At 69.7% G+C, this 200380-nt stretch carries 165 protein-coding genes and 8 pseudogenes (1 of these 173 only partly in view); 92 read left to right on the plus strand and 81 right to left on the minus strand.

What is annotated here, in order from left to right:
* A pseudogene (locus ACGFNK_RS21090) lies at window positions 1-626 on the plus strand (lysylphosphatidylglycerol synthase transmembrane domain-containing protein); its annotated part reaches 379 nt to the left of the window's first position; the annotation flags it as partial.
* A 407-nt stretch (window positions 627-1033) separates the two neighbouring features.
* Here the strand turns inward: ACGFNK_RS21090 and ACGFNK_RS21095 are convergent.
* The gene (locus ACGFNK_RS21095) at window positions 1034-1852 is read right to left on the minus strand and encodes a creatininase family protein (RefSeq protein WP_393417970.1); all 819 of its coding nucleotides are present in this window, start codon (window positions 1850-1852) and stop codon (window positions 1034-1036) included.
* A 77-nt stretch (window positions 1853-1929) separates the two neighbouring features.
* On the opposite strand from ACGFNK_RS21095, the gene ribA reads away from it, so the two are divergent.
* From ribA to ACGFNK_RS21115, 4 genes are all read left to right on the plus strand, one after another.
* Entirely contained in the window at window positions 1930-2604 is a 675-nt protein-coding gene (gene ribA / locus ACGFNK_RS21100; RefSeq protein WP_386341642.1) for a GTP cyclohydrolase II, read from the plus strand.
* A gap of 58 nt (window positions 2605-2662) precedes the next feature.
* Window positions 2663-3664 (plus strand): ornithine cyclodeaminase family protein, encoded by a 1002-nt coding sequence (locus ACGFNK_RS21105; protein ID WP_393417973.1) that lies wholly within the window; start codon window positions 2663-2665, stop codon window positions 3662-3664.
* A gap of 75 nt (window positions 3665-3739) precedes the next feature.
* Window positions 3740-4801 carry a saccharopine dehydrogenase gene (locus ACGFNK_RS21110; protein WP_393417975.1) on the plus strand — a complete coding sequence of 354 codons (1062 nt, stop codon included), beginning with the start codon at window positions 3740-3742 and terminating at the stop codon, window positions 4799-4801.
* Window positions 4794-5993, plus strand: a complete 1200-nt coding sequence (locus ACGFNK_RS21115; protein ID WP_393417977.1) for a saccharopine dehydrogenase family protein — start codon at window positions 4794-4796, stop codon at window positions 5991-5993. The genes ACGFNK_RS21110 and ACGFNK_RS21115 overlap by 8 nt, the downstream gene beginning before the upstream one ends.
* Before the next feature lie 31 nt (window positions 5994-6024).
* On the opposite strand, the gene ACGFNK_RS21120 is transcribed toward ACGFNK_RS21115, so the two are convergent.
* Window positions 6025-7272, minus strand: a complete 1248-nt coding sequence (locus ACGFNK_RS21120; protein ID WP_393417979.1) for a serine hydrolase domain-containing protein — start codon at window positions 7270-7272, stop codon at window positions 6025-6027.
* Window positions 7273-7677: 405 nt separating this feature from the next.
* Here ACGFNK_RS21120 and tgmA point away from each other — a divergent pair, with 405 nt between their 5' ends.
* Window positions 7678-7869, plus strand: coding sequence for a putative ATP-grasp-modified RiPP (gene tgmA / locus ACGFNK_RS21125; protein ID WP_386341652.1), 192 nt, complete (start codon window positions 7678-7680; stop codon window positions 7867-7869).
* Window positions 7870-7885: 16 nt separating this feature from the next.
* Window positions 7886-8878 carry an ATP-grasp ribosomal peptide maturase gene (gene tgmB, locus ACGFNK_RS21130; protein ID WP_393417981.1) on the plus strand — a complete coding sequence of 331 codons (993 nt, stop codon included), beginning with the start codon at window positions 7886-7888 and terminating at the stop codon, window positions 8876-8878.
* Here the strand turns inward: tgmB and ACGFNK_RS21135 are convergent.
* A complete protein-coding gene (locus ACGFNK_RS21135; protein WP_393417983.1) occupies window positions 8865-10787 on the minus strand; it encodes a phosphatase PAP2 family protein in 1923 nt (640 codons plus the stop codon). The genes tgmB and ACGFNK_RS21135 overlap by 14 nt on opposite strands.
* Before the next feature lie 615 nt (window positions 10788-11402).
* Here ACGFNK_RS21135 and ACGFNK_RS21140 point away from each other — a divergent pair.
* The 6 genes from ACGFNK_RS21140 (at window position 11403) to ACGFNK_RS21165 (ending at window position 18095) form a co-directional block, all read left to right on the plus strand.
* Window positions 11403-12524, plus strand: a complete 1122-nt coding sequence (locus ACGFNK_RS21140) for an ROK family protein (RefSeq protein WP_393417985.1) — start codon at window positions 11403-11405, stop codon at window positions 12522-12524.
* 274 nt (window positions 12525-12798) lie between these two features.
* Complete coding sequence (locus ACGFNK_RS21145; RefSeq protein ID WP_386341660.1) at window positions 12799-14121, plus strand: ABC transporter substrate-binding protein; 1323 nt, start codon at window positions 12799-12801, stop codon at window positions 14119-14121.
* 125 nt (window positions 14122-14246) lie between these two features.
* Window positions 14247-15158 carry a carbohydrate ABC transporter permease gene (locus ACGFNK_RS21150; RefSeq protein ID WP_386341662.1) on the plus strand — a complete coding sequence of 304 codons (912 nt, stop codon included), beginning with the start codon at window positions 14247-14249 and terminating at the stop codon, window positions 15156-15158.
* The gene (locus tag ACGFNK_RS21155) at window positions 15155-16054 is read left to right on the plus strand and encodes a carbohydrate ABC transporter permease (RefSeq protein WP_393417988.1); all 900 of its coding nucleotides are present in this window, start codon (window positions 15155-15157) and stop codon (window positions 16052-16054) included. Before ACGFNK_RS21150 ends, ACGFNK_RS21155 begins: the two co-directional genes overlap by 4 nt.
* Before the next feature lie 2 nt (window positions 16055-16056).
* Window positions 16057-16245, plus strand: a complete 189-nt coding sequence (locus ACGFNK_RS21160; RefSeq protein ID WP_386341666.1) for a hypothetical protein — start codon at window positions 16057-16059, stop codon at window positions 16243-16245.
* 5 nt (window positions 16246-16250) lie between these two features.
* Complete coding sequence (locus ACGFNK_RS21165) at window positions 16251-18095, plus strand: hypothetical protein (RefSeq protein WP_393417990.1); 1845 nt, start codon at window positions 16251-16253, stop codon at window positions 18093-18095.
* A gap of 36 nt (window positions 18096-18131) precedes the next feature.
* Here ACGFNK_RS21165 and ACGFNK_RS21170 read toward each other — a convergent pair whose 3' ends face one another.
* Window positions 18132-19484, minus strand: coding sequence for an MFS transporter (locus ACGFNK_RS21170; protein WP_393417992.1), 1353 nt, complete (start codon window positions 19482-19484; stop codon window positions 18132-18134).
* Window positions 19485-19705: 221 nt separating this feature from the next.
* On the minus strand, window positions 19706-20371 hold the full coding sequence (locus ACGFNK_RS21175; RefSeq protein ID WP_386341672.1) for a TetR family transcriptional regulator: 666 nt from the start codon (window positions 20369-20371) through the stop codon (window positions 19706-19708).
* Window positions 20372-20579: 208 nt separating this feature from the next.
* Here ACGFNK_RS21175 and ACGFNK_RS21180 point away from each other — a divergent pair, with 208 nt between their 5' ends.
* Entirely contained in the window at window positions 20580-21455 is an 876-nt protein-coding gene (locus ACGFNK_RS21180; RefSeq protein WP_393417994.1) for a shikimate dehydrogenase, read from the plus strand.
* A 164-nt stretch (window positions 21456-21619) separates the two neighbouring features.
* Window positions 21620-23452, plus strand: a complete 1833-nt coding sequence (locus tag ACGFNK_RS21185) for a bifunctional sugar phosphate isomerase/epimerase/4-hydroxyphenylpyruvate dioxygenase family protein (RefSeq protein WP_393417996.1) — start codon at window positions 21620-21622, stop codon at window positions 23450-23452.
* Here ACGFNK_RS21185 and ACGFNK_RS21190 read toward each other — a convergent pair.
* The 5 genes and pseudogenes from ACGFNK_RS21190 to ACGFNK_RS21210 form a co-directional block, all read right to left on the minus strand.
* A complete protein-coding gene (locus ACGFNK_RS21190; RefSeq protein ID WP_393417998.1) occupies window positions 23439-24902 on the minus strand; it encodes a membrane-associated oxidoreductase in 1464 nt (487 codons plus the stop codon). The genes ACGFNK_RS21185 and ACGFNK_RS21190 overlap by 14 nt on opposite strands.
* A gap of 45 nt (window positions 24903-24947) precedes the next feature.
* Entirely contained in the window at window positions 24948-25535 is a 588-nt protein-coding gene (locus ACGFNK_RS21195) for a histidine phosphatase family protein (RefSeq protein WP_393418000.1), read from the minus strand.
* Between the two features lie 5 nt (window positions 25536-25540).
* Window positions 25541-26434, minus strand: coding sequence for a phosphogluconate dehydrogenase (NAD(+)-dependent, decarboxylating) (gene gnd, locus ACGFNK_RS21200; protein ID WP_393418254.1), 894 nt, complete (start codon window positions 26432-26434; stop codon window positions 25541-25543).
* 61 nt (window positions 26435-26495) lie between these two features.
* A complete protein-coding gene (gene opcA, locus ACGFNK_RS21205) occupies window positions 26496-27428 on the minus strand; it encodes a glucose-6-phosphate dehydrogenase assembly protein OpcA (protein WP_393418256.1) in 933 nt (310 codons plus the stop codon).
* Window positions 27429-27615: 187 nt separating this feature from the next.
* Window positions 27616-28560 (minus strand): annotated as a pseudogene (locus ACGFNK_RS21210) (glycoside hydrolase family 16 protein); the annotation flags it as partial.
* 577 nt (window positions 28561-29137) lie between these two features.
* Between ACGFNK_RS21210 and ACGFNK_RS21215 the strand changes: the two are divergent.
* A complete protein-coding gene (locus ACGFNK_RS21215) occupies window positions 29138-30904 on the plus strand; it encodes a sulfatase-like hydrolase/transferase (RefSeq protein ID WP_393418002.1) in 1767 nt (588 codons plus the stop codon).
* Between the two features lie 456 nt (window positions 30905-31360).
* On the opposite strand, the gene ACGFNK_RS21220 is transcribed toward ACGFNK_RS21215, so the two are convergent.
* Both ACGFNK_RS21220 and ACGFNK_RS21225 read right to left on the minus strand, forming a co-directional pair.
* A complete protein-coding gene (locus ACGFNK_RS21220) occupies window positions 31361-32119 on the minus strand; it encodes an IclR family transcriptional regulator (RefSeq protein WP_393418004.1) in 759 nt (252 codons plus the stop codon).
* Between the two features lie 30 nt (window positions 32120-32149).
* Window positions 32150-32575 carry a MarR family winged helix-turn-helix transcriptional regulator gene (locus ACGFNK_RS21225; protein WP_393418006.1) on the minus strand — a complete coding sequence of 142 codons (426 nt, stop codon included), beginning with the start codon at window positions 32573-32575 and terminating at the stop codon, window positions 32150-32152.
* Between the two features lie 237 nt (window positions 32576-32812).
* On the opposite strand from ACGFNK_RS21225, the gene ACGFNK_RS21230 reads away from it, so the two are divergent.
* From ACGFNK_RS21230 to ACGFNK_RS21245, 4 genes are read left to right on the plus strand one after another with little or no spacing between them, the layout of a single operon-like run.
* A complete protein-coding gene (locus tag ACGFNK_RS21230) occupies window positions 32813-33730 on the plus strand; it encodes an SDR family NAD(P)-dependent oxidoreductase (RefSeq protein WP_386341686.1) in 918 nt (305 codons plus the stop codon).
* Between the two features lie 3 nt (window positions 33731-33733).
* Window positions 33734-34618, plus strand: a complete 885-nt coding sequence (locus ACGFNK_RS21235; RefSeq protein ID WP_393418008.1) for an amidohydrolase family protein — start codon at window positions 33734-33736, stop codon at window positions 34616-34618.
* An 11-nt stretch (window positions 34619-34629) separates the two neighbouring features.
* Window positions 34630-36132 (plus strand): o-succinylbenzoate--CoA ligase, encoded by a 1503-nt coding sequence (menE, locus tag ACGFNK_RS21240; protein WP_393418010.1) that lies wholly within the window; start codon window positions 34630-34632, stop codon window positions 36130-36132.
* 41 nt (window positions 36133-36173) lie between these two features.
* On the plus strand, window positions 36174-36629 hold the full coding sequence (locus ACGFNK_RS21245; protein WP_386341691.1) for a MaoC family dehydratase: 456 nt from the start codon (window positions 36174-36176) through the stop codon (window positions 36627-36629).
* 110 nt (window positions 36630-36739) lie between these two features.
* Here the strand turns inward: ACGFNK_RS21245 and ACGFNK_RS21250 are convergent, their stop codons facing one another.
* The 7 genes from ACGFNK_RS21250 to ACGFNK_RS21280 all read right to left on the minus strand — a co-directional run bounded on the left by ACGFNK_RS21250 (window position 36740) and on the right by ACGFNK_RS21280 (window position 47571).
* Complete coding sequence (locus tag ACGFNK_RS21250) at window positions 36740-38407, minus strand: PHP domain-containing protein (protein WP_393418012.1); 1668 nt, start codon at window positions 38405-38407, stop codon at window positions 36740-36742.
* Window positions 38408-38493: 86 nt separating this feature from the next.
* Window positions 38494-40344 (minus strand): LamG-like jellyroll fold domain-containing protein, encoded by a 1851-nt coding sequence (locus ACGFNK_RS21255; protein ID WP_393418014.1) that lies wholly within the window; start codon window positions 40342-40344, stop codon window positions 38494-38496.
* 79 nt (window positions 40345-40423) lie between these two features.
* Window positions 40424-43348 (minus strand): glycoside hydrolase family 2 TIM barrel-domain containing protein, encoded by a 2925-nt coding sequence (locus ACGFNK_RS21260; protein ID WP_393418016.1) that lies wholly within the window; start codon window positions 43346-43348, stop codon window positions 40424-40426.
* Window positions 43348-44238 carry a carbohydrate ABC transporter permease gene (locus ACGFNK_RS21265; RefSeq protein ID WP_393418018.1) on the minus strand — a complete coding sequence of 297 codons (891 nt, stop codon included), beginning with the start codon at window positions 44236-44238 and terminating at the stop codon, window positions 43348-43350. Before ACGFNK_RS21265 ends, ACGFNK_RS21260 begins: the two co-directional genes overlap by 1 nt.
* 14 nt (window positions 44239-44252) lie before the next feature.
* Window positions 44253-45215: a carbohydrate ABC transporter permease gene (locus tag ACGFNK_RS21270; protein ID WP_393418020.1), complete on the minus strand. Its 963-nt coding sequence runs from the start codon at window positions 45213-45215 to the stop codon at window positions 44253-44255.
* On the minus strand, window positions 45215-46501 hold the full coding sequence (locus ACGFNK_RS21275) for an extracellular solute-binding protein (RefSeq protein WP_393418022.1): 1287 nt from the start codon (window positions 46499-46501) through the stop codon (window positions 45215-45217). Before ACGFNK_RS21275 ends, ACGFNK_RS21270 begins: the two co-directional genes overlap by 1 nt.
* Before the next feature lie 44 nt (window positions 46502-46545).
* Complete coding sequence (locus tag ACGFNK_RS21280) at window positions 46546-47571, minus strand: carbohydrate kinase family protein (protein ID WP_393418024.1); 1026 nt, start codon at window positions 47569-47571, stop codon at window positions 46546-46548.
* Between the two features lie 124 nt (window positions 47572-47695).
* Here ACGFNK_RS21280 and ACGFNK_RS21285 point away from each other — a divergent pair, with 124 nt between their 5' ends.
* From ACGFNK_RS21285 to ACGFNK_RS21300, 4 genes are all read left to right on the plus strand, one after another.
* Window positions 47696-48445: a DeoR/GlpR family DNA-binding transcription regulator gene (locus ACGFNK_RS21285; RefSeq protein WP_393418258.1), complete on the plus strand. Its 750-nt coding sequence runs from the start codon at window positions 47696-47698 to the stop codon at window positions 48443-48445.
* A gap of 39 nt (window positions 48446-48484) precedes the next feature.
* Window positions 48485-49825 (plus strand): 6-phospho-beta-glucosidase, encoded by a 1341-nt coding sequence (locus ACGFNK_RS21290; RefSeq protein ID WP_393418026.1) that lies wholly within the window; start codon window positions 48485-48487, stop codon window positions 49823-49825.
* Between the two features lie 62 nt (window positions 49826-49887).
* Complete coding sequence (locus ACGFNK_RS21295; protein WP_393418028.1) at window positions 49888-52935, plus strand: alpha-mannosidase; 3048 nt, start codon at window positions 49888-49890, stop codon at window positions 52933-52935.
* 164 nt (window positions 52936-53099) lie between these two features.
* Window positions 53100-53975, plus strand: coding sequence for a sulfotransferase family protein (locus ACGFNK_RS21300; RefSeq protein ID WP_393418030.1), 876 nt, complete (start codon window positions 53100-53102; stop codon window positions 53973-53975).
* A gap of 31 nt (window positions 53976-54006) precedes the next feature.
* On the opposite strand, the gene ACGFNK_RS21305 is transcribed toward ACGFNK_RS21300, so the two are convergent.
* Window positions 54007-55206 carry an ATP-grasp domain-containing protein gene (locus ACGFNK_RS21305; protein ID WP_393418032.1) on the minus strand — a complete coding sequence of 400 codons (1200 nt, stop codon included), beginning with the start codon at window positions 55204-55206 and terminating at the stop codon, window positions 54007-54009.
* Between the two features lie 274 nt (window positions 55207-55480).
* On the opposite strand from ACGFNK_RS21305, the gene ACGFNK_RS21310 reads away from it, so the two are divergent.
* Window positions 55481-56167, plus strand: coding sequence for a 4'-phosphopantetheinyl transferase (locus ACGFNK_RS21310; RefSeq protein WP_393418034.1), 687 nt, complete (start codon window positions 55481-55483; stop codon window positions 56165-56167).
* Between the two features lie 33 nt (window positions 56168-56200).
* On the opposite strand, the gene ACGFNK_RS21315 is transcribed toward ACGFNK_RS21310, so the two are convergent.
* Entirely contained in the window at window positions 56201-56431 is a 231-nt protein-coding gene (locus tag ACGFNK_RS21315; RefSeq protein ID WP_386341715.1) for a hypothetical protein, read from the minus strand.
* 397 nt (window positions 56432-56828) lie between these two features.
* Here ACGFNK_RS21315 and ACGFNK_RS21320 point away from each other — a divergent pair, with 397 nt between their 5' ends.
* From ACGFNK_RS21320 to ACGFNK_RS21340, 5 genes are all read left to right on the plus strand, one after another.
* The gene (locus tag ACGFNK_RS21320) at window positions 56829-57497 is read left to right on the plus strand and encodes a hypothetical protein (RefSeq protein WP_393418036.1); all 669 of its coding nucleotides are present in this window, start codon (window positions 56829-56831) and stop codon (window positions 57495-57497) included.
* 70 nt (window positions 57498-57567) lie between these two features.
* The gene (locus tag ACGFNK_RS21325) at window positions 57568-58167 is read left to right on the plus strand and encodes a toxin-antitoxin system, toxin component (protein WP_386341719.1); all 600 of its coding nucleotides are present in this window, start codon (window positions 57568-57570) and stop codon (window positions 58165-58167) included.
* Window positions 58168-58169: 2 nt separating this feature from the next.
* The gene (locus ACGFNK_RS21330; protein WP_393418038.1) at window positions 58170-59417 is read left to right on the plus strand and encodes an MAB_1171c family putative transporter; all 1248 of its coding nucleotides are present in this window, start codon (window positions 58170-58172) and stop codon (window positions 59415-59417) included.
* On the plus strand, window positions 59414-60592 hold the full coding sequence (locus ACGFNK_RS21335) for a DUF6545 domain-containing protein (RefSeq protein ID WP_393418040.1): 1179 nt from the start codon (window positions 59414-59416) through the stop codon (window positions 60590-60592). The genes ACGFNK_RS21330 and ACGFNK_RS21335 overlap by 4 nt, the downstream gene beginning before the upstream one ends.
* A gap of 55 nt (window positions 60593-60647) precedes the next feature.
* Window positions 60648-62045: an FAD-dependent oxidoreductase gene (locus ACGFNK_RS21340; RefSeq protein ID WP_393418042.1), complete on the plus strand. Its 1398-nt coding sequence runs from the start codon at window positions 60648-60650 to the stop codon at window positions 62043-62045.
* On the opposite strand, the gene ACGFNK_RS21345 is transcribed toward ACGFNK_RS21340, so the two are convergent.
* Genes ACGFNK_RS21345 through ACGFNK_RS21355 form a run of 3 tightly spaced genes read right to left on the minus strand, consistent with a single transcriptional unit; the run spans window position 61964 to window position 64412 of the window.
* Window positions 61964-63175, minus strand: coding sequence for an MAB_1171c family putative transporter (locus ACGFNK_RS21345; protein WP_393418044.1), 1212 nt, complete (start codon window positions 63173-63175; stop codon window positions 61964-61966). The genes ACGFNK_RS21340 and ACGFNK_RS21345 overlap by 82 nt on opposite strands.
* 11 nt (window positions 63176-63186) lie before the next feature.
* Window positions 63187-63717: a toxin-antitoxin system, toxin component gene (locus ACGFNK_RS21350; RefSeq protein WP_393418260.1), complete on the minus strand. Its 531-nt coding sequence runs from the start codon at window positions 63715-63717 to the stop codon at window positions 63187-63189.
* Window positions 63718-63749: 32 nt separating this feature from the next.
* A complete protein-coding gene (locus tag ACGFNK_RS21355) occupies window positions 63750-64412 on the minus strand; it encodes a helix-turn-helix domain-containing protein (RefSeq protein ID WP_393418047.1) in 663 nt (220 codons plus the stop codon).
* Between the two features lie 239 nt (window positions 64413-64651).
* Between ACGFNK_RS21355 and ACGFNK_RS21360 the strand changes: the two genes are divergently transcribed.
* On the plus strand, window positions 64652-65323 hold the full coding sequence (locus ACGFNK_RS21360) for a hypothetical protein (protein WP_393418049.1): 672 nt from the start codon (window positions 64652-64654) through the stop codon (window positions 65321-65323).
* A gap of 186 nt (window positions 65324-65509) precedes the next feature.
* On the opposite strand, the gene ACGFNK_RS21365 is transcribed toward ACGFNK_RS21360, so the two are convergent.
* Genes ACGFNK_RS21365 through ACGFNK_RS21380 form a run of 4 tightly spaced genes read right to left on the minus strand, consistent with a single transcriptional unit; the run spans window position 65510 to window position 68869 of the window.
* Window positions 65510-66334, minus strand: coding sequence for an ABC transporter ATP-binding protein (locus ACGFNK_RS21365; RefSeq protein WP_393418051.1), 825 nt, complete (start codon window positions 66332-66334; stop codon window positions 65510-65512).
* Window positions 66335-66354: 20 nt separating this feature from the next.
* Entirely contained in the window at window positions 66355-67134 is a 780-nt protein-coding gene (locus ACGFNK_RS21370; RefSeq protein ID WP_386341733.1) for an ABC transporter permease, read from the minus strand.
* On the minus strand, window positions 67131-67904 hold the full coding sequence (locus ACGFNK_RS21375; protein WP_393418053.1) for an ABC transporter permease: 774 nt from the start codon (window positions 67902-67904) through the stop codon (window positions 67131-67133). Before ACGFNK_RS21375 ends, ACGFNK_RS21370 begins: the two co-directional genes overlap by 4 nt.
* Window positions 67901-68869, minus strand: coding sequence for an ABC transporter substrate-binding protein (locus ACGFNK_RS21380; RefSeq protein ID WP_393418055.1), 969 nt, complete (start codon window positions 68867-68869; stop codon window positions 67901-67903). The genes ACGFNK_RS21375 and ACGFNK_RS21380 overlap by 4 nt, the downstream gene beginning before the upstream one ends.
* Window positions 68870-69076: 207 nt before the next feature.
* Between ACGFNK_RS21380 and ACGFNK_RS21385 the strand changes: the two genes are divergently transcribed.
* The gene (locus ACGFNK_RS21385) at window positions 69077-69901 is read left to right on the plus strand and encodes an IclR family transcriptional regulator C-terminal domain-containing protein (RefSeq protein ID WP_393418057.1); all 825 of its coding nucleotides are present in this window, start codon (window positions 69077-69079) and stop codon (window positions 69899-69901) included.
* Here ACGFNK_RS21385 and ACGFNK_RS21390 read toward each other — a convergent pair.
* The 3 genes from ACGFNK_RS21390 to ACGFNK_RS21400 are packed head-to-tail and all read right to left on the minus strand — an operon-like array spanning window position 69852 to window position 72060.
* The gene (locus tag ACGFNK_RS21390) at window positions 69852-70796 is read right to left on the minus strand and encodes a PDR/VanB family oxidoreductase (protein ID WP_393418059.1); all 945 of its coding nucleotides are present in this window, start codon (window positions 70794-70796) and stop codon (window positions 69852-69854) included. The two genes, ACGFNK_RS21385 and ACGFNK_RS21390, sit on opposite strands and share 50 nt — an antisense overlap.
* A complete protein-coding gene (locus ACGFNK_RS21395) occupies window positions 70793-70993 on the minus strand; it encodes a hypothetical protein (protein WP_393418061.1) in 201 nt (66 codons plus the stop codon). The genes ACGFNK_RS21390 and ACGFNK_RS21395 overlap by 4 nt, the downstream gene beginning before the upstream one ends.
* Entirely contained in the window at window positions 70990-72060 is a 1071-nt protein-coding gene (locus tag ACGFNK_RS21400) for a Rieske 2Fe-2S domain-containing protein (protein WP_393418063.1), read from the minus strand. The genes ACGFNK_RS21395 and ACGFNK_RS21400 overlap by 4 nt, the downstream gene beginning before the upstream one ends.
* Window positions 72061-72420: 360 nt before the next feature.
* Between ACGFNK_RS21400 and ACGFNK_RS21405 the strand changes: the two are divergent.
* A pseudogene (locus tag ACGFNK_RS21405) lies at window positions 72421-74134 on the plus strand (GH92 family glycosyl hydrolase); the annotation flags it as partial.
* Window positions 74135-74371: 237 nt separating this feature from the next.
* Here ACGFNK_RS21405 and ACGFNK_RS21410 read toward each other — a convergent pair.
* The 3 genes from ACGFNK_RS21410 to ACGFNK_RS21420 form a co-directional block, all read right to left on the minus strand.
* Window positions 74372-75829, minus strand: a complete 1458-nt coding sequence (locus tag ACGFNK_RS21410; protein WP_393418065.1) for a DUF1996 domain-containing protein — start codon at window positions 75827-75829, stop codon at window positions 74372-74374.
* Window positions 75830-76142: 313 nt separating this feature from the next.
* Window positions 76143-77159: a zinc-dependent alcohol dehydrogenase family protein gene (locus ACGFNK_RS21415; RefSeq protein ID WP_393418067.1), complete on the minus strand. Its 1017-nt coding sequence runs from the start codon at window positions 77157-77159 to the stop codon at window positions 76143-76145.
* Window positions 77160-77228: 69 nt separating this feature from the next.
* Window positions 77229-77636: a cupin domain-containing protein gene (locus tag ACGFNK_RS21420; protein WP_393418069.1), complete on the minus strand. Its 408-nt coding sequence runs from the start codon at window positions 77634-77636 to the stop codon at window positions 77229-77231.
* Window positions 77637-78229: 593 nt separating this feature from the next.
* Between ACGFNK_RS21420 and ACGFNK_RS21425 the strand changes: the two genes are divergently transcribed.
* From ACGFNK_RS21425 to ACGFNK_RS21450, 6 genes and pseudogenes are all read left to right on the plus strand, one after another.
* Window positions 78230-79096: a helix-turn-helix domain-containing protein gene (locus tag ACGFNK_RS21425; protein WP_393418071.1), complete on the plus strand. Its 867-nt coding sequence runs from the start codon at window positions 78230-78232 to the stop codon at window positions 79094-79096.
* Between the two features lie 369 nt (window positions 79097-79465).
* Window positions 79466-80116 carry a (2Fe-2S)-binding protein gene (locus ACGFNK_RS21430; protein ID WP_393418073.1) on the plus strand — a complete coding sequence of 217 codons (651 nt, stop codon included), beginning with the start codon at window positions 79466-79468 and terminating at the stop codon, window positions 80114-80116.
* A 12-nt stretch (window positions 80117-80128) separates the two neighbouring features.
* A complete protein-coding gene (locus ACGFNK_RS21435; RefSeq protein ID WP_393418074.1) occupies window positions 80129-81109 on the plus strand; it encodes an FAD binding domain-containing protein in 981 nt (326 codons plus the stop codon).
* On the plus strand, window positions 81106-83304 hold the full coding sequence (locus tag ACGFNK_RS21440) for a xanthine dehydrogenase family protein molybdopterin-binding subunit (protein ID WP_393418076.1): 2199 nt from the start codon (window positions 81106-81108) through the stop codon (window positions 83302-83304). Before ACGFNK_RS21435 ends, ACGFNK_RS21440 begins: the two co-directional genes overlap by 4 nt.
* A gap of 142 nt (window positions 83305-83446) precedes the next feature.
* Window positions 83447-84577, plus strand: a pseudogene (locus tag ACGFNK_RS21445) (XdhC family protein); the annotation flags it as partial.
* Window positions 84578-84935: 358 nt separating this feature from the next.
* Window positions 84936-85799, plus strand: a complete 864-nt coding sequence (locus tag ACGFNK_RS21450) for a helix-turn-helix domain-containing protein (RefSeq protein ID WP_393418078.1) — start codon at window positions 84936-84938, stop codon at window positions 85797-85799.
* Window positions 85800-85997: 198 nt separating this feature from the next.
* Here the strand turns inward: ACGFNK_RS21450 and ACGFNK_RS21455 are convergent.
* Window positions 85998-86207 (minus strand): annotated as a pseudogene (locus ACGFNK_RS21455) (SDR family oxidoreductase); the annotation flags it as partial.
* 214 nt (window positions 86208-86421) lie between these two features.
* On the minus strand, window positions 86422-87462 hold the full coding sequence (locus tag ACGFNK_RS21460) for a LacI family DNA-binding transcriptional regulator (protein WP_393418080.1): 1041 nt from the start codon (window positions 87460-87462) through the stop codon (window positions 86422-86424).
* A 107-nt stretch (window positions 87463-87569) separates the two neighbouring features.
* Here ACGFNK_RS21460 and ACGFNK_RS21465 point away from each other — a divergent pair, with 107 nt between their 5' ends.
* The 3 genes from ACGFNK_RS21465 to ACGFNK_RS21475 all read left to right on the plus strand — a co-directional run bounded on the left by ACGFNK_RS21465 (window position 87570) and on the right by ACGFNK_RS21475 (window position 93807).
* Window positions 87570-90233, plus strand: coding sequence for a discoidin domain-containing protein (locus ACGFNK_RS21465; RefSeq protein WP_393418082.1), 2664 nt, complete (start codon window positions 87570-87572; stop codon window positions 90231-90233).
* 188 nt (window positions 90234-90421) lie between these two features.
* Entirely contained in the window at window positions 90422-92485 is a 2064-nt protein-coding gene (locus ACGFNK_RS21470; RefSeq protein ID WP_393418084.1) for a phosphocholine-specific phospholipase C, read from the plus strand.
* Between the two features lie 275 nt (window positions 92486-92760).
* Entirely contained in the window at window positions 92761-93807 is a 1047-nt protein-coding gene (locus tag ACGFNK_RS21475) for a LacI family DNA-binding transcriptional regulator (RefSeq protein ID WP_393418086.1), read from the plus strand.
* A gap of 433 nt (window positions 93808-94240) precedes the next feature.
* Here ACGFNK_RS21475 and ACGFNK_RS21480 read toward each other — a convergent pair whose 3' ends face one another.
* Window positions 94241-95233: a DMT family transporter gene (locus ACGFNK_RS21480; RefSeq protein WP_393418088.1), complete on the minus strand. Its 993-nt coding sequence runs from the start codon at window positions 95231-95233 to the stop codon at window positions 94241-94243.
* On the minus strand, window positions 95230-96081 hold the full coding sequence (locus ACGFNK_RS21485) for a phosphatase PAP2 family protein (RefSeq protein ID WP_393418090.1): 852 nt from the start codon (window positions 96079-96081) through the stop codon (window positions 95230-95232). Before ACGFNK_RS21485 ends, ACGFNK_RS21480 begins: the two co-directional genes overlap by 4 nt.
* Before the next feature lie 187 nt (window positions 96082-96268).
* Between ACGFNK_RS21485 and ACGFNK_RS21490 the strand changes: the two genes are divergently transcribed.
* Window positions 96269-96892 (plus strand): TetR/AcrR family transcriptional regulator, encoded by a 624-nt coding sequence (locus ACGFNK_RS21490; RefSeq protein ID WP_393418092.1) that lies wholly within the window; start codon window positions 96269-96271, stop codon window positions 96890-96892.
* Window positions 96893-97028: 136 nt separating this feature from the next.
* Here the strand turns inward: ACGFNK_RS21490 and ACGFNK_RS21495 are convergent, their stop codons facing one another.
* Window positions 97029-97991, minus strand: a complete 963-nt coding sequence (locus ACGFNK_RS21495) for a DUF2510 domain-containing protein (protein WP_393418094.1) — start codon at window positions 97989-97991, stop codon at window positions 97029-97031.
* A gap of 284 nt (window positions 97992-98275) precedes the next feature.
* On the opposite strand from ACGFNK_RS21495, the gene ACGFNK_RS21500 reads away from it, so the two are divergent.
* Window positions 98276-100921, plus strand: a complete 2646-nt coding sequence (locus ACGFNK_RS21500) for an ATP-binding protein (RefSeq protein WP_393418096.1) — start codon at window positions 98276-98278, stop codon at window positions 100919-100921.
* 293 nt (window positions 100922-101214) lie between these two features.
* Here ACGFNK_RS21500 and pcaD read toward each other — a convergent pair whose 3' ends face one another.
* From pcaD to ACGFNK_RS21535, 7 genes are read right to left on the minus strand one after another with little or no spacing between them, the layout of a single operon-like run.
* Window positions 101215-102339 (minus strand): 3-oxoadipate enol-lactonase, encoded by a 1125-nt coding sequence (gene pcaD / locus ACGFNK_RS21505; RefSeq protein ID WP_393418098.1) that lies wholly within the window; start codon window positions 102337-102339, stop codon window positions 101215-101217.
* Complete coding sequence (gene pcaB, locus ACGFNK_RS21510) at window positions 102336-103673, minus strand: 3-carboxy-cis,cis-muconate cycloisomerase (protein ID WP_393418100.1); 1338 nt, start codon at window positions 103671-103673, stop codon at window positions 102336-102338. The genes pcaD and pcaB overlap by 4 nt, the downstream gene beginning before the upstream one ends.
* Complete coding sequence (gene pcaG / locus ACGFNK_RS21515; protein WP_393418102.1) at window positions 103670-104245, minus strand: protocatechuate 3,4-dioxygenase subunit alpha; 576 nt, start codon at window positions 104243-104245, stop codon at window positions 103670-103672. The genes pcaB and pcaG overlap by 4 nt, the downstream gene beginning before the upstream one ends.
* Window positions 104246-104247: 2 nt before the next feature.
* Complete coding sequence (gene pcaH / locus ACGFNK_RS21520; protein WP_393418104.1) at window positions 104248-105018, minus strand: protocatechuate 3,4-dioxygenase subunit beta; 771 nt, start codon at window positions 105016-105018, stop codon at window positions 104248-104250.
* Window positions 105019-105052: 34 nt separating this feature from the next.
* Window positions 105053-106255 (minus strand): thiolase family protein, encoded by a 1203-nt coding sequence (locus tag ACGFNK_RS21525; protein WP_393418106.1) that lies wholly within the window; start codon window positions 106253-106255, stop codon window positions 105053-105055.
* Complete coding sequence (locus tag ACGFNK_RS21530; protein WP_393418108.1) at window positions 106252-106896, minus strand: CoA transferase subunit B; 645 nt, start codon at window positions 106894-106896, stop codon at window positions 106252-106254. Before ACGFNK_RS21530 ends, ACGFNK_RS21525 begins: the two co-directional genes overlap by 4 nt.
* A complete protein-coding gene (locus ACGFNK_RS21535) occupies window positions 106896-107651 on the minus strand; it encodes a CoA transferase subunit A (protein WP_393418110.1) in 756 nt (251 codons plus the stop codon). The genes ACGFNK_RS21530 and ACGFNK_RS21535 overlap by 1 nt, the downstream gene beginning before the upstream one ends.
* A gap of 206 nt (window positions 107652-107857) precedes the next feature.
* Between ACGFNK_RS21535 and ACGFNK_RS21540 the strand changes: the two genes are divergently transcribed.
* The gene (locus ACGFNK_RS21540; RefSeq protein ID WP_393418112.1) at window positions 107858-108322 is read left to right on the plus strand and encodes a MarR family winged helix-turn-helix transcriptional regulator; all 465 of its coding nucleotides are present in this window, start codon (window positions 107858-107860) and stop codon (window positions 108320-108322) included.
* A 200-nt stretch (window positions 108323-108522) separates the two neighbouring features.
* On the opposite strand, the gene ACGFNK_RS21545 is transcribed toward ACGFNK_RS21540, so the two are convergent.
* The 4 genes from ACGFNK_RS21545 to ACGFNK_RS21560 all read right to left on the minus strand — a co-directional run bounded on the left by ACGFNK_RS21545 (window position 108523) and on the right by ACGFNK_RS21560 (window position 112476).
* A complete protein-coding gene (locus ACGFNK_RS21545; RefSeq protein ID WP_393418114.1) occupies window positions 108523-109437 on the minus strand; it encodes a DUF3048 domain-containing protein in 915 nt (304 codons plus the stop codon).
* Between the two features lie 198 nt (window positions 109438-109635).
* Complete coding sequence (locus ACGFNK_RS21550) at window positions 109636-110700, minus strand: ATP-dependent DNA ligase (protein ID WP_393418116.1); 1065 nt, start codon at window positions 110698-110700, stop codon at window positions 109636-109638.
* Between the two features lie 168 nt (window positions 110701-110868).
* Window positions 110869-111639 carry a carbonic anhydrase gene (locus ACGFNK_RS21555; RefSeq protein WP_393418118.1) on the minus strand — a complete coding sequence of 257 codons (771 nt, stop codon included), beginning with the start codon at window positions 111637-111639 and terminating at the stop codon, window positions 110869-110871.
* Window positions 111640-111843: 204 nt separating this feature from the next.
* Complete coding sequence (locus ACGFNK_RS21560) at window positions 111844-112476, minus strand: GNAT family N-acetyltransferase (protein ID WP_393418120.1); 633 nt, start codon at window positions 112474-112476, stop codon at window positions 111844-111846.
* An 83-nt stretch (window positions 112477-112559) separates the two neighbouring features.
* Between ACGFNK_RS21560 and ligD the strand changes: the two genes are divergently transcribed.
* A complete protein-coding gene (ligD, locus tag ACGFNK_RS21565) occupies window positions 112560-113597 on the plus strand; it encodes a non-homologous end-joining DNA ligase (protein WP_393418122.1) in 1038 nt (345 codons plus the stop codon).
* Here ligD and ACGFNK_RS21570 read toward each other — a convergent pair.
* Entirely contained in the window at window positions 113584-115788 is a 2205-nt protein-coding gene (locus tag ACGFNK_RS21570) for an OmpL47-type beta-barrel domain-containing protein (protein WP_393418262.1), read from the minus strand. The two genes, ligD and ACGFNK_RS21570, sit on opposite strands and share 14 nt — an antisense overlap.
* Before the next feature lie 35 nt (window positions 115789-115823).
* Window positions 115824-118313, minus strand: a complete 2490-nt coding sequence (locus tag ACGFNK_RS21575; protein ID WP_393418124.1) for a ThuA domain-containing protein — start codon at window positions 118311-118313, stop codon at window positions 115824-115826.
* Window positions 118314-118526: 213 nt separating this feature from the next.
* Between ACGFNK_RS21575 and ACGFNK_RS21580 the strand changes: the two genes are divergently transcribed.
* Window positions 118527-119471 (plus strand): multicopper oxidase domain-containing protein, encoded by a 945-nt coding sequence (locus tag ACGFNK_RS21580; protein WP_393418126.1) that lies wholly within the window; start codon window positions 118527-118529, stop codon window positions 119469-119471.
* Window positions 119472-119561: 90 nt separating this feature from the next.
* Here ACGFNK_RS21580 and ACGFNK_RS21585 read toward each other — a convergent pair whose 3' ends face one another.
* Both ACGFNK_RS21585 and ACGFNK_RS21590 read right to left on the minus strand, forming a co-directional pair.
* Complete coding sequence (locus ACGFNK_RS21585) at window positions 119562-119777, minus strand: DUF397 domain-containing protein (protein WP_393418128.1); 216 nt, start codon at window positions 119775-119777, stop codon at window positions 119562-119564.
* On the minus strand, window positions 119774-120703 hold the full coding sequence (locus ACGFNK_RS21590) for a helix-turn-helix domain-containing protein (RefSeq protein WP_393418264.1): 930 nt from the start codon (window positions 120701-120703) through the stop codon (window positions 119774-119776). Before ACGFNK_RS21590 ends, ACGFNK_RS21585 begins: the two co-directional genes overlap by 4 nt.
* A gap of 147 nt (window positions 120704-120850) precedes the next feature.
* Here ACGFNK_RS21590 and ACGFNK_RS21595 point away from each other — a divergent pair, with 147 nt between their 5' ends.
* Together ACGFNK_RS21595 and ACGFNK_RS21600 are read left to right on the plus strand one after the other, a co-directional pair.
* Window positions 120851-121387 carry an ATP-binding protein gene (locus tag ACGFNK_RS21595; RefSeq protein WP_393418130.1) on the plus strand — a complete coding sequence of 179 codons (537 nt, stop codon included), beginning with the start codon at window positions 120851-120853 and terminating at the stop codon, window positions 121385-121387.
* 158 nt (window positions 121388-121545) lie between these two features.
* Window positions 121546-122073, plus strand: coding sequence for a DUF6584 family protein (locus tag ACGFNK_RS21600; RefSeq protein ID WP_393418132.1), 528 nt, complete (start codon window positions 121546-121548; stop codon window positions 122071-122073).
* Window positions 122074-122131: 58 nt separating this feature from the next.
* On the opposite strand, the gene ACGFNK_RS21605 is transcribed toward ACGFNK_RS21600, so the two are convergent.
* On the minus strand, window positions 122132-123157 hold the full coding sequence (locus ACGFNK_RS21605) for an Lrp/AsnC family transcriptional regulator (RefSeq protein ID WP_393418134.1): 1026 nt from the start codon (window positions 123155-123157) through the stop codon (window positions 122132-122134).
* 143 nt (window positions 123158-123300) lie between these two features.
* Here ACGFNK_RS21605 and ACGFNK_RS21610 point away from each other — a divergent pair, with 143 nt between their 5' ends.
* The 5 genes from ACGFNK_RS21610 (at window position 123301) to ACGFNK_RS21630 (ending at window position 129272) form a co-directional block, all read left to right on the plus strand.
* Window positions 123301-124719 carry a diaminopimelate decarboxylase gene (locus tag ACGFNK_RS21610; RefSeq protein WP_393418136.1) on the plus strand — a complete coding sequence of 473 codons (1419 nt, stop codon included), beginning with the start codon at window positions 123301-123303 and terminating at the stop codon, window positions 124717-124719.
* Between the two features lie 146 nt (window positions 124720-124865).
* The gene (locus ACGFNK_RS21615) at window positions 124866-126494 is read left to right on the plus strand and encodes an amidohydrolase family protein (protein WP_393418138.1); all 1629 of its coding nucleotides are present in this window, start codon (window positions 124866-124868) and stop codon (window positions 126492-126494) included.
* Between the two features lie 262 nt (window positions 126495-126756).
* Complete coding sequence (locus ACGFNK_RS21620) at window positions 126757-127560, plus strand: amino acid ABC transporter permease (protein WP_393418140.1); 804 nt, start codon at window positions 126757-126759, stop codon at window positions 127558-127560.
* Complete coding sequence (locus ACGFNK_RS21625; RefSeq protein ID WP_119104714.1) at window positions 127557-128369, plus strand: amino acid ABC transporter ATP-binding protein; 813 nt, start codon at window positions 127557-127559, stop codon at window positions 128367-128369. Before ACGFNK_RS21620 ends, ACGFNK_RS21625 begins: the two co-directional genes overlap by 4 nt.
* 30 nt (window positions 128370-128399) lie before the next feature.
* A complete protein-coding gene (locus ACGFNK_RS21630; protein WP_119104713.1) occupies window positions 128400-129272 on the plus strand; it encodes an ABC transporter substrate-binding protein in 873 nt (290 codons plus the stop codon).
* A gap of 163 nt (window positions 129273-129435) precedes the next feature.
* On the opposite strand, the pseudogene ACGFNK_RS21635 reads toward ACGFNK_RS21630, so the two are convergent.
* Window positions 129436-129735 (minus strand): annotated as a pseudogene (locus ACGFNK_RS21635) (histidine phosphatase family protein); the annotation flags it as partial.
* A gap of 102 nt (window positions 129736-129837) precedes the next feature.
* On the opposite strand from ACGFNK_RS21635, the gene ACGFNK_RS21640 reads away from it, so the two are divergent.
* Window positions 129838-130986 (plus strand): transposase, encoded by a 1149-nt coding sequence (locus ACGFNK_RS21640; protein WP_393418142.1) that lies wholly within the window; start codon window positions 129838-129840, stop codon window positions 130984-130986.
* Window positions 130987-131249: 263 nt separating this feature from the next.
* Here ACGFNK_RS21640 and ACGFNK_RS21645 read toward each other — a convergent pair whose 3' ends face one another.
* Window positions 131250-131516, minus strand: coding sequence for a transposase (locus tag ACGFNK_RS21645; RefSeq protein ID WP_393418144.1), 267 nt, complete (start codon window positions 131514-131516; stop codon window positions 131250-131252).
* 135 nt (window positions 131517-131651) lie between these two features.
* Window positions 131652-132740: a transposase gene (locus ACGFNK_RS21650; protein WP_393418146.1), complete on the minus strand. Its 1089-nt coding sequence runs from the start codon at window positions 132738-132740 to the stop codon at window positions 131652-131654.
* Window positions 132741-133388: 648 nt separating this feature from the next.
* On the opposite strand from ACGFNK_RS21650, the gene ACGFNK_RS21655 reads away from it, so the two are divergent.
* Entirely contained in the window at window positions 133389-133943 is a 555-nt protein-coding gene (locus ACGFNK_RS21655; RefSeq protein ID WP_393418148.1) for a hypothetical protein, read from the plus strand.
* Window positions 133944-134117: 174 nt separating this feature from the next.
* Here ACGFNK_RS21655 and ACGFNK_RS21660 read toward each other — a convergent pair whose 3' ends face one another.
* The 3 genes from ACGFNK_RS21660 to ACGFNK_RS21670 form a co-directional block, all read right to left on the minus strand.
* A complete protein-coding gene (locus tag ACGFNK_RS21660) occupies window positions 134118-134264 on the minus strand; it encodes a hypothetical protein (RefSeq protein WP_157857531.1) in 147 nt (48 codons plus the stop codon).
* 280 nt (window positions 134265-134544) lie between these two features.
* Window positions 134545-135222, minus strand: coding sequence for a hypothetical protein (locus ACGFNK_RS21665; RefSeq protein ID WP_393418150.1), 678 nt, complete (start codon window positions 135220-135222; stop codon window positions 134545-134547).
* Window positions 135223-135402: 180 nt separating this feature from the next.
* Complete coding sequence (locus ACGFNK_RS21670; RefSeq protein WP_393418152.1) at window positions 135403-135579, minus strand: hypothetical protein; 177 nt, start codon at window positions 135577-135579, stop codon at window positions 135403-135405.
* 164 nt (window positions 135580-135743) lie between these two features.
* Between ACGFNK_RS21670 and ACGFNK_RS21675 the strand changes: the two genes are divergently transcribed.
* Both ACGFNK_RS21675 and ACGFNK_RS21680 read left to right on the plus strand, forming a co-directional pair.
* The gene (locus ACGFNK_RS21675; RefSeq protein WP_393418154.1) at window positions 135744-135956 is read left to right on the plus strand and encodes a hypothetical protein; all 213 of its coding nucleotides are present in this window, start codon (window positions 135744-135746) and stop codon (window positions 135954-135956) included.
* A gap of 198 nt (window positions 135957-136154) precedes the next feature.
* Entirely contained in the window at window positions 136155-137213 is a 1059-nt protein-coding gene (locus ACGFNK_RS21680) for a PP2C family protein-serine/threonine phosphatase (RefSeq protein ID WP_393418156.1), read from the plus strand.
* Window positions 137214-137249: 36 nt separating this feature from the next.
* Here ACGFNK_RS21680 and ACGFNK_RS21685 read toward each other — a convergent pair whose 3' ends face one another.
* Entirely contained in the window at window positions 137250-137723 is a 474-nt protein-coding gene (locus ACGFNK_RS21685; protein WP_393418158.1) for a diadenosine tetraphosphate hydrolase, read from the minus strand.
* A gap of 121 nt (window positions 137724-137844) precedes the next feature.
* Between ACGFNK_RS21685 and ACGFNK_RS21690 the strand changes: the two genes are divergently transcribed.
* Entirely contained in the window at window positions 137845-138900 is a 1056-nt protein-coding gene (locus ACGFNK_RS21690; protein WP_393418160.1) for a LacI family DNA-binding transcriptional regulator, read from the plus strand.
* A gap of 175 nt (window positions 138901-139075) precedes the next feature.
* Here ACGFNK_RS21690 and ACGFNK_RS21695 read toward each other — a convergent pair whose 3' ends face one another.
* Both ACGFNK_RS21695 and ACGFNK_RS21700 read right to left on the minus strand, forming a co-directional pair.
* Window positions 139076-140302 (minus strand): glycoside hydrolase family 64 protein, encoded by a 1227-nt coding sequence (locus tag ACGFNK_RS21695; protein WP_393418162.1) that lies wholly within the window; start codon window positions 140300-140302, stop codon window positions 139076-139078.
* A gap of 541 nt (window positions 140303-140843) precedes the next feature.
* Window positions 140844-141632, minus strand: coding sequence for a VOC family protein (locus tag ACGFNK_RS21700; protein WP_393418164.1), 789 nt, complete (start codon window positions 141630-141632; stop codon window positions 140844-140846).
* A gap of 188 nt (window positions 141633-141820) precedes the next feature.
* Between ACGFNK_RS21700 and ACGFNK_RS21705 the strand changes: the two genes are divergently transcribed.
* Entirely contained in the window at window positions 141821-142069 is a 249-nt protein-coding gene (locus ACGFNK_RS21705; RefSeq protein ID WP_344395983.1) for a WhiB family transcriptional regulator, read from the plus strand.
* A 62-nt stretch (window positions 142070-142131) separates the two neighbouring features.
* The gene (locus tag ACGFNK_RS21710) at window positions 142132-145632 is read left to right on the plus strand and encodes a hypothetical protein (protein WP_393418166.1); all 3501 of its coding nucleotides are present in this window, start codon (window positions 142132-142134) and stop codon (window positions 145630-145632) included.
* 46 nt (window positions 145633-145678) lie between these two features.
* On the opposite strand, the gene ACGFNK_RS21715 is transcribed toward ACGFNK_RS21710, so the two are convergent.
* From ACGFNK_RS21715 to ACGFNK_RS21735, 5 genes are all read right to left on the minus strand, one after another.
* Window positions 145679-146656 carry an acyl-ACP desaturase gene (locus ACGFNK_RS21715; RefSeq protein ID WP_393418168.1) on the minus strand — a complete coding sequence of 326 codons (978 nt, stop codon included), beginning with the start codon at window positions 146654-146656 and terminating at the stop codon, window positions 145679-145681.
* 209 nt (window positions 146657-146865) lie between these two features.
* The gene (gene ddaH / locus ACGFNK_RS21720) at window positions 146866-147642 is read right to left on the minus strand and encodes a dimethylargininase (RefSeq protein WP_393418170.1); all 777 of its coding nucleotides are present in this window, start codon (window positions 147640-147642) and stop codon (window positions 146866-146868) included.
* Window positions 147643-147766: 124 nt separating this feature from the next.
* On the minus strand, window positions 147767-150043 hold the full coding sequence (locus ACGFNK_RS21725) for an ATP-binding cassette domain-containing protein (protein ID WP_393418172.1): 2277 nt from the start codon (window positions 150041-150043) through the stop codon (window positions 147767-147769).
* Window positions 150044-150113: 70 nt separating this feature from the next.
* The gene (locus ACGFNK_RS21730) at window positions 150114-151799 is read right to left on the minus strand and encodes an ABC-F family ATP-binding cassette domain-containing protein (protein ID WP_393418174.1); all 1686 of its coding nucleotides are present in this window, start codon (window positions 151797-151799) and stop codon (window positions 150114-150116) included.
* Window positions 151800-152157: 358 nt separating this feature from the next.
* A complete protein-coding gene (locus ACGFNK_RS21735; protein ID WP_393418176.1) occupies window positions 152158-152574 on the minus strand; it encodes an SsgA family sporulation/cell division regulator in 417 nt (138 codons plus the stop codon).
* Between the two features lie 238 nt (window positions 152575-152812).
* Here ACGFNK_RS21735 and ACGFNK_RS21740 point away from each other — a divergent pair, with 238 nt between their 5' ends.
* The 4 genes from ACGFNK_RS21740 to mmpA all read left to right on the plus strand — a co-directional run bounded on the left by ACGFNK_RS21740 (window position 152813) and on the right by mmpA (window position 155186).
* Entirely contained in the window at window positions 152813-153874 is a 1062-nt protein-coding gene (locus tag ACGFNK_RS21740) for a WD40/YVTN/BNR-like repeat-containing protein (RefSeq protein WP_393418178.1), read from the plus strand.
* A 76-nt stretch (window positions 153875-153950) separates the two neighbouring features.
* Window positions 153951-154265 (plus strand): plasmid stabilization protein, encoded by a 315-nt coding sequence (locus ACGFNK_RS21745; RefSeq protein WP_393418180.1) that lies wholly within the window; start codon window positions 153951-153953, stop codon window positions 154263-154265.
* Between the two features lie 41 nt (window positions 154266-154306).
* Window positions 154307-155002: an endonuclease V gene (locus ACGFNK_RS21750; RefSeq protein WP_393418182.1), complete on the plus strand. Its 696-nt coding sequence runs from the start codon at window positions 154307-154309 to the stop codon at window positions 155000-155002.
* A gap of 49 nt (window positions 155003-155051) precedes the next feature.
* Complete coding sequence (gene mmpA / locus ACGFNK_RS21755; RefSeq protein ID WP_393418184.1) at window positions 155052-155186, plus strand: morphogenic membrane protein MmpA; 135 nt, start codon at window positions 155052-155054, stop codon at window positions 155184-155186.
* A 5-nt stretch (window positions 155187-155191) separates the two neighbouring features.
* Here the strand turns inward: mmpA and ACGFNK_RS21760 are convergent, their stop codons facing one another.
* On the minus strand, window positions 155192-156382 hold the full coding sequence (locus ACGFNK_RS21760) for a saccharopine dehydrogenase family protein (RefSeq protein WP_393418186.1): 1191 nt from the start codon (window positions 156380-156382) through the stop codon (window positions 155192-155194).
* A 115-nt stretch (window positions 156383-156497) separates the two neighbouring features.
* Here ACGFNK_RS21760 and ACGFNK_RS21765 point away from each other — a divergent pair, with 115 nt between their 5' ends.
* From ACGFNK_RS21765 to ACGFNK_RS21780, 4 genes are all read left to right on the plus strand, one after another.
* Window positions 156498-156878, plus strand: coding sequence for an MmcQ/YjbR family DNA-binding protein (locus ACGFNK_RS21765; RefSeq protein ID WP_393418189.1), 381 nt, complete (start codon window positions 156498-156500; stop codon window positions 156876-156878).
* A gap of 148 nt (window positions 156879-157026) precedes the next feature.
* Window positions 157027-158166: a CaiB/BaiF CoA transferase family protein gene (locus tag ACGFNK_RS21770; protein WP_393418191.1), complete on the plus strand. Its 1140-nt coding sequence runs from the start codon at window positions 157027-157029 to the stop codon at window positions 158164-158166.
* A gap of 80 nt (window positions 158167-158246) precedes the next feature.
* Window positions 158247-159461, plus strand: coding sequence for an acetyl-CoA C-acetyltransferase (locus ACGFNK_RS21775; protein WP_393418193.1), 1215 nt, complete (start codon window positions 158247-158249; stop codon window positions 159459-159461).
* A gap of 73 nt (window positions 159462-159534) precedes the next feature.
* Entirely contained in the window at window positions 159535-161721 is a 2187-nt protein-coding gene (locus ACGFNK_RS21780; protein ID WP_393418195.1) for a 3-hydroxyacyl-CoA dehydrogenase NAD-binding domain-containing protein, read from the plus strand.
* 49 nt (window positions 161722-161770) lie between these two features.
* On the opposite strand, the pseudogene ACGFNK_RS21785 reads toward ACGFNK_RS21780, so the two are convergent.
* Together ACGFNK_RS21785 and ACGFNK_RS21790 are read right to left on the minus strand one after the other, a co-directional pair.
* Window positions 161771-162527 (minus strand): annotated as a pseudogene (locus ACGFNK_RS21785) (MerR family transcriptional regulator).
* Window positions 162528-162607: 80 nt separating this feature from the next.
* Window positions 162608-164158, minus strand: a complete 1551-nt coding sequence (locus ACGFNK_RS21790) for a M1 family metallopeptidase (protein WP_393418197.1) — start codon at window positions 164156-164158, stop codon at window positions 162608-162610.
* Window positions 164159-164385: 227 nt separating this feature from the next.
* On the opposite strand from ACGFNK_RS21790, the gene ACGFNK_RS21795 reads away from it, so the two are divergent.
* Window positions 164386-166347 carry a Xaa-Pro dipeptidyl-peptidase gene (locus ACGFNK_RS21795; protein WP_393418199.1) on the plus strand — a complete coding sequence of 654 codons (1962 nt, stop codon included), beginning with the start codon at window positions 164386-164388 and terminating at the stop codon, window positions 166345-166347.
* Window positions 166348-166438: 91 nt separating this feature from the next.
* Window positions 166439-168148: a BCCT family transporter gene (locus tag ACGFNK_RS21800; protein WP_393418201.1), complete on the plus strand. Its 1710-nt coding sequence runs from the start codon at window positions 166439-166441 to the stop codon at window positions 168146-168148.
* 148 nt (window positions 168149-168296) lie between these two features.
* On the opposite strand, the gene ACGFNK_RS21805 is transcribed toward ACGFNK_RS21800, so the two are convergent.
* Complete coding sequence (locus ACGFNK_RS21805) at window positions 168297-169244, minus strand: FAD-dependent oxidoreductase (protein WP_393418203.1); 948 nt, start codon at window positions 169242-169244, stop codon at window positions 168297-168299.
* Between the two features lie 66 nt (window positions 169245-169310).
* Between ACGFNK_RS21805 and ACGFNK_RS21810 the strand changes: the two genes are divergently transcribed.
* Window positions 169311-170345, plus strand: coding sequence for an oxidoreductase (locus tag ACGFNK_RS21810; protein WP_393418205.1), 1035 nt, complete (start codon window positions 169311-169313; stop codon window positions 170343-170345).
* A gap of 215 nt (window positions 170346-170560) precedes the next feature.
* Window positions 170561-172201: an ABC-F family ATP-binding cassette domain-containing protein gene (locus ACGFNK_RS21815; protein ID WP_393418207.1), complete on the plus strand. Its 1641-nt coding sequence runs from the start codon at window positions 170561-170563 to the stop codon at window positions 172199-172201.
* 4 nt (window positions 172202-172205) lie between these two features.
* On the opposite strand, the gene ACGFNK_RS21820 is transcribed toward ACGFNK_RS21815, so the two are convergent.
* The 4 genes from ACGFNK_RS21820 to ACGFNK_RS21835 all read right to left on the minus strand — a co-directional run bounded on the left by ACGFNK_RS21820 (window position 172206) and on the right by ACGFNK_RS21835 (window position 177393).
* Window positions 172206-173399, minus strand: a complete 1194-nt coding sequence (locus tag ACGFNK_RS21820) for a serine hydrolase domain-containing protein (protein ID WP_393418209.1) — start codon at window positions 173397-173399, stop codon at window positions 172206-172208.
* 353 nt (window positions 173400-173752) lie between these two features.
* On the minus strand, window positions 173753-176137 hold the full coding sequence (locus ACGFNK_RS21825; RefSeq protein WP_393418211.1) for a Tex family protein: 2385 nt from the start codon (window positions 176135-176137) through the stop codon (window positions 173753-173755).
* 139 nt (window positions 176138-176276) lie between these two features.
* Window positions 176277-176420 (minus strand): LPFR motif small protein, encoded by a 144-nt coding sequence (locus ACGFNK_RS21830; protein WP_344396012.1) that lies wholly within the window; start codon window positions 176418-176420, stop codon window positions 176277-176279.
* 106 nt (window positions 176421-176526) lie between these two features.
* Window positions 176527-177393: a hypothetical protein gene (locus ACGFNK_RS21835; RefSeq protein WP_393418213.1), complete on the minus strand. Its 867-nt coding sequence runs from the start codon at window positions 177391-177393 to the stop codon at window positions 176527-176529.
* Window positions 177394-177543: 150 nt separating this feature from the next.
* On the opposite strand from ACGFNK_RS21835, the gene ACGFNK_RS21840 reads away from it, so the two are divergent.
* Together ACGFNK_RS21840 and ACGFNK_RS21845 are read left to right on the plus strand one after the other, a co-directional pair.
* A complete protein-coding gene (locus tag ACGFNK_RS21840) occupies window positions 177544-178536 on the plus strand; it encodes a GlxA family transcriptional regulator (protein ID WP_393418215.1) in 993 nt (330 codons plus the stop codon).
* A gap of 118 nt (window positions 178537-178654) precedes the next feature.
* Window positions 178655-179289, plus strand: a pseudogene (locus ACGFNK_RS21845) (DJ-1/PfpI family protein).
* Here the strand turns inward: ACGFNK_RS21845 and ACGFNK_RS21850 are convergent.
* On the minus strand, window positions 179276-180040 hold the full coding sequence (locus tag ACGFNK_RS21850; RefSeq protein WP_393418217.1) for an enoyl-CoA hydratase/isomerase family protein: 765 nt from the start codon (window positions 180038-180040) through the stop codon (window positions 179276-179278). The pseudogene ACGFNK_RS21845 and the gene ACGFNK_RS21850 sit on opposite strands and share 14 nt — an antisense overlap.
* Before the next feature lie 212 nt (window positions 180041-180252).
* Here ACGFNK_RS21850 and ACGFNK_RS21855 point away from each other — a divergent pair, with 212 nt between their 5' ends.
* Window positions 180253-180756, plus strand: a complete 504-nt coding sequence (locus ACGFNK_RS21855; protein WP_386349943.1) for an ATP-binding protein — start codon at window positions 180253-180255, stop codon at window positions 180754-180756.
* 6 nt (window positions 180757-180762) lie between these two features.
* On the opposite strand, the gene idi is transcribed toward ACGFNK_RS21855, so the two are convergent.
* From idi to galE, 3 genes are all read right to left on the minus strand, one after another.
* Window positions 180763-181356 carry an isopentenyl-diphosphate Delta-isomerase gene (gene idi / locus ACGFNK_RS21860; protein WP_393418219.1) on the minus strand — a complete coding sequence of 198 codons (594 nt, stop codon included), beginning with the start codon at window positions 181354-181356 and terminating at the stop codon, window positions 180763-180765.
* A gap of 128 nt (window positions 181357-181484) precedes the next feature.
* On the minus strand, window positions 181485-182735 hold the full coding sequence (locus ACGFNK_RS21865; protein WP_393418221.1) for a GNAT family N-acetyltransferase: 1251 nt from the start codon (window positions 182733-182735) through the stop codon (window positions 181485-181487).
* A gap of 323 nt (window positions 182736-183058) precedes the next feature.
* Window positions 183059-184030, minus strand: a complete 972-nt coding sequence (gene galE / locus ACGFNK_RS21870) for a UDP-glucose 4-epimerase GalE (RefSeq protein ID WP_393418223.1) — start codon at window positions 184028-184030, stop codon at window positions 183059-183061.
* 291 nt (window positions 184031-184321) lie between these two features.
* Between galE and ACGFNK_RS21875 the strand changes: the two genes are divergently transcribed.
* From ACGFNK_RS21875 to ACGFNK_RS21950, 16 genes are all read left to right on the plus strand, one after another.
* On the plus strand, window positions 184322-186130 hold the full coding sequence (locus ACGFNK_RS21875; protein ID WP_393418266.1) for a DUF5941 domain-containing protein: 1809 nt from the start codon (window positions 184322-184324) through the stop codon (window positions 186128-186130).
* On the plus strand, window positions 186127-186879 hold the full coding sequence (locus ACGFNK_RS21880; protein ID WP_386349902.1) for a sugar phosphate nucleotidyltransferase: 753 nt from the start codon (window positions 186127-186129) through the stop codon (window positions 186877-186879). Before ACGFNK_RS21875 ends, ACGFNK_RS21880 begins: the two co-directional genes overlap by 4 nt.
* On the plus strand, window positions 186867-187931 hold the full coding sequence (locus ACGFNK_RS21885; RefSeq protein WP_393418225.1) for an iron-containing alcohol dehydrogenase family protein: 1065 nt from the start codon (window positions 186867-186869) through the stop codon (window positions 187929-187931). Before ACGFNK_RS21880 ends, ACGFNK_RS21885 begins: the two co-directional genes overlap by 13 nt.
* Window positions 187909-188688, plus strand: coding sequence for a CDP-alcohol phosphatidyltransferase family protein (locus ACGFNK_RS21890; protein WP_388685230.1), 780 nt, complete (start codon window positions 187909-187911; stop codon window positions 188686-188688). The genes ACGFNK_RS21885 and ACGFNK_RS21890 overlap by 23 nt, the downstream gene beginning before the upstream one ends.
* Before the next feature lie 8 nt (window positions 188689-188696).
* Entirely contained in the window at window positions 188697-189569 is an 873-nt protein-coding gene (locus ACGFNK_RS21895) for a glycosyltransferase family 2 protein (protein ID WP_393418268.1), read from the plus strand.
* Window positions 189570-189666: 97 nt separating this feature from the next.
* Window positions 189667-190596, plus strand: coding sequence for an ABC transporter permease (locus tag ACGFNK_RS21900; protein WP_393418227.1), 930 nt, complete (start codon window positions 189667-189669; stop codon window positions 190594-190596).
* The gene (locus tag ACGFNK_RS21905; RefSeq protein ID WP_386349916.1) at window positions 190589-191374 is read left to right on the plus strand and encodes an ABC transporter ATP-binding protein; all 786 of its coding nucleotides are present in this window, start codon (window positions 190589-190591) and stop codon (window positions 191372-191374) included. Before ACGFNK_RS21900 ends, ACGFNK_RS21905 begins: the two co-directional genes overlap by 8 nt.
* 414 nt (window positions 191375-191788) lie before the next feature.
* On the plus strand, window positions 191789-192691 hold the full coding sequence (gene hpnC, locus ACGFNK_RS21910; protein ID WP_393418229.1) for a squalene synthase HpnC: 903 nt from the start codon (window positions 191789-191791) through the stop codon (window positions 192689-192691).
* Entirely contained in the window at window positions 192688-193638 is a 951-nt protein-coding gene (hpnD, locus tag ACGFNK_RS21915) for a presqualene diphosphate synthase HpnD (RefSeq protein ID WP_393418231.1), read from the plus strand. Before hpnC ends, hpnD begins: the two co-directional genes overlap by 4 nt.
* Window positions 193638-193778, plus strand: coding sequence for a DUF6380 family protein (locus ACGFNK_RS21920; protein WP_386349922.1), 141 nt, complete (start codon window positions 193638-193640; stop codon window positions 193776-193778). Before hpnD ends, ACGFNK_RS21920 begins: the two co-directional genes overlap by 1 nt.
* On the plus strand, window positions 193775-195253 hold the full coding sequence (hpnE, locus tag ACGFNK_RS21925) for a hydroxysqualene dehydroxylase HpnE (protein WP_393418234.1): 1479 nt from the start codon (window positions 193775-193777) through the stop codon (window positions 195251-195253). The genes ACGFNK_RS21920 and hpnE overlap by 4 nt, the downstream gene beginning before the upstream one ends.
* On the plus strand, window positions 195250-196386 hold the full coding sequence (locus ACGFNK_RS21930; protein WP_393418236.1) for a polyprenyl synthetase family protein: 1137 nt from the start codon (window positions 195250-195252) through the stop codon (window positions 196384-196386). The genes hpnE and ACGFNK_RS21930 overlap by 4 nt, the downstream gene beginning before the upstream one ends.
* Window positions 196387-196497: 111 nt before the next feature.
* On the plus strand, window positions 196498-198504 hold the full coding sequence (gene shc, locus ACGFNK_RS21935; protein WP_393418238.1) for a squalene--hopene cyclase: 2007 nt from the start codon (window positions 196498-196500) through the stop codon (window positions 198502-198504).
* Window positions 198504-199145, plus strand: a complete 642-nt coding sequence (locus tag ACGFNK_RS21940) for a 1-hydroxy-2-methyl-2-butenyl 4-diphosphate reductase (protein WP_393418240.1) — start codon at window positions 198504-198506, stop codon at window positions 199143-199145. Before shc ends, ACGFNK_RS21940 begins: the two co-directional genes overlap by 1 nt.
* Before the next feature lie 5 nt (window positions 199146-199150).
* Entirely contained in the window at window positions 199151-200173 is a 1023-nt protein-coding gene (gene hpnH, locus ACGFNK_RS21945) for an adenosyl-hopene transferase HpnH (protein WP_386349937.1), read from the plus strand.
* A gap of 4 nt (window positions 200174-200177) precedes the next feature.
* On the plus strand, window positions 200178-200380 hold a 203-nt coding region (locus ACGFNK_RS21950; RefSeq protein ID WP_388685251.1), incomplete at its 3' end, for a flavodoxin-dependent (E)-4-hydroxy-3-methylbut-2-enyl-diphosphate synthase.

Here is a 200380-nt window from a genome sequence, read left to right on the forward strand (position 1 = left end):
AGATCCGGCTGCCGCTGGGTCCTGCCGTCGCGGACTACTACCGCTCCCTGTTCCTGAACGCGGCGCTGCCCGGCGGCGTACTCGGCGATGTGCACCGCGCCGTACGGCACGGACAGAGCGCCGGTGACCTCGGCAGGGGCGTACGCGCCGTGGTCCTCGAACGTGTCGCGGGCCAGGTGGCGCTCATGGCCGCCGGCGGGGTCATCCTGCTGACGCTGCCCTCGCCGGTCCAGACCCAGACCCAGCACCTCGTCGAGGCGTCCGCCGTCGCGCTGGCGCTCGCCGCGGTGATCGCGGCCGTGGTCGCGGTCCGGCTGAAGGGCTCGTCGCCCTCGACGCGACGCATGCCCCGCCTGCGCAACGCGCTCGCCGAGGCGCGTGAAGGGCTGGTGGCCCGCCACACCTGGCCAGGTGTCGTCGTCTCGTCGGCCGTGGTGCTGGCGGGCCACCTCGTGATGTTCGTACTCGCCGCCAGGGTCGCGGGATCCGACGCGTCCCCAGTCGTGTTGCTGCCCCTGGCGGTGCTCGCCCTGCTCGCGATGGGACTGCCGCTGAACGTGGGCGGGTGGGGCCCTCGCGAGGGCGCCACCGCCTGGGCCTTCGGCGCCGCCGGACTCGGCGCGAGCACCGGCTTTTCGGTCGCCGTCGTCTACGGCGTGCTCAGCCTCGTGGCGAGCCTGCCCGGCATCGGCGTACTCGTCGCCCGGTGGGCCGTAGGGCCTGTGTCGAGAGTGGCGCCTGCCGGCCGACGCCTGGCACGCGCCCCCATCCTCGAACCGGCTTCGCACGGCTCGGATGGGGGGACCCCCTTCGCCGCACCGGGCGAAAGCCCAAGTACGTCCAGTACGAGGGCTTCCACCCGGCACGCCGAGAGCACGCACCAGACGCCGCCCGGCCCGCCCTGCGGGCGGACGACGCCACTCTCGACACAGGCCCTAGGCCTGCGGCGCCCCCAGCCCGCGTACGAGAAGGGCGTGCCGCAGCGCCACAACGGCCATGTCCCGCGCTCACCACCGGCGGACGCGGCCGACGGTCAGGGCCGGCTGCTCTCCGCGCCGTCCTGTCCGGCCCCCTTCTGTACGGCGTCCTCGGCGCCCGGAGCGGAATTCGCCGCTTCCGGCCTGAGGATCGAGAAATACGAACCGAAGCAGTCCACCAGGCCCGCCAGCAGCTCCTTGCCTTTTTCGGCGGTAGCCAGCGAAGGACGGCCGATGACACCGGACTCCGTGTAAGCGGACATATCGAGGGTGAGAAGATGCCGCCGGTCGTCGGCGAGGAAGTCGGAGGACTCATAACCGGGACGCACCATATCCGGATGAGCGTGCAGCAGGATGGACGTCTCCAATTCCCCCGCATGCATATCGCTGAGCAGCGAGGTCCGCACATCGGCCCGGACCCGCGCCTCCTCCCAGTCCTCCGGTGCCGGGAACAGCGCCATGCGCGTGCCGCTGCCCGCGGATTCCTGCACCACATTGCCCAGCACGTAGTTCCCGCCATGTCCGTTGACCAGTACCAGGGCGTCGATGCCCGAGCGACGAAGCGAGTCGGCTATGTCCCGTACCACCGCGTGGAGTGTCACCGCGGAAATACTGACCGTCCCAGGCCAGGCGGCATGTTCGTGCGAGCAGGCGATGGTCAGCGGAGGGAGGAGATGCACCGGGTACGCGGCGGCGACCTCACGGGCGATGGTGCAGGCGATGACGGTGTCAGTGGCCAGCGGTAGAAAGGGCCCGTGCTGTTCGAAGCTGCCGATGGGAAGGACGGCGACGCCGGGCCGACGCGCCCTCACGTCCTCCGTGGTGTCCAGCGGCAACAAGCCGGGGGTGGTCAGCTGTGTTCCCGAACCGGTCATGGTGTTAAGGCCTTTCGTTCCGTAGGCACCGACGAGAGCAGGCTAACGCGGCAACGGCAGATTGGATGCAGGAGAAAATGAAGGAAAGCAAAGGCGTGCTCGGTCGAAGTGCCAGCCCCAAGGCAGATGTTCAGTCGGGTGTCCAGCGTGTGGTGGATCTCCAACTGCACACCGTGTACGGAGATTTCTACGCCGTCGGCTATTTGGACCTCGAACGCGGGGATGAACAAGTGGCCCTCATATACGGCGATATCGACGGAACGGAGGACACGCTCACCCGACTGCATTCGGAGTGCCTCACCGGAGACGCCTTCGGGTCCACGCACTGCGAGTGCGGCGACCAGCTCTCGACCGCCCTGCGCACCATTGTGGCGGAGGGCCGCGGCATCCTCCTCTACCTTCGCGGCCACGAGGGCAGAGGAATCGGGCTTCTCGCCAAACTGCAGGCCATGAAGCTCCAGTCGGAGGGCCTGGACACGGTCGAGGCGAACCTCGCCCTCGGTCTCCCGGTGGACGCCCGTGACTACGGCGTCGCCGCGGACATGCTGCACGACCTCGGCGTGCCCTCCGTACGGCTGCTCTCCAACAACCCGCGCAAGAGCGAGGCCCTGCGGCACCACGGCATCGAAGTCGCCGAGCACGTCCCGCTGTTGATACCGCCGCGCGAGCACAACATCAGCTATCTGCGCACGAAGCGGGAGCGCATGGACCACCACCTGCCGCATCTGGACACGGTGATCCACTGGTCCTGAACCGGCCCTGAACTGGTCCTGACTGGTGCGGCGGCCCGGATCCGGATAGGAACAAGGGATGACAGAGACAGACGTCGTCCTTTACCTCTCCGGACACCAGGTGACGCAGCTGCTGAGCATCGACGCGGCCATCGCGTCGCAGCGCGCGGCCTTCACCGCGCTCGACGACGGCACCGCCGACCTGCCCGGCAAGATCATGGAGCCGAGCGGGTTCGACGACAGTGTGGTGCTGGCGTACGTCGCGCGGCTGTCCGCGGACACCGGGGCCGTCGCCAAGTTCGGCAGCGTCAATCCGGGCAACGCGGCGGCCGGGCTGCCGACCGTGCACGCGGTGATCAACGCGCTCGATCCGGTGACCGGCCGCCTGGCCGCCGTCATGGACGGCACGGCGGTGACGACGCTGCGCACGGCCGCGGCCAGCGCGGTGGCCTTCGACGCGCTGGCCACCGCCGACAGCGCGGAGCTGGGCCTGATCGGCTCGGGCACACAGGCGCTGGCCCATGCGCGGGCGGTGGCCCGGGTGCGGGACCTGCGGGCGGTACGCCTCTGGAGTCCGACTCCTTCGCGCCGCGAGCGGGCGGCCGAGCTGCTGGCGGCCGAACTCGGTATCGCCGCCAAGGCCGTCGCCTCGGCCGAGGAGGCCGTGTCCGGGCTGCCCATGGTCGCGGCCTGCACGCTCAGCAGCACACCCGTCGTACGCGGCGAGTGGCTGGCGCCCGGCTGCACGGTGGTGAGCGTGGGGTCCTTCGAGCGGACCCGCAGCGAGGTCGACGCCGAGGTCGTACGGCGGGCCGCGGCCGTGGTCGTCGACGACCCGGACACCGCGGCGGGCCACGCCGGGCCTGTGGTGGACGCGCTGCGTTCCGGCCTGCTCGAAGCCGAGAATCTGATCCCGCTCGGCGGTGTGCTCACGGGCCGGCGCGAGGGACGTACGAGCCCCGACGACATCGTCTACTACAACAGCGTCGGCCTCGGCATCCAGGACGCCGCGGCGGCCTGGGTGGTGATCGACGCCGCCAGGGAGGCCGGCCTGGGGCAGGCGGCTTCTGATGAGGCATGATCCCTTCGTGGACATCACCCCGCTGCGTGCCGAAGGGTTCGCCGCCGACGCCCCGCGACCGGAGGTCAACCGCGTATGACCGAGCTCCACCTGTGGCTGCGCCACGAGACCCGCACGACCGAGCGGCGCACCCCGATCGTGCCGTCCGACGCGCGGCGGCTCGTCGAGAACGGCGTGACAGTGACCGTCGAGCGGTCCCCGCAGCGGATCTTCCCCGTCGAGGCGTACGAGGCGGCCGGGTGCCGTGTCGTCGAGCCGTACTCCTGGACCGTCGCACCGCTCGACGCGGTCGTCGTCGGCCTCAAGGAACTCCCCGAGGAACCGGGCGAGTTGCGGCACCGGCATGTCTTCTTCGGGCACGCGTACAAGGGGCAGCCCGGGGCCGAGGCCCTGCTGCGCCGGTTCGTCGCCGGGGGCGGGGCGCTGTTCGACCTCGAGTACCTGGTGGACGACAACGGCCGCCGGCTCGCCGCCTTCGGCTACTGGGCCGGATATGTGGGCGCCGCCCTCGCCGTACTCCACCACCGGGGCAGGCTGACGGCACCGCTGCGGCCGACGTCGAAAGGGGAACTGGACGCCGAACTCCAACCCCGCCCGGACGACGCCCGGTTCAGCTCGCTCGTGATCGGCGCGCTGGGCCGCTCCGGACGGGGCGCGCAGGTCGCGCTCAGGGAGGCCGGGCTCGACCCCACGTGCTGGGACCTCGCCGAGACCCGTGACCTGGACCGACAGGCCCTGCTGGAGCACGAGTTGATGGTCAACTGCGTGCTCAGCACCGGCCCCGTCACCCCCTTCCTCACCGACAAGGACCTGGCCGAACCGCGCCGCGGCCTGCGCACGGTGTGCGACGTGACCTGCGACGTCGGGTCCCCCTACAACGTCCTTCCGGTCTACGACACGGTCACCGACTGGACGGACCCCGTACGCCGCCTCCACGAACGGCCGGCCCTCGACCTCATCGCCATCGACAACCTGCCGTCCCTGCTGCCCGAGGAGGCGAGCACGGACTTCTCGGCGTTGCTGACACCACAGCTTTCGGAGTTCGGGGTTGCCGGGGCGTGGGGGCGATGCCTGGACCGGTTCCACGAGACGTGCCGTGAACTCGGCCTGGGAGACGGGGAGTCCAACCATGTCTGAGACAGCCAACCGGTCCGACAACGAAGCCGTGGTCCCAGCCTCCGGCACCGTCCACTGGATCGGCGCGGGCCTGTCCACGGGCAGCGGCCTGGCCACGATATGCGACACCGCCGACCGCGTACGCCTGTGGCACCGCACCGAGGAGCGGGCGGCACAGAGCCTCTCGGCGCTCGGCCTCACCGGCCGCGCCGAACCCCGCGCGTACACGCTCTCCGCACTCGCCGCCGAACTGGCACCCGGCGACATCGTGGTCTCCATGCTCCCGGCCCCGGAACACGGCCCGCTGCTGGCCACCTGCGTGGCGCACCAGGCCCACTTCGCCTGCTCGAGTTATGTGTCCGAGGCGGTCCTGGACCAGGTTCCCGCCGCGGTCGCCGCGGGCATCGTCGTCCTCACCGAGTCGGGCTTGGACCCGGGCATCGACCACCTCTTCGCGCACAGCCTCATCGCCCGCGCACGCACGGAGATCAGCGCCGACACGGCCGCCGAGGTCAGCCTCACCTCGTACTGCGGCGGCATCCCCGCCGTCCCCAACGACTTCAAGTACCGCTTCAGTTGGGCCCCCGCAGGCGTCCTGAACGCCCTGCGCTCACCCGCCCGCTACATCGAGTACGGCGAGGAGACGACAGCCGCCCGCCCCTGGGAAGCCACCCGCACCCACCTGGTGGACGCCGAACCCTTCGAGGTCTACCCGAACCGCGACAGCATCCCGTTCGTGGACCAGTACGACCTGCCTCAGGCGTGGAAACCCCAGACCTTCATCCGCGGCACCCTCCGCCTGGCCGGCTGGCTCGACGCCTGGCAACCCGTCTTCGAGGAACTCCGGCGCGGCAACGACGAAAGCATCGCGGCGCTCGCCCAGGAGCTGGCGGCCCGCTACCCGACCACGGACGCCGACCACGACCGCGTCGTCCTGGCCGTCTCCCTCGACGTGCGCGAGGTCTCGGGCCGGACCTGGTCGGGGCGCTACCTGCTGGACATGGAAGGGGACGCGCAGGAGAGCGCGATGGCCCGGTGCGTGTCGCGCACGCTGGCGCTGGGCGTACGCAAGGTCCTCGCCGGAACCCTGCCGCCCGGGCTGAGCCGTGCGGCCGAGACACCGGAGCGCTCCGAGGAATGGCTCGCCGAACTGGGCCGGGACGGGATCGACTTCAGCATGGACAGCACGCGCCACAAGGCTGAGGGCCTGTGAACTCGTAGCCTGCCAGGGGCTTTCGCCCACCTCAGCCTGCGACCGCCTCGTGCGCCAGCCGCCTCAGATCCGCGAACCACGTCGGCCCCGCCGTAGGCCGTACCTGGGTCAGGAACTGCACGGTCAGGTCGTGCTGCGGGTCGACCCAGAAGGTCGTGCCGGCCGCGCCGGACCAGCCGTACAGGCCGGGGCCGGACGGTGACTCCGTACGAGCGGGATCGATCACGACCGAGACGCCGAAGCCGAAGCCGACGCCCGCGTTGCCGGGGAAGTCGTGGACGGGGCTGCCGAAGGTGCGGAGGTCGGCGGGGAGGTGGTTGGACAGCATTGTGGCCACGGTGTGCTGGGACAGGAGCCGGGTGTCGTCCAACTCGCCGCCACGGCACAGGAATTCCATGAAGCGGTGGTAGTCGTGCGCGCTCGCCACCAGGCCGCCGTTGCCGGACAGCAGCCGCGGACGGCTGTGCCCCGGCTGCTCAGGGCTCCGTACGATGCCGCCCTCACCGCCCTCGTGGCCCTCACCGCCCCCGTCACTCTCGGCGTACAGAACGGCCAGCCGGTCGGCACGGTCCTCGGGTACCCAGAACCCTGAGTCCGCCATCCCCAACGGCCCGAAGACCCGCTCGGCGAGGAACGTATCCAGCGGCATCCCGGACACCACCTCCATCACGCGCCCGAGCACCGTGGTCGCGACCGAGTAGTTCCACTGCGTCCCCGGCTCGAACTGGAGCGGCAGGCCCGCGAACAGCTCGCAGGCCTCGGCCAGATCCGCATCCGGCGGCTCCGCCCTCTCCACCCCGGCGGCCCGGTACGCGGCGTCGACGGGATGGACGTGGTAGAAGCCGAACGTCAGCCCGGCGGTGTGGGTCAGCAGGTGCCGGATCCGGATGGGCCCCTCGGCGGGACGGGTCCTGAGGTCCGAGCCGCTTCCCTCGACGTACACCCGGGGCTCGGCGAAGGCCGGCAGATGGCGGGCCACCGGGTCGTCGAGGTCGAGCAGGCCCTCCTCCTGGAGCATCAGCGCCGCGACGGAGGCGATCGGCTTGGTCATCGAGTAGATCCGCCAGATCGTGTCCGTCCCGACCGGCACTCCGGCCTCCCGGTCCCGGAGGCCGTACGAAGTGAGATGTGCGACACAACCGTGACGGGCGACCGAGACGAGGTACCCGGGCAACCGGCCGTCGTCGACGAGGTGGGCGAAGTATTCGTCCAGCCGTCGCAGTGCCGCCGGATCGAGGCCGACCTCGGTCGGCTCCACCTCTTGTCGCAACGTGCTCATCGTCCGCTCCGGTTCGAGGAAGGAGATGCCGTCCCTGTGAAATCTATCGCCACCTGCGGATTCGCGCGGCCGACGACGTTTGCCCGCGCACCGGAGGTGCGACGCGGGCGCGTGTGGCGCGCGCGTGGGCGCGGTGTGCGCCGGGCCGCTGAAGTGCGCCCGAAGACCGGATCCGTGAGGCCCGGGTATACGTCATAGAGGGCGGATGGGTGCCCCATGCATCAAGAGAGCGGTCGGGCCGGACGGGGGGTGGAGGGCGAACGGCTCGGACGATTACACAGCGTGAAGCAACCATTCGACTGTTCGATTCGTATATCTCCGTGGAAGCCCTGCAGACCCGTCAGGCCCCGCGACGCCGGAGCGTCACGATCCGCTTGACTGGGAAGCACCGAGCAAGGAGAACCAATGCGACCGTTCGCGCTCAACTATGCACGTCCGGCCCAGCAGTTGGAGGTCAGCGTTCCGTATGCCTATGACTCCAGACTGCAAATGAACGTCCTGCCCGACGGGCGGCTCGCCGCTCATGACTACGCCGTGTTGCGGGAACTGGGGGCCACGACGTCCACGGCGGGCTCGAAGACCCACTTCGACGACTGAAGACGGACCCGCGACGATGACGGTTCTGATCCTGACGTGCGAACAGGATGTAACCGCGGACATGGTGGTGGCCCGACTGGACGGGACGGGTGTCCCGGTCGTCCGCCTCGATCCCGCGGACCTGCCCGGAGGCGTCGCCCTGTCGGGCGAGTTCGTGCACGGCGCCTTCCGCGGCCATCTGTCCGCCGGCGGCCGGCTGGTGACGATGAGCGGTCTGCGGTCCGTCTGGGTCCGCAGGCCCGGTGTGCCCGCGACCCGGGTCGCCGAGCCGTCCGCCTGGCTCACCGAGGAGTCCGCGCAGGCGCTCTACGGCATGCTGCGTTCCACCGGCGCGCGCTGGATGAACCACCCCGACGCGGCCCGCCGGGCCCGCCACAAGCCCTGGCAGCTTCATCTCGCACAGCGCTGCGGGCTTCCCGTGCCCGCCACACTGATCACCACGTTCCCGCAGGCCGCCCGCGACTTCGCGGACCGCTTCCCGGATCTGGTGGTCAAGCCCGTCTCGGGCGCACACCCGCAGGAGCCGCCGAGGGCGGTTCCGACCAGCAGGGTCGCACCCGAGACGGATTTCTCGGCCGTCGCGTTCGGCCCCACTCTGCTTCAACGGCGCGTGGCCAAGCGCGCCGACATCCGGCTGACCTGCGTCGGCGACCGTCTTTTCGCCGCCCGCAAGGCGGTTGGCCAAGGCGCCGATCCCGAGGAGGTGGACGTCCGGTTCGCCACCTCCACGGAACCATGGCAGCCGGTCGAGACGCCGCCGCGGGTCGCCGCGAGCGTGCACGACTATCTTCGGGAGGCCCAACTCGCGTATGGCGCATTCGACTTCGCCGAGGACGCCGACGGCATCTGGTGGTTTCTCGAGTGCAACCAGGCGGGCCAGTTCGGCTTTGTGGAAATAGAGACGGAGCAGCCGATCGCACGAGCCGTCGCCGACTGGCTCGCGGCCCCGGTCCCGGACACGGCGCCGCTGGGCGGCGACGTGCCCAAGGCGTCGGTCACCTGCGAGTGAGCCGTACGGACAGACCGCGGTTGGTGAACACCGGCTCGGCGTTGTGGCCGTCGACCGTGATGCGGCTGAACCGGCCGCGCAGGACAGGGGCGTCGATGACCGGAATCGTGGTGCCCGGCTCCGGTGGCCGCTGGTCGTCGAGCCGGACGACCAGCGTGCTGTCCCGGTCGAGGAGCACGCGCCTGGTCACCGCCAGGGCCGGTGTGCCGTCGTCGGTGAGTGTCACGTCAAGGGTCGTACCGGACGACTGGGCGTACGCGCCGCGCACCCGGAGCGGCGACGCCGTCCGCAGCGTGCCACCCCGCACCTGCACGTCGCCGCATCCGAGCGCGTCCCGTGAACCGGTCACGAGGACGCCCTCCTCCAGCGTGGTGCCGCCGGTGTAGCGGTTGGCTCCCGCGAGGGTCAGCGTGCCGGTGCCCCGCTTGACCAGTGAGCCGCGCCCGCCGATGTCGTTGCGCCAGGTGTCGGCCGCGGCGAAGCCGCCCTGGGTGGCGTCCATCGTGACGCGCACGTCCGAGTCGAACGCCCCGTATCCGTCGGCGGCGGCGAAGAGGTTCAGCCGGCCCCACCGCTCGAAACCGTCCAGCAGGACGTATCCGGCGGGCAGCGCCGTCGTGCGCAGCACTTCGCGCCGCTGGGCGGCGGAGAGATACGGCAGCCGTGTCTCCAGGAGGACTTCGGCGCCCTTCGGCACGATCATGCGGTCCCGCGCGGGCCGATTGGGCAGGACATACGTCAACTTGTGGGAGACGCCCGCCGAGTTGAGCGCGTGGCTCGCGTACGGATCCTCGTCCAGGTCCGCCGAGTGGGCGTACGCGTAGAGAGTGTCGGCGGTGGTGCCGGTCTGCTCCTGGAAGTACGCGGCGGCCTGGGCGCGGGCCGCCGCCTTGAGGCCGGCGTTCTTCGGGTCGGCGAGGGCCGCGGCCGCGAGTGCCGTGGCGAGGATCCGGCCGCCGATGACGTCGACGGTGGAGTGCATGCCCGAAACGATGCGCGTGTGGGAGACCTCGAAGGCGCGCGTCACCATCTCCTGGAACCGTTCGGGAACCGCGTACGCCATCGCCAGCGCCGCCAGGTGAAGCGCGTTGGTGTGTCCGCTGGGGAAGCCCCCGTCCTCGGCCGGAACCTCGGCCCGCTGCCGCAGCAACTGCGGGACGACCGCCACGTCGGACGCGTAGACCGGGTAGCCCAGCGCGTCCTTCTCGCCGGTGTCCACGACCTCGCTGTCCTTGTTCATCCGCCAGGGACGCGGGTACTGGTACGCGAACTTGCTGGGGTTGCCCGAGGCGAACGGGCCGCGCACGGTGTCGACCAGCTCCGCCACCTTGCCCAGGTCCGAGTCGTGGGAGCCCGCGCCGAGCGCGGAACCCGCGGGTGCGTCGGCCGGGATCGTGTCGTTGATCTTGCCCGCAGGGACGCCGTCCGGCGCGGACGTGATGCCGGTGACCGCCTTCGCGCCCGCCTTGTAGAGGTCGGCGAGGGGGCCCAGTCCGGCGATCACCGCGTAACTCTGGTGCTGGCGGTCATGGATGAAGGCCAGCCGCGCCTCGGCGTCGGTGCGGTGGGTGGTGACGCGCACGCTGTAGCGCATGTTGGCGCGCAGGACGTCGGGCATGAGCGGCATGCCGCTGTCCCAGGCGGATCCCGTCTTCCAGATCTCGGCGAAGCCACCGAGGATGCGAACCGCCGCGTTGGTCTCGGCGGTCTGATTCGCAACAACGTTGGTGGTGTAGGAATCGACAAAGGCGGCAGGGGAGTTGGCACCGGAGGAAGCAGCAGCCGCCGGCCACGCGGCAAGCGCCGGAGCGGCAGCCAGCCCCGCCGAGACGCCCACGGAGTTACGCAAGAACACGCGCCGGTCGATGCCGTGCTGGAAGTGCGAGGTACGGGTGTGCTGCCCGGGCATGGGGGTGCCTCTCTGAGTGGCGTTTCGCCTTGGGTTGGTGGGGCGGGCGTCGGCCTCTGGCGGTGGGGCGGTTCGCCTTGGGCCGGTGGCGGACCCTGGGGCGCGACGAGCCACGACGGGCCCGCGGCCGTCCTACGACCCGGGGCTGGGGTGAGGGCGAAGCCCCCGCCCACCAGGGGCGCGTGGCTGTACCAATCTGCGGCTGCGCCGCGCGGGCGCGACCAGCCACGACGGGCCCGCACTCGTGCTACGACCCGGGGGCTGGGGGCGAAGCCCCCGGCCTTCAGGGGCGCGGGGCTGTGACATGAGCGGCTCCGCCGCGGGGCGCGACCAGCCACAACCGGCTCGCAGCCGAGACACGACCGGGGGCCCAGGGGGCGCAGCCCTTGTTGAACTGCGGCTGCACAGGCGCGAGTTGACACCCCTCGAAGCGTTCAGGAAGCCCCGGGACGGACTTCGAATCGGCGCGGCAGGCGAGTACCGCATTAAGTTCGTTAGGAAGTTAACTAACGAAGTAGGGTGCGTCAAGAGGCACGGAATCCCCATGCCGTACAACCCTTGCGGACAGACCGCCGCGATCCCGCGGAGACCACCGCAGCAGCACCTGGGGAGAGCATGCAACTGAGCGAGAGCGCCCGCGCGGTGTTCGCCGTACTGGCCGCGGCCGGTACCGCCACCCGCCCCCAACTGGCCGCCGGTGCGGGCCTGTCCAAGCCGACCGTTTCCACCGCCGTGGCCGAACTCGAGGCCGCCGAGCTGGCCGCCTGCTCCGGCACGGTTTCCGGCGCCACCGGCCGGTCCGCCGCCGTCTACGGACTCGGGCCGGCCGCCGGAGCCGTACTCGCCGTCGATCTCGGCCCCGCCGTGACCCGGGTGCGCGGCTGTGCCCTGGACGGCGTCCTGCTCGCCGAGGGCACCGGCTCCCGGCCTGAGGCCGCCGATGTCGTACGCCAGGTCCTCAAAGAGCTGCCCACCGGCGCACCCCTGCGAGCCGTGATCGTGGCCGTCGGCGATGTCGTCACGCAGGACCCGGAAGGCACGGGTGCGCGTCCGGCGACCGCCAAGGCCGGGCCCGTCTTCGACGCGATGGCCGTCGCGCTGCCGCCGGGCGTTCCGGTCCACCTCGAGAACAACGTCAACTGCGCCGCGCTCGCCGAGCTGCACGAGGGCGCCGCCCGCGGCCGGCACAGCTTCGGCTACCTGCGGATCGGCGTGGGCATAGGCCTCGGCATCGTCATCGGCGGCCAGGTGCTGCGCGGCGCGAACGGCGCCGCCGGTGAGGTGGCCCGGCTGCCCTACCCGTGGGACGAAGGGCGCGAACCGCGTCGCGAGGCCCTGGAGGCGCACATCGGCGTGGGTTCCCTGCTGCGCCGGGCCGAGGAGGCCTGGCAGGACGCCGACGATCCGTGTCCTCGTAGCGCCGAGCGGCTCTTCGCCCTCTCCGAGGAGGGCCACTCCGCGGCCCGTTCCGTGGTCGCCCGCCATGCCGCCGACGTGGGCCGGCTCGCCGCCGCCGTGGCCGCCGTACTGGACCCCGGACTGATCGTGCTGGGCGGCGCCACCGGCACGGACCCGCAGCTCCTGCCGGGTGTACGGGCCGAACTGGAGCGGCTGAGCTGGCCCACCGAGGTGGTCAGCAGCACGGTCGGCGAGAACGGCACGGTGGCGGGCGCGAGCCGCCTTGCGGTCGCCCGCGGAATCCAAACCGTGACCGGAGGGACGCGGGCGAAGCATTGACGGCTTGCGCATCGGTCTGCCAATGTCCGGACAAGCGCTTTCTGAGTCGGCCGGGACGCCGACTCCGGGTGAGCTTCCCGCCCGTACGCAACTACGGCAGCCGCACGAGGGCGAGCTTGTGCGACGACGGCCCTCATGGCCGGGGATCCCACCCGTCAAGGAGCGACGCGGCCGGGCGAGGCCGCGCCCACGGAAAGCCAACCTTCCTGCAAATGCACCCGTGCCGCCTCGGTCGGCGCCGTGCTCCGTCCCCTATGACGAAAAGGGATCGAAGATGACCAGTGTGGGTGTGCGGCGCTCCCGCCGACTCGGCCGCGGCGGCATACGCCGCCTTGTTCCCCTCGCTGCCGTGGCCACGGCAGGTGCCCTGCTGCTCTCCGCCTGCGGGTCGGAATCCGACTCGGGCGGGACCTCCAAGTCGCTGACGTTCTGGATCTCCACGGTTCCGGGGCAGGACGCGGGCTGGAAGAAGATGGTGGCGCAGTACAAGAAGGAAGCCGGCGTCAGCATCAAACTCGTCAACATCCCCTACGAGGGGTACACGGCGAAGCTGCGCAACTCCGCGCAGGCGAACTCTCTGCCCGACGTGGCGGCCGTGCCGGCGCTGGACCCGATCTGGTCGAACAAGCTGATCGACCTCAGCTCCATCGCCAACAAGAAGAGCAACAACATCAACGCCAACTTCCTCGCCAAGGACTCGTCCGGGAAGGTGCTGTCCATCCCCTCGGACGTCACCGCGTCCGGCATGTTCATCAACAAGACGCTCTTCGAGAAGGCCGGCGTCTCCTTCCCGACCTCGCCCCAGAAGACCTGGACCTGGACCGAGTTCATCAAGGCGGCGGACGAGGTCCGGGAGAAGACCAAGGCCAAGTACTCCCTGACGTTCGACCAGTCGCCGTCCCGGCTGCGCGCCATGGTGTACGAGCTCGGAGGGAAGTACGTCCACGCGGACTCCTCCGGCAAGTTCTCGGTGGACGACGCGACCAGGAAGGCCGTGAAGCGCTTCGTCGAGATGAACGACGACAAGACCATGCCGAAGTCGGTGTGGACCAGCGGCGCCGACCCGTCGGCCATGTTCCAGAGCGGTGACGTGGTCGCCTACTGGTCCGGCGTGTGGCAGGTTGCCGCCTATGCGGAGAGCATCAAGAAGTTCGAGTGGGCGAGCGTCCCGACTCCCGCCGAGCCGGTGCAGGCAAGCGACGTCAACAGCGGCGGCATGATGGTCGGCTTCAACAACAACAGCGACGCGGCCACCGCTGCGAACAAGTTCATTTCCTGGCTGTACGAGCCGGACCATTACCGCGAGCTGTGTGAGGCGTCCGGGTTCCTGCCCGTCGAGAGCGGTCTGAACCCGGAGTACCCCTTCAAGTCCGAGGCGGCGCAGGCGGCGTTCAAGCTCTACAACGAGTCGATCCCGCTCTACGACCCGATCTCCGGCTACTTCAACACCGCCCAGACGAACTGGGCGCTGAAGGGCAAGAGCATCGCCGAGGACCCGACCAAGACGGAGCTCGGCAAGACGATCAACGGCCAGCAGTCGGTCGACAAGGCCCTGGACAACATCGTGGCCGGCTACAACCAGCAGGTCGGCGGCTGAGCACAGGCCGGTGGGCGCGGGCGGCGGGGTCCAGACACCGCCGCCCGGGCCTCTGGCGCACGCGCGATGCCGGGCTCATCGCGTGAGCCCACAGGAATCCATTCCACCAGCACGGAGTCAGGAAGATGACAAAACGCGCCTCGGACGTGTCCGCGAGCCCGCCCAGGAGACGCAGCAGCTACACCCTTGCGCCGCTCGTCCTCATCGCGGCCAATGTCGTGCTCTTCGCGCTGTTCTTCGTCTGGCCGGCGGTGATCGGGCTCGTCTACTCCTTCACGAACTACACGGGCGTGGGGGTGTTCCAGTTCACCGGACTGGACAACTACCAGAACCTGCTCGGGGACTCCACGTTCTACGACGTGCTGACCCGGACGCTGCTGTACACCGTCCTCTTCGTCCCGCTGAACTTCGCGCTCTCGCTGCTCGCCGCCAATCTGGTGGTGAACAAGCACGCCAAGGGCTCGACGGTCGCCCGCGTCATCTTCTTCATTCCGTGGCTGCTGTCGCCCATCGTCGTGGGCGTCCTGTGGCGGTGGCTGTTCGGTGAGAACTTCGGACTGGTCAACTACGTCATCGAGAAGCTCGGCGGAGGGGCCGTTCCGTGGCAGTCGAACGCGGACCTGTCGCTGCTGGTGGTGGTGATGGCGGCATCCTGGATGTGGACGGGTTTCACGATGCTGCTGTTCATCGCGGCGATCAAGAACGTACCGGTGTCGTACTACGAGGCGGCCTCGCTCGACGGCGCCGGTCCATGGCGCCAGTTCATCAGCATCACGCTGCCGAGCATCGCGCCCACCTCGTTCATCGTCATCCTGCTCAACACGATCAACGCGATGAAGGAATACCCGGTGTTCGTCGCCCTCAACAACGGCGGACCCGGAACGTCGAACAACCTGCTTGTCCAGTACATCTATGAGACCGGCTTCAAACGGGGCCAGATCGGCTACGCGAGCGCCGCGTCATTCGTGCTCATGCTCATCCTGATGGCCGTCGCGATCATCCAGCTGATCGTCAACCGGCGGGTGGAGAACCGATGACAACCACAGACACGCCGCGCAAGGTCGACGCCGATTCCGTACGGACCGTCGCTAAGAAGCGGCCCCGCAGCGCGCGCAGCGGTGGGCTTCGGCGCGCGGTGCCCGCGACGATACTGCTGTGGGTCTTGGCGGCCATCTACGGGTTTCCGGTGCTGTGGTTCGTCCTCAGCTCCTTCAAGCCGGCGGGAGACTTGTTCTCCTCGCTGACGCTGTTTCCGGACGACCCCACCCTGTCGGGCTACAAGGCAGCGTGGGACGGCGCCAACTTCTCCCAGTACTTCATCAACACGACCATCGTGTGTGTGATCGCGACGATCCTCACGGTGGGAGTCAGCTGCTGCACGGGGTACGCGCTGGCCAAGTACGACAACAAGTGGCTCAAGGTCTTCTTCGTCTGCATCCTGGCCACCACGATGCTGCCGGGCGAGGTCATGCTCGCCCCGGAGTTCCTGGTGGTCCGCGACCTCGGCCTCTACAACTCGTTCGCCGGCATCATCCTCCCGGCCGTGCTCACCGCGACCGGATGCTTCATGTTCCGCCAGTTCTTCCTGACGGTTCCCGACGAACTCGTGGAAGCCGCACGTATCGACGGCGCGCATGAGCTGTCGATCTTCCTGAGGATCATGGTGCCGGTCTCCCGGCCCATCATGCTGACCCTCGCCATCCTGTCGTTCCAGTGGCGGTGGAACGACTACATCTGGCCGCTTCTGATGCTCAACGACCCCGACAAGTTCACCGTGCAGATCGGCATCCAGAGCATCGTCGGCGCGCAGAACATCAACTGGTCGGTGCTGCTCGGCGCATCGGTCATCTCCATGATCCCGCTGATCGTCGTCTTCCTGGTGTTCCAGCGTTACGTCATGAACGCCGACATCAATGCCGGACTGAAGGACTGACCTTGCACACCCCGCTCGACCACGAGTTCGTCCGCGCGGCGGCCCGCGCCGCCCTCGACCAGACCAGTGGTTCGTCCTACGGGCCGATGTTCGCCATGTCGACACTCGCCCTTGTGCCCACGCTCATCTGCTTCCTCATCTTCCAGAAGAGGCTGGTAGAGGGCCTGGCCACCTCCGGTATGAAGGGCTGAGCAGTTTGTATCTCCCGCATCAGCGCGGCCAGTTGCACGACCTGGCCGACGATCCGGCCGCGTACGACGGTGTGCTGGCCGATGTGACTGAGCAGGCGCTGAGCCGTCTCACCGAGGACGGCAGTCTGGAACACCCGGCCACCACCGACGACATCGGTGACACCTCGCTCGGCATCACCTCCCTGCTCGCACTGGCCTGGCACCGCACCAAGGACCGCCGCCTGCCGGACGCGGTCCGACGCAGCCTCGCCTTCCACCTGCGCGCACGCGTCTACACCGAGGACAACCCCGGCTACCCGAACCTGACGGTTCGTAAGTCCGGTCTGCCGTACGCCCGTTATGTACTGGCCCCCGGCGCGCACCCCATCGGGGACTGGCCGAGCACCGTGTGGGCGCTGCTCCAGGCGGTCAACGTGCTCGACGCGGCGGACGGACTGGTCGACGACGACCAGTACCGCGAACTCCTCGACGTGGCAGGCGGTTACTGGCACTGGCTGACCGAGGCCACGGTGTTCAACCCGCAGGACGCCGCCAACCAGGCCATCGGCTGCGTGGTCGGCGGGCTGATGCTCGCCCGTCATCTCCCTTCGGACGAAGGCGAGTTGGTACGACGGCGCGCGATGAACCTGTACCTGGGAGAGATCCGAGCCCGTCGCATACGGGACCGGGGCGCCCCGCTGCCTCCCGAGCACGGTGGCGCGTACGACAACAACTACGGGCCGATCTCGCTGTCCTTCCTCGCCCAGGCCCACCGGATCAGCGGTGAGGAAGTCTTCGCCGAGGACGGCGACGCGCTCGCCCGCTATATCGACGCGCGGCTGGCCGGAAGCGGCTTCGACATCGGCGGGCCGCGCTACAGCGAGCAGCACTCCGCTTTCGAATCCGTCCTGGGACTGCGGTACTTCAGCCGTCGCATCGGCGCCGACATCGGCCGCTACGCCGGTGACACCCGCTGGGGCCGGCACGCGGTCGGGGCGGACGGAGGCGTGGACGGGCATTTCGCGTTCATGCTGGTGTGGCAGATCCAGGACACCACGCGCTGGCACCGCACCCCGCGCACGGAACCCGCCTGCCACCAACTGCGTGCGGGTGCGGTCACGGTGTCGTTCGACGACCGGATGACGCCCACCGTGATCGAGGCGGGCGGCTCGGTGCTGGTGGCCGGCGCCGTCGAGCGGCAGCACGGGTTCGGGCCGGTGACGGACGGCTTCCTGCTGTGCCGTCCGATGGGCGCGGTACGCGTCCGGGACCACCGCTTCGGGGACCTCGCGGCCAAGCTCGTGAGCAAGCCCGTCGTCGGGCGGGACCATGTGCTGCGCCATCTCCAGTCGCTGTACGTCACGGACGGAACCCGGCTGTGGATGACGGTCGTCGTCGAACGGCTGGGCGGGAAACGGTACTTGCTCGCCGGGATGCCGTACGTCGTCGCGGAGGGCGACCGGTTCCGCAGGACCGGCGAGCTGCCGCCCGTCGCGGCCGCGGGTGACCTCCGGCTGACGCACCCGCCGGCCGACAGCCCGGACAGCTTCGACGCCCGGCACGAAGTCACCCAGCAACAGGTGGCCTTCGAGCTCGCCCTCGACCCCCGCGGCTACGGCAACCCCGACGAGGGCTGGAGCCATGTACGGACGACCACCGCCCTCGAAGCGGGCCCCGCACCCGGCGCACCGGAGGGCCTGGACGTCTTCGCGGTGCGCTACGGACCGGAGGCGACGGAGCCCTTGAGCGTGGAATGCGAGCGCTCGCCGGAAGGCCTGACGGTGCGTACCGAGGCCTTCACGGCGGTGCTCGGTGAGCCCGACGCGCACGGCGAACCGGAACTGACGCTGGTTCGCGGTGCGCGTCGCTGACCTGGGCCTGGGCCTGGGCCTCGCCTGAGGCGAGGCTCAGGCGGTCACTTTTTCGCGGCCGGTCGTCCCCTGTTCGGCCCGCTCGCCGAGCCGCTCCGTCGGGACCTTGTGCGTCTCGCGTGCGGTGAGTGCGGCGATCACCGGCGGGACGCACAGCGCGGCGGTGAAGAGGGCCACGGCCGACCAGTTGTCGCCGTCCGGGCCCGCGATCTGCGCGGCGAAGGTGACGGCGAACCCGGCGATCGCGAAGCCGATCTGGGTGCCGATCGCCATGCCCGACAGACGGACGCGGGTGGAGAACATCTCGCCGTAGAAGGAGGGCCAGACGCCGTTCGCCGCGCTGTAGACGACACCGAAGGCGACGATGCCGAGGACCAGGACCAACGGGTACGAGCCCGTGGAGATGGCCCACAGGTAGGCGAACATCGTCACGGCGCTGCCGGCGGCGCCGAGCAGGAAGACCGGACGGCGGCCGATGCGGTCGGAGAGGGTGGCCCACAGCGGGATCGCGGCGAGGGCGACCAGGTTGGCCAGCGCGCCCACCCACAACATGGATGTGCGGTCCATGCCGACCGAGTCGCTGGTCGCGTACGACAGCGCCCACACGGTGAAGATCGTGCTCACCGAGGCGACGAGCGCGGCCGCGACCACCCGCAGCACATCCGCCCAGTGCTCACGCAGCAGCACGGCCAGAGGCATCTTCGGTACGCCTTCGGTGGCGGCCTGCTGGGTGAAGGTCGGGGTCTCGTGGAGCGTGCGGCGGATGACGTAGCCGACGACGGCGACCGCGAAGCTCAGCCAGAACGGGATGCGCCAGCCCCAGGCCAGCAGCTGGTCCTCGGGGAGCGCGGCGACCGGGATGAACACCAGGGTGGCGAGGAGCTGTCCGCCCTGGGTGCCGCTGAGCGTGAAGCTGGTGAAGAATCCGCGGCGGCTCGGCGGCGCGTGTTCCAGCGACATGGAGTTTGCGCTGGCCTGCTCGCCCGCGGCCGAGATGCCCTGCAGGATGCGGCACAGGACGAGCAGGACCGGGGCCAGCGTGCCGACCTGCTCCCGCGTGGGCAGACAGCCGATGAGGAACGTCGACAGGCCCATCAGCATCAGCGTGAAGACCATGATCTTCTTACGGCCCAGCTTGTCGCCGAAATGACCGAGGAACAGCGCGCCGATCGGGCGGGCCGCGTACGCGACACCGAACGTGGCCAGCGACAGCAGGGTCGCGGTGGCCGGGTCCGACTCGTCGAAGAAGACCTCCGGGAAGATCAGCGCGGCGGCGCTGCCGTAGATGAAGAAGTCGTAGTACTCCAGGGCACTGCCGATCCAGGCGGCCGTGGCGGCCTTCTTCGGCTGGCCCGGTGGTGCCTCGAGCGGTGCGGCGGGGACGGACACGGCGTGCTCCTTCGAGGGAACTCCAACGGAGGGGAGTGAGCGGAGGGGAGAGCGGTGGGGAGAGGTGCCGGGGCCCTTGGGGACGGGTCGGCGGCGCCGGGTGCTGTCCGGCTAATTAACCCACTGGATAGTTAGTAGCGGTTGGCTAGGGATGTTGCGCCCACGTTTCCCGGGTGTCAAGGGGTCGCGCCGGAGGATCCTTCCCGCTTCGCCCGGCGCGCTCAGTCCGTCGCGCGGTCCGCGGTCAGATAGGCGATGACCATGTCGCCGAGCATCGTCCGGTAGTGCTCCCGCTGGTCGGCGGCGACCAGGTCGCGGCCGAAGAGCGCGCCGAAGGTGTGCCGGTTGGCCACCCGGAAGAAGCAGAACGAGCTGATCATCGCGTGCAGGTCGACCGCGTCGACATCGGCTGTGAACAGGCCGGACTCGCGCCCCGAGGCCAGGATGCGGCCGATCACGTCGAGGGCGGGCGAGCCGATCTTGCCCAGTTCGGCGGAGGCGGCGATGTGCTCCGCCTCGTGGATGTTCTCGATGCTGACCAGGCGGATGAAGTCGGGGTGTGCCTCGTGGTGGTCGAAGGTGAGCTCGGCCAGCCGCCGGATGGCCGCGACCGGGTCGAGGTGCTCGACGTCCAACTGCTGTTCGGTCTCCCGGATCACGCTGTACGCCCGCTCCAGTACGGCCGTGAACAGCTGCTCCTTGCCGCCGAAGTAGTAGTAGATCATCCGCTTCGTGGTGCGGGTCCGGGCGGCGATCTCGTCCACCCGGGCCCCGGTGAACCCGGCCCGGGCGAACTCGTGGGTCGCCACGTCGAGGATTTCGGCCCTGGTGCGGGCGGCGTCGCGGATGCGGCCCCCGGGTCGCGCCGGCTCTTCGACAGTGGTCATCGGATTCCTTCGGGAGACGTTCAGGCCCGTGGTTTCGGGAGGGTCCAGTGCCCGCGATTGTAGAAGCAGACGCCCGGTCGATGAGTGGGGCAGCCAGTTCTGTGCGGGCAGTTCCGCGCGGGCAGCTCCCTGCCGGCGCCCCCTTCCCATCGAGCCCTCGCCTTGGTATGACTAACGAACCAGTTCGTACATTAGCCAGGAGGTCGCCGTGGCCCAGGACTCGTATCTCGTCGGTCTGATCGGCTCCGGCATCGGCCCGTCGCTCAGCCCGGCGCTGCACGAGCGGGAGGCGGACCGACAGGGCCTGCGCTACCTCTACCGGCTGATCGACATCGACGCCCTCGGCGTCACTCCGGATGCCGTGGGCGACCTGGTGCGCGCCGCCCGTGACCTGGGCTTCGACGGGCTGAACATCACGCACCCCTGCAAGCGGCTCGTCATCGAGCATCTGGACGCGCTCGACCCGCAGGCCGAGGCGCTCGGCGCGGTCAACACCGTCGTCTTCGAGGACGGCCGTGCGATCGGCCACAACACGGACGTCACCGGGTTCGCGGCCTCGTTCGCACGCGGCCTGCCCGAAGCTCCGCTGGAGCGGGTGGTTCAGCTCGGTGCGGGGGGTGCGGGTGCGGCTGTCGCGCACGCCACGCTCACGCTCGGCGCCGAGCGGGTCACCGTCGTGGACGCGCTGCCCGAGCGGGCGGTTGCGCTGGCCGCTGGGCTGAACCGGCGCTTCGGGGCGGGCCGCGCCGCCGCCGCGGCCCCGGACCAGCTGGCCGCGCTGCTGGCCGGAGCCGACGGAATCGTGCACGCCACGCCCACGGGTATGGCAGCCCACCCCGGACTGCCGTTTCCGGCCGGGCTGCTGCGTCCCGGACTGTGGGTGGCCGAGGTCGTCTACCGGCCGCTGGAGACCGAGCTGTTGCGCACCGCTCGTGCGGTTGGCTGCGCCGCTTTGGACGGTGGCGGGATGGCCGTCTTTCAGGCTGCCGACGCGTTCCGGCTCATCACCGGGCGGGAGCCGGAGGTTGCGCGGATGCTGGCGGACATCGCCGAGTTGGCCGGTGCCGTGAGTGTCCGTGACTAAGCGCCGTGAGGGTTGCGCCGTGCGTCGGCTGTGTGTCCGTCGTGGCTGGTCGCGCCCACGCGGCGGAGCCGCGTATGTCACAGCCCCGCGCCCTTGAAGGGGCGCCCCTGCACCGGCGCGGCAAGAGCACCGCCAGGACTGCTAAGCCTCGAAGGAGTACCACCATGCGTACATCCATCGCCACCGTCTCCCTCAGTGGCTCCCTCACCGAGAAGCTCACTGCCGCCTCGCGGGCCGGGTTCGACGGGGTTGAGATCTTCGAGAACGACCTGCTCGCCAGTCCCCTCACTCCCGAAGAGATCCGTGACCGGTGCGCCGACCTCGGGCTGAGCATCGACCTCTACCAACCGATGCGCGATATCGAGGCCGTGCCGTCGGACGAGTTCGCGCGCAACCTGCGGCGGGCCGAGCGTAAGTTCCAGCTGATGCGGCGGCTTGGGGCCGACACCGTGCTGGTGTGCTCCAGTGTGTCGCCGCTCGCTGTGGACGACGATGTGCTCGCCGCCCGGCAGTTGCGTCAACTTGCCGAACTAGCCCAGGAGTTCGGCGTGCGTGTCGCGTACGAGGCGCTGGCGTGGGGGCGGCATGTGAGTACGTACGACCACGCATGGCGCATCGTCGAGCGGGCCGATCACCCGGCGCTCGGTACCTGTCTGGACAGCTTTCACATCCTCGCCCGCGGGTCCGATCCCAAGGGCATCCAGGACCTCCCGGGCGAGAAGATCTTCTTCCTCCAGCTCGCCGACGCTCCGTTGCTTGCGATGGACGTCCTGCAGTGGAGCCGCCACCACCGCTGCTTTCCCGGTCAGGGCGGCTTCGACGTCGCCGGGCTGCTGCGGCATGTGCTGCGCACCGGTTACGACGGTCCGCTCTCCCTGGAGGTCTTCAACGATGTGTTCCGGCAGGCCGAGGCCGGTCCGACCGCGGTGGACGCCCACCGCTCCCTCCTCGTCCTGCAGGAGAGCGTCGGAGCGGCGTCTCTGCCCGCGCCCGTGGTCCCCACCAGCATCGCCTTCGCCGAACTGGTCACGCCGGATGCACAGCCCCTCGCGGCGCTGCTCGGCGCGCTCGGTTTCGCCCGCACCGCACGGCACCGCGGCAAACCCGTCGACCTGTGGCAGCAGGGCGAGGCCCGCATCCTGGTCAACACCGGACCAGCCGGCCTCCCCCACTCTCGGCTGCGCTCGAGCGGGGGGACCCCCATCGACGGCACGGGGCTCGCCGCGCTTGGCCTGGAGTCCCCCGACCCGGCGGGCGCGGCCCTGCGCGCCGAGGCCCTGCTGGCACCGGTACTGCCGCGCCGCCGCGCACCGGAGGACGTTCCCCTCGACGCGGTCGCCGCCCCCGACGGCACGGAGCTGTTCTTCTGTGCCACGGACCGGCCCGAACTCCCCAACTGGCTCACTGACTTCGAGGACCTCGAGCACAGCCGGGAAGCCTCGAACGTGCAGCGCATCGACCACCTTGCCCTCACCCAGCCCTGGCACCACTTCGACGAGGCGGCCCTCTTCCACCGCAGTGTCCTCGGGCTGCAGGCGCAGCAGAGCGTGGACGTCGCCGACCCGTACGGTCTGCTGCGCAGCCGCGCCGTCACCAACGCCGACGGCAGCGTCCGGATCGCCCTCACCGTGGGCGCGGCCCCGACGGACGACACGGTCCACGCCCAGCACATCGCGCTGGCCACGGACGACGTGGTCGCCGCGGCCCGCCGCTTCCGCGAGGCCGGCGGCCACCTGCTGCCGATCCCCGGGAACTACTACGACGACCTCGCGGCCCGGTTCGACCTCACCGAGGAAGAGCTGGCGACGTACCGCGAGCTGGGCATCCTCTACGACCGGGACGAGCATGGCGTCTTCCGGCACTGCTACACCCACACCGTCGGCCGCGTCTTCCTCGAGCTCGTCCAGCGCGATACCGGCTATCGGGGGTACGGCGCCCAGAACGCGCCCGTACGGCTGGCGGCGCAGCATGCAGCGGGTGGAGTCACTGGCGGCTGACCGTCCGCGTCACGCCCGCGACGACTGTCGTTGCCAGGATCCAGCCGGTGAGGACGAGTACGTACGACAGGTACTGGTAGGGGCCCTTCGGGGCGAACGCGCCCTCCTGGCCGAACGAGATCACCGGGAGCAGCAGGTCGAGGGTGTAGAAGACCGCGTTGAAGGGCGGCGCCTCGTCCGGCTTCAGCGCCGGCGGATGGTGCAGGGCGTAGGAGACCGAACCGACCGCCATCAGCGAGAGGAGCCAGACCGCGGCACGCAGCGGACGGAACCCGTAGCCCACGGTCGCGTCCTGGACCCGACCCCACAGGCGGCCGTACCAGGGAAGCGTGCGCCGGTGGCGGCGCTGCTTGGCCAGCTGAACGACGCGGGCCGCGTCGTCGTCGCCGATACGGCGGTAGGCGGCGGTCAACTGCTCGTAGGCGTGCGGGACATAGCGGTCGTCGTCGCGTTCCAGCATGGGCAGGCGGCGCTCGGCGGGCTCGTGGGGCGTGAGGGTCGTATAGCCGAGACCGTCGAGACGGACCGTGTCCGGCAGCTTCTCCGGTTCCACGAACAGGACCTCCACCTGGGCCCGGCGCAGGTTGAGGCCGCCGCCCAGCGGTTCGCCCCTGCGCAGCCACAGTTCACCCACGGTGCAGCTGCTGGCCCGCAGCGCCATGTCGCCGGGGTTCGACAGACGCGCGTACGACAGGTCGAGGCGGCCGGCCACGCGGGCGCCCCGCAGCCCGATCCAGCCCTCGACATCCACCTGCCGCAGCAGGAGGTCGCCCTCCACGCCGAGCGTCACGGCGTCCAGGGCCACCTGGCCGGGGCGGCAGAGGCGGGCGTCGGTGAGATTGACCGAGCCGTTGACGGTGGCGCCGTTGAGCCGTATCTCCCCGTGCGCCTTCAGCCCGGGGGCATGGACGTCGTCGCCGACGGTCGCCTGGTTGAGCTGCAGCACCGGTTCCGCGGCGTCCGGCGCGCTGAACTCGGCGCTCTCCATGTACAGGCTCCCCGCGATCTGCGCCCCGCCGAGCCGCACGGGTCCCCGGAACCGGGAGCGGGTCATCCGCAGCACGCCCTCGACCTGCACGGCGTGGGAGGTGAGCCCGGGCAGAACCGACTCACTGAGGTTCAGCTCGCGGAGCCGGCAGGCGTAGAAGCGCGGAACCTCGTCGAAGTAGCAGTGCCGCAGCCGGGTGGGGTGGTCGACCGTGGCGTACTGGAGGTCGAGCATCCCGGAAACACGAGCGCCCGCGAGGTTGAGCGAGGCTATCTCGCCGTCCTCCTGAGGACCGTTGAGAAGAAGCGTCCGCAACACGGCCGCCCGTACGGTCCGTTCCGCTCCCCAGCCGGCCCCGGCCGCCGCGTCCTCGTCCGTTTCGGTGCGGAAGTCCACGGACTCCCCGCGGGAGAACGCCCGCCACACCCGCTCCTCGGCCGGCGTCAGATCGTTGATCTCCATCAGCGGGGACTCTGACGCGGGCCGAGGCAGGTGTCAACTCACCGGTTACGCCCTGGTGTTCCACTCCGCGACAACAGGCCACCCGTGCTCCGTCGACAACCGGCTCAGCGTGCCCGTCTCCAGGCGGAACAGCCGCCCGTCCGACGGCGGCAACCCCAGTCGGCGTGCCGTCAGCACCCGCAGGAAGTGGCCATGCGCCACAAGGAGCACGTCACCCTCGGGGAGCACCGAAGCGACGCGGGACAGGACTCGGTCGGCGCGCTCGCCCACCTGCCCGGGGGATTCCCCCGGCTGCCCGTCCGCGCCGGGCGGCACTCCGTCGGTCCACAGGTCCCAGTCGGGGCGGGTGCGGTGGATCTCGGCAGTGGTGACGCCCTCGTAGCCGCCGTAGTCCCACTCGTGCAGGTCCGGGTCCACCGCGGCCCCGGACAGGCCCGCGAGTTCGGCGGTGCGCACGGCGCGGCCGAGCGGGCTGGTCAGGGCGAGCGCGAAGGACCGGCCCGTCAGGAGCGGAGCCAGCAACTTCGCCTGTTCCTCGCCCTGTCGGGTCAGGGGCAGATCGGTCCGGCTGGTGTGCTGTCCGCTCCGGCTCCACTCCGTCTCGCCATGGCGGACCAGCAGCAGATCGCCCACGGCTGCTACGCCTTCTTCGCTGACTCGGCCGACTCGACGGAGTGGCCGCCGAACTGGTTGCGCAGCGCCGCGATCATCTTCATCTGCGGCGAGTCGTCCTGCCGGGAGGCGAAGCGAGCGAAGAGCGACGCGGTGATCGCCGGCAGCGGCACCGCGTTGTCGATGGCCGCCTCGACGGTCCAGCGGCCCTCACCCGAGTCTTCCGCATAGCCGCGCAGCTTCTTCAAGTACTCGTCCTCGTCGAGCGCGTCGACCGCCAGGTCGAGCAGCCAGGACCGGATGACGGTCCCCTGCTGCCAGGAGCGGAACACCTCGCGTACGTCCGTGACGGAGTCTGCCGCCTGCAGCAGCTCCCAGCCCTCGGCGTAGGCCTGCATCATGGCGTACTCGATGCCGTTGTGGACCATTTTCGAGAAGTGCCCGGCGCCCACCTTGCCCGCGTGGACGTAGCCGTACGGGCCTTCCGGCTTGAGTGCCTCGAAGACCGGCTGGAGCCGGTCCACGTGCTCCTTGTCGCCGCCGACCATGAGGGCGTAGCCGTTCTGCAGGCCCCACACACCGCCGGAGACACCCGCGTCGACGAAGCCGATGCCCTTCGCCCCGAGCTCCTCGGCGTGCTTCTCGTCGTCCGTCCAGCGGGAGTTCCCGCCGTCGACGACCGTGTCGCCTGCCTCCAGCAGATCACCGAGCTCGTCGACGACCGACTGGGTCGGGCCGCCCGCCGGAACCATCACCCAGACCACGCGCGGGCCTTCGAGCCGGCCGACCAGTTCGGTCAGGCTGCCGACGTCGGAGAGCTCGGGATTGCGGTCGTAGCCGATGACGGTGTGCCCGGCCCGGCGGATGCGCTCGCGCATGTTCCCGCCCATCTTGCCGAGACCGATGAGGCCAAGCTGCATCGCTGTCATTCCCTCTCACTTCTTCCTGAGCGTGCGGTAGCCGGTGATCATGGACGGTGCGTCAGACACGGCCGCTCCCCGCCTTGTCGGCACCGCGCAGGGCGACCGCGTACATCTCGTCCGCGTCGAGGCGGCGCAGTTCCTCGGCGATCAGCTCGGAGGTGGGGCGGACCTTCAGCGCGAGGGTGCGCGAGGGCTGCCCGGGCAGGGAGAGGGTGGCCAGCGGGCCCTCGGGGCGGTCGATGCGGACCTCGCCGTTCACGGTGTCGAGCTGTACGCCCGTGACGACCGGGCCGGGGGTGACCACCCGTTCGACCCGCACCCGCAGCCGGGCCTCCAGCCAGCGGGCCAGCAGCTCGGCACTCGGGTTCTCGGCCTCGCTCTCGACGGCGGCCGAGATCACTTCCGCACGGGCCTGGTCCAAGGCCGCGGCCAGCATCGAGCGCCACGGCGTCAGCCGGGTCCAGGCGAGGTCGGTGTCGCCGGGCGCGTACGAGGCGACGCGCTGCTCCAGGGCGATGAGCGGGGCCTCGACGGCGTACATGTCCGTGATCCGGCGCTGGGCCAGAGCCCCCAGCGGATCCTTCGCGGGCACCTCCGGGGCGCCCACCGGCCACCACACGACGACGGGCGCGTCCGCCAGCAGCAGCGGGAGGACCACCGAGTCGGCGTGGTCGCCGGCCTCTCCGTACAGCCGGAGCACGACCGTCTCACCGGTGCCCGCGTCCGCGCCGACCCGAACTTCGGCGTCGAGGCGGGACTTCGTGCGGTCGCGGGGCGTGCGGGAGACGCGCCTGATGACGACCAGGGTGCGCGAGGGGTGCTCGTGCGAGGCCTCCTCGGCCGCCTTGATCGAGTCGTACGCGTTCTCCTCGTCCGTCACGATGACCATCGTCAGGACCATGCCCACGGCGGGGGTGCCGATGGCGCGGCGGCCCTCCACAAGGGCCTTGTTGATCTTGCTTGCCGTGGTGTCGGTCAGGTCGATCTTCATGGCCTGCGCCAGCTCCGTCCGTTTCGCGTCCTGGATCTCCATTGTCGTTCAGCGACATGGCGACCGCGTGGGATCAACCACGCGCGGCGGCCGGGGATTCCCGGGCGGAGATGGTGCGCGAACACGGAAAGGGGCGGGCCGTTCGGCCCGCCCCTTGTGGGGGGTTTCCGGAGAGGCGTTGGTGCTAGCCGGCTGACTGGAGTACCTGGACGTAGTCGACCACCATCGGGTGGCCGGGCTCGGTGGCGGCGTCGGGGCCGCCGCCGTGGGCGTTCGGGAAGGCGCCGCCCATCGCGACGTTCAGGATGATGAAGAAGCCGTGGTCCGTGGCGTTGGTCCAGGTCGTCGCGTCGACCTGGTTCTCGCGCACCGTATGGAAGTTGTCGCCGTCGACGTAGAAGCGGATCTCCTCGACGTCGGTCGACCTGTCCCACTCCATGGCGTACGTGTGGAAGCCGGCCGTGCAGGCCGTGCCGGGACACGGGGTGGAGCTGCCGATGCCGGAGTTCTCGTTGCAGGGGCCGCCCGGGGCCGTGCCGCAGTGCATCGTGGCGAACACCGTGTTCTGACCCTGGGTGTGCTCCATGATGTCCAGCTCACCGACGGCCGGCCAGTTCTGGTAGTTGCCGCGGTACGGCTCGCCCAGCATCCAGAAGGCGGGCCAGTAACCCCTGGCCGCGGCGCCGGTGACGTTCGGCACCTGGAGCCGGCCCTCGACACGCAGCTTGCCGCCGGCGGGCGGCTCGAAGTCGGTGCGGTTGGTCTCGATGCGACCGGAGGTCCAGTTGCCGGAGGCGTCGCGGCGTGGCGTGATCCGGAGGTTGCCGTTGCCGTCGAGTGCGACGTTGTCCGTGCTGTCGGTCATCGTCTCGATCTCGCCGGTGCCCCAGTTGGCGGGGCCGCCGGGGTAGCCGGTGCCCGTGGCGTACTGCCAGTTCTCGCGGTTGACTCCGGAGCCCGCGGCGCCGTTGAAGTCGTCGGTGAACACTTCCGTCCAGCCCGACGGGGGCGGGGGCGGAGACGCGTTCGCGGGCAAGGTGATCGCCGCGGTGCCCGCGGCCAGGCCCAGCGTGCTCAGTACGGCGATGAGCACATGCTTCAGGGGTTTGCGCCTGCTATGGGTTCCACTCATGGATGCCTCGTTCACGGTGTGTGGGGGGTGCGGGTGGGGGTCCATTGAGAGCGCTCTCAATGAAGCCGCGCCGGACAATGTGCTCTCTGTCACCTCAGTCGTCAAGAGGTAAAGCAGAGAAAGTGCTTGCGGGGGAGCGGAGTTCACACTCTGAACGAAGGGGAACAGCGGGCGCCCGGACGGCGAAGGCCCCGGTCACAGGGGCAGGCGGGCGACGACGGGTGTGATCCAGGACTCAGGGGGCCTGCGCCGGCTCCTGGGGGCACGGCCCGACCCAGTATCAGACCGGGCCCCGGCGCACGTCCTCACCGGTGAGACGGATATCGTCCGCGTGGATCAGTGGGCGCGCCGGGGGGCGTGGAGCAGAAGGAACCAGCCACGAGACGCGAATCAGACGGCGTGATCAGGCCGTGCACCAAAAAAATCAAGCCGAGCGTCAAATGGTGGGAACCTTCGGCCCGTTTCTGACTTCCTACCGTGTGCCGCGTTGTGGCCCGAGTATCCCTTTCCTCATCTTCCTCATTCGGTCACGGAACGCCGCTCACCACGCTCACTGACCACGCACAGGAGAACACGTATGCCCAGCCGCCGTCGCTTTCTGGCCGGGACCGCAGTCGCGCTCGGCGTCACAGGGGCGGCCACGGCCTGCGAGTCGGCCACGACCCCGGACACCGACGCGCTCCCGCAGGCCCCCGTAGTGCCCGCCGCCCAATCCCCGGCCAACGGGCTCAACTTCGTGGTGATCCTCGCGGACGACCTCGGATACGGCGAGCTCGGAGCGTACGGACAGAAGCTGATCCGCACGCCGCATCTGGACACCCTTGCGGCCGAGGGCCTGCGCTTCACGGACGCCTACGCGGCGGCCCCGGTCTGCGCCCCTTCGCGCTGCTCCCTGTTCACCGGACTGCACAGCGGCCATGCGACCGTGCGTGAGAATCCGTGGGGGCCCGGTGGTCAGGCCGCCCTCACCGACCGCGACTTCACCTTCGCCGAGGCCCTGCGCGCCCGCGGCTACCGCACCGCGCTGGTCGGCAAGTGGGGCTTCGGCCCCGAGGAGCCGAACCAGCCGAGCCATCCCAACGCCCGTGGTTTTGACGAGTTCTACGGCTACCTCACGCACCGGCACGCGCACGACTACTACCCGTCGTACCTGTGGCGGAACGCCGAGCGGGAGGAAATCCCGGAGAACGAAGACGGCGCCAGACGCGTCTACGCCCCCGATCTCCTCGAGGCCCGCGCCCTCGACTTCATGGACGCGCACAAGGAGGAGGCCTTTCTCCTCTGCCTCGCGCCCACCCTGCCGCACGCGCCGAGCAGCGCGCCTGACATGGGGGCGTACGGCGACAGCCCCTGGCCGCGGCCCGACAAGCTGCACGCCGCGCAGGTCAGCAACTTCGACGCGCTTGTCGGCAACGTCACCAAGCGGCTGGAGTCGCTTGGCATAGCGGACCGGACTGTGGTGATCGTCACGAGTGACAACGGGCCGCACGAGGAGGGCCGTACCGACCCTGGGCTCTTCGGCGCGAGCGGCGGGCTGCGCGGCATCAAGCGCAATCTGTACGAGGGCGGTATCCGCGTCCCGCTCATCGCCTGGTCCCCGAAGCGTGTTCCGTCCGGCGTCACGGACCGGCCGACACCGCTCACCGATCTGCTGCCGACGCTCGCCGAGCTCGCGGGCGCGCCCGCTCCGGCGGACGTCGACGGGCTGTCCATGGCCCCGCTCCTGCGTGGCGGCACGGACGCTGCCCGCCATGACCACCTGTACTTCTACCGCAACCACAGTGGCCGGACTCCGGGCTCCGACGCCATCGACCGGTGGCGGGGGCGGCGGCTTGCCGAGGCGCTGCGGCGTGGTGATGTGAAGGCGGTGCGGTTTGCGCCGGGGCAGGACCGAAAGGTGCCCGATGACCAGTGGGAGGTTGAGCTGTACGACCTCGCCAAGGATCCCGGTGAGCGGGATGACATCGCCGACAAGCGGCCTGCCGAGGCGGACGCGTTGGTGCGGTTGATGCGTTCGTCGTGGGCGGACCAGTACGAACGCAAGCCGTTCGGGGTTTCGCTCGATGTCGCTGCGCGGGGCGAGGCGTTCACCGTGACGGCCACCCTCGCGAACGGGTCCGCCAAGCCGTGGACTACGGCCGCGCTCGAGCTCCGGGTTCCGGGGGGCTGGAGCGTGCAGGCGCTCGGTTCGGTGAGCGCGGACTTCGTTGCCGCGGGTGGGCGGCTCACGGCGCGGTGGACGGTTACGCCCACCTCCGGGGGCGGGTGGGTGAGCTGTGTGGGTACGGCGCGGCATGCGGGGGCGCCTGTGCGGTACGCCGCGAGCGTCCACTCCAGCGCGTAGGCGCTCCGCTGGGTGCGTTTTCGGGTGCGGGTCCGTGGGTGGAGGGTTTTTCCCCAGCCCCGCCCCTTCCCGAAACTGGGGCTGCGCCCCAGGCCCCCGCAAGGGGGTGGGGGGACAGGTCGTGTCGCGGCTGCGGGTGCGTCGTGGCTTGTCGCGCAGTTCCCCGCGCCCCTGAAGGGGCGCTCCCGGAACCCCCACGCCACAACGAACCCGCACCCTCCCACCGGCGGGAGGGGACGTGGGCCGGTGCGTCGTATGCCCGTCGCGTAGGTTCTGTCTCGGCCCACCTGCGCCCTGTGTCAGCCGAAGGGTCGTATGCCCTGGGCGACGGGCTGACGCACCGGCCCACGGCCCCGCACCCACCACCCAGGGGCGCGGGGCTGTATCAATATGCGGCTCCGCCGCGTGGCCGCGACCAGCCACACACAACCCGCACCCGACAACGAACCCAACTGCTCAACCGCCGGAGGCACGTGGCTGCCAGCCCAGTGCCCGTGAGATGCCGCGGGCAGCGAGCCGTACCGCGGGGATCAACGCCGGTACCTGGGCGTCGCGTTCGGGTACCACGACGGAGGCGGCCGCGATGACGGAGCCGTTCGCGTTCTGGACCGGGGCGGCCACCGACAGGGCGTCCTCGGTGACCTGGCGGCTGCTTACCGCCACGCCTGAGCGGCGTACTTCGGCCAGTACGCGGCGGAGGGTGGACGGGTCCGTGATGGTGTGGGGGGTGAAGGCGACCAGCGGGCGTGCGCAGTACGTCTCCTGGGATGCCGCGTCGCTGTACGCGAGGAGTGCGAGGCCGACGCCGGTCGCGTGCAGTGGCCAGCGGGCGCCGACTCGGATGTGCACGCCGACTGCGGAGTGTCCGGAGATCCACTCGATGTAGACGACCTCGTCGCCGTCCCGCACTGCCATCTGCACGTTTTGGTGCGTGGCCTCGTACAGGTCCTCCAGGTACGGAAGCGCGATCTGCCGCAGGGCCAGGCCGCGGGGCGCCAGTGCCGCTACCTCCCACAGGCGCAGGCCCACGTGGTACGTCCCGGACGTGTCGCGTTCCAGAGCGCCCCACTCGCTCAGAGCGCCCACCAGGCGGTGTGCGGTGGTGAGGGTGAGGCCGGCCCGGCGGCTGATGTCCGTGAGGGAGAGCGCCGGGTGGTCGTGGTCGAAGGCGGCCAGTACGGCGAGGAGGCGGTCGGGCGCCGAACGTACGGTCATCGGGTCGTCCCAGCTCAAGTGGTCCTGGGCTCAGCCGAGTTCGGTCTCGGCGATCCGTTGCAGGAGCGTGTGCAGCGTGTCCCGGTCGGCGGGGTCGAGGGGCTGGAGCAGGGCGTTCGTCGCGCGTCGGCCCGCTTCGTGGGAGTCGCGCAGGAATGTGCGGCCGTTCTCGGTGAGGGCGACTATGCGGCTGCGGCGGTCGTCGGGTGAGGGGCGGCGCTCGGCGAAGCCGAGCTTTTCCAGGTCGTCGACCAGGCCGACGATCGCGCTCGGGTCGTATCCCAGCTGGGCGCTCAGCTCCCGCTGGAGCGCGCCCTCGCTGGTGGCCAGGTAGCGCAGCAGGGCGTAGTGGCGCAGTCGTAGGCCCGACTCCTGGAGGAACGCGTTGAACAGCTGCCCCGAGCGCAGACCGATCCGGTACAGGAGGTAGCCGGTGTCCGAGTGCAGCCCGCGCATCCATGGCTCCTGAGCGTCGATGGCGTCGGGGTTCATTGCGTGCGGCTGGCCGGCGATGGCGGGCTCCCTGGTCGAGGCCCCGGGCGGGGGCGGGTGTGCGTCGTGCTCACAGCATGGCGCACGGTTCGGCCGGCAACAACTATTGACGTCGACAATTATTGTCTTTAGCTTCGATCTCGTAGCCGCAGTTCTGACTCGTCTCGCAGCCGCATCCGCTTTCTCGAAGGGACCCTCCTCGTGTCCAGCATCGATCTCTCCGGCAAGGTCGCCGTCGTCACCGGCTCCGGCCGTGGCCTCGGTCTCGCCTACGCGCACGCTCTCGCCGCCGCAGGCGCCTCCGTGGTCGTCAACGACGTGGACGAGTCCGTCGCCGAGCAGGCCGTCAAGGCGATCACCGCAGCCGGTGGCACCGCGGTCGCCGAGGTGGTCCCGGTCGGGACGTCCGAGGCCGCGGACCGGCTCGTCGCCCGCGCCGTGGAGGAGTTCGGGCGCCTCGACATCCTGGTCACGAACGCGGGCATCCTCCGGGACCGGGTCCTGTGGAAGATGACCGACGAGGACTTCGACGCGGTGATCACCACCCACCTCAAGGGCACCTTCACCTGCGCCCGCGCCGCCGCCATCCGTATGCGCGAGCAGGGCGAGGGCGGCACCCTGATCCTGGTCGGCTCCCCGGCCGGACAGCGCGGCAACTTCGGCCAGACGAACTACTCCGCCGCGAAGGCCGGCATCGCCGCCATGGCCCGTACGTGGTCGATGGAGCTGGGCCGTGCGGGCATCACCGTCAACGCGATCGTTCCGGTGGCCGCCACCGCGATGACCGAGACCATCCCCGCCTTCGCCCCCTACATCGAGGCCATGAAGCAGGGCGAGCCGCTGCCGGACTTCCTGCGCAAGGGCGAGGGCTTCGGCACCCCGGAGGACTGCGCCGCGCTGATCCCGTTCCTCGCCTCCGAGGCCGCCCGCGAGGTGACCGGCCAGGCCATCGGTATCGGCGGCGACAAGGTGACCCTCTGGTCCCACCCTCAGGAAATCAAGGCGGCGTACGCTGACGGTGGCTGGGCCCCCGACACCCTCGCCGAGGCGTGGTCCACCTCGCTGGGCGCCGAGCCCGAGACCGTGGGCGTCCCCGCGCCGAAGTTCCCGGAGGCGTGAACCATGACGAACCTCAACGTCGAGGAACTCGTCGCGATCGACGTCCACACCCACGCCGAGGTCTCCTCCAAGGGCAAGTCGTCGCTGGATGACGATCTGCACGACGCGTCCTCCGCCTACTTCAAGGTCGAGGGCAAGCGGAAGCCCACCCTGGAGGAGACGGCCGCGTACTACCGCGAACGGAAGATGGCCGCCGTGATCTTCACGGTCGACGCCGAGTCCGCGACCGGCACCGAGCCCGTTCCGAACGAGGAGGTCGCGGAAGCGGCGGCAGCCAACTCGGACGTCCTGATCCCCTTCGCCTCCATCGACCCCTTCCGCGGCAAGGCGGGCGTGAAGCAGGCCCGCCGCCTGGTCGAGGAGTACGGGGTGAAGGGCTTCAAGTTCCACCCCAGCATCCAGGGCTTCTTCCCCAACGACCGGTCCGTTGCGTACGCCCTGTACGAGGTGATCGAGGAGACGGGGACGATCGCGCTGTTCCACACGGGGCAGACCGGCATCGGAGCCGGAGTCCCGGGCGGCGGGGGCATCCGCCTGAAGTACTCGAACCCCCTGCACGTGGACGACGTGGCCGCCGACTTCCCGCACCTGAAGATCATCCTGGCGCACCCGTCCTTCCCTTGGCAGGACGAGGCCCTCGCCGTGGCCACCCACAAGCCGGGCGTGCACATCGATCTGTCCGGCTGGTCGCCGAAGTACTTCCCGCCGCAGCTCGTGCAGTACGCGAACACGCTGCTCAAGGACAAGGTGCTGTTCGGCTCCGACTACCCGGTCCTCACGCCGGACCGCTGGTTCGCGGACTTCGAGAAGCTGCCCATCAAGGACGAGGTCAGGCCGAAGATCCTCAAGGAGAACGCCGCCCGACTGCTCGGACTGACGAAGGCGTAAGGGGGCCATCGATGCGCAATGAGGGACTGGGGTCGTGGCCCGCACGCCGGGCTCGTAAAACTCCCCGACGCACCGCCCTGATCCACCACGACACCGAGGTGACGTACGCCGAGCTGTATGAGCGGACCACCCGCCTCGCGCACGCCCTGCGCGCGGCGGGCATCCGACGCGGCGACCGGGTCGCCTATCTCGGGCCCAACCATCCCTCGTACCTGGAGACGCTGTTCGCGGCGGGCACGCTCGGCGCGGTCTTCGTGCCCCTCAACACCCGTCTCGCGGGGCCCGAGATCGGCTATCAGCTCGCGGACTCGGGCGCCAAGGCGCTCGTGTATGCGCCCTCGCTGGCTGGAATCGTGGCCGGAATGCCGGGCAGTACCGATGTGCGGTCGTACGTCGAAGTCGGCCCCGACTACGAGGCGTTGATCGCCGAGGCGTCCGCCGAGCCGATCGACCAACCCGTCAGCGCCGACGACACCTGCATCATCATGTACACCTCGGGGACGACGGGCCGCCCCAAGGGCGCGATGCTCACCCACGGCAACCTGACGTGGAACGCGGTCAACGTCCTCATCGACCACGACCTGATCGCCGAAGAACGCGCCCTGGTCTCCGCCCCGCTGTTCCACACGGCCGGCCTGAACATGCTCACCCTGCCGGTCCTCCTCAAGGGCGGCACCTGCGTCCTGGTCGAGGCCTTCGAGCCGGCCGCCACCTTCGACCTGATCGAACGGCACCGGATCACCTTCATGTTCGGTGTCCCGACGATGTTCGACCAGGTGGCGCGGCACGAGCGCTGGGCCGACGCCGACCTGTCGTCCCTGCGGATCCTGACCTGCGGCGGGTCTCCGGTCCCGACACCGCTGATCGCCAAGTACCAGGAGCGCGGGCTCACCTTCCTCCAGGGCTACGGCATGACCGAGGCCGCGCCCGGCACGCTCTTCCTGGACGCCGAGCACGCGGTCAGCAAGGCGGGTTCGGCGGGCGTTCCGCACTTCTTCAGCGACGTCCGCGTCGTACGGCCCGATATGGCGCCGGTCGAGGTCGGCGAGACCGGTGAAGTCGTCGTACGCGGGCCGCATGTCATGCCCGGCTACTGGGGGCTGCCGGACGAGACCGCCGCCACGTTCAGCGACGGGTGGTTCCGCAGCGGGGACGCCGCGAAGGTCGACGAGGACGGCTACGTCCATATCGTCGACCGCATCAAGGACATGATCATCTCCGGTGGCGAGAACATCTACCCCGCCGAGATCGAGGACCTGCTCCTGGGCCATCCGGACATCGTCGAGTGCGCGGTCATCGGCGTGCCCGACGACAAGTGGGGCGAGGTGCCGCGGGCCGTGGTCGTGCCCCGCGAGGACGTGGAGCTCGACCCCGACGAGGTCCTCGCCTCCCTGGCCGGACGCCTGGCCAAGTACAAGATCCCCAAGTCGGTGGTGCTCGCGGAGGAACTCCCGCGGACTGCCTCCGGCAAGCTGCTGAAGGCCCGGGTACGTAAGCGGTACGGCAGCCGCTGACGCCCCGTCAACCAACTCGTACTCAGTTGTAAGGAAGCTATATGAGCATCACCGTGAACGGCATCGACGAACTCAAGAAGCTCGCCGGGAGCGACCTCGGCACGAGTGAGTGGATCGAGGTCACCCAGGAGCGCATCAACACGTTCGCCGATGCCACCGGGGATCACCAGTGGATCCACGTCGATCCCGAGAAGGCGGCCGAGGGTCCGTTCGGCGCGCCCATCGCCCACGGCTACCTCACGCTTTCGCTCTTCATTCCGCTGTTCACCGAGTTGCTGGACGTCGAGGGCGTCTCGACGAAGGTCAACTACGGGCTGAACAAGGTGCGGTTTCCCTCGCCGGTAAAGGTCGGGTCGCGGATCCGGCTGGTCGGGAAGCTGGCCGACGTCGAGGATGTGCCGGGTGGCGTGCAGATCACGGTTGACGGGACGATTGAGATCGAGGGCGGGGCCAAGCCGGCGGCTGTGCTGCAGAGCCTTTCCCGCTTCTACGCCTGAGCGCCGTAGGGCTTGAGCCGGGTTGGGGAACTGCGGGCCGTTTGTGGCCGGTCGCGCAGTTCCCCGCGCCCCTGAAGGGGCGCTCGGCTCCCGTGTACTAAGCGGGGCACTCAGGCGCCCACCACGTCCACGAACACCGGGTTCGAGTAGAACCACGTGTCGATCCACGGATCGCCGTTGCCCGGCTCGTGCGGGATCGGGCCGTGCGGGTCAACTGCCGCCCCCAGATAGCCCGTTCCGTTGCGGTTGCCGTCGCTGCCCCTCAGGCGGACGTAGAAGGACTCGTCGCCCGCTGTCAGGGGAATGCGCAGGGTGTACGTTCCCTTGCGGCCCGATACGTCCTCTGTCTGCACGACCTTCGTGTCCGGCGCGCGCCACTCGTCGCGGTCGGCCGCCCGACCGCGCACCGCGCCGCGGATCACGTCGACATGGGCGAGGTCCGGCAGGATGTCGTGCGCATTGGGACGCGAGGTCGTGGTCACGGTCACGCTCAGGGTGAGCTTCTCCCCGGGGCGCACCCGCAGCCGGCCGCCCAGCGTGACGCCCGGGCCGCCGTCGATGGCTCGCTTCAGCCGTACGTCCAGGCCATCCAGCAGATGCCCGTGGTCGAGCCAGACCCGGCCCGCGCGCAGGCCTGCCATCACCGCGCGGTAGCCGTAGCGGGTGACGCCCACGTGGGTGCGGCTGAACTGGCCGGGCCAGAAGTCGCCGCCCGGCTGCGGCTCCGTCGTGTTCACCGGGTCGGGCAGCCGGCCGGTGCTGTCGAAGGTCTGGCCGGGCAGCCAGTCACCGTTCTTCCAGGTGTCGAACACCACCCGGTGCACATCGGAGTTGGTGCTGATCGTGAACAGCTTGCCCTCGGCGAGCATGGCGTCCCACAGGCCGCCGACGGTGGCCGTCATCCAGTCGAAGCCGCCGTAGGTGACGTATGCGTCTTCCGGATAGCCGGGCCAGGAGTTCGCCGACGGCTTGTTCTCGTACTCGCCGCGGATCGACGTCGGACCGCGCCAGCCGGGGATGCCGCCGCCCTGGGCGCCGGGTGCGCCCTCCACACCGATCATGATCTCGGGTGCCGCGTCCCGCCAGTTGCGCATCTCGTGCGGGGAGTCGATGCCCAGGCGCAGCGGGTGGTTGGCGAGGACGAGCACGTCGTCGACGTAGCCGCTGCGGCGCTGCTCGGCGAGCCACTTGATGGCAGCGACGGCGTGCGCCTCGTTGCGCGGCGTGTCGGGGTGGGTGGGACCGCCCGCCGCGTAACCGAGCAGCTTGCCGTCGTAGGCGAGCTCGAACTTCGTGAGGACGTCGACCTCGTGACGGCCCGGTGCCGCGAAGACCGTGCAGTGCTCGGCGCCCGGGATGTACCACTCCAGGCCCTGGAAGATCAGCTGACGAGGGTTCTCGGCGCGTGTCTTGAGGATCTCCTCGTGCTCCATCTGCGCCCCGTACTTCGCGTGCCCGAAGTTGGAGTGCTCGTTGAACACCATCCAGTCGACGCCGTACTCGGCAGCGGCCTTTGCGACCTGGCTGAACGTGTACTTGGCGTCGTGGCTGTAGACGGTGTGGAGGTGGTGGTCGCCGACGAGGTAGGCGAGCTGCGGGTCGTAGCCGCCGAGCTGGGGGGACCCCGCGGCCGCGGGAGTGGCGAGAGAACCGGCCGCGAAGGCGGCGCCGAACAGGCCGGCGCGGCGCATGAGCTGGCGTCTGGAGAGGCCCTGCGGATCGAGGGCGGCGGGGGAGACGGACGGATCTGCCCAGCTGGGCAGTTGTTGCTCGGACATGGGGTGATCTCTTCCTTGAGGGGATCGGACACGCGTCGAGCATGGGGGGTGGATGGGGTTTGAGGGGTGATGGGGTTTGAGGGGTTTCAGCGGTTCATGAACGCCGAGACCGGCAGTGCCCGTTCGACGATCCGGACGTCACCGAGCCGCCCGTACAGGATCTGGTCGATCTGGCCGCCGTACTCGTAGCCGCCGAGCAGCCACGGCAGTCCGAGCGAGGTGAGTCCTACGGATACCGCCGTGGGGTTGCGGGCGACGGGGCAGCCCTGGACGTACATCGTCGTGTGCGAGCCGTCGTTGACGACGGCGAGGTGCCACCAGATCTCCCGTGCGGTTTCGTCGCCCCAGTTCGTGGCGAAGCCCTGCTGGTTGAGCGGGCGCACCGCCCACTGCGGGCCGGGGCCGTCGGACAGCGACAGGGTGGCGAGCGGCTCGTCCGGGTCGCCCTCGGTCTTGCCGGCGGCCCCGCCCGTGCCGGTGCGGCTGATGAGCCCCGCCCACTTGTTGTGCGCGGCGTCCCAGTCCGCGGGCAGCTGGTAGAAGACCTCTATGGTGTAACCGCTGCCGAACTCGGCCGAGTTGAGCGGCGCGCCGTCGACCGTACGGAGATACGCACCCTGCAGCGGCGGCTTGTTGCCACGGAAGTCGAGGCTGCCGTGCCCCGGTTGGTCCGGATGGTGTGCCGAGGACCAGGTGAGCGATTTGGCGGGGGAGCCGGGCACGGTCACCACGGTGAGGTCGTTGCCGCGTCCGGACAGATCGCGGACTGTGCCGGTCACCACCGAGCCGTCCGTCCGCCCGTCGAATCGCCAGTACGCGACCGTCCCTGGGACCAGCATCTCGGAGGTGGGCCTGGCCGCCCGCGGAGTTATCGGGTCGAAGCCGGAGAAGCGCTTCTCGAAGTCGATGGCGACGGAGAACCGGTCCTCGGGACCGGTCAGTTCGATCTCCTCCCGTTCCAGTTCGTTGAGCCCGTCCGCTGCCCGGCCCAGGACCCACGGGGAGATCGTCTCGACGTCGATGGTGTCGCGGTCGAGGTCGAAGCGGTAGAGGCGGATCATCGCCGCGCCGCCGTAGTAGCGGTTCTGGTAGTTCGTCAGGTGCAGGTGGACGTCGTTCCCCGCCGCGTTCTCGCGGACGGCGCGGCCGGCCGGCCAGTTGTGTCCGTTGAGGGTGAGGAAGATCTGGTCGTGCTCCTCGATCAGCTGGTCCCACAGCTGCTGCCCGTAAGTGGAGAGCGTGTCGTCCTCGTAGACCAGTTCATGGGTGGTGAGGACGACCGGTGTCTTCGGGTGCCGCGCGATGACGTCCTTGGCCCATGCGTACCCCTGGGGCGACAGCCGCCAGTCCAGGGCGAGGACGAGCCACTGCCGGCCGCCCGCCTTGAAGAGGTGGAAGGTGTTGTAGCCGTCGGGCGAGGCACCGCCGAAGGTCGGCTTGCCCTTGAACCGCTGCGGGCCGAAGGCCTCCAGGTATGGGGTCGGGCCCCGCTGATCGTTGGTGGACGACCGGACGTCGTGGTTGCCCGCGAGCACGCTGTACCCCACGCCTTGCTGATCGAGCAGTTCGAACGCCTTGCTCGCCGCGGCGACTTCGGCCTGTGCGCCGTTCTCGGTGAGGTCTCCCAGGTGGGAGAGGAAGACGATGTTCTCGTCCTTCCCGTGCTCCAGGATGTAGCGCAGCGACGCCTCGATCGGGGCGGGGTTGAGGCTCGGTCCGTCGAAGAGGTACTGGGTGTCGGGCATCACGACGAGCGTGAAGCGGTGGCTGTCGGGGTCGGGCCGCCACTGCTCGGCCGGCGCGGAGGCCGCCTTGGCCACCTGTGGCAACGAGACGGCCGTGGCCGCCCCGATCAGGGCCGTGGCCCGCAGAAAGCTGCGTCTTCCGGCGCCCGCCTGCTCGGCCTCGTCCTGGTCGTTCTCATGCGAATTACACACGTCTGCTCCATGGGATGCCTCAACTAAGGTGCGGGGGGTGGCGGGGAATTGGAGTGCGATGGCGTGGGACGGTGTGGCGTCAGGGCACGCACAGGGTCCAGGTCCAGCGGTGGATGCCCGGCGCGATGAGGTACTGGGACGAGGTGTCGGGTCCGCACGATGCGGTGCCCAGGCCGCGGTGTGCGGCGTCCAGGTGCACGACGCAGCCGGGCCGGGGCACCAGCTCGTCGTGGTGTGCGGCGGCGGCCAGGTCCTCCGCGCGATGGCGAGTGGCCGAGACCTGGCTCGGCGCCCCGAGTTCCACGGTCAGTCCCGTGGCGTCCGGAGCCGACAAAGCGAACCGGCGTACGCCGTGCCGTCCGCCGCTCTCCTGCGGCCGCAGATACGGCGTGAGCAGCTCGTCCACGGCGAGCGAGTGGTGCCCGACGGGCGCGCCCGCGCTCCGGTCCGGATAGGACTCCCAGGGGCCCTGCCCGTACCACTCCAGGAGATCGAACCCGGCAATCGTCTCGAAGACCGTGCCGACGCGCGCCACATCGTCCAGCGTGTCCGGCAGCTCGGCGGTCTCCTCGATCCGCAGACCGCCCGCAACCGGCGTGATCAGCTGCTCGTGGCGTACGGTCCCGCCCCCGGTCGCGTACTCGGCGACCACGGTCACCCCGGCGCCCTCACGGCGTACGTCCACGACCTTGCGTACGAGCGCGTCCAGACCCCAGTCGCGCCAGCGGGCCGCCATGCCGCCGATCTCGTCGTTGTCCGTGGGGGCGCGCCACAGGCTCAGGACGGGTGGCGCGGCCAGTATCGGGTGGACCAGCAGCCCCTGCTCGTCCACCTCCGCCGGCGGACCGGCCACCGGTACCGGCGCCGCGGTGGTCCCTGTACCGAGCCGGACCTGTGGCAGACACACCTCCGTGCCGCGCGGCGCCCAGGCCTCGTCGCCCGCCGTGGTGACCCGCAGCGTCAGCCAGGCCTCGCCCTCGGGAGACTCGGGAAGCGGGAACGGTACGTGCACCGCGGCCGACTCACAGGGCAGTACGTCGGGCAGTTCGGCCGGCGTGCTCTCCGTGCCGCCGTCCGCGCGTACGAGATGCCACTCGGCGGTCAGCCACTCCAGAGTGCGGAAGTGCTGCCGGTTGTGGACCAGGAGTACTCCCTGGTCGTACGTCAGCCGGACCGGTGCCGCGATCTCCCGGTGCTCGTACATCGCCGGCTTGGGCGTGCGGTCCGGGAACACCACGCCGTCGGCGATGAACGCCGCGTCGTGGATCGTCTCGCCGAAGTCGCCGCCGTACGCCCAGCGATGGCCGGGCGCGGCGACACCGTTGTCGTACAGGCCGACGCCCGCGCGTCCGGCCGGTCTGCCGTCGTTCACACGCTGGAGGATGCCGTGGTCCCAGAACTCCCAGATGAAACCGCCCTGAAGACCCGGCGTTGACTCGATGGCGGCCCAGTGATCAGCGAGTGTGCCGTTGCTGTTGCCCATGGCGTGCGAGTACTCGCACTGGATGAGCGGCTTCGTCTGCTTGCCGGACAGCGCGTGTGCGACACAGTCCTCGATCGGGGCGTACATCGGGCAGACGATGTCGGAGGCGACGGTCTCGTCGGACCAGTCGAGCTTGGCCGCGCCCTCGTACTGAAGGGGACGGGTCGGGTCGTGCCGGCGCACCCAGCCGGCCGCCGCGTCGTGGTTCGCGCCGTAGTCCGACTCGTTGCCCAGCGACCAGATGATGACGGACGGGTGGTTCTTGTCGCGCAGCACCATGCGCGAGACCCGGTCCACGAAGGCGGTCAGATAGCGGGGGTCGTCGGCGATCTCATGGGCGTGGTCGTGGGATTCGATGTTCGCCTCGTCGACGACGTAGAAGCCGAGTTCGTCGGCGAGGTCGAGGAGGGCCGGGTCGTTCGGGTAATGCGCGGTACGGATCGCGTTGAAGCCGAAGCGCTTCATGACGACCAGGTCCGCGCGCATGTCGTCCGCCGTGACCGTGCGTCCGGTCAGCGGGTGGAAGTCGTGCCGGTTCACGCCGCGGATGAAGACGCGCTCGCCGTTGACCAGCAGGTCCCGGCCGCGGATCTCGACGTCCCGGAAGCCGACCCGATGGTGCGAGGTGTCGGCCACCGAGCCGTCGGCGCGGTGCAGCCGCACCGTCAGCTCGTACAGTTCGGGTGTCTCGGCGGTCCACGGGCGTACGTCCCGTACGGTCGTCCGCAGCCTGGCCTCGCCGAGGAAGTCGGACACTCGCATGTCCTCGGCGTTCAAGCGGTCGAACTCGGTGTCCTGGGCGAGGAGTTGATGACCCTCCAGCGCTCCCGTGACGTACCAGCCCTCCGGCAGCGCCCCCGACGCGTTCCGCACCTGGCAGTCCACCCGAAGCCGTCCGTCCCGCAGGGCCCGGACGGTCACATCCCCGAGATGCAGCGCATCCGTCGCGTACAGCAGCACCGACCGGGTGATCCCGGCGTGCCACCACTGGTCCTGGTCCTCGATGTGCGAGGCGTCCGACCACTTGATCACGGTGAGCCGCAGTGTGGCGGAACCCCCGGGGCGTACGACGTCGGACAGGTCGAACTCGGCTGCGAGATGGGAGTCCTTGGAGATGCCGACCGGATGGCCGTTCACATGGACGAGGAGGACGCTCTCGGCCGCGCCCACCTGGAGCACGATGCGCCGGCCCGCCCACTCGGCGGGGATGTCCACGGAACGCTCGTACACACCCGTCGGATTGGCGGTGGGCGATGTCGGCGGGAACTCGCCCCACGGCATACGGAAGTTGGTGTACTGCGGGAGGTCGCCGACGTCCTGCATGGTCCAGGCGCCGGGCACCTCGATCCGCGTCCACTCACCCGAGCTGGCGCCGGGAGCGGGCACCAGCTGGAAGTGCCATGAGCCGTCCAGGGACAGCGCGTCGTTCCTGCGGTCCACGGCGTTCATCGGCAGCCGGCCCCAGGAGGTCACCTCGGGTGACTCCCAGGGGCGCAGCGCGATCAGGGGATCGCGGCGCATCAGCGGATGGCTCCCTTGCCGAGGTCCGCGATGATCTGTTTGGCACCGATCGCGAAGACGATGAGCAGGGGGATCAGGGCCAGTACGGCACCGGTCATGACCATCCCGTAGTCCGTGGTGCCGTGGACGCCGTTGAGCTGGGAGAGGGCGACCTGGAGGGTCACGTTGTCCGGGTTGGTGAGGGCGATCAGCGGCCAGGCGTAGTCGTTCCACTGGCCCATGAACGTGAAGATGCCGAGGAAGGCGAGGCCCGGGCGGACGACCGGCAACGCCACATGCCAGTACTGGCGCATGAAACCGGCACCGTCGAGCCTCGAGGCGTCCATCAGCTCGTCATGGATCGCGCTCTTCATGTACTGGCGCATCCAGAAGATGCCGAACGCGTTGGCCGCCGCCGGGACGATCAGCGAGGTCATCGTGCCGATCCAGCCGAGGTTCGCCATGATCACGAACTGGGGGATGGCCTGGAGCTGGGCCGGGACCATGAAGATCGCCATCATCAGCGCGAACAGCACCCCACGTCCCGGGAACTGGAACTTGGCGAAGACGAACGCGGCCAGTGAGTCGAAGAACAGCACTAGGAACGTCACCGAGGCGGCGACGAGCAGCGAGTTGAACATCGACCCGAAGAAATCGATGCTGTCGAAGAGCTTGCTGATGTTGTCGTCGAACTGCGAGCCGGGCAGCAGCTTCGGCGGGTAGGAGAAGATGTCGGTCGACGTGTGCGTCGACATGATCACGGCCCAGTAGAACGGGAAGGCCGAGAGCAGTACGCCGACGATCAGGGACGCGTGGAGGGCGATGCCCCTGCGCCGGATGCCCTCGATGAGCTTGGGCTTGGTGGACTTGACGGGCTCGGCCTCGGCGGGCCTGGCTTCGGTGGTTGCCATGGTGACCGGCCTGCCTATTCTTCGCCCCGGCGCTGCACCAGGCGCCAGTTGATGATCGAGAAGAGAACGACGACGAGGAAGATGCCCCACGCCACGGCGGCGCCGTAGCCGAAGTCGTTGTTGTCGAAGGTCTGCTGGAAGAAATAGAGGACCATCGTCCGGCCGGCGTGGTCGGGGCCGCCGGAGAACGTCGACTCGTTGGCCGTGGTCTGCAGCAGCACCTGAGGCTCGGAGAAGCTCTGCAGTCCGGTGACCGTCGAGATGACGAGCACGAACAGCAGCACGGGCCGCATCAGCGGAAGCGTGATCCGGAAGAAGGTCTGCACGGGCCCGGCCCCGTCGACGCGGGCGGCCTCGTAGAGCTCGCCCGGGATCGTCTGGAGACCGGCGAGGAAGATGATCGCGTTGTAGCCGGTCCACTGCCAGGTCATCAGGGTGGCGATGGCGGCCTTGATGCCCCACGGAGTGTTCAGCCAGGCCACCTGGTCGAGACCGACCGCCTGCAACAGGGCGTTCACCAGGCCGAAGTTGGTGGAGAACACCGAGCCGAAGATGATCGCCACGGCCACGACCGAGGTGACGTTCGGCAGGAAGTACGCGAAGCGGTAGAGGTTCCTGAAGCGGACCGCCGAGTTGAGCATCACGGCCGTGACCATCGCCAGGAAGATCATGGGGAAGGTGGCCAGCGCCCAGATGATGAGCGTGTTGCCGATCGAGCTCCAGAAGTCACTGTCGCTCAGCAGATAGCGGTACTGCGACAGTCCCGCCCATTCCATCGAGCCGAGGCCGTCCCAGCGGTGGAAGGACAGGTACAGCGAGAAGCCGACCGGTATCAGGCCGAAGACCAGGAAGAGCAGATAGAAGGGGGAGAGCGCGAGGTACAGCCGCCAGTAGCTGAGGATGCCCTTCTTCGGGTGCTCGGCCGGAGGCTCCGCCACGGCCGCGGGGGGCTTTTCGACCACGGGTGCGGTGGCCATCAGATGCTCACCCCCAGGTGCTCCGCGATCCGGCGGCATTTGCTCATGGCGTCCTTCCAGGCCTTCTCGGGGTTCTTCCCGAGGGCGCCGACGTTCTTCATCTCGTCCTTGATGGGCTGCCCCAAGGCCACGTCGTACGGGCTGTTGTAGGCGACCGGGATCTCCTGGGCCGCCGGCCCGAAGACGTCCATCACGATCTGGTTGCCGAAGAAGGGATCGGGCTCCCGCAGCTTCTCCATCTCGTATGAGGCCGGCGTGGAGGGGAAGAGCCCCGCGTCGATGAAGCCCTGCGCCTGGTTGTCGGCGTTGAGCATCCACGTGATGATCTCGAAGGCCCGCTTCGGCTCCCGGCAGGCCTTGGTGATCGCCAGGAACGAGCCGCCGTTGTTGGCGGGACCGCCCGGACAGTTCGCGACCCGCCACTTGCCCTTGGTCTTGGGCAGGTTGAGCTTGAGGTCGCCCGCCGCCCAGGACGCACCCAGCTGGCTGGGCAGCCGGCCGTTCTCGATGGCCGAGTTGGCGTCAGGGGTGCCGCTGACGATGCTGGACAGCAGCCCGCGCCGCTTGGCCTCGACGGCCCGGTCCCAGGCGGCACGGATGTGCTCCTGGTCGCCGATGAAGTGCTTGTCCTTGTCGACGTACCGCTTGGTGCCCTGGTTGACCGAGTTCTCGTAGACGCTGAGGATGTCGATCAGCAGATACGCGCCCTTGATCCGCTTCTTGAGCTGTTCACCGGCTGCAAAGAACTTCTCCCAGGTGTCCATCTCCCGTGACACGTCCTCGGGTTCGGACGCGAGACCGGCCTTCTCGAAGACGGTCGGCTGGTAGTAGTGCACGATCGGGCCGACATCGATGGGGAAGCCGATCAGACTGCCGTCGTCGGCCACCGCCTGCTGCCACTTCCAGTCCAGGTACTGCGGCTTGTACTTCTCCGCGCCGAGCGTCCGCAGGTCCACGAACTGGTCGGCGTTCGGCAGGTACGACGCCATGTCCTCGCCCTTGAGCCCCACGATGTCGGGGATGTGGGCCCGGCCGGTCATCGTGGTGAGCAGCTTGGACCGGTAGTAGCCGCCGATCTGGGTCGCCTTGAGGTTCACGGCGCTGTCGTAACGGGCCCGGGCCTGCTTGACGACGGTCTCGCTCAGGCCGCCGCTCCAGTACCACAGGACCATGTTCCGGCCGGTCGAACCGGTCGGAACGGAGCAGCCCGTGGCCAGGCCGCCGAGCGCCGTGGCGGCCGTGCCGGCCAGCCCGGCGCGGAGCAGGCCCCTTCGTGAGAGCCGCACAGCTCCCACCGCCTTTCGCATGTGTTCGTTCGCGTGGGGGGATTTCAGTACTGCCGTGTGGGGACGGGCGGGGTCACCGGGGCATGGGGGAGGGGAGGGCCCGGGTCCGTGGGCAGGCGGTCGGCCAGGAAGCCGTACGCACGCCGCAGTTCCGGGTCCTCGACGGTCTGCCACCACTCGTGGATCCCGTACCAGCCGGGCGCGGCCAGGGCTCCGCCGTGATGGCGTACGGAGAGTCCGGCGGCCAGCACCGCGAAACGCAGCCGCTCCTCGAGGGGCCAGCCGCCGAGGGAGGCCGCGACGAAACTGGCGCCGAAGACGTCTCCGGCGCCCGTCGCGTCCAGGACGTCGACGTCGAGGGCGGGGACATCGGCGTACTCACCCGTGGTCTGGTCGACGGCGACCGCACCCTCGCGGCCCCGCGTGACCACGGCCACCGGCACCAGCTCGGAGAGCTTGCCGAGCGCGGCGGCAGCGGTGCCGGTGCGGGTGTAGGCCATCGCCTCGGTGTCGTTGGGCAGGAAGGCATGGCACAGGGCGAGCTGGTCGAGGAGGTCGGAGGACCACTGCTGGGTGGGGTCCCAGCCGACGTCCGCGTAGATGTGCGTGCCGTTCGCCGCCGCCTTGGCGATCCAGGCGCGGGGCTCGGCCTCGATGTGCACGAGGGCGGTGCGCGCGGCGGGCGGGTCGCCCATCAGGGCGTCCTGCGAGTACGGGGGTTCCTGGCCGTGGGTGACCAGGGCCCGGTCATGGCCATGGGCCAGCGCGACGGTGACCGGGGTGTGCCAGCCGGCCGCCGTACGGGAAAGCGAGAGATCGACGTGCTCCTGGTCCGCGAGGACATCACGGCAGTACGCGCCGTAGTAGTCGTCCCCGAAGACCGTGGCCAGGGTCGTGTTCAGGCCATACCGGGCCGCCGCCACGGCCAGGTTCGCGATCCCGCCCGGACCGGCGCCCATCCCTGCGGTCCAGATCTCCTCGCCGGGAGTCGGAGGCTTGCCCAGACCGGTCAGGACGAGGTCGTAGAAGAGCAGCCCGGTCAGCAGGACATCGGGCCGTTCGTCACCCACGCGTGCTTCCTCTCGTCAAAAGTCTTCAATGTGCACAGGATCGTGCGCGCTTCCGGCCAATTTGGCAATAGTCGAGCAGAAGCAAGCATGGAAATGATTGAAGATGACGAGTACTGTTCACGGCGTGCTGGCAGAACGACGACACCAACTCATCCTGCGGTCCCTGCGCTCCGGCGGGCCCGCCGCCGTGACCGACCTCTCGGAACAGCTGGGCGTGAGCCCCGCCACCATCCGCCGTGACTTGGTCAAACTCGAAGAGGACGGACTGCTCACACGGGTGCACGGCGGGGCCGTCGCCGAGGAGGGCGACCAGCCCTTCGCCGAGGTCGCGGAGATGCGCGTACCCGAGAAGGATGCCATCGCCGAGCGGGCCGCGGCGATGATCGAGGACGGCCAGTCCGTGCTGCTTGACATCGGCACCACCGCATACCGCCTGGCCCGGCAGCTGCACGGACGGCGGATCACCGTGATCACCAGCAACCTGGTGGTCTACGAGGAGCTCGTGGACGACGAGGGCATCGAACTGGTGCTGCTCGGCGGCATGGTCCGCCGCGAGTACCGCTCCCTGGTCGGCTTCCTCACCGAGGACAACCTGCGCCAGCTGCGCGCGGACTGGCTCTTCCTGGGCACCAGTGGAGTGCGCCCCGGTGGGCAGGTGATGGACACGACGGTCGTCGAGGTCCCGGTGAAGCGCGCCATGATCGCGGCGGCCGACAAGGTGGTGCTGCTCGCGGACCGGGCCAAGTTCCCGGGTACGGGGATGGCGAAGGTCTGCGGACCCGAGGACCTCGACGTGGTCGTGACCAACGGGCCGGTGGACGCCGGAACCAGTTCCGCACTGGAGGAGGCGGGCGTACGCGTGGTGCAGACATGAGCCGTGTGGTGCGGACATGAACGTGGAAAGGGTTGTTGCGTGAAGCTGACGATTCTGGGTGGCGGCGGATTCCGCGTGCCACTCGTGTACGGGGCGCTCCTCGGGGACCGCGCCGAGGGCCGCGTCACCGACGTCGTGCTGCACGACCTGGACGCGGGGCGGCTCTCGGCCGTCGCCCGCGTGCTCGCCGAGCAGGCGGCCGGGGTCCCGGGTGCGCCCGCCGTGACCGCCACCACCGACCTCGACGAGGCGCTGCGTGGCGCCGACTTCGTCTTCTCCGCGATCCGGGTCGGCGGCCTCGAGGGCCGCGCGGCCGACGAGCGGGTCGCCCTCGATCAGGGCGTCCTCGGCCAGGAGACGGTCGGCGCGGGCGGTATCGCGTACGGACTGCGGACGGTGCCCGTCGCCGTCGACATCGCGCGGCGCGTGGCCCGGCTCGCCCCCGACGCCTGGGTGATCAACTTCACCAACCCGGCAGGCCTTGTCACCGAGGCCATGTCCCGGCATCTCGGCAACCGCGTGATCGGCATCTGCGACTCGCCGGTCGGTCTCGGCCGCCGTATCGCCCGCGTTCTCGGCGTCGCGAATCCGCGTGAGGCGTGGATCGACTACGTCGGCCTCAACCACCTCGGCTGGGTCCGCGGCCTGCGCGTCGCCGGACGCGACGAGCTGCCGCGACTGCTCGCCGACCCGGATCTGCTCGGCTCCTTCGAGGAGGGCAAGCTCTTCGGCACCGAGTGGCTCCGCTCATTGGGCGCGATCCCGAACGAGTACCTGCACTACTACTACTTCAACCGGGAAGCCGTACGCGCCTACCAGGACGCCGAGAAGACCCGCGGCGCCTTCCTGCGCGACCAGCAGGCCGGTTTCTACGAAGCGATGAAGCGCCCCGACGCCGAAGCCCTCAAGACCTGGGACAGCACCCGGGCCGAGCGGGAAGCCACGTACATGTCCGAGAACCGGGACGCGGCGGGCGCCGGCGAGCGCGACGCCGACGACCTCTCGGGCGGCTACGAGAAGGTGGCCCTCGCCCTGATGCGGGCCATCGCCCGCGACGAGCGCACCACTTTGATCCTCAACGTCCGGAACCAGGGCACGCTGTCCGCGCTGGACACGGACGCCGTCATCGAGGTGCCCTGCCTGGTCGACGCCAATGGCGCGCACCCCGTCGCCGTCGACCCGCTCCCGGACCACGCGACCGGTCTGGTGTGCGCGGTGAAGGCGGTCGAGCGGGAGGTGCTCGTCGCGGCCGAGTCCGGCTCCCGTACGACCGCGGTGAAGGCCTTCGCCCTGCACCCGCTGGTCGACTCCGTGAACGTCGCCCGTCGTCTCGTCGAGGGCTACACCGCCGCCCATCCCGGCCTCGCGTACCTGAAGTAGAGATCTCGAGCCTTGGGTAGAGCCCTGAGGCCTGAAGCAGAGCCCCCCGAGGAGACCCGCACATGCATGACGAACGCCGCCGGATCGAGGAGCGTGTCCAGCGCGTCCACGACCAGCGCATCAAGACCGCGATCTACGCCGCCTCCGTGCCCTTCGAGGTCGAGGCCTGGCAGGCGCCGGGGGAGCCCGTCCCCTTCGAGGAGGCGGCGTCGGCCTCGTACGCGCCCTTCGCGATGGACACCCCCTGGGGCCCGCCGTGGGGGACGACCTGGTTCCGGATGCGTGGGCAGGTTCCCGCCGAGTGGGCCGGCAAGCGCGTCGAGGCCGTCATCGACCTCGGGTTCATCGGTGACTGGCCCGGCAACCAGGCCGAGGCGCTCGTCCACCTCGCCGACGGCACGCCGCTCAAGGCCGTCAACCCGCTCAACCAGTACGTGCCCATCGGCAACCCGGCAGCGGGCGGCGAGGAGATCCACTACCTCGTCGAGGCCGCCTCCAACCCGGACATCCTCGCCGACAACTTCTCGCGCCCGACCGCCATGGGCGATGTGCTGACCGCCGGCGACAAGCCGATCTACACCTTCCAGCGCGCCGACCTCGCCGTCCTCGACGAGGACGTGTTCCATCTCGACCTGGACCTCCAGGTGCTGCGCGAACTGATGGTCCACCTCGAAGAGCACGACCCGCGCCGCCACGAGATCCTGCACACCCTGGACCGGGCCATGGACACCGTGGACCTGGACGACGTCTCCGGCAGTGCCGCCGCGGTCCGCGAAGTGCTCGCCCCCGCCCTGGCCAGGCCCGCGCACGCCAGCGCCCACACTGTCTCCGGCGTCGGCCACGCGCACATCGACTCCGCCTGGCTGTGGCCCATCCGCGAGACCAAGCGCAAGACGTCCCGCACCTTCTCGAACGTCACGGCACTGGCCGACGAGTACGAGGACTTCATCTTCGCCTGCTCGCAGGCCCAGCAGTACGAGTGGGTGCGCGACAACTACCCGCAGGTGTGGGAGCGGATCAAGAAGTCCGTCGAGAAGGGCCAGTGGGCCCCGGTCGGCGGCATGTGGGTCGAGGCCGACGGAAACCTGCCCGGCGGCGAGGCGATCGCCCGCCAGCTCGTCCACGGCAAGAAGTTCTTCATGGAGCACTTCGGCGTGGAGACCAAGGGCGTGTGGCTGCCGGACTCCTTCGGCTACACCGCCGCCTATCCGCAGCTCGCCAAGCTCGCGGGCAACGACTGGTTCCTGACCCAGAAGATCTCCTGGAACCAGACGAACAAGTTCCCCCACCACACCTTCTGGTGGGAGGGCATCGACGGCACCCGCATCTTCACCCACTTCCCGCCGGTCGACACCTACAACGCCCGGTTCAGCGGCGAGGAGATGGCCCGCGCCGTGCGTAACTACCAGGAGAAGGGCGGCGGTACGCGCTCCCTCGCGCCCTTCGGCTGGGGCGACGGCGGCGGCGGCCCCACCCGCGAGATCATGGAACGAGCCCGGCGGCTCGCGGACCTGGAGGGTTCGCCGAAGGTCGTCGTGGAGCACCCCGACAAGTTCTTCGCGGACGCCCGCGAGGAGTACCCCGACGCCCCCGTCTGGGTCGGCGAGCTCTACCTGGAGCTGCACCGCGCCACCTACACGTCCCAGGCCCGCACCAAGCAGGGCAACCGGCGCAGCGAACACCTCCTGCGCGAGGCCGAGTTGTGGGCGACCACCGCCGCCCTGAACGCGCCGGGCTACTCGTACCCGTACGAAAAGCTCGACCGCCTCTGGAAGACGGTCCTGCTGCACCAGTTCCACGACATCCTGCCGGGCTCGTCGATCGCCTGGGTACACCGGGAGGCGGAGGCGGAGTACGCACGGGTCGCCCAGGAGGTCCAGGCCCTCACCGCCGAGGCCGTGGCGGCGCTCGGCTCGGGAGAGACGCGGGTGTTCAACACGAGCCCCTGCGACCGCGCCGAGGTCGTGCGCACCTCGGTCGGCGTACCGATGTACACAGAGGTCCCCGCCAACGGAAGCGCGCCGCTCGGATCGGGCGAACCCCCGCAGCCGGTCACGGTCACCGGCCGCGTCCTCGACAACGGCCTCGTACGCGTCGAGGTCGCCGAAGACGGCACCCTGTCCTCCGTACGCGACCTGCGGGCCGACCGTGAAATCCTCGCAGGCGAGGGCAATCTGCTCCGGCTTCACACCGACCTCCCGAACTACTGGGACGCCTGGGACATCGACAAGCACTACAAGAACCGCTACACGGACCTGCTCGACGCAGAGGCCGTCACGGTCGTCGAGGAGGACCCGCTCCTCGGCGCGATCCGCGTCGAGCGCGCCTTCGGCAAGGGCTCACGCATCACGCAGACCATCACCGTCCGCGCGGGCAGCCCCCGTATCGACATCGAGACGGAGATCGACTGGCACGAGACGGAGAAGATCCTCAAGGCCGCCTTCCCGGTGGACATCAGGGCCGCGCACTCCTCCGCCGAGATCCAGTTCGGCCACATCCAGCGCCCCACGCACACCAACACCAGCTGGGAGTCGGCCCGCTTCGAGGTCTGCAACCACCGCTGGGTGCACATCGGCGAGCCCGGCTACGGCGTCGCGGTCATCAACGACTCCACCTACGGCCACGACGTCTCCCGCACGGTCCGCGAAGACGGCGGTACGACCACCACGGTCCGCCTCAGCCTCGTCCGCGCCCCGCGCATCCCCGACCCCGAGGCCGACCAGGGCAAGCACCGCTTCACCTACGCCCTGCTGCCCGGCGCGACCATCGAGGACACGGTCGCGGAGGGCTACGCGCTCAACCTGCCGCTGCGGGTGGCCGATTCGGCCGGTGCGGCCGAGCCGGTCGTGAGCGTCGAGGGTGCAGGCGTGACCGTCGAAGCGGTCAAGCTCGCCGACGACGAGTCGGGCGACGTCGTCGTACGCCTCTACGAGTCCCGTGGCGGACGGGCCCAGGGCACCCTGCGCACCGGCTTCCCCCTGGCCGGAGCCCAGGTCACCGACCTCCTGGAGAGGCCCCTCGCCGAGGCGGACGTGGACGGCGGCGGAGTCGCGGTGACGCTGCGCCCCTTCGAGGTGCAGACCCTGCGGCTGTCCCGGCGGAACGACTGACCCCGTTTTCCATCAAGAATTAAGAAACGGGTAAGAGGCCTGGTCACGGCGGGTTTTCGGCCCGCCGTGACCACGGCCTGTTGCCTGTACGACACCTGGAGTTCGCCCGGTACCCCTGGGATGGCGCGGCAAGGCGAAGGTAAGAGAAAAAGAGGGGTGTCACCGTGCGGGACCCACGTATCTCGGCGATCCGCAAGGGCCTGAAGCGCCGCGGCAGACTGATGGCCCAGGCGGTGAGCCCGCCCCGCCGGAGCCTCGACGCCATGCCCGCGCAGCGGACCCCGAAGGGTGCGTACGTCGCCCCGCCCGCCCCACGCCTGGTCGACTCCCCGGTCTTCGTCCTGTCCTCGGTGCGCTCCGGCTCGACCCTGCTGCGCGTCCTGCTGAACAGCCACTCCCGGATCCGCGCCCCGCACGAGATGCATCTGCGCACCCTCCACGTCCACCTGGCCCGTGACTTCACGGCCGACGCCATGCAGGCGCTGGAGCTGGACAAGGACGAGCTGGAACACGTCCTGTGGGACCGCGTGCTCCATCTGGAGCTCACCCGCAGCGGCAAGGAGATCATCGTCGACAAGACCCCGCCGAACACCCTCATCTGGCCCCGGCTGCAACGATGTTGGCCCGACGCCCGCTACATCGTCCTGCTCCGGCACCCGGGCGCGGTCGTCACCTCCCTCACCAATCGTCGCGCCGAGCCGGACCATGAACAGATCCGCCGCGAGGTCCTCGACTACAGCGAGAAGCTGGACGATGCCCGCCAGAAGCTCACCGGCGCCCATGTGATCACGTACGAGGAGCTCACCGCGGACCCCGAGGCCGTCACCCGGGGCCTGTGCGACTACCTCAAGGTCCCCTGGGAGCCGGGGATGCTCGAGTACGGCAAGAAGGACCACGGCACCTTCCGCCCCCAGCTCGGCGACTGGAGCGAGACCATCAAGTCGGGCCGCATCCAGTCCGCCCGCCCGGCCGACCCGCAGGCCGAACTGCCGCCGCGACTGGTCGAGTTGGCGCGTGAATGGGGGTACCCGGTCGACTGACCGGGCACGACGACGGTCCGGGCGAGAGCGATCAGGCGGGGGTGGGAGTGGCGGCCGGCTCCTCCCCCACTCTCGGCTCCTGACCCACTCTCGACGTCGCTCGAGCGGGGTGACCCCCATGAGGGGAGGGACCCCCGTCGGGGGCGGGGACGGCCGGCAGGGGAGTGGGCCGGCGTTCGTCCAGATGCGGCTGCGGCTGCGGTACCGACACCGCACGCACCGGGCGAGGTCCCGCGACCACCGCGTAGTCCCGGCCCAGGAACGGCGGAACCAGCTCGCCCGGGTCCTCGCCGAGCGCCAACCGCACCGCCGCCCATGGGGCGTTGAGGCCGCACTGGGAGAGCTGGTGCAGACCGCCGGCCGGGCGCGTGTTGACGTCCAGGAGCACCGGCTGGTCCCCGTACATACGGAACTGCACGTTCGTGAGGTAGTGCAGAGAGAAGGCCCGGGCGATGTGCCGCGCCGGCTCGATGAAGGACGGCTGCAGCGTGAAGCCGCGCCGACGGCCGTTCTTGGTCCGGCCCACCGCCATCCGCACCCGCCCGTCCGGCCCCGTCAGACAGTCGACGGACACCTCCGGCTCCCCCAGACGCGGCATCACCAGCCAGTCGACGGGTCCGTCGGCCTGGCGCAGGGCGTCGACGACGAGGTTCAGCGGCACATACGGGCTGGGGAAGCCGCCCAGGTGCATGAGTGAGAAGGGGGCGCGCGTGATGATGCGGAAGCCGACTCCGCCCGCCCCCGCCGCCGGCTTGAAGCAGGCCTTGTGGCCGTCCGCCTCCAAGGCGTCGACCGCCGCGACGAGTTCGTCCTCGGTACGCACCCGCCACCATGGCGGCACCGGCACCCCCAGCGCCTGCACAGCCTCGTACGCCGTCACCTTGTCGTGGAAGGTCGCCACGGCCTCGGGGGGCGGCGCCAGCAGGGCCGTACCGACCGCGGCGAACTCCTCGCGGTGCGCGGCGACCGCCGCCTGGTGCAGCACCGGAACGAACACGTCGATCGAGTGCCGGGCGCACTGATCGAGGGCGTACTCGACGTACGCGGCCGGGGACAGCCCCTCCGGTTCCAGTGCCGCCGTGTCGGCGGCGGCCAGGATGGGGGAGTCGGGGTCGCCGTGCGTCGCATGGATCTCGACCGGACGGCCGCTGGGATTCTCCCGCAGCTGATCCATGAAGAACACGTTCTCCGCGTACGTGCGGTTGAGCCAGACGCGTACGCGAGAGGCCATTCAGGCCGCCTTTCATGGTTAGCGGGCACGGCGAAGCAGGCCGAGCCCGGCCAAGGAATTTGGAGGTACACAAAACCGCCGTTCGGAAACGGTGAGCGCGCGGTTGTGTAGGGCCGATCATAGGGGTTCCGGGACATGATCGCTGCTACGTCCGTGTTACGGATTACGTCCCGTCCTGGTAGGGCCTTTCGCTGCGGTGCGGCGCCCTGCTCACCCCGGGGGCCGGCACCCCTGGGTACGCTGCCTCGCATTCTGCCGATGGAGGTCGGATCCAGTGATCGAGGAGTTGCTCCCGGACTCGGTCGTGGCCGTGGAGGCACACGGCGACGAGCCGGCCGCGGGCGCGACGCTCTATCCCGAGGAGCAGGCGCTGATCGCGCGGGCCGTGGAGAAGCGGCGCCGCGAGTTCACCGTCGTACGCACGTGTGCCCGGCGTGCGATGGACAAGCTCGGCGTTTCCCCGCAGGCCGTACTGACCGGTGACCGCGGGGCACCGCAGTGGCCCGCCGGACTGATCGGCAGCATGACGCACTGCGAGGGCTACGCCGCCGCGGCGCTGGCCCGCGCCACCGACCTGGCCTCCCTCGGCATCGACGCGGAGCCCCATCTGCCGCTCCCGGACGACGTGTTGCCCGCCGTGTCCCTGCCCGCCGAGGGCAGCCGGCTGCGCGAGCTCGCCGCCGACCATCCCGCGGTCCACTGGGACCGACTCCTGTTCAGCGCCAAGGAGTCGGTCTACAAGGCGTGGTTCCCCCTCACCGGCAAGTGGCTGGACTTCACGGAGGCGGACATAGAGATCGGCCTGACCTCCGGGCACACCACGTCGGGTGTCTTCCGCGCCCGGCTCCTGGTGCCGGGCCCGGTGGTGGACGGCCACCGCGTCGACCACTTCGACGGGCGCTGGACGGTGGGCCAGGGGCTTGTGGCGACCGCGGTGAGCGTCGCGCACCACGCTGACTGATCCCGTTTCTGCTCGGCGCCCGGCCGGGGATCGTCACGGCTGAGGGCTCCAGGCGTGCAGCAGGCGGAAGAACGCCTCCTCGTTGCCCGCGAGGCCTGCCGCCTCCAGCGCACGCTCGGCCTCCGCGAGGGCGGCGGGCGGTACGACGACGGGGCGGGGCGCCGTGCCGGGCGGGCCGTCCAGCGCGGCTCGTACCGTGTGCAACAGGCGCAGATAGGCCTGCACGGCGGTGCGTTCGTGATCGGTCAGTACGGCGGTCGGCATCGGACGACTCTCCCGGTTCGGCTCGGCTCTGCGTTCACGCGCCGTCGCACAGCGGTGGCGCTGGGTCCAGCTTGCCGTCCACCACTGACAATCGGTCCGCGGCCGCGCACACCTGAACGGTGCGCGGCCGCGGACCACGGCGCTCGGTGCACCCTCCCCCGCCGGGGCACACACGAGCCTCGCGCCCGGGTGACGGCGATTCAGCCGTCACCGCGGCGCGAAGACCGGTCCTCACGCCGTGTCATGATCCTGCAACCCATCGGGAGAGATGTCAACTGGAGTAGCCGCCAGTGACTATTGCCGTGTCTTCTCGGTGGTCGGCTGGCCTGGCAGCGGCTATCGTGCGGAACATCAACTCGTAGTTCGCCCCACCCACCTGACTTCAGGAGACGTGCCGGTGAGAGATCCGCTCAGTGCGCTCGCCGAGACCCTGAGCCAGCTCGACGCCCTCCTCAAGGAGGGGCAGAGCCGTGATGACGTGCTCGACGTGGAACGGCTCTCGGTCGACAGCGGCGTCCCCCGGGACGTCATCGCGACACTCCTGGACGGCAAGGAGCCCCCCGCGGAGGACATCACCGACCGGATCATCCGCCGCTTCGAGCATCTGCGGGAAACGCGACGCCGCGACGACGGGCACCGGCACTCGTACGGGGAGATCGCCGCCTCCTTCGGCGCGTCCCGGGCCTCCCTGTCGAACCTCGTCAACAGCCGGAAGAAGACGCAGGGAGAAGAGGGGGCGGAGCCGCGGGCGGTCCGCTCCGGTGGTCCACTGGCGGCCACCCAGGCCGGGATCGAGGAGTTCTTCTTCGGCGCCCCCAACGGCTGGTTGTCCGCCGAGCCCGCCTCCGCTCTCGACGACGCCCTCCAGCCCGTACTGGCCGAGTTGCGCGAGGCTGCCGGCGAGGATCCGCTGGCCAGGCTGCGGCACGCGCACGGGCTGCGCCGGATCGCCCACCGGGCCGCCGAACTGAGCGACGCGGAACAGGAGTTGGTCGCCGACTGGATCGACACGATCCTTCGGCGCCGAGAGCGCGACAAGGGGGTTGAGGGTCCGGAAACCTGGTAGGCCTGGCAGTGGGCCCGGACGTCTGGAATATTTGCCGGTCGGAGTCCGGCATGTGAGGAGTAGTCAGTCGATGCGTCGCCTTGTCACGCGGCTGGTCGGAGAATTCCAGGCCGAGAAGGAGATGCGTCAATTCATCGACCGTCTGACCGGCGAACTGCGGGCCGGCGGACGGGAACTGACCATTCCCACGGACCCCGATGAACTGTTCGCCGCGCTGATCGAAGTCCTCAGCGAGATCCGGGGACGCAAGGTCGTGCTCCTCAAAGAGGAGTTCCCGCACCGGACGGCGACCGGCCTGTGGCTCGATCTGCCGGACGAGGACCTCATTCTCGTCGATCAGCGCGCGACGGCACTGCACCAGCTCGCGATCCTCTTCCACGAGATCTGGCACATGATCAAGGGCGACTGCGGCCACCACATCGCCGGCGCCACGGTGGCGGCCCGGATGCTGGACCAGCGGGCCGATCTCCGTCATCTCCAGCCGACCGTCGTGCGGGTGGCCGCCCGGTCCGTGTTCGACGAACAGGTCGAGCAGGACGCCGAGACCTTCGCGTTGAAAGCGGTGACCCATTTCCGGGTCTGGCTGGAGGGCAAGCCGGAGAACACGGACCGTGCCCAGATCGCGGGACGGATCGGTGCGTCACTGGGCAGCCGCCGGCCACAGGTCTGAGCATGGACGCCTCCGCGTACTACTACATACCCGCATTCGTCTGCTGGGCGGGACTGGGCCTGAAGCTGCCCGGCCTGCTCAATTCACGGCGCGACCCATTGATCCGAGCCGTCTGCTGGGTGATCTTCCTGGGCGGCGCGGGCTTCTTCCTCGCCGCTCCCCACACCGTCGCAGGGATCAACGAAGCGACGGGCATCGCGAACTTCTCCGCCGCGCTGGTGTACGCGACGGTGAGCGCCTACAGCGCCAGCTGCCTGCTGCTGATCATCCACTGGCGTGGCGGGCCCGACGCGTACGTGCGCCGGCTCACCCGGCGCTGGACGGTCGGCTATGCCGTCCTGATCGCCGTACTGATCACCCTGTTCGTGCTGGGTGAGGCACCCAGCGAGCGGATCACCGACTTCGACACGCACTACGCCACGACGCCGTGGATCGGGCCGATGGTCGTGCTGTATCTGCTCGGCCATATGACGGCCGCCGTCGCGGCCACCGTTCTGTGCCGGCGCTGGGCGCGGGAGGTCCACGGCTGGCTTCGCGCCGGACTGTGGCTGCTCGTCCTCGGCTGGCTGCTCAACATTTCCTTCAGCGGCCTCAAGCTCACCGCGGTGATCGCGCGGTGGACCGGCCGGGACTGGGACATGCTGAGCACGATTCTCGCGCCCCGCCTCGTGGGCCTGGCGGCTGCCGCCGCCACCGCCGGCTTCACCCTGCCGCTCCTCGGCCCGTGGGCGACCGCCGTCTGGCGTGCCGTGACGACATGGCGGCGGCTCGGCCCGCTGTGGCGGGAACTCGGCGGCATCCGTCCCGGCAGTCCGCTCGCCGGTCCCATTGCCTGGTACTCGTCGCCGTTCATCCACCTCACCCGGCGCGAGGCCGGAATCGAGGACGGGCTGCGACTGATCCGTCCCCACCTCGATGACCACGTCCGCTCACGCGCGCACACAGCGGCCCGTGCCGCGGGCCACAGCGCCGGCACTGCCGTCCACATCGGCCACGCGGCGATGATCGCCGCGGCTGTGCACGCCTGCCGGCGTGCCGGACCGCTCGCACCAGCGGGTCTCTTGGAGCACACGGAGAACGGCGAGTACGCCGGGCACGCCGAGAACGCCGCGAACGCCGAACTCCCCGTGACACGCTCGTCCTTGATCGGTATCGCGCACGCCCTGCGAACGTCCCGCATCGTGGCGGCAGCCCGGGCCGCCGCTGCGGCCACCCCAGCCGCAGACGACGAAAGAACCCCCATACGGTGAGCAGCGGCATAGTTTTCTACATCCCCGGCCTCCTTCTCCTGCTGGCCGCCGTGCTGAAGCTCTCGGCCGGAAGGCCGCTGTGGCGTGACCCTCTGGTGGCGTCGACCGGTCTGATCCTGCTGATCGGCTCGCTCGTCTGCATCCTGTCCGCCCCGCCCACCATCCGCTTCGTCAACGACGTCACCGGCGTCGCCAACTTCAGCGCTCCACTGGTGTACGCGGGCCTGACCGCACTGAGCGCGGGCTACCTGGTCCTGATGATCAACTGGGAGGGCGGATCACCGGAGCGGAGGCGGCGTGCCTCCCTGCTCGTGATGGGCGTCTACGGGCTGGTCATCGCGGGCATCTGGGTCCTGTTCGCCCTGGCCGACGTTCCCGTGGAACGCGCCCGTGACCTGGACACGTACTACGCCAACACGCCCTACATGCGCGAGATGATCGTCCTGTATCTCGTCGCGCACACGGCTGCCACCGTCGCCCTCCTGGTCATGAGCTTGCGATGGCTGCGGGAGGTACGCGGCATGATCCGCCGCGGGCTGACGCTGATCGTCATCGGCCTGTTCTTCGACGGGTGCTATCAATGCGTGAAGTACGCGGCGATGGCTGCCCGTTGGCTGGGGAGGGACTGGGACGTCCTGTCCACCGTCGTCTCGCCTCCGCTGGTCATGCTGGCCGGTATCACCTGTGCCTGCGGCTTCGCCCTGCCCCGGATCGGGCCTCCTCTGGTGAACAACGCCCGCGCCTGGAGGCGCTATCGGCGGCTGTTGCCCCTGTCGGCGGAACTGCGCACGCTGCGTGCACCGGCCACGGGGGTCATCCGCTGGTGGGATCCCCCGGTGAGGCGCCTGGCACGCCAGGAGATCTCCATCTGGGACGGCGTCCTCGCCTGCTCGCCCTACCTCGACGACCAGGTGCGGGCGACGGCGTACGACAAAGCCCTCGCGACCCTCGCCGCCGACCAGGCCGAGGTGGTGGCCGAAGCGGCGATGCTCGCGGCGGCCCGTGTGCAGGCGTTGCGCAGGGGCAGCGCGGGCATGCCATCGAACGTGGGAACGCTGCGGTCGACATCGACGCCCCATCAGATGGTGCGCCTCGCACAGGCGTTGGCATCGTCCCCGATCGTGGCGGAAGCCCGACGGCAGTCCACCCAGCGAGCGGCCGCCGACCATGGCTGACTTCGGGAGCAGCACACATCAACAGGTATCGGGAGCCACAGAAGGAGTGTCCGACTTGTCTGACAGAACTGCCCCTCGTCGCACCGCAGTTGTGGTCGGAGGGGGAATGACGGGCATGCTCGCCGCCGCCGTACTCGCGGAGCACGCCGACGTCACCATCGTCGAACGCGACCTGCTGCCGGACGGGCCCCAGCCACGCAAGGGACTGCCGCAGGCCCGCCACGCTCATCTGTTCTGGTCCGGCGGCGTCAAGGCACTCGAGGAGATCCTGCCGGGCGTCAGCGGCCGACTCGTCGACCGCGGCGCCCGCAGAGCCCGCGTCACGACCGACCTGGTGTCCCGGGCTCCGTCGGGTCAGTGGTTCCGGCGGTTCACCCATGCCCGGCACAGCCTCCTCGTGGGCACCCGTGATCTGCTCGATGCCGTGATCCGCGCCGACGTGCTGCCGGACCGGCGGATCACCCTGCTGCAACAGACCCAACTGCTGGGCCTGGAAGGCAGCGCGGACCGTGTGACAGGAGTGCGCATACGCGAGTCGGACTCGGAGCGCACCCTGCCCGCCGACCTGGTCATCGACGCGAGCGGGCGCGCCAGCCGCGCTCCCCACTGGCTGGGGGACCTGGGCCTGCCACCTGTCCAGGAGCGCACGGTCGACGCCGGAATCGGCTACGCCAGCCGGATCTACCGGCCGCCGAACGGCGCCGTCGACTACCCGGTCGTCAACGTCCAGGCCGAGTCCCAAGCCGACCCGGGGCGGGGCGGCGTCATCGTTCCGGTCGAAGGCGGCCGATGGCTGGTGACCCTGTCCGGCAGCCGCGGCGGACAACCCACCAGCAGCAACGACGAGTTCCTGCCCTTCGCCCTGAAGCTGGCCCACCCCATCATCGGCGAACTCCTCACCAGGGCCGAACCCGAGACCGACGTCGTCACCACCCGTAGCACAGCCAACAAGCGCCGCTACTACGAGAAGGCGGCCCGCTGGCCCGAAGGTTTCGCCGTCCTCGGTGACGCCGTCGCCGGCTACAACCCCGTCTACGGGCACGGAATGACCGCGTCAGCCCAGAGCGTCCTCGCTCTGCGCGGTGTCCTGCGCGAGCAGGAACTCACCGCACCCGGCGCGGCACGGCGCATCCAGAAGGCCGCGGCCCGGCCCGTCGACAACGCGTGGAGCCTGGCCGTGGGTCAGGACGTGTTCCGGCCGGGCGCCAGCGAGCAGCCGCCCACCCGGCTGGAGAAGACCCTCGCCGCCTTCGTCGACAAAGCCGCCGACGCCGGCTCGCGCAATCCCCGCGCCATGCAGATCCTGCTGGACGTGATGAGCATGGAAAAGGACCCGACCCGGCTGTTCCGGCCCGACATGCTCGCCCTGGTCTATCTCGGCCGGAAGAAGCCCCGGTTGAGCGGACCTCCGCTGACCGAGAAGGAAGCGGCGGTCGCGACGACGGGGGACTGACGCAGGGCCAGGGACATCCGCACCAGATCGCGGGGTGCTTCGGCGGACGCGGGTGGCGCGTCGTCCGCTGTCGCCGAGCTGATGACCCTGCCCTCCGGGTCGGCGGCCCTCGCTCGTACCGCCGCCGTCACCATCGCCGCGTCGGCCTCCGCCCGCGCCTGGACGGGATCGGAGCCCGCGGCCACGGCAGCTTCGTAGGCGCCCGCCCGGATCTCCGCGTCGAAGTACGGGTACAGGGCGAGCATGCCGTCATGGATGTCGGACTCCCGCTGGGTCACTTGGAGTTCGGCGGGCGACCACCACGAGATCCGTACGGCACGGTCCTTGGGCGGCGCAAGGGGCCGCAACTCGTGCCACAGCGGCCCGAGTCGGCGATAGGTGGACCAGATGCTCCAGAGGTCCCCGATGCGCTGGCCGGCCGGTGGAAGGCAGAAGCCGAGCGCGTTGAGCTGCATTCCGGCGGAGGCCATCGCGGGCGCCACATAGGTGCTCAGGTCGTCCAGGTCCTGGCCGTTCCACCGGGCGATCACCGCAATGAACTTGGTGACGGAGTAGGGGATGTTGCACAGGAAGCCGAGCGCGATGACCAGCAGCCCGGCCCGCAGCCAGCCGCGTACCTGAAGCGCCCAGCGCCAGCACATGACGTCCATCGCGACGCCCGCGACGGTGAGCGACACGAGGTAGAGCACGATCATCTCGCGGATGAACGGCGTGTTGGCGTAGTACGTGTCGAGGTCCCGCAGCCGTTCCACCGGCGCGTCCCCGAGGACGAAGAGCACGACCAGCGCCACGATCACCATGCCGTACCCGGTGATCCAGCGGCGGGTGGCCCGCCGGGTCGCCTCGGGCGGACCGCCGCGCCAGTTGATGATCACTACCAGACAGGCGGCGCTGAGGGCGCTCAGCAGGCCGTAGACGAGCGGCGCCGAGACGTTCGAGATGCCGGTGAGGCGGTTGACCTCGGCGATCGTCGGCGGGGCGGCGAAGAAGAACACCAGGCCCGACAGGGCGATCAGCGTGCACACGGAACGCTGCAGCGGATCGTGCCAGGAGCGCAGTAACGCGGGTGTCTTGATGGCGAGCGCGATCGCCATCGCGAGAGCCGGTATGTAGTAGCCGGAGTCATCCATGGCGTGGCGGCTCAGCCCCGCGGCCCGCGGTACCCGAGGGACGCCCCGATCCGGCCCGCGACCCCGTCCCGTGACACGGGCCAGCGCTGCGCCGAACCGGCAAGCCACGCACGGCACTTGCTGGCCAGCAGCAGCCCGAAGCCCTCCGCGTCCTGCTCGTCCGCGAGGTCGAACCGGGTCCGGGCGGCCACCTTCAGGACCGTCGCCTCCAGATCGGCGTCGTCGGACAGCAGACGGGCGGCGACGGCCGCGCCCTCCACGTGGTGGGCGCAGTGTCCGGCCTTCATGTGCCACAGCTCATGGCCGAGGATCACCAACTGGTGGTCGGGCGCGGTGCGTTCCTCGATGACCACGAGGTCCTGGTCCGCCATGTCGAGCCAGAGCCCACTGGCGGTGCCGGGTGGGAAGGCGGCCATACGGAACTGCACCGGACGGCCGCGGCGTCTGCTCATGGCGCCGCACAGCGCGGCGTAGAGGTCGGCGGGCTCCGCCGGTGCCGGGAGCGAGATCTCGCTGACCAGCTCGCCGCACAGGCGGCGCATGTCCTTTCCGATGCCCACTGTTCTCCCCCGGGTCACGACTCGGGCCGCTTGACGCTCTCCAGGAGCATGTCCAGCCATTCCGCGACCTTGTCCCGGTGCTGATCCGTCGGCAGCTGTGCGGCGCGCCAGGCGATGCCCCGCACGCCGTGGTCCTGGAGCAGCTGGTCGAAGGGGCCGTCCGAGCGCGAGGCCGCCGCCGCGGCTCTCTCACGGTCGGCGAGCTGCTGGAGCAGCTCCTGCTCGGTGCGCTGGAGGGCGCCGGCCAGCGCCTCGGGGTCCTCGGCCGTCAGGAACCCGGCGTGCACTCTGAAGAAGCGCTGAATGGCGTCGCAGTGCTCCATCGTGGGGCGCCGGTCCCCGTTGATCAGGGCTCCCGCCTGCTGGCGCGACATACCCGCGCCGTCGGCGATCTCCTGCTGGGTGTACCGGCGGCCGTTCGGCTTCAGACGTGTACGGCGCAGCAGGTCGAGGCGTTGCAGGAAGCGGGTCTGCAGATCCGGCTCACCGGCGGGCCGGCCGCTCAGCAGCGACTGGACGACGACCTCCGGCACACCGGACGCGACGGACAGCCGCCGGACGTCGAACACCTGGCCGTGCGGCACACCGAGCCGGTCGGAGAGGGCGGCGACACGCGCCACGACGGCCGGCAGCGGACCCGTCGCCGTGGCGCCCGGAACCTCGAAGCCATCCGTCACCGACAGATCTCCCACGTTCTCTCGACCGGCCGTGAGCTGCGCAGTAGACGCGCAGTCCACGATGAACTGCCCGGAGGTTAGCCCCTGCCTCGAACTCGCATCCACCTCTCGCCACAACTGTGGCGCGATTCGTTCGTCAACGGGCGGCAAATGCCACGATAGTTGACGCCACGGAGTCGGGGATAGCAGGATCGCGACGCCGCGTGTAAGGCCGCAGAGGCAAGAGGGGTGACCTCCCGATGGAGTACCAGGCAGGAGGGCAGCGGTCGCGGCCGCGACCCGCCCCCGAGAGTCTCAGGGCCCAGGCGTATTTGCAGGATTACACCGCATTCCTCGAGGCCGTTCCCTTTCCGTCCGTCGTCTTCGACCACCGCTGGGACGTCGTCCTCACCAACGACGCGTTCGAGACACTTTTCCGCGGTGTCGGCCCGCATCCCACGGCCATGCCGGGGGACAACTTCCTCCGGTTCGTCCTGTTCCATCCGGACGCGGGCACGGTCCTGGCCGAGCACGAGTCGAGCTGGTGCCTGCCGATGCTGGCCCACTTCGCCGCCGCGATCGAGCGGCACGGGCAGGACCCGGTGCTGCGGTCCATTCTCCGGGAGATCGCCGAGGACCCGATCATGGACGCCGCGTACCGGCACGGACTGCCGCACTGGATCCGCTCGGTCGGTCCCGACGCCCTCGAACACGACGGCGCTGTACGGCCGTTGTGGCACCCGGACCCGCGGTGGGGCCGTACCGACTGCCGGATCGTCGGTGAGACCCCCAAGACCCTCAAGGACATGGGCTATACGCGCATGACGCTGGTCCTGCGCGACGCTCGCCGCTCGACGGGCGCGGCACGCACGACGGCGCGGGTGCGGCGCGCGACGAGTCACCTCAGCGTGGTCCCGGCCGCCGAGGCGTAAGCGCTCCGCTGGATGCGCGGTTCGAAGCTGCGGGTTCGTTGTGGTTGGTCGCGCCCACGTGGCGGAGCCGCACATTGATACAGCCCCGCGCCCCTTACCGGGCGCTGGTCGAGCCGCAAGTTGATACAGCCCCGCGCCCTTACGGGGCGCCGTAGCGCACCGGAATTCACCAAGGCCGCTCAGGTATCAGTGAGTTGGTGGCGTGTCCGCCTTCACGTCCTTCGCGTCCTCCAGGTCCCGCGCCCTGCCGCGCTTGGCCGCCTGGATCTGCTCGTACACATGCGTCCGCAGCTCGGCGAAGCGCGGGGCCACCCGGGTGTGCAACTGGTCGCGCTCGGCGGGCAGGTCGACCTTCAGCTGCTCCTGGACGACGGTCGGGGAGGCGGAGAGGATCAGCACCCGCTCGCCGAGATACACCGCCTCGTCGATGTCGTGCGTCACGAAGAGGATGGTGATGCCCCGCTGCTGCCAGAGCCCGCGCACCAGATCCTCCAGATCGGCACGCGTCTGGGCGTCCACCGCCGCGAACGGCTCGTCCATGAGCAGCACATCCGGCTCGTACGCCAGCGCGCGGGCGATCGCCACCCGTTGCTGCATACCGCCCGACAGCTGCCACGGGTAGGCGCCCGCGGCGTCGGCGAGGCCGACCGACTCCAGGGCGTCGGCGACCAGCTCTCGCCGCCTGGAGGGGGTCAACTTCTTCTGCTTCAGAGGGAGTTCGACGTTGTCCCGCACTCGCATCCAGGGGAAGAGGCTGCGCCCGTACTCCTGGAAGACGAACGCCATCCCTGGCGGCGGCCCGCTCACCGGGCGCCCGTCCAGCACGACCTCGCCCGACGTGGGCGTCAGCAGTCCGCCCATGCACTTCAGCAGCGTCGTCTTGCCGCAGCCCGACGGCCCGACGAGGCAGACGAGTTCGCCCGCGTCGACGGTGAACGTGAGGTCGCGTACCGCTTCCACGCGGCGACCGGAACCCTCGTAGACCTTCTTGAGGCCTCGTACGTCCAGCATGGACTGCCCTTTCGCAAGCGTCACGACGACCGCCGGGAGGTGTCGCGCAGACCGTGGTACCAGCCGAGCGCCCGTCGCTCGACCAGTCGGAAGAGGACGGAGAGGATGAAACCGAGGAGGCCGAGCAGCAGGATGCCGGTCCACATTTCGGGGATGGCGAAGTTGCGCTGGAACTGGACGACGGTGAAGCCGAGTCCGTTGCTGGACACGGACATCTCGCTGATCACCATCAGGATGATGCCGATGGACAGGGCCTGCCGCAGTCCGGCGAAGATCTGCGGGCTCGCCGACCGCAGGACCACGTGGCGCAGGCGTGCGGTGCCCGTGATGCCGTACGACCGGGCTGTCTCCGACATGACCGAGTCCACCGCCCGCACGCCCTCGACCGTGTTGAGCAGGATCGGCCAGACACAGCCGCTCGCGATCACCGCGATCTTCATCGTGTCGCCGATGCCCGCGAACAGAATGATGACCGGCACGAGCACGGGCGGCGGCACCGCCCGCAGGAACTCCAGGACCGGTTCGCACACGGCCCGTACGCGGCGGTACGAGCCGATGACCGTACCCAGTACGACCCCCACGACGGCCGCCGCCGCGTAACCGGCCAGCAGGCGCAGCAAACTGGGCAGGACGTCGGCGCGCAGCTGCTCACCCGTCCACACGTCCGGGAACGTGGTGAGGATGGTGCGCAGCGACGGCCAGTACACGTCGGTGCTGCCGGCGGAGGCGAACCACCAGGCGATCAACAGCAGCAGGGGCAGCGCGAGCACGAAGAACGCCCGCAGGGCCAGGTTTTTCACACCGCCACCTCCCCGCGCACCGACTGGTGCCAGGCCAGCGCGCGGCGCTCCACCGTGCGCGCGCCCACGTTGATCAGCAGCCCGAGCATGCCGGTGACCACCACCAGCGCGTACATCTCCGGCACCGCCTGCGAGCTCTGGGCGACAGCGATGCGCCGGCCCAACCCCGGGGCACCGATGACGAGTTCGGCGGTCACCGCCAGGATCAGGGCGACTGCCGCGGCCAGCCGGACACCCGTCATGACGTACGGCAGGGCCGAGGGCCAAAGGACATGGCGGACCCGTGCCCAGGTGCCGAGGCCGTACGAGCGAGCCGTCTCGTCGGCGACCGGGTCGACGTCCTGGACGCCGTACAGCGTCTGGATCAGCACCTGCCAGAACGAGGCGTACACCACCAGCAGGAGCACCGACTGCAGCTCCGTGCCGTAGAGCAGCACCGCGAGCGGGATCAGTGCGACCGACGGGATGGGGCGCAGGAACTCGATCGTGGAGGCGGTCGCCTCGCGCAGGTGCGGCGTGACCGCGATCAGTACGCCCGCGAGGATTCCCGCGGTCACCGCGATCGCAAGCCCCAGCGCCCAGCCGGTCAGCGTGTCACCGAGCGCGGTCCAGAAGGCCTGGTCGCCGAGCTCGGTGACCAGCGCGTCGGCGATGCGGGTGACCGGGGGGAAGTAGTCATCGGAGACGATGCCGAGCCGCGGGACCGCCTCGCACAGTATGAGGAAGCCCGCGAGCCCGGCTGTGCCCAGCAGGGCGTTCTCGGCTTTCACGGCAGCAGCGCGTCCAGGTCCGGGGTCTCCTTCAACTGACCGTCCTCCTTGGCCAGTTCGGCCAACCGCTCGATGGAGGCGCGGTTCGGCTCGGCCGGCCAGTGGGGGAGGGTCAGCTTCTCCAGCAGGGTCTGGGGGATCTTCGTGTACGTGGCGACGATCTCGCGGACCTCGTCCGGGTGGCTGTCGGCGTACTTCAGGGACTCGGCGGTCGCCTCCTGGAACTTCTTCACCAGCTCCGGGTTCTTCTGGGCGTACTGCTGGGAGGTGAAGTACATGGCCACGGTGAGGTTCGGATCCACGTCGTAGAAGCTCGACGCGATGGACGTGCCTCCTGCGGCCTTGACGGTGGAGAGTGCGGGCTCCGGTGTGCAGGCGGCGTCGACCTGGTCGTTCTCGAGCGCGGCGGCCATCTGGTCGAAGGGCATCTCGACGAACTGGAGCTTGGACGGGTCGCCGTCGTCCTTGCGGACCGACTCCTTGATCGAGGTGTCACAGATGTTGTTGAGCGAGTTGACCGCGACCTTCTTGCCCTCCAACTGCTTGGGGGACTTGATCGGGCTGCCCTTCTTCACCGTGGTGCCCATGAAGTCGGCACCTTCCTCGGCGGTGGAGGCGACACCGTTCGCCACGACCTTGACGGGCACCTTCTTGGACTGGGCGACCAGCAGGGACGTCGTGTTGCTGAAACCGAACTGGAACTGGTTGTTGAGGACACCGGGCACGATCGCGGCCCCACCCTGGGCGGGCGTCAGCTCCAGCTTGAGACCGCGCTTGGAGTAGAAGCCCTTCTTCTGGCCCAGATAGACGGGGGCGACGTCCAGGATGGGAATGATCCCGACCTTGACGGTGGTGGTGCCGTCGGCCGCTTTGTCCCCGGCCGATTCTGTGGAGTTGGACGAACCACAGGCCGACGCGGTGACGAACACCGCCGAGACCGTCAGGCCGATGAGCAGACGACGCATGACTCCCCCTAATGGGACAGTGCCTGGAGGGCGGGCTGTGCGCAGACCGCACAGTAGTGCTCAGCGGGAACGTAGAACGCCGTCCTAAGGATGGTCAATGCCCATGACGCGCAAGTCGTTGACAGTTGCCGAAGCGTGCTCCTAGCGTGCGCAGAGCGCACCCTCGTGCGTACAGAGCGCACCCCGTGCGTCCTCGTGGAGGCGACAATGCCCGCTGAAGCCCGCGCACCGCACTTCGTGCAGTCCTTCGAGCGGGGCCTCGCGGTCATCCGCGCCTTCGACGCCGACCATCCGGAACTGACACTGAGCGACGTGGCACGCTCCTGCGAACTGACCCGTGCCGCCGCCCGCCGCTTCCTGCTCACCCTCGTCGACCTGGGATACGTACACACGGACGGGCGGCTGTTCCGGCTCACCCCGCGCGTCCTGGAACTCGGCTACTCGTACCTGTCCAGTTTCACCCTGCCCGAGATCGCCGAGCCCCATCTGGAGCAACTCGTCGCGCAGATACGGGAGTCGTCGTCCCTGTGCGTCCTCGACGGCGACGACATCGTGTACGTGGCGCGCGTACCCACGCGTCGCATCATGACCGCGACGATCACCGTCGGCACCCGCTTCCCGGCACACGTCACGTCGGTGGGCCGGGTGATCCTCGCGCATCTGCCGGACGAGGAGATCGACGCCCGGCTGGCCCGCGCCGATCTGCGCCCCCTGACCTCCCGCACGATCGCCTCGGCGGGAGCCCTGAGCGCCGAACTGCGCCGGATACGCCGTCAGGGGTACGCGATCGTGGACCAGGAACTGGAGGAGGGGCTGCGCTCGGTCGCCGTCCCGGTGCGTGACCGGGACGGCGAGGTGGTGGCGGCAGTCAACGTTCCCGTGCACGCCGCCCGCAACTCGGTCGAGTCCGTACGCCGTGATCTGCTGCCCCCTCTGCTGGCCACGGTCGCCCGGATCGAGGCCGACCTGCGGGTCACCGGTCTCACAGGTCCAGCACGAGGCGCTTCCCGCGACACCGGGACACACAGATGAGCATGGTCTCCCCGGCTTCCCGCTCCTCGTCGGTGAGGACGGAGTCACGGTGGTCGGGGGTGCCCTCGAGGACGTCGGTCTCGCACGTGCCGCAGGTGCCTTCGGTGCAGGAGTAGAGCACCTCGACGCCGGCGGCTCGTACGGTGTCGAGCACGGAGACGTCCGCGGGAACGGTCAGGGTGTGGCCGGACCGCTCGAGCACGACCTCGAACTCGGTGTTCTCGCCCGTCTCCTGGGCCTTCGGCTCGAAGCGCTCGACATGCAGCGCCCCCTTGGGCCACACCGCGCACCGCTCCTCGACCGCGTCCAGCAGCGGGCCGGGTCCACAGCAGTAGACGAGCGTGTCCCCGTCCGGGTCGGCGAGAGCCGTGTCGAGGTCCAGCAGCCCCGTCTCGTCCTGCGGAGCGATCCGTACCTTGTCGCCGTACCGCGCCAACTCCTCGGTGAACGCCATGGAGTTGCGGGTGCGCCCGCCGTACAGCAGCGTCCACTCGGCCCCCGCTGCCTCGGCCGCGGCCAGCATCGGCAGGATCGGGGTGATGCCGATGCCGCCCGCGATGAAGCGGTAGCGGGGGGCGGCCGCCAGGGCGAAATGGTTGCGCGGGCCGCGCACACGGACCTTGTCGCCCGCCTCCAACTGCCCGTGCACATAGGCGGATCCGCCGCGCCCGTCGGGCTCCTGGAGTACCGCGATCCGCCACACGTGCCGGTCGGCCGGGTCGCCGCACAGCGAGTACTGCCGCTCCAGGTCCGGGCCGAGCAGCACATCGATGTGCGCTCCCGGCTCCCAGGCGGGGAGCTCCTCGCCCAGCGGGTGACGGAGGTCGAGGGCGAGTACGCCGTCGGCCGCCAAGTCCCGGCGGTCGACGACGAGTTCGGCTTCGTACGCGTTCATGAGCCGTTTCCTTGCGAGGCGTTGCCTTGGGAGGCCTTGCCCTGAGGGGCGTGGCCTTCGGGGTGGCCGAGCATCCACTCCCACATCGCGATCGGGTCCTGGGCGGTCTGCTCGGCGCCGCAGTGGCAGGTGCCGTGCAGGGTGTCGGTGCCCGGGAGCCAGTCGATGCGGTAGATCTCGCCGGTGGGACTGCTCACTGAACCTTCTCCATGGGCTTGTCGCCCTCCTCGACCAGACGGGCGAGGATACGGCGGGCGGCCAGACCGCCGGTGTCGATGTTGATGCTCAGCTCCTGGTAGCCGTGGCGCTCGGTACCGAGGGTCTTCTGCAGCAGGTTGAGCGCGGTCACGTCCTGCATGACGACCGTACGGTTGTTGCCCGCCAGGAACTCGGTGACCTCGTCGTTGTCGATCGCCCAGTCGCGCGAGACCGCCCAGAAGTCGTACACCTTGCCGTCGCCGGACGGCGTGATGCAGTACGTGATCTCGGTGTGGAAGCCGCCCGGGTCACTGCCGTCCGCCTCGGGCAGCACGCCGACCGGGGCGACCCGGCTGTGCAGAAGGTAGAGACACGGCGCGTGGTACTCGATGTCCTGCCAGCGGTTGATCCGGCCGGTGATGCCGGTCGACTTGGCGTAGAACGGCGGGCATTCGGCGTCGTCCATGTGCCGGCTCACCCGCACGATGCCCGCACCCTCGTCGACCTCGGTGGTGATCGGCGTCTCGGCGACCTCAGGGGTGCCGATGTATCCGCCGTGCAGATAGGTCTCGTGGGAGAGGTCGAGGAGGTTGTCGACGAGGAGCCCGTAGTCGGCGTCGATCGGCTCCATGCCGCGGACGGTGGTCCAGCCGGGGGAGTCGAGGTGCTTCGCCCGAGGGATGACCTGCGGGTCGGCGAGGGCCGGATCGCCGATCCACACCCAGATCAGCGAGTCCTGCTCGACGACGGGGTACGAGGCGACGCGCGCGGTGCGCGGCACCCGCTTCTGCCCGGGCACGTACACACAGGTGCCGGTGGTGTCGTACGTGAAGCCGTGGTAGCCGCACACGATCTTGTCGCCGTCGAGCCGGGTCGGGGCCTCGGACAACGGGTAGCGGCGGTGCACACACCGGTCGTGCAGGACGACGGGCGTCCCGTCCTCCTCCGTGCGGTAGAAGACGAGCGGTTCACCGAGGATCGTCCGGCCGAGCAACTCGCGCCCGACCTCCTGGGAGTAGGCGGCGACGTACCACTGGTTCCTGGCAAAAGCGGTCATATGAGGCATGGGCGGTCCCGTCCCTGTCGGCGGGGCACCGTCGCCCCGCGTGCCGTGGTTGGACTCAGGGTCCTGAGGGCTGTGGTTGCCGCGCAAGGCGGCTTCTGCCAGGCGGAAGCGTCTCTACGAAAAGGCTGCTCAGGGCCTTGTCATGAGTCTTGCTTACGCCAGGTCGACCACGGCGGCTGTAGACCGAGGCGCCCCGCCAACTCCCGGAACGCGGCCCCCGGCAACGGCCTATCAGCCTCCCCGACGTTCGGTACCGACGGCGGCGTGGCGTACATGATCTACGAGGCGGGGGAGCGCCTCGCCGGTTCCATCGCGATGGCCCGCGCCTGACGCGGGCACTGTGCCGGGGGGAAGGCGCTCGACCCCAAGCCGTACACCGTGTACACGATCACCCGCTTCGACCGGCCGTTCACGGCGCACGGCACCTGGGACGGCAGCGCCGTCACGGCGGGCTCGAAGACCGGACGCGACGGCGCCTACCTCCGCTTCGACACGTCCAAGGACCGCACCGTCGAGGCGACCACCGCCCTCTCCTACGTCGACGCGCGCGGCGCCGCGGTCAACCTCCGCGCCGAAGGCGGCCGTTCGTTCGACGCCGTCCGTAGCGCAGCCAACCGGGCGTGGGAGTCCCGGCTCGACAACGTCCGCGTCCAGGGCGGCAGCGACAGCCTGCGCCGCACTTTCTACTCGTCCCTGTACCGGTCGTTCCTCGCACCCAACATCGGCAGCGACGCCGACGGCCGCTACACCGGCTGGGACCAGAGGATCCACCGCGCGAAGGGCTTCACCTACTACCAGAACTGGTCCCTGTGGGACACCTACCGCACCCAGTCGCAGCTCCTCACGCTGCTTGCGCCGCGCGAGGCCCGCGACATGGCGATCTCCGTGATCAAGATCGACGAGGAGAGCGGCTGGCTGCCCAAGTGGGGCTACGGCACGGTCGAGACGAACATCATGACCGGGGATCCGGTCACACCGTTCCTGACCAACGCCTATCAGCAGGGGCTGCTCCAGGGGTACGAGGAGCAGGCATACCGCGCCCTGAAGAAGAACGCCGACGAGGTGCCGCCCGCCGACTCGCCGGCGGTGGGCCGGGAGGCCAACAAGGAGTACCTCGCAAACGGCTTCGCGCCGTACATCAAGGGCCGCCCGCATGTGAAGCCGGGCGACTCGGACTACGACCACGGGGCTTCGGCGACCCTGGAATACGCCCTGTCCGACGCGATGCTCGCCCAGATGGCGCGGGATCTCGGACACCGTGCGGACGCGGAGCGGTACGCCGCCCGATCCCAGAGCTACCGGAACATCTTCGACGCCTCGACCGGCTTCTTCCGGGCCCGTGACGCCTCCGGGGCCTTCGCGGGACCGGCTGACCCGGCGCAGAGCGAGGGCTTCCACGAGGGCACGGCCTGGCAGTACCAGTGGCTCGTGCCGCAGGACCTGCCAGGCATGATCGACCTGATCGGCGGCACACAGACCGCGAACGACCGCCTGGACTCCTTCTTCGCCTACGAGCAGCTGCTGAAGGACCCGGCGAAGACGGCCCGCGAGGTGTGGGTCAACGGACCGTACGACTACTACAACGCCGACAAGTACAACCCGCAGAACGAGCCCGACCTCATCGCCCCGTACACCTACCTGTCGACGGGCCAGCCGTGGAAGACGACCGACGTGGTGCACGCCGCGCTGACCCTCTTCACGGACACGCCGACCGGCATGACCGGCAACGACGACCTGGGGACGATGTCCGCCTGGAACGTGCTGTCGTCGATCGGGATCTTCCCGGTGCAGCCCGGCTACGACACGTGGGGCCTGTCCACGCCCGTCTTCGAGCGGGTCGATCTCACGCTCGACCGCCGCCTACTACCCGCGCGGCGGCCTGACGGTGACGGCACCCGGCACCTCGGAGGACGACCGCTACATCCAGTCGGCTCGCACGGACGGGACCGCCTACGACCAGACCTACCTGACGACCGACGCGCTGCGCTCCCTCCGCTCCCTCGCCTTCACTGTGGGCCCGCGGCCTTCGGAGTGGGGTGCGACCGCACAGGCGGCGCCACCTGCACTGAAGTGACACCGGACGCCTCTTGAAGTCCCGCCCCTTGCGGAGGGGCGGGACTTCAAGAGGCCGGGCCCCGCCTTGGCCGGCCACGCTGCAGGCCTGATCCAGCAGGTCGGAGTCGAGTCCCGATTGCGGGACAGAGCCTTTGCACTGACGCACCCGCCGCGGCTGGTGGGGATCCCTCCCACCAGCATTCCGTTCATGGCGGTGGGCGTCGTCAGCACGACGCCCACCGCTCGGTACTGGGACTCAGCTGCACTTACGTCCGGTGTTGATGCACTGGACCGCCTTGTTCATCAGCTTCGCGTCGAAGACGTTGATGAAGTCACCGTGGTCGGTGACCGGCTTGTGCTGCTGTTCGGGGAAGCTGTCCAACGAGAAGAACGGACGGGTCTTGCCGTTGTCCTTCACGCTGGGCGCGTCCACGTCGTACACCAGACGCTGCACCAACTGGGGAATGGCCTTGAAGCCGGTCGGGCAGTTGCCGCCCGCGTCAGCGAAGGCCACGTGCGTACGGTGGTTGGCGCTGTCGATGTTCCTGCCGTCCCAGCAGCTCTGGAACTTGAAGGTGCGCACCACGTCGCTGCCTGACGGGCAGAGGGGGTACTTGTCCTTCAACTGAACCTTGTTCTCGAAACCGGTGCAGCTCCAGGAGGCGTTGGCGTTGGCCGTGCCGTTGACGAACGCCTTGGCGTCACCGGTGATGATGCGCAGGAACTTGGGCATCGCCACCACCTTGCCGCGGGGGCTGCCCACGAAGTCCAAGGTGGCCTTCTTGGCCGTCAGAATCCGGCCTGTGTTGCCTTCGGCGCCGCCGCCCTGCTTGTCGGCGTCGAACTCCTTTGTGTCGTCCTGCAGGCGCAGCACCGGCCAGTAGTAGGACGACTTGTCGCCCTTGTTCTGGCAGCTGGTTCCGGCCTTGGCGAAGTCCTGGTCGCTCGAGAAGGCGTCGTTGTCCTGGTTGCCGACGTAGTCGTGCACGTGGTGTGCGCCGTTGGTGACACCGGGCGCGACGATGACGTTGTCACTGTTGTACAGCTTGTTGGCGTTCACTCCACACTTGCTGACGAAGACACCCTTTGAAGCCTTCGCCGACTTGGCCGGCGTGCGCACATTGGACTTCACCTTGGTGATGTCCACGAAGTCGGCGGCGACGGGGCCGTTGCCGGTCCCTCCGGCGTTGGTGTTGTTGCCACCTTGGTTGTTGTTGCCGCCCTGACCGGGGGTGGGCTGGTTGGCGGGGGCGCGCAGCGTGCAGGCCGCCAAAGCATCAAGGCCCTGCGGCTTGGCTGCCACACGGCCGATGGCGATGGCGATCCGGTCGATCGTCGCCTTCCGCTTGTCCTTCAGCGGACCCACGATCGCGTTCTGGGCGAAGTTGGGGTCCTGCTGAATCGCCTTCTGGGAGGTGGAAAGGCGCTGGTATGCCTCGGATATCTGCTTGTCGAGGAGTGCCAGTTCCTTGTCGACCTGGGCCTTCGCCTTGGCGGGCACTGATGTCAACTGCTGGCCGACGTCGGGGCAGTCAAGGGTGGAGGTGCCGGCCGCGAGCGCCTGGTTCTGGGCAGAGCCCTTCGACGCGCTGGTTTCGCCGGCCGAGGCGTAGAGGTTGACCGCCACCAGTCCGCCGGCCCCTACGGCCAGTGCGGCCGCCGCGCCTACCGCCCGGCGGGCAGTCTTCGATCTTCTTCGCGTGTTGCGTCTCATCGGGCCTCTCAAGGACATCTCCGGAGCCGGCAGGACTTCCGGCATGGGTGGAGCGCGTCCTCAGATACGAATGTGCGCGCCGAATGCTCAGTGAATTCTCAAGTTCGTAGGTTCCTCCATCCGCAAACAGTGCATGAGTGCCCAATAGGGCCAATGATTGTCGTGACCACTTCACTGGCTGCTTCGCCGCGCCCGTGGCCGGAAGTTCGGGGTGGTCTCGGGGTCGTTGAGGACGGGTAAGCAGGTCGCCCAACGTCGCCGGGGTGCCGTGATGGTGAGCCGGATGTTCATGTCGGGGCGGCCTGGCGGTGGGTCATGGCGTCAGGAGGGCCTTGATGGCGCGGCGCTCGTCCATCGCCTGGTAGCCCTCGGCGACCTGCTCCAGGGGCAGGGTGAGGTCGAAGACCTTGCCGGGGTTGATGCGGCCGTCGAGGACCCGCTGGATGAGGTCGGGCAGGTAGTTGCGTACCGGGGCCGGGCCGCCGCGCAGGCCGACGTGGGAGAAGAACAGTTCCTGGCCGTCGATCGCCACGTCGTGGGGGACGCCGACGAAGCCGACGTTGCCGCCGGGCCGGGTGGAGCGCAGGGCCTGCTGCATGGCCTCGGGGGTGCCGACGCACTCCAGTGCGGAGTCGGCGCCGACACCGTTCGTCAGCTCCTTCATGCGGGCGATGCCTTCTTCGCCGCGCTCGGAGATGATGTCGGTGGCGCCGAATTCGAGGGCCAGCTTCTGCCGGGGCTCGTGCCGGCTCATCGCGATGATGCGGTCGGCCCCGAGTTCCTTGGCGGCGATGATGCCGCACAGGCCGACCGCGCCGTCTCCGACGACGACGGCGGTGGAGCCGGGCTTGACCTCCGCGGCGACGGCGGCGTACCAGCCCGTGCCCATCACGTCGGACACGGCGAGCAGGCTGGGCACGAACTCGTCGGCGGGCAGATCGGGGGTGGCGACGAGTGTGCCGTGCGCGTTGGGGATACGGACGTAGTCGGCCTGACAGGTGCTCATGAACTCGCGGCGAACGCAGTTGGACTGGTAGCCCGCCTGGCAGTTCGGGCAGGTGTTGTCCGAGGTGGCGAAGGAGCCGACCACGAACTGTCCAGGCTTGACGGACGTGACCTCGCTGCCGACCTCCTCGACGACGCCGACGTACTCATGTCCCATCGGGTGGGGTTCGTCGACGGGCTCGATGCCGCGGTAGGGCCACAGGTCCGAGCCGCACACGCAGGTGACGGCGGTACGGATGATCGTGTCGGTCGGGTTGATGATCTCTGGCGCGGGGACGTCCTCGACACGGATGTCGCCAGGGGCGTGAATGATGGTTGCGCGCATGATGCCTTCTCGGTGGGTTTCCAGGGGGCGGCTGCCGGAGGTTCTCCGTGAGCCGCGGTGGACAGGGGGTCAGAGTTGGGTGCGGCTGCTGACACGCGGGCCGTTGTATTCGGCGTCGGTGACGTGCTCGAGCCATGAGACGTCGTCGGTCTCCCACAGTGCGAGGTGGACCATGAAGCGGTCCGGGCCGGCGCCGTGCCAGTGCTCCTCGCCCGGGGGCGTGTGGACGACGTCACCCGGCTGGGCCTCCAGGACCTCGCCGCCTCGGGACTGGATCAGCGCGATGCCCTCCACGATGTAGAGGATTTGTCCGAGGCCGTGCGAGTGCCATGCGGTGCGGGCACCGGGCGCGAAGCGGACGATGTTCGCCCGGATACGTGACGGGTCCTCGCCGCGGCAGATGACGTCGGCCCAGGCATCGCCGGTGAACCAGTCGGCCGGCAGTTTCATGGTCGGAGGCTGCTTCAGCAGTTCCATCGTGTTTCTTTCTACGTGGAGAGTGTCGACGCGTCAGTGCGGCGGCAGCTGTGCGGATTCAGGCCGCCACGTGTACGGCTCGGGATCTGCGGCGTGGTGCGAGGTGGTCGATCCTGGCGAACGAGTGGTACTGAGCTGTCCGGTCCACGCTGCGCAGGGCCCAGGCGTTCTTCGAGCGAGGATGAACGCGACGTCCGCTCTCACGTCTTTTCTCGCCTCCTCCGCGCAGCACTCGGAATTTCGATGACATCATTTCGATGCGGTCCGGAAAAGAAACCATTTTCCGGTGGTCGGAGCTGGTCTCCGGTCGTACCAGTGACCTTGCCATCATCGCGCGTGCCCGCAAAGGGGAGAGTTTCATCCTGGGAGCACATCATCCAGGGAGAAAACCCTCCCCCCTTCCCGCCGCGTCAACGGCGCCATCCGCAGTAGGCTGCTCTCGTCCGTGAGCTGTCGCCAGCTGACCACCACTTCAGCAAGTCATCGACTCGGCTGACAGTCAACGAGGCGGTGTGAATTACCGGGGCGGAAAGCTATCCTGGGATAAATTCATCCCCCTCACAATGTGAAGATTTCATGTGACACTTACTTGCATGGACAGCAGCGTAAATTTGAGGGAGCTGGGTGAATTTCTCAAAGCCCGGCGAGCGGAGTTGAGTCCGCGCACGGTCGGGTTGCCGGAGACCGGGGCGCCACGGAGAGTGCCCGGCCTGCGGCGGGACGAGGTCGCCCGGCTGGCCGGGCTCAGCAGTCTTCACTACACCCGCCTGGAGCAGGGGCGCGCAGGGCCGTCGGCGGCCGTACTCGCGAGGCTCGTCCGCGTCCTGCACCTCAACGACGAACAACGGGATCGCCTGTTCGAGCTGGCCGGCAAGGTGGAGGTCAAGGTCTGTCGGCGGCCGGTGCAGAAGGTTCAGCCTCAGGTGCAACGGTTCCTGGACGACATCCCGTTCACCCCGGCGCTGGTGCTGGGGCGGTACATGGACATCCTCGCCTGGAACCCGTTGGCCGCCGCCCTGTTCACCGACTTCTCCCAAGTGCCTGGGAAGGAGCGGAATTTCATCCGGCTCCTCTTCACTGAGCCCGCCGTGAGGACGCTGTACCCGGAGTGGGAGCGTGTTGCCTATGCCTGCGTCACGCAGTTGCGGATGGAGGGTGCCAAGTGCTCTGGAGACGCGCAGTTGGCCGAACTGGTGGGTGAACTGTCCGTGGCTGACGCCCACTTCCGGCGATGGTGGAGTGCCGAGCACGCCACGGCGCTGAGCGTGGGAACAAAGACCCTACGGCATCCGCTCGTCGGGGAGATCACCGTCGACTGGGACAGCTTCACCTGCACCACCGACGCCGAGCAGCAACTGGTGATCTGTACCGCCGAACCCGGTACGGCATCGCACGACAGCCTGCGTTTGCTCTCGGCCTGGACGGCTCAGCCGGCCGCACGTGCATCCGACGCTCCCTGACATGTCTCACCGTTTCTGTCAGACCGGGATTCGACAACCCGGCGCATGCGTCAGCAGCCGCGAACTTCATGAATCCTGCATCTTTCCCGTCCGCTGATCGCGACCTCCTGCTGTCGTGCTTGCGTTCAGCGGTTTTCATCTGTCGGGAAACGGAGCCGAAATACCCCCTGGGAGAAGAACATCCAGGGAGAAAACTCTCCCTCCCACAAGTGATGCCGGCGATGCAAGACTGCCCGGCGTGACCAACCGCGGGCCTCGCAGCACGTGCGAATTTCTCAGCGCCCGGTGGTGATGACGTCACGGGATTCGCCCTGTTCCTGCCGATGCGCAGGTCAGGAGTCCCCGCCCGCCGAGTCCGAAAGCGTATGTATGTCCTCCACTGAGTTCACCGATCCAGACGTTCCGCCCCCCACCGACTCCACCGAGTCCCCGACAGCGCCGACCCGACGCACTTTCATCGCCACGACCACTGCCGTCGGTGGTGCCGTGGTCGCGGGTGGCCTCATCGCCGGCTCGCCTCTGATCGAGGAGGATGCGGAAGCCGCCCAGGCCGCCCCCTCCAGCCGCGTCTCGCTGACGGTGAACGGCTCTCGGCGCACCGTCACGGTCGACAACCGCACCTCGCTCCTCGACCTGCTTCGGGAGCACTTCGGTCTCACCGGCTCCAAGAAGGGCTGCAACGCCGGCGCCTGCGGCGCGTGCACCGTGCTGGTCGACGGCCGGCGCGTCAACTCCTGTCTGACCCTGGCGGCCCGGTTGGAGGGTACTGAGGTCACCACGATCGAGGGCCTGGCCGACGGCGAGGAACTGCACCCGCTGCAGCAGGCGTTCATCGAGCAGGATGCCTTCCAGTGCGGCTATTGCACGCCCGGCCAGATCGTCTCGGGTGTGGGCTGCATCAAGGAGGGCCACACCGGTTCTCCGGAGGAGATCCGGGAGTGGATGAGCGGCAACATCTGCCGCTGCGGCTGTTACGTGAAGATCGTGCGCGCGGTCGAGCAGACCGCGGGCCGGAAGTGAGGATCGGCCGCCATGTATCCCTTCTCCTACAGGAACGTCTCCGACACCCGTGAGGCCGTCGATGCGGGCCGACGCGGTGGCCGCTACATCGCCGGGGGCACCACCCTGGTCGACCTGATGCGCGAGACCGTCGAGCGCCCAGAGACGCTGGTGGACATCAGCGCCCTGCCGCTGCGCGAGGTCAGCGTCACCGAGCGCGGGGGCTTGCGCATCGGCGCACTGGTGAGCATGGCCGAGGCCGCCGCCCATCCCAAGGTGCGCGGCCTGTATCCCGTCATCTCCGAGGCGCTGGAGCTGAGCGCTTCGGCCCAGCTGCGGAACATGGCGACCATCGGCGGCAACATCATGCAGCGCACCCGGTGCACGTACTTCCGTGACGTGACCGCCGACTGCAACAAGCGCGAACCCGGCTCGGGTTGCGCCGCGCTGGAGGGCTTCAACCGTACGCACGCGATCCTCGGTACGTCGGACGCCTGTGTGGCCACCCACCCTTCCGATGTCGCCGTGGTGTTCGCGGCGTTGGAGGCGTGGGTGCATCTGCTGGGCCCGGACGGCGAGCGCCGGCTCCCCTTCGCCGACTTCCTGCTGCGACCGGGGAGCACCCCTCAGCGTGAACAGGCCTTGAGGCAGGGCGAGTTGATTACGGCCGTGGAGATCCCGGCTCTTCCGCGTCCGCTGAAGTCGGGCTATCTGAAGGTGCGCGACCGGCAGTCGTACGAGTTCGCGCTGACGTCGGCGGCGGTCGCGCTGCACGTGCGGGGCGGAGTGATCCGGGAGGCGAAGGTGGCCGCCGGCGGTGTGGGCACCGTGTCCTGGAAGCTGCCCGCGGTCGAGCGGCATCTCGTGGATGAGCGGCCTTCGGAGTCGTTGTGGGCGGCGGCTGCCGAGCGGGCAGCCGAAGGAGCCCTCCCACTGCAGCACAACCGCTTCAAGGTCGAGTTGCTCAAGCGGACCGTCGAACGCCAGCTGCGCATCGTAGGAGGTACGAAGTGAGCCCCCAGCCACAGGCAGCCGTGGGTGCGCCGCTGTCGCGGGTGGACGGCCGGCTGAAGGTCACCGGTAAGGCGTTGTACGCCGCCGAGCACGACGTGGACGGGACTGTGCACGCCGTGATCGTCGACGCGAGCATCGGGCGCGGCCGTATCACCTCCATCGACACGGGCGCCGCCGAGAAGCACCCGGGTGTGCTGCGGGTGATCAGTCACCGCAACGCCCCGAAGCTGCCGTACCGCGACAACCCCGGGTCCAACAATCCTCCGGGAGGCCGGCGGCTGCGGGTCTTCCAGGACGACCGGGTCCTCTTCCACGGCCAACCCGTTGCGGTCGTGGTGGCCACCACCCTGGAGGCCGCGCAGCACGGCGCGAGCCTGGTCAAGGTCGAGTACGACGCCCAGCAGTCCTCGACCGACCTCGCCGAGGCCGAGCCGGGCGAGCCGACGAACTATGCGCGTGGTGACGCGGAAGCGGGTCTGCGCTCCGCACCCGTGCGTCTGGACCTGACATACCGGTTGGCGCGCAATCATCACAACCCGATGGAGCCGCACGCCACCATCGCCCGCTGGGACGGCAACAAGCTGACCGTGTGGGACAAGACGCAGTGGGTGATGGGCACGCACGACGAGCTCGCCGCCGTGTTCGACCTGCCCGCGGATGCGGTGCGGGTCATCAACCCGTTCGTCGGCGGCGGTTTCGGCAGCGGACTGCGCTGCTGGCCGCACACCACCGTCGCGGCCCTGGCCGCGCGGGAGACGGGCCGCCCGGTCAAGCTGGTGCTCAGCCGTCGGCAGATGTACTTCGGCGCCGGCTACCGGCCGTTGTACGAGTACCGTCTGCGCCTCGGCAGCGACCGGCGCGGCCGGCTGGGTGCGGCTATCCACGGCATCGATGCCGAGACCTCCTCGTACGAGACGTTCACCGAGGCCATCATGGGCGCGGGGCAGATGACCTACAGCATGCCCAACGTCAGCCAGGCGTACCGGACGGTGCCGCTGGATGTGAACACCCCGATCTGGATGCGCGGCCCCGGCTTCGCCTCGGCGTCGTTCGCGATCGAGTCGGCCATGGACGAGCTCGCGCACGAACTCGGCGTCGACCCGATCGAGCTGCGCCGGCGCAACGAACCGGACGAGGACGAGTCGAACAACCTGCCGTTCTCCACCCGTCGGCTGCGCGAGTGCTACACCGTCGGCGCACGTGAGTTCGGCTGGCACCGTCGCTCGTCCCGGCCGCGTTCGCGGCGCGAGGGCGACTGGCTGATCGGCCTGGGCATGGCCGCCGGCGTGTACGACCCCGGGCGTTTTCCCGCGGAGGCCCGGGCCCGCCTCGATGCCGACGGCACCGCTGTGGTCGAGTCGGCGACCAGTGACATGGGGCCGGGCACGTACACCTCGCAGACCCAGGTGGCCGCGGACGCGCTCGGGCTGACCATGCGCACGGTGACCTTCCGGCTCGGCGACTCGCTGTATCCGCAGACCGGCCCGCACGGCGGCTCGGCGACCATGGCGAGCGTCGGCACCGCCGTCGTCGACGCCTGCGACCAGGTGCGGCAGCAGGCGGTCAAGCTGGCCGTGGAGGACCGCGAGTCACCGCTGTACGGGGTGGACGCCGGCGATGTGGTGGTGCGCGGCGGCCGGCTGCACGTGCAGGGCAACCCGGCGCGCGGTGAGACCTACCGGAGCCTGCTGGCCCGCAACGACCGCTCCCACCTGGAAGCACGTGGCTCCTACGCCGGGCCGCCGACTCCCGCGCGGCGCTCCTACCACGCCTACGGCGCGGCCTTCGCCGAGGTGGCCGTGGATGCGACCCTCGGGCTGGTGCGGGTGCGGCGGATGCTCGGCGTGTACGACGCCGGGCGCATCATCAGTCCCAAGCTGGCGGACAGCCAGGCGATCGGCGGCATCGTGGGGGGTATCGGCGCGGCCCTGCTGGAGCACACGGTCACCGACCACCGCGACGGCCGGATCGTGAACGCCAACCTCGCCGACTACCTCGTCCCGGTCAACGCCGACGTCCCCGAGGTCAGGGCGATCTACCTGGACGGCGAGGACAACGACGGCAACGCGCTCGGCGTCAAGGGGCTCGGCGAGGTCGTCCAGGTGGGTGTGGCGGCCGCGATCGCCAACGCGGTCTTCAACGCCATCGGCCGACGGGTCCGTGAACTGCCCATCACCGCCGAGGCGTTGCTCTGACACCAGCACACCGCCGGCCTGTCCGGCAGCCGGTCGCCCGTCCGGCTGCCGGACCTACCAGGGTCGCCGCCGCCCCTGCACTCCCCTACGGCGCGGCGGCGACCCGCCCCACGCCCCCACGGCGAACGACGGAGAAAGACTCATGCTGAACATCGCGGACACACTGCACCGCTGGTGCCGCGAGGAACGCCCCTTCGCCCTCGCCACCGTCGTCGACGTCACCGGCAGCGCACCCCTGCCTGTCGGTACGTCGGTCGCGGTGGACGAGGACGGCAACGCGGTCGGCAGCATCTCCGGCGGCTGCGTCGAGGGCGCGGTGTACGAGCTGTGCCGGCAGGTGCTGCGCGACCGCGGCGCCCCTCAGCGCGCCTGGTTCGGGTACGCCGACGACGACGCCTTCGCCGTCGGCCTGACCTGTGGCGGCGAACTCGACGTCCTCGTCCGGCGCGTCGATCCCGCCACGGACCCCCATCTCGCCACCGTCCTGGACGACATCGTCCAGGGCAGGCCCACCGCCGTGGCGCAGGTGGTCGACGGCCCTCACGACCTGGTGGGCCGCATGCTCTGCCTCCTTGCCGACGGCACCGCCTCCTACGGAACCCTGGACGGAGGACCGACGGACCGCGCGGTGACCGCGCAGGCAGGCGCCCTGCTCCGGTCGGGACGTACCGCCCGCGTCGAGCTGGGCGCAGACGCCGACACCTGCCCGGACCGGCTGTCCGTCCTCGTCCACGTGGCCGCGTCACGCCCCCGCATGCTGATCTTCGGCGCCGTCGACTTCGCCGCCGCGCTCAGCCGGGCCGGGGCCTTCCTGGGCTACCGGATCACCGTGTGCGACGCCCGTCCCGTCTTCGCCACCGTTGCTCGCTTCCCGGACGCGGACGAGGTCGTCGTCGACTGGCCCCACCGCTACCTGGAGCACACGGCCGTGGACGCCCGCACCGCCGTATGCGTCCTCACCCACGACGCCAAGTTCGACATTCCCCTGCTGCGGTTGGCCCTCGATCTGCCCGTCGGTTACGTCGGGGCCATGGGATCGCGGCGCACCCACGATCAGCGTCTTCGCCTCCTGCGCGACGCGGGCATGTCCGACGAGCACATCGCCCGCTTGCACTCCCCGATCGGCCTCGACCTCGGAGCTCACACGTCTGAGGAGACGGCCGTCTCCATCGTGGCGGAGATCATTGCCTCCGCCAACCTCGGCAGCGGCCTGCCCCTTTCCCGTGGAACAGGCCCGATCCACCGTCCGACGCCCGCCCCGCCCAGCCCAGCCAATGGCCGGCCCGAACGCGAAGAGTCCGCAGCACGCACCGGTGTGGGACACGGCACGGGCCCTCGGGCGATCAACGACTCGCCCCAGGCAGGCGACGCGACCCGTGCGGTGGTCGAGGCGACGGTCGCCGAGCTTGGCCACGTACCGGCCACGGCAGCCGGAGCGCTCGCTGGGGACCGGACGGACGGAGCCGCAGACGGCGTCCCCGAAACCCGGACCCGCGCCCTCGCGGAGCCGTGACCGCCGTACCACCCGCCTGACCTGCGGACCTTCCCCTCCGCAAGTGCGCAAGGGGAAGGTCCGTGGTTTCAAGACTCCGCCCCGGCCACGGGGCCCCACCCCTGCGAGGATGGCTGACATGACTGGCAGCGCAGCCCGTGAGCTGGGCGACTTCCTGAAAACCCGGCGTGCCGAGCTGACCCCCCGATCCGTGGGCCTGCCCGACTCGGGAGCGCCGCGTCGAGTACCCGGCCTGCGCCGGGAGGAAGTGGCCTTGCTGGCCGCGATCAGTACGGACTACTACACCCGGCTGGAACAGGGACGCATCGACGTGTCGGAGCCTGTGCTGGCGGCCATCGCCCGGGTACTGAAGCTCGATGGCGACCAGCGGGAGTACGTCTTCGAGCTGGCGGGCAAGGAGACCGGCCGCCTGCGCCGACCCGAGGTTCAGGTCGTCAACCCGCAGCTGCAGCGACTGCTCGACGACCTCGCCTCCATCCCGGCCATGGTCCTCGGGCGTCAGATGGACGTCCTGGCGTGGAACGAGATGGGTGCCGCCCTGGTCGGGGACTTCGGACGGATCCCGGAGAAGGACCGCAACTACGCGAAGATGATCTTCTCCGACCGTATGAGGGGGCTCTACGCCGACTGGGAGGCCGCGGCCCTGCTCGCTGTTGCCCAACTGCGTATGGAGGTGGCTCGCGACCCCGACTCCCCGACGCTCGTCGCACTGGTCGAAGAGTTGTCGGAGCGGGACGCGGACTTCCGGCGGTGGTGGGCCGAGCACCACGTGGCAGCCCGACGGATCGGTGCCAAAACGCTGAACCACCCGGTCGTCGGCGAACTCACCGTCGAATGGGACACCCTCACCTGCAGCACCGACCCCGATCAGCATCTGACCATCTGGACCGCCGCACCCGGCACGCCCACGCGCGACCGGCTGCGCCTCCTCGCGGCCTGGGTGGCTGACGGGCACTCGCTCGCCCCCGGCGCGGCGAGCTGACGACGGCGTCGCGTACGTACGGGCGACGACCGGCCCCCGGCGGCGCTACTGCGGAGCCATGACGCCACCCGCGAAGTCGCCCGCACGTGAACGTGCCGAGCCGAGGCGAGGTTCTTCGACGTCATTGCAAGTGAGGATGCGGGAGCCCAGAGGGCGGCACCGACGCAGCCGCCTCATGGCGATCATGAGCCCAGAACGTCACTGGGCGACATAGCCGCCGTCGACGGGAACGGCAGCGCCGACGACGAAGCTCGCTCCCGCATTGCAGAGCCAGAGCACAGCCGCGGCGATCTCGTCCGCACGGCCGAGCCTGCCGATCGGCTGGGCCGCCGCGGCCTCGGACCGGTCGAGTTCACCCTTCGCTTCCATGGCGGCGACCATGGGCGTGTCGATCGTGCCGGGGCAGACTTAGCCCTTATCGGCCCAGCACTCCACGCCGCGAGGGCCGGGGGTTCGCCCTACGCGTGAGCGCGTCAGCCGGCTCGGGGTGCGCTCGACCGCGCCCGTGACGGCGCCACGACCATGGATCTCACCGACCGGAGAACTGGCACTGGTCGCCTGGCCCCAGCCCCAGACCGAGCGTCCAAGGTCGGTCACGCGAAACGCGGCCGCGCGGAGACCATCACGGCGGCGCACTGCTTTCCCGTACCACCAGTTCCGTAGCCACTTCCACCCGTGTCGTCTCCGGCTGGTCCCCGGCGAGCAGCCGCAGCACCATCCGGGCCGCGAGCGCGGTCATGTCGGCCAGCGGGGTGCGGACCGTCGTCAGCCGGGGGGTCACCCAGTCCGCGAACGGCAGGTCGTCGAAGCCGACGACGCTCACGTCGGCCGGGATACGCAGGCCGAGTTCCGCGGCGGCCCGGTACGTGCCCAGGGCCTGATGGTCGCTGCCCGCGAAGATCGCCGTCGGGCGGTCGGGCAACGCCAGGAGTTCCAGGGCGTGTTGGTGTGCGAGACCATGGGTGAAGTCGCCGTAGCGCACCAGCGCCGGGTCGAAGGGGAGTCCGGCCTCCGCCAGCGCCGAGCGGTAGCCGTCGACGCGGGCCCGTGAGGTGAGCCGGCGTTCCGGGCCGCTGATGATCGCGATCCGGTGGTGGCCCAGTTCGATGAGGTGACGGGTGGCGGCGAGGCCGCCGGGCCAGTTGGTCGCGCCCACCCACGGCGTCCCGGGCGCGGGCTCGTCGATCGGCGCCACCAGCGCGTACGGGATGCCGAGCCGGCCCAGCTCCTCGTGCTGCACCGGCGTCAGTTCGGGAACGACGAGGATCGCGCCGCGCGTGGAGCGGGTGGCCAGCGAGTCCAGCCACTGCCGGGCGCGTCGGGTCCGGCCGTGCGTGGCCGAGACCACCAGCCCCATGTTCGCCTCGTGCAGCACGTCCTCCGCGCCCCGGATCAGCTCCACGGCCCAGGGGCTGTCCAGTTCGTTGATGACGAAGTCGATCAGTCCCCCGGGCGGGGCCGCGGTGGCCGCCGGACGGTGTTTCGCCAGATAGCCGTGCTGCTCGAGCAGGCGTTGCACCTTCGCCCGAGTCTCGGCCGATACATCCGATCTATCATGCAGGACCTTGGAGACGGTGGACACGGAGACGCCTGCCTGCTCGGCGATTTCGGCCAGGGTGCGCCGCCTTCCCGAGCCTGATCCTGCCCGAACCGTTGACGTCATCGGATGTATCTCCTACGTTTCCGTCGCGATCACAAGTTGCGAAAACTGTCGCAACCATGGTGCTGGGCGGGAGCCGCTCCGAATATCCCACCTCACGGAGGCAGTTCATGAGAACCGTGCTCAGACAGCTGTCCCTGCTCGCCGCCGTCGCGGTGCTGCTCGTGCTGCCGTCGCCGATGGCTGTCGCGGAGGCGGCCGGACGCGCGTACCACGTCGCTCCCGCGGGCGCCGACACCGGAAGCGGTACCGCGGCGCAGCCGCTGCGTACCATCGGTGCCTGCCTCTCCCGCGTCCGCCCCGGCGACACCTGCCTCGTCCACCGCGGTACCTACAGGGAACAGGTCACACCTCCATCAGGCACCAAGGACGCTCCGATCACCATCGCCGCGTACGGCGACGGCCCGGTGACCGTCGACGGGACCGAGCCCGTCACCGGTTGGCAGGACGCCGGCGGCGGACTGGTCGCCGCCGACACCGACCTGCCGCCCGAACCCGACTTCAACGCGGTGTTCCTGGACAACGAACGGGCCGCCGAAGGCCGTTGGCCCAACTCCGGAGCCGACCCGCTGAACATCACCTGGGCCGAGGCGGACGCCACCTCCACCGACCAGCACATCGACGACACCGACCTGCCCGACGCGGACTGGACCGGCGCGACCGTGCACCTGTGGGCGGGATCCAACCCCTGGGCCCAGCAGACCGGCACCGTCACCACCACCGCACCCGGCAAGCTGGACTTCAAGGGCGGCAACTACCGCTGCCCGCCGCTGTGCATGGGCAACCAGAACTACCGCAACTACTACCTCGTGGGCTCGAAGGCCGCCCTGGACCAGCCGGGGGAGTGGTACTACGACGAGTCCGCGCACCGGCTCTACATGGTGCCGCCGAAGGGCGGTATGGCCGGGCACACGGTGACCGCCAAGCACCGGCTCTGGGGCGTCGACCTGAGCGACAGTTCGTACGTCACCGTGCGCGGTCTGAATCTCTTCGGCACGTCCCTGCGAACGGGCGACGACAGTACGGGAGTCACCGTCGACCGCCTGCGCGCCGCGTACATCTCCGAGTTCTCCACGCTCCCCATGCCGCCCGACAGCGATCTCGCGGTGCCGCCCTTCGAAGGCCATATCGTCGCCTCCCGGATCCTGGACTCGGGCGTGCAGCTCCTAGGCACCGGCAACACCCTGAAGAACAGCGAGATCTCGCAGTCGGCGGGAGACGGAGTCCTGGTGCGCGGCACCGGCAACACCGTCACCAACAACTACATTCACGACGTCGGCTGGATGGGCAGCTACACACCCGGTATCGAGGTCAACGGCAACGGCCACACCGTCACCCACAACACGATCCGCCGCACCGGACGGGCCGCCATCGACACCGCCTGGCAGCTCAACGGCACCGAGTACCACGACAACCGCATCGCCTACAACGACATGTCCGAAGCGATGCGCACCTCCCGCGACGGCTCCCCCTTCTACGTCTGCTGCAGCCTCAACGGCTCCGGGAGCTCCATCGACCACAACACCTCGCACGACGCGGACGGCCAGGTCGGCTTCTACGTCGACAACTACTCCGGCAACTTCCTGCTGCACCACAACGTCGCCTGGAACACCGGCGCCCGGGGCACCTTCTTCAACGGCCACACCGGCCCGAGCATCGCCAACCGTGACCACAACTCCAGCTACGGCGTGGGCATCGACGGCAACTCGGTGCGGCTGAGCGGCGCGACGGACGCCTCCGGTACGTACATCAGCAACATCATCGGGCCGATGCCGATCAGCGTCAGCCAGACCGGTGACCCGCTGCCGGTGGTCCGCTCCAACCTGATCAGCGACAAGCCCGGATACACGGACGCCGTCAACGGCGAGCTGTGGCTGAGGCAGGGCTCGCCCGCCATCGACGCGGGTGAGACGGTCGACGGCGTCACGACCGACGTCCGGGGCGCGGCTCCCGACCAGGGCGCGTACGAGTACGGTGAGCCGATCTGGTCGACGGGCTGCAATCTGGCGGGCTGCCAGCAGAGGGTGCGGCACGGCACCTGGGCCGCGATCGCGAGCGACGGCACCGACGCCTCCGCGGTCACCGACGGGGACATCAACACCCGCTGGACGGCCGCCACTTCACAGGCGCCGGGCCAGTACCTGACCGTGGACCTCGGCGAGGCCAAGACCTTCGGCCGCCTCTCGCTCGACGCGGGCCGCGACACCAGCGGTCAGCCGTACGGCTTCTCCGTCTCGGTCAGCCGCGACGGCAAGCACTGGGGCGAGCCGCTCGCCCGGGTCTCCGGCCGCTCGTTCACCCAGGACGCCGTGTTCCCGCGCCAGACCACAGCCCGCTACATCAAGATCACGCTCACCGAGAGCGGACCGGTCCCCTGGGTCGCCAACGACATCCGGCTGTACGGCGACGGTCCCGACGCCACCTCGACGCTGCAGGCCGAACAGGCCACGGCGGTACGAGGGGTGGAGCGCGGCACTGCTGCCACCCGGGTGCTCGGCTCCGGCGACTGGGTGGGCTTCCGCAAGGTGAACACCGACGGCGGACAGCTCACCGTACGCCGCGCGTCCTCCTGCGAGCGGAACTGCTCGCTCGAGCTGCGCCTGGGGGCTCCGGACGGTCCGCTCGCCGCAGTGCTGCCCCTCGGGGGCGCCGGTGACTGGCAGGAACAGTCGGTGCCGTTGAAGCGCAAGGTCACGGGCACGCACGACCTGTACCTCGTGGCGCAGGGCGAACGGAAGGTCGCCGCCCTGGACTGGCTGACGATCAGACCCTGACCCCGCGAACGTGCGGCCGGGCGGCGGGATGCGGGGCCTGCCGCCCGGCCCGGCGTGTTCGTAACGCGTACTGCCATCTGTCACACAAGCGCCACTGAGCCTTCCCTGACATTCGGTGCTCTTGGAACACTCAGCTCACGCAGATCCCACCGTTTCGCACCACCGTCAGGACAAGAGGTCTCCTGCCCATGCCTGAAGTGAATCGGCGTCGTTTCCTCCAACTCGCAGGCGGCACCGCGGCATTCACCGCGCTGTCGGACAGCATCGCCAGGGCCGCGGCCATCCCCGCCGGGTATCAGCGCGGCACCATCGAGGACGTCGAGCACATCGTCGTCCTGATGCAGGAGAACCGGTCCTTCGACCACTACTTCGGCTCCCTCAGAGGCGTCCGCGGCTTCGGCGACCCGCGCCCGGTCACGCTGGAGAGCGGTAAGCCTGTCTGGCACCAGTCGGACGGCACGAAGGAGTTGCTGCCCTTCCACCCGGAGGCCGACGACCTCGGCATGCAGTTCCTGGAAGGCCTGCCGCACAGCTGGCCCGACGGGCAGGCCGCCTACAACGGGGGCAAGTACGACAAGTGGGTTCCCGCGAAGGGCACCACGACCATGGCGTACCTGACCCGCGAGGACATCCCCTTCCACTACGCGCTCGCCGACACCTTCACCGTCTGCGACGCGTTCTACTGCTCGTTCATCGGCTCCACCGACCCGAACCGCTACTACATGTTGACGGGTCACACCGGCAACGACGGCCAGGGCGGCGGACCCGTCATGGGCAACGACGAGCTCGGCTACGACTGGACGACCTACCCGGAGCGCCTCGAGAAGGCCGGGATCTCCTGGAAGATCTACCAGGACATCGGCGACGGCCTGGACGCCGCCGGCTCCTGGGGCTGGATCCAGGACGCCTACCGCGGCAACTACGGCGACAACTCGCTGTTGTACTTCAACAAGTACCGCAACGCCAAGCCCGGCGACCCCTGGTACGACAAGGCCCGCACCGGCACCGACGTCAAGAACGGCGACGGCTACTTCGACGTGCTGAAGGCCGACGTCAAGGCGGGCAAGCTGCCGCAGATATCCTGGATCACCGCCCCCGAGGCCTTCTCCGAGCACTCCAACTGGCCCACGAACTACGGCGCCTGGTACATCGCGCAGGTCCTGGACGCGCTCACCTCCAACCCCGAGGTCTGGTCGAAGACCGCGCTGTTCATCACGTACGACGAGAACGACGGCTTCTTCGACCACGTCGTACCGCCGCTGCCGCCTCGGTCCGCCGCACAGGGCAAGTCCACGGTCGACGTCACCCTGGACCTCTACCCGGGGGCCGCGAACCGCGTCGCCGGCCCGTACGGCCTCGGCCCGCGCGTGCCGACGCTGGTCGTCTCGCCCTGGAGCAAGGGCGGTTACGTCTGCTCCGAGACCCTCGACCACACCTCGATCCTCCAGTTCATGGAGCGCCGCTTCGGGGTGCGTGAGCCGAACATCTCGCCATGGCGGCGCGCGGTCTGCGGCGACCTCACCTCCGCCTTCGACTTCTCCCGCAAGGACAGCAGGCCGGCCGCCCTGCCGGACACCGACGACTACGAACCGGCCGACCGCGAGCGTCACCCCGACTACAAGCCGACGGTCCCCGCCGACCCGAGCATGCCGAAGCAGGAGCGCGGTCTGCGCCCGGCCCGCCCCCTGAAGTACGCGCCGAGGGTGGACGGTTCCGCGGACCCGGCGGCCGGGACCTTCACGCTGACCTTCGCCTCCGGCAAGAAGGCGGGCGCCTCCTTCCACGTCACCTCCGGCAACCGCGCCGACGGCCCGTGGATGTACACCACCGAGGCCGGCAAGAGTGTGTCGGACACCTGGAACTCCGCGTACTCGAACGGCTCGTACGACCTCACGGTGCACGGGCCGAACGGATTCCTGCGCACGTTCAAGGGCTCCGGCAAGGCGGCCGGACCGGAGGTCACCGCGCGGCATGCCGGGGACGACGTGGAGCTGACCTTCACGAACAAGGGCTCCAGCACGGTGACGCTCAAGCTCGGCAACAGCTACGGCGGGCGGCCCAGGACCTTCAAGGTGCGGCCCGGCGCGACCGTGCGGCACACCGTGGATCTGCGGGCGAGCAGGCGCTGGTACGACCTGACCGTCGTCGCCTCCGACACCGACAGCTCGTTCCTGCGGCGTTTCGCCGGACATGTCGAGAACGGGCGGCCGGGGGTGAGCGACCCGGCGCTCGGTGCGCACAGCGGAACGTGATCGGGAAGGACGCCGGCCGTACGTCGGTCAGAGCGGCGTGAGGTGCCCCGGCGCGGGCTGCCGGGGCATCAACCCTGAACTCGCGAGCTGTTGTCGGTCGGCGCCGCGCGCGGCGTTCGACAGCCTCGGATTTGCCGCGCTGGACGGAAGTTGTGCCGTACGCGCTCTTGACGCGGGACTCTCCCGCTGCGTAAAAACATGACCGCGCGGTCAGTGACCGCGCGGTCATACAGTTGACCTCCTTCGATACGGGCCCATGGTCATCAGGAGCTCTCATGTCACGAGTGGTGGGGCGGGGCCCCGGTGCGCCCGCACCGCGCAGCGCGGACGTGGCCCGTGTGGCCGGGGTGTCGCGCAAGACGGTGTCGCGGGTCCTCAACAACGAGCCATACGTCTCCGACGACGTCCGCCGACGCGTCCTCGAAGCCGCCGGGGAACTTGGCTACCGACTGAACCACGCGGCCCGGGCGCTCGCCTCGGGGCGGAATCGCTCCATCGGTGTCGTGGCCCTGGGGACAGCCGGATACGGAACGGCCTCACTCCTCGTGGGTATCGAGAAGGCCGTACGGGACGCCGGTTACGCGTTGCGTGTGGTCAACACGGTGGACGGTGACCCCAAGGGGATCGCCGGCGCCGTGACGTCACTCATGGAACAGGGAGTTGACGGTGTCATCGTCTCCGAGCCCATCGTGGAAGGAGAGGTCTCCGTACAGGTCGACGTGCCGGTCCTCTTCGTGGGCGCACCGCCGGCCTTCACCGCCGGCCGGACCCTTACCGTGAGCGTCGGTGCCTACGCATTGGCTCGGGCGGCCACCGAGCACCTGCTGGAGCTGGGACACGTGACCGTGCACCACCTCGCTGGTCCCCAAGGGTGGTACGCCACCAAGGATCGTGTCGAGGGCTGGCGCGCGGCGCTGGCTGCGCGGGGCGCATCCGAACCACCTGTCGTCGAGGGCGACTGGTCACCCGCCTCCGGGTACGCAGCGGGCCGCGAGCTGGCCTCGGACCCCTACGTGACCGCCGTGTTCGCGGCGGGTGACGAGATGGCCATCGGCCTCATCCACGCTCTTCGGGAAGCCGGGCGCCGTGTGCCGGAGGACGTCAGTGTGGTCGGGTTCGACGGCACTCCGGTCTTCGCCTACGTCACGCCTCCCCTGACCACCGTGCGTCAGCCCTTCGACGCCGCGGCACGGGAAGGAATCAGGCTGCTCGTGCACGTCATCGAAGAGCCGGAGACCGAACTGCCTGCGGCGAGCGAGCCACCGGTCGAACTCGTCGTCCGCGGCTCTACCGCACCGTTCCTGAAGACTGAGCAGGAGTGAGCCCGATCAGCCGCACGCCCCGAACGGCCTTGGGCGCACTGGTCCCCGGCGTACTCAACCCCAGGTCGGCGACACGCATCCTGTGCGTGGTCCGATCCCGGGAGGCCAGTTCCCTAGCGACCTGGCCAGCTGGGTACGGCCAGCGGCGACGGGGAGGCCCCGAACCATCCTCCGGTGGAGCGGGGGCCCCGCACACTGGCGCCGTACTCGGCGTCCCACATCGCACGATCACGTTAACCCGGTCGGCCCACGGTGCCGCAAGCCCGCGAGCCGACCATCACACGATCGAGCTAACTCGACCTCATGCACACTCTCCTGCGAGCGGCTGCCAACCCCCGCCGTCCCACTAGGAAGGGCCCCCTGTCATCCCGGGATCGCGATGCGAACAGAGCGCCAGGGGGCCCGGGTGGCAGGCCGTACGCCGATACGTCGCTCAAAGCGGCGTGAGGTGCCCCGGCGCGGGTTGCCGGGGCATCAACACCGGTTCGTACGACGCCGATCGGGGGTTCAGCGCCAGTACCGCGGCGACCGGGTGCTCCTCCTCGGACAGCTCCGCGGCGACCGGGACCGGGTGCTCCTCCGACTCCTCCGTGGGCAGCCGAGCGGGCTCCGGAACCGGGCGGGAAAGCGTCACCACGCCCCGGGCCGCGACCGCCGCCCCTGCGAGCGCGAGCAGCAGCCCGGCCGCCCCGCCCCGCAGGCCCTCGCCGAGCAGGGCGAGGCCGATGATCGCGGCGGCCACCGGGTTGGCCAGTGTCACCACCGCGAGGGGTGCGCCGAGGCCGCCCCGGTAGGCGGTCTGCGCCAGCAGCAGCCCGCCCGCCGCGAAGGCCGCGACCAGCAGGGCCACCCCGATCACCTGCGCGCTGAGCAGCGGACCCGAGCGGTCGGTCGCAGCCACCGTCACGGTCTGGGTGAGCGCGGAGGCGACACCCGAGGCGAGGCCGGACGCGGTCGCGTGCCGCAGTCCGGGGCGGGTGCCCGGCCGGGACAGTGCGCCGATCACGGCCGCGGTGATGCCCGCGACGGCGAGGGCTTCCGGCACGCTCAGCACGTCGTCGGGCGCCGGCCCGGACGCCGTGACGAGCAGCGCGGCGAGTCCGGCCAGGGTGAGCGCCGTACCGCGCCACTCGACGGCGCTGACCCGCCGCCCCGCGACCCGCGCTCCCAGCGGCACGGCGGCGACCAGCGTGAGCGCGCCGAGCGGCTGGACCAGGGTGAGCGGCCCGTACTTGAGGGCGGCCACGTGCAACAGCGCGGCGGATCCGTTGAGGGCGACCGACCACCACCATGCGCCGCTGCCGAGGAGGCGCAGCACACCGGAGTCGGAGGTCCGGGAGGCCAGCCGCTCCTGGGCCACGGCTGCCGCGGCGTACGCGACGGCGGAGAAGAGGGACAGGACCACGGCGACGACGGTGGCGTTCATCGGACGGCTCCCACGAGTTCCGGTGCCTTCGCCGCTGCCACAGGCTTCGAGGGGCCGCTCGCGGTCGTCGTCCGGTGCGGCAGACGAACCACCGCGAGTACGCCGCCCAGCAGCGCCGCCGCCACGGCCGCGTCGAGCCAGTAGTGATTGGCCGTACCGACGATCACCAGCAGGGTGAGAAGCGGATGCAGCAGCCACAGCCAGCGCAGGCTTGATCGAGAGGGGCGTCGCGAGGCGTTTCGTTTGGGGTGGTGGTGGGAGACGGGCGGGCGTGTCGCGACGATCAGGCCGATCGCCACCATCAGCGCCCACCCGAAGTGCAGCGACGGCATCGCCGCGAACTGGTTCGACAGCGAGTCCGCCTCCGGCGACGCCCCGTACACCGTCGGCCCGTACACCTGCCCCGTGTCCACCAGGTCCGCCATGCCGAGCATCCGCGGCGGGGCGAGCGGGAACGTGAGGTGCACCACCAGGGCGGCGGCGGTGATCGCGGCCAGGGCACGGCGGGCCCAGACGTAGTGCGTGGGGCGGCGCAGATACAGCCAGACCAGGAAGGCGGCGGTGGCGGGGAAGTGCACGGTCGCGTAATAGGTGTTCGCGAGGTGTACGAGGCCGTCGCCGTGCAGCAGTGCGGACTGTACGGCGCCCTCGCCGGGCAGGTTCAGGGCCCGTTCCAAGTCCCAGACGTGCTGCGCGTTGTCGAAGGCCTCGCCGGTGTGGCCCGTCACCAGCAGCCGGCCGAGCTTGTAGACGAGGAAGAGTCCCGCGACGAGCAGGAGCTCGCGGACGAGGGGCGGCCGCTGTATTGCGGTGGCCCCGTCTCTTGCAGGCTCGTTTCGCGCTGCCATCCCCCGGCCCCTTTGCTGTCCAAGGCTCATCGATACGCCACTGTACCGATACGCCGCCGTACCGATACGCCACTGTACCGAAACGCTTCTGTTTCGGTACAGTGGCGTATCGATGGACCTACGTCACACTGGAAGCAGGCCACGGAAGCAGGCCCCGGGCCCCGGACACGAGCGAGGAGACGAGCCCATGACGCCGCAGGCAGCGGACGAACCGGAGACGGTCGTCGCCGCGCGCCGCTCCAAGCTCACGCCCGAGCGAGAGCGGGAGTTCTTCGACGCCGCGATCGACCAGATCCGCGAGTGCGGCTATGACGCGCTGAGCATGGAGGGCATCGCCGCCAGCACCAAGTGCAGCAAGTCCACGCTCTACCGGCAGTGGAAGACGAAGCCCCAGTTTGTGGCGGCGGCGCTGCGCGCCAACCACTGTCCGCGGCTCGCGGGCATCGACACCGGCTCACTCGCCGGTGATCTGCGCGCCGCGGCGCGGGCCGCGGGAGAGCGGTCCGACGACGACACCAAGCTGGTGCAGGCGCTGGGGCATGCCGTCATGCAGGATCCGGAACTGCAGTGCGCGCTGCGCGACGCGCTCATCGAACCCGAACGCGCGGCACTCAAGGAGATGCTCCAGCGGGCGGTCGACCGCGGCGAGATCGCCGCCGACCATCCGGCCCTGGAGTTCGTGCCGGCGCAACTGCTCGGCATGATCCGCGTCCGTCCGGTCCTGGAGGGGCGGTACGCGGACGCCGACTATCTCGTCCGTTACGTGGACGCCGCACTGATCCCCGCCCTCGGACTGCCGGCGGTCACCTGAGACTCGGGCCGTCGGTTCCGTGGGACGACCGGACGACGGCCTGTTCGCGCCGCACCGTGGGGACGGGGGCGGCGCACACCCCGGCCGGGTGGGAGGCCTCTTGAGCGGAGAGGCACCCCATCCGGCCGGATCCATGTCAGACCCGTTCCCCGTTGCCGCCACCGCCCGCTGCTTCCTTGATGCCCTTGGTTATTTCGTCGATCACGGAAAGCTTCGGGGCCTTCTCGTTCTCGTCGAAGCCGAAGCGGACGATCACGAGCATTTTCGGGTTGGCGGGGGAGGGGAAGGCGAGTGACTCGACATAGCCGTCGTCGCCCTTGCTGGTGACGACCTTCCAGCGGACCATGTAGCCCTTCTCGCCCGCCACGGTCACCGCCTTGGAGGCGAGTTCGTCGTTCGAGGTGATCTTGCCGTAGGTCGGGCCGCCGTACGATTCCTCGGCGTTCTTGGAGATGTCCTCCTTGGCCGCCGCCTCGGCGGTGGTCGCCTTGATCTCCAGGGCGGCGGCGGGCGCAGAGTTGGCCCCGCCGCGTACGCACTTCTTGGAGGTATCGCCGGGACAGGGGTACGTCCCGGTCGACACCGAGGCGCCACCGACCTTCCCGGACTCGCCGGTCCAGCCGTCGGGCACGGGAAGGCTGATGCCGCTCAGCGCGTCGGTGGCGTAACCCTCCTCGGTCTGCGGCGGTTCGGGCTGCCCCGGAGCCTCGCTCTCACCGCCGTCCGGTCCGCCCTGACCGCCGCCGTCCTCCCCCTGAGGCCCGGGCCGGGTGGGTGCCGGGCGGGCGTTGCTCGAACTGCCGTCGCCCGAATCGTCGCCCGCGGTCAGCGCGTACACCCCGCCGCCTATGCCCGCGAGAACCGCCACCGCCGCGGCGATCGCGATGCCCGTCCGCAGTCCGCGGCGCGGAGCGGCGGGCGGCACGCCCGGATACGCCCCGGGGAACGCCGCGTAGGCCGGCGGCCCCCATCCGGCCGCCGCATCGGCGGGACGGGTCTGGTCCGTCCACGCCTCTCCGTTCCACCAGCGCTGTGTGGCGGGGCCGTTACTTGTCTGCCCGGGGTCGGGGTACCAGCCGGGAGGAGTCACGTGGGTCATGGGGACACGGTATGTGGCTCGTGTGAAAACGGGATGAGAGGGTCCGGCCCGAATGCCCGGTATTCCGGCAGACGCCCTCGGCCATTTCGCCGACTCCCGTGAACATCCCGGAAGTTGACGGCCGACGACGTTCGCCGGGCCAGGTGAGCGGCCCCGTCCGTCGCCTCTCGTCCACGGCTGTCACCCGTGACGGCAACAGGTGGCCCGACCAGGCGCCATGACGGCTCGGGGAGGACTAGGCTCGTTGCCTGTACGTCATTTGGGCGACCTCAGGAGGTAGCGGGATGACGGAGGCTCCCCTCTGGGAGCGCGACGCGGAACTCTCCGCGATCGCGGAGGCCGTCGACGCGCTGTGCGGCGGTTCGGGAGCGGGCAGCGTGCTGGTGTTGAGCGGCGAGGCGGGCATCGGGAAGACCGCGCTGCTCGCCGAGGCCCGCCGGATGGCGCTGGACCGCCGCTGCACGGTGTGGTCGGCGCGTGGCGGCGAGACCCTGACGTCCGTTCCCTTCAATGTCGTACGGCAGTTGCTGCAGCCCGCGCTCGTATCGCTGATGCCGGACGAGGCGCGCGAGTACTTCGGCGACTGGTACGACATCGCCGGACCCGCCCTCGGCATAGCCGAAGCGGGCGACCGCCGGCCCGATCCGCAGTACGTGTGCGACGGACTGGTCGCGGCGGTGCGCAGGCTCGCCCGGCGCGAGTGGCCGCTGGTGCTGCTCGTGGACGACGCGCACTGGGCCGACGAGGAGACCCTGCACTGGCTGGCCGCGTTCACCGACCGCCTCGACGACCTGCCCGTCCTCGTCGTGGTCGCCCGCCGCCCCACAGGAGTCAGCGGCGAGAGCGCCCGCCATCTCGACGCGATCGGCGCCAAGGCCCTTCCGACCGCCGCCCTGCGCGCGCTGACACCGGATGCCACGGCCGGACTCACCCGCGCCACGCTCGGCGAACATGCCGACACCCCGTTCTGCCGCGAGGTGTGGGCGGTCACCGGCGGCAACCCGTACGAGACCGTGGAACTCCTCGCCAAGGTCCAGGACAGCGCTCTCGAACCGGTCGAGGGCTCGGCCGCCGAACTGCGCGGACTCAACCAGTCGGCGCGCGGCAAGGGCCTGGTCGACCGCCTTGAAGGGCTCGGCGTCGATGCCACCCGCTTCGCCTGGGCCGCCGCGATCCTCGGCACCCGGATCACCCTCGACCTCACAGCCGAACTCGCCGGGATGCCACTGGACGAGGCAGAGCGCTGCGCGGAGCTGCTGGGCGCGGCCCGTATTCTCACCGGCGCCGACCGGGCGGCCGACGAAGTGGCCGACGGCGAGCTGGAGTTCGTCCATCCGCTGATCGCCGGCGCCGTCTACCGCTCGATCCCGGACGGCCTGCGCACCGCGATGCACGGCGTGGCCGCCTCGGTCGTCACCGCCTCGGGCCTCGGCGCCGCGGCGGCCTCCCGCCATCTCCTGGAAGTGCACCCGGACGACGACCCCGAGCTCGTCGAGCAGATGCGCGAGGCCGCCCGCGAGTACCTCGCCGTCGGCGCCCCGGAGGCGGCCCGCCGCTGTCTCGAGCGTGCCCTGCTCGAACCCCCGCTGCCCGAGGTCCACGCGCGCGTGCTCTACGAGTTGGGCTGCGCCACCCTCCTCACCTCACCGGCCACCACGATCCAGCACTTGCGCGAAGCGCTCACCCTGCACGGCCTCGAGCGCGAACTGCGTGTCGACGCCGTCTGCCGTCTCGCCCAGGCTCTCGTCCACAACGATCAGCTGGAGGAGGCCGTTCGCACGATCGACGAGGAGGTCACCCGGCTCCAGCCGGGCCCCGAGCGGATGCGCCTGCAGGCCGTGCACTACATGTGGGAGGGCCTCCACGCCGGCGAGCAGGACGCGCCCGGCCGCTCCCGCCGTCTCGCCGAGCTCGTCAAGCCGCTCACCGGCCGCGACAACTCCGAGCGCGCCCTGCTCATCCTGCGCGCCTTCGACGCGACGACCCGCGGGGAGAACGCCGTGGAGGTCGTCGAACTGTGCGACCGCGCCCTCGTCAACGGCCGCCTCGCGCCCGGACTCGGCTGGACCGACACCGAGTGGACCTTCGAGCTCCTGATGATGCTCGGCGTCTCGTACACGTTCGCGGACCGCCTCGACCGCGCCGAGAGTCTCTTCGCCGACGCCCGGCGGTCGTACGAGATCGCCGGCTGGAGCGGCGGCCATCTCGCCCTCGCGCACGCCTACGGCGGCTATGTGCACCGCAGACGGGGCCGCCTCCGCGACGCGGAGGACTTCCTGCGCGAGTCACTGCGGCTCGTCGACCGTGTGGGCCGGCGCCTGCCCATGCACTGGTCGGTGGTCTGCATGCTCATCGACACGCTGCTCGCCCGCGGCCACGTCGGCGAGGCCGAGGAGATCGCCGAGCGGTACGCCTTCGAGCCGCCCCACCCGTCCACGAACGTCACTCCCGACACCCACTCCGTCCGCGGCCGCCTCCTGATCGCCACCGGCCGCCTCGAAGAGGGTCTGAACGAACTGGAAGTAGCCGCGAAGATGGCCGCCTCCCGCGGCGGCCACAACACCGTGATGGCGCCCTGGGCCGGCGAACTGGCCCGCGCACTCGCCGCCTCGGACCCGAGACGCGCCGCGGAGATATCGGCCGACCTCCGCGCCCAGGCCGAACGCTTCGGCACCGACACGGCCATAGGAGAGGCCCTCCGCTGCGCCGCCACCCTGGAAACCGGCAACCGCGCGGTAGACCTCTACGCCAGGGCCGTCACCTACCTGGAAGCATCCCCCTCCGCCTACGAACACGCCCTGGCCCGCGTCGACTACGGCATCGCGTCCCGCTCCGCCAGCGAACTGGAACACGGCCTGACCCTGGCCCGCTCCTGCGGCGCGGATGGCTTGGTGACGAGGGCGCGGGAGGCGCTGGAGAGGCTGCGCTGACCGTTTTGCTGCCCCGGTCGTCCGGTCCGTCTGGCGGGTTGATCGCCCCCGCCACCCCTACCCGTCCCATCCCGTCCTTGGGGCTCCGCCCCAGCCCCCACCAAGCCCACCAAGGGCTCCGCCCTTGGACGCCGCTGGGGGCTGCGCCGCCAGGCCCCCGATCGGCCTGAGCGGCCTCGTCCTCAAGCGCCGGACGGGCTGAAAATCAGCCCCTCCGGCGTTTGAGGAGCGGGGGTCCGGGGCTGGCCCCGGGATGGGACGGGTAAGGGCAGCGGGGGCGGAACCCATCCGGCTCACGCCACCCCGTCCTCCTCGGCCAGCACCCGCTGCGCCACCGCGAACGCCGAGTTGGCAGCCGGAACCCCGCAGTACACCGCCGTCTGCAAGAGCACCGCGCCGATCTCCTCGGGCGTGAGCCCGTTGCGGCGGGCCGCGCGGACGTGCATGGCCAGTTCGTCGTAGTGGCCGTGGGCGACCAGCGCGGTCAGCGTGATCAGGCTGCGCTCGCGGCGCGACAGCGTGTCGTCCGTCCAGATCTCCCCCCACGCGTAACGCGAGATGAAGTCCTGGAACCGGGCCGTGAACGGAGACTGCCGGGCCTGCGCGCGGTCCACGTGCGCGTCACCGAGCACCTGGCGGCGTACCTCCATCCCCCGCTTCGCCCCACCGTCGAAGTGCCCGCGCAGAGCCGTGAGTACGGCCTCCGGCTGCTCGGCGGGGGCCAGGTGCGAGGCGCCCGGGATCTCAGTGAGCGCGGCACCGGGCACGGCGTCGGCGATGTCCCGCAGATGCGCGGGCGGCGTCGCCGGGTCCTCGCGGCCGGCGATGAGCAGAGTCGGCGCGCTGATCCGCGGCAGCCGGTCACGGATGTCGAAGGCCGCGAGCGCGTCACAGCAGGCGGCATACGCATCAGGGTGCGCCGTACGGTGGTCCTCGACGAGCTCCGGAACGGTGAAGCCCTGCGTGAACCAACGCGAGTCGGCGTTTGCCGCGAGCTCGCCCAGCCCCTCCGCGCGGACGAGCGCGGCCCGCTCCTCCCACGGCTTGGACCCGTTGAAGTGGGCAGAGGAGCAGATCACGGCAAGTCGCTCGATCCGCTCCGGGTGGTGCGCCGCGAGCTGCAGCCCCACCGCGCCGCCGAGCGAGACCCCCGCGTACGAGAAGCGGTCGATGCCGAGGGAGTCCGCGAGGGCGAGGACCAGCGAGGCCAGGTCGGCGACGGTCGCGCCGGGCGCGATCAGGTCGGCGGGCGAGCTGCCGTGGCCGGGCAGGTCCCAGCGTACGACCCGGTGGGTGATGGAGAGTTCGGGCGCGACCTTGTCCCACAGGGCCGTCGACGTGCCGAGGGACGGGCCGAGGAGCAGCGGGGGAGCGGTGGCGGGTCCCTCGGCGCGGTGGTGCAGCTGCTTACCAGTCAACGTCGCTCCAGAGCGCGGTCGGTGAGGACTCCGGCGGAGCCGGTGTACTGGGTCGGGTCGGTGCGGGCCGCGAGGTCGAGTTCCTTCAACTCGGGCTCCTCGGCGAGAAGTTCGACGAGCGGCCGGTCCTCCGCGGTAGCCCGCTCGGCCGCCCGGGTGAGCAGCTCCTTCGCGCGGGCCCGCCCGAGCACCGGCGCGAGTTCGGCGGACAGCCGCTCGGAGACGATCAGGCCGTGCGTGAGGTCCAGATGGGCGCGCATCGCGTCCGCGTGCACCTGAAGGCCTTCGGCCAGCTCGGCCGCATCGCGGGCCGCGCCGCCGGCCAGGCGGAGCAGCTCGCGCAGCGGCTCCCACTCGGCATGCCAGGCACCGGCGGGGCGTTCGTCCTCGGCTGCCAGGGAGCCGTACAGCGTCGCGGCAAGCTGCGGCGCACGCCTGGCGGCGGCGGCGATCAGCGTGGCGCGCACGGGGTTCGCCTTGTGCGGCATCGCGGAGGAACCGCCGCCGGAGCCCTCGCTCAGCTCGCGGATCTCCGTACGGCTGAGCGTGAGCACGTCCGCCGCCGTCTTGCCGAGGGCGCCCGCCGTGAACGCGAGGGCGCCCGCGAGATCGGCGACCGGAGTACGCAGGGCGTGCCAGGGCAACACCGGTGCGGCGAGGCCGACTTCACGGGCGTACGCCTCGACGAGCGCGCCGCTGTCAGCAGCCCCGTACGTGATGAAGGCCGCCAACGTGCCCGCCGCACCCCCGAGCTGGGCCGGGAGACAGTCGCGTACCGTCTGCAGGCGATCCCGTGCGTCCAGCACCAGGGACCGCCACCCCGCCGCCTTGAGGCCGAAGGTCGTCGGCACCGCGTGCTGCGTCAGCGTCCGCCCCGGCATGGCCGTGTCCCGGTGCTCCCGAGCGTGCCGGGCCAGCGCACGCTCCGTACGGGTCAGGTCCGCCAGGACGAGATCAAGGGTCCGCGCGGCCACCAGCATCATCGCCGTGTCCATGATGTCCTGGCTGGTCGCGCCCCGGTGGACGTACGGGGCGTACTCCTCATCCACCGCGCCGACCGCCGCGGTCAGGTCCGCGACCAGCGGGATCACCGGATTGCCGCCGCCCCGCGCGCGCAGCGCGAGGTCATGGACGTCGAAGCGCGCCGCGTCGGCCGCCGCGTCCACCGCCGCGGCGGCCTCCGAAGGCGCGAGGCCGAATGAGGCCTGCGCGCGGGTGAGCGCCGCCTCCGCGTCCAGCAGCGCCTGGAGAAAGGCGGTGTCGCCGGTCGCGGACGCGGCGGGGGAGCCTGCCCACCCGGGGGCGAGCAGGCCGTCGGTGTCGCCGAGGGTCACGGGAACTCCAGGAAGACCGTTTCGCCTTCGCCCTGAAGGCGGATGTCGAAACGGTACGTGCGCCGCTCGCCGGGTTGTGCGACCAGCGTGGCCCGGCGCCCGTCCGGCAGTGAGTCGAGCAAGGGGTCGGCGCCGTCGGCCAGATACGCCCGCGTGTACAGGTGGTGCAGCAGGCCGCGCGCGAACACGCACACGCTGATGTACGGCAGCCCGGCGTTGCCCGGCGGCAGCGTGTAGAGCGCGTAGTGTCCGTCGGCGTCCGTGGCGACCCGCCCGAAACCGGTGAAGTCCGTGCCGTTGCGGCCGAGATAGCCGCCGGTCACCGGGTTGCGGCGCAGCGAACCGGGGGCGCCCTTGAGGGAGCCGTCCGGAGCCGCCTGCCAGAACTCCAGGACGGCGTCCGGGATCGGCTTGCCCTCGCCGTCCAGGACGTACCCGTGCAGCGTGATCTGGTCGGGGTGCCCCTTCGGAGCGACCTGCTCGCCCTCGGGGAAGGGCAGCGCGTACCCGTAGAAGGGGCCGACGGTCTGGGAGGGCGTGGGCAGGACGTGCCCCGTGGTGTTCTCGGTCATGCTCAGCGACCTTCCTCGATCCAGGTGGCGGAGGGACCGTCGAGAACGATGTCCCACTCGTAGCCGAGCGAGAACTCGGGCTGCGAAAGGTCGTGTTGGTACTGCGCGACCAGGCGGGCGCGGGCCGACTCGTCGGTCACCGAACGCAGGATCGGGTCGTACGTGAAGAGCGGGTCGTTCGGGAAGTACATCTGCGTCACCAGCCGCTGCGTGAACGCCGTGCCGAAGACGGAGAAGTGGATGTGCGCGGGGCGCCAGGCGTTGGTGTGATTGCGCCATGGGTATGCGCCCGGCTTGATCGTCCGGAAGAAGTACCTGCCCTGATCATCCGTCAGCGCCCGTCCCACGCCGGTGAAGTTGGGGTCGAGCGGCGCCGGGTGCTGGTCCCGCAGATGCGCGTACCGGCCGGAGGCGTTGGCCTGCCACAGCTCGATGAGCTGGCCGCGCACCGGGCGCCCTTCGCGGTCGAGCAGCCGCCCGGAGACGGTGATGCGCTCGCCGAGCGGCTCGCCCTGGTGCTGCACGGTGAGGTCGTTGTCGATCTCGGTGATGTCGGTCGGACCGAACACCGGACCGGACAGTTCGACCGTCTCCGGATCGCCGCCGTTCACCGCGACCAGCGGCTGCTTGGGGTAGCGCAGTACCGAGCTGCGGTACGGGGTGTAGTCGCGCGGCGGGTGGTGCTGGACCGGGGCGCCGCCGCCGACGGCCTTGTCGTACGCGTTCTGGATGTCGTTGATCTCGACGTCGATGTCCGACTGGGTGAGGGTCATGAGGATTCCGATTCCTGCGGGTCCTGGGAAGGTCTTAACGTTCGAGGACGAGGGCCAGCCCCTGGCCGACGCCGATACAGAGGGTGGCCACGCCGACTCCCGAGCCCTTGCGGGCGAGTTGGTGGGCGACGCTCCCGGCGAGCCGCGCACCGGAGGCGCCCAGCGGGTGGCCGAGGGCGATCGCACCGCCCTGCGGGTTGAGGACCGCCGGGTCGAACTCGGGCCACTCGGCGACGCAACCGAGGACCTGGGCGGCGAAAGCCTCGTTGAGTTCGAGAGTCGACAGCTCGTCAAATCCCTTGCCCGCCTTGGCGAGTGCGCGATTGACCGCCTCGACGGGGGCGAGCCCGAAGTAATGCGGGTCGATCGCGGAGACACCGGACGCGGAGACCCGGGCGAGCGGCTCGCGACCGGTGGCCCGCAGGCCCTCCTCGTCTACGAGCAGCAGAGCCGCGGCACCATCGTTGAGCGGCGACGCGTTGCCCGCCGTCACGGTCCCGTTCTCCTTGCGGAACGACGGCTTGAGCTTGGCCATGGCGGACAGGGACGCATCCGGCCGTACGCATTCGTCGGCGCCGAAGACGACCGGGTCGCCCTTGCGCTGCGGGATCGACACGGGGGCGAGCTCGGCGTCGAACAAGCCATCCGCCTGGGCCTGAGCGGCCTTCTGGTGGGAGGCGAGCGCGAACTCGTCGTGCTGCTCCCGGCCGATCTTGTGCTTCTCGGCGATCAGCTCCGCGCTCTCGCCCAGCGGGACGGTCCACTGCGGGTCCATCTTCGGGTTGACCATGCGCCAGCCGAGCGTCGTCGAGTACAGCTCGGTGTGCCCGACCGGGAAGGGCTTGTCGCTCTTCGGCAGCACGTACGGAGCGCGGGTCATCGACTCGACACCGCCGGCCAGGGCGATGGAGGCGTCGCCGAGCGCGATGGCCCGCGCGGCCTGGATGACGGCCTCGAGCCCGGAGGCGCACAGCCGGTTGACGGTCACGCCCGGCACGGACGTGGGCAGGCCCGCGAGGAGGGCGGCCATACGGCCCACGTTGCGGTTCTCCTCGCCCGCACCGTTCGCGTTGCCGAAGTACACGTCCTCGATCCGGGACGGATCCAAGTCGGGCGTACGGGCGAGGAGTTCGCGGATGGCGTGCGCGCCGAGGTCGTCCGGACGTACGCCTGCCAGTGAGCCGTTGTACCTGCCGAACGGGGTGCGGACGGCATCGACGATATAGACGTCCCTCATACGAACTCCTCCGGAGTGCGAACCTTCGCGGCGGTCTTCGCGACGATCTCCTCGGTCTCGACACCCGGCGCCGTTTCCACCAGCACCAGGCCCTCGTCCGTCACGTCCAGCACGCCCAGATCCGTGATGATCCGGTTGACGCACGCCTTGCCGGTCAGCGGCAGCGCGCAGTCCTGAAGGATCTTCGGCGAGCCGTCCTTCGCGGTGTGCGTCATCACGACGATCACCTTGCGGGCGCCGTGCACCAGATCCATGGCGCCGCCGATCCCGGTGATCAGCTTGCCGGGGATGGCCCAGTTGGCGAGGTCCCCGCCGGCGGACACCTGCATGGCGCCGAGTACGGCGACATCGATATGGCCGCCGCGGATCATCCCGAAGGAGAGAGAGGAGTCGAAGTACGAGGCGCCGGGCAGGACCGTGACGGTCTCCTTGCCGGCGTTGATCAGGTCCGGGTCGACCTGGTCCTCGGTCGGGTACGGGCCGGTGCCGAGGATGCCGTTCTCGGACTCCAGGATCACCTCGACGCCGGGCGGAAGGTAGTTGGGGATCAGCGTCGGCAGTCCGATGCCGAGGTTCACGTACTGGCCGTCCTCCAGCTCGCTGGCGGCGCGGGCGGCCATCTCTTCACGCGTCCAGGCCATCAGGCACTCACCGTCCGCTGCTCGATCTTCTTGTCTGCCGCCTGCTCGGGGGTCAGAGCGATCAACCGCTGGACGAAGATCCCCGGCAGATGCACCGCGTCCGGGTCGATCTCGCCGGGCTCCACGAGTTCCTCGACCTCGGCGATCGTCACCCGGCCCGCCATCGCGGCGAGCGGGTTGAAGTTGCGGGACGACTTGTTGAAGACCAGGTTCCCGTACCGGTCGCCCTTCGCGGCCCGGACGAGGGCGAAGTCGGTGCGGATGCCGTGCTCCAGCACGTACTCCGTGCCGTCGAACTCCCGCACCTCCTTCGGCGGCGAGGCGAGCGCGACGCCGCCCTCACCGTCGTACCGCCAGGGCAGTCCGCCGTCGGCGACCTGGGTGCCGACGCCGGCCGGGGTGTAGAAGGCGGGGATGCCGGCGCCGCCGGCCCGCAGCCGCTCGGCCAGCGTGCCCTGCGGGATCATCTCGACCTCCAGCTCACCGGCCAGGTACTGCCGGGCGAACTCCTTGTTCGCCCCGATGTACGACCCGGTGACGCGGGCGATGCGGCCCGCCGCGAGGAGCGTAGCGAGCCCCGACTCCATCGCCCCGCAGTTGTTGGAGACCACGCTAAGACCGGAGGCCTCACGCTCGTACAGAGCCTGGATCAGCACGTTCGGCACACCGCTCAGCCCGAAACCACCCACCGCGAGCGATGCGCCGTCCGGCACATCGGCCACCGCCTCGGCGGCTGTGGCCACCACCTTGTCCATCCGTGAAGCCCCATCTCTTCGAGCGGTCAGCGCTCTATTGCTCAGGGCACTGACTATTTCTGCGAGGTTGCCCTCACGCTGCCATCCGTGGGTTCGGTCGTCAAGAGTTCATACATCCTGGCTGGTGAGGCGTGGGTCTCTCCGTGCAGACAATGGTATGCGGCGAGCGGTATTGTTCAGTGCACCGACGAACCCGAGGAGCGCACATGGCGGCGGTGGACCTCACCACCCACCCCGGGCATCTGGCCCGGCGGCTGCAGCAGGCGCACTACCTGCTGTGGAACACGATGGTCTCCGAGGAGATCACCTCGCCGCAGTTCGCGGTGCTGAACGCACTTGTCGCCGAACCGGGGCTGGATCAGCGGAGCGTGGGGGAGCGGGTGGGCCTGGACCGGTCCACGATCGCCGAGGTGATCAGCCGGCTCGGCCGCCGCGGCCTCCTCGACAAGGTCCGCGACCCGCAGGACGGCCGCCGCTTCCTGCTCCGCCTCACGGACGAGGGGGCGCGTACGCATCGCAAGCTGACGGTGCGGACGGCTCGGATGAACCAGGTGTTCCTGGCGCCCTTGTCCGCGGAGGAGCAGGCCGTGTTCTTCGAACTGCTGCAGCGCGTCTCGGATGCGGCGGAGGGCCTGCGCAATCCGGGGGAGCCGCTGGGTGCGGTTCGCTAGCTGCGGGTTCGGTGGGGTTGCTCGCGCCAGTGGAGGCGCAGGCTTTTGCTTTTAGGGGCGCGGGGAACTGCGCGACAAGCCACGACGAGCCCGCAGCGGAGACACGAGGTCACCCACCACCCCCGTTGGGGGCCTGGGGGCGCAGCCCCCAGTTTCGGGAAGGGGCGGGCTTGGGGAAAGAAACCCCCACACGCCCCACGTCACGCCTTCGCGTACACGACCCATACCTGGCCGCGAGCGAACGGCAGCGGCTCGCCGTCCTGGGTCGTGAACTGCGTACCGTCCTCGGCCGACGGACGCTTCCAGTCGGCGTCGAAGGCGCGGCCGTCGCGCAGGACCTTCGCCGTGCCCGAGCCCACGGTCTCCGTGTACGGCGTGTTGTTGCCCAGGAAGTCCTTGAACTGGGACTTGCGGATCTTCACGTACTGCACGACCACCGTCGCGGCAGCCATCTGCGGGCCGTCGGTCGTCGCGCTCGGCCTGCCGTCCATCGACACCAGCCAGCGGTCCCGGTTCTCGGACCAGGTGAAGGTGAAGCGGGCCGCAGGGAAGCGCACGGTGTGCGAGGTCTCGGCCTTGCCGCCCGCGGGCAGCGCACCGTACTCGAAGCCGGTGGTCAGGGCGTCGGCACCGGGGGCGGACTTCAGCAGCCGCTCGGGGCGCAGATACAGGTTGTGCGGAGCGGGTTTGTCGGTGCCCCGGTAGTACGCCTTCGAGTTCTTCTCCGGCGGCGCCGCGTGCAGCGGGGCCTTGTCGATCAGCGGCAGCAACTTGCCCTGCGCGCCCGAGAAGGCGAGCGTCGGCTCGTCGAACTGGCGCAGCAGCTCCAGGTCGGACTCGCGCGCGCTGCGCACCGGCCCGATCGCCTTCGGGAACTTGGTCGCGTACACCGCCATCAGCCGGCTGAGACCGCCCTCCACCTGCTCGGCGTACACGATGTCCGCCGCGTCGATGCCCGTGTGCGGCCGGGCACGGCTCGCGTTGTCGATCTTCACGGCGAGTACGGAACCGGCGCCCGGAGTGCCGTCGCCGGGCGCGCGGCCGTCGTCGGTCTCTTCCGGTGTGCAGCCCGCCATGACGGAGCCTGCCAACAGGGCGGCCAGTAGCGCTGCCACAGGGCGGGTGCGCCTCGTGCGGCCCCTCAGCCCCGTCCGCCTCGTACCTTCGGTGTCCACTGTGCCCCGTTTCGCCGCTTTTCTGATTTGGGATTCAATCAGGTCCTACCCAATAGGCCAAGGTCGAAGGCGGTTCACTCGGCCGTGCGGGTAACGGGGAACAGGGGAGGGCGGTCTTGCCAGTCGTACGGCTCAGTCCTACGGCCCCAGGATCTCCGCGAGGTTGTAGCGCACCGGCTCCTCCAGCTGGGCGTACGTGCAGCTCTCGGGTGTCCGGTCGGGGCGCCAGCGGCGGAAGCGGGCCGTGTGCCGGAAGCGCTGACCGTTCTCCATGTGGTCGTACGCCACCTCGCACACACGCTCCGGCCTGAGCGGCACCCAGGACAGGTCCTTCTTGCCCGACCAGCGGCTGGGCGCACCCGGCAGCCGTGCCGTTTCGTGCGCCGCCTCCTCCGCCCAGGCCGCCCATGGATGCCCCACGGCCGACCCCATACGCAGTGGCTCCAGCTCCCCGACCAGCTCCTCGCGACGCTTCATGGAGAACGCGGCGCTCACCCCCACGTGCTGCAGGGCGCCTTGGGCGTCGTACAGCCCGAGCAGCAGCGAACCCACGACGGGCCCGCTCTTGTGGAGCCGGTAGCCCGCGACGACCACGTCCGCCGTGCGCTCGTGCTTGACCTTGAACATCAGGCGCTCGTCCTGCCGGTAGCGCAGTGTGAGCGGCTTGGCGATCACCCCGTCGAGGCCGGCGCCTTCGTACTGCTCGAACCACCGTTGCGCCACCTCGATGTCGGTGGTTGCCGGCGCCACATGGACGGGAGCCGTGACGTTGGCCAACTTCCTCTCCAGCAGCTCCCGTCGGTCGCCCAGGGGTACGTCCACCAGCGACTCGTCGTCGAGGGCGAGAAGATCGAAGGCCACGAACGAGGCCGGCGTCCGCTCGGCGAGCAGCCGCACCCGTGACTCTGCCGGGTGGATCCGTTCCGTGAGCGCGTCGAATTCCAGCCTCCCCTCCCGCGCGATCACGATCTCCCCGTCCAGCACGCACCGCTCGGGCACCCGCTCCCGGACCGCCTCCACCAGCTCGGGAAAATACCTGGTCAGTGGCTTACCGGTACGGCTGCCGAACTCCACCTCGTCACCGTCTCGGAACACGATCGCCCGGAACCCGTCCCACTTCGCCTCGTAGTGCATGCCGGGCGGAATCGCCGCCACCGGCTTGGCGAGCATCGGCTTCACGGGTGGCATCACAGGCAGATCCATGCTCTGACTCTAGGAGCCGTCCTGGGCGCCCGCTCGTTGAGTGCCAGGCCCGTAAAGGCCAGGTCAGGGGAGTGGTGCCGAGAAGTCGGACGTGAGCGAGGGCTGATCCGGGGCGGCGGGCCCCGGTCCTGCTCTCCGTTCCGAGCAGTACCGGGGCCCGCCGTGTGCTCAGGAAGTCCGGTGGACGAGCTGGCTGGTCAGTTCGTATCGCGCGCCGACTATGGCCAGGTCACCCGTGGCCACCTTGGCGGCGAGATCGGGCTCCGCCGCGAGCCGGGAGCGGACGAGTCCGACGTTGGCATCGATCGTCGCGTCGATGCGGGCGTCGCCCTCCTTGCTGTGGTCGATGGCCGGGCTGATCTGATCGGCCAGGTACTGGATGTGGGCGGGCAGTTCCTCGCCGGACTCGTCCGCCTGGACCGCCGCCTTCACGGCGCCGCACGACTGGTGCCCGAGCACCATGACCAGCGGTATGCCCAGTTCGAGCACCCCGTACGCGACGCTGCCGAGCACGGCCTCGTCCAGGACCTCGCCCGCCGAGCGCACCGTCATCAGGTCGCCGAGGCCCTGGTCGAAAACCAGCTCCGGCGGTACGCGGGAGTCGATGCATCCGAGCACGACGGCGAAGGGGTGCTGACCCGACGTCAGCGCCAGCCGGACGGTCGGCGACTCGTCGGGGTGTCGTTCGCGGTACGTGCGCCAGCGGAGGTTGCCCGCCGCCAGTTCCCGCAGGGCTTCCTGCGCTGTGGTCGGCCGGGGGCGGGCGCTGCCGGTGGGAGTGGCGGCGGCGGAGGGGGCGCCGGCGGCGAAACCGGCACCGAGGACAGCGGTGCTCGTCAGCGCGGCGCGGAGCAGAGAGCGCCGGGCGGGAGTGACCCTGCCGGCGGATGCGGTCGACGCGAGGCCGACAGCTCTGTGGGGTGAGATGTCAGAATTCACAGGGAGGAACGTAAGTCTGAATCTGGCCGAAGATCGTTCACCTGAACGGTTCTTGACGCCCCATGGACCAACCTTGGGTGAATCCATCCCGGATCCTTGTCGGGCCTTGTGACAACCAAGGTGATCGCTGCCGGCCATGTTGTCCTGCGGGACCCGTCCGCGCGCCATGGAGCCCGGGTAACGGATGGCTGCCGTCGCCGTCCGTCAAAGCCTGTCGATCTCGTCCGTCGTGCGCCCCAGACAGGTGACCGGCCCTGGGTCCGGCACCTCGATCTCGTGGAAGCCCAGACGGTCGTAGAAGGCCCTGGCCGGAGTGTTGGCCGTCGCCATGGTCAGATGGACGGCCTGCACGCCACTGTCCCGCAGTGCCCGCAGGAAGCTCCGCATCAGTGCACGTCCGTGGCCGCGGCCCTGCCATTCGGGGAGCAGGTCGATGTGCAGATGAGCCGGATACGCGGCGAGTTCCGGGACGACCATCCGCTCGGGATGGTGCAACAGCCGAACCATCGCCTCGTCGGGCGTGCTCTGCGGGCCAAGGGGCTCCGGAAAGCGGTCCGCGACCAAGGGCAGCCACTTCGTGCGGAAGGCTTCGGCGAACCGGGGAGTGTCCGCGGTGCCGAGGATGTAGCCGACCGCCTGTCCCTGCCCGTTGTCCAGCACGAAGGCCAGCTCCGGCTCCAGATGGACATACGGAGCCGCGAAGATCGCCGGAAAGATCGCGGGATTCGTGTAGACGGGCCGGCTGTCCTGGCCGTTGTGCGCGGTGCGGATGCAGATGTCGTCGAGGGACTCTCGGTCCTCGGGGCGGTATGGGCGGATGGCGGGAGACGAAGTCACCGCAGCATCCTGCCCTATTGGGAGCGCTCCCACAATCGTCCGCCCGCATGCGAGGCAAGCCCGGCACGCCTACCGTGGCTCGCATGGGTGAAGCGGTTGAGCTGGAGGTGGACGGGCGGACCGTGCGGTTGTCCAGCCCGGGGAAGGTCTTCTTCCCGGAGCGTGGCCTGACGAAGCTCGATGTCGCCGAGTACTACGTCGCTGTCGGCCCCGGCATCCTGCGCGCCCTGCGCAACCGGCCCACCACCCTGGAGCGCTACCCGGAGGGCGTGACCGGCGAGTCGTTCTTCCAGAAGCGGGCGCCCAAGAACATGCCCGAATGGATCCCGACCGCCCACATCACCTTTCCCAGCGGCCGCAGCGCAGATGAGATGTGCCCCACCGAGGCCGGCGCCGTCGTGTGGGCCGCGCAGTTCGGCACGCTCACCTTTCACCCGTGGCCGGTGCGCCGCGACGATGTCGACCATCCCGACGAACTCCGTCTCGACCTCGACCCGCAGCCCGGCACGGAGTACGCCGACGCCGTCCGCGCCGCCCACGAACTGCGCGCCGTACTCCACGAGTTCGGCGGACTGCGCGGCTGGCCCAAGACCTCCGGCGGCCGGGGACTGCACGTCTTCGTGCCCATCGAGCCGCGCTGGACCTTCGCCCAGGTACGCCGCGCCGCGATCGCCGCCGGGCGCGAACTGGAGCGGCGGATGCCCGACCACGTGACCATTGCCTGGTGGAAGGAGGAGCGCGGCGCGAAGATCTTCGTCGACTACAACCAGACGGCTCGCGACCGCACCATCGCCTCCGCCTATTCCGTACGCCCCCGTCCGCAGGCCCCCGTGTCCGCACCCCTGCGCTGGGAGGAGGTGGGTGTCGCCGTGCCCCAGGACTTCGACGTCACGACCATGCCCGCGCGCTTCGCCGAACTCGGCGACGTGCACGCGGACATGGACGATCACGCGTTCTCCCTCGAGGCCCTGCTGGAACTGGCCCGCCGCGACGAACACGACCACGGCCTCGCGGACCTGCCGTACCCGCCCGAGTATCCGAAGATGCCGGGGGAACCCAAGCGGGTACAGCCGAGCCGCGCGAAGAAGCCACGCCCTGCCGAAGGGCCTACAACTCCTTGATCCGGATGTCCCGGTACGAGATCACATCCGTCGTGCCGTGCACCTGGAGCCCGATGTAGCCGGAGGCGAACCGTCGCCCGTCCGTGCCCGGGTCGTCCGAGCGGGGCGGGGTGAAGTCCTGGCCGCCGATGTTGTCGAACTCGTTGATCAGCACGCCGTTGCGGTACACCGAGTAGTGCTGGTCGACCACGCGGATCTCGTAGTCGTTCCAGGTGCCCTTCTGGGTGACGCCCGCTCCGGCCAGGCCCACGCGGTCGAAGCCGTAGACCGAGCCGGACTTGTACATGTCGCCGTCCGGGCGGTCGTTGATCTGCAGCTCGTGCCCGTACTTGATGGCGACCCACTCCGGACGCGACTCCTCCGGATGGTCATGGACCCACGGGAAGCGGGCGAACACACCCGCGTTGGCGTTTCCGGTGCCCGGCGCGTCGTCACGCCACTGGAGCTTCAGCGAGAAGTCGCCGTACTTGCGCTCCGGGAACCACAGCATGCCCATGCCCGCCACCGTGGTGCTGCTGGTCATCGAGCCGTCCGCGTTCACCGCGAACCTGCCGCCGCCGACCTGCTGCCACTTCGCGAACGACTCCGTGGAGCCGTCGAAGAGCGTGCGGTAGCCCTCGGTCTGGCCCGGCTTGCCGATGCCCGACTGCTTGGCGGCCTTGTTGATCAGGTTGTACTCGCGCTGGACGATGACGCCTTCCTTGAGGAGCCCGTCCAGGACGGTCTTCACGTGCTTCAGGAACAGCGCGTGGGACGTCCACTCCTTCTCGTCCTCGATCAACTCGTTGATGCGGCACCGGCTGTTGGTGACCCGGTTCGGCACACCGGTGTCGACCGTGCCGACGATGACGGTCAGCCTCTCGTCGTACTCGGCGCAGGCGGGCGCCGGCACCCCGCCGCCCGAGGCGACCGTGAAGCTCACGGTCCGGGCATCGGAGGTGTTGCCCGCCTTGTCGCTCGCCCGGTACGCCACCCTGTGCGCGCCCGCGCGATCGACCACGACGGGCGCGGTGTACGCGAGATACGGTCCGCCGTCCAGCGAGTACTCGATGGTGGCGACCCCGGAACCATGGTGCTCGTCCGTCGCCGTCACCGTCACCTTGGCGCTGTTGATGTAGGCCCCGGAGGAGTTCTTCGTACCCTCGACACTCACGCCGGTCACCGGAGGAGTCTTGTCCTCGGCGGGCGGCGCGACCACCGTGAACGAGACGGACTTCTCCGCGGCCACGTTGCCCGCCTTGTCCGTGGCCCGGTACCGCACCTTGTGCGTGCCCACCTCGTGGACCATCACCGGAGCCGTGTACGGCTGCCAGGCACCGGAGTCGCCGAGCGCGTACTCGATGGTGTTGACGCCGGAACCGGTGTCGGAGGCCGTCACGGTGACGGTCGCCATGGAGAGGTACGCACCCTCCGGGTTCTGCTCACCGGTCACCGAAGCCGACGTCTCCGGAGCCGTCGTGTCGTCCGTCGACGGCGACGCCACCGTGAACTCCTCCGCCTTCTCGGCGGCCACGTTCCCGGCCTTGTCGACCGCTCTGTAGCGGACCTTGTGGTCGCCCACCTGGTCGATCACCAGGGGTGTGGTGTACGGCTGCCAGGCGCCCGCGTCACCGATCGCGTACTCGATCCGGTCCACGCCCGAGCCGTCGTCCGTCGCGCTCAACGCCACGGTCGCCGAGCCCACGTAGGCGCCGTCCGCGTTCTGCGTACCGGTCACGTCCGCCTTGGTCTCCGGCGCGGTCGTGTCCTCGCCGGTGCCCTCGGTGACCACGAGGATGCCCTGCATCTGACCGTGGCCCGGGATGGTGCAGTAGTACCGGTACCGGCCGGGCGTCAGCGTCACCTCGGCCGTGTACTTGCCGCCCTGGTCGTCGTTCGGATTGGCCAGGATGTTGAGCGGGACGTCGTTGTTGTACTCCGGATCGGACACGTCGAAGGTCAACGTGTGCGGCATACCTGTGGTGTTGCCGGTCGCCGTGCTGTTCTCGAAGACGATCGTCGTCGTGCCCGCGACCGCGGTGGCCGGCGCCGACAGGTACTTGTCGATGTCGTTGCCGGCCGTCCACGTAAGCGTTTGAGCGGCAGCGTCGGCGGCTGCCGACGGGGCCCCGGCTCCGTCGGTCTGTCCCGAAGCCGACGTGGACGTCAGCCCCAGCACCATCAGCAGCGACGCCAGAAGCGCCGTCCACAGGCGTGCGGTTCTTCGCCGTCGTATGCGTACGCCCGTCACTGTGCCTCCCTGGCCAGTTGATCGGCGGCCGGCGTCGGAGCGCCGCCCTTATAAGTGACCTGCCACAGCGCCGACTTGGCGTCCGAGGTGAAGAAGCCGCGGCCGTAGTCGAGGGCGTACAGCGTGCCGTCGGGACCGAACTTCCAGTCCATGAGGTTCTTGATGCCGTCATTGCCCACGGGGATGATCTTCTTCAGGGACTCGGCGTGCACCGGAATCCCGCCCTGGCCCGCCGTCTTGGGGTCGAGCAGCACCGCGTGCCGCGGCTGGTCGCCGTCGTAGAAGTCGCCGACGAACCACTTGCCGTCCCAGTACGACGGCCACGCCCCCGCACCTGCGGACGCCGCGTCATAGCGGTATACGGGTCCGTTCATCGCCGCCTGACCGCCGCCCTTCAGCCACGGCAGCAGGAACTTCTGCTCCTCCGCCTTGTACGACGGGATGCCGTTCGCGTCACGCGGGAAGTCCGGGCCGCCACCTTGAGGCGAGTACCAGATGGTGTTCCCGGTGACCGGCGGAAGGTTCACGAGGCCGTCGTTGTTCGGCGACTCGTTCTTCGGGGCGTCGCAGTCGTACCAGCCCAGCGGCTTTGTCGGGTCCGGCAGATTGCGGTCGCGGTAGGGCTGCTTGTTGCCCATGCAGTACGGCCAGCCGTGGTTGCCCGGCTTGGTGATCGCGGCGAACGTGTCGTACTTCGCCGGGCCCCAGGTCGTCGACGGGTTCGAGGCGTCCGGGCCGACCCAGCCCGCGTACAGCGTGTCCGTCTTCTTGTCGACGGAGATGCGTGCGGGGTTCCTGACACCCATCACATAGATCTCGCCGCGCGTCTTACCGCCGCCCTCATCGGTCTCCTTGCCGGTGAAGAGATTCCCCTGGGGCAGGGTGTAGGTGCCGTCCGGCTCCGGGTGGATGCGCAGGATCTTGCCGTTGAGGTTGTTGGTGTTGCCCGACGTGCGGCGTGCGTCCGCGAAGGAGACGCCCTTGTAGTTGGGCTGCGGGTTGTTGCCCGAGTAACCGTCGCTGAAGCCACTGGAGTTGTTGTCGCCCGTGGCGATGTACAGGTTGCCCTTCGAGTCCCACGCCATGCCGCCGCCCGCGTGGCAGCAGCTGTTGATCTGCACCGGCCACTTCAGCAGGACCTTCTCGCTGCTCAGGTCCAGCTTGTTCGTGGCCTGATCGAGCGTGAAGCGGGAAACGCGCCGCTCGGCCATCCGCGTGTCGCGGTTGATCTGGAAGTGGGGCGTGTAGTGCAGGTACACCCAGCCGTTCTGCTGGAACGCCGGGTCCAGCTCGATGCCGAGCAGGCCCTCCTCGACCTTGATCAGCTCACCCCCGCCGCCCTTGTTTCCGAACACGGTCAGCGCGCCGGCCAAGGTGACCTTCTTGGTCTTTGGGTCATAGACGTGGATCTCGCCCTTGCCCTTGCCGATGTCGGGGTTGTTCCAGTCCGTGACGACGGGCTGCGAGGAGTCCGCGCCACCGCGGCCGATGTAGAACACCCGGCCGTCGGGCGCGTTGACCAGCCCGTGCGGCTCGCCGATCTGGTCGTTCTGCCCCGGCTGGTTGGGCTGGGTCAGCCGCTCCGCCTTGTAGTTGGCGTTGATCGCCGCCTTGCAGTCGGCACGGACGAGCCGCGTCGTCCACAGCAGCGCCCCGCGCAGGTGCGTACGGAAGTCCGTTTCGTCGTACGAGGCGACCGTGCCGCCCATGCCGGTGTAGAAGGAGCGTCCGCCGTCGTAGTCGCGGCACCAGGACACCGGGTGGTCGGCGCCGTTCTTGCTGTCGCCCGGCTGGTACGTCGACTCGCGCACCCGCGCCACGGTGTGCACGTCGCCGGAGGGGTTCTTGACCCAGTTCAGCCAGGCGTCGGGGCGCTTCCACTGAAGCGGCAGATCCTTGGTGGCCGGGTGCTGCCGGTCGCCCACCTCAATGGTCGCCCGCTGTACGGCAGTTGGGCTCGACGCGGCCGGGCGGGCGCCTACCAGGCCGGTGAACCAGTCCGAGTACGGTTCGGCGCGGGCCGCGTCATGGACGCCGAGGAAGCCGCCGCCCGCCTCCATGTACGCCTCAAGACCGGCCTCCTGCTCCGCGTCGAGGACGTCGCCGCCGCCGGTCAGGAAGACGACCGCGTTGAAGCGGCCGAGCTTCGTCTCATCGGTGAACACGGAGGCGTCGTCCGTGGCCGTCACCTTGAAACGCTGGTTCGCCGGTCCGGTCAGCCCGATCTCCTCGATCGCCTCGATCCCGGCATTGACGACGGGCGACTCGTCCCCGCCCGCCGCGGAGCCGTGGAAGAGCAGCACCCGTACGTTGGAACCGCCCGGCGGCGACTTGATCGACATCGTTGTCAGCGGCGGGTCGGGGGCTTGGCGCGCACTCGCGGGACCGCCCGAGAGCAGCCCCGCGGTCACGAACCCGGCGGTCAGGACGGCCGCCCAGGCCCGTCTCTTCACCCGTCTCTTTGTGGTCAACTCTCGTAAGTACATGGGTTCTTGATGCGACGCGAACCGCATGGGGTCATCCACTCCTCGTCGGTCACAGCAACAGCGCCAAGGAAGCTAGACCTCTTTGCCCGGCTCGCCAATAGGTACGACCGGAATGGAACGAACTTTGTCCTGAGTGTGGAAAAACGAATGTGGTGCGGCTACCGTCTCAGCGGTTCATCTCCGTAAATTCCGTACCAGGGTGGGGAGTTCGGCATGGACAGACGCGGCTTCAACAGGCGCGTGCTGCTGGGCGGCGCGGCCGTCGCGACATCGTTGTCTCTGGCCCCCGAGTCCGTCAGCGCCGCGGAGCCGGCGAAGACCGCTCCGGCCGGCGGCGAGGTCAAGCGCATCAAGCTGTACGCCGAGAAGCTCGCCGACGGCCAGATGGGCTACGGCTACGAGAAGGGCAAGGCGTCGATCCCCGGCCCGCTCATCGAACTCAACGAGGGCGACACCCTGCACATCGAGTTCGAGAACACCATGGACGTGGCAGTGAGCCTGCACGTCCACGGCCTCGACTACGAGATCACCAGCGACGGCACGAAGCAGAACAAGAGCGATGTCGAGCCGGGCGGGACGCGTACGTACACCTGGCGCACCCACGCACCCGGCCGCCGCAAGGACGGCACCTGGCGCGCGGGCAGCGCCGGCTACTGGCACTACCACGACCATGTCGTCGGCACGGAACATGGCACGGGCGGCATCCGCAAAGGGCTGTACGGTCCGGTGATCGTCCGTCGCAAGGGCGACATCCTCCCGGACGCGACCCACACGATCGTCTTCAACGACATGTTGATCAACAACAAGCCGGCGCACAGTGGCCCCAACTTCGAGGCGACGGTGGGCGATCGCGTCGAGTTCGTGGTGATCACGCACGGCGAGTACTACCACACCTTCCACATGCACGGTCACCGCTGGGCCGACAACCGCACGGGGATGCTGACCGGCCCCGACGACCCGAGCCAGGTGCTGGACAACAAGATCACGGGACCTGCCGACTCGTTCGGGTTCCAGGTGATCGCGGGGGAGGGCGTCGGGGCGGGGGCGTGGATGTACCACTGCCATGTCCAGAGTCACTCGGACATGGGGATGGTGGGGTTGTTCCTGGTAAAGAAGGCGGACGGGACGATTCCGGGGTATGAGCCGCATGAGCACTGAGGGGGCTGGTGGCGGTGCTGTCTACGTCTACGCGAGAGCCCTGCCGGTTCCTTTCGCAGGGCGGCAGGGCTCTCGCGATGGCACGAAGCGTCAGATGCCCCGCCCAGGCGAGGCCGCCCCGACGAACCCCGCCCACGCCTCACGCGACACCGTGACGACCGGCCCGGCGACGGCCTTGGAGTCCCGGACGTGCACAACTGCCGTACCGGCCGCGACTTCAAGGCACTGGCCGCCCTCAGCTCCGCTGTAGCTGCTCTTGAACCAGGCGAGGCCGGAAGCGACGGTCGAGGACTCAGCGTTGTTCATAGCGATCCCAGCAACCCTTCGATGAGCTCCGATGACTCTCGCGGACTGAGAGCCTGCGATCGGATGATCCCATAGCGCGCGGCGGCGAGAGCTGCCTGTTCTGGGTCGGTCTCGAGAGCGCTGGTCCCCTGTGCCTCGGCGTACACGAACTTCTTGCCGTCCTTGCGCGTGACGACCGTGAACGGTCCGTCCACGCCTGCGCTCTCCTCGCAGTCGAGCGGCATGACCTGAATCTCGACGTTCCGCCTCTGACCGAGCAGGAGAAGTTGCTCCAACTGCCCCCGCAGCACGGCCTTTCCGCCGTACCGGCGCCGCAGCACTGACTCGTCCATCACGAAACTGAGCAACGACGCGGGCAACCGGTCGAGGATGTCCTGCCGGGCAAGTCGCGCAATCACCCGCTGTTCGATGGTCTCAGGGTCCAGCGGTGGACGCCGCATGCCGAGCAGCGCCCTCATGTACTCCTCGGTCTGGAGGAGGCCGTTGACCACAAGCGTGTCGTACATGAGCAGTTCAATGGCCGCCTTCTCCAACGCCGCCATCCCCTGGAAGAACGCCGGATACTGAGCCTTCTCGACCTCCTCCTTCCACACACTCAGCAAACCGCCCGCATCGAGCACCTCGTCCGCCCGGTCGATGGTCCGAGGCGACGGAATCCTCCGCCCCTGTTCATATGACGCGACAGTTGAGGCCGAATACCCGATCTGCCTCCCGAACTCCGCGCGCTCCATCCTGGCCCGCACCCGCAGTGTCTTCATGTTCTTCCCGAACGCGGTGACCACGCCCTTCCCGGCCTCGTCCTCCGGCCGCCGCCCACCCGCGTCGTCGTTCTCCCACCCGTCCCCGAGGCTTACGACCGCTCCGCCGTCCCCGCACTGCAGGGCATCTGCATCCGCTTCCGCGCCCGTACTCGTATGCTCCGTCACCGACCGCCTCCTCCCCGGCCCAACGCCCCCACAGGGAACGCCGTTACGCCGCGCGCCTCGTACCCGTACCGACACCGCGCGTACAGCCGGTCCGCGTCGGTGCGTCACCACTGGTCACGCTACGCCACCAAGAGGACCGTGATGACCATGACGACCAATCCCACCGGCCCCAGCCAACTCACCACCTCCACCTCCCACTTGGCCCCCGCCGTGGAGCGGCGTGACGACCGCACCTTCGAGATGCGCTTCACCTCGACACCGCGCGGCGCCCGACTCGCCCGCCGCCTGACGGCCGTCCGCCTGGACGCCTGGGGAATCCCGTACGCCACCGAGGCCCACGAGGAGATCGTGCTGATCGTCGCGGAGCTGACCGCGAACGCCGTACGGCATGGGCACGTTCCTGGCCGGGACTTCCACCTCCGCGTGCACGCCCCGGCCGACGGCCGCACCGTACGCGTCGAGGTCACGGATACCCGCACGGAACGCCTCCCGAGGCGCCCGACCCCCGTCTCGGGCACCTCCGGTACCGAGGAGACGGGGCGCGGCCTGCTCCTCGTATCGCGCCTGGCCGCCCGCTGGGACTGGCACCCGCGCCCCGACGGGCCGGGCAAGACGGTCTGGGCGGAGTACACGCTCCCCGAGCGAGTCCCGCCGCGCGACAACTCGAACGAGCGGTCGGAGTAGTACGGCGCACTACAGGGAGACGACCGCGCGCTAAGGGCTGTCCCGTAACTGGCGGTGTCCCGTTTCAGTGAGGTTCAGCCGATGCCGTTAAGAGCGAGCGAGTCTTGAGCGACAAAACCAGGTCGACGTAGGTCAGTGCGGTACCCGATCATGCGCTCATGCCCCTGAGAGAGACCCTTGCCCGCATTGATGCAGACCTGGGCGCCGGCCGGGTTCCCGTCGCGCGCCAGCGCCTACGCGGTCTCATCTCGTCCTTCCCGCACGACCTGACGCTCCGCCGTCGTCTGGCCGAGGTGTACCGGCTCTACGGCGACGCCGCCGAGGCTGGACGCTGGATGTACCTCGAAGAGGACCGGAACGCCGACGAGACCGCAGCCTTCGAGTCGCGGTACGGGTCTCCCGGGTGGCGGATGAAGGCCCTCGCCTGGCACGGCCCCGAGGCGAAGGCCGCCACCGCCTTCGCCTCGGGGCAGCTGGTCGCGGTACGGACCGCCTGCGCAGAGGAGTTGGGGCACTCCGTCGATTGGGACGACCCCGCCCCCTACCGGGACGACCTGGAAGGGGATTACGAGGCGCCCTCCGAGCCGTGGACGGTCGGTGGTGTGCTGGCGGGCGTCGGCTGCCTGGTGGCGGTCCTTGTGTTCCTCGCGATCTGGGTGAATGGACTCGTTGCCCTCTTCGACTGACTCAGGTCACCGGGGCCTGCGAGGAGCGACGCGGTGAGAGATCAATTACGGGAGGCTCTTAGACGTCCAGGAAGTCCCCCACATTGGACGGCACATACCCGACGCTGCGCCCGTCGCTGTCGAGCAGTCGGCCCATCTGATTCACGGTGTGCAGGCAGGCGGCCCGGTCCACGATGGAGAGATTTCGACAGCGCTCTGTGATCGTCGCCTCCAGTTGCGGCAGATTCCCGAGCGATCGTAGCCAGACCATCAGCAGGAGGTTCCGCTCTCCCGTAAGGGCGCAGCACAGGCGTACGTCAGGGAGCGCCGTAAGCGAGCGTGCCGTGGACTCCATGTGCTGCGGTGCCACGCTCGCCCACAGTACGGCCGAGTGCGGCCAGCCCGACAGGGACTGCGCCATTTCGCAGCGCAGCCGGAGCAACCGGCTGGTCAGCAGGCGCTTGACGCGGCGGCGCGCGGTGGGCTCGCTGATCCCGGCGCGGTCGGCGATCGCGGTGTAGGACATGCGGCCGTCCTCGTGCAGCAGCCGGAACAGCTTCCGGTCCACAGCGTCCATCCGGGCACCTCCCACCGTCGTGGACGGTGTGCTGGCCAGTTCCAATGCGCGTCGCTGTGACCGTTCGAGGCTGCGCAGACGCCATCGGCTCGGCTCGCCGTAGCCCACGGTTCGTATCTCCGCTCGGTACGCCCGGACACCGGACAGCTGCCCTACCGTGCCGCGCAGGTACGCCGACACCTCCGCGGATGTGCGCAACGTCGCCACGACCAGCAGCCCGTACATGCCTGTGAGGTGGTGGACGTAGCGCACGTGGGGCTCGGCACTCAACGCGGTGGCAATGTCGTCCAGCCGGCCGGGAACGCAATCGATCTCGATGTACACCATGCAGAACTCGCTGTGCAGGGCCGTGCCGGCCACACAGGTGACCCACGCCAGTCCCGCCTCGGCCAGCCGCTCCCAACGGCGTGCCACAGTCACCGGATCGAGCGCGAGCGCCCCGGCCATCTGAGCCCAGGAGGCGCGCGGCGAGAGCTGGAGCGCATGGATCAGCTCCAGGTCTTTCTCATCGACGGAATCGTGCGGCATGCCTCGTCCTATCACCGTGTACGAGCTGCGTATAGGCCCCCATTCGCCTGTCGTGACGGAATGCTGCGTATCGGGAGTCGTTCCACGAAGCCTGCCGATTCTGGTGGCCCAAACACTCTGGGGCACCGAGGAGGTCCGAGATCGTGAGGATCGCACAAGTCGATCAAGACACTGACGGCCGTCGGCAGCAGCGTGACCGAGCTGTCCGCGAGGCGGTGCGGTCCGGTCTGATCGGCCCCGCCCATGTGGCGGCGGGATTCTTGGACGCCGACGGGATCCAGGAGTCCGTGCGCGACCTCCAACGAGCCTTTGGCGACGCGCCAGTGCTGCACACGTTCGCCGCCAAGGCCGCGCCTTTGGTCCCCGTGCTGCGCCTGCTCGCCCGGTCCGGCATGGGGTGCGAGGTCGCCAGCCCGGGCGAACTCGCCCAGGCCGTCGCTGCCGGCTTCCCACCGGAACGCATCGTGCTGGACTCACCCGCGAAGACCCGTGCCGAGCTGGCCGACGCGCTCGCCTTGGGAGTGGCGGTGAACGCCGACAACTTTCCCGAGTTGGACCGCATCGGCGAACTACTCGCTGTGAGCGAGAGCACCTCGGTGCTCGGGCTGCGGATCAACCCACAGGTCGGCGCCGGAGCCATCGACGCGATGAGCACCGCCTCGCTCAGCTCGAAGTTCGGCGTGCCACTGCGAGATGCCGGAGCACGGAAGCGCATCCTCAAGGCTTTCGCCGAGCGGCCCTGGCTCACTCGGCTGCACGTGCACGTCGGTTCGCAAGGCTGCTCCCTGGAGCTCATCGGCCAGGGAGTGCGCGCCGCGTACGAACTCGCCGAGGAGATCAACGCGATGGCGGGCCGGCAGCAGGTGACCAGTCTGGATATCGGCGGCGGCCTGCCGGTCAACTTCGACGACGACGAGATCCGCCCGACCTACGCGGACTACGTCCGGCAGCTGCGCGCCTCCGTTCCCGAACTCCTGGGCGGGCGCTACGACCTGGTAACCGAGTTCGGTCGTTCACTGGTCGCCAAGAATGGCTTCACGGCCGCGGTCGTGGAGTACACCAAAGACGCCGGCGGCCGCCGCATCGCGCTGACACACGCGGGCGCGCACATCGCCACCCGCACCGTCTTCATGCCGGAGGCGTGGCCGCTGCGGATCGCGGTGTACGACTCCGACGGCAAGCCCAAGCTTGCTCCGGAGCGGGTCCAGGATGTCGCGGGCCCGTGCTGTTTCGCCGGGGACCTCGTAGCCCGCGGACGCAAGCTGCCCGAACTGGCACCTGGGGACGTCGTGGTGCTGCTGGACACCGGCGGTTACTACTTCTCCTCCCCCTGGTCGTACAACAGTCTCGCCCGGCCCGCCGTACACGGCTTCACCACACGCGAATCGTACATACGGTTCGCCGCGGTCCGCCCGGAACAGACCCTCGTCGAGATCCTGGCGGAAAGCGGCGTCGACCAGGCAGACGCACTCCTCTTCAGTGACGTGGACAGCACCCCGGCCCACGCGGGCACCCCGGCCCCCGCGCGATGTGTACAGACAGAAGCCCGATCGTGGCACTGACCGAGGTTGCGACGACACCCGCTCGCCGTTTGCCCGCGGCCAAGCAGGCGGCACCCTACGCCGTTGCCGTAGCGGGACTGATCGCCACACCGACACTCGGCTTCGTTGTCGGTACCCGAACCCAACTCCACTGCGAAGGAAGAAAGTTGAACGAATTCGATGTACTCGCCGTCGGCGGTACCGTCATCGACGGCACCGGCGGCCCGGTCCGACGGGCAGATGTCGGCATCCGGGACGACCGCATCGTCTTCCTCGGACGGGCCACGCCTCACGCCACCGCACGGGAGGTACTCGACTGCACCGGCCACGTCGTCGCGCCCGGCTTTGTCGACCTGCACTCGCACGCCGACTACACCGTGTGCGACGCGCCCAGCGCCGAAACGTGCATCAGACAGGGTGTCACCACCATCGTCACGGGCAACTGCGGCGCTTCCCCCTTCCCCATCACCCCCGAGCGGCGACACGCGTGGCACACCACGCTCGCACGCGGCAACCTCAGCACCGCCGACATGCCCTGGGAGGACTTCGACGGATTCGCACGCGCGGTGGAGGAGGCCGAACCGTGCGTCAATCTCGCCGCCCTCGTCGGCCACGCGGCCCTCCGCGTGGCCGCTGTTGGCACCGAACGGCGCCCCGCGACAGCTGACGAGACCGCCCTCATGCGCAAGCTCCTCGCCAGGGCTGCCGAACAGGGGGTGTTCGGTCTGTCCACCGGACTCATCTATGCCCCCGGGTCGTTCGCCGACACCGACGAGGTCGTGGCGCTGGCCACCGAGGCTCGGCAGGCCGGACTGCTCTACAGCACCCATATACGCGACGAGGGCGACCATCTCGTCGAGGCCGTGACCGAAGCTCTGGAAACCGCCCGACGCAGCGGCGTGCGCCTTCAGATCTCGCACCTCAAGGCCCTGGGCCCCGCCAACCACGGCAAGGTGCGCGAGGCGCTGACCCTCATCGACTCCGCTGTCGCGGAAGGAGTGGACGTGGCGTGCGATGTCTACCCCTACGCCGCCTCCTCCACTCGGCTCACCTCGCGCCTTCCCGACTGGGCGCTGGACGGCGGTCGCGACGCGCTCCTCGCCCGACTGGAGAACCCGAAGACCCGCGAGGCGATCACTTCGGAGCTCCGGGCGAAGACCGGACACACCTTCCTTCCCGAATGCACCGTCATCGCTTCGATGCCGCCGGGCCGCTACTCCTCGTGGGTGGGAAGCACGGTCCAGGATATCGCCGCCGCCACTGGCCGCGATCCGGCCGAGGCATCCCTCGACGTACTGCGCGCGCACGAGGCCCTGGTCTGGATCATCAACCATGCAATGTCCGAGGCGGATGTGGAAACAGTGCTGCGCCACCACTGCAGCGCAGTCGCCAGTGACGGCTGGGTATTGGACACCGCCACCGACGGCAACCCCCACCCCCGTCACTTCGGTACGTTCGCCCGGGTCCTGTCCCGGTACACCCGCGACCGCCAGGTCCTCACGCTCCAGGAGTCCGTCCGCAAGATGAGCGCGCTGCCCGCCGCCCGCCTCGGCCTCACCGACCGAGGCACCCTGAGCGAAGGTATGGTCGCCGACCTCGCCGTCTTCGATCCCAAGACGGTCAGCGACACCGCCACCTTTGACGCACCGCTGTCCTATGCCGTGGGCACTCGCCATGTCCTCGTCAACGGCCGCCCCGTACTGCGTGATGGCGTCCTCACGAAGCACCGCCCTGGCACGGTGCTCCGCAAGACGGCCGTGCGCTCCCTCTCCCACCACACAAGGAGGTCACCTTGAGTTCCACCCCCGCCCAGCCACAGCCGACTGAGCCCCAGTCGAGAGCCTTGCACACCGCGTTCCGGGAACTTCGTGACCTTTCCGCCGCCGGCCACCATCCTCATCGTCGGCTTCGGTATCGCCGTCAGCGAGGCGAGCCGGCTGTTCCCCGCGCCGCTGTGCCGCACATACCCGACCTTCGCGCTGTCGATGACGGTGATGGGACGGTCCGCTCGGAGTTCCACGCCTCCGATTCTTCCTTCGCGCCTGGTCAGGAGTCGTGATGACCCTCTCGTCCCCTGTCTCTTTGGCTTCGAGTGCTCTGGCCGACACGTTCTTCGACTGGGGCGTGATCGCCGAGACGTTTCCGCGGTTGATCTCCGAGGGCCTGCTGAACACGTTGACGATCGCCGCAGGGGCCATCGTGCTCGGTGTGGTCATCGCTCTGGCGGCCGCGATGCTGCTGCTGTCGAACCGATGGTGGGTGAGGCTGCCCGCCCGGCTCTACGTCGACGTCTTCCGCGGCCTTCCGGTGATCATCACGGTGATGCTGGTCGGTGTGGGCCTGCCCGCCGCCGGGATCCGCCCCTTCGGCACCGACCCCCTCGGCTACGCGGTCCTGGCGATCGGCATCATCTCCGGCGCGTACACCGCGGAGATCTTCCGCTCCGGCATCCAGAGCGTCGATCCCGGCCAGTTGCAGGCCGCCCGCAGCCTGGGTCTGAGCTATCTCAAGGCGATGCGCCTGGTCGTGGTGCCGCAGGGCATCCGCCGCGTGCTGCCCGCCATGACCGGCCAGTTCGTCAAGGACATCAAGGAAAGCTCGCTCGTCTACCTCCTCGGCCTAGCCGTCGGACAGCGCGAGCTCTACTTCATCGCCCAGGAGGAGGTCGCCCGTACCTACAACTCCTCACCCCTGATCGCCGCGGGCATCTGCTACCTCGCGCTGACCATCCCCATGACCTACTTCGTGAACTACCTGGACAGACGGCTGCGCGAAGGCCCCCGCCCCGACAAGACACCGGCCTCGGCCGATCCGGACCTGCCCACCACCCCGCTCCAGCCTGCCGGAGGAGAAGCCCGATGACCCCCGCCACCGCCGGTCCGAACCCAGTCGCCCCCCTGCCCGAAGCCAAGACCGAAGCCGCGCCCCGGACACCGGACGACCTCGCCGCCCTGCAGGTCAAAGGGCTCAGCAAGAGCTACGGCTCCAACACCGTGGTACGCGAGGTCACCCTCGATGTGCAGCGCGGAGAGACCCTCTGTGTGATCGGCCCGTCCGGCTCGGGCAAGTCCACCCTGCTGAAGTGCCTGAACCTGCTGGAGATCCCCGACTGTGGTGAGATCTGGCTCGGCGAGACCTGTCTGACCGCGCCGGACGCCGACGTCGACGCCGCCCGCTCCCGCGTCGGCATGGTCTTCCAGCACTTCAACCTCTTCCCGCACATGAGCGTCGAGCGCAACGTCAGCCTCGCCCTGACCTCGGTCAAGGGCATGGGCCGCGAACAGGCACGCGCCACCGCACGACGCCGCCTCGAGGAGGTCGGCCTCGCCGCCTTTGCCGAGCAGCGGCCCAGCCGGCTGTCCGGCGGGCAGCAGCAGCGCGTGGCCATCGCCCGCGCTCTGGCCATGGAGCCGGAGGTGATGCTCTTCGACGAGGCCACCTCCGCGCTCGACCCCGAACTGGTCAAGGACGTACTCGCCGTGATGCGGGATCTCGCATCGGGCGGCATGACCATGGCCGTCGTCACCCACGAAATGGGCTTCGCCCGGGAGGCCGCCGACCGCGTCGCCTTCATGTGCGACGGCCGCCTCGCCGAGATCGGCACCCCCGACCGGATCTTCGAAAGCGCCGAACACCCCCGGCTGCGCCAGTTCCTCTCCCAAATCCTCTGAACCGCCCTCCCAGCACAGAAAGTCCCAGCCATGCACATTTCCCGTAGAACACTGCTCGTCGGCGCCGTCACCACCGCGCTGCTGCTCCCCCTCACCGCCTGCGGCGGCAACAGCAATGCAGCGGACTCCGGAACAGCCAAGTACAAGGACCTGGTCAACCCCGGTGTGATCACCGCGAGCACTGTGTCCGAGCAGCCGCCCTTCGCGGTCACCGACGAGTCGGGCAAGCCCAGCGGATTCGCTATCGATCTGATGAACGAGGCAGCCAAGCGCCTCGGCGTGAAGGTCCAGTACAAGGCCACGAGCCTGCAGGGCGCGCTCACCGGCCTGACCGCCAACCAGTACGACATCGGGGTCGGCGGGTTCATCGCCGCCCCCGAGCGCAGGAAGCAGGTCGACTTCACCACCCCGTACTACTGGGGCTTCACCAAAATCCTGACCCGGAAGGGCGACAAGCAGACCAAGCTGTCGGACTTCGATGGCAAGCGGGTCGGGGTCGTCAGCGGCTCAGTGCAGGAGGACTATATGGACAAGCGCATGCCGGACGTGCGTAAGGTGAAGTTCAAGGACCACACAGCGCTCGTCACCCAGCTGCTCTCCAAAAGCATCGACGCTGCCATTCTCGGTGGTGGCGTCGCGGACACATACGCCGCGAAGTCGCCGGTACGCATCGCCGTCACACGGGAAGCCCCCCAGGGCACCGCCTTCCCCATGCGCAAGGACGGTGACCCGAAGCTGCTCAAGGACATCGACACCCAGATCAACGCGATGATCGACGACGGAACCTACATCAAGCTCTACAAGAAGTACTTCCAGGACCCGGTCAGCGCCGACCTGATCAAGGAACGACCCAAGCTCGCGAAGCAGGTCGAGAACACCAGCCTGGCCCCTTCCGAGAAGTGACACGACCGTGGGGGCGCCTCCTCAGAGGTCAGCGCCCCCACCGACCGATTCTCATCACTTCTGCCTGGACAACCGTTTCGGCCAACGTTCCGGCACGCCGCGGGAGACATCTGCTGCACCTGGACGGCGACTTGCGTCCGGATCCCGTCAACTCCGTTTCGGCTCAGCGCAGATGACCCGTATCGTTCAGCAGTCGCCGTGACGCGTTGCCGTCCGTGTAGTAGGCGATGGCCGTGAGAGAGGCCGCGGACAGTTCCATACGGAAGAGCGCCATGGGCGGCGCGTCCAGCGCCAGCCTCGCGAGTGTCTTGACCGGGGTGACGTGGGTGACGACCAGGACCGTCTTGCCGGGATACCGCGCCTGCAGATTGTCCCGCGCCACGGCGACGCGGGCCGCCACCGTCGCGAAACTCTCGCCGCCGCCGGTGGGTTGGACATCCGTGGAGTCCAGCCACGCCTCATCAGGTTCCCGAATTCGTCGACGCTCTCGCCCAAGCCTGACAGGGGGCTCTCAGCTTGAGATAAAATCTCAGGCTGCGCGGCGGTAGGTGTTCGAGTCCCCCACATGGGGAAACGCCGGACACGGCGACGGCCGCGCCCTGATTCTCGGGTTGTGAGACCAACGAAAACCGGCGCGACCGCCGCTGTCAGTGTGCCCGATCGTGACGCCCGCGACGCGGCCTTGAGGGAACTCAAGGAGTTCCGCGTCGACTTCCGCGCCTGCCTGACGCGCTGGGGCGACGAACTCTTCGAAATCGGCGATGCGGTGCTGTGCAGCGACGGTCCGGTGCGCGGTCTGGCCGACCTCAGCCTCGCACCCGAGCACACCCGCTCCCACGGCTCGGTGCAACGCGCCATGAACGACGGGAGAGTCGACTTCGAGCGTCTGAACTGGTCCTTCGTGCTGCGTGACCTCCCGTGCGGTCCGGGCGGCGGCATCGTCCTGGCCGTCGATGTGACGCCCTGGCTGCGCCCCGACGCGAACACCAGTGGCCAGCGGACCTTCTGCCACACCTACGGACGCGCCGAGGGCGCCCACGAGATGGTCCCCGGCTGGGCCTATTCCATCGTCGCCGCCCTGTCCGGCGGACCCACCTCCTGGACCGCCCCGCTGGACGCCTACCGCCTGCGCCCCGGCGACCATGTCCAGCAGCACACCGCCCGCCAGTTGCGCGAGGTCGTCACCAGGATCGTCACCCTGGGACGGTGGCGCGAGGGCGACGAACCGATCCGGATCGTCGCCGACTGCGGCTACGACGGCCCCTACCTCGCCCATCAGCTCGCCGACCTACCCGTTGGGGTTGTGTGTCCGCATGCGGGGCGACCGCGTCCTGCACCGCGACCCGCCCGCAGCCGGCGGCGTCGGCCCCAAAGGCGGACGGCCCCGCCGCCACGGCGGAAGATTCGCATTCCGTACCCCCGGCACCTGGAGCGATCCCCTCCACGACAGCGAGCACCACCTCGACAAGTACGGCCACCTGCGGGCCCGGTGCTTCGCGCGGCTGCATGTCCAGCTCAACCGGCAGACCGTCTGGGCGCATCACCCCGAGCCGGAACTGCCCATCGTGCCCGGCACCGTGATCCGCCTGGACGTCGAGCGCCTGCCTTCCGGCGGCAGCCCGAAACCCCTGTGGCTGTGGTGGTCACGCACCAGCACCGACGCCGCTCTCGCGGACACCGTCTGGTCCTGCTTCCTCCGCCGATTCGATCTTGAACACACCTTCCGGTACTGGAAGCAACACCTCGGCTGGACCCGGCCTGCCCTGCGCGACCCCCTCGCCGCCGACCGCTGGACCGCCCTCGTCATGGCCGTCTACACCCAGCTCCGCCTCGCCCGCCCACTGACCGGCGACCTCCGCCGCCCCTGGGAACGGCCCCTGCCCATCGAACGCTTGACTCCCGGCCGCGTACGCCGGGGGTTTCGCCAAGTCCGCAGGTCACTGCCGAGGCTGTCGCACGGCTCCTGCCCGGTGAAGGTCAAGAGTGCTTCTTGGGTGTGTGATTGATGAGCTTGGTGAGGTTGTGCACCGTGCCGAGGAGTTTGATCTCGGCGTCCACCGCTTGGCGGCCGCGGTAGTTGAGGTGTCGTCCGAAGCGTTGGAAGATCTGGGCGAATCCCGGCTCGACCAGGGCACTGCGTTGACGGTACTGGGCCCGTCCTGTCGGGGTGGCGAGGCGGGCCGCCATGTCCTGCTGGCCGGCAGGCCTGCTGACGTTTCGCGGGAAAGCCTGCCTGGTCTGCATCGCTGGTGACCGAGACCAGTAGCGGGAGGTCGGCGAGGGCCTCGAAGGACGCGGCGGAAGCGTACCCGCTGTCGGCGAGCCAGAGTTGGATGTCGCCGGGGAGCCGTGCGGCGTGGTGATTGTGCTGGGTCTTCTTCACCATCGGAACGAGGGCCGTCCTGTCCGAGGGATTGTCGTGCGCTTCGATGGCCAGCAAGAATTGACGGCGGGCGCACACGACTGGATGTTGTATCCCTGCAGGTAGCCGCCACGTTTGCCGGGAATCAGCCGGGAGTCGGGATCGCTCAGGCAGGCACGGGACTCCGGGGAGGGGGCCGGTCGGGGTGTGCGGGCCCGCTCCAGCCAGGCCTGCATCTTTACCAGTCGCGTTCGCTGGCGAACGAGGACGGTCTTGTGCTCCATTGGGACCGGCGGCCGTCCGTTCGCTCCACGACGTCCTGCCGCCCGGTCCTCTCGGACGCGGAGCTCGTACTTCTTCAGCTTCTCCTGGTGAGCCTCGGTCTCGGCGGCCAGGCGCTTCTCCGCGCGGGCCACCATCCGCTCGGCGGCTTCGACCTTGATCCGGATCTCGGTGGGTGAAGGCATCGCCCGTTCATGCAGTCTGTCCCTGGCCAAGTGGGCCCGGGTAAGCCGGTCGCACAGCCGGGACAGGCGAGGCCAGTTGTCGCACGCGTCCTCGCCATCACCCTGTACTGCCGAGCCATCGGCCTCGACGCTCAGCGCGTGGTCGACTTCATCCTCCATCAGCGCGTGGATCTCTTTCTCGCACTGGGAGATGGTCTCCTCCAGGCGCTGGAGCCGCTGGTTGGCGTCGCGTGAGGCGTTCGCCTCCATCGGTGAGCCGTCCACGGCCACCGCCGAAAGATCGACCAGGCCACGTCGGCCGCACAGCGACAACACCTGCACGAACAGCGAGTTCAAGGCGGCACGGTGGCGTCGTACGAACCGCGCGACGGCGGAGTGGTCCACTCGGCGGTTCGCGGTGATGATTCGGCAGCCCACATCGTCCCAGCAAGCCTGCTCGATGCGACGGGAGGAACGCACTCCCTTGCTGTAGCAGTACAGGAGCAACGCAATCAGGCTCGCGGGAGGGTAGGCCACCCCGCCCCGCCCGTCGTCACGGTAGCTGTTCTCGAACGCCGACAGGTCAAGTAGCCCGACGACGTCGAGCACCTTCCAGCACAGGTGCTCGGGCGGCAGCCACTCCCGCACATCCCACGGCATCTCAAGATCACGTTCACGGTCGCACGACAAGAAGTTCCGCCCCACCAGCCAAGAGTCCGACGCCTGCCTGATCCCCGGAACCGAACAACGAATCGCTCTTGACCTTCACCGGGCAGGAGCCGTGCGACGGCCTCTGCCCGTTCTCACGAACCCCGCGAAACCCTCCCGCCCCGGCCCCGGACGCCCACCCGGCCGCCGCAACTACCAGAAAGCCCCCGTCTACAACGTGGGAAACGCCCTGCTCGAGAACGATCAACGAACAGACGAGCGACACCCCGAACGGCCAGCCTCTTGAACACCGCACGTTTTATCTCAAGCTTAGGCCGGACACTAAACCGCAGGTCGGAACGTGCTTCCTGAACTTCCGTCACCACCAGTGCAGATCACCGCATTTTTCAGAGATTGTTTGTTCGGCACAGCCCCCGAAGGAAAACAACGCCTGGGCCGCTACACCTGGAGCGGACAGCACGTCCAACAGGGCCGTCTTGGTGGCCCGGGTCAACTGGTCGACGCATCCGGTAGCGCCACCGCCCGGACACCGCAGGGGCAAGCGAACGGCGTCCTCGATGCGGCCCAACGGTCCCGCTCTGGTGGGAGAAATGAGGCTCGGTGATCAAGAAGAAGAGAGTAGTGGGCGTAGCGAATGCCATGAATGCTCGCAAGGGTGCCGCCCGGGCACGCCGGCCGCTGGCGATGATCGCCTCGGTCCTGCTCATCACAGGTGCCTCGACCGGCGCCGCCACTGCGGCCGGTGCGCACGAGGACGGGAAGCGGGACGGGAAGTACTGCGTTGTCGAGGTCGGCAAATCGGTCGACGGGGGCTTCTCGCCGGTGAAGTCGAAGACGTGCAGCGACGACCCGACCTCGTCGGCCTTCATGGCGGCGGACCGGCCCGACGTCCTGCTCATGGAGTGGTTCTGGAACGCGTACAACAGCCCGGGGGACGTCACGCGCATCGTCGTGTCGGCGGAGGACGGGCCTTGCGACTCGTCAGGCTACCGGCTGCGGCCGAACCTCATCTGGGACAACGAGATCTCCGGCTTCTACACGTACAGCAACTGCCGTGAGGTGACCATCTACGACGGCTACAACCGGGACGGCGACTCGCAGTACTGGTACGACGGGACGGGCGACGGGCCCAACGTGCCTTATGTCGGCGATTGGATGAACGACCGGACCAGCTCCCTCTGGATCCGGGCCTGACCCGCGATCCCCACGCAGCACCGGGGTAGGACGCCGGCTTGACTCCGCCGGATCGCGGATCGCGGATCGAGCCGGCCGGCCAGGTCGGCGCATGAGCCCTACGGTGTGGGGCTGGTAAACAGCAAAGGGGCCGGAAGACAATTTGTCTTCCGGCCCCGGGCGAGCCCGCCGGGCTTACGCGAGGTACTCGTAAGCGTCGGCCGGAACCTCGATGATGCCGAGGTGAGTGATCGCCCGCCGGGGGCCCTTGGGCGCAGGCTTCGGAGTGATCAGGGCGATCAACTCGTCCGCGAACGTGGGGCCGCTGAATCCGCCGCGCACCGCGAAGTCGTCCGCCCGCCGCGCGATGCGCTCGACTCGGTGGCAGGGGCGACTTCTTTCGGTTTGGGCCGAAACGAGGGCCTCGACCTGCCCTTTTGAGGATCAGAAACAGGTTCTTAGCTTGAGTTTTAACCTCTGTGCGGGCGTTGCTCGGCATGCCGGGAGTGAAACTGGCCGGTCGGCCGTCTCACGGCCGATCGCCCAGTGAGCGGCAGCGGGTTCGGGAACACCGGGAAAGCGAAGGCCCGTCCTGCTGGTGTTGCGTAACCTCTCGGGCGGCTCAGCGGCAGAGCGAGTCGGGCTCGGGCCGCCTTCGTTGCCCCTCGGGGGTGTAGGTGAAGGCTTTGTCAAAAGGCGCGTCTCCGAAGCGGACAGCAAGCAGAACAGGTTCCTCAAGCTTGGGCCATGTGGACTCGGGGGCCGGGGTGCTGCCATGCCAGAGATGGAAGAACACCATGGGCTCGTCAGGATCCTCGCCCAGGTAGCCGAGCGTCTTGCTGTACAGCGTGCTGGTCCCTCCGAACAGGATGGACGGGGGGCCGAACTCGGAGATGACATCTGCCCACGAGCGGTCCTCCTGCGCCCACGGGCGCACTCGGGCCAGCAAAGCGTGATACTCGCCAGCGGACAGAACGTGATCGGGCCTGAGCCAGCCGCGGCGATGCGCGAACTCGGCGTAGACCGAGGCGACGCAATTCTGGTCGTAACCTCCCGGCATCAACTCCTGGAACAGGCCTGCCACACCCGTGCTGGTCCAGGCCCCTCGATTCGACCAGGCGCGCTGCTCTTCAGCCAATGCCTCGGGCTGGCATTCCACGAACAGCAGATGATCCATCAGCATCCGCAGGGCCGCGTCACCCTGCGAGAACATGCCGGGACGGCGCAGGGCAGAGTTCAACTGGTCGACGAGATAGGCGTGTATCTCATCGACACCCACAAGTGATCTAGTGGAGGACACGCTCAGAGTGTGCCCTACACCCTCGCACACGGGCGGGTGCCGCAGCAGCAGGCAGAGGTTAAAACTCAAGCTTAGAGAACCTCTGTCTGCTGGCACAGCAGGCTTGGCCCCAATGTCGTTCTGATCAACTTGTGGGAGTGGCGAGGGCCCCGCCGGAACGGATCCCGGCGGGGCTATGCATCAGTGCAGTGCCTGCAACTCGCGCATGGGGAACGGGTGACCCCACTCCTTCAGATAGCGGGATTCACCGACCTCGGACAGCAGTCGTTCGGCCATCAACCGGACATCATCGATGAAGCCGCTCGTGGAGACGCGCCCCGCCCACCTGGGCTGCCCGCCGGCCCACCGGTTGTCCATTCGGGTTGACGATCACCTCGACCTTGTAAAGCAGCCTCGGGTTGGAGCCCTGAGTAGTGCCTATCGGGTAGTCGAACTCCAGCGTGTGGATGAGTCCATCTCGGGGCAGGCCGGTACCGGGCTCGGGCGTGTTCGGCCTGCCGGTGGTGTTCCGTACCGTATCGATGATCAGATCACCGATCTCCGGCACCGAGCGGTCGGCCACCGACCCCACCGCCTTCGCCTACACCACCACCGCGGGCTCCAAGTGGGCCTACATCTTCCGCACCGACTCAGGCGAAGCCCGCATCCGCCAAGTCCAGCCCGGCACCTCAGGGGCGGGGCCAGCGAACACCACCTGCCTGTACGACACAACGGCCAGGTGGCGGACCTGGTGAGACCCGTGGGGCGACGCCGCGAAGGCGTCGCCCCACGGAGAGCCGTATGACCATCGAGGACGCGGCGGCGTTGAGTGGAACAGTCGACTCCGGTGCGTCAGGCTGGTTGCCATGCGGTCACTCTTCCGCTCATCCGGCCCCTCGGGAGCGGGCGGTCACAGCCGGGTCCTCTTCAGACTCGGGCAGTGTCTGCCCTTCGTGATCGTACTGTTCGCGCTGGGCATCGAGCTCTCGCCCGCACACGATGTGATCACCGGTCCCCTCCTCGCCGCGATACCGGCACTGGCGGCGCTGACGTTGGGCCCGAAAGGCACCCTCTCGGCGGCGGTGGGAGCTTTCTCGGTCACCGTGATCACGGCCACCCTCCACCAGAGCTGGGGTGGCCAGGCCTACAGCAACCTCCTGTCCCTCATCGTGGTGTCAGTGGCCAGTGTCACGATGAGTAGTGCCGTACGTGCGCGCAGGCAGAGTGAGCTGGACAAGTTTCGCCGGATCGCCGAGGCGGCACAACGAGTCCTGCTGAGCCGGGTGCCGGCCCGGCTGGGCCCGGTGCGGATGGCCAGCCTGTACCACGCGGCAGAGGCGGGGGCGCAGATCGGCGGCGATCTCTACGCGGTGTCGCAGACCCGGTACGGGGTCCGCATGATCGTGGGTGACGTCCGCGGCAAGGGGCTGCCCGCCGTGCGCCTGGCCGCGGTCGTACTGGGGGCGTTCCGCGAGGCCGTGCACTACGAGGACGAACTGGTGGAGGTGGTGAACCACTGCGCCGCCGCGCTGGAACGGGAGTGCGCCGTGCCCAGTGCGATCGATCCGACCGCCGGTGAACATGAGACCGAGGATTTCGTCACCGCGGTCGTGGTCGAGGTGTCCGACAGCTTCGCGGTCCAGGTGATCAACCGCGGCCACCCGCCGCCGCTGCTGCTGCGCCGCGGCAAGGTAGAGGCCTTGACGCCCACCTCGCCGCTGCCGCCCCTGGGACTGGAGGAATTCATCACCGTTCATCCCGCCAAGGCGGAGAGCTATCCGTTCACGCCCGGTGACCGTCTGCTGCTGCACACCGACGGCGTGATCGAGGCGCGCAGCCCCGACGACGGTTTCTTCGCCCTGCCCGAGGCCATGGAAGCGGCGCATACGTGCAGCACGCCGGAGTTCCTGGAGCGATTGCACCAGGCGTTGATCCGCCACACCGGGGGCTACCTGGCAGACGATGCGGCGATGCTCCTCGTGGAACGGCTCGACGTCGACGGATCCCCCTGAGACGCCGACGGGTGGACAGGCGGCGACCCGGACGCCTCAGGACACCAGTCCGTCCAGTTCCTCGCCGATCACCTCACGCAGGGCGTCGTGCCGAGGACCAAGCGCATACCGCTCGTCGCTCCACCACTCTCGCGGATACAGCCACACGGGCCTTTGCACGAGATCTGCCGGCTCCCAGCCGAACCGCGGCCACACATGCGCATGCAGGAACAGATCGGTGTTCCCCAGAATCTCCAGGTTGACGCGGCGAAAGGCCGGGTCCAGCCGCTTGCAGACGCGTTCGACAGCCTCACCCAGCCTGTCCATGTCGGACAGGAACGCCAGCCGCTTGCTCCGGGGCAGCTCCGACAGGCGCTGCACCGCGGGATCGTCCGCGAGGAGCACCGAGTATCCCGGGAGGAACTGAACGTCCCCGATCACCGCGAACCCGGCTTCCAGCCTCCGGAGCACCGTGGGGTTCCCGCCCCGAAGCGCGCTGCCGATCCGGTCGTTCCGCCAGTCGTCAGTCATGAATCGGACCCTGCCCCCGACAGGGCCGCTCGATGTCGATCCGGCAGGATCAGGGAGCGCTCTCAGCAGTACGGCGACCAGGAGTTATCCTGGCCCGGAACCGCTGCCCCGAGGAGTTCCGGTGTCCGAGTCGTCGACAGCGTCGCGCCCCACGTTGGAGGCGGTGGCGGCACGGGCGGGGGTTTCCCGGGCCACCGTGTCGCGGGTCGTCAACGGCGGTGACGGGGTCCGAGAGCCCCTCGTCGAGCGGGTCAGGCGGGCCGTCGAAGAACTCGGTTACGTTCCCAACCAGGCCGCGCGCAGTCTCGTGACCCGGCGGCACGACGCGGTGGCCGTGGTGATCGCCGAACCCGAGACCAGGGTGTTCGCCGACCCCTTCTTCGCGCTCCAACTCCGGGGCATCAGCAAGGAGTTGACCGCGCACGACTCCCAGCTCGTACTGCTGCTCACCGAGGGCCGCGACGACCATGCGCGCGTGGGCCGCTACCTGGCCGGTGGCCACGTCGACGGGGCCCTCGTCTTCTCCCTGCACCTCGACGACCCGCTGCCCGAACTGATCCACGGCGCAGGGGTGCCGACCGTGTTCGGCGGGCGGCCCGGCTGGGGCGACGGTACGCGCAGCGCGGTCTACGTCGACAGCGACAACCGGGGTGGCGCCCGCGAGGCCGTACGCCATCTCGTCGCGCTCGGCCGTACGCGCATCGCCCACATCACCGGCGCCCTCGACCAGACCTCGGCGGTCGACCGGCTCGACGGTTTCCGGGACGTCATGGTGGACGCCGACCCCCGGCTGATCGCGGAGGGCGACTTCACACCGGCGGGCGGTGAGCGTGCGATGCGTCAACTTCTGGACGGTTTTCCGGAATTGGACGGCGTGTTCGCCGCGAATGACTTGATGGCTTCGGGGGCTCTGCGGGTTTTGCGGGAGCGGGGGCTTCGGGTGCCCGAGGATGTCGCGCTGATCGGGTTCGACGACATGTTGCCGGTTGCGGAGCAGACCGACCCACCTCTTACGACGGTTCGTCAGGCCATCGAGGAGATGGGCCGGTTGATGGCTCGGCTGCTGTTGCGAGGGCTGGCCGCCGGTTCCGCCGACGCGGGCTCGCAGGAGGGCTTGGTGGGGGCGCCCTCCAGCGTTGTCCTACCGACGACGTTGGTGCGGCGCGCCTCCGCGTAGGGTTTCGCGAGCGCGTCTGCCTGGCAGGGTAGTCGGGCGGCTGCGGGTTCGTCGCGGCTGGTCGCGCAGTTCCCCGCGCCCCTTACGGGGCGCTGGTCGCGCCCCCGTGGCGGGGGCGCAATTGATACGGCCCCGCGCCCCTGAAGGGGTGCCCCCTGACCGCTGCCTACCAGGGCTAAGAACCCACCGTCACCGTGAACCTTCGCGGGTTGCCGTCATGCGCCGCCCCCGATACATCGGGCTCGCCGTCCGGACGGACGTCGTCGTACGGAAAGGCGTAACCGATGGGCGAGTTGGCGTGCACCACACGCGACCAGTGGTTAGTGACCTCGCCCTTGTAGTAGTCGGCCGCTGTCGCACCGTTCGGCTGGGAGGCGTGCGTGAGCATGATGGAGCGGTTGAAGCCGGCGGCGAGGCGGGCGAGGAGCCCCTTCTTCTCGTCCGGGTCGTTCGGGTTGTTGGTGAACGGGCCGTGGTTGCAGGTGAAGATGTCCTTCGACGTGGGCTTGGCGAAGGTGTGGCCGCCGTTGAAGGTGAGGGTGTCGCCGCTGACCCGCCCGGTGAACACGCCCCGGCCGCCCTGGAGATCGATCTTGAGGTCGGTCGTACGGTACTTCTCCCAGACCTGGTCGATATAGCTGTTCCAGACGTCGCGGAACGGCATTTCGGCTGGGCGGTCGAAGTAGGGCGCCATCAGGTTCTGCGGGGAGATCACCCGGAGTACGGCACCACCGTCGCCCCGGATGACGAGCTTGTCCCAGGGCTGTCCGTCCTTCGTCGCCTGCGCCGCGAGGTCCGACGCGATCTTGTCGACGGCGCCGTCGGGCAGCGGCGCCACCGTGTGCGTGGCGTCGCCCTCCAGGGTCAGACCGATCGGCAGGGCGGTCACCAGGTCGACGTAACTGATGTTGGCGTACAACTGCTGGGTGTTGAACGTGAACTCGCAGAACGACCAGGTCTTGCCGTAGTTGGCGTCGGTGGGCGTGGCGAAGGCGGGTTCGACCAGGGCGGGACCAGGGTTGAGGAAGAAGTCGAGCGTGTCGTCTCGTACGAAGTAGACGCGGGCGCCGTACATCTGAGGAAGCGTCAACACCTTCGGTGCGGAACCGGCGGCGCCGAGCGGAATGGCACAGTCGACGGGCAGCGGGGTCTGGGGCGCCGAAGGCGACTCGGGCCGGTAGACACCGCCGTCGGCCCGCAACAGCACCCAGTTGCCGGTGGACTGCTCGTGCCCGGTGACGTACGCGCGCACCGTGCCCGGCAACGAGGCGTTCCGCAGGGCAAGTTCGCAGGTGGCGGGCGCGGCCAGGGCGCCGGGACTGAGGGCGCTTCCCCAGACGGGGTAGCTTGCGGCGGTTCCTATGGCGGCAGCTGAGGTCAGGAACGTTCTGCGTGAGATCACGGAAGGTCTCCTGGGGTGTGGGGGGTTGCCGGGCGAGCCGATGCACGTGGGGGCTCGGCTCCTGCGGTCTGCACCAATGTCCCCAGGGGGAGTTGAGGCGTCAAGGCTTATGACTGAGAGCGCTCTCGAAATCTTCGTCCGTTCAGAAGTTGGCGACCGGACAACCGGGATACAGCGCCCCGGAGGTTGGGCGGCATGCCTATCGGGGGGCGTTGGGTTCGTGGGCGACTGCGGGCCCGTCGTGGCTGGTCGCGCAGTTCCTCGCGCCCCTAAAAAGCAAAAGCCTGCGCTCCCAACGAACCCTCAGCTTGCCCACCGGCGGGAGGGGACGTGGGCCGGTGCGTCGTATGCCCGTCGCGTAGCTTCGGTCTCGGCCCACCCGCGCCCTGTGGCAGCAAACAGCCGTATGCCCTGTTGGCGACGGGCTGACGCACCGGACCGCGGCCCCGCACCCACCACCCACCCAGGGACGCGGGGCTGTGACATTAGCGGCTCCGCCGCGGGGCGCGACCAGCCACAGCGGCGCCGCAGTCAAAACTGTTCAACCCAGCGGAGCGCTCTCGCTCTTGATCACCGCGAACCGCGCCCCGTACGGATCGGCCAGCTTGGCCATACGGCCGACGCCCTCCACGCTGGTGGCAGCCATACGCACCGTGCCGCCCAATTCCTCGGCTTTGGCGACGACGGCATCCGTGTCCGTGACCTCGAAGTACGGCAGCCAGTACGCACTCTGCTCCGCCGGATCGTCGGCCAGCGCCACGAGACCGCCGAACATGTCGTCCTCCGTGGTGCCCGCGGGATTGACGCAGGTGTACGTGCCGCCGGGGAACGGCACCGCCGAGGTCTCCAGGCCGAGCACCGAGTGGTAGAACCCGGCAGCCGCTGGGACATCCGGGGTGTAGAGCTCGACCCAGCACAGGGACCCCGGGTCGCCCGCCACGTCGATCCCCTTGCGTTTGCCCGGCTGCCAGATGCCGAAAGCAACGTCCGCGTTGTCGCTGAGGATGGCCATCCGGCCCTGGTCCATGACGTCCATGGGCATCATCGGGACGCTGCCGCCGGCCGTCTCCGCTGCCTTGGCCGTGGCTTCCGCCTCCGCACACTGGAAGTAGACGGTCCAGGACGGCGGGCCCTGCTCCTCGGTGGTCTGCATGCCGCCCGCGGTGATCCGCCCGCCGAGCTGGAAGAAACCGTAACCGCCGACTTCTGGTCCTCCGGCCTGGAAGTCCCAGCCGAAGAGGGCGCGGTAGAAGGAGCCGGCGCCTTCGATGTCGGGGGTGCCGAGGTCGACCCAGTTCGGGGCGCCGTTGACAAAACGGGTGGTGAGCATGATGCCCTCCTCCTTGAGGGGTCCCGTTGCCTGCTCTGGTGAGTCTTGCACCGGCCACCGACAATCGCTCCTGGACGCGGGCGCCGGGCTGACCACAGGTGGTCACGCTGTGTAGCGGGAAACAACCGCTCGCGCTCGTTGATCCCGCGTTGAGCGAACGTTTTTCGGCGCTCGGCACCATCTGCGGCATGCACATCGAAAGCATTGCCGCACCCGACCTCTCCTGGCAGGAGCAGGCGTTGTGCGCGCAGACCGGGGCCGACTTCTTCTTTCCCGAACCGGGCAGTTCCGTGCGTGAGGCAAAGCGCATCTGCGGGCTGTGCGAGATGCGGTCCGCCTGCCTCCAGTACGCGCTCGCCAACGACGAACGGTTCGGCGTCTGGGGCGGCCTGTCCGAGAAGGAACGGCTCGGCCTCCGACGGACGCACCAGCAGTAGGCGGAGCTTCGTTTCTCGAAATTCAGTCCTCGTGACGGCCATGAGCATGCAGAATCCAGCGCATGCCCAGCACCCCGCAATACGAGGCCGAGTACGAGGCCGACAGCTTGCTGAACGTCCTCGACCCGCTGTCGTACCCGCAGCGCATGCGCGAACTCGCCGCGCGCGTACGGGACATGCGCCACCCGCTGCGGCCCGTGCTGGAGGCACTTGAAGCCCGTGGCCCCTACGAGCGCGGGATCGCCGTCGTCGCGGCGTCCGTCGCTCGTGACGTCGAGTGGATCGCCGCACGCGTCGCCGACCCCGATCCGTACATCCGGGGACACGCGCTGCGCGTCGCCGACAGCCTTCAAGTCTCCGACTCCGTCTACGAGTCGGCGCTCGCGGACGTGCCTGAGACCATCCGCCGCGGACTGCTGCGGGCGATCGTGGCCGGGCGGCGCACCGCGCTCGCCGACCGGCTGATCGACGGGCTGCGACGTGACTGGGGCGATGCCGAGGCGGCCCGGCTGCTGCCCGGCTGTTCGGCGGACAGGGTCGCCCGGCTGCTGCCCGAGCTGTTCCACGCGGTCACCGGATGGCGGCAGCTCGCCAAGCGGCACCCCGATGCTCTACTCGACGTGACGGAACGGGAGTTGACCGGCCTGCCCGAGGCGATGCGCGGCGCTTGGTGGGACCGTTACGCGGACGCCGTGGCCGCCGTGACGCCCGCCGTGCCCCTGCGCGTGCTCGAACTCCTCGAACGCCTGGGCCCCGCGACCCTGCCGCACCAACTCCGCGCCCACATGCCCGCGTTCGCCACCGCCGACCCACGACGCATGGTGCGGCTGCTCCTCACGCCCGCCTGGTCCGGCGTCCTCGGCTTCCTAGGCGTCCACTCGATGAGCGCCACCGTACGGCGCAGGCTGACCCGCTCCGGAGCGCCCGAACTCATCGCGTACGGAAGGACGTTGGTGCCATACGGCAGCCTTCCCCCGCTCCTCGAGGCGCTGCCGCCCGCGCAGCGGCACGCCTTCTACGAGGCGGTGTACGAAGGCCGGGGCGCCGGGCCCGTCGACGCGAGCCTGCTCGAAGCGCTGCCCCGCAGCCATGTCGCCGACGAGGCCCGCAAGATGGCCGCGACGCTGCACGAAGGCGGCAGCCGGGAGATGGAGGTTCTGCGCCTCGAGTCCTTCCTGCCCGTCGCCGAGGTCCGCGAACGGCTCGTCGAAGCCACCCGGCGACCGGCCGCCGAGGACCGCGTCGAGGCCTGGCCGTTCCTGATCCGCAACGCGGGCCGTTCCGGCGACCCCGAAGCCGTCATCGCCGTACTGGAGGAGATGGGGCGGCTGCGAAACGAGCAGGACCCGGTGCGCGAGGCGGCACTCGGAGCGCTCGCCCGAGTCAGGCCCGCCCTCTTGACCGAGGACGCGGAACCGCTCCTCGACCGCATAGCCGTCGACGCCGTTCAGGCTCCCGATTCCTCGTCCGACACCCGCCACCACCTGAGCCGGCTCGCCGTCGGTGTGCTGCGCGAGCACGCGGCAAACGGGCGACGGGAGTTGGTGAACTGGGCGCTGCGCACGCTGGTGCGGATCTCCGGCAACACCGGCGGCGCTGATCTCGGCCGCCTCGATCACACACTGCGGCGAGGCCAGGAACACCAGGTGTACGAGGCGCTGCGTCCCTGGATCGAAGCGGGTGCCGAGAAGTCCGACTACAGCCTCGCCTTCGCGCTCACCCGAGCCGTGGGCCGGCGCGCCGCCGGCATGCCAGAACTGCAGGAACTCCTGTGGCAGGCGATCCGTTACGGCAGTGACACGACCGCGCGCGAGGCGGTCGATCTGTGGCTGGAGCCGCCCGCGACCCGGGGCGAGCGAAGCGAGATGGGGGTCCCACCGGCCGAAGGCTGGGGGAGAAGCGCCATGGGTGTCCCCCCGGACGGAGTCTCGGGGAGGGCGGCCCGGATCCTCGCCCTTGAGCCGTCCGCGGGTGCGCTGCCGTCGGTGCACGCCATCGTCACCCGGTGTCGTACGGACCTGCTCGACCCGTTGCTCGCCGACACCCCGCCGTACGGCCGGTTCCTGACCAAGGGCAGCCCCTGGTCCGTATGGGTGGACCGCGACATCCGGCGCTGGGTGCCACGTCAACAGCAGGCGGTGGCCCGGCAGTTGGCGGCGCTCGCCGAGGACGACGGGCTCCCGCTGTGGGAGCGGGCCGAGGCGATCGAGCAGTGTGCGCTCGTGCCGGGCATCGGCGCCGATCTCGTACGCCGCTGGACCGGCTCCGAGGACGTCGTCCTCGCCGAGGCGGCCCTGGCGGCCCTCGCCCGCACCGACCGGCCCGCCGAGGCGCTGCCCGAACTGCTCGCGCACGCCGGCGGCGAGCACGCCCGCGTGGCGGTGTACGCGGCCACGCAGGCGTCCCGGTATGCGGCGCCGTCCCTCCTCGCCGAGCAGCTCCGCGCCATCCTGCTCGGGCCGGACGTCAAGGTGACCAGCCGCAAGGAGGCCGCCCGCCTGGCCGCCGTACGCCTCCCGGTGCCGCGGGCGGCGGAGCTGCTCACGGAGGCGTACGCGCGACCGGGCACCCATCGCGACGTACGCGCCGCCTGCGTCGCCTTCGCGGGCCCGCTGCTCGCCGAGGAGGCGGTGTGGGGGCTGCTGGGCGATGCCGCGGGCGCGGAACCCGTCCTGCGCACGGCTGTTCTGCGCGTCTCGCCGCTGGATCTCTCCGAGCCCCACCGCGAGCGGTACGCCCGCCTGGTGCGCGACGTCTGCGACACCGACGACCCGGAGACGGCGACCGTGGCCTTCGACGCGCTGGCCCGCTGGGCGCCGTGGTCGCCGGACGCGCCGACGGTGCTGGCCGACGCCGCCGCGAACCTGGCGCAGCGCGTCTCCTGGCACGCCGCCGCGAACGGCCTCGTGACGGCCGCGGCGGGATCGGAACGGGGCGGCGAGGGCCTGCTACGGGCGTTGCGGGCGCTGGCGGAGGCGGAGGGTGCGCCCCCGGCGGTGGAGGACTCGCACGACGCCGAGGACGAGGCCCCGGCTGTGGAGCCCCTGCACGACGCCGAGGAACATCGCGACCGCCCCGCGCGCCGCCGTATCGAGAACCTCGTCCTGCGCCTCAGCCTTCAGGGCAGAACCGCCCCGCGGTCCATCCGACCCGCCGCTCTCGCCGCGAGCGGACTCCTCGCGGGATACGACGACTTCGTTCCGCAGGCCGCCGAAATCGCCGCGTTCCACCTGGACCTGGACGCGGACCCGGCCCGGCTCGAGGGCCTCGCCGCCCTCACCGAGGGCCGCCCTGCGCTCGCGGCTCGCATGGCACAGGAAGTCGGCGAGCGGCTGAGCCGTCAGGTGCACGAGGGCGACCCCGAGGCCCTGCTGCACGTGACCCGCCGCCTGACCGCCCACGGCGGCCACGCCCAGGGACTGCTCGCCGTAGCCCTCACCGGCGCCCTCGGCATCCGTACGGCCTGGCCGACGCCCTGGCGAGAGCACCTCAGGCTGCTACGCCGCCACGCACTGCCCGACGTCCGCGACGCGGCACTGGCGTTGGTCACGGCGCACGAATAGGCGCCCGGCGGATGGGCCGGGCGCCTGCGGGGCTCGTACGGGGCGCTTACGCCTTGGCGCGCGCCGCCATCCTCGCCTTACGTGCTGCCAGCTTCTCGTCGAACTTCAGGGCCTCCGCGTCCAGACCGCCCATGAACATACCGAGTTCCTCCTGGGCCTTGAGGCCCTCCGGGCCGAGGCCGTCGATCTCCAGGACCTTGAGGTGGCGCAGCACCGGCTGCAGCACGTCGTCGTGGTGGATCCGCATGTTGTAGACCTCGCCGATCGCCATCTGCGCGGCGGCCCGCTCGAAGCCGGGCATGCCGTGGCCGGGCATCCGGAAATTGACGATGACGTCGCGGACGGCCTGCATGGTCAGGTCGGGGGCGAGCTCGAAGGCGGCCTTCAGAAGGTTCCGGTAGAAGACCATGTGCAGGTTCTCGTCGGTCGCGATGCGCGCCAGCATGCGGTCGCAGACCGGGTCACCCGACTGGTGGCCGGTGTTGCGGTGCGAGACGCGGGTGGCGAGCTCCTGGAAGGCGACGTACGCGACGGAGTGCAGCATCGAGTGGCGGTTGTCCGACTCGAAACCCTCGCTCATGTGCACCATGCGGAACGCCTCGAGCTTGTCGGGGTCGACCGCGCGCGACGCGAGCAGGTAGTCGCGCATCACGATGCCGTGTCGGCCCTCCTCGGCGGTCCAGCGGTGCACCCAGGTGCCCCAGGCGCCGTCACGGCCGAAGAGGGATGCGATCTCGTGGTGGTAGCTGGGGAGGTTGTCCTCGGTGAGAAGATTGACGACCAGCGCGATCCGGCCGATCTCGGTGACCTTGGACTGCTCCTTGCCCCAGGCTTCGGCGTCCTCGAAGAAACCGGGGAAGTTACGGGCGTCGCTCCACGGCACGTACTCGTGCGGCATCCAGTCCTTGGCCACCTTGAGGTGGCGGTTGAGCTCCGTCTCGACAACTTCCTCCAGCGCGTGCAGCAGACGTGCGTCTGTCCAGGTGGAGGACGGGCTGCCGAGGTGAGGGGAAGTGATCGTCATGGGTGCTCCAGGGGGACGTATGAGCAGAGGTTGGCGAACCTACGGCATCGTAGGCTACGAGACCGTAGGTTACGACACCGTAGGTTAAGTGCGCTATAAGGGCCCCTCACATAGGTGAACGGCCTCTGAACAGCGGGATCTTCGAGCTCGAGCCGTGTCGGACACGGACCCGCAGGTCCCCGGCGGGGCGGGTGTCCCGGCCCGGCCGGTCAGGCATAGAGCTCCCGCAGCCGGACCGAGAGGCATGTCACACAGCCCTCGAGCTTCTCGAACTCGCTGATGTCCACGAGGACGGGTTCGTGGCCGAGATCGGCGAACAGCTCGGCGGTCTTCGGAGCGCTCGCCGCCATCAGCAGCTTTCCGCCGCCCAGGAGAACGACATGGGCGCCGGACTCCTCCGGCACCGACAGGAACCGCGGGAACAGCGAAGGTGTGTCCACCAGCGGCCCGTGTCCGATGACCGTGCCGTCGGGCAGCGCGGTGACCGCCGACTTCAGATGCAGCACCTTGCTCACCGGTACGGCGACGACACGGGCGCCGAGCGGTTCGAAGGCGGCCCGCAGCTGCTGGATGCCCGCCGCGTTGGTGCGCCCGCCGCGCCCCACGTACACGGTGTCGCCGATCTTCAGGACGTCGCCGCCCTCGAGTGTGCCCGGATCCCACACCCAGTTCACCGAGCAGCCGAGCCGGGCCACGGCCTCCTCGACCCCGGCGGTCTCCTCACGCCGCGACTCGGCGCCCGGGCGGGCGATGAGCGCCACGTTGCGGAAAACGACCACCGTGTCCTCCACGAACACCGAGTCGGGGCAGTCGTCCTCGGGCTCCACCTCGATGGTCTCCCAGCCGTGCGCGCCGAGCACCCCGACGTACGCCTCCCACTGCCGCATCGCGAGCTCGGCGTCGACCGGTTCCCGCTCGATGTGCGTGACCAGTCCTTCGGCCAGACGGGGGCTGGGTCGGCGGATGAGGGCCTTCTGGCTGGGCACGCGCGGGTCTCCGAATCGAAGGGGTTCGCAGTGGTGTATCCGCACATCATGCAGCCCGCGCCCCTTCCGTCAACAGCCCCCTTGGCCAGCGCTTCGGCGCCACGCCCCGCGTACCCCCTGCGACTCAGCCCATGCCGACCGCCCGGCGCAGATGTTCGGCCGTGAACGATCCCTCCGCGTCGAGCAGCCCGCGCGGCGGCCCTTCGAAGATCACCTGTCCGCCGTCCTTGCCGCCGTCGGGCCCGAGGTCGATGACCCAGTCGGCGTGCGCCACGACATCCAGGTTGTGCTCGACCACCAGGACGGTGTTGCCGCTGTCGACCAGCCGGTCGAGGAGGGCGAGCAGTCCGTCGACGTCGGACATGTGCAGCCCGGTCGTCGGCTCGTCCAGGACGTACACCGCGCCCGTCCGGTGCAGCCGTGTCGCGAGCTTGATGCGTTGCCGCTCACCTCCGGAGAGCGTGGACAGAGGCTGACCCAGCGTCAAATACGTGAGTCCCACGTCCCGCAGGGCGCACAGACGGCGGCGTACGCCCGTGTCCGTGAAGAACTCCAGCGCCTGATCGGCCGTCATCTCCAGCACGTCGACGATGGAGTTGCCACCCACGGTCAGCCGCAGTACCTCGTCCTTGAAACGCCGTCCTTCGCAGTCGGGGCAGGTCGTGGTCACCGGATCCATGAACGCGAGATCCGTGTAGCTGACTCCGCGCCCCTGACAAGTCCCGCACGCACCTTCGGAGTTGAAGCTGAACAACCCCGTCTCGGTCCCCGTCTCCCGCGCGAAGATCCTCCTTACGGTGTCCATGACGCCGATGTACGTCGCCGGGGTGGACCGCGCCGAGATGCCGATGGACGACTGGTCGACGACGACCGCGTCCGGGTGGGCGGCCGTGAACGCCTGGGAGACGAGCGTGCTCTTGCCGGAGCCGGCGACACCGGTCACCACGGTCAGCACACCGGTGGGGAACTCCACCGTGACGTCCCGCAGGTTGTGCAGATCCGCGCCCTTCACCCACAGCCCGCCGGTGGCCTGCCGGGTCCGCTCCTTGAGCCGGGTGCGGCGGCGCAGGCAGCGGCCCGTGAGGGTGTCGGCCGCGGCCAGAGCGCGGGGCGTTCCCTCGAACACCACGTGCCCGCCCTCGGCCCCTGCCCCGGGCCCCAGGTCGACGACATGGTCGGCGAGGGCGATGACGTCCGGGTCGTGCTCGACCACGAGCACGGTGTTTCCCTTGTCGCGCAGCCGCAGCAGCAGATCGCCCAGGCGGCCCACATCGCGCGGGTGCAGGCCGACGCTCGGCTCGTCGAAGATGTACGTCATCCCGGTCAGGCTCGAGCCGAGATGCCGCACCGTCTTCAGGCGCTGGCCCTCTCCGCCGGAGAGCGTGGCGGTCTCCCGGTCGAGGCTGAGGTAGCCGAGCCCGATCGCCTCGATCCTCTCCAGCGAGGCCACGGCCGCGCCGGCGATCGGCCCTGCGACGGGGTCGTCGATGTCCTTCAGTACCGTGATCAGGTCGCTGACCTGCAGCCGGGTGCAGTCGGCGATGGACAGTCCGCCGACGCGGGTGGCGAGCGCCGCCGCGTTCAGCCGTGCTCCGTGGCACACCGGGCAGGTGTCCTCCGTCAGGAAACGCTGCACCTGGTCGCGGGTCTTCTGGCTCAGCGCCGACAGGTCCCGCTTGAGGTACAGCCGCTCGAAACGGTCGGCGAGCCCTTCGTAGTCGGTGCTCCAGCTCCCGTCCGAGTTGTTGATGGTGACCTTGCTCCCGGAGCGCCCGCGCAGCAGGAACTCCCGCTCGGCCACGGTGAATTGGCGTACGGGCTTGTGCGGGTCCAGCTCGGTGGTGTTCGTGTACGCCTGCCCCTGCCAGGTCCCCGCGGCGAACGGCGGGAAGCGGATCGCGCCGTCCGCGAGCGAGCGGTCCGGGTCCAGGATGCGGTCCCAGTCGGGCCGGACCGTGCGCCCGAGACCGTCGCACTCGGGGCACATGCCCGACGGATCGTTGAACGAGTACGCGGTCGCCGGACCCGCGCTCGGTGTGCCGTACCTCGAGAACAGCACACGGATCACCGAGTACACGTCCGTCATCGTGCCCACGGTGGACCGGGAGTGACCGCCGACCGGCCGCTGGTCGACGACGATCGCCGGTGAGAGATCCTCGATGGCCTCCGCGTGCGGCCGCTCGTACTTCGGCAGCCGGTTGCGGATGAACCAGGTGAAGGTCTCGTTCAGCTGGCGCTGCGACTCGACCGCGATCGTGTCGAAGACGACGGACGACTTCCCCGAGCCCGAAACGCCGGTGAAGACGGTCAGCCGGCCTTTCGGGATACGGAGAGTGACATCGCGGAGGTTGTTCTCCCGGGCCCCTGTGACCTGGATGAACATGGGGGTCCCCTCGCTCATGGGGGTCCCCCCGCTCGAGCGGGGTCGAGAGTGGGGAGTACCGGTGGTCAGTTGGCTCATACCGGCGAAGCTAGCCGGGATACCCGACAGCTTCTGGCGTGGTTTCCTTGAGTTCTCCTTCCAGTAGCAGCCAGCGCGTGATCCCGATCGACTCCAGGAACGGCACATCGTGGCTCGCCACGATCAGCGCGCCCTCGTACGACTCCAGGGCCGTCGTCAGCTGTCGCACGCTCGCCATGTCGAGGTTGTTCGTCGGCTCGTCGAGCATGAGCAGCTGGGGTGCGGGCTCGGCCAGGATCAGGGCGGCCAGCGTCGCCCGGAAGCGTTCGCCTCCGGAGAGCGTCGCGGCCTGCTGGTCGGCGCGGGCTCCCTTGAACAGGAAGCGGGCCAGGCGGGCCCGGATCCGGTTGTTCGTGGCGCTCGGTGCGAAGCGCGCCACGTTCTCGGCGACGGTCAGGTCGTCGTCCAGTACGTCCAGGCGCTGAGGCAGGAAACGCAGGGGTACGTGGGCCTGCGCCTCCCCGGAGAGCGGTTCCAGTTCCCCGGAGACCGTCCGGAGCAGGGTGGTCTTGCCCGCGCCGTTGCGTCCGATCAGCGCGACCCGTTCGGGGCCGCGCAGCTCGAAGCCGCCGGCCACGCGGGCGCCGTACCTCAGCTCCAGATCCTGGAGCGTGAGTACGGTGCGGCCGGGCGGCACGGCCGTGTACGGGAGGTCCACGCGGATCTCGTCGTCGTCCCGTACGGCGTCGACCGCCTCGTCGAGGCGTTCCTTGGCCTCGGTGAGCTTGTCCTCGTGCATGATGCGGTGCTTGCCGGCGGACACCTGGGCCGCGCGGCTCTTCAGCTTCATCACGGCCCGGGGTTCGCGCTTGGTGTCGTACATCTTCTGCGCGTACCTCTTGCGGCGGGCCAACTTGACCTGCGCGTCGGCCAGTTCGCGCTTCTGCTTCTTCATGTCCGCCTCGGCGACGCGCACCATGCGCTCGGCCGCCTCCTGTTCGGTGGCGAGCGCCTCCTCGTACGCCGAGAAGTTGCCGCCGTACCAAGTGACCTCTCCCACCCGTCGCCCGCCACCACCCTCAACCGAGGCGCTGCGCGCCGCACCTCTTCCTCGGTGCAGATCGGCGATCTGGTCGACCAGTTCGAGGAGTTCGCGGTCGTGGCTGACCACGACCATCACTCCGGACCAGGCATCGACCGCGGCGTACAGGCGCCGACGGGCGTACAGGTCGAGGTTGTTGGTGGGCTCGTCCAGGAGGAGTACGTCGGGTCGGCGCAGGAGCAGCGCGGCCAGACGCAGCAGGACGGACTCGCCGCCCGAGACCTCGCCGATCGTGCGGTCCAACTCGATGTGGGCGAGGCCGAGTTCGCCGAGCGTTGCGAGGGCGCGTTCCTCGACGTCCCAGTCGTCGCCGACGACGTCGAAGTGGTGCTCGGCGACGTCGCCCGACTCGATGGCGTGCAGCGCGGCGCGCTTCTCGGCGATGTCGAGTGCCTCGTCGACGCGCAGCGAGGTGTCGAGGGTGACGTTCTGCGGCAGGTAGCCGACCTCGCCCGCCACCCGGATGGTGCCGTCGGTCGGTGTGAGCTGCCCGGCGATCAGCTTCAACAGGGTTGATTTTCCTGATCCGTTGACGCCGACGAGCCCGGTCCTGCCGGGTCCGAAGGCCACCTGCAGATCGTCGAAGACGGTGCTGCCGTCCGGCCAGGCGAAGCGCAGTGAGGTGCAGGTGATGGAGGTGGGGAAGGTAGACATGGGGCCTCGCGGTTGCTTGATGCGGTCAGGGCAACGCGTATCGAGACACCGGCATGCACCGGCAGGGCACCGGGGAGGCGACGACGGCCGAAAAGACGGGCAGGAGTCCTGGAGGTCCGGGGAAGGTCCCGCTCCGGAGGACGGCTCGTATGCCGAGGTCGCACGCGGCGCACACACGCAGACAGGTGTGACGCGGTGTCTCAGGACCTCAGACGAGCAACGTCCTTCTCCAATCGACGGCAACAGGACCGCTGTACACCGTAGGAGCGGGCCTGGTGCCTGTCAACGCATTAACGGGACCCCCGGTCTCGGCCCGCACGCGCGCTCGTCCACCGTGGCGCGCGGGAGTTGCAAGGGATCAGAGGGCGTCCCGCATGAGTTCGGCCAGGGCGTGGTCCATGTCCTGGTGCTGGTGCTCGAGGCCGAGCGGCACCAGCTCCGTCGTGCTCTGAAGGAAGCGCCGCAGTTCACCCGCGCGGACGTGCACCACGGCGGTGCCCTCGGGAGCGTGGAACTCCAGAACGACGCGGTCGTATCCGTACGGCCGCACCCGTACGTCGCCGTTACCCACCGGCTCCTCCAGACCCGAGACGAGCAGCTCGCGGGCGAAGGTCCAGCACACGTCCACGCCTTCGAGGGTGGCCGGGGCCGGGAAGGTCATGCGGACGGCGAACGGTTCACGAGGGTCGTAGTGGAGCGCCGCGGGAATGCTCGGCATCCGCGGTGCGGCGGCGACGAGGCGGGCCTCGACAGGCTGCTCGATGACAGTGGACAACGCCTGCTCCCTTGTGACGGCTGGACGAACGGTGAACGGATGACGCCGTGCACTTGAAGAGACGACAGAATCAGCCATTCCGTGCGCACGAAGACGCACTACTTCGAGTGACCTGTGTCACCGCCTTCAATCATCCATGGGGCCACCGTTGTCAGTTGGGGCATCTGGACGTCACCGGGGGAGTGGGCTAGCTTCGCCCGCCATGAGGGGCTTGGGGACAACGCGACCGAAGAGATTCATGAGGCGACTGCTGGCGGTGGGGGTGTGCGGGGCCGCGCTCGCCGCCGTACTCACGGAGCCCGCCCGGGCAGAGGAACCGGACCGGCGGCCTCCGCACTGGGAGCTCAAGGACAGCGGCACCGACGTACGCTTCCGCGGTCTCTCCGCCGTCAGCCGGAACACGGCGTGGCTGGCCGGATCCCGTGGCACCGTGCTGCGCACCTCCGACGGCGGCGCGAGCTGGCGGAACGTATCGCCGCCCGGGGCCGAAGAGTTGGAGTTCCGGGACATCGAGGCGTTCGACGGCAAGCGTGCCGTGGTGCTGGCCATCGGCGAGGGTGAGGCCTCGCGGATCTTCCGCACCGACGACGGCGGCGAGACCTGGACCGAGTCCTTCCGCAACACCGACGCGAGGGCCTTCTACGACTGCGTCACCTTCTTCGACCGGCGCCACGGACTGGCGATGAGCGACCCCGTGGACGGAAAGTTCCGGATCCTGTCGACCAGCGACGGCGGACGCTCGTGGAAGGTGCTGCCCAGCGACGGGATGCCCGCGGCGCAGGAGGGCGAGGCGGGCTTCGCGGCCAGCGGGCAGTGCCTCGTCAGCTCGGGGCCGCGCGATGTGTGGCTGGCCACTGGCGGGGCCGCACGCGCGCGCGTGCTGCACTCCTCCGACCGCGGACTGACCTGGACGGCCACCGACACCCCGGTTCCCGCGGGCGATCCGGCACGCGGCGTCTTCGCCCTCGCCTTCCGCGACCGTACGCACGGCATCGCGGTCGGCGGCGACTACCGCGCGGACCAGCCGTCACCGCAGGCCGCCGCCGTCAGCGGCGACGCCGGCCGCACCTGGGCGCCCGCCGCGCAGCCGCCGCCCGCCTACCGCTCCGGCGTCACCTGGCTCCCGCACAGCCGCTCGGCCGCCCTCGCCGTCGGACCCACCGGAACCGACCTCACCACCGATGGCGGGCGCACCTGGCACACCCTCGACACGGGCTCGTACGACACCGTCGACTGCACCCCCGACCTGGGCTGCTGGGCCTCCGGCGAGCAGGGCCGGGTGGCACGGTTGGAGCGCTGATGCGGGTGGGCCCGGCCCGTGCTTGGCTGGAAGAGGGGCGGCTTCCAGCAGTCTTCTAGCAGCAAGGAGTCCGGCCATGGCACGTGGCTCGAGTTCCAAGCGGGAACGCCAGCAGGAACACATAAAGGAAAGCGAGCGCGAACGCGGCGCGAGCGAGCGGCGCGCCGAGGAGATCGCCGCCCGAACCACCGACAAGGAACGCGCTCAGCGCGGCGAGTCGAAGAGCACGAGCCGCACGTCGGCCCAGGACACCTCGACCGGCCGTCGCGGCGGCCGTGAGTCCCGCGAAGGGGCCACGTACGACCAGCTCTACGAGGAGGCGAAGAGCCGCAACATCGAGGGCCGCTCCAAGATGAACAAGGAGGAGCTGTCGAGGGCCCTCGGCCGCTGAACGCCGCCCCCGGCACCCGACCGCGTACGCTCGATTCCACCATGACGACCGTACGCATCCCCGCGGGCTGGCCCACCACCGAAGAGCAAGCACGTGCCGTGCAGGACGAGTTGCACGGGCGCGTCGTACTCGACGAGCCGGGGCCGCCGCCGGGGACCGGCCGGGTGACGGGGGTGGACGTGGCGTACGACGACGAGCGTGACGTCGTCGTGGCCGCGGCCGTCGTCCTGGACGCGGCGAGTCTGGACATCGTGGCCGAGTCCACGGCCGTGGGGCGGGTGTCCTTTCCCTACGTCCCCGGGCTGCTGGCCTTCCGCGAGCTCCCGGCCGTCCTGGCCGCCCTCGACGCGCTGCCCTGCGAGCCGGGCCTCGTCGTCTGCGACGGCTACGGTCTCGCCCATCCCCGCGGCTTCGGACTGGCCAGCCACCTCGGCGTCCTCACGGGCCTGCCGGCCATCGGCGTCGCCAAGAACCCCTTCTCCTTCGCGTACGAGGAGCCGGGCGCCCCGCGCGGATCCTCGTCGCCGCTGCTCGCGGGCGAGGAGGAGGTCGGCCGGGCGCTGCGCACCCAGCAGGGCGTCAAGCCGGTCTTCGTCTCGGTCGGCCACCGGGTGAGCCTGGAGAACGCCTGCGCCCACACGCTCCAGCTGGCGCCCCGCTTCCGCCTCCCGGAGACGACCCGCCGCGCTGACGCGCTGTGCCGCAAGGCCCTGAAGGCGACTGAGTACGTCGTCTGAGTATCTGTACGGATGCCGGGCCCCCGTCCCGCTCGGCAGGCTGGCCCGCATGACGACACACCGCGCCACGAAGCCCGCCGCCAGCCAGCCCGTCGAACGCGCCCTCATGGCGGGCCTGGTCCTCGCGGTCCTCGCCGGGGTCGGCTGGATAGCGGGGATGATCTACACGGTCATGGGCTGGTAGGTCAGCTAGCGCGAGGCCGCGACCCGGAAGGCGATTCCCGCCTCCCGTAGGCGCTCGATGAGCCGGTCGCCCATCGCCACCGCCGTCGTGACCTGGCCCGATGTCGGCGGGAGTTCGTCGAAGGCCAGGCACAGGGCGGACTCGGCGAGCATCTTGGCGGTCTCGCCGTAGCCGGGGTCGCCGCCCGCGACCTCCGTGAAGACGCGCCGTCCGCCGCCCTCTCCCACGAACCGCACCGAGAACCAGCTCCTCGCTCGCTTCTCCTCGCTCGGCCCCTCACCGGGCTTGAGCCGGTCCGAGAGCCAGCGCCGGGCCGGTGGCAGCTGCGCCGCCGCGAAGGCCGCACCGGCCGCGGCCAGACCGCCCACCGCGAACGGCAGCCGCTTGGCGGCCGCGTAGTGCCGGTAGCGGAAGTCGGGCCCGTACCGCTCCAGGGCGCGGGCCGAGCGCCGCACGATCTGCGCGTCGATCGTGGGCAGCGGCACCGCCCACGCGCCCACCTCCTTGGCGTACCGGGGCGCGCTCACAGGCGCGTACGCCCGCCGGCCGGCCGGCCGCGGCTCGTGCCGCCCTCGGTCCCGCGCCGCGGCAGCCATCTGTGGCCCGCGCGAGAACTGGTTGAGGGCGGAGGCGAATGTGCCACCGGAGAACATCCCGTCGGCGCGTACGAACCCGTCGACCGTCAGCGGCACCCCTTCGGGAAGCTGCCGGACGGTGAAGTACGCGCCCAGGTCGTGCGGAATGGAGTCGAAGCCGCACGCGTGCACCAGCCGCGCCCCGGTCTCACGCGCGCGTGCGTCGTGCCGCACATACATGAGGTCCACGAACTCGGGCTCTCCGCAGAGGTCGACGTAGTCGGTGCCGGCGTCCGCGCAGGCGGCGAGCAGTTCCTCGCCGTACTTCAGGTAGGGCCCGACGGTGGTGGCCACCACGCGTGCGTGGACCGCGAGTTCGCGCAGGGAGGCCGGATCGCCGACGTCCGCCCGGAGCAGGGGCAGCTCGGCACAGGCCGGGTCGATCGAGGCCAGCCGCTCGCGCAGCCGCTCCAGCTTCGCGGTGTCGCGCGCCGCGATCGCCCAGCGCAGCCCCGGGGGCGCATGCGCGGCGAGGTACTCCGCGGTGAGCTTTCCGACGAACCCCGTGGCCCCGAAGAGCACGACGTCGTACGCCCGCTCCGTCCCGTTCTGGCTGCTCATGGCACCTCTCTGCCGTACACCCCGCGCCGTTGTCGGTGGCTGAGGCTAGCGTGAAGTACGAGGAGCCGAACCACGACCCCGTGCGAGGCGCCCTACCCGAGAACCGGAGGCAGCCGTGGCCGCGACCGAGACCGCCCTGAAGAAGTGGGTGAAAGTGCGCGAGTTCGCCCTCGGACTGCCGGACGCGACCGAGGACTTCCCCTGGGGCGACACCGTCGCGAAGGTCAACAAGAAGGTGTTCGTCTTCCTCGGTGTGACCGACGGCAGCTATCCCATGTACGTGACCGTGAAGCTCAAGGACGAGGCGGTGCACGCCCACGCGATGACTTCGCCGGGTGCCGAGCCCGCCGGGTACGGCCTCGGGAAGGCGGGCTGGGTGAGCATCCCGCTGGAGGAGAAGGGCTCCCCGGCCGCCGAGCTGCTGTGCGACTGGGTCGAGGAGAGCTACCGCACGATCGCCCTCAAGAAGTTCATAGCGGAGCTGGACGCGCGCTGATTCCCTGACGATTCCCTTGTTGGCGCCGGGCGTCGAGAATGACCGACCGACGTGGCTAAGCGCTTGCTCGCCAGAGTCTTGTGCGGCGTGGAACGCGTTCTTAGCATCACGAGTGTTACATCAGTAGTGTCAAAGCGCAGGGGGCTCGATGACAGTGGCAGGGACGTCAGGGCACGGCCCGCTCGCCGGGGTGCGCGTGGTCGAGCTGGCCGGCATCGGGCCCGGTCCGTTCGCCGCCATGCTCCTCGCCGACCTGGGTGCCGACGTCGTCCGTGTGGACCGGCCGCGCGGCGCCGGCCTCGCCGTCGACCCGGACTACGACATCACCAACCGCAACAAGCGGTCCGTGCTCGTCGACCTGAAGACGGACGACGGCCCGGCCCGCGTCCTCGACCTGGTCGAACGCGCCGACATCCTCATCGAGGGCTACCGCCCGGGTGTCGCCGAGCGCCTCGGCGTCGGCCCCGAGACCTGCCAGGCCCGCAACCCGAAGCTCGTCTACGGACGGATGACCGGCTGGGGGCAGCAGGGCCCGCTCGCCCAGCGCGCGGGCCACGACATCGCGTACATCGCGCTGACCGGCACCCTCGGCATGATCGGCGCACCGGATGCCCCGCCCGCCGTCCCCGCGAACCTGCTCGGCGACTACGCGGGCGGCTCGCTCTACCTCGTCGTCGGCGTCCTCGCCGCCCTCCACCACGCCCGTACGACCGGCTCCGGACAGGTCGTGGACGCGGCCATCGTCGACGGTGCCGCCCACCTCGCCGCGATGATCCACAGCATGCTGGCCGCCGGCCGCTGGCAGGACCGGCGCGGCGCCAACCTCCTCGACGGAGGCTGCCCGTACTACGGCACGTACGAGGCGGCAGACGGCCAGTACATGGCGGTGGGCGCGCTCGAGCAGCGGTTCTACGCCGAGTTCGTGGACCTCCTCGGCATCCCGGAACACGCCTCGGCCCACAAGGACCCGGCGCGCTGGGACGAGCTGCGCGAGGCGGTCGCGGCCCGCTTCAAGACCCGTACGCGCGAGGAGTGGACCGCGGTCTTCGAGGGCTCCGACGCGTGCGTGGCGCCGGTCCTCTCCCTGCGCGAGGCGCCGCACCACCCGCACCTCGCCGCCCGCGGCACCTTCACCGACCACGGCGGCATCACCCAGCCGGCCCCCGCCCCCCGCTTCTCGGCCACCCCCACCTCGGTCCGCGGCGGGCCCGCGCGGCCGGGCGCCGACACCGAGGACGTGGCCCGCGACTGGGACGTACCCGGCCTCCTGAAGGGCGGCCCCGAATGAAGCGGCCTCCCACGAAGCTGCAGGTCCTCGCGCCTGAGCAAGCCTCCGCGCCTGAGCAACCCTCCCCGAAAGGCTGACCAGTGAGCACCGAAGCGTACGTGTACGACGCGATCCGCACCCCGCGCGGACGCGGCAAGGCGAACGGCGCCCTGCACGGCACCAAGCCCATCGACCTCGTCGTCGGGCTCATCCACGAGCTCCGGGGCCGTTTCCCGGACCTCGACCCGGCCGCGATCGACGACATCGTGCTCGGAGTCGTCGGCCCGGTCGGCGACCAGGGCTCGGACATCGCGCGGATCGCCGCCATCGCGTCCGGACTGCCCGACACAGTGGCGGGCGTCCAGGAGAACCGCTTCTGTGCCTCCGGCCTCGAAGCCGTCAACCTCGCCGCGATGAAGGTCCGTTCGGGCTGGGAGGACCTCGTGCTCGCGGGCGGTGTCGAGTCGATGTCGAGGGTGCCGATGGCCTCCGACGGCGGCGCCTGGTTCGCCGACCCGATGACCAACATCGCCACCAACTTCGTCCCCCAGGGCATCGGCGCCGACCTCATCGCCACCATCGAGGGCTTTACGCGCCGGGACGTCGACGAGTACGCGGCCCTGTCCCAGGAGCGGGCCGCGGCGGCCTGGAAGGACGGCCGCTTCGATCGGTCCGTCGTGCCGGTGAAGGACCGCAGCGGACTCGTCGTCCTGGACCACGACGAGCACCTGCGCCCCGGCACCACCGCCGATTCGCTGGCGGGCCTCAAGCCGTCGTTCGCGGACATCGGCGACCTGGGCGGCTTCGACGCCGTGGCGCTGCAGAAGTACCACTGGGTGGAGAAGATCGACCACGTGCACCACGCGGGCAACTCCTCCGGCATCGTGGACGGCGCCTCGCTGGTGGCGATCGGCTCGCGCGAGGTGGGGGAGCGGTACGGACTGACGCCGCGCGCCCGGATCGTCGCCGCCGCCGTCTCCGGCTCCGAACCCACGATCATGCTCACGGGGCCCGCGCCCGCGACCCGCAAGGCGCTCGCCAAGGCCGGGCTGACCATCGACGACATCGACCTGGTCGAGATCAACGAGGCCTTCGCCGCCGTCGTCCTCCGCTTCGTCAAGGACATGGGCCTGTCCCTGGACAAGGTCAACGTCAACGGCGGAGCCATCGCACTCGGTCACCCCCTGGGCGCCACGGGAGCGATGATCCTCGGCACCCTCGTCGACGAACTGGAGCGCCAGGACAAGCGGTTCGGCCTCGCCACGCTGTGTGTCGGCGGCGGCATGGGCATCGCCACGATCGTCGAGCGTCTGTGAACGTCCCGTCCGTCCCGTCCCCCTCCTACGGCCCCCACCGCCCTTGCGGCGTCCCCTTTACGGAGCAACAGCCATGACCGAGAGCACCATCCGCTGGGAACAGGACAGGACCGGCGTCGTCACCCTCGTCCTCGACGACCCGAACCAGTCCGCGAACACCATGAACCAGGCGTTCCGGGACTCGCTCACCACGATCGCCGACCGGCTGGAGGCCGAGAAGGACTCCATCCGCGGCATCATCTTCACTTCCGCCAAGAAGACCTTCTTCGCGGGCGGTGACCTGCGCGAACTGATCGCGGTCACTCCCGAAACCTCCGAGTTCACCTTCGAGCGGAGCCTCGCCGTCAAGCGCGACCTCCGCCGCATCGAGACGCTGGGCAAGCCCGTCGTCGCCGCGATGAACGGCGCGGCCCTGGGCGGCGGTTACGAGATCGCCCTCGCCTGCCACCACCGCGTCGCCCTGGACGCCCCCGGCTCCAAGATCGGCTGCCCCGAGGTCACCCTCGGCCTGCTGCCCGGAGGCGGCGGCGTCGTGCGGACCGTACGCCTCCTGGGCATCGCCGACGCCCTGCTGAAGGTGCTCCTCCAGGGCACCCAGTACAGCCCGCGGCGCGCGCTCGAGAACGGCCTCGTCCACGAAGTGGTCACCACACAGGAGGAGTTGCTCGCCAAGGCCCGCGCCTTCATCGAGGCCAACCCCGAGTCCTCGCAGCCCTGGGACAAGCCCGGCTACCGCATCCCGGGCGGCACACCGTCCAGCCCCAAGTTCGCGGCGAACCTGCCCGCCTTCCCGGCGACCCTGCGCAAGCAGACGGGCGGCGCGCCCTACCCGGCCCCGCGCAACATCCTCGCGGCGGCGGTCGAGGGCTCCCAGGTGGACTTCGAGACCGCGCAGGTCATCGAGTCGCGCTACTTCGTGGAGCTGGCCGCGGGCCAGACCTCCAAGAACATGATCCAGGCCTTCTTCTTCGACCTCCAGGCCGTCAATTCCGGAGCCAACCGCCCCAAGGGCATCGAACCCCGCCAGGTCCGCAAGGTCGCCGTCCTGGGCGCCGGAATGATGGGCGCGGGTATCGCCTACTCGTGCGCACGCGCCGGCATCGACGTCGTCCTCAAGGACGTGTCGGCCGAGGCGGCGGCCAAGGGCAAGGGCTACTCCGAGAAGCTCTGCGCCAAAGCCGTCTCCCGAGGACGTACGACGCAGGAGAAGGCCGACGCGCTGCTCGCCCGCATCACGCCCACCGCCGACCCGCAGGACCTCGCCGGCTGCGACGCCGTGATCGAGGCCGTCTTCGAGGACCCGGCGCTCAAGCACAAGGTGTTCCAGGAGATCCAGCACATCGTCGAGCCGGACGCGCTGCTGTGCTCCAACACCTCGACGCTGCCGATCACCGTCCTCGCCGAAGGCGTCGAGCGGCAGGCCGACTTCATCGGGCTGCACTTCTTCTCGCCCGTCGACAAGATGCCGCTCGTCGAGATCATCAAGGGCGAGCGGACCGGTGAGGAAGCCCTCGCGCGCGCCTTCGACCTGGTGCGGCAGATCAAGAAGACCCCGATCGTCGTCAACGACTCGCGCGGCTTCTTCACCTCCCGGGTCATCGGCCACTTCCTCAACGAGGGCGTGGCGATGGTCGGCGAGGGCATCGAGCCCGCCTCGGTCGAGCAGGCCGCGGCCCAGGCGGGCTACCCGGCCAAGGTCCTCTCCCTCATGGACGAGCTGACGTTCACGCTGCCGCGCAAGATCCGCACCGAGACGAAGCGGGCCGTCGAGGAGTCCGGCGGCACCTGGGTGGCGCACCCCGCCGAGGCGGTGATCGACCGCATGATCGACGAGTTCGGCCGTACAGGCCGCAGCGGCGGCGCGGGCTTCTACGAGTACGCCGACGGGAAGCGCTCGGGGCTCTGGCCCGGACTCCGGGAGCACTTCACACGCGAAGGCGCCGAGATCCCCTTCACGGACATGCAGGAGCGCATGCTCTTCTCCGAGGCGCTGGACACGGTCAGGCTCCTGGAGGAGGGCGTCCTGACGTCCGTCGCCGACGCCAACATCGGGTCCATCCTCGGGATCGGCTTCCCCGGCTGGACGGGTGGCGTCCTGCAGTACATCAACGGCTACGACGGCTACGCCGGGGCAGGTGCCGGCCTGCCCGGATTCGTGGCACGCGCGCGTGAGCTCGCCGAGCGCTACGGGGACCGGTTCACGCCACCGGCGCTGCTCGTCCAGAAGGCGGAGAAGGGGGAGCGGTTCAGCGACGCGTAGGTGAGTACGGCGCGGGCGGGGGCCGTTCGGGAGACCGGAACGGCCCCGTTCAGCGTGGGCTCTTGAGCCACTCCCGCAGCTCCCCGTTCAGGGAGCGCTGGAACGTGGTCAGCAGTGCCTGCACCACCAGTGGCTGCATATGCGCCGACAGGGACTTCACCGCCGCCACCGACTCGGTCTCGGACACCTCGTCGCGCAGCAGCCGGGCCAGTTCCCGGGCCGCCGCGCGCGTGTGCTCCAGCAGGACCGTGCGCGCGGCGAGGATGGTCTCGTGCGCGATCGGCACGTCGAGGAGTTGTACGCCCAGCCGCAGCAGCCCGGGATCCACCTGACAGGTCTGCGCGTCAGGAGTCCGTACGACGACGTTCATCGCGGCGAGCCGGTCCAGGTCCTCCTCGCCCAGCGGTCGCCCCGCCCGGCGCTCCAGCTCGGCGCGGCTCATCTCCTGCGTCGACTCGGGCGCCCACGAGGCCACCACGGCACGGTGGATCGCCAGCTCATGGGCGCTCAGGTCGCTCGGCAGCTGCTCCAGATACCGCTCGATCGCGGCCAGCGTCATCCCCTGGCGCTGCAACTCCTCGATGAGCGCCAGCCGGGACAGATGCGCCTGCCCGTAGTGCCCGACCCGACGCGGACCGAGCACGGGCGGCGGCAACAGGCCCTTGGTGCTGTAGAAGCGCACCGTACGCACCGTGACACCCGCACGCGCGGCCAGCTCGTCGACCGTGAGCTTCGGCTCCTCGATGTCCGTCGACATAGCTGCTGCTCCTTCGCGTACTGCGGTACCGCGCCCGGGTGCGGTGCAACAGTATTGCTGTCTCACCAATGGTGGGAAAGCGGGGCGGGCGGGCAGTGAGCTGCCCGCCCGCCGTCGCCTCACCCCGCCTCAGTGCCCGTCCTCATGCCCCTTCTCGCGCTCGTGCCCGTTCTCGCGAGCGTGCTCGTGATCGTGCACGCCATTCGTCGCGGCGATCTTCTTCCAGGACTTCGGCTGGACCGGAGTCTCCCCGGCCAGGGGCGCGATCGAGGCCTCCCGGGCGGCGGGCGCACTCGGCTTCGAGGGCTGGTAGAGCCAGGTGTCGAAGAGGGCGGCAAGAGGCCGGCCCGAGATCCGCTCGGCGTACTTCACGAAGTCGCCGACCGTCGCGTTGCCGTGCGCGTGCTCCTTCGGCCAGCCCTTCAGGATGGCGAAGAAGTCCTCGTCGCCGATCTCGTTGCGCAGGGCCTGGAGGGCCAGGGCGCCCCGGTCGTACACCGCGAGATGGAACTGGTTCTCCGGCCCCGGATCCCCGGGCCTGACCTTCCAGAACGCGTTGTCGGCCGGAAGCGACGCGTACACGTAGTCGGCGAGCTCCTGCGCCGTCCCTTCGCCCTCGTGCTCCGACCACAGCCACTGGGCGTACCGCGCGAAGCCCTCGTTGATCCAGATGTCCTTCCAGCCGGCGACGGACACGAGGTTGCCGTACCACTGGTGCGCCAGCTCATGGACGACCACGGACACATTCGTGCCGTTCGCGAACTGGCGCGGACTGTAGAAGGGCCGGGTCTGGGTCTCCAGCGCGTACCCGGTCTCGGCGGTGTTCGGGACGTAGCCGCCGAGCGCGTTGAAGGGATACGGCCCGAAGTACTCCGTCAGCCAGTCGGCGACCTCCCCGGTGCGCTCGATGCTCGCGCGCGCCGCCCCGTAGTTGTCGCCCAGATCCTTGCTGTACGCGTTGACGATCGGGATGCCGCTCTCCGACTTGCCGGTCGTGACGTCGAACTTCCCGACCGCCAGCGTGGCGAGATACGTGGCCTGCGGTTTGTTGGACCGCCAGTTGTAGCGCGTCCAGCCGGCCCGTGAACTCGTCGACTGGAGTGTGCCGTTGGAGATCGCCTGCGAGCCGTCCGGCACCGATACCGACACGTCGTACGTGGCCTTGTCCAGCGGATGGTCATTGCTCGGGAACCACCACCAGGCGGCCTCGGGCTCGTTCGCCCCGACGCCGCCGTCCGGCGTACGGTGCCAACTGGTGAAGCCGTACGCCGACTTCGAGGACGGCACGCCGCTGTAGCGCACCACCACGGTGACGGGCGTGCCCTTGGGCAGCGGTGTCTTCGGCGTGACCTCCAGTTCGTGCTCGCCGGAGGTCTTGAACGACGCCTTCGCGCCGTTCACCCGTACCTCGCTGACGTCGAGCAGAAAGTCCAGATTGAACCGCGACAGATCCTGTGTCGTGGTCGCCAGGAGGGTCGCCGTGCCCTCCAACTTGTCCGTTTCCGGCTGGTACTTGAGCCGGAGGTCGTAGTGCGAGACGTCGTATCCGCCGTTGCCGTAGGCCGGGTAGTAGGGGTCGCCGATGCCCGGCGCTCCGGGCTCGTAGTCGGCCGCCGATGCCGGGATCGCCAGCAGCAGGGAGGCCGCGAGTGCGCCCGGGGCGATGAGTCTGCGGTGCACGTTCAGCTCCAAGTCGTGGGGGCATGAAGTCTGTTCGGACACTATTCAGTCCCTGTGGACCCTGTCGTGTCCACGGCCGCCCCTGTCACACGATCGCCATTCGGCCGACATGACCCAATCCATCCCACGGCCCTTTCAAGACCCCTCCTCCCCGCGGGACCCGTTCGGTCCATTGGCTCCCCAACGACCCTCTTTCGCCCACGAGTTGACCGGGGTACCTTCCGCGCATGCCGATACGTGCGCGCGTCATGCGCTTCAGGACCTGGAGAACGCTCGCGACGGCGGCCACAGCCGCCCTGATGGCCACGCTCCTCACCCCGGCCGCCGCACAGAGCGCCCCGCGGGAGAGCAAGCCCGTGTACTCGTACGAGAACGCGATACGCGAGTCCGTATGGGTGGACACCCGACTCGACGGCGACAAGGACGGGAAGACCGACCGCGTCGCCGTCGACATCGTCCGGCCCCGCGAACCCGCCCGGCAGGGCCGGAAGATACCCGTGATCATGGACGCCAGCCCGTACTACTCCTGTTGCGGGCGCGGCAACGAGAGCCAGAAGAAGACGTACGACGCGAACGGCAACGTCGTCCAGATGCCGCTGTTCTACGACAACTACTTCGTGCCGCGCGGATACGCGTTCGTCGGCGTCGACTTCACCGGCACCAACCGCTCCGACGGTTGCGTGGACGTCGGCGGACGCTCCGACGTCCAGTCCGCGAAGGCCGTCGTCGACTGGCTGAACGGCCGCGCCAAGGGCTACACCTCCCGGACGGGCAGTACGAAGGCCAAGGCCGACTGGACCAACGGCAAGACCGGCATGATCGGCAAGAGTTACGACGGGACCGTCGCGAACGGCGTCGCCGCGACCGGAGTCGAGGGCCTTGAGACGATCGTTCCGATCGCCGCCATCTCCTCCTGGTACGACTACTACTTCGCCAAGGGCGCCCCGCTGTACGACTCCGGACCCGACTGGCTGTCCAACTACGTCGAGAGCCCCGACGCCCGCGCCAAGTGCGCCGCCGTGCAGCAGAAGCTCGTCGAAGGAGCCCCGCGCACCGGCGACTGGACGAAGCTGTGGACCGAGCGCGACTACGTGAAGGACGCCCGCAAGGTCGACGCGAGCGTGTTCGTCATCCACGGCATGCAGGACCTCAACGTCCGCCCCAAGCACTTCGGCCAGTGGTGGGACGCCCTCGCGAAGAACGGTGTCGAGCGCAAGATCTGGCTGTCGCAGACCGGCCACGTCGACCCCTTCGACTTCCGCCGCGCCGAATGGGTGGACACCCTGCACCGCTGGTTCGACCACGAACTCCTCGGCTACGACAACGGCATCGACGACGAGCCGATGGCCGACATCGAGCGCGCCCCTGACAAGTGGGAGACGTCGAGTGTCTGGCCGCCGCGCGGCACGGACACCGTGAGCCTGCGACCCGGCAAGGGCGAGCAGGCGGGCGTCGGCACCCTTGGACTGCGTACCGGATCGGGCACCGAGACCTTCACCGACGACCCGAGCCAGGACGAGACCGACTGGGCCGCGCAGATCGATCAGTCGACTGCCGGCAAGGCCGGATTCGTCACGAAGCCGCTCACGCGCGACCTGCGGCTGTCCGGCTCCTCCAAGGTGACCGTCACCGCCACACCGAGCACCACGACCGCCCATCTCTCCGCGGTGCTTGTCGACCTCGGCCCGGACACCATCCGTGACTACGCGGACGCCGCCGAGGGCATCACCACACTCACCGACCGCAGCTGCTGGGGCCCCAGCACCACGGGTGACAGCTCCTGCTTCAAGGAGACGCAGGCCAAGGCCGCGGACGTCGACTACACGGTGTTCAGCCGGGGCTGGGCCGACCTCGGCAACCATGCCTCGGACCTGAAGGGCGCCCCGCTCACGCCGGGCAAGCCGTACACCATCAGCCTCGACCTGCACGCGAGCGACCACGTCGTCCCGGCCGGGCACCGTCTCGCACTGATCATCGCGGGCACCGACAAGGACCTCATCGACCCTCCGTCCACCACACCGACGCTGAATCTCGATCTGTCCCGTACGTGGGCCCGCGTCCCGTTCGTCGGAGGCGCCAAGGCCTTCTCGGGCGCCACCTCGGGATCCGCGCACGTCAGGCCGGACGCCACTCTCGAGGGGGTCGCCGAGCCCCGGACGCCGCAGCGGGTGCCGGGAGACAACCGCTGAAAGGGTTGAGAGCGGCGGTACCTGTGGTAATTCCTAGGGGCGCAACCAGGAACAAGTGTTTCCGTTCGGCCTCCAGGGGAAGGTGCCGCCGATGACTGAAGACCTGAAGAAGAGGGGAGGCCTGGGAGGTCCATCGGACGTCCCGGGCGGCCCCGGCCACGAAACCGACCGCGTGGTGTTCGGCGTCACCGCCGCGCTCACCGTGGCCTTCGTGATCTGGGGCGCGGTTGCCACCGACTCTCTGGAGAGCGCCTCGACCAAGATGCTCGACGGCCTCATGCACAACGGCGGCTGGGCCTTCGTGCTCGCCGCCTCCGGTTTCGTCGTCTTCGCGCTCTGGCTGGCGGTCAGCCGCTACGGCAGGATCCACCTGGGCACCGAGGGCGAGGAGCCCGAGTTCCGCACCGTGTCATGGGTCGCGATGATGTTCAGCGCCGGTATGGGCATCGGCCTGATGTTCTACGGCGTGAGCGAGCCGCTGTCGCACTACAACACACCCCCGCCGGGCACCAGCCCCGCCGACTCCGCGGAGCGCATGGAGACGGCGATGGCCACCACGCTCTTCCACTGGACCCTGCATCCGTGGGCGATCTACGCGGTGGTCGGCCTCGCCATCGCCTACAGCACCTTCCGCAAACGCCGGCGCCAGACGATCAGCGCGGTGTTCACCCCGCTCATCGGTGAGAAGCACGCGAACGGCCACACGGGCCGGGCGATCGACATCCTCGCGATCATCGCGACCGTCTTCGGCTCCGCGACCTCGCTGGGCCTCGGTGCGCTCCAGATCGGCTCCGGACTCACGGAGCTGGACTGGTTGGACAAGGCGAGCACCGGACTGCTCGTCACCATCATCGCCGTACTGACGCTGGCTTTCGTCGCCTCGGCTGTCTCGGGCGTCGAGCGCGGCATCCAGTGGTTGTCCAACACCAACATGGTGCTGGCGCTGGTGCTCGCCGTGTTCGTGTTCATCGCAGGCCCGACCGTGATCGTCCTCGATCTGCTGCCCACGTCGGTCTTCTCCTTCGTGGGTGACCTGCCGCAGCTCGCCGGCCGCACCGAGGCCAGTGGCGGCGAGGGAGTCGCGGAGTGGCTGAGCGGCTGGACGGTCTTCTACTGGGCGTGGTGGATCTCCTGGACGCCGTTCGTCGGTATGTTCATCGCCCGCATCAGCCGCGGCCGGACCATTCGGCAGTTCGTCGGCGGTGTCATCCTCGTACCCAGCACCGTCTCTCTCGTCTGGTTCGCATTCTTCGGCGGTTCCGCGATGAAGCTGCAGGAGGCCGGCCGGCTCGGCAAAGAGGCGACGCCCGAGGGACAGCTCTTCGGCGTTCTGCAGGAGTACCCCATCGCGACGGCCACCAGCCTGCTCGTGATGATCCTGGTCGGCATCTTCTTCGTCTCCGGAGCCGACGCCGCGTCCATCGTGATGGGCACGCTCTCCCAGAAGGGCGCCCTCGAACCCGGCCGTCTCGTCGTGGTGTTCTGGGGCGTGGTGACCGGGGCCGTCGCCGCGATCATGCTGCTCATCGGCAGCGGTAAGGGCGATGCGCTCGCCGGCCTGCAAAACCTTACGATCCTCGCCGCCGCGCCCTTCGTCCTCGTCATGATCGGGATGTGTTTCGCCCTGATGAAGGATCTGCGCAAGGACCCGGTCATCGTGCGCAGTGCGATGGGTTCCGAGGCCGTCGAGCTCGCCGTGATCGAGGGGCACAAGCAGTACGACGGCGACTTCGGGATCCGTGTCGGTCCCGGACCCGGCACCGACACGGAAGGGGACCCGCTCGGGCACGAGCACCGTTAGCTCCGCTGGGTTGAGCAGGGGAACTGCGGTCGGCTGTTGGCTGCGGGTTGTACGTGGCTGGTCGCGCAGTTCCCCGCGCCCCTAAGGAGGGCCTGCGGCCTCCTTAGGGGCGCGTGCCGCACCATCCGCTTAGAACGGCATCTGTGCGTCAGCGGGAGGCGAGGCCCGCCGCCTCCCGCGCGCAGCCCCACGCCACGGTGACGCCCGCCCCGCCGTGCCCGTAGTTGTGCACCAACACCCGGCCGCCGGGCAGCATTTCACGCTCCAGCCGCACCGCGTCGCGGGCAGGCCTCAGGCCGACCCGGTGCTCGATGATCCGAGCCCCGGCGATCTCCGGCCGCAGCGCCGCACACCGCCGCACGATCGCTTCGGCCACGGCCGGATCGGGCGTCAGGGACCAGTCGCCCTCCTGAGCGGTCCCGCCGAGGATCAGCCCGCCCGGCTGCGGAAAGAAGTACGTCGCCTTGGTGCCGGAATCCCCCGAGGTCAGCCACGTGGTCACCCCGGGGTTCTCCACGATCACCAACTGCCCCCGCACGGGCCACATCCCCGGATCCGGTACGAGCTCCCGCGAGCCAAGGCCCGTGCAGTTGACGACGACCGGCGCCGGGACCTCCGCGAGATCCGTGACGTACCGCTCCTCGACCGTCCCGCCGGCCCTGACGAACCGCTCGCGCAACCAGGCCAGATGCACCGGCATGTCGATCAGCGGCAGCCGCGCCCACAACCCCACCCCGGCGTACTCCCCGGCCCTCGCCGCCCGCAGCCCCGGCACCCGCGCGGCCCACGACCCGAGCCCGTCCAGCACCGTCTCACCGTGTACGCCCTCGACCATGCGTACGCCCGTCTCCTCGGGCCGCGCCGCCAACTCCTCGTACACGGACAGTGATTGCAGCGCCCACTCACCGACGAGCACCTCCGGCTCGATCCGGTACGGCCACCAGATCGCGCCGGCAACGGCCGAGGTGGTCCGCTCGACGGGCTCCCGCGTCCAGATCCGTACCCGCCTGCCGCTCTCCGCGAGGACGACGGCCGTCGTGAGTCCTATGACACCGCCGCCGACCACGATCACGTCATCGTTCCGCTCACTGTTCACAGCCGGACGTTAACGGAATCCGTCATGCCGTGCTCACATCACCTCCAGTCTGGGGATACTCACAGCATGTCTGCCGAGTACGCGACTTTCGGCCTGGCACCGGCCATGCGCGCCGGTGGAGTCCTCACCAACGGTGACTACCAAGTGCACCGGGATTTTGTGGACTTCATCGTCGACGGACGGCCGCTGCTGTTCCAGCTCTCCGACCTCGACGCCGTCTCCCCGCTCGCCTCCGACATACCGCCCGCGATCTTCAGCGCGCAGGTGCACAGTCTCCTCCTGGAAGCCGACGCCCCCTTGGCGGGCGGCCGGTACGTCATCTACGGCTGCCCCGAGTGCGAGGACCTCGCCTGCGGTGCCGTCACCGCCGTGATCGAGAGACTCGGCGACGACTATGTATGGCGCGACTTCGCCTGGCAGACCGGTGAGCGGGCGGACCTGGAACTCAACGGGTACCACGGAATAGGGCCGTTCCGCTTCCGTGGCGCCGAGTACCGTGCCGCGCTGGGTTCCCTGCTGACGAACCCCGGGCTCACCGCTGCCGGTGGAGAGCGCCGCCGGGTCCTGCTCATCGGCACCCGAGCCGCCGTCCTCGCCAAACTTGCCACCGCCCTGCGCATCATCGGTATCGGCGCCGAGACCACCCAGGACGCCGCCGATATCCCCGCCGACGAGCTGCGCACATACGGCGCAGTCGCCTTCGGCCGCGCCGTCACCGAGCAGGAACGTGCCGCCGTACGCCAGTCCTTCGAGCGCGCCGGCGTCGAGGTCGCATACGTCGACGGGCTCGCCCCGATCGTCCCGCTCCTCGTCGCCCAGATCGAAAACGCCCTGGACCGCAGCCCCCAGGAGCAGCGCCGCCTCACCCGCCTGGTCGCCGCGAACGGCGAGGCGGGTGTCGAGGTCACGTCCCCGTGCCGGGTCCAACTGACCGCGTACCGCATGGACCGGCTGTACCGCACGCACGCGTACGAGGTCTTCGACGGCGTGCTGGAAGCGGGGGAGCACCGGCTCGCACTGGACGCGAAGGCGACGAAGGGGGAGTCCTTCATCGTGGCGCGGACTTCGGGGGGAGTGCTGGTGGAGGCGATGGGGGGCTGAGGGGATGCCTCCGGAGGAGGGCGAGGGCGGGGTGCTCGGCGGCCTCGGCCGCCCCGGCGTGGGGCTGCGCCCCTATGGGCGCTGGTGGCGCGCTGAGCAGTGGAGGCGGGCGCGGACTGGGCCGACGCGCCTCCCGAAGCGCGCCGCTTCAGGAGGCGAGCGGCCGGGAAGACCGGGCGCTCGCCCAGTCGACGGGCGATTAGGATCAGCGCCTGATGACTGCCACCCTCGTCGCAAAGAACCTCGCCGCCGGTCACGGTGACCGCTCGCTCTTCTCCGGGCTCGATCTCGTTGTCGCGCCCGGCGATGTGATCGGTCTGGTCGGTGCCAATGGCGCGGGCAAGTCCACGCTGCTGCGCATGCTCGCCGGACTGCTGAAGCCCGAGCAGGGCGAGCTGCGGCTCTCCCCGCCGAACGCCACCGTCGGGCATCTGCCGCAGGAGCCGGAACGCCGGCCGGGCGAGACCGTACGGGAGTTTCTGGCCCGCCGCACCGGTGTGGCAGAGGCCCAGCGCGTGATGGACGAGGCGACGCAGGCGCTCGTCGACGGGGCACCGGGCGCGGACGACGCGTACGCGACGAGCCTGGAGCGCTGGCTCGACCTCGGCGGCGCCGACCTGGACGAACGAGCCGACCAGGTCGCGGACTCGCTCGGACTCGGCGTCGACCTGAACCAGCCCATGACCGCGCTCTCCGGCGGCCAGGCGGCCCGCGCCGGACTCGCCTCCCTCCTCCTCTCCCGCTACGACGTCTTCCTCCTCGACGAGCCCACCAACGACCTCGACCTGGACGGCCTCGAACGCCTGGAACGCTTCGTGAGCGGACTGCGCGCAGGCACGGTCGTCGTCAGCCACGACCGCGAGTTCCTCACCCGCACCGTGACCAAGGTCCTCGAACTCGACCTCGCACAACAGCAGATCAGGCTGTACGGCGGCGGATACGAGGCATATCTGGAGGAACGGGACGTCGCACGCAGGCACGCCCGCGAGGACTACGAGGAGTACGCCGACAAGCGCGCCGCGCTCGCAGATCGGGCCCAGATGCAGCGCTCCTGGATGGACAAGGGCGTCAAGAACGCCCGGCGCAAGGCGAGCAACGACAACGACAAGATCGGCCGCAAGTTCCGTAGCGAAGCCAGTGAGAAGCAGGCCGCGAAGGCCCGGCAGACCCAGCGCATGATCGAACGGCTCGACGTCGTGGACGAGCCGCGCAAGGAGTGGGAGCTGCGTATGGAGATCGCGGCGGCCCCGCGATCGGGCGCCGTGGTCGCCACCCTGCGCGACGCGGAGGTACGACGAGGCGACTTCGTGCTCGGACCGGTGTCGTTGCAGATCGACTGGGCGGACCGGGTGGCCGTCACCGGCGCCAACGGCGCGGGCAAGTCCACGCTGCTGGCCGCCCTGCTGGGACGCGTACCGGTGGACGCGGGCCACGCCTCCCTGGGCTCCGGCGTCCTGGTCGGCGAGGTCGACCAGGCCCGCCAACTGTTCTACGGCCCCGAGTCCCTTCTGGACGCGTTCTGCACGGCGGTCCCGGACACCGAACCGGCCGAAGTCCGCACCCTCCTGGCCAAGTTCGGCCTCACCTCGCACCACGTCCTGCGACCGGCGGCCACCCTGTCACCCGGCGAACGCACCCGCGCCGCCCTGGCCCTCCTCCAGGGCCGAGGCGTCAACCTCCTGGTCCTGGACGAACCCACCAACCACCTCGACCTGCCGGCCATCGAGCAACTGGAATCAGCGCTCGACTCATACGAGGGCACACTGCTCCTGGTCACCCACGACCGCCGCATGCTGGACGCGGTCCACGTCACCCGCCGCCTGGAGGTCACCGGCGGCAAGGTGACGGAACGCTGAGGCGTCAGCCCCTGGGGCGCAGCAGCGCACAGACGAAGTTCTCCTGGACGGTGCGCAATTTCCGCAGCAGATCGGGCTTCAGGGCCTGGCTGATCTGGGTGGTGGCGGAGAAGGTCAGCGACCGGCGCCCGTCCGGCGTGGCCGCGATCAGCTGCGTGTAACCGAGAGTGTTGCCGGTATGCCCCAGCACCACCCCGCACCGGGTCGTGTACCGGAAGATGGCGAGTCCCGCGTCGTTACGCCCCGGCCCGGCGGGCTCCGACGCCGCCCCGGGGATCCAGCGCCTCTGTTCCCGAACGACGTGGTGGCCGTACAGCCGGCCTCCTGCATAGCCGCGGATGAAGCGGGTCACGTCGGCGGGCGTGGAGACGATGCCGCCCGAAGCCCACACACCGGACATGCCGAGGACCTCGCTGACGTCCTCCGGCGGCTCGGGCGGGCTCACGTCGTAGCCGTGCAGATAGGGCCTCGGCATCCGGTAGCCCTGCGGCAGGCTCGTGTCGCGCAGGCCCAGCGGCCGGTACACCAGCTCGCGCAGCAGATGCTCGTACGGCGTACCGGTCGCCGCCTCAGCCATCAGGGCGACGGCGATGTTGTCGGAGTTGGAGTACTGGTACTGGGAGCCGGGTCGGAAGCGCAGAGGCTGGTCGGCGACGAAGTCGAGCAGCCGTCGGGAGTCGAAGCGGTGCCGGGGGTCGGCCTGAACGATCTGCAAGAACGCCGGGGCCTGCGAGAAGTCGGGCAGGCCGCTGGTGTGGTTCAGCAGCTGGCGCAGCGTCACGGCGCCCCATGCCTCGGGCAGGCGGGGCAGCCGCTCCCGCAAGGTGTCGTCCAGACGCAGTTCGTGGCGGTCGACGAGTGACAGCGCCACCGCGCCGCTGAACGCCTTGGCCGCACTGGCGATGCGCATGTGGTCGTCAGGGGCGGGTCTGCGGCCGGTTGCCAGGTCCGCGACGCCGGCCCGGACGACCCGGCTGCTCCTGCCATCGCGCAGTACAGCGATGACGCCGGGCGGCCCGCCCGGCGTGCGGACCAGCTCCTCCAGCTGCTCCTGGAGTGAGCCTTGAGGGTCCGGTCCGGCCGGCGTGGCAGCACCGGCGGCAGGGGACAGCAAGGCCAGACAGACAGCGATGAGTGAGGCCACGCCCAGGCGGGGGCCAAGCGGGAAACGGCGACGGGGTGGAGTGGGGCACGGCATCGGCTCTCCCTGAACGGCGGTGCGAACCCGGACTGGGTGTCCAGCTTCGCCCGCCCGGATCAAGGCAGCCGCTCGTGCTACTGCACTCGGCCCAACGGCCTGCGGGGCGCGCCCCGTCAGGGGCGCGGGGCTGTGACATATGCGGCTCCGCCGCGATGGGGGTCCCCCCGCTCATGGGGGTCCCCCCGCTCGAGCGAAGCCGAGAGTGGGGGAGAAGCCGAGAGCGGGGGAGCGACCAGCCACAACGGACCGGCAGTCGAAAACCAACCTCTGAAGGGGGCCTGGGGGCGCAGCCCCCAGTTCCGGGAAGGGGCGGGCTTGGGGAAAGAAACCCCCTCACCCACCCACAACGCTCACCGTCCCCGACCCCCCTTGGGGTCAACCAACCCCGCCCGCCGCAACGCATCCGCCATCGCACTGTTGCCGGGCGCCGGCGCCTGCGCCTGCCGCGACCCGCCACCACCGCGACCCTGCTGCTGCCCACGCGGCTGCTGCGGCGCCCGCCCGCCACGCTGCGGGCGCCCCCCACCGCGCGCCTCCTTGGGCGCGGCCTCGTCATCCAACCGCAGCGTCAACGAGATCCGCTTACGCGGAATGTCGACCTCGAGGACCTTCACCTTCACGATGTCGCCGGGCTTGACCACGTCCCGCGGATCCTTGACGAACGTCTTGGACATCGCGGAGACGTGCACCAATCCGTCCTGGTGGACACCGACATCCACGAACGCTCCGAACGCCGCCACGTTCGTCACAACGCCCTCAAGGACCATCCCGGACGTCAGGTCGGAGATCTTCTCCACACCCTCCTTGAAGGTCGCCGTCTTGAAGGCGGGGCGAGGGTCACGCCCCGGCTTCTCCAGCTCCTTCAGAATGTCCGTCACCGTCGGCAGACCGAACGTCTCGTCCACGAAGTCGGTCGGCTTCAGCGAGCGCAGCACACTCGTGTTGCCGACCAGTGAGACCACCTCGCTGCCCGCCGTCTTCACCATCCGCCGCACCACGGGATATGCCTCCGGGTGCACGCTGGACGCGTCCAGCGGATCGTCACCCCCGCGAATCCGGAGGAACCCCGCGCACTGCTCGTACGCCTTCGGCCCCAGCCGCGCCACGCTCTTCAGCTCGGACCGCGACTTGAACGGACCGTTGGCATCCCGGTGGGCCACGATGTTCTCCGCGAGCCCGGACGAGATCCCGGACACCCGCGCCAGCAACGGCGTGGACGCCGTGTTCACGTCCACTCCGACGCCGTTCACACAGTCCTCGACCACCGCATCCAGCGACCGGGACAGCTTCACCTCGGACAGATCGTGCTGGTACTGCCCGACGCCGATCGACTTCGGGTCGATCTTCACCAGCTCGGCCAGCGGGTCCTGCAGGCGCCGCGCGATGGACACCGCGCCGCGCAGCGACACGTCCATTCCGGGCAGCTCCTGCGAGGCGAAGGCCGAGGCCGAATAGACGGAGGCCCCGGCCTCGGACACCATCACCTTCGTGAGCTTCAACTCCGGGTGCTTGGTGATCAGTTCACCGGCGAGTTTGTCCGTCTCGCGGGACGCCGTGCCGTTTCCGATCGCGATCAGCTCGACCGCGTGATCCTTGGCGAGCCGCGCGAGCTTGGCGATGGCCTCGTCCCACTTGTTGGCCGGGACGTGCGGGTAGATGACGTCCGTGGCGACGACCTTGCCGGTCGCGTCGACGACGGCCACCTTCACGCCCGTACGGAACCCGGGGTCGAGCCCCAGCGTCGAACGTGTGCCCGCGGGGGCGGCGAGCAGCAGGTCGCGCAGGTTCGCCGCGAAGACGTTGACCGCCTCGTCCTCGGCGGCCGTACGCAGCCGGAGCCGCAGGTCGATGCCGAGGTGCACCAGGATGCGCGTGCGCCAGGCCCAACGGACCGTGTCCGTCAGCCACTTGTCGGCGGGGCGGCCCCGGTCGGCGATCCCGAAGCGGTGCGCGACGATCCCCTCGTACGACGAAGGCCCGTCCGTCGGCTCCTCGGGCTCCAGGACGAGGTCGAGGACCTCCTCCTTCTCGCCGCGCAGCATGGCGAGGATGCGGTGCGAGGGCAGGTCCGTGAAGGGTTCGGCGAAGTCGAAGTAGTCGGCGAACTTGGCGCCCGCCTCCTCCTTGCCTTCCCGCACCTTGGCGGCCAGCCGCCCGCGCACCCACATGCGCTCGCGCAGCTCGCCGATCAGGTCGGCGTCCTCCGAGAACCGCTCGGTGAGGATCGCGCGGGCACCGTCGAGGGCCGCCTGCGGGTCGGCCACGCCCTTGTCGGCGTCGACGAACGCCGCTGCCGCGGCCAGAGGTTCGACGGACGGGTCACTGAGCAGGCCCTCGGCCAGCGGCTCCAGACCCGCCTCGCGCGCGATCTGCGCCTTCGTCCGCCGCTTCGGCTTGAACGGCAGATAGATGTCCTCCAAGCGCGCCTTGGTCTCGGCTCCGCGGATCCGCGCCTCAAGCTCCTCGGTGAGCTTGCCCTGCTCGCGCACCGACTCGAGGATCGCGGTCCGCCGCTCCTCCAGCTCCCGCAGATAGCGCAACCGCTCCTCGAGCGTGCGCAGCTGCGCATCGTCGAGCATCTCGGTCGCTTCCTTGCGGTAGCGGGCGATGAAGGGCACCGTCGAACCGCCGTCGAGCAGCTCCACGGCAGCCTTGACCTGCCGCTCCCGTACGCCGAGCTCCTCGGCGATCCTGCCTTCGATGGACCCTACTGCGATGGATCCGGGTGTCGTCACGATCCCGTACCGCCTTCTCACTGAGGTTGCGCGGCAATTGTGGCAGGTGACACCGACAACGGGGGATCAGGGCGGCGCCGGAACACGAGGAGAGCCGGACACGCCCTTGGCGGGTCCGGCTCCGAAGGCGGTCCGCGGGTCAGACCCGGCGGGCCCGCCCGGTGCGTCGCGTGGAGTGAGAGGCGCCGCCGAACAGCCGGGCCAGGGCCCGGAACGGCAGCGTCACCACTGTGGCGAGCGCCGCGCCAATCTGTCGCAACACGTCTGCGATCGCACGGAGCACGTGCTTCTCCTTTCGTCTCCCGGCCCGTTCGTTCGCGGCCGGGGACATCCGAGTACCGCGGAGAGGCGTTCTGATGCGTGGCCCGCCGCGCGCGCCCGAAAGGTCCTCAGCTCTTGCCGATCATGTCCTCGGGGAACGCCCCCGCTGACAGCGCCGTCGTGAGGAACCCCGTCGCCAGCTCCCGGAGGCGCTCCACGCCCGCCGCGCCCAGGTGCTCGTACGGGGCCCGGTCCAGACGGTCCGTGTCCGACTCGATCTCCCGGCGCAGGTCCATGCCCGCCGCCGTCAACTCGCCCTCGGCGTCGAGCAGTCCGCGCTCCCGGAGCTGGCCGGCCGCGGCGTCCCAGTCCTCGCGCCGCCAGCCACGCGTGGCGAGGACCCACCGCGGCGACATGCCCTTGCCGGTCGCGGTGTGGCTCACCAGCGCCTCCAAGGGGTCGAGTTCCGCGCCGAGCAGCACCGTGAGGTGCCCGTCTCCGCGGTGCTCGCGCAGCAGCGTGGCCGCGTGCCAGAGCGCGAGATGGGGCTCGTCGGGCACGGGCAGGTCCGCGTGTGCCGCATACAGCGGGCGCGCGGTCCGTACGCAGGCCTCGGTCGCCCGCAGCGCGAGCTGAGCCGCCTCGGCCATCTCCGGGGACCCGATCACCTCGTCACCGAGCAGCCGCCGCAGCGTCGCGTCGGCGGCACGCGCGCGTGCCGCGAGCACGTCCTGCGGCGACGCCGTCCGCCACACCTCGGGTACGTGCTTCGCCACCAGCTCGTGGCGGAAGTTGTAGAATGTCGCGGTCACCACACCCGCACCCACCGCCCCCATGGCCGCGGCCCGCGCCGCGAAGTACACGGCATCGCGGTCGGCGACCCCGAGAGCGGCCAGTTCCCGCCCCAGGTCCGGCGAGAAATAGTGCGCGGAGTGAAGCGGATTGAGGACGTTGTGGCAGCGCCGCCCGGCGCGCTCCTGCAGAGCACTGGTCATGAGCCGCAGGCTAACCGACTGCTCAGTACGAGCGGAATGCCGTGCCGTCGATCCCCCTCGGCAGGCTCCATCGGCAAGGTCGTCGGCATGGCAGGAAAGGTGGGGTGCTCGTCATTGCGGCCGTCACCGCGCGCGCCAAGAATCGAGCACATGGCACCCCGAACCGTTCTCGTCGTCCTCTTCGAGGGCATCCAGAGTCTCGACGTCACGGGCCCCGTAGAGGTCTTCGCGGGCGCCGAGACCGGCCACCCCGGTACGTACCGCCTCCGCACCGCCACCCTGGACGGCGCCCCCGTGCGCGCCACCAGCGGCCTCACCCTGGTCCCGGACCACGCCCTCGCCGACGCACCCGCCCCGCACACCCTGCTCGTCCCGGGCGGCAACGGCACCCGGAACCCGGACCCGGACCTCGTCGCCTGGCTGCGTGAGCACGGCCCGCGCGCGGAGCGCCTGGTGTCCGTCTGCACCGGCGCGCTCCTGCTCGCCGCCGCGGGCCTCCTGGACGGCCGCCGGGCGACGACTCACTGGGCGTCCTGCGACATGCTCGCCCGCGACCACCCGGCGATCGACGTCGACCCGGACCCCATCTTCGTACGCGACGGGAACGTGGCGACCTCGGCGGGCGTCACCTCCGGCATCGACCTCGCCCTCGCGCTCGTCGAGGAGGACCTCGGCCGCAGGACCGCCCTCACCATCGCCCGCCATCTGGTCGTGTTCCTCCGACGCCCGGGAAACCAGGCGCAGTTCAGCGCCCAGCTCGCCGCGCAGACAGCCCAGCGCCGGCCGCTCCGCGATGTCCAGCTGGGGGCACCTCCCACGCCCTTAAGGCAGTGGGGGAGGATCAGCGAGCACCCCGGAGAGCACCTGACCGTCGAGTCGCTCGCCGCCCGCGCCAACCTCTCCCCGCGCCACTTCGCTCGCGCCTTCCAGACGGAGACGGGCATGACCCCGGGCCGGTACGTCGACCGCGTCCGCGTCGAACACGCCCGGCGTCTTCTGGAGGACACCGCCGACGGCATCGAGGAGATCTCCCGCACCTGCGGCTACGGCACCCCGGAGGCGATGCGCCGCGCCTTCGTACGGACTCTCGGCGCGGCCCCGGCGGAGTACCGCCGCCGCTTCCGCCCCGTGCCCGCCGACTGAACTCACCGGCCGAGCTCACCCACAGAGCTCACAGGCCAACCCGTCGAATCTGTCGAGTCTGTCGAATCCGTCACATCCGTCGCATCCGTCGTACCTGACCGAACCGGAAAGGACTCCGATGCAGATCGCCATCGTTCTCTTCGACCGCTTCACCGCCCTGGACGCCGTCGGCCCGTACGAGACCCTCGGCCGCCTCCCCGACGCGGAGACCGTGTTCGTGGCCGAGCGGACGGGCCCCGTCCGCACCGAGACCGGCGCCCTCGCGATCACCGCCGACAAGACCCTCGCCGAGGTTCCGGGCCCCGACATCGTGGTGGTCCCCGGAGGGCCCGGCCAGTTCGCGCAGATGGAGAACGAGACGCTTCTCGACTGGCTGCGCACCACGGACGCCACCAGCACCTGGACCACCTCCGTGTGCAGCGGCTCCCTGCTGCTGGCCGCGGCCGGACTGCTCGACGGCCGCCGCGCCACCTCACACTGGCTGGTCCTCGACTTCCTCAAGCAGTACGGCGCCGAGCCGACGGGGGACAGGGTCGTGACCGACGGGAAGTACGTCACCGCGGCCGGGGTCTCCTCCGGCATCGACATGGGGCTCACCCTGGTCGGCAGGATCGCGGGCGACGAACACGCCCAGGCCGTCCAGCTGTTGACGGAGTACGACCCGCAGCCGCCCTACGACGCCGGATCGCCGCAGAAGGGCCCGCGCATCTCGTCGAGGAGTTCCGCACCAACAGCCGCTTCATCCTTGTGTAGTCGAGCCCGAAGCAGTCCACGTGAAGCGTGGCTGACGGCGCTCCAGAAAAGCGGCGACGCCCTCCGCGGTGTCGCCGCTGCCGCGCGCCTGCTCGGCCCAGTACGGCTGGCGGTCCGTGCGGCCGGCCGCGAACTCCTTCGCCGCGGCCTGCGTCAGTTGCGAGCGCGCGGCCAGTACGCGCGTGAACTCCGCGACCCGCTTGTCGAGTTCGCCCTCCGGCAGTACCTCGTCGACCAGTCCGGTCCGCAGCGCGCGCTCCGCGTCGATCAACTCACCCGAGAACAGCAGGTACTTGGCGGTGGCGGGCCCCACCAGCGACACCAACCGCCGGGTGGAGGAAGCCGCGTACACGATCCCCAGCTTCGCCGGAGTGATCCCGAACAGCGCGCCCTCGTCCGCGAACCGCAGATCGCAGGCCGCCGCGAGCTGGCAGCCGCCGCCCACGCAGTGGCCGCGCACCGCGGCGAGCGTCGGCTTGGGAAAGGCGGCGAGCGCGTCCTCGGCGCGTACCGCAAGACCCTGCGCCTCGTCGGCGGAGCCTCGCAGGGTCGAGATGTCGGCCCCGGCGCAGAAGGTCCCGCCCTCACCGGTGAGTACGAGCGTCCGTACGGCGGGGTCGGCGGCCAGTGTGTCGAGCAGTGGCGGCAACGCCGCCCACATGCCGGCCGTCATGGCATTGCGCTTCGCCGGATGGTGGATCACGACGGTGGCGACCCCGTCGGTGACGCTGTGCAACAACTGCGGCTCCATACGCCGGATGCTATCCGCACCCGTACAACCCGAAGAGTTCCGAATTCGGCACAAGAAGGGCAGGGAGCTGTCTCGCGGGCCGTCGGTGTCATACGGGGACGGTCAGAAAGGGGCGATATTCGCTGACTTCTGTTCAGCTCCGGGATATGCACCACTGCGTTACCAACACTCGACATGTGGTGACAATCGAGCGCAAGGGTGGCGACCGGACGATGGACGACCATGGGCGGGGGCCCGGCCCACGCCCTGAAGGCGGCGGGCACACGGATGCATACAGCAGACCGCCGGACCCACTGCCGTACGAGGGAGTCTGGCGGTTCACCGCTCCCTCCGTCGACGCCTCGGTGCCACAGGCGCGGCACGCCGTCCGTGACCTGCTGGCCCGCCAGGGCGTACCCGCCTCGGACGACCTCGTCCAAGGGCTGCTGCTGATCGTCTCCGAGCTGGTGACCAACGTGGTGCGGCACGCGGCGCTGCTCTCCCCGACGCTCGCCGTGGAGGTCGCCGTCGGCGCCGAGTGGGTGCGGGTCTCCGTCGAGGACAATCACCCCTACCGCCCGACCGCCCTGGAGGCCGACCACGCCCAGACCGGCGGCCGTGGCCTGCTCCTGGTGACCGAGATCACCAAGGAGGCGGGCGGCGCCTGCGACGTCGAACACACCGCGACCGGCGGCAAGGTGATCTGGGCCGCCCTGCCCCTCAAACCCGCACCGTAGAGCTGGTCACCACCCGGCGCCGGGGCCCGTCAGTTCCCTGATCGCGGGGCGGGCCGCGTCCAGGACCGTCATGAACCAGGTGGAGAACGGGTCCCTGACGTGCCGTTCCGTCAGCTCGGCGGGCGTCACGAAGGCCGTCGTGCCGACCTCCTCCGGGTCCGGCCGCAGTGGCGACTGGACCATACCGACGAAGAGGTGGTTGAACTCTTGCTCCACCAGACCGGAGTGCGGGTCCGGGTGGTTGTAGCGGACCGTGCCCGCCTCGGCGAGCAAAGACGGCGAGACCCCGAGCTCCTCGTGCGTACGTCGCGCAGCCGCCGCGAAGGGCGCCTCACCGGGGTAGGGATGGCCACAGCAGGTGTTGGACCAGACGCCGGGAGAGTGGTACTTGCCGAGCGCGCGCTGCTGCAACAGCAGCCGGCCCCGCTCGTCGAACAGGAACACCGAGAACGCCCGGTGCAGCTGCCCGGGCGGCTGATGCGCGGCGAGCTTCTCCGCGGTGCCGATCGTCGTACCGTCCTCGTCGACCAGTTCCAGCAGGATCGCTTCGGCGGAGCCGTTCGACGAGGTGTGCGTCGCGGTGCCACGTGTGATCGGCATACCCATCCTTCGCATCGGATTTCGGGACCCAAGTCTGCCGTACGAATCCGGCACTCCCGACACCACGCGGTGTCCCGCTTGTCCGGTTCCGTCGCGCGGCCGAACCTGGACAAGCGGGCCATCACCGATCAGGCGCCGAAAGCGGCCGGATAGTTGATCGTGCCCGTCGGAACCGGCGAAGAATCGTCCAGTACCAGGGCCATCATCGCCTCGTCAGGGACCTCGAGACCGGGCCGGATGCCGTATCCGGAAGCGGACGTGAAGCCGAAGCGCGGGTAGTACTCCGGGTGGCCGAGTACGAGCACCAACCGCTCCCCACGCGCACGTGCCGCCTCCAGCACGGCGCGTACGACGGCCGCTCCGGCGCCCTGCCGCTGATGCGGCGGCCGTACCGCCACGGGCGCCAGTGCGAGCGCCGGCGCGCCGTCGACATGGCAGCGGGTGAGCAGCGCGTACGCCACGACCGTGCCGTCCGCTGCCTCGGCCACGTACGACAGGCCCGGCAGCCAGGCCTCCGGGTCGGCGCGCAGCGCGTCCACCAGCTCGGCCTCCGCCTCGGTCGGGAAGGCCGCGGCGTTCACCGCGTACACCTCGGCACGGTCGGCGGCGGTCTCCGGGCGGGTGAGCCGGCTGGAGGCGTCCCTCGGCCGCAGTACGTATCCGACGTAGCCGTACTCGCCGCCGTGCTCCCGGCGCATCGTGATCTCCGCGTGGGCGCCCGCGACGGCCTCGGGCATGCCGGGCCGAGTGAGACCGGCCGTGTCGGCCTTGGCAGCGAGGGGGCCGTAGTACTCGTCCCAGTCGGACTCCGGCAGCTGGTGCACGCCGACGACGGTGTACCCGGCGGCCTCGGCGGCCCGGCTGTTCTCCTCGGTCGTACGCAGCTCGTATTGGTCCGCCCAGAAGGCGCGGGCCTGAGGCGAGGGCGTGTCGGTGGTCCAGCCGCACTCGGTGAGCACGAGCGTGCCGCCGGGGCCGAGAAGGCGCCGCCAGGAGCGCAGCGCGCTGTCGAAGCCGATGATGTAGGCCGAGCCCTCGGCCCAGAGGAGGTCGAAAGACCCGTCCGGCCAAGGGAGTTCACCCATGTCCCCCTCGACGGTGCGGATCGCGTCGCCGAGCCCGCGCCCCTTGGCGGCGTCCCGCAGTTCGGCGAGGAACGGCTCGTGCAGATCGACGGCGGTCACCTCGGCGCCCGCTTCCGCGGCGAGCAGCAGTGCGGAGCGGCCCGGGCCACAGCCCAGGTCGAGGACGCGTGGACGGGCGGGCAGTGGGCCCGAGAGCGAGAGGAGGTGCCGGGTGGTGATGTCGGAGCCGGGGCTCTGCCGCGGAAGTCCATGGCGCAGGGTGAAGAAGGCGTTGTGTTCAGCGTTGTCGGTCAACGTGGAAACCCTTGAGTGAGGGGCCCGGCCGACGATTGCCTGAACGTCAGCCGCGGGCCCGGGAGTCGGGGATGCCTGAGTCGCTGCGCGCGGCAGCGCGGAACACGACGGTCATCAACCCACCTCCCAGATCGCCGGCCACGCTAGCACCGAGGCGACGGCACCGCCTCCCAATGCTGCGTTTTCCCGGGGGGTAACCCCCGGACCCCCAGCAGAAAAGCGGGTCGGCCGGGGTGACCGGAGCGGACAGCGCGAGGCAAACTCGAGTAAACCGGCCGAGGCTTTCCCGTGCGCGACACGATCCGATCAGCCGGAGTGCGCATTCAGCCGGAGTGGTGGAGCTGCCAGCCCTGCCAGGCCGACTCGACCATCTCGCGCACCCCGCGCCGCGCGGTCCAGCCCAGTTCTTCGGCGGCCAGTGCGGCCGAGGCGACCGCGCGCGGGGAGTCGCCCTGGCGGCGCGGTTCGACGATCGCGGGGCGGGTGTCGCCGGTGACCTCGCCGATGAGCGTCACGAGCTCGCGTACCGAAACACCCTCACCGCGGCCGATGTTCACGGTCAGATCGCCCTCCGAGCCTGCCGCGGTCAGCCGCCGGGCCGCCGCGAGGTGGGCCTCGGCGAGATCGGCGACGTGGATGTAGTCGCGTACGCAGGTGCCGTCCGGCGTCGGGTAGTCGGCGCCGAAGATCCGCGGGGCCTCGTCGCGGGTGAGCCGGTCGAAGACCATCGGGACCACGTTGAAGACACCGGTGTCGGCCAGTTCGGGTGCCGCCGCGCCCGCCACGTTGAAGTAGCGCAGGCACACGGTGGCGATGCCGTGTGCCCGGCCCGCCGCGCGCACCAGCCACTCACCGGTGAGCTTTGTCTCGCCGTACGGGTTCATCGGGGTACACGGGGTGTCCTCCGTGATGAGATCCACATCCGGGTTGCCGTAGACGGCCGCGGACGAGGAGAAGACGAAGCGCTCGATGCCCGCCCCGGCGACCGCTTCGAGGAGCGTGGCGAGTCCTCCCACGTTCTCCTGGTAGTAGCGCGTGGGTTGGGCCATGGACTCGCCGACCTGCTTGCGCGCGGCGAGATGCACCACTCCCGTCACCGTGTGTTCAGCGAACGTCCGCTTCAGTAGCTCTCCGTCGAGCGATGAGCCCTGAATGAGAGGGATGTCCGTCGGCAGCCGGTGGGGGACACCGGCCGAGAGATCGTCGAGGGCGATGACCCGCTCTCCCGCATCGGCCATGATTCGCGCCACATGTGCACCGATATAGCCCGCTCCGCCTGTGATCAGCCATGTCATGGTCCTTCACCCTATGCCGGACCGATCAGCTCCGGTGCGGGCCGCGATTCTTGCCCTGAAAAGCGCCGTTCTGGACCCGCGATTTGGGGCGTGGGGCCCCGATCCATGATGATGATCGCAGCGGACGCGGCGGACAGATCATGCTGATCGGGCCGTGAACAGGCGGTGAACGGCAGATTCCCATCATCCGATAGCCTCTGCCGACACGCCGCCCGGGGCCCCGCCCGGGGCGCCCCCATCGCCCACATGCCCGTCGCCGCGGACGCGTCGGAACCCAGGGAGTGAGTTCGTCTGTCGACCGCCATCCTCACCGGTCAGCCGGTCCCCGGATCGTCGCTCGAGGGCGATCTGCGGTCGCTCGGCTTCGACGTGCGGGTCGCCTCCGACGCGGCCGACGCCGAGACACTCCTCGCCGCCGTACCCGCGGATGAGCGGGTCGCCGTCGTCGACGCCCGCTTCGTGGGCCACGTCCACGCGCTGCGGCTCGGGCTCACCGATCCCCGCTTCGAGGCCGCCTCGATCCCCGGCGCCGTCACCGTCCGCCGCGCCGCCCGTCCCGCGCTGGACCGCGCGCTGCGTACGGCCGCCGGTGACGCCTCGAACGGCTCCGTGGTCGTCGGCATCGTCGCCGACCGCGTCGCCGAGCTGCTCGACACCGAACTGCACCGCCCCGAACTCGGTGAGCTCGTCGCCGAAGTCCCCCGCGACCCGCAGGCCCGCAACGAGGCCCGGCAGGCCGTGGCCGCCCTCGACGACGAGGCGATCCGGCTGCGTACGGCCGTGAAGTCCCGCGACGGCTTCTTCACCACGTACTGCATCAGCCCGTACTCCCGCTATCTCGCCCGCTGGTGCGCCCGCCGCGGTCTGACCCCGAATCAGGTCACCACGGCCTCGCTGTTCACCGCGCTCATCGCGGCGGGCTGTGCGGCGACCGGCACCCGGGCCGGCTTCGTCACCGCCGGACTTCTGCTGCTCTTCTCCTTCGTCCTGGACTGTACGGACGGACAGCTCGCCCGCTACTCGCTGCAGTACTCCACACTCGGCGCCTGGCTCGACGCGACCTTCGACCGCGCCAAGGAGTACGCCTACTACGCGGGCCTCGCGTTCGGCGCGGCCCGCGGCGGTGACGACGTATGGGCCCTCGCCCTCGGCGCGATGGTTTTGCAGACCTGTCGACATGTCGTCGACTTCTCCTTCAACGAGGCGAATCACGACGCCACCGCCAACACCAGCCCCACGGCGGCCCTTTCGGGCCGGCTCGACAGCGTCGGCTGGACGGTCTGGGTGCGCAGGATGATCGTCCTGCCGATCGGCGAGCGCTGGGCGATGATCGCCGTGCTCACGGCGGTCACGACGCCGCGTATCACCTTCTATGCGCTGCTCATCGGATGCGCGTTCGCGGCGACTTACACGACAGCGGGGCGCGTGCTGCGGTCTCTGACGCGCAAGGCCCACCGCACCGACCGGGCGGCCCGGGCTCTGGCGGACCTCGCGGACAGCGGGGCGGTCGCCGAGCTGCTGGCGGGGCTGCTGAAGAAGCTGCCGGCCAAGCCCCCGTTCGGCGCGCGCGTTCTCGTCGCGCTGTCCGGCGCTGTGATCCTCGTCGCCGCCGCCTGGCTTGAGCCGTACGGCAGTTGGCTGCCCGTTCTTGGCGCCGTGCTCTACACGCTGACCTCGGCCGCGGCCGTCGCGCTGCCCCTCAAGGGAGCCCTGGACTGGCTCGTTCCGCCTGTGTTCCGCGCGGCCGAATACGTCACCGTCCTGGTGCTGGCAGCCAAAGCCGACGTAAACGGAGCCCTTCCAGCGGCTTTCGGGCTGGTGGGCGCCGTCGCCTACCATCACTACGACACGGTGTACCGCATCCGCGGCGACGCCGGCGCGCCGCCGAACTGGCTGGTGCGGGCGATCGGCGGGCACGAAGGCAGGACGCTGCTGGTCACCGTTCTGGCCGCGCTGCTCGCCGCCACTGATTTCAAGGTCGCACTCACGGCGCTCGCCGTGGCCGTGGCCCTCGTGGTGCTCGTGGAGAGCATCCGTTTCTGGGTGACCGCCCATACGCGCGGCGCACCCGCCGTACACGATGAAGGAGAACCCGCATGATCGGCCTCGTGCTGGCGGCCGGCGCCGGACGGCGTCTGCGCCCCTATACCGACACCCTGCCCAAGGCGCTGGTGCCGGTGGGCCCGGAAGGTAACGAGGACAGCATCACCGTGCTCGACCTCACCCTCGGCAACTTCGCCGAGATCGGCCTGACCGAGGTCGCGATCATCGTCGGCTACCGCAAGGAAGCCGTCTACGAGCGCCGCGAGGCCCTCGAGCAGAAGTACGGCGTCAAGATCACCCTCATCGACAACGACAAGGCCGAGGAGTGGAACAACGCCTACTCCCTGTGGTGCGGGCGTGACGCCATCAAGCACTCGGTGATCCTCGCCAACGGCGACACCGTGCACCCCGTCTCCGTCGAGAAGACGCTGCTCGCCGCCCGCGGCGACGGCAAGAAGATCATCCTGGCCCTCGACACGGTGAAGTCGCTCGCCGACGAGGAGATGAAGGTCGTCGTCGGCCCCGAGGGCGGCATGACGAAGATCACCAAGCTGATGGACCCGGCCGAGGCGACCGGTGAGTACATCGGCGTCACCCTCATCGAGGGCGAGGCCGCCGACGAGCTCGCCGACGCGCTGAAGACGGTCTTCGAGACCGACCCGCAGCAGTTCTACGAGCACGGCTACCAGGAGCTCGTGAACCGCGGCTTCCGCATCGACGTCGCGCCCATCGGCGACGTCAAGTGGGTCGAGATCGACAACCACGACGACCTGGCCAAGGGACGTGTGATCGCGTGCCAGTACTGACGAGGCTCATCCCCTCGCCGGTCGTCGTCGACATCCGTCCGGGGGCGCTCGATGATCTGGCGACGATCCTGTCGGACCAGCGCATCGCGCCGTCGGGCCGGTTGGCCTTCGCTATCAGCGCCGGCTCCGGCCAGGCGCTGCGCGACCGGTTCGCCCCCGCGTTCCCGGAGGCCGACTGGTTCTGCGACGCCGACGGCACCATCGACGGCGCCGTACGTCTCGCCGACTCGATCAAGAAGGGCGGTCACTACGACGCCGTGGTCGGGCTCGGCGGCGGCAAGGTCATCGACTGCGCCAAGTACGCCGCCGCACGCGTCGGCCTGCCGTTGGTGGCCGTGGCCACCAACCTCGCGAACGATGGCTTGTGCTCACCCGTGGCCACGCTCGACAACGATGCGGGCCGTGGCTCGTACGGCGTGCCCAACCCGATCGGGATCGTCATCGACCTCGATGTCATCCGCGAGGCTCCGGTGCGATTCGTACGGGCCGGAATCGGCGATGTGATCTGCAAGATCTCCGCCGTGGCCGACTGGGAGTTGTCGCACCGGGAGAACGGCGAGCAGGTCGACGGCCTGGCCGCCGCCATGGCCCGCCAGGCCGCGGAGGCCGTGCTGCGCCACCCAGGAGGTGTCGGCGAGGACACCTTCCTGACGACGCTCTCCGAGGCGCTGGTTCTGTGCGGCATTTCGATGTCGGTGGCCGGTGACAGCCGCCCCGCATCCGGCGCCTGCCACGAGATCAGCCACGCCTTCGACCTGAGCTTCGCCAAGCGCAGCGCCCTGCACGGCGAGCAGTGCGGCCTCGGCGGCGCGTTCGCCACGTTCCTGCGGGGCGACCACGAGACAGCCGGGCACATGGCCGAGGTGCTGCACCGCCACGGGCTGCCCGTCCTCCCGGACGAGATCGGCTTCACCGTGGACGAGTTCGTCCAGGTCGTGAAGTTCGCCCCGAAGACCCGGCCGGGCCGCTACACGATCCTCGAGCACCTCGACCTGTCCGCCGACCAGATCAGGGACGCATACGCCGACTATGCAAAAGCCATCAGTAGCTGAGCTTCGACCGGTCGTGCACCCCCCGGGTGTGAAGGACCGGCGGAGCGGCGAGCACTGGGCCGGCCGGCTCTATATGCGCGAGCTGTCGCTGCGTATCGACCGGCACCTGGTGAACACGCGGGTCACGCCCAACCAGCTGACCTACCTGATGACCGTCTTCGGCGTCCTCGCCGCCCCGGCCCTGCTGGTGCCGGGGATCCCGGGCGCCGTGCTCGGCGTGCTGATGGTCCAGCTCTACCTGCTGTTCGACTGCGTCGACGGCGAACTCGCCCGCTGGCGCAAGCAGTACTCCCTCGCCGGCGTCTACGTGGACCGGGTCGGCGCCTACCTGTGCGACGCCGCGGTCCTCGTCGGCTTCGGGCTGCGCGCCGCCGACCTGTGGGGCTCCGGGCGGATCGACTGGCTGTGGGCCTTCCTCGGCACCCTCGCTGCCCTCGGTGCGATCCTGATCAAGGCCGAGACCGACCTCGTAGGCGTTGCCCGGCACCAGACCGGCAAGCCGCCGGTCCAGGAGTCGGCCTCCGAGCCGCGCACCTCCGGGATGGCGCTGGCCCGCAAGGCCGCCGCCGCGCTGAAGTTCCACCGGCTCGTCCTCGGCGTCGAGGCGTCGCTGCTGATCCTGGTCCTGGCGGTGCTGGACACGGTCAGGGACGATCTGTTCTTCTCGCGGCTCGGCGTCGCCGTGCTGGCCGGCATCGCGCTCCTGCAGACCCTGCTGCACCTCGTGTCCATCCTGGCGTCGAGCAGGCTGAAGTGAGCTCGGCCATGAAGGTCGGCGCGGTGATCATCACCATGGGCAACCGCCCCGACGAACTCCGCGCCCTCCTCGACTCGGTCGCCAAGCAGGACGGCGACCCGGTCGAGGCGGTCGTGGTGGGCAACGGCTCCCCGGTGCCGGACGTCCCCGAAGGCGTACGCACCATCGAGCTGCCCGAGAACCTCGGCATCCCCGGAGGCCGCAACGTCGGCATCGAGGCCTTCGGTCCCGGCGGCACGGACGTAGACGTCCTGATGTTCCTGGACGACGACGGCCTGCTCGCCCGCAACGACACCGCCGTGCTGTGCCGCGAGGCCTTCGAGGCCGACCCCGAGCTCGGGATCATCAGCTTCCGTATCGCCGACCCCGACACGGGTACCACCCAGCGCCGCCACGTCCCGCGCCTGCGCGCCGCCGACCCGATGCGCAACTCCCGCGTCACCACCTTCCTCGGCGGCGCCAACGCGGTCCGTACAAAGGTCTTGGCCGAGGTCGGCGGACTGCCTGCGGAGTTTTTCTACGCCCATGAGGAGACAGACCTCGCCTGGCGCGCCCTCGACGCCGGCTGGATGATCGACTACCGCGCGGACATGGTGCTCCACCACCCCACGACCGCCCCCTCCAGGCACGCCGTCTACCACCGCATGGTGGCCCGCAACCGAGTCTGGCTCGCCCGCCGTAATCTCCCCGCCCCGCTGATCCCCGTGTACCTCGGCGTCTGGATGCTGCTCACCCTCGCCCGCCGCCCCTCGCGACCTGCGCTGAAGGCCTGGTTCGGCGGTTTTGTGGAGGGCTGGTCCACCTCATGCGGCCCACGGCGCCCCATGAAGTGGCGTACGGTATGGCGCCTGACTCGACTGGGCCGCCCACCCGTCATCTGACAAGCTCGGTATCTGAGAGCATTCGGCGGTACCCGGTCCCTGGCTCCTGCCCAGGCCCGAACCAGGCGGCCCACATTGAGGACGAAAGTTTCCATCTGTGAGTGAGACAACGCATGACGGCAGGGTCGCGGTGAGCGACCGACCGTCACCCGATGACGGGCTCTCCGCGGCCGACCTGGCCGCCAAGTACGGGCTCGCGGTCAGCGGCGCCCGGCCCGGACTCGTCGAGTACGTCCGCCAGCTCTGGGGACGGCGTCACTTCATCCTCGCCTTCTCCCAGGCGAAGCTCACCGCCCAGTACAGCCAGGCGAAGCTCGGGCAGCTGTGGCAGGTGGCCACGCCCCTGCTGAACGCGCTCGTGTACTTCCTGGTCTTCGGGCTCATCCTGGGGGCCGACCGCGGCATGGGCCGTGAGGTCTACATCCCGTTCCTGGTGACCGGTGTGTTCGTCTTCACCTTCACCCAGAGCTCGGTGATGGCCGGAGTGCGGGCGATCTCCGGAAACCTCGGCCTCGTCCGGGCCCTGCACTTCCCGCGCGCCGCGCTGCCCATCTCCTTCTCGCTGCAGCAGCTCCAGCAACTGCTCTTCTCGATGATCGTGCTGTTCGCGGTGGCGGTCGGATTCGGCAGTTACCCGCGCCTGTCCTGGTTGCTGATCCTCCCGGTCCTCGTCCTGCAGTTCCTCTTCAACACCGGCCTGGCGATGATCATGGCCCGGATGGGATCCAAGACTCCGGACCTCGCGCAGCTGATGCCGTTCGTGATGCGTACGTGGATGTACGGATCCGGCGTCATGTTCTCCATCCCGATCATGCTCGAGGGCAAGCCCGAGTGGATCGCCGATGTCCTCCAGTGGAACCCGGCCGCCATCTACATGGACCTGATGCGCTTCGCCCTGATCGACGGTTACGGCTCCGAGCACCTGCCCCCGCACGTCTGGGCGGTCGCCCTCGGCTGGTCCCTCCTCGTCGCCGTCGGCGGGTTCGTGTACTTTTGGAAGGCTGAGGAGCGGTACGGCCGTGGCTGAGCAGATCACCGACACACGGATCCCCACCGTCATCGCGGACGAGCTGCACATCGTCTACCGCGTCAACGGCGCCAAGACCGGCAAGGGCAGCGCCACCGCCGCCCTCAGCCGCATACTCAAGCGAGGCGGCGGCGAGGAGCGCGGCGTCCGCAAGGTGCACGCAGTGCGCGGCGTCTCCTTCATCGCCTACCGCGGCGAGGCCATCGGCCTGATCGGCTCCAACGGCTCCGGCAAGTCCACGCTGCTGCGCGCCATCGCCGGACTGCTGCCCGCCGAGGAGGGCAAGGTCTACACCGACGGCCAGCCCTCGCTCCTCGGCGTGAACGCGGCCCTGATGAACGACCTGACCGGCGAGCGGAACGTCATCCTCGGCGGCCTCGCGATGGGCATGTCCCGCGAGCAGATCCGCGAGCGCTACCAGGAGATCGTCGACTTCTCCGGCATCAACGAGAAGGGCGACTTCATCACGCTGCCCATGCGGACGTACTCCTCCGGCATGGCCGCCCGCCTGCGCTTTTCCATCGCCGCCGCCAAGGACCACGACGTCCTGATGATCGACGAGGCGCTCGCGACCGGCGACCGCTCCTTCCAGAAGCGCTCCGAAGCCCGCATCCGCGAGCTGCGCAAGCACGCGGGCACGGTGTTCCTCGTCAGTCACAACAACAAGTCGATCCGTGACACCTGCGACCGCGTCCTGTGGCTGGAGCGCGGCGAGCTGCGCATGGACGGCCCGACCGACGAGGTTCTCAAGGAGTACGAGAAGTTCACCGGCAAGTAGGCCCGCCTCCACCCCGGCCCCACCTTCCCGACCCCGCCGGAACGCCTCCGGCGGGGTCCCTCGTGCAAGGCCCGTGCAAGGTCCGAGCAGGGGATGATCAAGCCGGGCAAAGAGGAAGCCAACTCTTGTTCGCCGTAGGAAGCTTGACGCCAATCGGTGCGTTGTTGTGATGTCCAGGACACCCAGGCGAAGCAGGGAACGTTGTACAACGTAAGCTGTACCGGTGCTTATTCGCGGCAAGTAGGGCGATAATGCGCGAGACCGGCGCCCCGCAAAGGTGCGGACGTCCGGGCGGCGTGTCCGAAATGGGCGGTTATTGGGTCAGCGGTGTAGAACGGGAGACGTGACGGCAATGGCTACGGAAACTCTCCAGCTCCGCGAAGCATGTGCCGTCCCCGTACTGGGCAGCGAGCGGTGACGGCAGCCGGGACGGCGCGCGCCTCCGGCTCGGAGCGCACCACCCTCGACAAGGCCGCGTACGAGAACTTCCCCGTGGCCCCCTTCTTCCTGCCCAGGGCCTGGCGCACCGACCTCATGGCCGTGTACGGCTTCGCCCGACTCGTCGACGACATCGGCGACGGCGACCTCGCCCCCGGCGGCGCCGACGCCCGCCTCCTCGGTGTGCCCCCCGAGCAGACCGAGGACCGCCTGGTCCTCCTCGACGCCTTCGAGGCCGACCTCCGCAGGGTCTTCGGCGCGACCCCGCGCCACCCGCTCCTGCGCCGCCTCCAGGCGACGGTCCGCCGCGCCGGCCTCGCCCCCGAGCCGTTCCTCGGCCTGATCGCGGCCAACCGCCAGGACCAGCTCGTCAAGCGGTACGAGACGTACGACGACCTACGCGCCTACTGCGAGCTGTCAGCCAACCCGGTCGGCCGCCTCGTCCTCGCCGTCACCGGCACCTCGACGCCCGAGCGGGTGCGGCTCTCCGACGCCGTCTGCACGGCACTCCAGATCGTCGAGCACCTCCAGGACGTCAGCGAGGACCTCGGCCGCGACCGCATCTATCTGCCCGCCGAGGACATGAAGCGGTTCCATGTCCAAGAGCCGGATCTCGCCATGCCCACAGCGGGCGCATCGGTGCGCGCACTGGTCGCATTCGAAGCAGAACGCGCACAGAACCTCCTGAATGAAGGCACCCCCCTCGTGGGTAGCGTCCACGGCAGGCTGAGGCTGTTGCTCGCCGGGTTCGTGGCAGGGGGGAAGGCGGCAATACATGCGATTCGCGCCGCCGAATACGACGTACTTCCCGGCCCGCCCAAATCCGGCAAGCTCCGGCTGCTCCGCGAGGCGGGCATGACTCTGCGAGGAGAGGGGTGATCCGGACGGTGGAGTCTCCGCCACACATGTCCGCACCGGTACTCGCCGCATACAGCTACTGCGAGGCAGTGACCGGACAGCAGGCCCGCAACTTCGCGTACGGCATCAGACTCCTGCCGACGCACAAGCGCCGAGCCATGTCGGCGCTCTACGCGTTCTCGCGGCGTGTCGACGACATCGGCGACGGCGCGCTCGCACCGGACGTCAAACAGACACGTCTGGAGGACACCCGGGCGCTGCTCGCCCGGGTCCGGGACCGCTCCGTGGCCGAGGACGACACCGACCCGGTGGCGGTCGCCCTCAGTCACACCGCGGACCACTTCCCCATTCCGCTCGGCGGCCTCGACGAACTCATCGACGGCGTCCTGATGGACGTACGCGGCGAGACCTACGAGACCTGGGACGACCTGAAGGTCTACTGCCGCTGCGTGGCCGGGGCGATCGGGCGGCTCTCGCTCGGCGTGTTCGGCACCGAACCAGGGGCGCGGGGAGCCGAGCGCGCGCCCGAGTACGCCGACACACTCGGTCTCGCGCTCCAACTCACCAATATTCTCCGGGATGTTCGCGAGGACGCCGAAGGCGGGCGGACCTATCTGCCCGCGGACGACCTCGCGAAGTTCGGCTGCTCGGCCGGGTTCAAGGGGACCCGGCCACCGGACGGCTCCGACTTCGCGGGCCTGGTGCACTTCGAGGTGCGCAGGGCCCGCGCACTCTTCGCGGAGGGCTACCGGCTGCTGCCCATGCTGGACCGACGCAGCGGCGCCTGCGTCGCCGCGATGGCCGGTATCTACCGCCGGCTGCTGGAACGCATCGAGCGCGATCCGGAGGCAGTTCTGCGCGGCCGGGTCTCGCTGCCCGGACACGAGAAGGCATACGTCGCCGTGCGCGGCCTCTCCGGCCTCGACGCCCGGCATGTCTCCCGCCGGACCACCAGGAGGCGCACCTGATGGACACTCTGGGCCAAGGTGACACAACTCCCGGGAAACGGTGCGCAACCCTCCGGTCGGCGACGGCGTCCCTGACTGCGACGGCCTGCCGTGCACCGCTCCATCGCCACGGCTCGGCCGCGGGGGAGGGCGCACGATGAGCGACACCACACAGGCCGAGGGGTTCGACGCGGACCGACCGGGCCGGCCCGAAAAAGAAGAAGGCGCGAAGCGCTTCCTTGAAGGGGCGGTGGCGGGTGACGGGCGGGCGGCCGTCGTGGTCGGCGGAGGGCTGGCCGGGATCACTGCCGCGCTGGCACTGGCCGACGCGGGCGTACGCGTCACGCTGCTCGAAGGCCGGCCACGGCTCGGCGGGCTCGCTTTCTCCTTCCAGCGCGGCGACCTCACCGTGGACAACGGCCAGCATGTGTACCTGCGCTGCTGCACGGCCTACCGCTGGTTTCTCGACCGTGTCGACGGCGCCGGACTCGCACCGCTTCAGGACCGGCTCGACGTGCCCGTACTCGACGTGGCGAAACGGGCGGGCAGTCGGCTCGGCAGACTACGGCGCGACGCGCTGCCCGTGCCCCTGCATCTCGGACGCAGCCTCGCCACGTACCCGCATCTCTCGCTCGCCGAGCGCGCCAAGGTCGGACGTGCCGCGCTCGCGCTCAAGGCACTCGACCTCGCCGACCCGGCCCTCGACACCGAGGACTTCGGCAGCTGGCTGACCCGGCACGGTCAGTCGGCGCGTGCCGTCGAGGCACTGTGGGACCTTGTCGGGGTCGCCACCCTCAACGCGGTGGCAGGCGATGCCTCGCTCGGGCTCGCCGCGATGGTGTTCAAGACCGGTCTGCTGTCCGACCCGGGCGCGGCCGACATCGGCTGGGCGCGCGTGCCGCTGGGCGAACTGCATGACCTGAGGGCGCGCAAGGCGCTCGACTCCGCGGGCGTCCGTACCGAACTGAGAACACGGGTCACCTCCATCTCCCAACACGGGAACGGACGTTGGAGGGTTCAGGTTCCCGGCGAGACGCTCCAGGCCGACGCGGTCGTGCTCGCCGTACCCCAGCGCGAGGCCCACGATCTGCTGCCCGAGGGCGCGCTCGACGCCCCCGAGCGGCTGCTCGAGATCGGTACCGCGCCCATCCTCAACATCCATGTCGTGTACGACCGCAAGGTGCTCGGCAGGCCCTTCTTCGCCGCGCTCGGCACCCCTGTGCAGTGGGTCTTCGACCGGACCGAGGCATCCGGTCTGAGCGAGGGCCAGTACCTCGCGCTGTCGCAGTCGGCCGCACACGAAGAGATCGACGCCCCCGTCTCCCAGCTGCGCGAGCGCTATCTGCCGGAGCTGGAGCGGCTGCTGCCCGCCGCGCGGGGCGCCGAGGTACGGGACTTCTTCGTGACCAGGGAGCGCACCGCGACGTTCGCTCCGACCCCAGGCGTCGGGCGGCTGCGGCCCGGCGCCCGCACCAAGGCATCCGGCCTCTGCCTGGCCGGAGCGTGGACCGCCACAGGGTGGCCCGCGACCATGGAGAGTGCGGTCCGCAGTGGCGTGAGTGCGGCGGGTGCCGCGCTCAGCGCCCTGGGCCGGCCTCGCGATCATCTCTTCGAGCTCTTCGAGGAGGCGGCGTGACGCTCGATCTGAGCGGAGCAGGCTCCCGCACCCCCCGTATCGCAAATAGAGGAGAGACTGTGCCCACTGTGCCCCCGGCATCGACGCCCGCTCGAGGGACCTCGGTGGACGTGACCGCGCTCCTGGAGCGCGGCCGGACCCTGGCCACACCGGTACTGCGGGCGGCCATCGACCGCCTGGCCCCTCCCATGGACACTGTCGCCGCCTACCACTTCGGCTGGATCGACGCCGAGGGCAACCCCGCGGACGGCGACGGCGGCAAGGCCGTACGCCCCGCGCTCGCCGTCCTGTCCGCGCAGGCCGCCGGAGCCGACCCCGAGGTGGGCGTGCCCGGAGCGGTCGCCGTTGAACTGGTGCACAACTTCTCGCTGCTGCACGACGACCTGATGGACGGCGACGAACAGCGCCGCCACCGCGACACCGTATGGAAGGTGCACGGCCCCGCCCAGGCCATCCTCGTCGGTGACGCCCTGTTCGCGCTGGCCAACGAGATCCTCCTGGAACTCGGCACGGCCGAGGCGGGCCGCGCCACCCGCCGCCTGACCACCGCCACCCGCGCACTGATCGACGGCCAGGCGCAGGACATCTCCTACGAGCACCGCGAGCGGGTCACCGTCGAGGAGTGCCTGGAGATGGAGGGCAACAAGACGGGCGCCCTGCTCGCCTGTGCCTCCTCCATCGGTGCGGTGCTCGGCGGCGCCGACGACCACACGGCCGACACGCTGGAGAAGTACGGCTACCACCTCGGCCTCGCCTTCCAGGCCGTGGACGACCTGCTCGGCATCTGGGGCGACCCGGAGGCCACCGGCAAGCGCCCCTGGAGCGATCTGCGCCAGCGCAAGAAGTCCCTGCCGGTCGTGGCCGCTCTCGCGGCGGGCGGACCGGCCTCCGAGCGGCTCGGCGAGCTGCTCGCCGAGGACGCCAAGGCGAGCGACTTCGAGAACTTCTCCGAGGAGGAGTTCGCCGCGCGCGCCGCGCTCATCGAGGAGGCGGGCGGCCGCGAGTGGACCGCCCAGGAGGCCCGCCGCCAGCACACGACCGCCATCGACGCCCTGGACTCGATCCGGATGCCGGACCGGGTACGGGCCGAGCTGGTAGCGCTCGCCGACTTCGTCGTCGTACGAAAGAGATGATCACTATCGGTCGAACAAGCCTCGCGTAGTCGCCGGCCGGTGCTGCGGGACAACCAGCACCGGCCGACGGCGGACCCACAGCAGACGTGACCACTGCACGAAGGGGAAGCCATGACAGCGACGACCGACGGAAGCACCGGGGCCCTGCCGCCCCGGGCAGCCTCGGCCAGCGAAATCCGTACGACGATTCCCGTGGCGGCCGGGACTTCCGACGTTCAGGACGCCGCCCAGCGCGCGATACAGCGCGCCACCGATTTCCTGCTCGCCACGCAGGACGCCCAGGGCTGGTGGAAGGGCGACCTCGAGACGAACGTCACGATGGACGCCGAGGATCTGCTGCTCCGCCAGTTCCTGGGCATCCTCGACGAGAAGACGACGCACGCTGCCGGCCTGTTCATCCGCGGCGAGCAGCACGAGGACGGCACCTGGGCCACGTTCTACGGCGGACCCGGCGAACTCTCCACCACCATCGAGGCGTACGTCGCGCTGCGGCTGGCCGGTGACAGCCCGGACGCGCCGCACATGGCGAAGGCCTCGGCATGGATCCGGGAACAGGGTGGCATCGCCGCGTCCCGGGTCTTCACCCGGATCTGGCTGGCGCTGTTCGGCTGGTGGAAGTGGGACGACCTGCCCGAACTCCCGCCGGAGCTCATCTACTTCCCCAAGTGGGTGCCGCTCAACATCTACGACTTCGGGTGCTGGGCCCGGCAGACCATCGTGCCCCTCACCATCGTCTCGGCGAAGCGCCCGGTGCGGCCCGCGCCGTTCCCGCTCGACGAACTGCACGCCGACCCCGCCAACCCGAACCCTGCCAAGCCGCTTGCCCCGGCGGTGAGTTGGGACGGTGTCTTCCAGCGTCTCGACAAGGCGCTGCACGCCTACCACAAGGTCGCCCCGCGCCGGCTGCGCAGGGCGGCGATGAACAGCGCGGCCCGCTGGATCATCGAGCGGCAGGAGAACGACGGCTGCTGGGGCGGTATCCAGCCGCCCGCCGTGTACTCGGTCATCGCGCTGCATCTGCTCGGCTACGACCTCCAACACCCGGTGATGCGGGCAGGGCTGGAGTCCCTGGACCAGTTCACCGTATGGCGCGAGGACGGCGCCCGGATGATCGAGGCATGCCAGTCACCGGTGTGGGACACCTGCCTGGCGACCATCGCGCTCGCCGACGCGGGCCTGCCCGCCGACCATCCGCAGCTGGTGAAGGCCGCCGACTGGATGCTGGGCGAGGAGATCGTCCGGCCCGGAGACTGGGCCGTCCGCAGACCCCAACTGCCGCCCGGTGGCTGGGCGTTCGAGTTCCACAACGACAACTACCCCGACATCGACGACACCGCCGAGGTCGTCCTCGCGCTGCGCCGCGTCAAGCACCACGACCCGGAGCGCGTCGAGAAGGCCATCGGACGCGGGGTGCGCTGGAACCTCGGCATGCAGTCGAAGAACGGCGCATGGGGCGCCTTCGACGTCGACAACACCAGCTCCTTCCCCAACCGGCTGCCGTTCTGCGACTTCGGCGAGGTCATCGACCCGCCGTCGGCCGATGTCACCGCGCACGTTGTGGAGATGCTCGCCGTCGAGGGTCTGTCCCACGATCCGCGCACCCGGCGGGGCATCGAGTGGCTGCTCGCCGAACAGGAGGCGAACGGCTCCTGGTTCGGCCGCTGGGGCGTCAACTACGTCTACGGCACAGGGTCGGTGGTGCCCGCCCTGGTCGCCGCCGGACTGCCCGGCTCGCATCCGGCGATCCGCCGTGCCGTCGCATGGCTGGAGACGGTGCAGAACGACGACGGCGGCTGGGGCGAGGACCTGCGCTCGTACCGGGACGCCGCCGAGTGGAGCGGCCGGGGTGCCTCCACCGCCTCGCAGACCGCCTGGGCCCTGCTCGCGCTGCTCTCCGCGGGGGAGCGGGAGTCCAAGGCCGTGGAGCGTGGGATCGCCTGGCTCGCCCAGACCCAGCGGGAGGACGGCACCTGGGACGAGCCGTACTTCACCGGCACCGGGTTCCCCTGGGACTTCTCGATCAACTACCACCTCTACCGGCAGGTCTTCCCGCTGACCGCGCTCGGCCGGTACGTCCACGGCGAGCCGTTCACCGGCCCGCAGGCAAAAGGGAGTTGATGGCCATGAGACCTACCGCCGCCCCGCTGCTGATCGCCTGCGCGCTCGGCATCGAACGCCTCGCCCTGCGCGGTGGCGGGCGCGGCGGTGCGGCAGGCCCGGTCACCGTGCTGCGTACCGGCATGGGACCCCTGGCCGCCGACCGGGCGGTCGACCGGGCGCTCGCCGATCCGGCACTGAGGGACGCGGCCGTCCTGGCCACGGGCTTCTGCGCCGGACTCGCGCCCGGCATGCACCCCGGTGACCTGGTCGTCGCCGAGGAGACCCGGGACGCGCGGGGCCGCACCCCGTGCGTGGGCACCGACCTGCTCGTCAAGGAACTGGTGCGTGCCGTACCCGGGCGCACCGTACACACCGGACCGCTCACCGGCGCCGACCATGTCGTCCGCGGACATGAACGGTCGGAACTGCTCAGGACCGGTGCAATCGCGGTCGACATGGAGTCGGCGGCCACGCTCCACAGCGCCGTCCGCGCGGGCGCGCGCCCGGTTGCGGCCGTCCGGGTGGTCGTGGACGCTCCAGAACATGAACTCGTCCGGATTGGCACGGTGCGCGGTGGAATATCAGCTTTCCGCGTACTTCGTGCCGTCCTTCCAGCTTTCGTCGAATGGCACCGTTCTTTGCTGCTCCCCAGGAGGTGAGCCAGATGGCCATGCCGCTCCGTCAGTCCATCAAGGTGGCGACGTATCTCTTTGAACAGAAGTTGCGCAAGCGGGACAAGTTTCCGCTCATTGTCGAGCTGGAACCGCTGTACGCCTGCAATCTGAAGTGCGAGGGCTGCGGCAAGATCCAGCACCCGGCCGGAGTACTCAAGCAGCGCATGCCGGTGGCGCAGGCCGTGGGGGCGGTGCTCGAATCCGGTGCGCCCATGGTGTCCATCGCCGGTGGCGAACCCCTGATGCACCCGAAGATCGATGAGATCGTGCGGCAGCTGGTGGCCAGGAAGAAGTACGTCTTCCTGTGCACCAACGCCATGCTGCTGCGCAAGAAGATGGACAAGTTCAAGCCCTCGCCGTACTTCGCGTTCGCCGTGCACATCGACGGTCTGCGTGAGCGGCACGACGAGTCCGTCGCGAAGGAGGGGGTGTTCGACGAGGCCGTGGAGGCCATCAAGGAGGCCAAGAGGCGCGGCTTCCGGGTCACCACCAACTCGACCTTCTTCAACACCGACACCCCGCAGACCATCATCGAGGTGCTCAACTTCCTCAACGACGACCTGAAGGTCGACGAGATGATGATCTCGCCCGCCTACGCCTACGAGAAGGCGCCCGACCAGGAGCACTTCCTCGGTGTCGAGCAGACCCGGGAGCTGTTCAAGAAGGCCTTCTCGGGTGGCAACCGGCGGCGCTGGCGGCTCAACCACTCGCCGCTGTTCCTCGACTTCCTCGAGGGCAAGGTCGACTTCCCCTGCACGGCGTGGGCGATCCCCAACTACTCGCTCTTCGGCTGGCAGAAGCCCTGCTATCTGATGAGCGACGGGTACGTCACGACGTACCGGGAACTCATCGAGGACACCGACTGGGACGCCTACGGCCGGGGCAAGGACCCGCGCTGCGCCAACTGCATGGCGCACTGCGGGTACGAGCCCACCGCGGTCCTGGCCACCATGGGCTCCCTCAAGGAGTCCCTGCGCGCCGCCCGCGAGACCGTCTCCGGAAACCGCGGGTGACGTCATGACCGCAGTTTCCCTGGGCGTCCCCGAGCTGCCGGTCCGGCCGATCGCGGAGCGCCGCGTCTCGCGGCAGATCCAGGTCGGGCCGGTGGCTGTCGGCGGAGGGGCGCCCGTGTCGGTGCAGTCGATGACGACGACGCGTACGTCGGACATCGGTGCCACGTTGCAGCAGATCGCCGAGCTGACGGCGTCGGGGTGCCAGAT

The organism is Streptomyces sp. NPDC048825, assembly GCF_043198355.1.
GTDB classification, from domain to species: domain Bacteria; phylum Actinomycetota; class Actinomycetes; order Streptomycetales; family Streptomycetaceae; genus Streptomyces; species Streptomyces xiangluensis.

Excerpts from the sequence above, each read along its gene's own strand:
- ACGFNK_RS21740 (WP_393418178.1), top strand. The coding sequence starts at position 152,813 with ATGAGGCGACTGCTGGCGGTGGGGGTGTGCGGGGCCGCGCTCGCCGCC.
- ACGFNK_RS21145 (WP_386341660.1), top strand. The coding sequence starts at position 12,799 with ATGACCAGTGTGGGTGTGCGGCGCTCCCGCCGACTCGGCCGCGGCGGC.
- ACGFNK_RS21110 (WP_393417975.1), top strand. The coding sequence starts at position 3,740 with ATGACCGAGCTCCACCTGTGGCTGCGCCACGAGACCCGCACGACCGAG.
- ACGFNK_RS21360 (WP_393418049.1), top strand. The coding sequence starts at position 64,652 with ATGGAGTACCAGGCAGGAGGGCAGCGGTCGCGGCCGCGACCCGCCCCC.
- mmpA (WP_393418184.1), top strand. The coding sequence starts at position 155,052 with ATGACGACACACCGCGCCACGAAGCCCGCCGCCAGCCAGCCCGTCGAA.
- ACGFNK_RS21835 (WP_393418213.1), bottom strand. The coding sequence starts at position 177,393 with ATGACCAGTGCTCTGCAGGAGCGCGCCGGGCGGCGCTGCCACAACGTC.
- ACGFNK_RS21890 (WP_388685230.1), top strand. The coding sequence starts at position 187,909 with ATGCAAAAGCCATCAGTAGCTGAGCTTCGACCGGTCGTGCACCCCCCG.
- ACGFNK_RS21625 (WP_119104714.1), top strand. The coding sequence starts at position 127,557 with ATGACCCCCGCCACCGCCGGTCCGAACCCAGTCGCCCCCCTGCCCGAA.
- tgmB (WP_393417981.1), top strand. The coding sequence starts at position 7,886 with ATGACGGTTCTGATCCTGACGTGCGAACAGGATGTAACCGCGGACATG.
- ACGFNK_RS21715 (WP_393418168.1), bottom strand. The coding sequence starts at position 146,656 with ATGACGATCACTTCCCCTCACCTCGGCAGCCCGTCCTCCACCTGGACA.
- gnd (WP_393418254.1), bottom strand. The coding sequence starts at position 26,434 with ATGCAGCTTGGCCTCATCGGTCTCGGCAAGATGGGCGGGAACATGCGC.
- ACGFNK_RS21250 (WP_393418012.1), bottom strand. The coding sequence starts at position 38,407 with ATGTCCGAGCAACAACTGCCCAGCTGGGCAGATCCGTCCGTCTCCCCC.
- ACGFNK_RS21260 (WP_393418016.1), bottom strand. The coding sequence starts at position 43,348 with ATGCGCCGCGATCCCCTGATCGCGCTGCGCCCCTGGGAGTCACCCGAG.
- hpnE (WP_393418234.1), top strand. The coding sequence starts at position 193,775 with ATGAGCGACACCACACAGGCCGAGGGGTTCGACGCGGACCGACCGGGC.
- ACGFNK_RS21705 (WP_344395983.1), top strand. The coding sequence starts at position 141,821 with ATGCACATCGAAAGCATTGCCGCACCCGACCTCTCCTGGCAGGAGCAG.
- ACGFNK_RS21630 (WP_119104713.1), top strand. The coding sequence starts at position 128,400 with ATGCACATTTCCCGTAGAACACTGCTCGTCGGCGCCGTCACCACCGCG.
- ACGFNK_RS21185 (WP_393417996.1), top strand. The coding sequence starts at position 21,620 with ATGCGTACATCCATCGCCACCGTCTCCCTCAGTGGCTCCCTCACCGAG.
- ACGFNK_RS21270 (WP_393418020.1), bottom strand. The coding sequence starts at position 45,215 with ATGGCCACCGCACCCGTGGTCGAAAAGCCCCCCGCGGCCGTGGCGGAG.
- ACGFNK_RS21540 (WP_393418112.1), top strand. The coding sequence starts at position 107,858 with ATGGCGGCGGTGGACCTCACCACCCACCCCGGGCATCTGGCCCGGCGG.
- ACGFNK_RS21465 (WP_393418082.1), top strand. The coding sequence starts at position 87,570 with ATGAGAACCGTGCTCAGACAGCTGTCCCTGCTCGCCGCCGTCGCGGTG.
- ACGFNK_RS21450 (WP_393418078.1), top strand. The coding sequence starts at position 84,936 with ATGACTGGCAGCGCAGCCCGTGAGCTGGGCGACTTCCTGAAAACCCGG.
- ACGFNK_RS21480 (WP_393418088.1), bottom strand. The coding sequence starts at position 95,233 with ATGAACGCCACCGTCGTCGCCGTGGTCCTGTCCCTCTTCTCCGCCGTC.
- ACGFNK_RS21940 (WP_393418240.1), top strand. The coding sequence starts at position 198,504 with ATGGCCATGAGACCTACCGCCGCCCCGCTGCTGATCGCCTGCGCGCTC.
- ACGFNK_RS21530 (WP_393418108.1), bottom strand. The coding sequence starts at position 106,896 with ATGGCCTGGACGCGTGAAGAGATGGCCGCCCGCGCCGCCAGCGAGCTG.
- ACGFNK_RS21800 (WP_393418201.1), top strand. The coding sequence starts at position 166,439 with ATGACTGAAGACCTGAAGAAGAGGGGAGGCCTGGGAGGTCCATCGGAC.
- ACGFNK_RS21880 (WP_386349902.1), top strand. The coding sequence starts at position 186,127 with ATGATCGGCCTCGTGCTGGCGGCCGGCGCCGGACGGCGTCTGCGCCCC.
- ACGFNK_RS21655 (WP_393418148.1), top strand. The coding sequence starts at position 133,389 with ATGAATGCTCGCAAGGGTGCCGCCCGGGCACGCCGGCCGCTGGCGATG.
- ACGFNK_RS21385 (WP_393418057.1), top strand. The coding sequence starts at position 69,077 with ATGCCCGCTGAAGCCCGCGCACCGCACTTCGTGCAGTCCTTCGAGCGG.
- ACGFNK_RS21640 (WP_393418142.1), top strand. The coding sequence starts at position 129,838 with ATGGGGAAACGCCGGACACGGCGACGGCCGCGCCCTGATTCTCGGGTT.
- ACGFNK_RS21725 (WP_393418172.1), bottom strand. The coding sequence starts at position 150,043 with ATGAGCGAGGGGACCCCCATGTTCATCCAGGTCACAGGGGCCCGGGAG.
- ACGFNK_RS21840 (WP_393418215.1), top strand. The coding sequence starts at position 177,544 with ATGGCACCCCGAACCGTTCTCGTCGTCCTCTTCGAGGGCATCCAGAGT.
- ACGFNK_RS21745 (WP_393418180.1), top strand. The coding sequence starts at position 153,951 with ATGGCACGTGGCTCGAGTTCCAAGCGGGAACGCCAGCAGGAACACATA.
- ACGFNK_RS21780 (WP_393418195.1), top strand. The coding sequence starts at position 159,535 with ATGACCGAGAGCACCATCCGCTGGGAACAGGACAGGACCGGCGTCGTC.
- ACGFNK_RS21795 (WP_393418199.1), top strand. The coding sequence starts at position 164,386 with ATGCCGATACGTGCGCGCGTCATGCGCTTCAGGACCTGGAGAACGCTC.
- ACGFNK_RS21095 (WP_393417970.1), bottom strand. The coding sequence starts at position 1,852 with ATGACCGGTTCGGGAACACAGCTGACCACCCCCGGCTTGTTGCCGCTG.
- ACGFNK_RS21365 (WP_393418051.1), bottom strand. The coding sequence starts at position 66,334 with ATGCTGGACGTACGAGGCCTCAAGAAGGTCTACGAGGGTTCCGGTCGC.
- ACGFNK_RS21670 (WP_393418152.1), bottom strand. The coding sequence starts at position 135,579 with ATGGACAACCGGTGGGCCGGCGGGCAGCCCAGGTGGGCGGGGCGCGTC.
- ACGFNK_RS21315 (WP_386341715.1), bottom strand. The coding sequence starts at position 56,431 with ATGCCGACCGCCGTACTGACCGATCACGAACGCACCGCCGTGCAGGCC.
- ACGFNK_RS21380 (WP_393418055.1), bottom strand. The coding sequence starts at position 68,869 with ATGCGTCGTCTGCTCATCGGCCTGACGGTCTCGGCGGTGTTCGTCACC.
- ACGFNK_RS21190 (WP_393417998.1), bottom strand. The coding sequence starts at position 24,902 with ATGGAGATCAACGATCTGACGCCGGCCGAGGAGCGGGTGTGGCGGGCG.
- ACGFNK_RS21345 (WP_393418044.1), bottom strand. The coding sequence starts at position 63,175 with ATGGATGACTCCGGCTACTACATACCGGCTCTCGCGATGGCGATCGCG.
- ACGFNK_RS21815 (WP_393418207.1), top strand. The coding sequence starts at position 170,561 with ATGACTGCCACCCTCGTCGCAAAGAACCTCGCCGCCGGTCACGGTGAC.
- hpnH (WP_386349937.1), top strand. The coding sequence starts at position 199,151 with ATGGCCATGCCGCTCCGTCAGTCCATCAAGGTGGCGACGTATCTCTTT.
- ACGFNK_RS21135 (WP_393417983.1), bottom strand. The coding sequence starts at position 10,787 with ATGCCCGGGCAGCACACCCGTACCTCGCACTTCCAGCACGGCATCGAC.
- ACGFNK_RS21685 (WP_393418158.1), bottom strand. The coding sequence starts at position 137,723 with ATGACTGACGACTGGCGGAACGACCGGATCGGCAGCGCGCTTCGGGGC.
- ACGFNK_RS21580 (WP_393418126.1), top strand. The coding sequence starts at position 118,527 with ATGGACAGACGCGGCTTCAACAGGCGCGTGCTGCTGGGCGGCGCGGCC.
- ACGFNK_RS21215 (WP_393418002.1), top strand. The coding sequence starts at position 29,138 with ATGCCCAGCCGCCGTCGCTTTCTGGCCGGGACCGCAGTCGCGCTCGGC.
- ACGFNK_RS21390 (WP_393418059.1), bottom strand. The coding sequence starts at position 70,796 with ATGAACGCGTACGAAGCCGAACTCGTCGTCGACCGCCGGGACTTGGCG.
- ACGFNK_RS21595 (WP_393418130.1), top strand. The coding sequence starts at position 120,851 with ATGACGACCAATCCCACCGGCCCCAGCCAACTCACCACCTCCACCTCC.
- ACGFNK_RS21620 (WP_393418140.1), top strand. The coding sequence starts at position 126,757 with ATGACCCTCTCGTCCCCTGTCTCTTTGGCTTCGAGTGCTCTGGCCGAC.
- ACGFNK_RS21415 (WP_393418067.1), bottom strand. The coding sequence starts at position 77,159 with ATGCGCGCAACCATCATTCACGCCCCTGGCGACATCCGTGTCGAGGAC.
- ACGFNK_RS21155 (WP_393417988.1), top strand. The coding sequence starts at position 15,155 with ATGACAACCACAGACACGCCGCGCAAGGTCGACGCCGATTCCGTACGG.
- ACGFNK_RS21305 (WP_393418032.1), bottom strand. The coding sequence starts at position 55,206 with ATGGCCTCTCGCGTACGCGTCTGGCTCAACCGCACGTACGCGGAGAAC.
- ACGFNK_RS21325 (WP_386341719.1), top strand. The coding sequence starts at position 57,568 with ATGCGTCGCCTTGTCACGCGGCTGGTCGGAGAATTCCAGGCCGAGAAG.
- ACGFNK_RS21535 (WP_393418110.1), bottom strand. The coding sequence starts at position 107,651 with ATGGACAAGGTGGTGGCCACAGCCGCCGAGGCGGTGGCCGATGTGCCG.
- ACGFNK_RS21485 (WP_393418090.1), bottom strand. The coding sequence starts at position 96,081 with ATGGCAGCGCGAAACGAGCCTGCAAGAGACGGGGCCACCGCAATACAG.
- galE (WP_393418223.1), bottom strand. The coding sequence starts at position 184,030 with ATGACATGGCTGATCACAGGCGGAGCGGGCTATATCGGTGCACATGTG.
- ACGFNK_RS21150 (WP_386341662.1), top strand. The coding sequence starts at position 14,247 with ATGACAAAACGCGCCTCGGACGTGTCCGCGAGCCCGCCCAGGAGACGC.
- ACGFNK_RS21225 (WP_393418006.1), bottom strand. The coding sequence starts at position 32,575 with ATGCGCGGGCTGCACTCGGACACCGGCTACCTCCTGTACCGGATCGGT.
- tgmA (WP_386341652.1), top strand. The coding sequence starts at position 7,678 with ATGCGACCGTTCGCGCTCAACTATGCACGTCCGGCCCAGCAGTTGGAG.
- menE (WP_393418010.1), top strand. The coding sequence starts at position 34,630 with ATGCGCAATGAGGGACTGGGGTCGTGGCCCGCACGCCGGGCTCGTAAA.
- ACGFNK_RS21115 (WP_393417977.1), top strand. The coding sequence starts at position 4,794 with ATGTCTGAGACAGCCAACCGGTCCGACAACGAAGCCGTGGTCCCAGCC.
- ACGFNK_RS21895 (WP_393418268.1), top strand. The coding sequence starts at position 188,697 with ATGAAGGTCGGCGCGGTGATCATCACCATGGGCAACCGCCCCGACGAA.
- pcaH (WP_393418104.1), bottom strand. The coding sequence starts at position 105,018 with ATGACCCTCACCCAGTCGGACATCGACGTCGAGATCAACGACATCCAG.
- ACGFNK_RS21855 (WP_386349943.1), top strand. The coding sequence starts at position 180,253 with ATGGACGACCATGGGCGGGGGCCCGGCCCACGCCCTGAAGGCGGCGGG.
- ACGFNK_RS21120 (WP_393417979.1), bottom strand. The coding sequence starts at position 7,272 with ATGAGCACGTTGCGACAAGAGGTGGAGCCGACCGAGGTCGGCCTCGAT.
- ACGFNK_RS21330 (WP_393418038.1), top strand. The coding sequence starts at position 58,170 with ATGGACGCCTCCGCGTACTACTACATACCCGCATTCGTCTGCTGGGCG.
- ACGFNK_RS21245 (WP_386341691.1), top strand. The coding sequence starts at position 36,174 with ATGAGCATCACCGTGAACGGCATCGACGAACTCAAGAAGCTCGCCGGG.
- ACGFNK_RS21920 (WP_386349922.1), top strand. The coding sequence starts at position 193,638 with ATGGACACTCTGGGCCAAGGTGACACAACTCCCGGGAAACGGTGCGCA.
- ACGFNK_RS21175 (WP_386341672.1), bottom strand. The coding sequence starts at position 20,371 with ATGACCACTGTCGAAGAGCCGGCGCGACCCGGGGGCCGCATCCGCGAC.
- ACGFNK_RS21645 (WP_393418144.1), bottom strand. The coding sequence starts at position 131,516 with ATGCAGACCAGGCAGGCTTTCCCGCGAAACGTCAGCAGGCCTGCCGGC.
- ACGFNK_RS21105 (WP_393417973.1), top strand. The coding sequence starts at position 2,663 with ATGACAGAGACAGACGTCGTCCTTTACCTCTCCGGACACCAGGTGACG.
- ACGFNK_RS21650 (WP_393418146.1), bottom strand. The coding sequence starts at position 132,740 with ATGCCGTGGGATGTGCGGGAGTGGCTGCCGCCCGAGCACCTGTGCTGG.
- ACGFNK_RS21500 (WP_393418096.1), top strand. The coding sequence starts at position 98,276 with ATGACGGAGGCTCCCCTCTGGGAGCGCGACGCGGAACTCTCCGCGATC.
- ACGFNK_RS21435 (WP_393418074.1), top strand. The coding sequence starts at position 80,129 with ATGTATCCCTTCTCCTACAGGAACGTCTCCGACACCCGTGAGGCCGTC.
- ACGFNK_RS21140 (WP_393417985.1), top strand. The coding sequence starts at position 11,403 with ATGCAACTGAGCGAGAGCGCCCGCGCGGTGTTCGCCGTACTGGCCGCG.
- ACGFNK_RS21810 (WP_393418205.1), top strand. The coding sequence starts at position 169,311 with ATGTCTGCCGAGTACGCGACTTTCGGCCTGGCACCGGCCATGCGCGCC.
- ACGFNK_RS21730 (WP_393418174.1), bottom strand. The coding sequence starts at position 151,799 with ATGTCTACCTTCCCCACCTCCATCACCTGCACCTCACTGCGCTTCGCC.
- ACGFNK_RS21295 (WP_393418028.1), top strand. The coding sequence starts at position 49,888 with ATGCATGACGAACGCCGCCGGATCGAGGAGCGTGTCCAGCGCGTCCAC.
- ACGFNK_RS21600 (WP_393418132.1), top strand. The coding sequence starts at position 121,546 with ATGCCCCTGAGAGAGACCCTTGCCCGCATTGATGCAGACCTGGGCGCC.
- ACGFNK_RS21495 (WP_393418094.1), bottom strand. The coding sequence starts at position 97,991 with ATGACCCACGTGACTCCTCCCGGCTGGTACCCCGACCCCGGGCAGACA.
- ACGFNK_RS21770 (WP_393418191.1), top strand. The coding sequence starts at position 157,027 with ATGACAGTGGCAGGGACGTCAGGGCACGGCCCGCTCGCCGGGGTGCGC.
- ACGFNK_RS21265 (WP_393418018.1), bottom strand. The coding sequence starts at position 44,238 with ATGGCAACCACCGAAGCCAGGCCCGCCGAGGCCGAGCCCGTCAAGTCC.
- ACGFNK_RS21605 (WP_393418134.1), bottom strand. The coding sequence starts at position 123,157 with ATGCCGCACGATTCCGTCGATGAGAAAGACCTGGAGCTGATCCATGCG.
- ACGFNK_RS21710 (WP_393418166.1), top strand. The coding sequence starts at position 142,132 with ATGCCCAGCACCCCGCAATACGAGGCCGAGTACGAGGCCGACAGCTTG.
- ACGFNK_RS21850 (WP_393418217.1), bottom strand. The coding sequence starts at position 180,040 with ATGGAGCCGCAGTTGTTGCACAGCGTCACCGACGGGGTCGCCACCGTC.
- ACGFNK_RS21760 (WP_393418186.1), bottom strand. The coding sequence starts at position 156,382 with ATGAGCAGCCAGAACGGGACGGAGCGGGCGTACGACGTCGTGCTCTTC.
- ACGFNK_RS21585 (WP_393418128.1), bottom strand. The coding sequence starts at position 119,777 with ATGAACAACGCTGAGTCCTCGACCGTCGCTTCCGGCCTCGCCTGGTTC.
- ACGFNK_RS21350 (WP_393418260.1), bottom strand. The coding sequence starts at position 63,717 with ATGCGCCGCCTGTGCGGCGAGCTGGTCAGCGAGATCTCGCTCCCGGCA.
- ACGFNK_RS21525 (WP_393418106.1), bottom strand. The coding sequence starts at position 106,255 with ATGAGGGACGTCTATATCGTCGATGCCGTCCGCACCCCGTTCGGCAGG.
- ACGFNK_RS21425 (WP_393418071.1), top strand. The coding sequence starts at position 78,230 with ATGGACAGCAGCGTAAATTTGAGGGAGCTGGGTGAATTTCTCAAAGCC.
- ACGFNK_RS21700 (WP_393418164.1), bottom strand. The coding sequence starts at position 141,632 with ATGCTCACCACCCGTTTTGTCAACGGCGCCCCGAACTGGGTCGACCTC.
- ACGFNK_RS21750 (WP_393418182.1), top strand. The coding sequence starts at position 154,307 with ATGACGACCGTACGCATCCCCGCGGGCTGGCCCACCACCGAAGAGCAA.
- ligD (WP_393418122.1), top strand. The coding sequence starts at position 112,560 with ATGGGTGAAGCGGTTGAGCTGGAGGTGGACGGGCGGACCGTGCGGTTG.
- ACGFNK_RS21675 (WP_393418154.1), top strand. The coding sequence starts at position 135,744 with ATGATCAGATCACCGATCTCCGGCACCGAGCGGTCGGCCACCGACCCC.
- idi (WP_393418219.1), bottom strand. The coding sequence starts at position 181,356 with ATGCCGATCACACGTGGCACCGCGACGCACACCTCGTCGAACGGCTCC.
- opcA (WP_393418256.1), bottom strand. The coding sequence starts at position 27,428 with ATGAAGATCGACCTGACCGACACCACGGCAAGCAAGATCAACAAGGCC.
- ACGFNK_RS21550 (WP_393418116.1), bottom strand. The coding sequence starts at position 110,700 with ATGGATCTGCCTGTGATGCCACCCGTGAAGCCGATGCTCGCCAAGCCG.
- ACGFNK_RS21460 (WP_393418080.1), bottom strand. The coding sequence starts at position 87,462 with ATGACGTCAACGGTTCGGGCAGGATCAGGCTCGGGAAGGCGGCGCACC.
- ACGFNK_RS21235 (WP_393418008.1), top strand. The coding sequence starts at position 33,734 with ATGACGAACCTCAACGTCGAGGAACTCGTCGCGATCGACGTCCACACC.
- ACGFNK_RS21475 (WP_393418086.1), top strand. The coding sequence starts at position 92,761 with ATGTCACGAGTGGTGGGGCGGGGCCCCGGTGCGCCCGCACCGCGCAGC.
- pcaG (WP_393418102.1), bottom strand. The coding sequence starts at position 104,245 with ATGACCGAGAACACCACGGGGCACGTCCTGCCCACGCCCTCCCAGACC.
- ACGFNK_RS21575 (WP_393418124.1), bottom strand. The coding sequence starts at position 118,313 with ATGTACTTACGAGAGTTGACCACAAAGAGACGGGTGAAGAGACGGGCC.
- ACGFNK_RS21820 (WP_393418209.1), bottom strand. The coding sequence starts at position 173,399 with ATGCCGTGCCCCACTCCACCCCGTCGCCGTTTCCCGCTTGGCCCCCGC.
- shc (WP_393418238.1), top strand. The coding sequence starts at position 196,498 with ATGACAGCGACGACCGACGGAAGCACCGGGGCCCTGCCGCCCCGGGCA.
- ACGFNK_RS21410 (WP_393418065.1), bottom strand. The coding sequence starts at position 75,829 with ATGAGACGCAACACGCGAAGAAGATCGAAGACTGCCCGCCGGGCGGTA.
- ACGFNK_RS21430 (WP_393418073.1), top strand. The coding sequence starts at position 79,466 with ATGTCCTCCACTGAGTTCACCGATCCAGACGTTCCGCCCCCCACCGAC.
- ribA (WP_386341642.1), top strand. The coding sequence starts at position 1,930 with ATGAAGGAAAGCAAAGGCGTGCTCGGTCGAAGTGCCAGCCCCAAGGCA.
- ACGFNK_RS21470 (WP_393418084.1), top strand. The coding sequence starts at position 90,422 with ATGCCTGAAGTGAATCGGCGTCGTTTCCTCCAACTCGCAGGCGGCACC.
- ACGFNK_RS21420 (WP_393418069.1), bottom strand. The coding sequence starts at position 77,636 with ATGGAACTGCTGAAGCAGCCTCCGACCATGAAACTGCCGGCCGACTGG.
- ACGFNK_RS21400 (WP_393418063.1), bottom strand. The coding sequence starts at position 72,060 with ATGCCTCATATGACCGCTTTTGCCAGGAACCAGTGGTACGTCGCCGCC.
- ACGFNK_RS21490 (WP_393418092.1), top strand. The coding sequence starts at position 96,269 with ATGACGCCGCAGGCAGCGGACGAACCGGAGACGGTCGTCGCCGCGCGC.
- ACGFNK_RS21220 (WP_393418004.1), bottom strand. The coding sequence starts at position 32,119 with ATGACCGTACGTTCGGCGCCCGACCGCCTCCTCGCCGTACTGGCCGCC.